At 29.6% G+C, this 230,686-nt stretch carries 211 protein-coding genes, 1 pseudogene, 3 riboswitches and 2 other annotated features (1 of these 217 running past the window's edge); of the genes and pseudogenes, 185 read left to right on the top strand and 27 right to left on the bottom strand.

Annotated features, from left to right (window positions below; genetic code table 11):
* The first annotated feature begins 1 nt into the window (after position 1).
* From ACJDTP_RS01555 to ACJDTP_RS01520, 8 genes are all read left to right on the top strand, one after another.
* Positions 2–1,729, top strand: coding sequence for a phospho-sugar mutase (locus tag ACJDTP_RS01555; protein ID WP_103698173.1), 1,728 nt, complete (start codon positions 2–4; stop codon positions 1,727–1,729).
* Positions 1,730–2,468: 739 nt separating this feature from the next.
* Positions 2,469–3,569, top strand: coding sequence for a tetratricopeptide repeat protein (locus ACJDTP_RS01550; RefSeq protein ID WP_077839589.1), 1,101 nt, complete (start codon positions 2,469–2,471; stop codon positions 3,567–3,569).
* A gap of 125 nt (positions 3,570–3,694) precedes the next feature.
* A complete protein-coding gene (locus tag ACJDTP_RS01545) occupies positions 3,695–4,447 on the top strand; it encodes a WecB/TagA/CpsF family glycosyltransferase (protein WP_077839588.1) in 753 nt (250 codons plus the stop codon).
* Positions 4,447–5,973 carry a murein biosynthesis integral membrane protein MurJ gene (gene murJ, locus ACJDTP_RS01540; protein WP_077843670.1) on the top strand — a complete coding sequence of 509 codons (1,527 nt, stop codon included), beginning with the start codon at positions 4,447–4,449 and terminating at the stop codon, positions 5,971–5,973. Before ACJDTP_RS01545 ends, murJ begins: the two co-directional genes overlap by 1 nt.
* Positions 5,974–5,984: 11 nt before the next feature.
* Positions 5,985–7,274, top strand: a complete 1,290-nt coding sequence (locus ACJDTP_RS01535) for a glycosyltransferase family protein (RefSeq protein ID WP_077843669.1) — start codon at positions 5,985–5,987, stop codon at positions 7,272–7,274.
* Positions 7,275–8,438, top strand: a complete 1,164-nt coding sequence (locus ACJDTP_RS01530; protein WP_077843668.1) for a glycosyltransferase — start codon at positions 7,275–7,277, stop codon at positions 8,436–8,438.
* Entirely contained in the window at positions 8,422–9,645 is a 1,224-nt protein-coding gene (locus ACJDTP_RS01525; protein ID WP_406760279.1) for an O-antigen ligase family protein, read from the top strand. The genes ACJDTP_RS01530 and ACJDTP_RS01525 overlap by 17 nt, the downstream gene beginning before the upstream one ends.
* Before the next feature lie 55 nt (positions 9,646–9,700).
* Complete coding sequence (locus ACJDTP_RS01520) at positions 9,701–10,351, top strand: cyclodeaminase/cyclohydrolase family protein (RefSeq protein WP_077843666.1); 651 nt, start codon at positions 9,701–9,703, stop codon at positions 10,349–10,351.
* Between the two features lie 75 nt (positions 10,352–10,426).
* On the opposite strand, the gene ACJDTP_RS01515 is transcribed toward ACJDTP_RS01520, so the two are convergent.
* Positions 10,427–10,579 (bottom strand): clostri-philic family protein, encoded by a 153-nt coding sequence (locus ACJDTP_RS01515; RefSeq protein ID WP_168980941.1) that lies wholly within the window; start codon positions 10,577–10,579, stop codon positions 10,427–10,429.
* Positions 10,580–10,895: 316 nt separating this feature from the next.
* Between ACJDTP_RS01515 and ACJDTP_RS01510 the strand changes: the two genes are divergently transcribed.
* On the top strand, positions 10,896–11,393 hold the full coding sequence (locus ACJDTP_RS01510) for a hypothetical protein (RefSeq protein ID WP_078116448.1): 498 nt from the start codon (positions 10,896–10,898) through the stop codon (positions 11,391–11,393).
* A 246-nt stretch (positions 11,394–11,639) separates the two neighbouring features.
* Here the strand turns inward: ACJDTP_RS01510 and pdaA are convergent, their stop codons facing one another.
* Positions 11,640–12,527, bottom strand: coding sequence for a delta-lactam-biosynthetic de-N-acetylase (pdaA, locus tag ACJDTP_RS01505; RefSeq protein WP_078116447.1), 888 nt, complete (start codon positions 12,525–12,527; stop codon positions 11,640–11,642).
* 565 nt (positions 12,528–13,092) lie between these two features.
* On the opposite strand from pdaA, the gene ychF reads away from it, so the two are divergent.
* From ychF to surE, 14 genes are all read left to right on the top strand, one after another.
* Positions 13,093–14,190 carry a redox-regulated ATPase YchF gene (gene ychF / locus ACJDTP_RS01500; RefSeq protein WP_406760278.1) on the top strand — a complete coding sequence of 366 codons (1,098 nt, stop codon included), beginning with the start codon at positions 13,093–13,095 and terminating at the stop codon, positions 14,188–14,190.
* 306 nt (positions 14,191–14,496) lie between these two features.
* Complete coding sequence (locus ACJDTP_RS01495) at positions 14,497–16,311, top strand: tetratricopeptide repeat protein (protein WP_406760277.1); 1,815 nt, start codon at positions 14,497–14,499, stop codon at positions 16,309–16,311.
* A gap of 68 nt (positions 16,312–16,379) precedes the next feature.
* Complete coding sequence (locus ACJDTP_RS01490) at positions 16,380–17,357, top strand: type I phosphomannose isomerase catalytic subunit (protein WP_173711178.1); 978 nt, start codon at positions 16,380–16,382, stop codon at positions 17,355–17,357.
* A gap of 333 nt (positions 17,358–17,690) precedes the next feature.
* The gene (locus ACJDTP_RS01485; RefSeq protein WP_406760276.1) at positions 17,691–18,551 is read left to right on the top strand and encodes an undecaprenyl-diphosphate phosphatase; all 861 of its coding nucleotides are present in this window, start codon (positions 17,691–17,693) and stop codon (positions 18,549–18,551) included.
* A gap of 600 nt (positions 18,552–19,151) precedes the next feature.
* On the top strand, positions 19,152–20,249 hold the full coding sequence (locus ACJDTP_RS01480; RefSeq protein ID WP_077839576.1) for a 6-phosphofructokinase: 1,098 nt from the start codon (positions 19,152–19,154) through the stop codon (positions 20,247–20,249).
* A 94-nt stretch (positions 20,250–20,343) separates the two neighbouring features.
* Positions 20,344–21,120: a serine hydrolase gene (locus ACJDTP_RS01475; protein ID WP_077839575.1), complete on the top strand. Its 777-nt coding sequence runs from the start codon at positions 20,344–20,346 to the stop codon at positions 21,118–21,120.
* A 538-nt stretch (positions 21,121–21,658) separates the two neighbouring features.
* On the top strand, positions 21,659–22,585 hold the full coding sequence (gene pyrB, locus ACJDTP_RS01470) for an aspartate carbamoyltransferase (protein WP_078116444.1): 927 nt from the start codon (positions 21,659–21,661) through the stop codon (positions 22,583–22,585).
* A 1-nt stretch (position 22,586) separates the two neighbouring features.
* Positions 22,587–23,018, top strand: coding sequence for an aspartate carbamoyltransferase regulatory subunit (locus ACJDTP_RS01465; RefSeq protein ID WP_078116443.1), 432 nt, complete (start codon positions 22,587–22,589; stop codon positions 23,016–23,018).
* A 19-nt stretch (positions 23,019–23,037) separates the two neighbouring features.
* On the top strand, positions 23,038–24,234 hold the full coding sequence (locus ACJDTP_RS01460; RefSeq protein WP_078116442.1) for a dihydroorotase: 1,197 nt from the start codon (positions 23,038–23,040) through the stop codon (positions 24,232–24,234).
* A 397-nt stretch (positions 24,235–24,631) separates the two neighbouring features.
* On the top strand, positions 24,632–25,504 hold the full coding sequence (gene pyrF, locus ACJDTP_RS01455; RefSeq protein WP_078116441.1) for an orotidine-5'-phosphate decarboxylase: 873 nt from the start codon (positions 24,632–24,634) through the stop codon (positions 25,502–25,504).
* Between the two features lie 35 nt (positions 25,505–25,539).
* Entirely contained in the window at positions 25,540–26,283 is a 744-nt protein-coding gene (locus ACJDTP_RS01450) for a dihydroorotate dehydrogenase electron transfer subunit (protein ID WP_103698176.1), read from the top strand.
* Positions 26,284–26,304: 21 nt separating this feature from the next.
* The gene (locus ACJDTP_RS01445) at positions 26,305–27,201 is read left to right on the top strand and encodes a dihydroorotate dehydrogenase (RefSeq protein ID WP_103698177.1); all 897 of its coding nucleotides are present in this window, start codon (positions 26,305–26,307) and stop codon (positions 27,199–27,201) included.
* Positions 27,202–27,293: 92 nt separating this feature from the next.
* On the top strand, positions 27,294–27,968 hold the full coding sequence (gene pyrE, locus ACJDTP_RS01440; RefSeq protein ID WP_103698178.1) for an orotate phosphoribosyltransferase: 675 nt from the start codon (positions 27,294–27,296) through the stop codon (positions 27,966–27,968).
* Between the two features lie 581 nt (positions 27,969–28,549).
* On the top strand, positions 28,550–29,311 hold the full coding sequence (gene surE / locus ACJDTP_RS01435; protein ID WP_406760275.1) for a 5'/3'-nucleotidase SurE: 762 nt from the start codon (positions 28,550–28,552) through the stop codon (positions 29,309–29,311).
* A gap of 32 nt (positions 29,312–29,343) precedes the next feature.
* On the opposite strand, the gene ACJDTP_RS01430 is transcribed toward surE, so the two are convergent.
* Positions 29,344–30,726, bottom strand: a complete 1,383-nt coding sequence (locus ACJDTP_RS01430; RefSeq protein WP_103698180.1) for a DUF2334 domain-containing protein — start codon at positions 30,724–30,726, stop codon at positions 29,344–29,346.
* Between the two features lie 651 nt (positions 30,727–31,377).
* On the opposite strand from ACJDTP_RS01430, the gene pflB (ACJDTP_RS01425) reads away from it, so the two are divergent.
* From pflB (ACJDTP_RS01425) to pflB (ACJDTP_RS01415), 3 genes are all read left to right on the top strand, one after another.
* The gene (gene pflB / locus ACJDTP_RS01425) at positions 31,378–33,609 is read left to right on the top strand and encodes a formate C-acetyltransferase (RefSeq protein WP_406760274.1); all 2,232 of its coding nucleotides are present in this window, start codon (positions 31,378–31,380) and stop codon (positions 33,607–33,609) included.
* Positions 33,610–33,949: 340 nt separating this feature from the next.
* On the top strand, positions 33,950–34,675 hold the full coding sequence (gene pflA, locus ACJDTP_RS01420) for a pyruvate formate-lyase-activating protein (RefSeq protein ID WP_406760273.1): 726 nt from the start codon (positions 33,950–33,952) through the stop codon (positions 34,673–34,675).
* A 274-nt stretch (positions 34,676–34,949) separates the two neighbouring features.
* A riboswitch (ZMP/ZTP riboswitch) is annotated at positions 34,950–35,048 on the top strand.
* Between the two features lie 69 nt (positions 35,049–35,117).
* On the top strand, positions 35,118–37,349 hold the full coding sequence (gene pflB / locus ACJDTP_RS01415) for a formate C-acetyltransferase (protein ID WP_406760272.1): 2,232 nt from the start codon (positions 35,118–35,120) through the stop codon (positions 37,347–37,349).
* Between the two features lie 239 nt (positions 37,350–37,588).
* Here pflB (ACJDTP_RS01415) and ACJDTP_RS01410 read toward each other — a convergent pair whose 3' ends face one another.
* On the bottom strand, positions 37,589–37,750 hold the full coding sequence (locus ACJDTP_RS01410) for a rubredoxin (RefSeq protein WP_011968355.1): 162 nt from the start codon (positions 37,748–37,750) through the stop codon (positions 37,589–37,591).
* 160 nt (positions 37,751–37,910) lie between these two features.
* A complete protein-coding gene (locus ACJDTP_RS01405; RefSeq protein WP_078116436.1) occupies positions 37,911–38,540 on the bottom strand; it encodes a 3'-5' exonuclease in 630 nt (209 codons plus the stop codon).
* Positions 38,541–38,802: 262 nt separating this feature from the next.
* Between ACJDTP_RS01405 and ACJDTP_RS01400 the strand changes: the two genes are divergently transcribed.
* Positions 38,803–39,753, top strand: a complete 951-nt coding sequence (locus ACJDTP_RS01400; protein ID WP_077840238.1) for an L-lactate dehydrogenase — start codon at positions 38,803–38,805, stop codon at positions 39,751–39,753.
* An 838-nt stretch (positions 39,754–40,591) separates the two neighbouring features.
* On the opposite strand, the gene ACJDTP_RS01395 is transcribed toward ACJDTP_RS01400, so the two are convergent.
* On the bottom strand, positions 40,592–41,563 hold the full coding sequence (locus tag ACJDTP_RS01395; RefSeq protein WP_406760271.1) for a biotin--[acetyl-CoA-carboxylase] ligase: 972 nt from the start codon (positions 41,561–41,563) through the stop codon (positions 40,592–40,594).
* A gap of 185 nt (positions 41,564–41,748) precedes the next feature.
* On the opposite strand from ACJDTP_RS01395, the gene ACJDTP_RS01390 reads away from it, so the two are divergent.
* The 8 genes from ACJDTP_RS01390 to ACJDTP_RS01355 all read left to right on the top strand — a co-directional run bounded on the left by ACJDTP_RS01390 (position 41,749) and on the right by ACJDTP_RS01355 (position 50,806).
* The gene (locus ACJDTP_RS01390) at positions 41,749–42,783 is read left to right on the top strand and encodes a phosphodiester glycosidase family protein (RefSeq protein WP_241394410.1); all 1,035 of its coding nucleotides are present in this window, start codon (positions 41,749–41,751) and stop codon (positions 42,781–42,783) included.
* A 20-nt stretch (positions 42,784–42,803) separates the two neighbouring features.
* The gene (locus tag ACJDTP_RS01385; protein ID WP_078116432.1) at positions 42,804–43,844 is read left to right on the top strand and encodes a dipeptidyl-peptidase IV; all 1,041 of its coding nucleotides are present in this window, start codon (positions 42,804–42,806) and stop codon (positions 43,842–43,844) included.
* A 492-nt stretch (positions 43,845–44,336) separates the two neighbouring features.
* On the top strand, positions 44,337–44,984 hold the full coding sequence (locus ACJDTP_RS01380; protein WP_078116431.1) for a site-2 protease family protein: 648 nt from the start codon (positions 44,337–44,339) through the stop codon (positions 44,982–44,984).
* A 55-nt stretch (positions 44,985–45,039) separates the two neighbouring features.
* Positions 45,040–45,319, top strand: a binding site (T-box leader).
* 181 nt (positions 45,320–45,500) lie between these two features.
* Positions 45,501–47,192, top strand: coding sequence for an arginine--tRNA ligase (gene argS / locus ACJDTP_RS01375; protein WP_406760270.1), 1,692 nt, complete (start codon positions 45,501–45,503; stop codon positions 47,190–47,192).
* A 151-nt stretch (positions 47,193–47,343) separates the two neighbouring features.
* Entirely contained in the window at positions 47,344–48,477 is a 1,134-nt protein-coding gene (locus ACJDTP_RS01370; protein ID WP_406760269.1) for an AI-2E family transporter, read from the top strand.
* Positions 48,478–48,506: 29 nt separating this feature from the next.
* Positions 48,507–49,043: a nitroreductase family protein gene (locus tag ACJDTP_RS01365; RefSeq protein ID WP_406760268.1), complete on the top strand. Its 537-nt coding sequence runs from the start codon at positions 48,507–48,509 to the stop codon at positions 49,041–49,043.
* Positions 49,044–49,304: 261 nt separating this feature from the next.
* A complete protein-coding gene (locus tag ACJDTP_RS01360; protein ID WP_017212749.1) occupies positions 49,305–50,033 on the top strand; it encodes an HAD-IB family hydrolase in 729 nt (242 codons plus the stop codon).
* Between the two features lie 14 nt (positions 50,034–50,047).
* The gene (locus ACJDTP_RS01355; RefSeq protein WP_077840245.1) at positions 50,048–50,806 is read left to right on the top strand and encodes a ribonuclease H-like domain-containing protein; all 759 of its coding nucleotides are present in this window, start codon (positions 50,048–50,050) and stop codon (positions 50,804–50,806) included.
* A gap of 156 nt (positions 50,807–50,962) precedes the next feature.
* Here the strand turns inward: ACJDTP_RS01355 and ACJDTP_RS01350 are convergent, their stop codons facing one another.
* Positions 50,963–51,844: a ComEC/Rec2 family competence protein gene (locus ACJDTP_RS01350; RefSeq protein ID WP_406760267.1), complete on the bottom strand. Its 882-nt coding sequence runs from the start codon at positions 51,842–51,844 to the stop codon at positions 50,963–50,965.
* Between the two features lie 396 nt (positions 51,845–52,240).
* On the opposite strand from ACJDTP_RS01350, the gene ACJDTP_RS01345 reads away from it, so the two are divergent.
* The gene (locus ACJDTP_RS01345) at positions 52,241–53,992 is read left to right on the top strand and encodes a phosphoenolpyruvate carboxykinase (ATP) (RefSeq protein ID WP_406760266.1); all 1,752 of its coding nucleotides are present in this window, start codon (positions 52,241–52,243) and stop codon (positions 53,990–53,992) included.
* Between the two features lie 194 nt (positions 53,993–54,186).
* Here ACJDTP_RS01345 and ACJDTP_RS01340 read toward each other — a convergent pair whose 3' ends face one another.
* The 3 genes from ACJDTP_RS01340 to ACJDTP_RS01330 form a co-directional block, all read right to left on the bottom strand.
* Positions 54,187–54,945, bottom strand: a complete 759-nt coding sequence (locus tag ACJDTP_RS01340) for a putative ABC transporter permease (protein ID WP_077844738.1) — start codon at positions 54,943–54,945, stop codon at positions 54,187–54,189.
* 219 nt (positions 54,946–55,164) lie between these two features.
* Positions 55,165–55,365, bottom strand: coding sequence for a DUF378 domain-containing protein (locus tag ACJDTP_RS01335; RefSeq protein ID WP_011968370.1), 201 nt, complete (start codon positions 55,363–55,365; stop codon positions 55,165–55,167).
* Positions 55,366–55,438: 73 nt separating this feature from the next.
* Entirely contained in the window at positions 55,439–55,909 is a 471-nt protein-coding gene (locus ACJDTP_RS01330) for an Lrp/AsnC ligand binding domain-containing protein (RefSeq protein ID WP_078116425.1), read from the bottom strand.
* Positions 55,910–56,157: 248 nt separating this feature from the next.
* On the opposite strand from ACJDTP_RS01330, the gene ACJDTP_RS01325 reads away from it, so the two are divergent.
* Entirely contained in the window at positions 56,158–56,478 is a 321-nt protein-coding gene (locus ACJDTP_RS01325; RefSeq protein WP_077844736.1) for a hypothetical protein, read from the top strand.
* Positions 56,479–56,694: 216 nt separating this feature from the next.
* On the opposite strand, the gene ACJDTP_RS01320 is transcribed toward ACJDTP_RS01325, so the two are convergent.
* Entirely contained in the window at positions 56,695–57,705 is a 1,011-nt protein-coding gene (locus ACJDTP_RS01320; RefSeq protein WP_078116424.1) for a CehA/McbA family metallohydrolase, read from the bottom strand.
* A gap of 116 nt (positions 57,706–57,821) precedes the next feature.
* On the opposite strand from ACJDTP_RS01320, the gene ACJDTP_RS01315 reads away from it, so the two are divergent.
* Positions 57,822–58,322, top strand: a complete 501-nt coding sequence (locus ACJDTP_RS01315; RefSeq protein ID WP_406760265.1) for a gamma carbonic anhydrase family protein — start codon at positions 57,822–57,824, stop codon at positions 58,320–58,322.
* 208 nt (positions 58,323–58,530) lie between these two features.
* Positions 58,531–59,367 (top strand): CvfB family protein, encoded by an 837-nt coding sequence (locus ACJDTP_RS01310; RefSeq protein ID WP_077844733.1) that lies wholly within the window; start codon positions 58,531–58,533, stop codon positions 59,365–59,367.
* An 83-nt stretch (positions 59,368–59,450) separates the two neighbouring features.
* Here ACJDTP_RS01310 and ACJDTP_RS01305 read toward each other — a convergent pair whose 3' ends face one another.
* The gene (locus tag ACJDTP_RS01305; protein ID WP_406760264.1) at positions 59,451–60,866 is read right to left on the bottom strand and encodes a spore germination protein; all 1,416 of its coding nucleotides are present in this window, start codon (positions 60,864–60,866) and stop codon (positions 59,451–59,453) included.
* Between the two features lie 705 nt (positions 60,867–61,571).
* Between ACJDTP_RS01305 and asnB the strand changes: the two genes are divergently transcribed.
* Positions 61,572–63,416 (top strand): asparagine synthase (glutamine-hydrolyzing), encoded by a 1,845-nt coding sequence (gene asnB / locus ACJDTP_RS01300; RefSeq protein WP_078116422.1) that lies wholly within the window; start codon positions 61,572–61,574, stop codon positions 63,414–63,416.
* 156 nt (positions 63,417–63,572) lie between these two features.
* Here the strand turns inward: asnB and ACJDTP_RS01295 are convergent, their stop codons facing one another.
* The gene (locus ACJDTP_RS01295) at positions 63,573–63,875 is read right to left on the bottom strand and encodes a hypothetical protein (RefSeq protein WP_011968378.1); all 303 of its coding nucleotides are present in this window, start codon (positions 63,873–63,875) and stop codon (positions 63,573–63,575) included.
* A gap of 155 nt (positions 63,876–64,030) precedes the next feature.
* Complete coding sequence (locus ACJDTP_RS01290; protein ID WP_406760263.1) at positions 64,031–66,643, bottom strand: calcium-translocating P-type ATPase, PMCA-type; 2,613 nt, start codon at positions 66,641–66,643, stop codon at positions 64,031–64,033.
* Between the two features lie 319 nt (positions 66,644–66,962).
* On the opposite strand from ACJDTP_RS01290, the gene ACJDTP_RS01285 reads away from it, so the two are divergent.
* From ACJDTP_RS01285 to ACJDTP_RS01270, 4 genes are all read left to right on the top strand, one after another.
* A complete protein-coding gene (locus tag ACJDTP_RS01285) occupies positions 66,963–67,382 on the top strand; it encodes a YaaR family protein (protein ID WP_011968380.1) in 420 nt (139 codons plus the stop codon).
* 609 nt (positions 67,383–67,991) lie between these two features.
* Positions 67,992–68,990 carry an ABC transporter substrate-binding protein gene (locus ACJDTP_RS01280; protein ID WP_406760262.1) on the top strand — a complete coding sequence of 333 codons (999 nt, stop codon included), beginning with the start codon at positions 67,992–67,994 and terminating at the stop codon, positions 68,988–68,990.
* Positions 68,965–69,720 carry an ABC transporter permease gene (locus ACJDTP_RS01275; RefSeq protein WP_023973470.1) on the top strand — a complete coding sequence of 252 codons (756 nt, stop codon included), beginning with the start codon at positions 68,965–68,967 and terminating at the stop codon, positions 69,718–69,720. Before ACJDTP_RS01280 ends, ACJDTP_RS01275 begins: the two co-directional genes overlap by 26 nt.
* On the top strand, positions 69,717–70,385 hold the full coding sequence (locus ACJDTP_RS01270; protein ID WP_406760261.1) for an ATP-binding cassette domain-containing protein: 669 nt from the start codon (positions 69,717–69,719) through the stop codon (positions 70,383–70,385). The genes ACJDTP_RS01275 and ACJDTP_RS01270 overlap by 4 nt, the downstream gene beginning before the upstream one ends.
* A gap of 37 nt (positions 70,386–70,422) precedes the next feature.
* On the opposite strand, the gene ACJDTP_RS01265 is transcribed toward ACJDTP_RS01270, so the two are convergent.
* Complete coding sequence (locus ACJDTP_RS01265; RefSeq protein ID WP_017212760.1) at positions 70,423–70,674, bottom strand: hypothetical protein; 252 nt, start codon at positions 70,672–70,674, stop codon at positions 70,423–70,425.
* A 97-nt stretch (positions 70,675–70,771) separates the two neighbouring features.
* Here ACJDTP_RS01265 and ACJDTP_RS01260 point away from each other — a divergent pair, with 97 nt between their 5' ends.
* Positions 70,772–72,478 (top strand): ABC transporter ATP-binding protein, encoded by a 1,707-nt coding sequence (locus tag ACJDTP_RS01260; RefSeq protein WP_406760260.1) that lies wholly within the window; start codon positions 70,772–70,774, stop codon positions 72,476–72,478.
* A gap of 51 nt (positions 72,479–72,529) precedes the next feature.
* Here the strand turns inward: ACJDTP_RS01260 and ACJDTP_RS01255 are convergent, their stop codons facing one another.
* The 3 genes from ACJDTP_RS01255 to ACJDTP_RS01245 form a co-directional block, all read right to left on the bottom strand.
* Positions 72,530–72,958 (bottom strand): hypothetical protein, encoded by a 429-nt coding sequence (locus ACJDTP_RS01255; RefSeq protein ID WP_103697866.1) that lies wholly within the window; start codon positions 72,956–72,958, stop codon positions 72,530–72,532.
* A gap of 717 nt (positions 72,959–73,675) precedes the next feature.
* On the bottom strand, positions 73,676–74,704 hold the full coding sequence (locus tag ACJDTP_RS01250; RefSeq protein WP_011968386.1) for a branched-chain amino acid aminotransferase: 1,029 nt from the start codon (positions 74,702–74,704) through the stop codon (positions 73,676–73,678).
* 359 nt (positions 74,705–75,063) lie between these two features.
* Positions 75,064–76,962 (bottom strand): NAD(+) synthase, encoded by a 1,899-nt coding sequence (locus tag ACJDTP_RS01245; RefSeq protein ID WP_406760259.1) that lies wholly within the window; start codon positions 76,960–76,962, stop codon positions 75,064–75,066.
* A 317-nt stretch (positions 76,963–77,279) separates the two neighbouring features.
* On the opposite strand from ACJDTP_RS01245, the gene ACJDTP_RS01240 reads away from it, so the two are divergent.
* The 23 genes from ACJDTP_RS01240 (at position 77,280) to ACJDTP_RS01130 (ending at position 105,105) form a co-directional block, all read left to right on the top strand.
* Positions 77,280–77,711, top strand: a complete 432-nt coding sequence (locus tag ACJDTP_RS01240) for an NfeD family protein (protein ID WP_406760258.1) — start codon at positions 77,280–77,282, stop codon at positions 77,709–77,711.
* Between the two features lie 3 nt (positions 77,712–77,714).
* Positions 77,715–78,668, top strand: a complete 954-nt coding sequence (locus ACJDTP_RS01235) for an SPFH domain-containing protein (RefSeq protein WP_078116413.1) — start codon at positions 77,715–77,717, stop codon at positions 78,666–78,668.
* A 241-nt stretch (positions 78,669–78,909) separates the two neighbouring features.
* Positions 78,910–79,728 carry an EcsC family protein gene (locus tag ACJDTP_RS01230; RefSeq protein WP_406760257.1) on the top strand — a complete coding sequence of 273 codons (819 nt, stop codon included), beginning with the start codon at positions 78,910–78,912 and terminating at the stop codon, positions 79,726–79,728.
* Between the two features lie 110 nt (positions 79,729–79,838).
* On the top strand, positions 79,839–80,354 hold the full coding sequence (locus tag ACJDTP_RS01225; protein ID WP_173707179.1) for a methyl-accepting chemotaxis domain-containing protein: 516 nt from the start codon (positions 79,839–79,841) through the stop codon (positions 80,352–80,354).
* 149 nt (positions 80,355–80,503) lie between these two features.
* Positions 80,504–81,337 carry an amino acid ABC transporter substrate-binding protein gene (locus tag ACJDTP_RS01220; protein ID WP_406760256.1) on the top strand — a complete coding sequence of 278 codons (834 nt, stop codon included), beginning with the start codon at positions 80,504–80,506 and terminating at the stop codon, positions 81,335–81,337.
* A 63-nt stretch (positions 81,338–81,400) separates the two neighbouring features.
* Positions 81,401–82,042, top strand: coding sequence for an amino acid ABC transporter permease (locus ACJDTP_RS01215; protein WP_406760255.1), 642 nt, complete (start codon positions 81,401–81,403; stop codon positions 82,040–82,042).
* A 15-nt stretch (positions 82,043–82,057) separates the two neighbouring features.
* Positions 82,058–82,744, top strand: a complete 687-nt coding sequence (locus tag ACJDTP_RS01210; RefSeq protein ID WP_077855715.1) for an amino acid ABC transporter ATP-binding protein — start codon at positions 82,058–82,060, stop codon at positions 82,742–82,744.
* A 266-nt stretch (positions 82,745–83,010) separates the two neighbouring features.
* Positions 83,011–83,178: a zinc-ribbon domain-containing protein gene (locus tag ACJDTP_RS01205; protein ID WP_023973460.1), complete on the top strand. Its 168-nt coding sequence runs from the start codon at positions 83,011–83,013 to the stop codon at positions 83,176–83,178.
* Between the two features lie 707 nt (positions 83,179–83,885).
* Positions 83,886–87,632 (top strand): phosphoribosylformylglycinamidine synthase, encoded by a 3,747-nt coding sequence (locus ACJDTP_RS01200; RefSeq protein ID WP_406760254.1) that lies wholly within the window; start codon positions 83,886–83,888, stop codon positions 87,630–87,632.
* 663 nt (positions 87,633–88,295) lie between these two features.
* Positions 88,296–88,775, top strand: a complete 480-nt coding sequence (purE, locus tag ACJDTP_RS01195; protein ID WP_017210869.1) for a 5-(carboxyamino)imidazole ribonucleotide mutase — start codon at positions 88,296–88,298, stop codon at positions 88,773–88,775.
* Complete coding sequence (gene purC / locus ACJDTP_RS01190) at positions 88,775–89,482, top strand: phosphoribosylaminoimidazolesuccinocarboxamide synthase (protein WP_011968398.1); 708 nt, start codon at positions 88,775–88,777, stop codon at positions 89,480–89,482. The genes purE and purC overlap by 1 nt, the downstream gene beginning before the upstream one ends.
* 256 nt (positions 89,483–89,738) lie before the next feature.
* Positions 89,739–91,154: an amidophosphoribosyltransferase gene (gene purF / locus ACJDTP_RS01185; protein ID WP_406760253.1), complete on the top strand. Its 1,416-nt coding sequence runs from the start codon at positions 89,739–89,741 to the stop codon at positions 91,152–91,154.
* 69 nt (positions 91,155–91,223) lie between these two features.
* The gene (purM, locus tag ACJDTP_RS01180) at positions 91,224–92,225 is read left to right on the top strand and encodes a phosphoribosylformylglycinamidine cyclo-ligase (protein WP_017210866.1); all 1,002 of its coding nucleotides are present in this window, start codon (positions 91,224–91,226) and stop codon (positions 92,223–92,225) included.
* Positions 92,213–92,824, top strand: coding sequence for a phosphoribosylglycinamide formyltransferase (purN, locus tag ACJDTP_RS01175; RefSeq protein ID WP_406760252.1), 612 nt, complete (start codon positions 92,213–92,215; stop codon positions 92,822–92,824). Before purM ends, purN begins: the two co-directional genes overlap by 13 nt.
* Before the next feature lie 13 nt (positions 92,825–92,837).
* Positions 92,838–94,346 (top strand): bifunctional phosphoribosylaminoimidazolecarboxamide formyltransferase/IMP cyclohydrolase, encoded by a 1,509-nt coding sequence (gene purH, locus ACJDTP_RS01170; RefSeq protein ID WP_103697859.1) that lies wholly within the window; start codon positions 92,838–92,840, stop codon positions 94,344–94,346.
* A gap of 416 nt (positions 94,347–94,762) precedes the next feature.
* Positions 94,763–96,013 (top strand): phosphoribosylamine--glycine ligase, encoded by a 1,251-nt coding sequence (gene purD, locus ACJDTP_RS01165; protein WP_077840107.1) that lies wholly within the window; start codon positions 94,763–94,765, stop codon positions 96,011–96,013.
* A 256-nt stretch (positions 96,014–96,269) separates the two neighbouring features.
* Positions 96,270–96,352, top strand: a riboswitch (cyclic di-GMP riboswitch).
* A gap of 360 nt (positions 96,353–96,712) precedes the next feature.
* Positions 96,713–97,015 carry a hypothetical protein gene (locus tag ACJDTP_RS01160; RefSeq protein WP_017210862.1) on the top strand — a complete coding sequence of 101 codons (303 nt, stop codon included), beginning with the start codon at positions 96,713–96,715 and terminating at the stop codon, positions 97,013–97,015.
* Between the two features lie 932 nt (positions 97,016–97,947).
* Positions 97,948–98,316 carry a BlaI/MecI/CopY family transcriptional regulator gene (locus tag ACJDTP_RS01155; protein WP_103697858.1) on the top strand — a complete coding sequence of 123 codons (369 nt, stop codon included), beginning with the start codon at positions 97,948–97,950 and terminating at the stop codon, positions 98,314–98,316.
* Between the two features lie 4 nt (positions 98,317–98,320).
* On the top strand, positions 98,321–100,630 hold the full coding sequence (locus tag ACJDTP_RS01150) for a M56 family metallopeptidase (RefSeq protein WP_406760251.1): 2,310 nt from the start codon (positions 98,321–98,323) through the stop codon (positions 100,628–100,630).
* Positions 100,631–101,022: 392 nt separating this feature from the next.
* Positions 101,023–101,880 carry an Rpn family recombination-promoting nuclease/putative transposase gene (locus tag ACJDTP_RS01145; protein WP_078116400.1) on the top strand — a complete coding sequence of 286 codons (858 nt, stop codon included), beginning with the start codon at positions 101,023–101,025 and terminating at the stop codon, positions 101,878–101,880.
* Positions 101,881–102,087: 207 nt separating this feature from the next.
* Complete coding sequence (locus tag ACJDTP_RS01140) at positions 102,088–102,519, top strand: nucleotidyltransferase domain-containing protein (RefSeq protein ID WP_078116399.1); 432 nt, start codon at positions 102,088–102,090, stop codon at positions 102,517–102,519.
* Positions 102,520–103,010: 491 nt separating this feature from the next.
* Positions 103,011–103,940, top strand: coding sequence for a tetratricopeptide repeat protein (locus ACJDTP_RS01135; RefSeq protein WP_406760250.1), 930 nt, complete (start codon positions 103,011–103,013; stop codon positions 103,938–103,940).
* Positions 103,941–104,760: 820 nt separating this feature from the next.
* A complete protein-coding gene (locus ACJDTP_RS01130) occupies positions 104,761–105,105 on the top strand; it encodes a hypothetical protein (protein WP_406760249.1) in 345 nt (114 codons plus the stop codon).
* A 448-nt stretch (positions 105,106–105,553) separates the two neighbouring features.
* Here ACJDTP_RS01130 and ACJDTP_RS01125 read toward each other — a convergent pair whose 3' ends face one another.
* Positions 105,554–106,165 (bottom strand): hypothetical protein, encoded by a 612-nt coding sequence (locus ACJDTP_RS01125; protein WP_077842832.1) that lies wholly within the window; start codon positions 106,163–106,165, stop codon positions 105,554–105,556.
* 492 nt (positions 106,166–106,657) lie between these two features.
* On the opposite strand from ACJDTP_RS01125, the gene ACJDTP_RS01120 reads away from it, so the two are divergent.
* The 45 genes and pseudogenes from ACJDTP_RS01120 (at position 106,658) to ACJDTP_RS00900 (ending at position 148,890) form a co-directional block, all read left to right on the top strand.
* The gene (locus tag ACJDTP_RS01120) at positions 106,658–107,107 is read left to right on the top strand and encodes a MarR family winged helix-turn-helix transcriptional regulator (protein ID WP_078116394.1); all 450 of its coding nucleotides are present in this window, start codon (positions 106,658–106,660) and stop codon (positions 107,105–107,107) included.
* 14 nt (positions 107,108–107,121) lie between these two features.
* Positions 107,122–108,093 carry a beta-ketoacyl-ACP synthase III gene (locus ACJDTP_RS01115; RefSeq protein WP_011968411.1) on the top strand — a complete coding sequence of 324 codons (972 nt, stop codon included), beginning with the start codon at positions 107,122–107,124 and terminating at the stop codon, positions 108,091–108,093.
* A 353-nt stretch (positions 108,094–108,446) separates the two neighbouring features.
* Complete coding sequence (gene fabK / locus ACJDTP_RS01110; RefSeq protein WP_406760248.1) at positions 108,447–109,388, top strand: enoyl-[acyl-carrier-protein] reductase FabK; 942 nt, start codon at positions 108,447–108,449, stop codon at positions 109,386–109,388.
* Positions 109,381–110,325 carry an ACP S-malonyltransferase gene (gene fabD, locus ACJDTP_RS01105; RefSeq protein ID WP_103697853.1) on the top strand — a complete coding sequence of 315 codons (945 nt, stop codon included), beginning with the start codon at positions 109,381–109,383 and terminating at the stop codon, positions 110,323–110,325. Before fabK ends, fabD begins: the two co-directional genes overlap by 8 nt.
* 199 nt (positions 110,326–110,524) lie before the next feature.
* A complete protein-coding gene (gene fabG / locus ACJDTP_RS01100; RefSeq protein ID WP_017210853.1) occupies positions 110,525–111,265 on the top strand; it encodes a 3-oxoacyl-[acyl-carrier-protein] reductase in 741 nt (246 codons plus the stop codon).
* A gap of 17 nt (positions 111,266–111,282) precedes the next feature.
* The gene (fabF, locus tag ACJDTP_RS01095; RefSeq protein WP_023973445.1) at positions 111,283–112,518 is read left to right on the top strand and encodes a beta-ketoacyl-ACP synthase II; all 1,236 of its coding nucleotides are present in this window, start codon (positions 111,283–111,285) and stop codon (positions 112,516–112,518) included.
* 368 nt (positions 112,519–112,886) lie between these two features.
* Positions 112,887–113,402 carry an acetyl-CoA carboxylase biotin carboxyl carrier protein gene (accB, locus tag ACJDTP_RS01090; protein WP_406760247.1) on the top strand — a complete coding sequence of 172 codons (516 nt, stop codon included), beginning with the start codon at positions 112,887–112,889 and terminating at the stop codon, positions 113,400–113,402.
* 3 nt (positions 113,403–113,405) lie between these two features.
* Entirely contained in the window at positions 113,406–113,834 is a 429-nt protein-coding gene (gene fabZ, locus ACJDTP_RS01085; protein ID WP_017210851.1) for a 3-hydroxyacyl-ACP dehydratase FabZ, read from the top strand.
* Between the two features lie 14 nt (positions 113,835–113,848).
* On the top strand, positions 113,849–115,201 hold the full coding sequence (locus ACJDTP_RS01080) for an acetyl-CoA carboxylase biotin carboxylase subunit (protein ID WP_077842840.1): 1,353 nt from the start codon (positions 113,849–113,851) through the stop codon (positions 115,199–115,201).
* The gene (accD, locus tag ACJDTP_RS01075; RefSeq protein WP_077840611.1) at positions 115,194–116,057 is read left to right on the top strand and encodes an acetyl-CoA carboxylase, carboxyltransferase subunit beta; all 864 of its coding nucleotides are present in this window, start codon (positions 115,194–115,196) and stop codon (positions 116,055–116,057) included. The genes ACJDTP_RS01080 and accD overlap by 8 nt, the downstream gene beginning before the upstream one ends.
* Positions 116,058–116,059: 2 nt before the next feature.
* On the top strand, positions 116,060–116,878 hold the full coding sequence (locus ACJDTP_RS01070) for an acetyl-CoA carboxylase carboxyltransferase subunit alpha (RefSeq protein WP_406760246.1): 819 nt from the start codon (positions 116,060–116,062) through the stop codon (positions 116,876–116,878).
* Positions 116,879–117,352: 474 nt separating this feature from the next.
* Positions 117,353–118,915 (top strand): GxxExxY protein, encoded by a 1,563-nt coding sequence (locus tag ACJDTP_RS01065; protein ID WP_406760245.1) that lies wholly within the window; start codon positions 117,353–117,355, stop codon positions 118,913–118,915.
* Positions 118,916–118,964: 49 nt separating this feature from the next.
* The gene (locus ACJDTP_RS01060; RefSeq protein WP_406760244.1) at positions 118,965–119,378 is read left to right on the top strand and encodes a HutP family protein; all 414 of its coding nucleotides are present in this window, start codon (positions 118,965–118,967) and stop codon (positions 119,376–119,378) included.
* A 51-nt stretch (positions 119,379–119,429) separates the two neighbouring features.
* Positions 119,430–120,521: pseudogene (locus ACJDTP_RS01055) on the top strand (AAA-like domain-containing protein); the annotation flags it as partial.
* Positions 120,522–121,091: 570 nt separating this feature from the next.
* Complete coding sequence (locus ACJDTP_RS01050) at positions 121,092–122,108, top strand: ABC transporter substrate-binding protein (RefSeq protein WP_161223359.1); 1,017 nt, start codon at positions 121,092–121,094, stop codon at positions 122,106–122,108.
* Positions 122,108–123,010 carry an ABC transporter permease gene (locus tag ACJDTP_RS01045; RefSeq protein WP_406760243.1) on the top strand — a complete coding sequence of 301 codons (903 nt, stop codon included), beginning with the start codon at positions 122,108–122,110 and terminating at the stop codon, positions 123,008–123,010. The genes ACJDTP_RS01050 and ACJDTP_RS01045 overlap by 1 nt, the downstream gene beginning before the upstream one ends.
* On the top strand, positions 122,976–123,770 hold the full coding sequence (locus tag ACJDTP_RS01040) for an ABC transporter ATP-binding protein (protein WP_065416663.1): 795 nt from the start codon (positions 122,976–122,978) through the stop codon (positions 123,768–123,770). Before ACJDTP_RS01045 ends, ACJDTP_RS01040 begins: the two co-directional genes overlap by 35 nt.
* Positions 123,771–124,997: 1,227 nt before the next feature.
* Complete coding sequence (locus ACJDTP_RS01035) at positions 124,998–125,696, top strand: YveK family protein (RefSeq protein ID WP_406760242.1); 699 nt, start codon at positions 124,998–125,000, stop codon at positions 125,694–125,696.
* Between the two features lie 11 nt (positions 125,697–125,707).
* A complete protein-coding gene (locus ACJDTP_RS01030; RefSeq protein WP_406760241.1) occupies positions 125,708–126,424 on the top strand; it encodes a CpsD/CapB family tyrosine-protein kinase in 717 nt (238 codons plus the stop codon).
* 697 nt (positions 126,425–127,121) lie between these two features.
* Positions 127,122–127,886, top strand: a complete 765-nt coding sequence (locus tag ACJDTP_RS01025; protein ID WP_406760240.1) for a tyrosine-protein phosphatase — start codon at positions 127,122–127,124, stop codon at positions 127,884–127,886.
* Between the two features lie 89 nt (positions 127,887–127,975).
* Positions 127,976–128,058, top strand: a riboswitch (cyclic di-GMP riboswitch).
* Positions 128,059–128,136: 78 nt separating this feature from the next.
* Positions 128,137–128,808 (top strand): sugar transferase, encoded by a 672-nt coding sequence (locus ACJDTP_RS01020; protein ID WP_406760239.1) that lies wholly within the window; start codon positions 128,137–128,139, stop codon positions 128,806–128,808.
* 10 nt (positions 128,809–128,818) lie between these two features.
* Positions 128,819–130,168: a UDP-glucose dehydrogenase family protein gene (locus tag ACJDTP_RS01015; RefSeq protein WP_406760238.1), complete on the top strand. Its 1,350-nt coding sequence runs from the start codon at positions 128,819–128,821 to the stop codon at positions 130,166–130,168.
* A 19-nt stretch (positions 130,169–130,187) separates the two neighbouring features.
* Positions 130,188–130,649, top strand: coding sequence for a PssD/Cps14F family polysaccharide biosynthesis glycosyltransferase (pssD, locus tag ACJDTP_RS01010; protein ID WP_406760237.1), 462 nt, complete (start codon positions 130,188–130,190; stop codon positions 130,647–130,649).
* A complete protein-coding gene (gene pssE / locus ACJDTP_RS01005) occupies positions 130,646–131,134 on the top strand; it encodes a PssE/Cps14G family polysaccharide biosynthesis glycosyltransferase (RefSeq protein WP_406760236.1) in 489 nt (162 codons plus the stop codon). The genes pssD and pssE overlap by 4 nt, the downstream gene beginning before the upstream one ends.
* 161 nt (positions 131,135–131,295) lie before the next feature.
* Positions 131,296–132,372 carry a glycosyltransferase family 4 protein gene (locus ACJDTP_RS01000; protein ID WP_406760235.1) on the top strand — a complete coding sequence of 359 codons (1,077 nt, stop codon included), beginning with the start codon at positions 131,296–131,298 and terminating at the stop codon, positions 132,370–132,372.
* A gap of 130 nt (positions 132,373–132,502) precedes the next feature.
* Positions 132,503–133,255 carry a winged helix-turn-helix domain-containing protein gene (locus ACJDTP_RS00995; protein ID WP_406760234.1) on the top strand — a complete coding sequence of 251 codons (753 nt, stop codon included), beginning with the start codon at positions 132,503–132,505 and terminating at the stop codon, positions 133,253–133,255.
* Positions 133,171–133,563, top strand: a complete 393-nt coding sequence (locus ACJDTP_RS00990) for an IS630 family transposase (RefSeq protein ID WP_406760233.1) — start codon at positions 133,171–133,173, stop codon at positions 133,561–133,563. Before ACJDTP_RS00995 ends, ACJDTP_RS00990 begins: the two co-directional genes overlap by 85 nt.
* Positions 133,564–133,785: 222 nt before the next feature.
* The gene (locus tag ACJDTP_RS00985) at positions 133,786–134,739 is read left to right on the top strand and encodes a glycosyltransferase family 2 protein (protein WP_406760232.1); all 954 of its coding nucleotides are present in this window, start codon (positions 133,786–133,788) and stop codon (positions 134,737–134,739) included.
* A 148-nt stretch (positions 134,740–134,887) separates the two neighbouring features.
* A complete protein-coding gene (locus ACJDTP_RS00980) occupies positions 134,888–135,991 on the top strand; it encodes a glycosyltransferase (protein ID WP_406760231.1) in 1,104 nt (367 codons plus the stop codon).
* Between the two features lie 66 nt (positions 135,992–136,057).
* Positions 136,058–137,503 (top strand): hypothetical protein, encoded by a 1,446-nt coding sequence (locus tag ACJDTP_RS00975; protein ID WP_406760230.1) that lies wholly within the window; start codon positions 136,058–136,060, stop codon positions 137,501–137,503.
* 285 nt (positions 137,504–137,788) lie between these two features.
* Positions 137,789–138,667 (top strand): glycosyltransferase family 2 protein, encoded by an 879-nt coding sequence (locus tag ACJDTP_RS00970; RefSeq protein ID WP_406760229.1) that lies wholly within the window; start codon positions 137,789–137,791, stop codon positions 138,665–138,667.
* Positions 138,668–138,717: 50 nt separating this feature from the next.
* The gene (glf, locus tag ACJDTP_RS00965; RefSeq protein ID WP_406760228.1) at positions 138,718–139,818 is read left to right on the top strand and encodes a UDP-galactopyranose mutase; all 1,101 of its coding nucleotides are present in this window, start codon (positions 138,718–138,720) and stop codon (positions 139,816–139,818) included.
* A 3-nt stretch (positions 139,819–139,821) separates the two neighbouring features.
* Entirely contained in the window at positions 139,822–141,276 is a 1,455-nt protein-coding gene (locus tag ACJDTP_RS00960) for a flippase (RefSeq protein WP_406760227.1), read from the top strand.
* A gap of 172 nt (positions 141,277–141,448) precedes the next feature.
* Positions 141,449–142,321, top strand: a complete 873-nt coding sequence (gene galU, locus ACJDTP_RS00955) for a UTP--glucose-1-phosphate uridylyltransferase GalU (protein WP_406760226.1) — start codon at positions 141,449–141,451, stop codon at positions 142,319–142,321.
* A 157-nt stretch (positions 142,322–142,478) separates the two neighbouring features.
* On the top strand, positions 142,479–142,886 hold the full coding sequence (locus ACJDTP_RS00950) for a nucleotidyltransferase substrate binding protein (RefSeq protein ID WP_078114790.1): 408 nt from the start codon (positions 142,479–142,481) through the stop codon (positions 142,884–142,886).
* A gap of 1 nt (position 142,887) precedes the next feature.
* Complete coding sequence (locus ACJDTP_RS00945; RefSeq protein WP_078114791.1) at positions 142,888–143,211, top strand: nucleotidyltransferase domain-containing protein; 324 nt, start codon at positions 142,888–142,890, stop codon at positions 143,209–143,211.
* Between the two features lie 227 nt (positions 143,212–143,438).
* Complete coding sequence (locus ACJDTP_RS00940) at positions 143,439–143,600, top strand: hypothetical protein (protein ID WP_406760308.1); 162 nt, start codon at positions 143,439–143,441, stop codon at positions 143,598–143,600.
* A gap of 436 nt (positions 143,601–144,036) precedes the next feature.
* Positions 144,037–144,297: a DUF4160 domain-containing protein gene (locus tag ACJDTP_RS00935; RefSeq protein ID WP_078114792.1), complete on the top strand. Its 261-nt coding sequence runs from the start codon at positions 144,037–144,039 to the stop codon at positions 144,295–144,297.
* 12 nt (positions 144,298–144,309) lie between these two features.
* Positions 144,310–144,585: a DUF2442 domain-containing protein gene (locus tag ACJDTP_RS00930; protein WP_406760225.1), complete on the top strand. Its 276-nt coding sequence runs from the start codon at positions 144,310–144,312 to the stop codon at positions 144,583–144,585.
* Positions 144,586–144,749: 164 nt separating this feature from the next.
* Positions 144,750–145,580: an Rpn family recombination-promoting nuclease/putative transposase gene (locus tag ACJDTP_RS00925; protein WP_420492548.1), complete on the top strand. Its 831-nt coding sequence runs from the start codon at positions 144,750–144,752 to the stop codon at positions 145,578–145,580.
* A gap of 163 nt (positions 145,581–145,743) precedes the next feature.
* Positions 145,744–145,992, top strand: a complete 249-nt coding sequence (locus tag ACJDTP_RS00920; RefSeq protein WP_078114784.1) for a DUF4160 domain-containing protein — start codon at positions 145,744–145,746, stop codon at positions 145,990–145,992.
* Positions 145,993–145,997: 5 nt separating this feature from the next.
* Positions 145,998–146,267, top strand: a complete 270-nt coding sequence (locus ACJDTP_RS00915; protein WP_406760224.1) for a DUF2442 domain-containing protein — start codon at positions 145,998–146,000, stop codon at positions 146,265–146,267.
* 184 nt (positions 146,268–146,451) lie between these two features.
* Positions 146,452–147,147: a Fic family protein gene (locus tag ACJDTP_RS00910; RefSeq protein ID WP_103697825.1), complete on the top strand. Its 696-nt coding sequence runs from the start codon at positions 146,452–146,454 to the stop codon at positions 147,145–147,147.
* A 168-nt stretch (positions 147,148–147,315) separates the two neighbouring features.
* A complete protein-coding gene (locus ACJDTP_RS00905) occupies positions 147,316–147,855 on the top strand; it encodes a Uma2 family endonuclease (protein WP_039771251.1) in 540 nt (179 codons plus the stop codon).
* Between the two features lie 180 nt (positions 147,856–148,035).
* Positions 148,036–148,890, top strand: coding sequence for an Rpn family recombination-promoting nuclease/putative transposase (locus ACJDTP_RS00900; RefSeq protein WP_078114797.1), 855 nt, complete (start codon positions 148,036–148,038; stop codon positions 148,888–148,890).
* A gap of 286 nt (positions 148,891–149,176) precedes the next feature.
* On the opposite strand, the gene ACJDTP_RS00895 is transcribed toward ACJDTP_RS00900, so the two are convergent.
* The 6 genes from ACJDTP_RS00895 to ACJDTP_RS00870 all read right to left on the bottom strand — a co-directional run bounded on the left by ACJDTP_RS00895 (position 149,177) and on the right by ACJDTP_RS00870 (position 152,065).
* Entirely contained in the window at positions 149,177–149,632 is a 456-nt protein-coding gene (locus ACJDTP_RS00895; protein WP_103697824.1) for a hypothetical protein, read from the bottom strand.
* A gap of 106 nt (positions 149,633–149,738) precedes the next feature.
* On the bottom strand, positions 149,739–149,957 hold the full coding sequence (locus tag ACJDTP_RS00890; RefSeq protein WP_078114799.1) for a DUF2922 domain-containing protein: 219 nt from the start codon (positions 149,955–149,957) through the stop codon (positions 149,739–149,741).
* Between the two features lie 158 nt (positions 149,958–150,115).
* Positions 150,116–150,340, bottom strand: a complete 225-nt coding sequence (locus tag ACJDTP_RS00885) for a DUF1659 domain-containing protein (RefSeq protein ID WP_039771247.1) — start codon at positions 150,338–150,340, stop codon at positions 150,116–150,118.
* A 95-nt stretch (positions 150,341–150,435) separates the two neighbouring features.
* Positions 150,436–150,633, bottom strand: a complete 198-nt coding sequence (locus ACJDTP_RS00880) for a YvrJ family protein (RefSeq protein ID WP_103697823.1) — start codon at positions 150,631–150,633, stop codon at positions 150,436–150,438.
* Positions 150,615–151,205 carry a helix-turn-helix domain-containing protein gene (locus tag ACJDTP_RS00875; protein ID WP_039771245.1) on the bottom strand — a complete coding sequence of 197 codons (591 nt, stop codon included), beginning with the start codon at positions 151,203–151,205 and terminating at the stop codon, positions 150,615–150,617. The genes ACJDTP_RS00880 and ACJDTP_RS00875 overlap by 19 nt, the downstream gene beginning before the upstream one ends.
* A gap of 440 nt (positions 151,206–151,645) precedes the next feature.
* Positions 151,646–152,065: a helix-turn-helix domain-containing protein gene (locus tag ACJDTP_RS00870; protein WP_039771244.1), complete on the bottom strand. Its 420-nt coding sequence runs from the start codon at positions 152,063–152,065 to the stop codon at positions 151,646–151,648.
* A gap of 193 nt (positions 152,066–152,258) precedes the next feature.
* Here ACJDTP_RS00870 and ACJDTP_RS00865 point away from each other — a divergent pair, with 193 nt between their 5' ends.
* The 11 genes from ACJDTP_RS00865 to ACJDTP_RS00815 all read left to right on the top strand — a co-directional run bounded on the left by ACJDTP_RS00865 (position 152,259) and on the right by ACJDTP_RS00815 (position 160,759).
* Positions 152,259–152,462, top strand: a complete 204-nt coding sequence (locus ACJDTP_RS00865) for a helix-turn-helix domain-containing protein (RefSeq protein WP_041894834.1) — start codon at positions 152,259–152,261, stop codon at positions 152,460–152,462.
* A 53-nt stretch (positions 152,463–152,515) separates the two neighbouring features.
* A complete protein-coding gene (locus ACJDTP_RS00860) occupies positions 152,516–153,064 on the top strand; it encodes a YqaJ viral recombinase family protein (protein ID WP_406760223.1) in 549 nt (182 codons plus the stop codon).
* A gap of 400 nt (positions 153,065–153,464) precedes the next feature.
* Positions 153,465–154,508: a phage replisome organizer N-terminal domain-containing protein gene (locus tag ACJDTP_RS00855; protein WP_406760222.1), complete on the top strand. Its 1,044-nt coding sequence runs from the start codon at positions 153,465–153,467 to the stop codon at positions 154,506–154,508.
* Positions 154,509–154,712: 204 nt separating this feature from the next.
* Positions 154,713–155,576, top strand: a complete 864-nt coding sequence (locus ACJDTP_RS00850) for a GH25 family lysozyme (RefSeq protein ID WP_406760221.1) — start codon at positions 154,713–154,715, stop codon at positions 155,574–155,576.
* A 328-nt stretch (positions 155,577–155,904) separates the two neighbouring features.
* Entirely contained in the window at positions 155,905–156,894 is a 990-nt protein-coding gene (locus tag ACJDTP_RS00845) for an Rpn family recombination-promoting nuclease/putative transposase (protein WP_406760220.1), read from the top strand.
* A gap of 200 nt (positions 156,895–157,094) precedes the next feature.
* Entirely contained in the window at positions 157,095–157,931 is an 837-nt protein-coding gene (locus ACJDTP_RS00840) for an Ig-like domain-containing protein (protein WP_103697819.1), read from the top strand.
* Positions 157,932–158,214: 283 nt separating this feature from the next.
* Positions 158,215–158,766 carry a Uma2 family endonuclease gene (locus tag ACJDTP_RS00835; RefSeq protein WP_103697818.1) on the top strand — a complete coding sequence of 184 codons (552 nt, stop codon included), beginning with the start codon at positions 158,215–158,217 and terminating at the stop codon, positions 158,764–158,766.
* Positions 158,767–158,778: 12 nt separating this feature from the next.
* Positions 158,779–159,180 carry a type VII toxin-antitoxin system MntA family adenylyltransferase antitoxin gene (gene mntA / locus ACJDTP_RS00830; protein ID WP_078114812.1) on the top strand — a complete coding sequence of 134 codons (402 nt, stop codon included), beginning with the start codon at positions 158,779–158,781 and terminating at the stop codon, positions 159,178–159,180.
* On the top strand, positions 159,170–159,577 hold the full coding sequence (hepT, locus tag ACJDTP_RS00825) for a type VII toxin-antitoxin system HepT family RNase toxin (RefSeq protein WP_103697817.1): 408 nt from the start codon (positions 159,170–159,172) through the stop codon (positions 159,575–159,577). Before mntA ends, hepT begins: the two co-directional genes overlap by 11 nt.
* A gap of 424 nt (positions 159,578–160,001) precedes the next feature.
* A complete protein-coding gene (locus ACJDTP_RS00820) occupies positions 160,002–160,154 on the top strand; it encodes a hypothetical protein (protein WP_406760219.1) in 153 nt (50 codons plus the stop codon).
* A gap of 26 nt (positions 160,155–160,180) precedes the next feature.
* Positions 160,181–160,759: a substrate-binding domain-containing protein gene (locus tag ACJDTP_RS00815; RefSeq protein ID WP_406760218.1), complete on the top strand. Its 579-nt coding sequence runs from the start codon at positions 160,181–160,183 to the stop codon at positions 160,757–160,759.
* Positions 160,760–160,792: 33 nt separating this feature from the next.
* Here the strand turns inward: ACJDTP_RS00815 and ACJDTP_RS00810 are convergent, their stop codons facing one another.
* Positions 160,793–161,371, bottom strand: a complete 579-nt coding sequence (locus ACJDTP_RS00810) for a hypothetical protein (protein ID WP_406760217.1) — start codon at positions 161,369–161,371, stop codon at positions 160,793–160,795.
* Between the two features lie 468 nt (positions 161,372–161,839).
* Between ACJDTP_RS00810 and ACJDTP_RS00805 the strand changes: the two genes are divergently transcribed.
* From ACJDTP_RS00805 to ACJDTP_RS00760, 10 genes are all read left to right on the top strand, one after another.
* Positions 161,840–162,136: a nucleotidyltransferase family protein gene (locus ACJDTP_RS00805; protein WP_242984796.1), complete on the top strand. Its 297-nt coding sequence runs from the start codon at positions 161,840–161,842 to the stop codon at positions 162,134–162,136.
* Complete coding sequence (locus ACJDTP_RS00800; RefSeq protein WP_406760216.1) at positions 162,123–162,518, top strand: HI0074 family nucleotidyltransferase substrate-binding subunit; 396 nt, start codon at positions 162,123–162,125, stop codon at positions 162,516–162,518. Before ACJDTP_RS00805 ends, ACJDTP_RS00800 begins: the two co-directional genes overlap by 14 nt.
* A 42-nt stretch (positions 162,519–162,560) precedes the next feature.
* Positions 162,561–162,698, top strand: coding sequence for a hypothetical protein (locus ACJDTP_RS00795; protein WP_181005980.1), 138 nt, complete (start codon positions 162,561–162,563; stop codon positions 162,696–162,698).
* Positions 162,699–163,840: 1,142 nt separating this feature from the next.
* Positions 163,841–165,439, top strand: coding sequence for an MBOAT family O-acyltransferase (locus ACJDTP_RS00790; protein ID WP_406760215.1), 1,599 nt, complete (start codon positions 163,841–163,843; stop codon positions 165,437–165,439).
* Entirely contained in the window at positions 165,426–166,790 is a 1,365-nt protein-coding gene (locus tag ACJDTP_RS00785; RefSeq protein ID WP_406760214.1) for a lipolytic protein G-D-S-L family, read from the top strand. Before ACJDTP_RS00790 ends, ACJDTP_RS00785 begins: the two co-directional genes overlap by 14 nt.
* A gap of 42 nt (positions 166,791–166,832) precedes the next feature.
* Positions 166,833–168,344: an amino acid adenylation domain-containing protein gene (locus ACJDTP_RS00780; protein ID WP_406760213.1), complete on the top strand. Its 1,512-nt coding sequence runs from the start codon at positions 166,833–166,835 to the stop codon at positions 168,342–168,344.
* Positions 168,345–168,358: 14 nt separating this feature from the next.
* Positions 168,359–168,586, top strand: coding sequence for an acyl carrier protein (locus tag ACJDTP_RS00775; protein ID WP_103697810.1), 228 nt, complete (start codon positions 168,359–168,361; stop codon positions 168,584–168,586).
* A gap of 178 nt (positions 168,587–168,764) precedes the next feature.
* Positions 168,765–169,286: a VanZ family protein gene (locus ACJDTP_RS00770; RefSeq protein WP_406760212.1), complete on the top strand. Its 522-nt coding sequence runs from the start codon at positions 168,765–168,767 to the stop codon at positions 169,284–169,286.
* 311 nt (positions 169,287–169,597) lie between these two features.
* Positions 169,598–170,476 carry a UTP--glucose-1-phosphate uridylyltransferase GalU gene (gene galU / locus ACJDTP_RS00765; protein WP_406760211.1) on the top strand — a complete coding sequence of 293 codons (879 nt, stop codon included), beginning with the start codon at positions 169,598–169,600 and terminating at the stop codon, positions 170,474–170,476.
* Between the two features lie 39 nt (positions 170,477–170,515).
* The gene (locus ACJDTP_RS00760; protein WP_406760210.1) at positions 170,516–172,495 is read left to right on the top strand and encodes an ABC transporter ATP-binding protein/permease; all 1,980 of its coding nucleotides are present in this window, start codon (positions 170,516–170,518) and stop codon (positions 172,493–172,495) included.
* A gap of 186 nt (positions 172,496–172,681) precedes the next feature.
* Here ACJDTP_RS00760 and ACJDTP_RS00755 read toward each other — a convergent pair whose 3' ends face one another.
* Positions 172,682–173,677: a PspC-like choline-binding domain-containing protein gene (locus ACJDTP_RS00755; RefSeq protein ID WP_406760209.1), complete on the bottom strand. Its 996-nt coding sequence runs from the start codon at positions 173,675–173,677 to the stop codon at positions 172,682–172,684.
* A gap of 339 nt (positions 173,678–174,016) precedes the next feature.
* Between ACJDTP_RS00755 and ACJDTP_RS00750 the strand changes: the two genes are divergently transcribed.
* The 51 genes from ACJDTP_RS00750 to priA form a co-directional block, all read left to right on the top strand.
* Positions 174,017–174,691, top strand: a complete 675-nt coding sequence (locus ACJDTP_RS00750; RefSeq protein WP_406760208.1) for a hypothetical protein — start codon at positions 174,017–174,019, stop codon at positions 174,689–174,691.
* A gap of 2 nt (positions 174,692–174,693) precedes the next feature.
* Entirely contained in the window at positions 174,694–175,998 is a 1,305-nt protein-coding gene (locus ACJDTP_RS00745) for a hypothetical protein (protein WP_406760207.1), read from the top strand.
* 98 nt (positions 175,999–176,096) lie between these two features.
* Positions 176,097–177,863: a hypothetical protein gene (locus ACJDTP_RS00740; RefSeq protein WP_406760206.1), complete on the top strand. Its 1,767-nt coding sequence runs from the start codon at positions 176,097–176,099 to the stop codon at positions 177,861–177,863.
* A gap of 973 nt (positions 177,864–178,836) precedes the next feature.
* Positions 178,837–180,081 (top strand): replication-associated recombination protein A, encoded by a 1,245-nt coding sequence (locus ACJDTP_RS00735; protein WP_406760205.1) that lies wholly within the window; start codon positions 178,837–178,839, stop codon positions 180,079–180,081.
* Positions 180,082–180,203: 122 nt separating this feature from the next.
* Entirely contained in the window at positions 180,204–180,656 is a 453-nt protein-coding gene (locus ACJDTP_RS00730; RefSeq protein ID WP_039772335.1) for an RrF2 family transcriptional regulator, read from the top strand.
* A gap of 2 nt (positions 180,657–180,658) precedes the next feature.
* Positions 180,659–181,840, top strand: coding sequence for a cysteine desulfurase NifS (gene nifS / locus ACJDTP_RS00725; protein ID WP_039772333.1), 1,182 nt, complete (start codon positions 180,659–180,661; stop codon positions 181,838–181,840).
* Between the two features lies 1 nt (position 181,841).
* The gene (gene nifU / locus ACJDTP_RS00720; RefSeq protein WP_011968440.1) at positions 181,842–182,279 is read left to right on the top strand and encodes a Fe-S cluster assembly scaffold protein NifU; all 438 of its coding nucleotides are present in this window, start codon (positions 181,842–181,844) and stop codon (positions 182,277–182,279) included.
* A gap of 11 nt (positions 182,280–182,290) precedes the next feature.
* Complete coding sequence (mnmA, locus tag ACJDTP_RS00715; protein WP_406760204.1) at positions 182,291–183,367, top strand: tRNA 2-thiouridine(34) synthase MnmA; 1,077 nt, start codon at positions 182,291–182,293, stop codon at positions 183,365–183,367.
* A 388-nt stretch (positions 183,368–183,755) separates the two neighbouring features.
* A complete protein-coding gene (locus ACJDTP_RS00710; protein ID WP_406760203.1) occupies positions 183,756–184,052 on the top strand; it encodes a hypothetical protein in 297 nt (98 codons plus the stop codon).
* A 433-nt stretch (positions 184,053–184,485) separates the two neighbouring features.
* Positions 184,486–184,986 carry a PRC-barrel domain-containing protein gene (locus ACJDTP_RS00705; RefSeq protein WP_103698091.1) on the top strand — a complete coding sequence of 167 codons (501 nt, stop codon included), beginning with the start codon at positions 184,486–184,488 and terminating at the stop codon, positions 184,984–184,986.
* A complete protein-coding gene (locus tag ACJDTP_RS00700) occupies positions 184,967–185,995 on the top strand; it encodes an AI-2E family transporter (RefSeq protein WP_406760202.1) in 1,029 nt (342 codons plus the stop codon). The genes ACJDTP_RS00705 and ACJDTP_RS00700 overlap by 20 nt, the downstream gene beginning before the upstream one ends.
* A gap of 375 nt (positions 185,996–186,370) precedes the next feature.
* Positions 186,371–186,549 (top strand) — a binding site (T-box leader).
* Positions 186,550–186,841: 292 nt separating this feature from the next.
* Positions 186,842–189,481 (top strand): alanine--tRNA ligase, encoded by a 2,640-nt coding sequence (alaS, locus tag ACJDTP_RS00695; protein WP_406760201.1) that lies wholly within the window; start codon positions 186,842–186,844, stop codon positions 189,479–189,481.
* A gap of 136 nt (positions 189,482–189,617) precedes the next feature.
* Entirely contained in the window at positions 189,618–189,875 is a 258-nt protein-coding gene (locus ACJDTP_RS00690; RefSeq protein ID WP_008424959.1) for an IreB family regulatory phosphoprotein, read from the top strand.
* Positions 189,876–189,983: 108 nt separating this feature from the next.
* Positions 189,984–190,400 carry a Holliday junction resolvase RuvX gene (gene ruvX / locus ACJDTP_RS00685; protein WP_103698094.1) on the top strand — a complete coding sequence of 139 codons (417 nt, stop codon included), beginning with the start codon at positions 189,984–189,986 and terminating at the stop codon, positions 190,398–190,400.
* Positions 190,401–190,602: 202 nt separating this feature from the next.
* Positions 190,603–190,881 carry a DUF1292 domain-containing protein gene (locus ACJDTP_RS00680; protein ID WP_011968447.1) on the top strand — a complete coding sequence of 93 codons (279 nt, stop codon included), beginning with the start codon at positions 190,603–190,605 and terminating at the stop codon, positions 190,879–190,881.
* Between the two features lie 84 nt (positions 190,882–190,965).
* Positions 190,966–191,430, top strand: coding sequence for a Fur family transcriptional regulator (locus tag ACJDTP_RS00675; protein WP_077839699.1), 465 nt, complete (start codon positions 190,966–190,968; stop codon positions 191,428–191,430).
* 361 nt (positions 191,431–191,791) lie between these two features.
* Positions 191,792–193,459, top strand: coding sequence for a ribonuclease J (locus ACJDTP_RS00670; protein ID WP_077839698.1), 1,668 nt, complete (start codon positions 191,792–191,794; stop codon positions 193,457–193,459).
* Between the two features lie 391 nt (positions 193,460–193,850).
* Positions 193,851–195,677 (top strand): translational GTPase TypA, encoded by a 1,827-nt coding sequence (gene typA, locus ACJDTP_RS00665; RefSeq protein ID WP_077839697.1) that lies wholly within the window; start codon positions 193,851–193,853, stop codon positions 195,675–195,677.
* Between the two features lie 108 nt (positions 195,678–195,785).
* A complete protein-coding gene (gene mltG, locus ACJDTP_RS00660; RefSeq protein WP_168981791.1) occupies positions 195,786–196,811 on the top strand; it encodes an endolytic transglycosylase MltG in 1,026 nt (341 codons plus the stop codon).
* Between the two features lie 97 nt (positions 196,812–196,908).
* On the top strand, positions 196,909–197,553 hold the full coding sequence (locus ACJDTP_RS00655; RefSeq protein WP_041894900.1) for an O-methyltransferase: 645 nt from the start codon (positions 196,909–196,911) through the stop codon (positions 197,551–197,553).
* Positions 197,554–197,559: 6 nt separating this feature from the next.
* Complete coding sequence (locus ACJDTP_RS00650; RefSeq protein WP_065415697.1) at positions 197,560–198,780, top strand: peptidase U32 family protein; 1,221 nt, start codon at positions 197,560–197,562, stop codon at positions 198,778–198,780.
* A gap of 267 nt (positions 198,781–199,047) precedes the next feature.
* Entirely contained in the window at positions 199,048–200,664 is a 1,617-nt protein-coding gene (locus ACJDTP_RS00645; RefSeq protein ID WP_406760200.1) for a penicillin-binding transpeptidase domain-containing protein, read from the top strand.
* 309 nt (positions 200,665–200,973) lie between these two features.
* Entirely contained in the window at positions 200,974–201,672 is a 699-nt protein-coding gene (sigK, locus tag ACJDTP_RS00640; RefSeq protein ID WP_011968455.1) for an RNA polymerase sporulation sigma factor SigK, read from the top strand.
* A 245-nt stretch (positions 201,673–201,917) separates the two neighbouring features.
* Complete coding sequence (locus tag ACJDTP_RS00635; RefSeq protein WP_017210787.1) at positions 201,918–202,949, top strand: type IV pilus twitching motility protein PilT; 1,032 nt, start codon at positions 201,918–201,920, stop codon at positions 202,947–202,949.
* 99 nt (positions 202,950–203,048) lie between these two features.
* Complete coding sequence (locus tag ACJDTP_RS00630; protein ID WP_406760199.1) at positions 203,049–204,302, top strand: cell division FtsA domain-containing protein; 1,254 nt, start codon at positions 203,049–203,051, stop codon at positions 204,300–204,302.
* A gap of 14 nt (positions 204,303–204,316) precedes the next feature.
* Positions 204,317–205,456, top strand: coding sequence for a cell division protein FtsZ (ftsZ, locus tag ACJDTP_RS00625; RefSeq protein ID WP_406760198.1), 1,140 nt, complete (start codon positions 204,317–204,319; stop codon positions 205,454–205,456).
* Between the two features lie 1,082 nt (positions 205,457–206,538).
* The gene (locus ACJDTP_RS00620; protein WP_171770802.1) at positions 206,539–207,381 is read left to right on the top strand and encodes a sigma-E processing peptidase SpoIIGA; all 843 of its coding nucleotides are present in this window, start codon (positions 206,539–206,541) and stop codon (positions 207,379–207,381) included.
* On the top strand, positions 207,356–208,063 hold the full coding sequence (sigE, locus tag ACJDTP_RS00615) for an RNA polymerase sporulation sigma factor SigE (RefSeq protein ID WP_011968460.1): 708 nt from the start codon (positions 207,356–207,358) through the stop codon (positions 208,061–208,063). The genes ACJDTP_RS00620 and sigE overlap by 26 nt, the downstream gene beginning before the upstream one ends.
* Before the next feature lie 82 nt (positions 208,064–208,145).
* Positions 208,146–208,919, top strand: coding sequence for an RNA polymerase sporulation sigma factor SigG (gene sigG, locus ACJDTP_RS00610; RefSeq protein WP_103698099.1), 774 nt, complete (start codon positions 208,146–208,148; stop codon positions 208,917–208,919).
* Between the two features lie 40 nt (positions 208,920–208,959).
* On the top strand, positions 208,960–209,229 hold the full coding sequence (locus ACJDTP_RS00605) for a YlmC/YmxH family sporulation protein (protein ID WP_041894905.1): 270 nt from the start codon (positions 208,960–208,962) through the stop codon (positions 209,227–209,229).
* Positions 209,230–209,299: 70 nt separating this feature from the next.
* Positions 209,300–209,749, top strand: coding sequence for a transcriptional regulator NrdR (gene nrdR / locus ACJDTP_RS00600; RefSeq protein ID WP_011968463.1), 450 nt, complete (start codon positions 209,300–209,302; stop codon positions 209,747–209,749).
* A gap of 268 nt (positions 209,750–210,017) precedes the next feature.
* On the top strand, positions 210,018–210,758 hold the full coding sequence (pgeF, locus tag ACJDTP_RS00595) for a peptidoglycan editing factor PgeF (protein WP_406760197.1): 741 nt from the start codon (positions 210,018–210,020) through the stop codon (positions 210,756–210,758).
* A gap of 15 nt (positions 210,759–210,773) precedes the next feature.
* Entirely contained in the window at positions 210,774–211,475 is a 702-nt protein-coding gene (locus ACJDTP_RS00590) for a winged helix-turn-helix domain-containing protein (RefSeq protein ID WP_023973356.1), read from the top strand.
* Between the two features lie 2 nt (positions 211,476–211,477).
* Positions 211,478–213,184, top strand: coding sequence for a sensor histidine kinase (locus ACJDTP_RS00585; RefSeq protein WP_406760196.1), 1,707 nt, complete (start codon positions 211,478–211,480; stop codon positions 213,182–213,184).
* A gap of 202 nt (positions 213,185–213,386) precedes the next feature.
* On the top strand, positions 213,387–214,295 hold the full coding sequence (locus ACJDTP_RS00580) for a phosphate ABC transporter substrate-binding protein (protein ID WP_103698101.1): 909 nt from the start codon (positions 213,387–213,389) through the stop codon (positions 214,293–214,295).
* Positions 214,296–214,318: 23 nt separating this feature from the next.
* On the top strand, positions 214,319–215,212 hold the full coding sequence (gene pstC / locus ACJDTP_RS00575; protein WP_103698102.1) for a phosphate ABC transporter permease subunit PstC: 894 nt from the start codon (positions 214,319–214,321) through the stop codon (positions 215,210–215,212).
* Positions 215,212–216,096: a phosphate ABC transporter permease PstA gene (pstA, locus tag ACJDTP_RS00570; RefSeq protein ID WP_406760195.1), complete on the top strand. Its 885-nt coding sequence runs from the start codon at positions 215,212–215,214 to the stop codon at positions 216,094–216,096. Before pstC ends, pstA begins: the two co-directional genes overlap by 1 nt.
* Before the next feature lie 9 nt (positions 216,097–216,105).
* Positions 216,106–216,855 carry a phosphate ABC transporter ATP-binding protein PstB gene (gene pstB / locus ACJDTP_RS00565; RefSeq protein WP_077844587.1) on the top strand — a complete coding sequence of 250 codons (750 nt, stop codon included), beginning with the start codon at positions 216,106–216,108 and terminating at the stop codon, positions 216,853–216,855.
* A gap of 18 nt (positions 216,856–216,873) precedes the next feature.
* Positions 216,874–217,536: a phosphate signaling complex protein PhoU gene (gene phoU / locus ACJDTP_RS00560; protein ID WP_406760194.1), complete on the top strand. Its 663-nt coding sequence runs from the start codon at positions 216,874–216,876 to the stop codon at positions 217,534–217,536.
* Between the two features lie 262 nt (positions 217,537–217,798).
* Positions 217,799–218,461: a phosphate signaling complex protein PhoU gene (gene phoU / locus ACJDTP_RS00555; protein WP_077844585.1), complete on the top strand. Its 663-nt coding sequence runs from the start codon at positions 217,799–217,801 to the stop codon at positions 218,459–218,461.
* Between the two features lie 379 nt (positions 218,462–218,840).
* The gene (locus ACJDTP_RS00550; RefSeq protein ID WP_078114842.1) at positions 218,841–220,175 is read left to right on the top strand and encodes a DUF512 domain-containing protein; all 1,335 of its coding nucleotides are present in this window, start codon (positions 218,841–218,843) and stop codon (positions 220,173–220,175) included.
* Between the two features lie 58 nt (positions 220,176–220,233).
* Positions 220,234–221,550: a ribosome biogenesis GTPase Der gene (gene der / locus ACJDTP_RS00545; protein ID WP_406760193.1), complete on the top strand. Its 1,317-nt coding sequence runs from the start codon at positions 220,234–220,236 to the stop codon at positions 221,548–221,550.
* Positions 221,551–221,552: 2 nt separating this feature from the next.
* A complete protein-coding gene (locus tag ACJDTP_RS00540; RefSeq protein WP_270563665.1) occupies positions 221,553–222,545 on the top strand; it encodes an NAD(P)H-dependent glycerol-3-phosphate dehydrogenase in 993 nt (330 codons plus the stop codon).
* Positions 222,546–222,902: 357 nt separating this feature from the next.
* Entirely contained in the window at positions 222,903–224,381 is a 1,479-nt protein-coding gene (gene spoIVA / locus ACJDTP_RS00535; RefSeq protein WP_011968476.1) for a stage IV sporulation protein A, read from the top strand.
* 440 nt (positions 224,382–224,821) lie between these two features.
* Positions 224,822–225,247, top strand: coding sequence for a PBECR3 domain-containing polyvalent protein (locus ACJDTP_RS00530; protein ID WP_078114843.1), 426 nt, complete (start codon positions 224,822–224,824; stop codon positions 225,245–225,247).
* 426 nt (positions 225,248–225,673) lie between these two features.
* Positions 225,674–226,555 (top strand): YicC/YloC family endoribonuclease, encoded by an 882-nt coding sequence (locus ACJDTP_RS00525; protein WP_077840591.1) that lies wholly within the window; start codon positions 225,674–225,676, stop codon positions 226,553–226,555.
* A 14-nt stretch (positions 226,556–226,569) separates the two neighbouring features.
* Positions 226,570–226,842 (top strand): extracellular matrix/biofilm regulator RemA, encoded by a 273-nt coding sequence (remA, locus tag ACJDTP_RS00520; RefSeq protein WP_011968480.1) that lies wholly within the window; start codon positions 226,570–226,572, stop codon positions 226,840–226,842.
* A complete protein-coding gene (gmk, locus tag ACJDTP_RS00515) occupies positions 226,842–227,480 on the top strand; it encodes a guanylate kinase (protein ID WP_077840592.1) in 639 nt (212 codons plus the stop codon). Before remA ends, gmk begins: the two co-directional genes overlap by 1 nt.
* The gene (gene rpoZ / locus ACJDTP_RS00510; RefSeq protein ID WP_077840593.1) at positions 227,461–227,679 is read left to right on the top strand and encodes a DNA-directed RNA polymerase subunit omega; all 219 of its coding nucleotides are present in this window, start codon (positions 227,461–227,463) and stop codon (positions 227,677–227,679) included. The genes gmk and rpoZ overlap by 20 nt, the downstream gene beginning before the upstream one ends.
* A gap of 1 nt (position 227,680) precedes the next feature.
* Positions 227,681–228,865 (top strand): bifunctional phosphopantothenoylcysteine decarboxylase/phosphopantothenate--cysteine ligase CoaBC, encoded by a 1,185-nt coding sequence (gene coaBC, locus ACJDTP_RS00505; RefSeq protein WP_077840594.1) that lies wholly within the window; start codon positions 227,681–227,683, stop codon positions 228,863–228,865.
* A gap of 179 nt (positions 228,866–229,044) precedes the next feature.
* On the top strand, positions 229,045–230,686 hold the 5' portion of the coding sequence (gene priA, locus ACJDTP_RS00500) for a primosomal protein N' (protein WP_103698106.1). Its footprint extends 557 nt past the window's final position; only the first 1,642 of its 2,199 coding nucleotides appear in the window; the start codon lies at positions 229,045–229,047; its stop codon lies beyond the right edge, outside the window.

Here is a 230,686-nt window from a genome sequence, read left to right as displayed (position 1 = left end):
AATGAATTATAAGGAAAAGTATAACGTGTGGATTAACTCTGACTTTATTAATGAGGAAACTAAGAATGAATTAAAGAGCATATCTGACGAAAAGGAGATTGAAGATAGATTTTACCAAGATTTGGATTTTGGGACTGGTGGATTAAGAGGGGTAATAGGTGCAGGAAGCAATAGAATGAATATATATACTGTTGCTCAAGCTACTCAAGGATTTGCTAATTACTTAAATGATAATTTTAAAGATCCTTCAGTTGCAATTGCATATGATTCAAGAAATATGTCTAAGGAATTTGCAAAAGCAGCTGCACTTAACTTATGTGCAAATAATATAAAAGTATATTTATATGAAAGTTTAAGACCAACTCCTGTATTGTCTTTTACAGTTAGAGAATTAAAATGTTGTGGTGGTATAGTAATTACTGCATCTCACAATCCAAAGATTTACAATGGGTATAAAGTTTATGATGAATTCGGCGGCCAAGTAACAGACGAAAAAGCAAAAATGATAATTAACTCTGTTAAAGCGGTAGATGATTTCTCAAAAATTAAGAGTATGGATGAAAATGTTGCCTTAGAGAAAGGGCTATTAAAATATATTGGAGAAGATGTAGATAAGGTTTACTATGAAAAAGTTAAAGGCTTGACTATAAGAACAGATTTAGTTAAAGAAAAAGCCAGCAATTTAAATGTAATATATACTCCTATTCATGGTTCTGGTAATGTTCCAGTAAGAACTGTATTAAAAGAATTAGGCTATAGCAATGTTAAAGTTGTTAAGGAACAAGAAGCACCAGATGGAAATTTCCCAACAGCATCATATCCTAATCCAGAAAATCCTGATGTATTTGAATTAGCATTAAAGATGGCTAAAGCAGAAAATCCAGATATAATTTTTGGAACTGATCCTGATTGCGATAGAATAGGTCTTGTAGTTAAAGATAGCACTGGAGAATACAAGGTATTAACTGGTAACCAAACAGGATTACTATTAACTAATTATATATTAAGTTCAATGAAAGAAACTAATAAATTGCCACAGAATGGTGTTGTAATTAAAACAATAGTAACAACAGAAGGTGCTAGAAGTATTGCTGAAGATTTTGATATTGAAATTATGGATGTATTAACAGGATTTAAGTACATTGGAGAAAAAATAAGAGAATTTGAAGATGCAGGAGATAGAGACTATATCTTCGGATTTGAAGAAAGCTATGGATATCTTGCTGGAAACTTTGTACGTGATAAAGATGCTGTTATTGCAGCAATGTTAGTATGTGAAATGTGCCTATATTATAAAGAACAAGGAAAGAGTCTTTACGATGCATTAATAGATTTATATGAAAAGTATGGATATTTTAAAGAAACTCTTGTATCATTAGAATTAAAAGGAAAAGAAGGCCAAGAAAAGATAGCAAACTGCATTGAAGCATTAAGAAATAATCCAGTAAGTGAAGTTAACGGTGTGAAAATCATTACAAGATTAGATTACAAATTAAGTGTTGAGGAAAACACTGTAAATAACACTAAGGCTCCTATTGACTTACCTAAGTCAAATGTATTAAAGTACATCTTAGAAGATGGTTCATATTTTGTAGTAAGACCATCAGGAACAGAGCCAAAGATGAAAGTTTATTTAGCAGTTAAGAGCAGCAGCCTAGACAATGCTGAGAAAGATATTGCTACATTTAAAGAAAAAGTAATGGAAATAATTAATTCACAATTAAGCTAAGTTTCCATAAGTAGAGAGCCAAAATCTATGATTTTGTGTGAATCAGTTAAGCAGACATCCAAATCTGTGATTTGATGATGATCGCTTACTCTGTGAGAACTCAGCGAACGAATGTGAGTCGAGTTTCCTTAAGTAGAGAACCAAAATCTGAGATTTTGTGTGAATCAGTTAAGCAGACATCCAAATCTGTGATTTGATGATGGTCGCTTACTCTGCGAGTACTCAGCGAACGAATGTGAGTCGAGTTTCCTTATAAATTGCTATCATCTTTTGGTGATAGCAATTTCTTTAATTATGAAATCAAAAAGTGAATGTCTCCAAATTATTATTAATGAATACTTAAACAATTGATTAAAATTAGTGTATACTGCACAATTAAGAAATAAATGCCTTTAAGAAATTTATAGAATTGTATTATTACAAATTTCCTGGGAAATCTGCTCAATAATTGCGCATTCTCAATTTTGAAATTATAGATTGATTAAGTATTGATAATGATAATTAAATATTTGACTTATTAGATAAACATATTTACTAGATCTTTAACATATAACTTGACTTATTAGATGAACATACTTACTAAGTTGCTAAAACTTTAAGTTTGTATCTTCACTAGAAATCATAAATATATTTTCATAGCTTTTCGGAATCAAAATATTTATGATTTTGGTAAGTTACCATATAAATTTAGTTCTAGAGTTGGATATCTATAAAGCGAGATTTAAACAAGAGGTGTAAAATGAGTAATTACAAGACAATGTATAAAGATAAATTAAGTAAATTATTATTTTTAGAAATGAATAAAGAAGGGTTCAAAAGAAGCCTTAATATACCAGAAGACGTTAACTTTAAGAATGATGATCTGTATTTGCCTATAAGCTCGGATTATGTTGTATCAAATGTTAATGACGAAATTAAATTAAGTAATCTACCTATATATTATTTTGTAGAGGGTATGTTTATTACTTTTGGAGCAGATGAAAATGTCAAATATAATGATGATTATGGAACAATTCTATCTTATATACCAGATGCAGAAGAATGTGTGAAGAGTCTTATTGCAGATAGAATAAAAAAAGATAGATTAGAAGACGCGTATATTTTGCTAAAGGGACTTTATAGGTATACAAGAGAAGAAGAAATTTTAACTAAGCTTCTAGCGGTAGGAGAAACAATAAGAGAAAAAGATTCTGGATTTTCGGAAATTTTATTAGAAGATATTGAAGAATTTAAGGAAAAGTTTGAAAAATCTCCAGAACCACATCTTTATAATGCGTTAATACTTAAAGATGATGGTGATTATAAAGGTGCAGAAGTGGAAATAAATGAGTATATAAATAAGGGCGGCAAAAAAACAGATGAAATTGATAAGATGATAGGTGATATTACTAATATAAGTCATTTTGAGAAAGCTGTTGAATATTTAAAAGATGAACCTAAGAAGGCAATAGAATTGTTACTACCACTAAGCGAAGAATTCAAAGAAAATCCTTTAGTTTACTATTATCTAGGTGTCGGTTATAGAAGAATTGAAAACTATAATAAAGCTATTCATTACTTGAATAAAAGTCTTACTATAGAATCAGGAAGCCTTGAAACGGTTAATGAGCTTGGAATGAATTATGCTTGCATTGGTGAATATGAGGAAGCAATAAAATATTTTAGAAAAGCATTTGAAGCTTCGAAGGAAGTTGAAATTTGTACTAATATAGTAATGTGTTATATAAACTTAGGAGATAAAGAGCAAGCAAAAATTCATTTAGAACTTGCAAAGAAAATAGCTCCAGAAGATGATATAGTAATAGAGATAGATCAAATGTTAAATAGAACAATAAAATAAAATGTCAATGTACAGTGCACAATGCACAACTAACAGTGCACAATTAAGAATAAAATAAGAGTTTAATTCTGGAATTGAGAATTGTGCATTGAGAATTGTGCATTGCCTAAGTTTTAGGAGAGAATATGTTTACGAAAATACTTGATTTTAATATTTTTAATAGGGATAAAACTGCTTTAATGAACTATATTGAAAATTTTGAAAAGGTAAATATAATATCGGGAAATCCAGAAGTTCTCTTTAATGGATTAAATAATCCTGTACTTAAAAAGAATTTTGAAAGCGGGAGTTCAATTATTATACCTGATGGCGTTGGAACTGTTATTGCTTCAAAGATATTAAGAGAGCCCGTTAAAGAAAAGATAGCAGGAATAGATGTCTTTAGAGAGATATTAATTAAAGCAAATTTAGAAGAAAGATCTATATATTTATTAGGTTCAAAAGAAGAAACTATTAAGAAATGTGTTGAAAATATAAAGAATGAGTTTCCTAAACTAAAGATTTCTGGTTTTCATAATGGTTTTTTTGATTTAAATAATTGTAATGATATAATTGAAGATGTAAAAAGTGGGAATCCATGGGCCGTTTTTGTTGCAATGGGATCACCAAGGCAAGAGATATTTATTGAAAAGATTATTGGCGATTCAAATATTCATATTTTTATGGGTGTAGGTGGTGTTTTTGATATATTTGCAGGTGAACTTAAAAGAGCACCAAAATGGATGATATCTTTGGGATTAGAATGGTTATACAGAGTTATTAAAGAGCCATTTAGAATAAGAAGATTACTTGTTATTCCTAGATTCTTATTGTTAGTTATTTCAGAAAACTTAGCTAAAAGAGTAAGGATGATACTGTTTAAGGAAGAGGAAAAATAATGAAACAAAGAAGTAGCTTAATTAAATCTACATTTATTATAATGATAGTATCATTGATTAGTAGATTTTTAGGTTTTGCCAGAGATATGCTTATTGCTAAAAATTTTGGTGCTGGAATATATACTGATGCTTATAATATTGCAGTATCTATACCAGAGACAATATTCACTTTAGTTGGACTTGCAATTTCAACCGCATTTTTGCCAATGCTTAGCAAGGTTCGAGCTGAAAAGGGACAAAAAGAGATGAATGATTTTGCAAACAACATAATAAATATACTTTTTATTATATCATTATTTCTTTTTGCAATAACAAGTCTTTTTTCAAAGGAAATAGTTCATATATTAGGACCGGCTGAGGAAACAGGACTAATTGCAGTAAAGTTATTGAGAATAACCCTTGTAAATATTTTATTTTTATCTGTTAATGCATGTTTCACAGCATTATTACAAGTAAATGAAGATTTTGTAATTCCGTCCATTTTAGGATTGTTTTTTAATTTGCCTATGATATTATATTTATTGTTGTTTAAGAATTATGATATTTTAGGATTGACTATTTCAAATGTAATAGGTAATTTTTTCAGAGTAGCAGTTCAGGTACCATCGTTAGTTACACACCAATATAAATATAAACTTTTTATAAATCTTAAAGATGAGAGACTGAAAACAATTATGGTATTAATTCTTCCAGTAATTATTGGAGCTGGAGCCAACTCACTAAATATGGCCGTTGATCAGTATATTGCTTTGAAACTTCCAGAAGGTTCGGTTTCAGCTTTAAATTATGCTCAGAAGTTAATTGTTTTTATAAATGCAATTATAACAACATCGGTCACTAGCGTAGCATATCCTCTTATGGCTAATATGAGAAATAGAGGAGATGTACTTGGATTTTTAGAAATTTTAAAGAAATCAATCATATATTTGTCTATATTATTAATTCCAATTACTGTCGGCGTTATGATATTTAGTAGAGACATAATAACAATTGTTTATGCTAGAGGAGCGTTTACTGGTTATGCAATAAATATTACAACACTTGCATTACTAGGATATGGAGCAGGAATATTTTTTACAGGAGTAAGAGATATATTAAATTCAACTTTATTCTCAAGTGGAAAGACAAAAGTAACAGCAATAAATGGTATAATTGGTGTTGTGATTAACATAATATTTAGCATAACTTTATCTAAGTATATAGGTATTATGGGAATAGCATTAGCTTCAGTTATAGCTATGATAGTAACATCGGTACTCTTATTTATAAATATAATTAAATTAGAAAAAAGCTTTAACATAACAGAGATATTAAAAAAAGTAAGTATAATAATAATGAATTCAATAATCATGGGAGCGGTACTTTTAACGTTATTAATTTACTTCAAAAATAAATTTAATTCAATTACAATCCTATTACTTGGAGCGAGTATTGGAGCAGCTATATATCTTAGTTTATGTTATTTATTCAAGGTTGAAGAGCTAATAGAAATAAAAGAATTAATCTTAAAAAAGATAAAGAGATAGGAGGATGGTATATGAAGATATTATTTATTGCCTGCTATTCACCATTGATAAATAATTCAGCAGCTATTGAAACTTTACAATATCTAAATAAGTTAAGTGAGATTAATAATAATGAAGTACATCTTCTGACTGTTAATTTTCCTAAAGATTCAATATATTATGATGAAGTATTACGCTCTATGATGAATGATAAAATCAAAACGCATATTATTGATGGTGGACTTATCTTTAAAAAGTTTATGCCCAAAAATAGTGAAAGCTACAATAATTCGCCTTCAAAAATAGGAAATACCAATAGAAGAAAAGTGTTGCGGAAAATAAAAAATGCATTAGCGATACCAGATATGTATTATTCATGGGCAAGGAAAGCGGGAAGATATGGAATAGAGCTAATGGGGAAAGAAAAATTTGATGTTATATTTTCTATGCATGAGCCGCCATCTTCGCATTTATGTGCTTATTATATAAAAAAACATTATCCAAATGTACCATGGATTACTTATTGGAGTGATCCTTGGCTTAAAGATTCAACAAGAGAAAAATCTTTTATTGTAAAAAAGGTGCTAGAAAAAAATATGGAAAGAGATATTGTTAATCTGGCAGATAAATTTATATTTGTGACTGATGCAAATAGAGATGAATATTTAAAAGATTATAATATTTTAGATAATAGTAAGACATTTATATTAAATAGAGGTTTTGATGCGAAATTATACGATAAATTATTACATGAAGAAAAACCTAAGCTTATAAAGAAAGACAAACTTAATATAATCTATACAGGAGAAATATTTTCTAAACTTAGAGATATAAGACCTTTTGTAAAAGCACTTGAAGAAATAAAAGCAGAGAACTTAGAGATATATAACCAGTTAAATGTATTATTTTTTGGAAATATAGATGATATAGAGGCTAGGAAGAAACTTCAAAATTTAGAAATAGCCAATGTATCGCCTAGGATACCATTTGATGAGGCGCTTAAATATATGTTAAATGGAGAGGTTTTGCTTTTATTTGGTAATAAGAATTCAAAGCAAATACCAGCCAAGATTTATGACTATTTTGGGGCAAAGGGTAGGATATTTGTTATTTATGGGGATAAAGATGATCCGATTAAAAGAGTGGTAGAAAATCATAGAAAATGTGTTGTAACTGAGAATAATAGTAAAGAAATAAAAAATCATATCTATAAATTAATAGAAATTCATAAAAATAATGAGATATATTGTGAACCAGATGTTAATTATGAATGGAATTCAATTGTGGAAAGGCTAAACAATATATTAGAAGGAAGTGAATAAATGCACATAATGGTTATTCCATCTTGGTATTCATCTCCAAGAAACAAAGTTCATGGAAGTTTTTTTAAGGAACAATTTAAAGCTCTTTCAAATAGTGGAGAGAAGATTACTGTTGCATACAATGAAATTTGGCCTATTACTATGTTTGGAAAAATTCATGAAAAGAGAGGCATAAGTTTTAATATAGAAGATAACCTTAGAACTTATAGGTATAAAGATTATAATTATTTACCTAAAAGTCCATTAATGTTTAAGAGTTTCAATAAAAGAATGGATAAGATGTACCAAGAAATTGTTAAAAATGAAGGAAAGGTTGATATTATCCATGCTCATTCAGCCTTTTGGGGGGGAATAGCAGCTTCATATATAAGTAAGAAATATAATGTTCCATTAGTATTAACAGAACATTCATCTCTTAAGTATGCAAAGTATGCTAGAGAAAGTTATAAAAAATATATTTACAATGCTTATGAGAATTCGGATTATTTGATTGCAGTTGGGTCTGGATTAAAAAGAGAAATTCAAGAATATGTAAATAAGCCTGTTGAAGTTATTCACAACATGGTAGATTTGAATCTATTTTCTGTGGATGAAAATATTAAAAAGAGTGCCGATATAGATGAAGATTTTAAATTTTTTTCATGTGCTTTTCTTGAAGAAGGAAAGGGAATTGAATGTTTAATTAAAGCTTTTTCTAGAGCTTTCAAAAATGAAAATGTAAGCTTAAGAATTGGTGGAGACGGGACCATTAAACCATCATTGGAATCACTTATTAAAGAATTGAATATTGAAAAGCAGGTAATACTTCTAGGAGCTTTATCGAGGGAAGAAGTTTCAAAGGAAATGAAGAAATGTGATGCATTTGCATTACCATCTGAACATGAGACATTTGGAGTTGTATACATTGAAGCGCTTGCATGTGGAAAGCCAGTAATTGGAGCTGATAACGGTGGCGCAGAAGATATTATAAAAGAAGATAATGGAATAATAGCTAAAAAGAATGATGTGGAGGATTTAGCCGAAGCATTAAGAAAAATAAAAGAAAATCATAAAATGTATGATAAATATAAAATTAGGGAACAAACAATTTTTAGCTATTCAGAAAAAGTATTAGTTGAAAAGCTAAAAGGAGTGTATAAAAAAGTATATGAGAGAAGCAATTAAAAATATATATGATTTTTTAGATAATAAATTTTATTTTAAGTTATTGTACTTATTTGTAAGCTTAACATTTGTAACTATGCTCAAAGATGTGCCAGGAAGAAAAATTCTAAGTAATATAACACTAGCTTGGGGGATACTTTTAATTCTATTCATGGTTATCGAAGGATATAAAAGAAGAAAAATTTATAAATTTGATATTCCATTGGCATTATTTATGATACTAACTTTAATATTTAACATTTTTATTTATAGAAGTGTTGATAATATTAAAGTTTGGATAGTTAATTTAATTATATTTGTAGTAATATTCACAGTTGATGTATTTAAATCCAAAAAGAAACTTATTAAAGAGATGAACATAATTACTTATTTTTATGTAATATTTATGCTAGTTGCTTCTATTATATCGCTAGCAATGAGATATTCGGGAATAAATATAGAAATCGGACAAGTGGTATTTGGAGGTACAAAGGGAGTCTTTGAGAATGAAAATGCTCTTTCGATAGCATCTTCACTAGCTATAGTTATGTGTGTATACCTTAATTATATATCGAGAGGTCACAAGCTTAAGATGTTGTGGATAGGAAATATAATATTACAAGCGGTAACTATGATTGGTTCACATGGAAGAAGTGCATATTTGGTAATAATAGCTGTAATATATCTATCAATATTTATATACAGTAAAAATAAATATATTAGATCAGCACTTGTTTTAATACCAATACTTTTTTGTGGAGCATTTTTTGAAATGGTTAAAAGTCATTTGGAGGCTTTTACAACAGAGAGGAATATTATTTGGAATTCGGCATCTGTAGTAATAGAAAAAAATCCTTTGACTGGTGTGGGAAATAATAATCTTATAGAAGCGGTGAGAAACGCAAGAATAGGAAGTTATTTACCTGGAATTGAACTTGGAGGGATGCACAATATCTACGTGCAAATAGCCGCAGTAAATGGAATTATTTCATTACTTTTATTTCTTCTGTTCATAGGAATGATTTTGATGTTTATAATACAACATCTAGATAAGTTAATCAGAAGAGAGAAAAACCAGATGACAATAATAACTTCGATTATAGCAGGTATTCTTGCAGTAAACTTATTTGAAAGTGTATTAGTATATACAATAAGTTTTATTTCAATTATATTTTGGATATACTTAGGTTATCTAGTATCGATTCTGGATAATAAAAATATAGATTAGGTATAAGCAATAAGGAATATAAAAAATACGATTATAGATAGGGGAATAGTATTATATGAAATTTTGTGACGAAACTATAAAACAATTTTTAGGTGAATTAGAATCAGATTTGCCAGCTCCAGGTGGTGGAAGTGTAGCGGGTCTTATTGCAGCATTATCTGGTGCATTGAATTCTATGGTTTATTCTCTGACAGTAGACAAAAAGGCATTTATGAGTCTTCAGGATGATGAAAAAGAAAGTATAACAAAATTTCAAAAGGAATCTAAAGAGTTCACTGTAAGAAGCTTAGAACTTATGGAAGAAGATAGAGAAAACTTTTTGAAGTTAATGGATTCTTATAAGTTGCCTAAAGATACTGAAGAAGAAAAAGAAGAGAGAAAATTAGCTATAAAAGAGAATACTATAAAGTCTATGGAAGCACCTTTAATTTTAGCTAGAGAAAGCTTAGAATTTTATAAGAATCTTAACATCATGGCACAGTATGGAAATAAGATGTTATTATCAGATTTGGCAATTTCAGCAATTTTACTACATTGCTCTATAGAAAGTTCCATAATAAATGTTAAAGTAAATTTGAATGGGCTCAGAAATGAAGAATTTTTTGAGAGACTTGATAGTGAATTGGATAGTATTATAGAAAAATCAGCTAAAGAAAAAGAATTGATTACAGAAACAGTAAATAAAATAATTTATCCAAAAATGTAGCAATGCAAAAATCATTAATTATAAAAAGAGATACTTACCAAGGGTTCAATTAAAGTAAGTATCTCTTATGTTCTTTTATTCTATTGGTTCTCCATCAAAATTTTCGTATTCAGGTCTATTTTTTGGATCGCCAACATTATCTTGGTTAGCATGAAGTCTTCTCCTTCTTACACCTTTTTGCATTGGATTGCTTGATCCTGGTTTGTGTGGTCCATCTTTACGTGGCATATAATACACCTCCTTTTTTTATATTTTGTGCTCATATGAGGTTTTGATACGTTTAATTTTTTGGTGATTTAGGGATTAATAAAGGACTAAGGAATAATATTAACAAGTATTGAAAAAGATTGCATATATACTGTATAATATTTATTAACATAAGATATGTACTTTTAACATAAAAAATATGCATAATTTTTAAGTGAGTATATATTGTTATTTATTTTCAAATACAGATACATAAACCAATTATAATCTATATGAATAAGTTCAGATCTCACTTAGTGTGTCTATATATTATAGTAATTTTAAGGAGGAATTAGCATTGGAAAAAGAAAAATTTCCTATTGTTTTAAAGAAAAAAAATGGTGTAATGATAGGGGTTGCAATAATAGAGATAATTATAGGAATAATATTTGGAGCGTTACAAGGAGGATTAAAAAGTGCTCCTATGTGGGTGCTTTTTTTTGCAGGAATAGTTACTGCACTTTCTGTTTTTGTGGAATATAGTCAGGACATATTAATTAAAGAGGATGCAATAGAGTTTTATAGGAATAATGATTTGATAAAATCGATTAAGTATAGTAATGTAAAATCTATTTTTATAGGAAAAGGAAATGAGCCTAAAAATAAAAGGAAAGATTTTTTTATAATTAGCTTTTATAAAAATGATAAGAAGAAGAATAAAAATTCTGCAGAGGACACATACTTAATTAATCCTATGTCGTATAGCGCAGAGGATTTTAGCGTAATAAAGAATATTATTGTATCAAAAAATTCTTCTGTTAAAGTAAGCGAAGATGTAAGTAAATTTATGAAATAATAATTATATAAAATAGCTGGTTAGGAGATTGTTCAGAGAAGTTTCTTGACTTGCAATAACAATGAATAAATGACTATAGATTAAAAAATAAAAGTTAAAACATTTTAGCATGTAACTAAGATTTATTCAAAACATACTAAAATGATATAACTTTTATAGAATATCTATAGTTATTCTTGTTTTAAAAGTGTTTAAGTGAATTCAACCATTGGATGGAATTTTTAATATATTCTATAGCTGAATTTACTATTCTGTAGGTAGATCATTAAGTGATTTAAATTCATAACCTTCCTGCTGAAGTGTTTTAATAACTGATGACAATACTTTTGTATTTGTGTTTGAAACAGCATGTAGAAGCATTATGGAACCTGGATGGGCACCTTTGCATATTTTCTCCACAGCATAACTTTCTGAAGGTTGATTATTTACTAACCAATCTTTATAGGCAAAACTCCAGAATATAGTCTTATAGCCTAAATCCTTTGTCATTGCTAATGATTTTTTTGAATACTTACCCATTGGTGGTCTAAAAAACTTAGGCATATCCTGACCAGTAAGTTCTTTAAAAGCATTTTCTACTCCAGTAAATTCTGCCTCAAATTTTTCTTTATCACGTATTTGAGCCATAGAAGGATGATGAACTGTGTGATTTCCAACTACATGTCCTTCATCAACCATACGTTTAATTAGTTCTGGTTGAGTGTCTATGTATGGTTTGACAACAAAAAAGGCAGCAGGGACTTTGTATTCTTTTAATATATCTAAAATCTTTCCAGTGTTACCATTTTCATATCCTTCATCAAAAGTAAGATATAGAACTTTTTTTGAAGTATCACCTAGGTAATAAGCAGAATTTTCTTTTAAGAAGCTAACGGATTCCTTTGGGCCTTCCGCAATTTGATCTTTTCCTTTACCAACGTAATACCAGTTAAGTTCATCTTCATCACTAAAAGAAGAAAAAATATCTCTTATGTTATCAACATCTAAAATATCTCCAAACACGCCATCTTCTTGAAAACATTCATTTGAATCGATCTCATTATCACTTGCAGCAATTGCAGGCTTTGTAGGAACAAGAGTAATTAAATTCATTGCTAAAGAAAGAGCAATTAAAGATTTTATAGACTTATTCATTTTCTCACCTTCAATCTTAAAAATTTATATATTTAATTCAGATTTATTCAAGAAAAATATAAAGTGAAACTGATTCAGGTGGAGTTTGATCAACAACTGAATCTTAGTTGAATTTATCTAGAATCGTGCCATTGTTATCTCCCACTTAAAGAAGTGTTATATTACAGTAGCTAGACATAAGATAAAATTCAATTGAAGATATTGAATAAATGATTAACCAAGTATAGTATTTGAACATTGGGTAGGAATAACCGTGGTAAATTATATATAATTTTAGTTCAAAAGGAATACTTGCATATATGTCGCTTATCAGGTAAATCATATAATTATTTAAACGTAAGTTTATGGGAAATTAAATATTTATAATATAGATATAATTAGTTTTTTTACATTACTATTAAGTGCAGTATCTTTGCATATAATTTTTCTATGGTAATTGATTATTACAGATGCCTGAATATGCCTTTTGTAATAATATAAAGTTGAAATAAAAAAGGTTCTAGAGTATAATTTTTAAAGGTATATTAAAAGTTAGAAGTTAAAAGTGAGAAAGGAATGTACATAGATGAAATTAGGTATGGTAGGTTTACCAAATGTAGGTAAAAGTACGTTGTTTAATGCAATAACAAAGGCTGGGGCTGAATCAGCTAATTATCCATTCTGTACAATTGAGCCGAATGTTGGTGTAGTAAGTGTTCCAGATAAAAGATTAGACGTTTTAGAAAAAATGTATAATACAAAGAAAAAGGTATATACAGCAATAGAATTTTATGATATAGCAGGATTAGTTAAAGGGGCTTCAAAGGGTGAAGGTTTAGGAAATAAGTTTTTATCTCATATCAGAGAAGTTGCAGCAATTGTTCATGTTGTAAGATGTTTTGATGATGGAAATGTTGTTCATGTTGAAGGTTCTGTTGATCCTATAAGAGATATAGAAACTATAAATTTAGAATTAATTTTTTCAGACTTAGAAGCTTTAGAGAGAAGAATGGAAAAATCTATAAAGCTTGCAAGATCTGGTGATAAGACTGCTAAATTTGAATATGGAGTAATGGAAAGAATTAAAGAACATTTAGAAGCAAACAAACCAGTTAGAACTTTAGAAGTTACTGATGAAGAAGAGGCATTTATAAAGAGTTTATTTTTAATTACTTCAAAGCCAGTTCTATATGCTTGTAACATCTCTGAGGATGATGTTATGGAAGATAATTTTGATAATGATTATGTTAAAAGAGTTAAGGAATATGCAGCTAGTGAAAATTCAGAAGTTATGGTTGTAAGTGCTAAAATTGAAGAAGAATTATCAGGTCTTGATGATGAAGAAAAAGCTGAAATGTTAGGTGAATATGGTTTAGATGAATCAGGATTAGATAAATTAATTGAAGCTAGCTACAAATTACTTGGCCTTATGAGTTTCTTAACAGCCGGAGTACAAGAAGTAAGAGCTTGGACAATCAAAAGAGGAACTAAAGCACCAGCAGCGGCAGGTAAGATTCACTCTGATATCGAAAGAGGATTTATAAGAGCAGAAGTGGTTTCTTATAATGATCTAGTTGAATGTGGTTCAGAAGCTGCAGCTAAGGAAAAAGGTAAGTTTAGACTAGAAGGAAAAGACTATATAATGCAAGACGGAGATGTTGTTAACTTTAGATTTAATGTATAATTATCTAAAAAATAGCATTTAAAGCGTAAAAAAGAGCAGGATTAAAATCTTGCTCTTTTTTAGCAATAAGGAGAGTACAAAATATTAATGATATAGGAATATTTAAAGGCAGAAAATTTAATTCGATATTGTATTAAAAACTTTAATCTAGTAGTTTATTGATTTAAAATGTAAAAGTTTTAATATATTTATGAATATATAGTTACAATTTAATGAATGTTAGTCAAAAAGTAGATTTTTATATCAAAGTTTGTTAAAATAGAGGACAAGTATGAATTGATTATAAAAGTAAGGTGTGATTTATTCGTGAAGAAATCAGTTATAGAGTATATAAACGATTTTAAAAATAGCAAATATTTTACGTACATAAATGATTTGAAAAAAAGTAAGTATTTTAGATACATAAGCGACCTCAAGAAAGACAGATATTTTACTCCACCTGTAATTATAGTAATTTGCCTAAGTGCAGTTATGATAACCAATGTAATCTCTAAATCTAGAATTGAGTCATCAAAAGATAAGCTTACTATTGCAGCTAACAGTGCTGAAGAGAATTTTTATAATGATAAGTATGATGCTGCGATTGAAGAATATAATAAGTATCAAGAAAAAGATGAATGGCCAATATGGAATTTAAAGATTGCAGAAATTTATTCTGTAAAAGGAGATTTTGCAGATTCGAATGAGCTTCTTACAAAAGTTTATTTAGCTAGAAATAAGATAGTTGATGGTAAAAAGCAAAAAAATATAGATAATTTTGAGTCTAAAGATAGAGAACTTACAAATTATATAGTGTTTACGTCTTTTATGAACGGAGATTATGATAAGGCTTTGCAATATGGTGAATTGTTTTTGATGGATTATCCAACAGATAAGAATTTGTTAAAAACAATGTTTACTATTTATATGGCAAATGACAAGAAAGATAAAATGAAAGAAATAATTGATAATTATCCAAAAGATGATGAAAATGCATCTGATTTGGCAGATTTAGCTAGAATGAATATGATGATGAATAATTTAGATCAAGGACTTTTATTATTAAAAGATGCATGGCATAAAGATAAAAATGAAGTGAAGGTTTTTGATGTAATAACACAAATTGCGGAATATAATAAGAATGACATTTTAAATAAGATTTCAGCACTTGAGAAAAAAGATTCAGGTGAACTTGCGTATAAGATGTGGCAAGCAGAGATTTACTCTAAGGATAAGGAATCGGCTGAAAAAGCTAATAATTTAATTAGTGAGTTAGAAGGTAAAGATGTTGGAAGTATAAATTTAGCACTTATTAAATCTAACACATATCAGAATTTAGGTGAATCAGAAAAAGCAAGAGATGTTATAAATGAAATGATAAAGAATGATCCAAACTCATTCATAGGATATCACGCAATGTCATTGGAAGATTATAGTGATGAAAATTATGATAATGCACTTAATAATTGCGAAAAGAGTATATCTCTAAACAAAGACTATGCAGATAACTATGGATTCTTGATGCCAGAGATAATGGAGAAACAAGATAAGAGTGAAAATGCAGAGCCGTATTTTAGAACTGCTTTATATAAGGAACCTTTTAATTATAATATATTAATTAAATTGGCAGAGTATTATGGAAATACAGTTAAGGATAGTTCTAGAGCATTATATTATTATACCTTAGCATCTAAAATGAATCCTAATGATGCAGAAGTATATTATAATATGGCATTAATTAAAGTGGCAAATCAAAGACAAGACGAAGCTATAGATTTATTGAAAAAGAGTATAGCAATAAATTCAAAAGAAATTAAATATCATAGGGCGCTAGGAACTGTGTATTTAAATAAAGAAAAAGGTGAGGATGCTCTTAAGCAAATAAGAGCGGCATATGCTATTGATAAAAATGATATACTAACACTAAATAATGCTGGATGTTATTATGTAGCTATAGAAGGAGATTTAAGCAGAGGGCTAGTTAATTTTAAGGCAGCATATGATGGCATAAATGATAAAACAAGCGAAGAGGATAAAGATACAATAAGCGAAAATTATAATAGAGTAAGGAATTTATCTGATGCATATAATAAAAGAAACGGGGCAACATTAAAAATACCAGATTTAAAATTATTTTATTAAGATAATTATTTATATAATATAAACTTGGAAACAAGTATAAAATAGTCATTTGATAGGGGGAGAGTAGTATGTATCCAATTAAGTTTGAAAACCTATATTACGAGAGAATATGGGGTGGAAAACACCTAGAGAAATTTAGAAATAATGTTCCAGAAGGTGTAATAGGAGAAAGTTGGGATATAGCTTGTCATAAAAATGGGACTGGTAAAGTAGAAAATGGAGAATTAAAAGGTAAAACATTTGATGAAATAATAAATCTATATGGAGAAAAACTTTTAGGTACTGAAATAAGTACTAAAGAATTTCCACTTTTAATTAAACTAATAACAGCAGAAGATAAACTTTCAGTCCAAGTCCATCCTGATGATGAGTATGCAAATAAGGTTGAAAAAGATTCTGGAAAGACAGAAGCTTGGTATGTAGTTGATGCAGAAGAAAATGCTTCATTAATAGTGGGAACAAAAGATTGCGATAAGGAAAAATTTAAAAAAGCAATAGAAGAAGGGGAATTAGATAAGTATTTAAATAAGATTCCGGTTAAAAAAGGCGACTTTTTCTTTGTGCAAAGTGGATTAGTTCATGCTATATGTGAAGGGGTATTAATTGCTGAAATTCAACAAAATAGTGACACCACATATAGAGTTTACGACTATAATAGAGGCCGTGAAATTCATGTAGAAAAGGCATTAGATGTAATAGATTTTTCTCTTAAAGGGGAGAATTCAAAAGGAATTCTAATTGAGAGAGATGGGTATGATAAATCATATCTTTGTTTAGACGAATATTTTACAATACAAAAATATAAAATTACTACATCTGTAAAAGAAAAGAGCGATGAGGAAAGATTTTATTTATTTACATGTGTTGAAGGAAATGGTGTAATTAAATATAGTGGTGGAGAAGAAAAAATACTTATGGGAGATAGTATCTTCATTCCAGCAGCTCTTGGAGATTACGAATTAGTTGGTAATTTTACAGTACTAAAGAGCTACGTACCAAACATAAAAAATGAAGAAAAAAGCATAATGAGTGTAATAGAGAAATAATTATAATAAAGATTAAGGGGGAACTATTAAGTTGCTCCTTAATTGTTTGAGTAACTTGTAAAATAAGAATTTGATTAAAAAATAGTCATTATATTTATATATTGAAATAATAAATTGTGTTTAGGATTTTATAAGCATTAAAATTGGACAAGGCATTATTTATCTTAGAGATAGGGAGCAAAGTAAATTTAGGTGAGAGTGAAGAGAACTATAGTGGATTTATAAAAAAATTAATAAATTTTTAATATGAAATAAAGCCTAATAGGTTTAAAATATATTAATATGGTTAAAAAAGTAAATAACTAAACAAAAAAGAAAGAGAGTGAAAATTAAGTGGGATTGGATATTTTATTTATAATCAAAGCTATAATAATAGCAATAGTTGAAGGATTAACAGAATTTATTCCAGTGTCATCAACTGGACATATGATACTGGCTTCAAGCATCATTAATTTTAAAGGTGACTTTGTTAAAATGTATGAGGTTGTAATTCAGTTAGGGGCAATATTAGCTGTTGTTGTTTTATATTGGAAGAAGATAAAAGACAGCGTAATTGAATTTTTCAGATATATATTTACAAGAGGAAAAGAAGGTAAAACAGGCTTTAACTTTGGTATAAATGTAATAATAGGATGCATACCAATGTTGATAATAGGATTATTATTTTATAAAAAGATAAAAAGTTTATTTAATCCTGAAGCTGTTGTTATAGGATTTATAGTTGGAGGTATTCTATTAATAATAATTGAAAACATGTTTAGAAAAAGTAACAAGCATGCAACAAAGAGTTTAGATAGTATAACTCCAATGCAAGCTCTAAAGGTAGGAGTATTACAAGTACTTTCAGTATGGCCAGGAATGTCAAGGAGTGCATCGACTATTATGGGAGGATGGATTGCAGGCCTTTCAACACCAATAGCTGCTGAATTTTCATTCTTTTTAGCTATTCCAGCTATGATAGGAGCATCTGCAAAAGATCTTATGGAATTTGATTATTCAGGAATGAATATGACTTCATGGATTTCATTAGTAGTAGGTTTTATTGTGGCATTTGTAGTGTCGGTCATTGTTATGGATAAATTTGTTTCTTATTTGAAGAAAAGACCAATGCGTGTATTTGCAGTGTATAGAATAGGTGCAGGTATAGTATTTGGAATACTTATGTTCTTTGGTTTTTTAAATTTCACATTATAAAAAGAAAGAGTTGGATTAGCTGCACGCTAATTCAACTTTTTTTATAAAAAAGAATTAAATTTAACTGATAAAACAAATAAGTGTATTTAAATAGTAAATTTATATTTATCATTTAAATACGTTAAGAGTTTAATTGGGATTAAAATGTAGAAACGCAATTAAGCATATATGCTAGAAAGAAACGTAAATAACGATAACACTTAAGATTAATTATTATAAGAAGTTAATTATAAGCTAATAGTTAATAATCTACGGAATTTATTAATAAAAATAGAAATAACACTTCTAAATATTAATTTATAAAATATAATACTTAATGTAAGTTTGGGTATAGTAATTAATGTAGGTAAAATTCAAAATAGTCTTTCTTTAGAGTAAGCTTGGATCAAAATTCCTAGGAATAATAATGAATATTTAAGAGAAACGACTAAATATTAAAATTAAAAATTTCAATTCTTATTTAAAGAATGAATATATTGTAAATTAATACTTTTCATAAATTAAAGTTTGTGATATTATTAAGTAAATAGTCAGAAAATAATGATAATTTAATCGGAACAATAATTTCCAATGAAGATTATGGTATAGGGGGATTAGAAGATGTCCAAAGATATTAAAAAGATAGCTCTATTAACTGGAGGAGGAGATTGCCCAGGCTTAAATGCAGTAATAAGTGCAGTAACGAAATCAGCAATTTTAAATTATGGATATGAAGTTATTGGATATAAATTCGGTTACAGAGGATTATATAACAATGATTTTATTTCATTAGATTTAGGAGCTGTATCAGGCCTTATATCAAGAGGAGGAACAATTCTTTATAGTTCAAATAAAGATAATTTGTTTGATTACTCAGTAGAAGAAAATGGTCAAATAGTAAAAAAAGATGTATCAGATGTAGCAGTTGAGAATTTGAAAAAAGAGGGTGTAGACGTTTTAGTTGTAATTGGTGGAGATGGAACATTAACATCAGCTAGAGATTTTTCGAGAAAGGGAGTAAATGTTATTGGTGTTCCAAAGACCATAGATAATGATTTAGGGTCAACTGATGTAACGTTTGGCTTTAATACAGCTATAGGTATAGCAACAGAAGCATTAGATAGACTGCATACAACTGCAGAATCTCATCATAGAATTATGATTTTAGAAGTTATGGGAAGGAATGCAGGTTTTATAGCATTGGAATCAGGAATAGCTGGTTCAGCAGATGTTATACTACTACCTGAAATTCCATATGATATAAATAAAGTTGTAGAAAAAATTGAAGATAGAAAAAAACATGGAAAGTTATTCACTATAATTGTTGTAGCAGAGGGTGCAAAACCTAAGAACGGCGATGTTATAGTATCTAAGATAGTTGAAGATAGCCCAGATCCAATTAGACTTGGTGGTATTGGAAATAAGATAGCTGAAGATTTGGAAAAGTTAGTTAAAGATAGAGAAGTTAGATGTACAGTTCTTGGTCATATTCAAAGAGGTGGAACTACATCAACATATGATAGAATATTATCAACAAGATATGGTGTTGAAGCAGTAGAGCTTATTAATAAAGGTAAGTTCGGAAGCATGGTATGCTTAAAAGGTAATGAAATTACTTATGATAGTTTAGAAAATGTCATTGGTAATAACAAAAAAGTAGATCAAGATGGAGAATTAGTAGCTGTGGCTAAGAGAATAGGGATATCATTTGCCGATTAGTTAACTTAATATGAGTACTAAATTATACTAGTAATTTAGTACTCATGAGATACCTAATGACATTTAGTAGTATTTTTAGAAAGCGGTGGGTATTATGAAAGAAATAAAAAGATATTTAGAGTCTAGAATAGGAACATATTCATTTTTCTTTGAGGATTTAGAAAGTGGTTTTAGTTATGGATACAATGAAAATGTTCAAATGACAAGTGCAGGGTGCATGAAATTGCCGATAGCAGTATCTATAATAAAGCATGTTCAGGAAGGAAACAGTACATTTTTAGATAAAATAAAAATTGAAGAAGAAGATAAAGTTTATGGAACAGGAATACTCCATGAATTTGATAATAGAGAATATACTATATTTGAATTGTTAGTTGCAATGCTTATACAAAGTGATAATACTGCAGCAAATAAGCTCATAGATATAGTTGGTATGGATAAGATAAATGACGATATAGAAGCACAAGGATTGAAAAATACTAAATTAAATAGAAAAACTTCAGATGAAAGAGCTGTAAGTAATGGAATTGAAAATATAACAAGTGCTTTAGATTTATCAAAGATATGGAAACACTTGTATAATTCAAGCTTTTTAGATGAGAAAAATAGCAAAATGCTTATGGATATATTACAAAGACAACAAATGAAAAACAAATTAGCACTTTATATACCTGATGATTTAAAATATGAAATATCAAGTAAGACAGGTGATAAGGCTAGCGTTGAAAACGATACAGCTTTGATCCACTCACCAAAAGGATCTTTTACATTTACTGTTCTTTCAATGGGAATTCCTAATAGCGTTTATGGAACAGTTACTCTTGCTAAATGTGGAAAAATGATGTGGGATAACATAATGAACAACTTTTAGAGACATAATTAATAACTCCTAGAAAACTAGGAGTTATTTTTATAACCTAATTAAAATTTAAACTAATTTAGCTGAAATTTATATAAATAATTTTTATTGACACAACCTCAAAGAAATGGTATTCTTACACAAAGAATAACCTTTAATTTGATTCAGAGAAATCAATAAGGAAGTTATATAATACCAATGATCTAGGATTATTATGCCTTCCTTTATATTAAGGAAGCTTTTTTTATTCTCTAGGAATTTATATTTAAGTTAAATCTGTGGATAAGTTATGAAAAAGACAGATTTAGAAAGCTACGGTTTGTAAGAAGAATAAAAAAGAAAATATATTCGCTTGCATAAAATGTTCTTAAATGCAGCATAGCTGCCAATTCTGATGTGCAGATTTTTCTCACATGCGTTCGAAAAGGCAGATGCGTAAAAAAATCTACGGCTCCACAGTCGCCTGCGATTTTTTTGTTATAAAGAATTAGTATTATATAATTTTTCCCTTTAAATTAACACAGAGAGGTTAAGAAGGAGTGATAATAAAATGATAAAAGATATTAAACATCTAATAGAGCCTATGGATTTTACAGTAGAGGAATTAGATGAAATATTCAATTTAGCACATCAAATAATCGCACATCCAAAAGAATTTTCTCATATTTGTGACGGGAAAATTTTAGCTACATTATTTTATGAACCAAGTACGAGAACAAGATTGAGCTTTGAAGCTGCAATGATGAGACTTGGTGGTAAAATTCTCGGATTTTCAGAGCCGAATTCAACATCAATTTCTAAAGGAGAAACTTTAGCTGATACAATTAAAATGGTATCAATATATTCAGATATAATAACAATGAGACATCCAAAAGAAGGTGCAGCAAAAGTTGCAAGTATCTATTCTAATGTTCCAATAATTAATGCCGGAGATGGTGGGCATCAACATCCAACTCAAACTCTAGCAGATTTACTTACCATTACAAGCTTAAAAAATGGTTTAAACAATCATAAAATCGGAATTTGCGGGGATTTAAAATTTGGAAGAACCGTACATTCGTTAATAAAAGCAATGTCTAGATATAAAAATAACAAGTTTGTATTAATATCACCAAAAGAACTTGCTATACCACAATATATAAGAGAAGAAGTTTTAGCGAAAAATCATATTGAATATATAGAGGTAGAAAAATTAGAAGATGTAATTGAAAGTCTTGATATCTTATACATGACAAGAGTTCAAAAGGAAAGATTCTTTAATGAAGAAGAGTATTTAAGACTAAGAGATAGTTATATATTAGACAGAGCGAAGATGGGTTTGGCTAAAGACGATATGATAGTAATGCACCCGCTGCCAAGAGTAAATGAAATTGCTTATGAGGTAGATGAGGATAGAAGAGCTTCATACTTTAAGCAAGCTGAATACGGAATGTATGTGAGAATGGCGTTAATGATTAAGCTTTTGGGGGTGATGTAAGATGCTTGAAATAACAAGTATTAAGAATGGAATAGTAATTGACCATATCCAAGCTGGAGTTGGAGTTAAAATATTTAAGTACTTAAAACTAGACACTAATGATTGTAGTGTTGCTCTGATAATTAATGCAGATAGTAAGAAGCTTGGAAAGAAAGATATAATTAAGATAGAAAATTGCTTTGAACTTGACTATACTGTTTTAGGCCTGCTCTCACCTACAATAACAATTTGTGAAGTAAAAGATGAAATAATAATAAATAAAGTTACGCCAACGCTACCTGATAAAGTTGAGAATATAATTAAGTGTAAAAATCCAAGCTGCATAACTAGTCAGGAAGAATATGTACCTCATTCTTTTATTTTAGTAGATAAAGAGAATGGAAGATATAGATGTGAATATTGCGATGAGATAACAAAGCTTTCAGAAATTTAGAAGAATTAAGAGGTGTTATATGAAACTGTTAATTAAAAACGCGAGGATAGTAGATGTAACCCAAGATTTTATAGGCGACATCTATATTAAGGACGGGATAATTGAAGAAATAGGGCAAAAGATCTTTAAGAAAGATGTAGAAATTATTGAGTGTGAAGGAAAGATCTTAATGCCATCATTTATAGATACACATGCACATTTTAGAGATCCAGGTCTTACATGGAAGGAAGATATTGAAACAGGATCTAGAGCAGCACTAAAAGGTGGTTATACAGGAGTTTGCCTTATGGCAAATACAAATCCTATATGTTCATCAAAAAAGGTTCTAGAGTATGTAAGAAATAAATCTAAAGATATTAATTTAATAGATATTCATCAATGTTTATCAGTAACAAAGGATTTTGATGGAGTGACATTAACTCATTTAGAAGAGCTTTCAGGTGATAAGGAAATTAAAGCAATTTCAGATGATGGAGTTGGCATATCAAACTCCAATACAATGCTTGAAGCGATGGAAATTGCGAAGAAGAATAACTGGGTTATAATGTCTCATGCTGAAAGTCCTGAGTTCTCAAAAGTAGATATGAGGATAGCTGAGAATATGATGACAATAAGAGATGTAGAATTAGCTAAACTGAGTAAAGCTAGATTACACATGTGTCATGTCAGTACAAAGGAAGCCATAAAATGTATAATTGATGGGAAAGTGAGTGGCGCAAATATAACACTTGAGGTTACTCCCCACCATATTGGTCTAACAAGAGATATAAATGATTATAGAGTAAATCCTCCAATTAGAGAAAAAGAGGATGTAGAGGCAATAATAAATGCTATAAAATTAGGTATGGTTGATACAATAGGAACGGACCATGCTCCACATACAGCAGAGGAGAAGATGAAAGGTTCACCTGGAATGGTTGGAATAGAGACTGCATTTTCAATATGTTATACGAAATTAGTGAAAGAGAACAATATTTCACTAAATAAATTAAGTGAGCTTATGTCATATAATCCTGCAAAGCTTCTAGGAATGAATAAAGGAAAAATTAGCATTGGAGTAGAAGGGGATTTAGTTTTAGTTGATATTGATAAATGCCTAAAAGTGAATCCAGAAGAATTTGCATCAAAGGGTCGGAATACGCCATTTACAGGTATGGAATTCTACGGTGAAATTCTTATGACAATAAAGGGTGGAGAAATTAAGTATACACATTAGAAAAAGGCGCGAAGCGCAATAAAGAACAGTCCACATTAGAAAAAGGCGCGAAGCGTAACAGATAACATTTGATATTAAAAAAAGTGCGCAGCACAAAAGAGGACATTTTGTATTAAAAAAGCACACACATATGAAATATGAGAGAATCGCAATAAAGAACTTTTGGGTGAATTAAGAACATTTCATATCAAAAAAAGCGTACAGCTCGATAAAGAACTTTTAAGCGCAACTATGATTATAAATTAGGAAGCGGACATGTGTAAAATAAGAGTGGCTTAAATAATATCATAAGTAAAAAATAGAGAACATAATTAGGAAAATTATAAGATATGAGTCCCTAAAGGAATTAATTGTGAATTCTGACTGCGGACTAAATAGGGTTGGAGGGAGATTTGAAATGACAAATTACATAATTGATAAATTATACAATAGAGTTGAAGAAAGAGGAGTAGTTTGTGTAGGGTTGGATACTGCATTAAGCTATATTCCAGATCATATAAAAGAAGGCAGAACTGACAGTGAAGCTATCTTTGAATTCAATAAACAAATAATAGATGCGACATGTGATGTATCAGCATGCTTTAAGGTGCAGATTGCTTACTATGAAGCATTAGGATTAGAAGGATTAATTGCCTATAAAAAGACTTTAGATTATTTAAGAGAGAAAGATGAAATTATAATAGCTGATATTAAAAGAGGCGATATAGCAGCGACAGCAACTATGTACGCAAAGGCTCATTTTGAAGGGGACTTTGAGGCAGATTTTATAACGCTAAGTCCATATATGGGAATGGATAGTATTGAACCATACTTGCCTTATTTAGAAAAGGGAAGTAAAGGTGTGTTTAGCTTAGTAAGAACTTCAAATCCAGGTGCAGAAGATATTGAGTATCTAGATACTACTGGAGATAAGAAAGTTTACGAAGTTGTAGCAGATAAAATAACTGAAATGGGGAAAAACTATACTGGAAATTGTGGATATACTGCGATAGGAGGAGTTATAGGTTGTACTTATGTTGAAGAAGGAAAGAAAATAAGATCAAATTATAGCAATATGTTTTTCCTAATACCTGGATATGGTGCACAAGGCGGGAAAGCTGAAGATGTTGCACTATATTTAAACAATGGAAATGGTGGGGTTGTAAATTCTTCAAGAGGAATACTCCTTGCTTACAAAAAAGAAAATAGAGAAAAAGAGTTTGCTTTATGCGCTAGAGAAGAAGCAATAAAGATGAGAGATGCAATAAGAGAAGCAGTGAAGAACGTATAAATTTTATATTAAAGATAACTTAAGGAGGCAGGGTTATGGCTATAACTTACAGAAATGCAAAAGTAGTTTCAAATAAGGAAATCTCGAAAGATATATATAAATTAGTAGTAGAAGATGATGCAGAAATAAAGGCAGGTCAATTTTATATGTTAAAACTAAATGGTGCAACATTTCTGCCAAGACCAATAAGTATATGTGAAAAATTTGAGAATAAACTAACATTTTTATATGCTGTTGTAGGAAACGGAACTAAAGAATTTACAAAGCTAAAAGAAGATGATCAAATAAGCTTAACAGGGCCTCTTGGAAATGGGTTTGATTTAGAGAAAGAATATAACAAGGTAGCACTAGTTTCAGGGGGAATTGGAACAGCACCAATGCTTGAACTAGCAAAGAAATTAAGAAAGAAAAATCCAGATCAAAAGATAGATCTTTATGCAGGATTCAGAGATGATGTTTACTTAATAGATGAGTTAAAGGAATACGTAAATGAAGTTTATATATCTACAAACACTGGAAAACATGGTCATAAAGGATTTGTTACTGAAATTCTAAAACCAGAAGATTACGATACAGTTTTATGCTGCGGACCAGAGATTATGATGAAAAAAGTTATAGATATGTGCAAAGAAAAGAATGTGGCGGTTTATGTATCTATGGAAAAGCATATGGCATGTGGAGTGGGTGCATGTTTAGTATGTACTTGTAAAACAAAAGATGGACATAAGAGAACGTGTAAAGATGGTCCAATATTTGATGGATACTATGTTGAACTATAATAACCAAAGGAGAAGAAGAATATGATGAAAGTAACTATTAATAACGTAGAATTTAAAAATCCTGTAATAGCAGCATCGGGAACCTTTGGTTTTGGTGAGGAATTTAATAATTTTTATGATGTTGGAATTCTTGGTGGAATATCTTCAAAAGGGCTTACAATAAACCCCAAGCAAGGAAATGAAGGGATAAGAGTATATGAAACACCATCAGGAATGATGAATTCAGTAGGATTACAAAATCCAGGAATGGATGCATTTATAGAAAATGAGCTTCCGAAAATGAGAAAGTACGGAACTAATGTTATAGCAAATATTGGGGGAGGATGCTTGGAAGACTATGAAGCTGCTGTAAGGAAAATTGATAGCAGTGATGTTGACATGATTGAACTTAATATTTCCTGCCCAAATGTAAAGCATGGTGGTATGGCTTTTGGGATTAAGTCAAAAGTAGCATATGATGTGGTTAGAGAAATTAAAGCCATGACTAAGAAGCCGTTGATGGTTAAATTATCTCCTAATGCAGAAGATATAGTAGATATGGCTGTAAAGTGCCAGGAAGCAGGAGCGGACTCTATATCATTAATAAATACCTTAAAAGGGATGGCTATAGATGTATATAAAAGAAAGCCGGTATTTAATAATATAACTGCAGGTCTTTCAGGGCCAGCTGTAAAACCAATTGCTCTTAGAATGGTTTATGAAGTGGCTAAGGCTATAGATATTCCAGTAATAGGACTTGGAGGAATATCAAGTGGTAAAGATGCCATAGAATTTATGATGGCAGGAGCTAGAGCAGTACAGATAGGAACGATTAATTTTGTAAATCCTATGGCAGGGAAAGAAATAGTTGAGGAAATGGAAAGTTTCTTGAAGGAACAAGGAATTAAGGATATTAACGAGATTATAGGAATAATATAAATAGATTATAGATCCTAATTACTAATAATGAAAAATAAGCAACTGATAAGTGAATATTAATAATTACAAAGTAGATATTGGAGGAATTTTAAATGAAGGCGTACAAGAAAGAATTTATAGATTTTATGATAGAATGTGGAGTACTTACATTTGGAGATTTTGTTACTAAGAGTGGAAGAAGGACTCCGTTCTTTGTTAATACAGGAAATTATCAAACAGGAAGCCAATTAAAAAGACTTGGAGAATTTTATGCAGAGGCAATAAAAGAAAACTTTGGAGATGATTATGATGTATTATTTGGGCCTGCATACAAAGGAATTCCTCTAAGCGTTACAACATCTATTGCTTTGTCTAGCTCATTTGATATTGATGTAAGATATTGCTCAAATAGAAAAGAAGTAAAAGATCATGGAGATACAGGAATTCTTTTGGGAAGTAAATTAAATGATGGAGATAAAGTATTAATAGTTGAAGATGTTACAACAGCAGGAACATCAATTTACGAAACTATGCCTATCTTAAAAAGCCAAGCAGATGTTAATGTTAAAGGTCTTATAATATCAGTAGATAGAATGGAAAGAGGGCAAGGAGAGCAATCAGCTCTAGCAGAAATTAGAGAAAAATTTGGATTTAAAACTTGTGCTATAGTTACAATGGCGGAAGTTATAGAATACTTATACAATAAAGAGATTAACGGAACTATACTTATAACAGACGAAGTTAAAGGTAGAATTGAAGAATATTACGGACAATATGGTGCAAAGTAAAATTATTGCGAAGCACTCGAAATATAAAAATACTTGCAATTTCATGAATTTTTAAGTTTACTGCTAAGCAACTGAAACGGAATATATGCGTTTGCTCCGGTTCCTTGAAGATTTCGCAAAAACATATATTCCATTTCTGATATTTAGCGTAAATTCAAAGTAATGCATATTTAAGCAAGTATTTTTATATTTCTTTGGCTAGCAATACATTTGGTATAACGCATATAAACTTTAGAGTATAAATTAATTGACATTTTTAATTCCTATTTAATATAGGAGGTATTGTAATTTCTTTAAGATACTATTTGTTAAGTATATATTGTAACAGCAGAACAAAGAAATAGAATACATATATGTGGAGCAGGCATTGAAAAATAAGCTGCTGGAATATCTTAATGGTAAGTTGTTCCACTTTCGCTTGTCCTGTGCTTGTCACAGGAGCATGCAGAAGTGGTGCAACTTTCTATTTAGATATTCCCAGAGAAATTTTTCACAGTCCTGAGGAACATATATGTATTCTATTTCGGGTGTTCATTGCTTCACATTAAGTTGTGATCAAATACATTTACAAGGAGGGAAAGATGAATATTTTAATTACTAACGACGATGGAATAAATGCACCAGGAATAATTGCTTTAGCTAAGGAAATTTCTAAGGAGAATAAGGTTATAATTGTTGCACCAAAGGATCAAAAAAGCGCTTCTAGCCATTCAATATCTATTCATAGTCCGATTAAAATCAAAGAAGAATTTATTGAAGGCTTAGATTGCAAGGCTTATAGTGTGGCGGGAACGCCTGCTGATTGTACTCAAGTTGGGTTATCTTTTTTGAAAGAGAATATAGATCTTGTAATATCTGGAATAAATAAGGGACCAAATGTAGGGACTGATATTTTATATTCAGGTACGGTATCGGCAGCAATAGAAGGAACCATATATGGAATTCCATCAATTGCGGTTTCAATGGATGTTGAATATGGGAAAGATGATGAGGATTATTCTAAGGCTGTAAAATGGGCGATAAAAGTTTTAAATATTGCAAAGAAAGAATACTTAAAAAGTGATGTAGTATTAAATCTTAATATTCCAAATTTTAATGAAAGAGATATAAAGGGCATCAAAGTCTGTAAGATTGGAAGGTCCACATATAAAACAGAATATATACTTTTAGAAAGTAATGAAGAAGGTGACTTGTATACAACGAAAGGAACAAGAAATGCTATCAAGGAAGAAGAAAGTGATTTATATTATCTATCTCAAGGATATGTTACATTAACACCGCTTCATTTTGATTTTACTAATTTTGCAATATTAAGTGATGTTACGAAAATATTTGAAAAATAAAGGCTTGTCATATGAATGGCAAGCCTTCTGTATTACTTATTTATAAGTTTATCAATATGAACGGTAGTATAATCATTATCTTTAAGTGCTTTTACTATTTGTTGCAAAGGTGAACGTGCATCATAATTCACGTTAAGTGTGTTTCCATTTAGGTTAAAGTTTATATAATCTATTTCTATAGATGGATGATAATAAAAGCTATTAAGCGTATCAGCATCTCCTTCATTAATAGTATTTACCATACGAGTTGTATCTGTTGATGGATCAGCTATACGACCTAATGGAGTTGGGACAAATAAGTGAGAATCATCTGGCTTATATATGTTCTTTTTTGTATAATCATATGGCTCGTATATGAACTGAAAATATTCACTAATTATTTTCTTTTGTTGCTCAGTATCTCTGTAATGAGGGCTTTCGTAATACGAGATAGGAATGTTTAGAGCACTTGCAGTATCTATACCTTTTTCGATTACTGCTCTAGTCTCAGCCTCTGTACTATTTACGTCTTTAGACATTTCTTCACCAGTTCCACTCGCATCATTGCCAGATTGATGGGTATATCCGTGTAAACCTATTTCTCCGCCTTTATTAAGAGCATAATCTAATACATTTATAAATCCTACATTTACAATGTTATCATTCGTCAACAAATCATTATCAAAATTTGCTGAAGGAACTACAAATCTAGGTATCCATGAAATATGAAATTTTAGTCCTTGGGAAAATAGCAAATTAGCCATTATCTTTATTTTTGTTTGATTCTTATCTACAACATTTGTATAACCGCAACCAAAATCTTCAAAACGTATTAAACCAATTTTATCGCTATATAGTATAGCTGAATCTTCTGGTTCCTTTACATCGTTAGGTATTAAACTTATATTTTTGTTCTGAAAGTCAAATACGGCAAATAAATCAAAAATCTCTTCTATATCTGAAATTGAAATATAATAGCTTCCATTATTGTTAAGTAAGTTACCACGAAGAGTACCCTTTCTAGAATTCTTTTCATAAGTGGTTTCATTTAATAAAATTTTATTACTATCATTGTATATTGATATGGAATTATTAGAAGTATCTAAAGTATAATTAAGTTTACTGCAAATAAAAGTTAGTGGTAAATAATATCTTTGGGCTTTTAGCAGCATTGGAACATTAGTTAGATTTCCTGTATTCAAAATATTTAGGGTTACATCATTTACCTTTGTTACAGGCTTGTCTGAAAATTTAATTTTGGGTGTATATGTACTTTTAAATTTTTCCTCTGGTAACATACTTGAGTATAATGTTTTATTAATAATAGTTAGATTCTTTCTAAAAAAATTAAAATAAGAAAGAACTTGATATAATATAAAGACAGATAGAGCTATTGATAAAAAAGAAAATAAAGATAGTTTAGCATTCCTTTGCATATGTTTTCTCCCCTTTGAATTATGTATAAACAATATTGTAACAAAATTATATCATTATTTTGTGTCAATTATTTTGTACAAATGTTAAATTTATGTTAGAAATTCTAAAAAAAGTTGACAAAGAAAACTTTTTAGTATAGTTTTATAGCCTCATAAGTTTAAACTGTGAAATTCAGAAATGGATTTTAAAAGGTTAAAGAATATTTGAAATTTATAAACGCAAATAATAGCATGTTTAAAACGTTTTCTAATAATACTAATATGTTAATAGAAATTGATTTATACACCTAAAGAAAAAATATAACAGATTTAAGAAATGGTAAAGGTTATGAAATTAACAGTATAGTAATCTAGAGATAAATGAATCAATAACTTGAGTTATTTATCAATAATATTTTTCATAAATTAAAGATACTATCTTAATTAGTGATAAGTGAAAAGTTAAAAGGGAGGATTTTAGAAGTATTATTTTATGAAAAGCCTATGGCTTTTCTTCACTGCCAATAGTTTTATTGACAAAAAGTGAAATTAATTACTAATTGATAAAAGATATCATTGACATGCCTTTGATTAAAGTATACAATAATGGTATGAATTAATTGATTAAAAATTAACAAAGTTTTTAATCAAAAGTATAAAGGAGGAAAACTAATGTTTAAACAATGGGATGGATTTAAAAACGGAACATGGCAAGAGAGTATTGACGTAAGAAACTTTATACAAAAAAATTATAAGTTATATGAAGGAGATTCAACTTTCCTAGAAGATAAAACTGAAAAAACAAGTAAAGTATGGGCGAGAGCTTATGAATTAATAGTAGAAGAAGTTAAAAAAGGAATTATAGATGTAGCAACTGATAGAGTATCAGGAATAGATAACTATGAACCTGGATATATAGATAAAGATAACGAAGTTATAGTTGGGCTTCAAACAGATGCACCACTTAAGAGAATAGTAAATCCATTTGGTGGAATGAGAATGGTTCAAAGCTCTTTAAAAGAATATGGATATGAGTTAGATAAAAATATCGAAGAGTATTTTCCTAAGTATAGAAAGACTCACAACGAAGGTGTATTTGATGCGTATACAAAAGAAATAAGGGCAGCAAGAAGTGCTGGACTATTAACCGGCCTACCAGATGCGTACGGTAGAGGAAGAATAATAGGTGATTATAGAAGAGTAGCTCTTTATGGTATAGATTACTTAATAGAAGAAAAGAAAAAGGATCTTGATAATCTAAATGGTGATATGCTTGATGAATTGGTAAGAAAAAGAGAAGAAGTTTCAATGCAGATCAGAGCTTTAGGCGAAGTAAAATCAATGGCAGCAAAATATGGAATTGATATATCTAAGCCAGCATCAAATGCAAGAGAAGCAGCACAACATTTATACTTTGGTTACTTAGCAGGAATTAAGGAAAACAATGGAGCTGCAACATCATTTGGAAGAACTTCAACTTTCTTAGATATTTATATTGAAAGGGATTTAGAAGCCGGATTAATTACAGAAAAAGAAGCTCAAGAAATAGTTGATCAATTAATCATAAAGTTAAGATTGGTTAGACACTTAAGAACTCCAGAATATAATGAATTATTTGGAGGGGACCCAACTTGGGTAACTGAGTCAATTGGCGGTATAGGTATAAACGGGAAGCCTCTTGTTACTAAGAATTCATTTAGATATCTTCATACATTAATAAATTTAGGAACATCAGCAGAGCCAAACTTAACAGTTTTATGGTCAGATAAACTTCCAGAAAACTTTAAGAAATATTGTGCAGAAATCTCAATAAAGACAGATTCGATTCAATATGAAAATGATGAAGTTATGAGACCAGTTTATGGAGATGATTATGCTATAGCTTGTTGCGTATCAGCTATGAAGGTTGGTAAACAAATGCAGTTCTTTGGAGCTAGAGCAAATATAGCTAAATCACTTTTATATGCTATAAATGGTGGAGTAGATGAATTAAAAGGTATTAAGGTAGTACCAGGAATTGAAAAACTTACAGACGAAGAGATTCTTGATTTTAATAAAGTAAAAGCAAATTACTTTAAAGTATTAGAATATGTAGCAAAAGTTTATGTAGATACAATGAACATAATCCATTTTATGCATGATAAATACGCTTATGAGGCAAGTCAAATGGCTCTTCATGATACAGCAGTAGAAAGATTAATGGCATTTGGTATTGCAGGTCTATCAGTAGCTATAGATTCATTATCAGCTATAAAATATGCAAAAGTTAGACCAATTAGAAATGAAGAAGGGATAACTGTAGATTTTGAAGTTGAAGGAGATTTCCCTAAATACGGAAATGATGATGACAGAGCAGATGATCTAGGCGTAGAATTAGTAACTAAATTCTCAAATGAGCTTAAGAAACATCCACTATACAGAGATGCAAAACATACATTATCAGCGCTAACAATCACATCAAATGTAATGTATGGTAAGAAAACAGGGACAACTCCAGATGGTAGAAAGAAAGGCGAACCACTTGCTCCAGGAGCAAATCCAATGCATGGAAGAGATATTAATGGAGCATTAGCATCACTTAACTCAGTAGCTAAAATACCATATAATGAAATTTGCCAAGACGGTGTATCGAATACATTCTCAATCGTTCCAGATGCACTTGGAAAAAATGAAGATCAAAAGATTAATAACCTAGTTGCAATATTAGATGGATATTTCACTCAAGGAGCTCATCATCTAAATGTTAATGTTCTTAACAGACAAACATTAATAGATGCAATGGAAAATCCAGATAAGTATCCAACACTTACAATAAGAGTATCAGGATATGCTGTTAACTTTAGCAGATTATCAAAAGAACAACAATTAGAAGTTATAAGCAGAACATTCCATGAGAGCATCTAATGAGAAGTACGGTAATGTATATTAGTTAAGGATTACTATAAAATAAGTTTTTGGAAGAAGGGGAAGGTGAACTTTCCCTTCTTTTGCCTTATGATGAATAAACAATACAGTTAGATAGTATTAAGTAATGATATGGTGTACCATATACAATTCTCTTAAATATTAATAAGCTTATTTAAGGGAATAATAAATTAATATATATTCTAAAAGTGTTAATTCAATAAGCATTCTCTTAAAATACTAAATAATATCCCAAAATAATTTTATAGAGGATGAATTATATTATTTAGAACTTATGTATATTAATTTGAAGTATAATAAAGTATAGGGGGTGTAACAAATGGTAAAAGGTAATGTTCATTCAATAGAGAGCATGGGTCTTGTGGACGGACCAGGAATTAGAGTAGTAGTGTTTTTGCAAGGTTGTGCGTTAAGATGTAAGTATTGTCATAATCCTGATACTTGGGCTACTAATGGTGGAGAGGAATATACTCCAGAACAGCTAGTTAATAAGGTTGAAAGATTTAAAACTTATTTTGCAAGTAGTGGAGGAGGAGTCACATTCTCAGGTGGAGAGCCTTTAAGGCAGCCAGAATTTCTACTAGAAACTCTTAAACTATGCAAAAGTAAAGGAATTAATACTTGTATTGATACAGCAGGTTATGGATTTGGTGATTATGATGAAATATTAAAATATACAGATTTAGTTTTATTTGATATAAAACATTTTACACCAGAAGGATACAAAAATATAACTTTAATGAATATAGATGAATCCTTGAAATTCTTAGAAGCGATGAAGAGAAATAATACAAAGATGTGGATAAGGCATGTTGTGGTTCCAGGATTAACAGATGATGTAGAACATTTAAAGGAACTTAAAAAATACATTGACGAGATACCTAATGTTGAGAAAGTAGAATTACTTCCATATCATTTATTAGGTACAAATAAGTATGAAGGACTAGGGATTAAATATCCTCTTGAAAATGTAAAAGCTATGGATAAAGAATTAATTAAAAAATACCAGAAAGAGATATTTGGAGATTATTCTTATGGCAAATAAGATGGGTTCAATGGGGATTTTAAATTTAGTATCAAAATTAACTTAATGCATTATCAAATAAAATAATAGGTCCAAAATTCTATGATTATTTTTCATTAGGTAAAGAAGCAAATTGGGCTTATAGCTAGTCTATTAGTGTAATCTGCTGATAGAAGCATAATGGAAAATAAGTTTTGCAGATGGATGCGTTATTTCTTGATTATACTTAACAATAATAAGTGTAAAATTATTCTTGTTGACAAACCAAATGGTTTAGTATTATTCTTATATTAGATATTAGTCATATGACTGACGGAAGTGGAGTTACCACATGAAGTATGACTAGGCGTATTATCTTATATGCCACAAAAAGCCGACCGTCTGGGCAAAAAAGCCTGGATTGTGTCGGCTTTTTTATATGGAAAAAATTATATAATTGAATTTATTTTAGGGAGGAAAAAATATGTTTAAACAATGGGAAGGATTCAAAAACGGAACATGGCAAGAGGGTATTGATGTAAGAAACTTTATACAGAAAAATTATAAGTTATACGAGGGAGATGGAAGTTTCTTAGAAGAGAAAACAGAAAGGACAAGCAAAGTTTGGGACAAAGCTTATGCCTTAATAGTTGAGGAAGTAAAAAAGGGAATAATTGATGTTGCTACAGATAGAGTATCAGGGATAGATAACTATGAACCTGGGTATATAGATAGAGATAACGAAGTTATAGTTGGGCTTCAAACAGATGCACCACTTAAGAGAATAGTAAATCCATTTGGTGGAATGAGAATGGTTCAAAGTTCATTAAAGGAATATGGATATGAACTTGATCCAGAAATTAATAATCATTTTTCAAAATATAGAAAGACTCACAATGAAGGTGTTTTTGATGCGTATACAAAAGAAATAAGAGCAGCAAGAAGTGCTGGATTATTAACTGGACTGCCAGATGCGTACGGTAGAGGAAGAATAATAGGTGATTATAGAAGAGTAGCTCTTTATGGTATAGATTACTTAATAGAGGAAAAGAAAAAGGATCTTGATAATCTAAACGGTGATATGCTTGATGAATTGGTAAGAAAAAGAGAAGAAGTTTCAATGCAGATCAGAGCTTTAGGCGAAGTAAAATCAATGGCAGGAAAATATGGAATTGATATATCTAAGCCAGCATCAAATGCAAGAGAAGCAGCACAACATTTATACTTTGGTTACTTAGCAGGAATTAAGGAAAACAATGGAGCTGCAACATCATTTGGAAGAACTTCAACTTTCTTAGATATTTATATTGAAAGGGATTTAGAAGCCGGATTAATTACAGAAAAAGAAGCTCAAGAAATAGTTGATCAATTAATCATAAAGTTAAGATTGGTAAGACACTTGAGAACTCCAGAATACAATGAGTTATTTGGAGGGGATCCAACTTGGGTAACTGAATCAATTGGTGGTGTTGGCATTAATGGTAAACCACTTGTAACTAAGAATTCATTTAGATATCTTCATACATTAATAAATCTAGGAACATCAGCAGAACCAAACTTAACAGTTTTATGGTCAGATAAACTTCCAGAAAACTTTAAAAAGTATTGTGCGGAAATCTCAATAAAGACAGATTCGATTCAATATGAAAATGATGAAGTTATGAGGCCAATATATGGAGATGATTATGCTATAGCTTGTTGTGTATCAGCTATGAAGGTTGGTAAACAAATGCAATTCTTTGGAGCTAGAGCCAATATAGCTAAATCACTTTTATATGCTATAAATGGTGGAGTAGATGAATTAAAAGGTATAAAAGTAGTACCAGGAATTGAAAAACTTACAGATGAAGAAATTCTTGATTTTGATAAAGTAAAGGCAAATTACTTCAAAGTATTGGAATATGTAGCAAAAGTTTATGTAGATACAATGAACATAATTCACTTTATGCATGATAAATACGCTTATGAGGCAAGTCAAATGGCTCTTCATGATACAGCAGTAGAAAGATTAATGGCATTTGGTATTGCAGGTCTATCAGTAGCTATAGATTCATTATCAGCTATAAAATATGCAAAAGTTAAGCCTATTAGAAATGAAGAAGGGATAGCTGTAGATTTTGAAGTTGAAGGAGATTTCCCTAAATACGGGAATGATGATGACAGAGCAGATGATCTAGGCGTAGAATTAGTAACTAAATTCTCTGGAGAGCTTAAAAAGCATCCTCTATACAGAAATGCAAAACATACATTATCAGCGCTAACAATCACATCAAATGTAATGTATGGTAAGAAGACTGGAACAACACCAGATGGAAGAAAGAAAGGTGAACCTTTAGCGCCAGGAGCAAATCCAATGCACGGTAGAGATATAAATGGAGCGTTGGCATCACTTAACTCAGTAGCTAAAATACCATACAATGAAATTTGTCAGGATGGTGTATCTAATACATTCTCAATCGTGCCAGATGCACTTGGAAAAAATGAAGATCAAAAGATTAATAATTTAGTTGCAATTTTGGATGGATATTTTACTCAAGGAGCTCATCACTTAAATGTTAATGTTCTTAACAGACAAACATTAATAGATGCGATGGAAAATCCAGATAAGTATCCAACACTTACAATAAGAGTTTCAGGATATGCTGTTAACTTTAGCAGATTATCAAAAGAACAACAATTAGAAGTTATAAGTAGAACATTCCATGAAAGTATTTAGTAAAATAAAATTATTCTGTTTATAGTAAAGTTTTTGATAAATTTGAATGTACTAAAATTTTAAGGAAATATAAATAGCTTGAAGCTAATAAATTAATTACAAATATAAAAAGACTATAGGACATAATAAAATACACCAGTCCATATAGTCTTTTTGATTTCATATGAAAATATTAATTTAAATTATCTTTAAGTATACTAATTTTTACGAGATGAGTTAAATATAATTTTTATAATGTGTTATTCTAGTACAGAAAAATTATCTTTGTTAAAAGCGCAAATGGGACATACCCAATAGTCAGGCAAATCATTAAAATCTACATGTGGAGCAATTCCACCATCAGGATCTCCAAGTTCTGGATCATAAATATATCCGCATACTTCACAAACATATTTTTTCATCTTATCACCTCATTTATAGTTTAAACAAGACAAGAATAAATTTTAAAACTGTTTAAATCTAAAATTTTAGATACCATAAAGAATATATATAGTAAAAACCACGAGTTATAGTATATTATATGATATTTTTATTGAGGTGTTAATTAATAAAAATTATATTTTATTTTAACCCATTAGAGTTCTTAGCTAGAATATTTGAAAAATATCCCTTTGGAAAGTACCCTTTCTTTAATCCTTCAATAACAGTTAAATATGTTGCAGCTGTATCAAATCTAGCATCATGATAATTTCCACTACCTTCAAATAATTTTTCAGATGTCTCAACAATTTGTTCGTTTGATATGTTTAACCAATCTATTACTTCAGATAATTTTGGATTTTTGATTTCTCCATTGGCCTTTGGAATCTTGCATATATCTCTATAGTAAGCCATAGTGCAGAAAACATTTTTTGGGTAAAAATCTTCTCCTAAAGAGAACAATTCATGTTTTAAAAATCTAACATCAAAATTAACATTATGACCGATTAGAAAATCAGCAGTCATAAAATCATCAAGAAATTCAGGTACTAAATCCTCAAAATATTGTCCATCAGATAATTCATAAAGCTTCTCTAAAGAAAAACCATGAATTTCTTGGGCAGAAGGGTCCATCTCATCGACTGTAAAAAAGAAGTTTTTACCAGTAGTTATCTGAGGTTTTGTACTAGCATCAACAGTTATGTAACTTAACTGACATATGCTGCCGGGTTTTATACTAGTGGTTTCTGTATCAAAAAATAATAATTTCATTAAAGTGTACCTCCATCTTCTGCGTAAAACATTTAAAAACAATTACGTCTATATGCTTACTAATAAATTCATTATTAAGTTGCTAAATTTAATTATATAGTATTTACGAAAAAATTCAAATAAGGTATAATCAGATAAGAATGATTATTAATTAATAAAATTGTTAGATAATAATTTAAGATGAAACTTGTTATGAGCAAATAATAAATTTGTTATCTGGAAAGAATAGAATTAATATTGGATTAATTAGGAGGAATATATAATGGTAGAAAGAAAACGTAAAATATCTGTGATTGGTGCAGGTTTTGTAGGTGCAACAACAGCATATGCATTAATGAATAGTGGAGTAGCTACAGAAATATGTTTATTTGATATAAATATGGATAAAGCAATGGGAGAAGTTATGGATTTAGTTCATGGTACTTCTTTTGTAAAGCCTGTTAGTATTTATGCAGGAAGTATTGAAGAAACTAGAGATTCAGATATAGTTATAATTACAGCTGGTGCAGCTCAAAAAGAAGGGGAAACTAGACTAGATCTTATTGAAAAAAATTACAATATATTTAAGAGCTTTGTTCCACAACTAGCAGCAGCAAGCCCAGATGCTATTTTGTTAGTAGTATCAAATCCATGTGATGTGCTTGCATATATAACTTATAAGTTATCTGGATTCCCTAAGGAAAGAGTAATAGCATCAGGAACTGTATTAGATACGTCAAGATTAAAATACGTTATTGGTAAATACTTTAATGTAAATAATAATAATATCCATGCATATGTTTTAGGAGAACATGGTGACAGCGAAGTTGTTAGCTGGAGTACTGCAAGCATAGCTGGAGAAACTTTTGAAGAATATGCTAAAAAGTTCAATTTAGAGTGGGATGATGATGTAAAATCAGTAATAGAAAGCGATGTTAAAAATGCAGCTTATGAAATAATAAGTAGGAAAAATGCGACTTATTTTGCTGTAGCATTAGCAGTAAATACAATAGTAGAAGCTATATTAAGAGACGAAAATACTATTTTAACTGTATCATGTTTGATGCAGGGAGAGTATGGAATAGAAGATGTTTACTTAGCGGTGCCAACAATTTTAAATAGTAAGGGTGTTGTAAGAATTGTAAACCCTGTTCTAAATGATGAAGAATTGAAAAAATTAAAAGAATCAGCAAGTGTTCTAAAAGGACATATCGAAAAAGTTGTGAATAAATAATTAAAATTAACTAAAGTTATTGTGTACTAGGCGAAATATAAAAATACTTGCAGTATGAGTAGGTTCTAAGTTTACTGCTGAACTCTCGAAAGGGAATATATGCGTTTGTTCTGGTTCTCTGAAGATTTTACCGGGTGATTCTAAGAACAGAAGTTGTGCCCAAAATGCTAGCATCAAAAGCAAATTTTGAACTAGCATATTTGGAACAACTTCTAATCTAAGAATCACAGCCAGCAAGATCTTCTAATGAACACTGCACAAAAGCATATATTCTCTTTCTTTATTTTGTAGTAAATCTAAATTAAATTCATATTTATGCAAGTATTTTTATGTTTTAAGTTTAATGCCAATTAACCGAAATGAAAATCATGAATTTGTTCCAGTTGCTGAGAATTCCACAAAAGCATGACTTTCATTTCTTTGTTTAGCGGAAAATTTAAAATAAAGCTATATTCATGCAAGTATTTTTATAATATGTGGCTTAAGAATTTGGGAATACACTATAAGAATATATTAATGAGAGATTTTATTGATACACTTTGGTTATTTCACACTTAGATAACGGCCTAAAATTAAGAGTATATCTTAATTTTAGTATATACCAGAAAAGAAGATCATGCTTTTGTGGAGGCGTTACATAGGGGATTTAGCTGTAGATATTTCTTCAGTAGAAGTTGTTTCATTTTTGCTTGTCCTGCACTTGCTGTAGGAGCATGCAGAAATGGGTACAACTTCTGCTGTTAGAAATTCACAGCAAAATCCTCAGTAACCCGAACAAATGCATGATCTTCTTTTCTATAATATATACACTTAACTTTAAATATTGCAATATCAATCTTTAGTTAATTCCATTAAAACTAATCTCTCCAGTAATTACAGCTTTTTCATTTCCATTGCTATCTATGACCATAAGGTCCCCGTTATCAGAGACAGAAACACAGGTAACAATTTCTTCATTATTATATGTAATTAGTTTTGCCTTTCGCCCTAAAATATTGGAATGATTTCTGCATATTGAGATTGTCTCGGAAAGATCTAATTTATTGATAAAGTTATTATATAATACTTCGAAATTATTTAAGAAAGCTGAAAGTATCTCACTTCTTTTGAAATCTTTATCATATTCAATCTTTAGTGAAGTAGCAACTGGTTTTATACTGTCATCAAAATCACTTTCATCTATATTAATATTCATCCCTACGCCCAAAACTAAATAATGAACACTATCCATGTCACATTTCATTTCAGCTAGGATCCCACAAAACTTTTTGTCATTTAAAAGTATATCATTAGGCCATTTAATAGTTGAATTAATATCTAAATTACTTAGTGTTTTATAGACAGAAGCAGCAGCAATTTGAGTTATTTTAGGAGCTTCCGTTGGAGGAAGGTTAGGCCTTAATATTAATGAAAACCAAAGACCGCCACTTGGGGAAACCCATTTTCTGTTAAATCGACCACTTCCCAAAGTTTGCTTTTCTGCAATTACTATAGTGCCATGCTCGGTTTCTTTCTGTGCAAGCTCTTTTGCTTTAATATTTGTAGAATCTATTTCGTTAAAGTAAACTATGTTTTTTCCAATAGCAGATGTTTTTAATAAAGGTAAAATTTCATTTTTATTTAATAAATCAGGAGAATTAAGTAATTTGTACCCCTTATTAGAAATTCCTTCTATTATATAGCCTTTTAATTTTAAGTTTTTTATATGTTTCCATATAGCAGTTCGTGAAACATTTAAAGTAGAACTTAGGTATTCGCCGGAAACATAATCTTGAGATTTTTTTAATTCATTTAAAATTTTATCTTCCATTCATATATACCTCCTAAGACTCATTATAACATAATGTGAGTATTTAAAAGCAAAATCCAAGTACTAAATAGAATAAAATGCTGGAAAAATGAAATTATTGTAATCTAATTGAAAATATTATATAATTAGATCTGGTGTAATTTTTATAAATGCAACTAAAATGCATTTTTAGAGAGGATAATAAAATGGATATAAATAGAAAAAATAAGAATATAAATAAGAAATCTAAGGTAAAAAAAAGCAAGAAAAAAGTAAATAAGATTTCATTTAAGACACTAGCTATATTTTTTGCATTTGAATTGTTTTTTACTGGATGTACATTCCCATTTTTACTTTTATATGGACCATTTGATAATGCGAAAAGCCAATATGTTGGAGCAGCAATGACTTCAATGAGTCATCAATATCTGGCAACATGGTTTTTATCAGATAAAAAAATAGCAGAAATTATGGGAGAAAACTCAACTGAAGAAACTAGTGAAACTACCAATATATCTGATATTAAAGTTCCAAAGGTTAAAGACGATACTATAGAACTTCATGATATAGAAAATTCTAAGTATAATGGTTATTATTTGGTGGTAAAAGATCCAACAAGAGTTAAAATTGGAGTAAGTTCTAAATTGGGAGTTGAAGGTGAAACTACATCAACAATTGCTGAAAACAATGATGCTATAGCGGCTATTAATGGTGGAGCATTTACAGATCAATCATCTGCTGCTCAGTGGACAGGAAATGGTGGGTTGGCATCAGGAATTGTAATGACTGGTGGGGAAGTGAAAGTTAATGATGTAGGAGATAACCCAACAACAACTTTTGGGATAGATAAAAATGGAGTAATGGTTGTAGGTGACTATACAGTAGCTAAGCTTAAAGAACTTGGAATTCAAGAAGCTTTAAGTTTTGGTCCGGCATTGATAATTAATGGAAATATGGTAAAGATAAACGGTGATGGAGGATTTGGGACAGCCCCTAAAACTGCTATAGGACAAATGAAGGATGGCTCAATAATTCTTCTAGTTATAGATGGTAGAGAAATTGGAAGTATAGGAGCAACATTAAAGGAATTGCAAGAGATTATGCATCAGCTAGGCGCATGGAATGCAATGAACTTAGATGGTGGAAAATCAACAACATTGTATTACTATGGAGAAGTTAGAAATAAACCATCAAATAGTATGGGAGAAAGATCTATTCCAACAGCAGTTATTGTTAAATAAACAGAAGGTGAGGTAGAATTATGAAGATGTTTAAGAAGATAACTGCTTGGGCATTGTTATCTATACTATTACAAATTTCTGGCTTATACATTTTAGAAAATTTTATTTTTAAGCATACGTCAGAATTTAAAAGTAATAAAATAGAAGTTCAAAAAAAAGATATTACAAAAGATATTAAGGCTAGTATTCCAAGTAAAGCTAAGGATGTTAGCATATCATATGATGGTAAGTATTTAACGTATAAGTTAGATGAAGAGTTATATTTGGAGGACACTGCTACAGGTACCAGTAATAAGGTCACAACAGAAAGCAAAGGAACTATTATGTACTGTGATTGGCTTCAAGAAAGAGACATATTAGTAATAGCTGAGAAAGCCAAAAAAGAAGGAGAATCTAAAGTTCAAATTGTAACTTATAATGTAAAAAATTCAACAGAGTCTTTAGTTAAAGAAATATGCTCAGCTGAAGATGACATGGAAGTTAGTAAGATAAGTGCATCTATATTTACGAACGTGTATTATGTAGATATTTATAAAGGTGGATTAAAGAGTATAGTTTATAGAATTGACATAAATAATGATATGAGTAAAGTGTCACTTAAGACTAATGTATTAGGAAATATGCAAGTAGTTCCACATAACGATAGATTAATATATGAGGATAAGTTGAATAGTAAATTTTTTGTTACGAGCCCTAATAAACAATTGGTGTTTAATGGTAATAAGAATCTGACACTTCTTGGAATTGATAGAAATGATGTGATTTATGTTGGTGAGCTTAATGGTGATAAAATTACCAATATCACTTATGGAAAAGTTGATGAGGATACAGCAAATTGGAAAAAGGTAACACTTGATTCGGTTGTAAATGTTAATGACTTGTATTTTAGCAATAAGAGTGAAATACTAGTTAATGATAATCTTAAAGGTAGTGTCAAGAATTTAAGTACAGGAAAAGAAGTTGAATATGAAGGGAAACTTGTTCAAATTAAAGAAGATTTTATAGCTACGGAAGATAATAGTGGAAAATTGGTTTATAAAAGTTTGAATGATAATAAATAAAGTTGGTAAGTAAAGAGTGTTTAATTAAACTTAAATTAAACACTCTTTATTAAATTAGATCTTATAATATATATGCTGCAATTGAGTTTCTACCTTTTGTATTAATTAGGCATTTGGTTTACTAAAATTTAAAATGCAAGTTTATTAGAACGAAGTGCATAGAATAAGGCTGTAATCTAAACGAATAATGGGATTTACATTGTTGAGATTAATCTTTTATGATATAATGTTTGGAATAATATAGTAAGAAGTGATTTTAGCGTTCTATGTAAATACTTACAACAGTTATAATAAAGTTAGTGAAGATAAAAAATATATATGCCTAAAAAGTTTAATTTATAAAAGTTTATCTTAAACTATTAGAGAATAAAAACTGAATAATATTGTAAGAACAGAATTATATTATTTAGTTGCAATATATAAGTTACTTTAATGGAATTTATTCTAAGTATGATATAATATAAGACATACATATCGAAAAAGGAGGAAAACATGAATTCAAATTCAGTACTTAATATGATTTTAATGATTCCAGGGATGCTTATCGCCTTTACATTTCATGAATATGCACATGCATTAATAGCAGATAGAATGGGAGATAAGACGCCAAGGTTTCAAGGAAGATTGACTTTAAATCCAATTGCGCATATTGATCCTATAGGATTTATAGCTGTACTTATTTTTAATTTTGGATGGGCAAAGCCAGTACAGACTAATCCATCAGCTTATAAAAATTATTATAAAGATGACTTGAAAGTAAGTTTAGCTGGACCAATTGCGAATTTTTTAGTGGCCATAGTAACTTCAATAATTTTGGGACTTTATTATAGCTTTGCATATAGATTTTTACCAGATGCATTGGCTGGGGTATTAGAACGAATGATATTTATGACACTTGTTATTAATATAAATATAGGATTGTTTAATTTGATACCAATACCAGGATTAGATGGGTTTAGTCTTTTAAGAGATTTAAATCCAAATACGTTCTATAGATTTGAAGAAAAATTTTATCAATATCAAATGTTCATTATGTTAGCGTTAATCTTTGTTGGGGGAAGAATAATTTCTATACCAGCGGGCGTTATACGTAATATGCTTTTAGGGATTACTAATTTAATAACACGTTTCCTATTTTAAAAATAAAGTTGACAAAATTTAAGATAATTTGTATAATTTATTATCATTAATATTGAAAAATTCTAAGAAGAGGAAAGTAGTTTAATTGATTCCTTTAGCGAATAGGGAGTTGGTGTAAGCCCTATGGATAGATTATAACGAAGAGAGCCTTGGAGAAGCCACCTGAAATAAGTAGTTAAAAAGATAATAATCTAATATAGCTGGTATGATATATTAACTATTATTTTTAAACCTTTAGTAGGGTTGGTCGCAAGTTAAATTGCGTTAAAAGTTGAGAGGTATTTTATTTATATAAAATACAATAAGAGTGGTACCGCGGATAATTCGTCTCTTTTTATTTAAGAGGCGGATTTTTTTTGTTCTTTAGAAATCTATATCGAAGTTAAATTTGTGCAAGTATTATGAGAAATACTAACTAAGAAGATTAAATTTTGAGAAAGAATAAAGAAATACATTCTTACAAATTATAAAGTTATTTAATTTATGAAGAGTTTGTCTAAATATAAGGAGGATATTATGGATTATAAAAGTAAAGTTGCAGAACTAATAAAAAAACATGTAGAACTAGAAATTGAAGCTATTGAAAAATTAATTGAAATACCGCCAAAGCCAGAAATGGGGGATTATGCATTTCCATGTTTCCAATTGTCAAAGGTTATGAGAAAAGCACCTAATATGATAGCAGAAGAATTAAAAAACAATATGTCTACTGAAGGATTTGAAAGAATTGAAAATTTAGGACCATATGTTAACTTCTTCGTTGATAAAGGAGTATTTGCAGAAAATACAATCAAAAAGGTTTTAGAAGATGGAGAAAATTATGGAGCGTCAAATATAGGAGAAGGGAAAACAGTCTGTGTTGAATACTCTTCACCTAATATAGCAAAACCTTTCCATGTTGGTCACTTATTCACTACAGCTATAGGTAATTCTTTATACAAGATGTTTAAAAAGGAAGGGTATAATACTGTAGGATTGAATCACTTAGGAGATTGGGGAACTCAATTTGGTAAGCTTATAAGTGCATATGATAGATGGGTAGATGAAGAAGCATTAGAAAAGGCTCCGATTGATGAATTACTTAGAATATATGTTAAATTCCACGAGGAAGCTGAAAAAGATCCTTCATTAGAAGATGAAGCAAGAGCAAACTTTAAAGCATTAGAAACTGGTGATGAAAAAGCAACAGCTCTTTGGACTAGATTTAGAGAGTTAAGTTTAAAAGAATTTGAAAGAGTTTATAACATTTTAGGAGTTAAATTTGACTCACTAGCTGGAGAAGCATTTTATAATGATAAAATGGATGTTGTTGTTGATGAGTTAAAAGAAAAAGGACTTCTTGTAGAAAGTAATGGAGCTCAAGTTGTAATGCTTGAAGAATATAATATGCCACCTTGTATAGTATTAAAAGGTGATGGTGCATCAATATATGCTACAAGAGATTTAGCAGCTGCTATGTATAGAAAGAAAACTTATGATTTTCATAAATGTGTTTATGTAGTTGGAACTCCTCAAGCACTTCACTTCAAACAAGTATTTAAAGTGTTAGAACTTGCAGGACATGAGTGGGCTAAGGATTGCGTTCATGTAGGTTTTGGATTAGTTAAGTTCGCAGACAGAAAACTTTCAACTAGAAATGGATCGATTGTTTTACTTGATGATTTACTTCGTGAAGCTGTAGAGAAGACAATGGAAGTCATAAATGAAAAAAATCCAGAACTTGAAAACAAAGAGGAAGTTGCAAAGAAGATTGGTGTAGGAGCAGTAATTTTTACTTACCTTAAAAACTCAAGAGAAAAAGATATTGTTTTTGATTGGAAAGAAATATTATCATTTGATGGAGAAACTGGTCCATATGTTCAATATTCATATGCAAGAGGAAATAGTATATTAAACAGAGGTAAAGAATGCACTGGGACTGTTGACTATAGTAAATTATCTTCAAAAGAAGAATTTGAGTTAGTTAAGAGCATAGCTAACTTTAATAGCGTAATAACTTTAGCGTTAGATAAGTTGGAGCCTTCAATATTAACAAGATACGTAATTGAAGTTGCAAAAGGATTTAATAAATTCTATAATGCACATTCAGTATTGAACTTAGAAGATGAGGATTTAAAAGCTACAAGATTAAACTTAGTTAAAGCAAGTTTACAAGTAATAAAAAATGGATTAGAGTTACTTGGAATAGATGTAGTAGAAAAAATGTAGTTAATTAATATTAAATTTATTATAATTTTTTGAAATAGAGGGATGTCTTATGTAGCAACCCTCTATTTTTGACTCGTTAATTTCTTTTATATGCCTTAAAAAAGTGATATATGGTATAATTGAAAAAAGCATGGAAAGGATGTGGGATTAATTGTTTATAAATAGAAATATTAAGTATAGGGATATATTAATATTTGCTTTAATAGGTGTAATTGGATATAAACTTATAGATAATTATAATTTTTTCTTTGATATAGGCAGAAAAGTTTTATCTATTATGTCACCTTTTATATATGCTATTATTTGTGCTTATATATTAAATCCAGTAGTAAGTTTTTTTGAGAATAATTTTAAAACTAAAAGAGCAATATCAATATTGATTACATATTTTATAATTATAGCTTTAATTATTATAATATTATTTTTTACGATACCAAGTATAGTAGACAGTATAGTAAATATAACTAAAGAAATGCCGGCCTATGTGGAAATTATACAAAAGTGGATTAATGCTCTTCTTCAAAATGAAAGAATAAAGACACTAATTGTACAAGCGGGACTTTTAAATAAGCTACAAGAAATGTCAAGCCAGATAGGAAGCGTAACAATAGGACTACTACAAAATTTTATTATGTACCTATTATCATTTACATCAAATTTAGTTAGTGTGATTTTTGGTTTTTTAATTTCAATTTATGTTTTAGTGGATAAGGAAAAGTTACTAAAACGTGCTAGAACCATAACATACATGATTTTTAATGAAGAAAAGGGGAATAAGTTAATTACGTTTATTAGAACCTATAATAAAATGATAGGAGTTTATATAGGGATAAAGGCAATTGATTCCGCAATAATAGGTTTTATATCACTTATAGGCCTACTAATTGTTGGGGAACCCTATGCACCACTAATAGCACTGATAGAAGGGATTACTAATATGATTCCTTATTTTGGACCACTCATTGGTGAAGTAGTCGGTGCCGGAGTTGCAATCTTTGTTTCACCTATGAAGGCTTTTATGGTATTCATACTTTTACTTTGTATTCATCTTTTTGATGCTTGGTACCTTGATCCTAAGCTTATAGGAAAAAAGGTTGGAGTCAGTCCCTTAGGGATAATATTAGGAGTAGCAATAGGCGGCGGTTTTTGGGGACCTTTTGGAATGCTTCTTGGGTCACCTACAATGGCAACCATAAAAATATATTATGAGAAAACAGTTGATGAGTTTAAAAAAAGGAATCCAGGATTAGTTAAGAAAGAAAGTCTTGGAGAAATTGATTTATAAAAGATTATAAAGAATTTAGGAGAAGTTTTATGAAGGAATTTATTGGTTTATTAAATGAACGTCAAAGTTGCAGAAAGTATTTAAATAAACCCGTTGAAAAAGAAAAGTTAGTAAAATGTATTGAGGCTGCAAGATTAGCTCCATCAGCATGTAACAGCCAACCATGGCATTTTGTAGTAGTGAATAATAAAGAGCTAGTGCCTAAGGTTTCAGAATGCTTACAGGATGCAGTTATGAATAAATTTACTACAGAATGTCCAGCTTTTATAATAGTAGTGGAGGAAAGTGGAAATTTAACTTCACGTGCTGGAGCATTAATTAAACAGCAAGATTATAGATCTGTTGATATTGGGATTGCAACTGAGCATATATGTTTAGCAGCAACAGAACAAAACTTAGGTACTTGTATTTTAGGTTGGTTTAATGAAAAAGAACTAAAAAAACTTTTAAATATAAATAAATTAAAGAGAATTAGACTAGTAGTGGCTGTTGGATATCCAGAAAATGATAATATAAGAAAAAAAGTGCGAAAGAATATAGATGAAATTCTAACTTTTATAGAATAGTCATGGATAAATTTTAACGACACTATCAATAATAAATATATTTGGTAGTGTTTTTACTTATACAATTTATAGTATATATTGCAAAAATAATTCTTTATCGTAATTCCAGAAATATTGCAAGAATTTAAGTCGTGATTGTGAATCTTGGAATGTGTATTGTGAATTGCAACATATATATTTAAATTAAGCAGATAGATTTTATAAGCTTTTCTGAAATGAAAAAATAAAGTATAATAAATAAGTATAAAAGGATGTGAGTTAATGGCAAATATAGGTGCGTTTTTTGATTTAGATGGAACTTTATACAGAGAAGGACTAATAACAGAAGTATTTAAAAAGATGGTTAAATATGAAATTATAGGTTCAGAAAGATGGTATAATGATTTAAGGCCTTACTTTATGAAGTGGGATAAGAGGCAAGGCGATTATGATCAATATCTGTTGAAAATGATTGATATATATGTTGAGTCAATTAAAGGATTACAGAAGTATCAAATGGAATATATAGCTAAGAAAGTTGTAGAACAAAAGGGCGATAGAGTATATACTTTTACGAGGGACAGAATAAAGTGGCATCAAGCTAATAATCATACTCTAATTATAATATCCGGATCGCCTTCAGAACTTGTTGGAGAGATGGCCAAGAAATATGGCTTTACAGATTATATAGGTGCAAAATATATTATAGATGATAAAAATGTATATACAGGGCAAGTTACACCAATGTGGGATAGTAAAAGTAAATCGAAGGCGATAAATGAATTTGTTAAAAAGTATGATATAGATTTAAACGATAGTTATGCATATGGAGATACAGCAGGCGATTATACTATGTTTAAAAATGTAAAACATCCTTATTGTATGAATCCAACTAAGGAACTTTTGCAAAAAGTATTGAAAGATCGAGAATTAATAAAAAGAGTGAATGTTGTTGTTGAAAGAAAGGATGTAATATACAATTTGGACATTGAGGATATACAATTCTTATAGAAAAGAGTGATACTGTGATTATTCGTGAAAATAAGGTGAAGGTTGAAGAATATAGTGAAGAATTTATGATGAAGTCTCAAGATAAAGAATATACACCAGAAGAAATTATCTTCTTTGATTTAGAGCATTATGTATATAAGAAGCCTAAGTGTATTGGAGTATTTGGGGCGTGTGAGTATGATAAGAAAAATAATAATATTCTAGTAACCCAATATATGATTGAAGATAGAGATGAGGCGACACATATACTGTATCTCGCTAAAGAATATTTTATAAAGATGAAACAAAAAGGAAAAAAGGCCATTATCACTTTTTCAGGGAATAATGATTTTTCAGTTATTAATTATCTTTTCAAAGAAAATAATATATATTATAATTTTAGTGAAGAATTTGATTCGATTGATATCCAAAAGGAATATGAAAAGAATAAAAAATTGTCTATTGGGCTTAAAAAGTTAGAGAAAGTTTTTGATATTGTAAGAGAGGGAGAGGTAATCAGCGGATCTAATCTAGCTAAAACTTTTCACAAAGTTATGAAAGATAAAAGCTATTTCAAAAGAATGCCAGAAGAGAAAATAGAAAAAATTCTTCTTTACAATGAGCAGGATGTTATAAATTTATATTATATATATGTAAACTGGAAAAAATATATTTATGAAGATATTGAAGATATTATCGAAGAAGCTATCGCTGAAGATGAAGTTGAAGATTTAGAAAATTTAGAAGAAGAATATGATATTCAAGAAAATTCATTGAATAATAATTCTAATTAATGACTGCAAAATAAATAAAATAGAAATAAATAATTTAGAAATAATTAAATTTTATTTCTGATTTTTAAATGACTCCAAGTTTTTGGGGTCTATTTTAATGCGTTGAGAACAGCTAGGATGCTTTTAATATAATGAAGCATCCTTTTTTATGTTGATTTATTTTTTTGATATGTTAGAGCCGTCTGAGCAAATGACGATGGTTCCATCTTTATCTGTTCTATAAGTTTTTATATTGTTTTCACCTAATAATTTTGTAGTAATAGCATCAGGATGATTGTATATATTGTCTTTACCTACAGATATAACTGCTATTGAAGGATTAACTTTTTTTAGAAAGTCTTTACTAGTAGAAGTTGAGGATCCGTGGTGTCCCACTTTAAGCACATCTGCACTGATATCTTCATTATTATTAAGAATTTCTTTTTCTACTTCCTTTTCGGCGTCGCCAGTAAATAAAAAAGAAGTGTTACCATATTGAATTTTTATTACAGGAGAGTAGTTGTTTAAATTATCATAAAAATCCTTATTAGGAGAAAAGACATTTACTTTGGTATTTTCACCTAAGTCAATAGAAGTACTATTGTTTTTCAATACATGTACTTTTAAATTTTTATCTTTTAAAGCATCTACCATGTCCTCAAAGCTTTTGGTAGTAGATTCAACTTTTGGAGCATAGAAAGTTCCTATACTATAAGTTTTTATTATATCATCCATATTACCAATATGATCTTCATGTGGATGAGTTGCAATTACATAATCTAATTTATTTAAGTCTAGCCCTGATAAATAGTTAAAGAGTTTTCTTCTATCAGATTTAGGTCCAGAATCTATTAAAAGATTTTTGTTATTTACTTGAACGAGAATGCAATCACCTTGGCCTACATCTATATAGTGAACAAGCATCTTGTTTGGATCAGCGTTACTGGCTTTATTTGAATTGAATTTTGTAAGGCCGCAACTTACTATGGAAAATGAAAATAATAGAATTGCAAGAAAAGTTAGTAAATATTTTTTTACATTATATTTATTTTTATTCATAAAAAGTTGTCTCCTTGATTACATAGTTTTAATATAATTCTACCATTTAAGGAAATGTAACGGAAATGAAATTGTTCTAAATGTAAGCAAAAGAAAAATAAAAAGTTGGAATAAAACACGAACAAATTTGTGAAAAGGCAATATAATATTCATATAATGAGCTTTCTGAGCTTTTTTATAACATAGTCAGATAGGAGTGGAGGAACTAACTTTATTGAATTTTAATTTAAGGAATTTCTTATGAACTCAATTAATTTTTAGGTGAAAAAATCTTTAAAATGAAAAATGCAAAGGTTGAATATTGCAAAAAGTGTGATATAATTATTTCAATATGTGGAATTTGAAATAAAAAATGCAATATTTAAATATGAAAAAATTCATATGGGGGGCCATGAAATGAAGAAAGAATTTTCTATGAGTAATGACAAAGTGATGATAAACTTTACAGCAAAGTACTGTAATAGCTTTGAGGCTATACTAGAAAGTGATGGATTTAGACGAATTTTAGAAGTTTATCTAAGAAGAGCTAAAAAGAAAAATTCAGTAGCATACAGATATTTAAGTAAGACATTAAATACAGATAGTCTTATAGATATTAGAAGAGATTTAACTGTAGTAATAAAATATTTAACAGTTATGAGTGTTGAGGAAATTGTAGAGATTAGTGACTCATATTCGAAATTATTAGAGGATAGAGACAAGTTTGTAGTATTTATAGAAGATTTCTATTTGTTTTGGAGAAAACTTGAAAGATATACAATAGTTCATAGATATAAGGTTCAACAAGGACTTGCAGCAGTTAGTTTTACAGAAGCAAATGCTAACTTTTCTACATTAATTCTAAGTTTGTACAGAAAAATTGAACAGCATGTTGCAGGATATCAGCCAAAAGTTTATAGACAAATACCAGCTGGTGGAAATGCCTGCATAATGATTCATGAGATGGAATGGGTAAGACCAAATGGATATGAAGCTTTAGAGGAAGTACCATTTATTGATCATATACTTTTAGAAACACCATTTATAACTTATCCTAAAAAGAATACAAGAGATGGAATGTTCACAGAGATAAAATATAATCCATTAAAGTATGCACAAATAAATAAAGAACATTGGTTTTGTTATCCAGCTAAAATAGGCGGATTACTTACTTTCATTTATTTCCATAGAGATTTTATGGAGCATGGAATAACTTTGTGTAATCTGTTCGAGATGGCTAGAAGTGAAGAAACAAGGGGAAGAAAGCCTGATATTATTTATGTATTTGGAGCTAAAGATAACGATGAAGACCTAAAAACTGTGTTCTTTGATGATGTTCAAAATGATATAATGCTTGGATATGTGAATCATTCAGAAAAGATAGATTATTTTGGTTATATAAAGAAGATGACATTAACATTATACAACTTAATAATGATAAAGCGAGGATATTTGCCAATACATGGTTCGATGGTAAATATTATTTTAAAAAGCGGAGATGAAGCTAACGTTGTTATCATGGGAGATAGCGGAGCAGGTAAATCTGAAAGTTTAGAAGCTTTTCGTAGTTTAAGCGAAGATTATATTTCAGATATGACTATTATCTTTGATGATATGGGAACTTTTAAAATAGAGGATGGATTAATTAAGGGATATGGAACTGAGATTGGTGCATTTGTCCGATTAGATGATTTAGATCAAGGATACGCCTTTAAAGAAATGGATAGAAGTATATTTATGAATCCTGATAAGGTCAATGCTAGACTTGTAGTACCAGTAGCATCATATAAGGAAATATCAAAGGGACATCCAATAGACTTTTTCTTCTATGCTAATAACTACGACGGCGTTAATGAAGGAGAAAAATATTTAGATTACTTTAAAACTCCAGAGGAAGCCATTAAAGTATTTAAAGCAGGTGCTAGAATGGCGAAGGGAACAACAACGGAGAAGGGGTTAGTAGAGTCATTTTTTGCAAATCCATTTGGACCAGCGCAAAAGCAGGATGAAACAAATATTTTGATAGAAAAATATTTTAAGACAATGTTTGAAAATGGACAAGTAAAAGTTGGACAAATTAGAACTTGTTTAGGAGTAAAAGGGCAAGAAAAAAATGGACCAAGAAATGCAGCTATAGAATTATTCGATGAAATTAAAAGCATGAAATAAATACTAAGGCACAATCAAATAAATAACAAGTCCATTTGCCAGCCTATTTCCCATTATGCTACGTTGGCAAATTGACCTAATAGATCCGCTATGAGGGCAATTTGCCGCCTTGCCTAATGAAAAATATCCATGGCAACTTTGGACTTATTATTTATTTTCATGTGCCTAAAAGAGATTAAGGTAAAGCATTTACCTTAATCTCTTTTTAATTTATCTCTTAAAGCCTTAAAAATATTTAAAGATCTATAAGAAATGCTTGAAAAGTTTTGTCTTGATTGTTTATTATATAAATTCATTTTTAACTTACTAAAAAATGATTCAAAGTGTCTAATCCTACCAACAGCTTTTTCTTTTGTGAAATTCAATAAAGAACTTGGTTTATCAAATAAAAAATTAGCTGGCACAAATTGAAATGCAAAAGACATTTTTTCAAATTGCATTAAAGAAGCTATAGTTAAACTAAAATCAATAAGATAATAAATAATAATAAAGAAAATAAATACCTCACCAAGTGTTTTGGGAATATTATTGATTATGTTTACCACTATAGGATGTATTATCTTAATTATGCCTACCTCACCAACTCCCCAGAGTAGAGAATAAAGTAAACAAACACGACCATGTATATTAAATGGATCGTCGGTATAATCCCACCACTTTGTCTTAAATGCTTTTTCTAATACAAAACCAGTAATATATTCTAAGACTGTTGTAAAGAAACAGGCTAAGAAGAATAAGGCGAAAATATTATTTTTGTAGTTATCAAGAAAGACTACAAGAAATAAGACGCCGAATCCATATATAGGACAAAAGGGACCATATAAAAATCCTCTATTAACAAACCTACGTTCATTTTTAAAATAATACAAGACTTCGAGGCACCAGCCAGCGAATGAATAGAATACAAAAAAATATATTAAATTATAAAAATTAAAATTTAATACTGTACGCAAATGTATACTAACCTCCTAGTAAAATATAAGTATTAATAATTTATTCCATTATATATCAAAACATAGCTAAAGAAATATTAATTTTACATTAAAAATTTCTTATCACTATGTATAAGGCTTAAGTATAAATAAATATTATATTGAGATTAGCAGCGATAGAATTAGCGTTTAAGTCATTTTTATTTTAACAAATATAATATTAATATTTATTATGCTGCATTATACTCTAGATCTTTCTTGAACGAAAAAAGAGATAGAATATAGACTAGCAATTCCAACTAAACAATAAATTATTGTAGATAACATTGAAAAACTTCCAAAAAGGAAATCTACTAAGTTAAATCTAAAAAAACCTATTAAGCCCCAATTAATGCCGCCTATAATTATAAGGGCAAGTGAAATTGAATTTAAAATTTTCATAAAAAACACACTCCTTATTATAAGATACCTTTAGTATGCATATAAAAATGTGTTTTTATTCTATTTTTTATAATTATTCTAATGATATGTTTCTGTCTATAGGTTGAGATAGAGAAATAAATGTGTCAGTTCTTTGTACTCCATCAATGTTATTTATCTTGTTGAGTAAAACATTCTGTAAATCTAAAATATTAGCACATACAACTTTAGCAAACATGGAATAATCACCAGTAGTTAAGTGCAATTCAACTACTTCCTTTATGTTTGACATTTGGTCGAATACAAAGTTAAAAGAAGATGTTTTATCAACATAGATACCTACAAAACAACATACATCGTATCCTAGTTTAGGTAGATTTAATATTATTCTAGAACCCTTTATTATTCCTAGATCCTCCATTTTTTTCATTCTTACATGGATAGTACCACCACTTACATGGCATATCCTGGCAATCTCTAAGTAAGGAGTTCTACAATCTTTTATTAACAAGTCAAGTATTTGTAAATCTAATTCATCTAAATGATTATTTGAAATTAAATTCATTATATCACCTCATATCTTTTATATCATATACTTTTTTTATTTTATCAAATATGTGCGAATAATTAAAGATAAAACTATAAATTTGTTAAAAAAAAATTATAATATTGATATTTTAATAAAATTTATTACTTTTTGATTATAATGTATACTGATGAAATCAACACCAATTAAAAGGAATGCTTGATAATAGTTTATATATAAATTATCATTAACCATATAGACTTTTTTATAGGAGGATATGTGAGTAGATGAATCTTTTTACATCAATTATTTTATTTGTATTAATGCTTCTTGTTATATTTGTAGCTTATGCACTATGCAAAAAATTTATATTTGGTAAAGTGCGTATAAATAAGTGGATACCTTTAGCGATAGCTGCAGTATTATTTGCAGCCCAAATATTCGTAGGTCAATCAAATACTTATATTTCAAGTGGATTATCTATTTTTGCAGTTCTATTTTTCTTATGGTTCATGGATATTACGCAAAGAGGTGGACTTAAGAAAAAAGAAAAGCAAATAGTGATTAAGCCAAAAGCTAAACCAAATAGAGTTAAAAAAAATAAATAGAAACATAGAAAAGAAATAGAATGTATGATTTATAACAATGTAAATGTTTTGAAATTATATATTCTATTTCCTTTTATATGAATTATTTTTTTAAGAATATATATACGTTGCAAAAAAATCTTCATCATAATTCTAAAAATATTGCAAGAATTTTAGCTGTAATTGTGAATTGTGCACTGTGAATTGCAACATATATATTTAAGTATATAAACAATATTATTCTTGACCTCTAAAAATGGGAGAACTGATAGCGATTTTGTTATTGTCCAGTGTTATCTTTATTACATACCACGACTCAGTTTTTAGGGGCTCGTGAGAATACAAGTATTTTACTTTATTTAAATTCAAGTTAGATACTTTTTTTATTATAGTCCCACCTGTAGATATTATATCAATTTCTAATATTTTGTGATTAGGATCATGAGCAAAAATTGAAAATTGTAAATTATCATCTTCCATAGGTATTATATCGCCCATGAATTCATTATTTATTGTAAAGTACATAGTTAAAGTTCTGGATTCTGTTGAATAAGTGCGTCGTTTTCTAAAAGCATCGACTAGAGACTGAGTTGTAAGTTCTTCTGCAATTATACATGTTAAATTTTCATCGTCACCAAAGTTTAATCTATGATTATCCTGACCATTGATTGCGCCTAGTTTCCAGTTTTTATCGAGTAAATGGTAATAATATTTTTCATATCTTAAATACTTGTTTGGATAAGATCCATTTCCAACTTCTATTGAAGTTATTAGTTTATTTAAAATAGAGTTGTATTCTAAATATGTTATTGTTTTGTGAGGATGGTTAATTGAAATAAATGCATTAGGATTATTAAGCATCCATAAAACTAGTAATTGCATATTATTTACTGTTCCAGTAAAGAACCTATTTGGATTTACTACATTAATATCTCCAAATGGATTTGTTTTACTTTCAAAACCTACCACAGCTAAAAAGTTTTCATGTTTTTTATTATAACGAGCAGTTAAATATTTTAGCGCATCCCATCTACTTAGCTCAGAGCTTTTTACTTTTATTGTTTTTGTTAAATGATTATTATGGTCTGTTAAGATAAGGAAGTTAAGGCCATTATGTCGTGCATAATCAAATGCTTCAATTGGAGTTCCATGTCCAGTGGAAAAATTGCAATGAGCATGAGGAATTCCATAGTAAAAATTCAGATCATCTATATTAAGCTTATTTTTAGGTGATTTTTTTTTGCCCAAAGTTATTACCTCTAAAAATTATTTATAGTATATATTATTAAATAAGTTATTAAAATAATGACAATAACATAAAAGTAATGATAAAATAACTTTAGTATTTGATGAGGTGGTAATTATTGATAAAAAGTTTTAAAGATAAAGAACCAAATTTAGAAGGCGAATTATATATTTCAGAAACAGCAGTGATAATTGGTGATGTAACTATTAAGAAGAATGCAAATATATGGTTTGGTGCTGTTATAAGAGGTGATGAAGCATCAATAACTATAGGAGAAAATACAAACATCCAAGAAAATTGTGTGGTACATGTTGATTATGGATATAATGTAGTTATAGGAGATTGTTGTACTATAGGGCATGGCGCAATAATCCATGGATGCACCATTAAAAATAATGTTTTAGTAGGCATGGGATCAATAATATTAAATGGAGCAAAAATAGGCAATAATACAATTATAGGAGCAGGAAGTTTAATAACTCAAAATAAAGAATTTGAAGATGGCGTTTTGATACTTGGAAATCCAGCAAAAGTGATACGAAAGTTAACACAAGAAGAAATTGAAGGAATTAAGAAATCATATATAAGTTATCTGGAATTGAGTAAAGATTTCAAGTAATTTAGATTTAACATGTTTTGTATAAAGAAAAGATACAAGTTATTATCATATTGTATAGTAATAAATTTAAATTCAAGGTTCTAGTAAGGTGAGTACCCAATTGATGATAGCAATGTATAAAGTTAATTTCAATATATAGAAGACTCAAGAAAAGTAATAAAGAAGGTAACATCGATTAAGGTGTTATGACTAATGGAGGAAATTAAAAATGATATCAGTAGGGCAATATAGTAAATTAAAAGTAAGTAAAAAAGTAGATTTTGGATATTATCTTGAAGATAATTTTGGTGATGAGGTCTTACTTCCAAACAGTGCGGCAAAAGGACATGAAATAAAAGAAGGCGACCAATTAGAAGTATTCATTTATAGAGATTCAAAGGATAGGATGATTTCAACTCTAAAAAAACCATTATTAACAGTTGGAGAGATTGGTTATCTAGAAGTTGTAAGCCAGAATAACATTGGGGCATTCGTAAACTTTGGGCTTGAAAGAGACTTATTCGTCCCATTAAAAGAGCAAAGTTACAAGCTTAAAGAAGGAAAAAAGTATCTATTTTATATGTATGTAGATAAAACTGATAGATTAGCGGCAACTACTAGAATACACTCTTATTTAGATATAGCAGAAGAAGGTAAATATAAAGTTTCTGATGAAGTAAATGCTATAGTTTATGAAATAAATGAGAATGCGACCTTAAATGTTGCAATAGATGGTGAATATAGAGGATTAATATTAGCTAATGAACATTTTGAGTACATATATCCTGGTCAAGAAATAAAGGGAAGAGTTAAGAGAATTTATGAAGATGGAACTATTGGAGTTACAACAAGAAAGAAAAGGTTAGAAGCAAGAAGTGAATTAAGTGAAACAATACTTAACTATTTAAAAGCAAATGGTGGATTTATGCCTTATAATGATAAATCATCGCCTGAAGATATAAAAAGAGAATTTAATACAAGTAAAAATTATTTCAAAATGACTTTAGGCGGATTAATGAGAGAAAAACTAATTACACAGGATAAAGAGGGAACTAGACTTTTATAAGTGACAAATTAAAAGAGACAAGTGAAAATTTATAAATTAAAAGTGATAAGTTTTATGTTAACTTATCACTTTTTTTACATGACTTATTGTACATCGTTTGATATTCTTGTTCTGAATAATAAATTTTTAAGAGCTTTCCAGTTAAATGGTATTAAAGGATAAAAATATTTATCACCAGCTATTGTTTTCGTACTTCCCATAACTACTAGAATGAATATAATACCACCTAAAAATCCCCAGAAACCAAAGAAGCCACAAAGTACAAGTAAAATCATTCTTGCAAATTTTAAAGCAAAAGTCATTTCTATGCTAGGTTGAGTAAAGTCCCCTATGGTAACAATGGACATATATAATATAGACTGAGGAATAAACCAGCCTGTTTTTACAGCATAATCACCAAGGATTAAACCACCAATCAGAGACATTGCACTTCCAAGTGGGCTTGGTGTATTTAAACCGGCCAGTTTTAATATATCAACAGCAAATTCTAAAAGCATAAATTGTCCGAGCAGAGGTAAAGCAAATTCTTCTTGCGGTTTCAAGAAGTCAAAATAACTCGGTATAAAAATATTACCATTTACAATCATCAAATAGACTGGAGTTAATAATATGGTCGCTAACATTACGAAATTCCTAACAAGTCTTAAGTAGTTTCCAGTGAATAGTGGGAAGTAATAATCATTTACATCTTGTAAAAAATCAAGAATTCCAGTTGGAAGAATTATTACGTTTGGAGAATTATCCACAATAATAACTATTTTACCTTCAACTATATGTGCAGCTGCCACATCAGGTCTTTCTGTAAATCTTACCTTTGGAAATGGATTAAGCCAATTTTTTGTACACATTACATCAACTAAGCTTTGGTCAGAAAGCGTTAAGGCTTTTATATTTACTTTTGATATGCTATCAACGATTAAATTAAGAGCTTTTTTATTTGCTACTCCATCTATATATGCAATACATACATCTGTTTTTGAGACATCACCAACTTGGTGTATATCAAAAACTAGTCTTGGATCTCTTATTCTTCTTCTAATGAAACCAGCATTGAATACTAATTTTTCAATGAAGCCGTCTCTTCCGCCTCTTAAAGTTTTTTCCTTTTCAGGTTTTGATGAATCTGAGCCAGGATAAGTACGCAAGTCTAATAGAATAAATGAATCATAACCATCAATATACATTATTGTTTGGCCAGATAATAATGCGATTAAAATTTTGTCTAAATCAGTTTCAGTTTTAACAGATACGTGGGAAACTTTATTATTGATAAAGTCATCAATTGTTTTGTATGAATTCATTGTTTCAGGTGTTATCTTAAAGAAAGATTTTAATATTTCCTCCATGATAGCATCTTTAATAAAACCATTCAAAAAATATAAAACAGAGCTTCTTCCCCCAACAACAAATTTTCGTTCAACGATATCGAAACTTTTATCTACAACTAAATTTGAATGAATTAAGTCAATATTTGCTTGGTAATTGTTTGCAACATTCAATTATTTTACCTTCTCTCTATATTTAAATATACATATCTAGTATGTTACAGATAAGAAATAGTATTCATGTTTATCAAATATATAAGTTTATAATTCTTTATAGCATTTTTAGATGTAGAAGTTTTTGAATGTAATTTCACTTTCATAGGTGATGTACTTTTTATAAATAGGAAAAGCATTTTGGGGGACAGCGCACTTTTTTGTGCGTAAAGTTTTTAACTGTACTTGATAATCTCGTAATTGTGGTTCACGCTTTTTTTAGATATGAAATGATATTGGTTGAACTTTGTGCTTTTTTAGAGGTGAAATGATCATAATTGTGACTCGCACTTTGAGTACTTTTTATAAATGCGTAAAGATTATGATTGTACTTGATAAGTTCCTAATTGTGCTTCGCGCGCTCTTTAATTTTTAAATGGTCTTAATTGCACTTCGTGATTTCTTTAACTGTGCGTACTTTTTTTATGTAAAAAGATCTTAATGTGCTGTCGCACTTTTTTTAAAGTAAAAAAGATCTTAATGTGCTATCGCACTTTTTTCAAATGTGTAAAGATCTTAATTGTGCTATCGCACTTTTTATAAATGTGTAAAGATCTTAATGTGCTGTCGCACTTTTTTTAAATGTGTAAAGATCTTAATGTGCTGTCGCACTTTTTTTAAAGGTGCATATTTTAATAGTATCAATACTATTAGAAGGTGAAATGGATGTGCGGAATTGCTGGATTAGTAAATTTTAAAAAGAATATAGTACAAGATAAAGATATATTAAATAATATGATAAAGACTTTGGAGAAGAGGGGACCTGATGCAAAAGGATATTATATATCTCCAAATGTTTTATTAGGCCATAGAAGGCTTATAGTTGTAGATCCAGAAGGTGGATTGCAACCTATGACTAAAATATTTGAGGGTAAAAAATACACATTAGTTTATAATGGTGAGCTATATAATACTGAGGATTTAAGAAAAGAATTAAAGGCTAAAGGATTTACTTTTGATTCTTATTCAGATACTGAAGTATTGCTTACATCGTATATTTGTTGGGGGAAGGACTGCGTCAATAAGCTTATAGGTATATTTGCATTTGGAGTTTTTGATGAAGATAAAAGAGAAGTTTTTTTAGCTAGAGATCAAATGGGGGTTAAGCCATTATTCTACACTGTTCATGATAATACCCTTGTTTTTGGTTCTGAGATAAAAACTCTTTTAGCAGATCCAAGAGTTAAAAGAGAAATTGATATGGAAGGATTAACTGAAATATTTGGACTTGGACCTGCGACAATACCAGGAAGCGGAGTATTTAAGAATATAAAAGAAATTGCACCAGCCAATTGCTTATTAGTTTCAGGTGATGGAAATATTAAAAAGTGGGAATATTGGACAGTTGAAGCAAAAGAATTTCATGAAACAGCAGAAGAGGCAATAGTTCATGCGAGAGAATTATTAATAGATGCAGTAAAGAGACAATTAGTTGGAGATGTGCCTGTTTGTACATTCCTATCAGGAGGGCTAGACTCTTCAATTATATCAGCAATAGCTGCTGAGGAATTTAGAAAACAGGGAAAGAAGCTTACTACTTACGCTATTAATTATGAAGATAATGAAAAGTATTTTAAAGCATCATTATTTCAACCTACATCAGATGAATACTGGTCAGAAGAAATGGCAAAATTTATAAATAGTGATCATAGAAAAGTAGTTTTGAATCATTCAGATTTAGCAGCTGCATTAAGAGATGCTGTAATATCAAGAGACTTACCAGGTATGGCAGATATCGATTCATCAATGCTTCTATTTTGTAAAGAAATTCGCAAGGACTTTGTAGTTGGACTTACAGGGGAGTGTGCTGATGAAATCTTTGGAGGATATCCTTGGTTTACAAGGGATGAAATGTTCTATTTAGATACATTCCCATGGTCAAGATTTGTTAATGATAGAAAGGCTATAGTTAATAAGAAATTAAAAAATATGCCGTTAGAAGAATTAGTTAGAACACAATATGAAAAATCTCTAAGTAAAGTACCTCATCTTGATGGGGAGAGTAAGAGAGATTATAGGATGAGGGAAGTATCATATTTAAATCTAAAATGGTTCATGGTTCAGCTTCTTACAAGAAAAGATAGGACTAGTATGTATAATGGATTAGAAGCAAGAGTTCCATTTGCCGACATTAGATTGGTTGATTATGCGTTCAACTTACCAGCGGATGTAAAATTATATAAAGGCAGAGAAAAAGGATTGCTAAGAGCAGCCTTTGAAGGAATATTGCCAAATGATATTATATATAGAAAGAAGAGTCCATATCCTAAGACACATAATCCAGTTTATACAGATATTGTATGTAAGATGATAACTGAGATTTTGGATAAAAAATCTTCGCCAATTCATGAGATTATTGATGAAAATGTAGTTAGAGAGATAATATTAACAAAAGGAGAATCATATAAAGCTCCATGGTATGGGCAACTAATGACTGGACCACAATTGCTTGCTTTCTTAATTCAAGTAAATATTTGGCTCGAAGAATATAATGTTAATTTACTAATTTAATTTACAATTCACAGTTCACAATGCACAATCATGGGGAAAACTCCTTTGGAGTTTTAAAAATATATATTTAAAAATTTTGAAAATTTCATCCTTAATTGCGTATTGTACATTGTAAATTATGCATTAAAAAAGTTCTGCCAAATGGCAGAACTTTTTTTATATATATTTAAATTTTACAGATATTTCTTTAATTTCACCTTTTGAATTTTTTCTAATTGAAAATTGTTTTATGTCTTTAAAATCATTTTCTAATTGGTAAGTTAGTTCTGTAATAGTAGCTTTAGCTTTCTTAGTTAACCCACCATCTTCAATAATTTCAAATCTTGATTTTCTGCAAGTTGTTTCATCATTTTTATCATCAATAATTACATAATATTCAGGTGCTTCTTCTATGACCACATATTCTTTATTTAAAGTTAAAGTTGAACAAAGATCATTATCTATACATTTTATTATCATTTTAATACCTCCTAAATCCCTTTTATATGATAGATTGTACTATAGATATTGTCTTGTTTCAACTATAATTAGAAAGATAAAAAAAGTTTGTTAATATTCATAAAAAATGATCATTAAAATATTGTAATAAATGTAATATTTTAATTACCGAATACCTATCTATGATATTTAATTAACTTAAATATTTCATTAAGTAAAAATGGTATTAAAGAGATACATATTACTAGAAGCCAATCTCTGGCACTTAAAATAAATACATTAAATACATCAGCGAAGAATGGAATTATAATTATTAAAAATTGAATGCATATACCAAGTAAAATTGATAATAACAAATACTTGTTTGTGAATACTCCAAGCTTTAAAAGTGATTTTTCTCTGCTTCGCATTGAGAGTGAAAAAAATAATTGGGAGAAACTTAAAACCACAAAAGCTAAAGTTTGAGCATGAACCAGAGAACTCATATATAGATGTTCACCAAGGAGAAAGGCAACTAATGTTACACCGCCAATTAGCACACCATTTAAAGCTAGAAATAAACCCATGTGTTCTGCAAAAAGTGATTCTTTTGGATTTCTAGGAGGATGCTCCATTACGCTTGAATCCTTTGGATCTACACCAAGAGAAAGAGCAGGAAAACTGTCTGTTATTAAATTCACCCATAAAATATGAATTGGTAATAATGGTGGATCAAAATTTAATAGAATAGCTACAAACAAAGAAACTATTTCACCCAAGTTACAGGATAATAAGAATATTATAGCTTTTCTTATATTTGCATAAATATTTCTTCCTTCCTCTACAGCTTTTACTATTGTAGTAAAGTTGTCGTCAGTTAAAATCATATCAGCAGCACCTTTAGCGACATCAGTCCCCGTTATACCCATAGCAACACCTATATCAGCAGCCTTTAAAGAAGGGGCATCGTTAACACCATCGCCTGTCATAGATACAATGTTCCCATGAAACTTAAATGCTTTTACAATCTTAACCTTATTTTCTGGAGAAACTCTAGCAAATACTTTATAATTGTTAACTATTTTATTAAATTCTTCATCGCTATAGCTATCAATTTCGGCACCAGTCATGCACTCATTTATATTATTTGCAATTCCAAGTTCGCTTGCAATCGCAAAAGCAGTGTTTTTATGATCTCCAGTTATCATAATAGGAGTTATTCCAGCTTGCTTGCATAAAGCAATTGATGGCTTAACTTCTTCTCTAGGAGGATCTATCATTCCCATTAATCCTACGAAAGTTAAATCTTTTTCAAGGGAATCTATGCTGATACTTTCATCCTTTATGTCTTTATAGCTTAAACCGAGGACCCGTAAGGCTTCGTCAGACATTAAATTAGATATCTTTAATATTTCATCCTTTTTTTCTTGTGTAAAATCAATTATTTCTCCATTTAATAAGATTTTATTTGAAAGTTTAAGTAAATTATCAATAGCTCCTTTTGTGAAGACTTTAAAATGTGAATCGTATTTATTTACAGTAGTCATGAGTTTTCTATCGGAGTCAAAAGGAATTTCATCAACTCTTGAGTGATCTATGCTTAAATCTTCTTTATATAAGTCATATTTAATTCCCGCATCTAGTAAAGCTATTTCAGTAGGATCCCCTGTTTTACTACCATCTTTTGAAGTAGCATCATTGCATAAAATCATTCCTTCAAACAACAATTTGGTATCATTATCACCCAGATCGCAATTATCAATAGATACAAGTTTATTATTTATACAGCATTTTTTTATTGTCATTACATTTAAAGTTAAGGTTCCGGTTTTGTCAGAGCATATGATATTAACAGATCCTAAAGTTTCAACGGCTGGAAGTTTTTTTACTATAGAATTTTGTTTTATCATTCGCTGTACACCCATTGCTAGTACTATTGCAACAATTGCTGGAAGGCCCTCAGGAATTGCAGCAACAGCTAAGCTTATAGCTGTCAAAAGCATTTCGAACCAATCTCGTCCTTGAAACATCGATATGACAAAGATCAATATACAAATACCTACAGCTCCAAAGCCTAAAGTTTTTCCAAGAGATGCAAGTCTTCGTTGCAAGGGGGTAGTATTATCCTCTTCTTTATTTAGCATATCAGCTATTTTTCCTATTTGTGTATTCATTCCAGTATTTACAACAACACCAGTTCCACGTCCGTAAGTCACTAGAGTGGACATGAATGCCATGTTTATCATATCACCTATAGGAATGTTATTATTTGTAAGTGTGACATTACTATCTTTCTCAGCAGGGACAGATTCACCAGTAAATGCTGATTCATCTATTTTTAAATTGGCACTTTCAATTAATCGTAAATCAGCAGGGAGATACCTTCCAGCATCTAGTATAATAATGTCGCCTACAACAACCTCTTCAGAAGGTATTTCTTTTATAATACCATCTCTCTTAACTATGGCTTTTGGAGTAGATAGTTTTTTTAATGCTTCGAGCGATTTTTCTGCCTTAGATTCTTGAAAAACCCCTATTAAAGCATTTATTAAAATTACAAGCAGTATGACGATTGTATCACTATATTCGTGCATAAATGCAGAAATAATTGCTGCAACTAAAAGTATATAAATCATAACATCGTTTATTTGGGATAAGAATAGCTGACAAAGGCTCTTTTTACTTTGAGAAGCTAATTTGTTTTCTCCATATTTTTCAAGGCGCTCTTTTGCCTCTGATTCGGAAAGGCCAACATCAGGATTAACATTTAATTTTTGCAGAACTTCTTGTGAAGGTGCATCAAACCACATGGATAACATCACTCCATTCATAATTTAGTATATACATATATATATTAGAGGTTTAATGAATTTATATACATGGGAAAAAATGAAATATACATATCAAAATCAAATATTAAGTAGAGAAAATAACTGGATTTTGATATAATTAATTATATATATTGCAAAAATAATTCTTCATAATCATTTTAAAGACATTGCAAGAATTTTATCTGTAATTGTGAAATGTGAATTGCAACATATATACAATAGAGCGTAATTAGCTATTTTTAGAGTTTTAAACTTTTAGATAAACTTTATTTTTGAGTTAGGAAAGGATTGAATATACATGGAGATTGGTAGAGTGCGAAGAGGGACTGTAACTTCCGAGAGAAAAATTATTTCTGAAAAAAAAGATTTTTCTCAAAGTTTTAGTCAGGAAAGGCATAAAAAGTCAGAAGAACAGCTCAAAAAAATGATAGATGATATAAAAAAAAGGGGTAACAGACTAGTAACTACTAAGACTTATGTTGATGTAGTTATGTACAAAAAGATGATAAAAGAATATTTAGAATCGATACTAAAGTTCATGTATGAGACTAAAAAAGATATTAGCTTTTGGCAGACTCAGTATTTCGTAACGGTTGATACTGTTGATGGAAAACTTGAAGAATTAACAAAAGCACTCCTTTCTGATGAAAAAGATAATATAAATATAGCGTCAACAATCGATGAGATTCAAGGGATGATTGTTGATATATATAGATAATAAATGATATACGTATTGCAATAACATATTCACATTTGCAAGGTTATTAAGTTGATTCTTCAATCAAGATGGAAATGTGGAAATCCAATTTCAGTAAGTATATAAATGTATATTTTTTATAAATAGAAATATATTAGAACATGTTTAATAATTATTCTACATGTTCTTTTTTCGTTTTTAATCTTTATTGAAATTATAGATGACATAATCATAAACTATACTTAGACTATGAAATATCTTCTAACAAGAAATGAGTAATATACTTTTGTGGAATGTTTCATTGGTAATTTTGATGGAAGTGATTCTTTGGCTATAAGTTGTTCCAAATGTGCTAGTTCAAAGCTTGTTCTTTGAGGCTAGCACTTTGGTGCAACTTTATAGCCTTAGAATCACCCATCAGAATTACCTAGAAACTGGAACAAAAGTATGTTATTCATTTCGGTGAGATATACGCATAAGTATAGATTATAGTTGGATATCCATGCAGATTTGGTATTTCAATTTTAATATGTTATTATAATTAATAGTGAATATCAATTAATTAATATTACTAATAAGTATTTTGATTAATTCTTAATTTAGATATTAATATTTTTAGGGGGAATTAGAATGAAAAAAAAGGTATCATTATTTTTAATCATGATATTGTGTGTTTTTACATTTGCAGGTTGTGGCAGTAGCTCAAATCAAAGCAAATCTGAAGATAATAAGAAATCAACAAAAGATATTAGCTTTGTAACACCAGATGGGCTTACAGCTATAGCAGTAGCTAAACTTATAAAAGAAAAACCGGAAATTAAATCTGGATACAATGTTAATTATACTATTGAGCAAAACTCTGACAGCTTAGTTACAAGCGTTATGAAGAGTGAGCCAGATATTGCAATTGTACCTTCAAACGTAGCAGCAACTGTGTTTAACAAGAATAAGGAATATAAAATAGCAGGAACAGTTGGATTTGGATCATTTTATATAGGAACAACTAATCAGAATCAAAGTGTTGAAGATTTAAAGGGAAAAGAAGTTTACAATATTGGAAAGGGATTAACACCTGACATAATTACAAGAACAATACTTAAAGAAAAAGGTATTGATGTAGATAAAGAAATTAACTTCAGCTATGTGAATACAGTAAATGAGCTTGCACCAATAATTTTATCTGGAAAATCTGAATATGCAGTAATACCAGAACCAGCTTTATCAACTGTTCAGAGTAAAAATGATAAGTTTGATGTAATGCTAAATTTAAATGAAGAATGGAAAAAATTAAATGATTCTCAATATGGATATCCTCAATCAACAATTATAGTTAAGAAGGAATTGTTAGAAAATGATAAAGAATTTGTTTCAGAACTTTTAAAGCAAGTTAAAGATTCTGAAGAGTGGATATATAATAATAAAGAAACTGCTGGGGAGTATTGCGAAGAAATAGGAGTTTCGGCAAAGAAGCCAATAGTAGTGAAAGCTATTGACAGGTCAAATATAAAATACGTAGGCATAAAGGATTGTTATAAGGAATATGAAACTTATTTCAAAAAATTAAATGAATTTGATCCAAAAACAATAGGAGGAAGTATACCAAATGATGAAATATTCATGGAAAAGTAGATTATATACTTTACTATCATGTATATTTTTCATAGGGATATGGCAGCTAATTGCAGTAATAATAAATAATGACATATATATTCCAAGATTAGAACAAGTATTAGAAGCTATTAAGAATATTTTTGGTGATAAAAATTCGTTAAAGATAATTTTTAGCAGTTTTTACAGGACTACGACTAGTTATGTATTAGCTTTGATTTTTTCAATGATTTTAGGGGTGCTCGCAATAGTGTATCCCTTTTTCAAGTATTTAATGGAGCCTGTAAATTCATTTAGCAAGACAATTCCAACTATGGTGTTAGTAGTTCTTTCATTGGTGTGGTTTGATAAGGATAGTACACCATTTGTTGCAGGATTTGCTATCATTTTTCCAATCCTTTATGAAGGTATACGAAATAACCTTTTGCAAATAGATAAAAAAATAATCGATATGACGAAGATATATGAAGTAAGCCTAAAAAACAAGGTCAAAAAGATCTATATTCCAACTATGAAATTTTATTTTATGAGCATCTTTGTATCGACATTTTCATTGACTTTTAAAGTTGTAATTGCAGGAGAAGTATACGGGCAGCCAAAGTTTGGGATAGGATCACAGATACAAGTAGAAAAAGTTAATTTTAATACTCCAGGGATTTTTGCATGGATTGTAATTATTGTCATTGTATCTCTAGTTTTAGAGTTTTTAAATAAGTTATTAAGGAAAAGAACATATAGGTGGTCCAAATGAATATAAGTATTAAAAATCTAAATAAGTCATATGGAACTGAGAAAATTTTTGAAAATTTCAACATAGATTTTTGTGACGATAAGATAAATTGCATAATAGGAAAATCAGGGTGTGGAAAGAGCACTCTTTTAGATATTATAGCAGGTCTAATAGATTATCAAAGTGGAGATATAAGCGGTGTTTCATTAAATGATATAAGCTATATATTTCAGGAAGATAGGTTAATTGAGTGGCTTACAGTTAAAGAAAACTTAGAAATTGCATTAAAAAGGTATTTCAAGGATTCTGCTTTAGAGAATAGAATTGATGAAGTATTAAATTTAGTTGGAATTTATGATACAAAAAACAAATATCCAAATGCACTTAGCGGAGGAATGAGACAAAGAGTTAATATAGCAAGAGCATTTGGAAAGCCATCAAAGGTCATTTTAATGGATGAGCCTTTTAAATCTTTAGATTATAAGTTGAAATATGCCATAATTGATGAATTTAAAAATTTATTAGACAAAGAAAAAAGAATGGTTATATTGGTTACTCATGATCTAGATGAAGCTATATATTTCCGAGGGAATATAATAGTATTTAACAATAGACCAGTTAAAATAGCAGGAACATTCAGTGATAATTTAGATAAATGTAAGGAAGAAATTTTAAATATAATATAAAAGTTATATAGTAGGGATGCACTACTAGTACACATTTCTAATTATATATACAAATTTTGCTTCCAACTAAAACGAATAAGAAACTTGCTATTACAAAACTGGAAATACCCAAAAATTTTTTATTTGCATTTAATAAATTAATGCCAAGCAATGTATCACAAAGACCCAAGCAAATAAAGATTAATGGAAAAAAATAATCTGGATCAGATTTACTTGCTATGATATTTAATGAGAATAAAGGCAATAGAATTGCTAAGCAGAAGCTTACAAAATAAAATAGCTTTTTCATAAAAGTTATTCACCACCTTACAATTGGGAAATTATGTATTATATTAAAGTATATACAAGCTATATGAATTTTATTCATTAGAGGAAGGAGATTTTAAATGATAAGAAAATTTATTTCATTTTATAAACCATATAAATTACTATTTATTTTAGATTTAGTAGTAGCGCTTATCGCATCTTTATGCGATTTAGTATATCCAGTTATGACAAGGGATCTTGTAAATGAATCGATTCCTAATAAAGATTTAAGGACAATTATTGTATTTGCAATAGCATTACTTATAATTTTTGGAATCAAGGCTGCATGTGGTTACTTCATGCAGTATTGGGGACATGTTGTAGGGGTTAGAATGCAGGGGGATATGAGAAGGCATATATTTAAGCACCTTCAAAAATTACCTAATAGTTTTTTTGATAATAATAAAACAGGGGATATAATGTCTAGAATTATTAATGACTTAATGGATATTTCAGAGCTTGCTCACCATGGACCAGAAGATTTATTTATATCAATAGTTATGCTTATAGGTTCATTTATAATATTGTGTACAATCAATATACCTCTTACAGTTTTAATATTTGCATTCATACCATTTATAGTATGGTTTACCTTGTATGAGAGAAAGAAGATGAATAAAGCTTTTCTTGAAACTAAAGTAGAGACAGGAGCAGTCAATGCAAATCTTGAAAATAGTATTTCAGGAATAAAAATATCAAAAGCATTTGTAAGTCATGAAGCCGAAGAAGAAAAATTTGAAAAAGGAAACAAAAAGTTCATTAATGCTAGAGAAAGAGCATACAAGGTAATGGCAGAATATTCTTCTGGTGCAGGATTTGGAATGGACGTGCTAAGTTACGTAGGTTTAATAGGCGGAGGAATATTTACACTTATTGGACTTATAAACATTGGGGATTTTATGGCATACATGCTGTTTATAAAAATCTTTATGACCCCAATAAAGAAACTTATTGATTTTATGGAGCAATTTCAAAATGGAATTACAGGTTTCCAAAGATATATAGAAATAATGAGTCAAGATAAAGAAAAAGATAAAGCAAATGCAACTGAACTTGAAAATGTTCAAGGTGAAATAGAATTTAAAGATGTTAATTTTAGTTATGAAGGAAAGGAAGTTTTAAAAAATATTTCTATTAAGATAAATAAAGGAAAGATGTTGGCGTTAGTAGGAGCTTCTGGTGGAGGTAAAACAACATTTTGTAATCTTATCCCAAGATTTTATGAAGTTGATAGTGGAGATATTTTAATAGATAATAAGAGCATTTATGATGTTAAATTAGATTCTCTTAGAGAAAATATTGGAATAGTTCAGCAAGAAGTTTTCTTATTTACAGGAACTATAAGAGATAATATAATGTTTGGAAAGACAGATGCAACTGAAGAAGAATTACTAAGAGCTGCTAAGATGGCGAATATTCATGAATTTATAAATACATTACCAGAAGGATATGATACTTACATTGGTGAAAGAGGTGTTAAATTATCTGGTGGGCAAAAGCAGCGTATTTCCATTGCAAGAGTTTTTCTTAAAAATCCTCCAATATTAATTTTGGATGAGGCAACATCAGCATTAGATAATGCAACAGAACGCATAATTCAAGAATCTTTAGAAAAGCTATGTGCTGGAAGGACAACCATAGTGGTTGCACATAGATTGTCTACCATTAAGAACGCAGATGAAATTATTGTACTTGGAAAAACAGGTATAATAGAAGCAGGAACCCATGAAGAATTAATGGAAAAACAAGGAGAGTATAGTAATTTACATAGACTAGCAGCAGTGTAAACTTTAGATAAAAGAAGGTTGCCAAAAACCATATGTTTTGGCAACCTCTTATTAGTTATTAGATTCATTTTTTAATGAATTTAGCAATTGTACTTTTTTATATATAGTAGATACATCCACCTCAACATCCATAGCTTGAGCAAGTTTGTTATGCAATTCAGTTTGAGCGGGATTCTTATCGCTAGTTTCAGAATCTTTTATTTTATTATTGAATTTTGCCTGAACCAACCTAGAATTTTCTTCACTTTTCAATCTTGCCATATTTTCTAATTCATTGGAAAAAGACGCTTGGCTGTCATTTGATGATTGTGAAGCTGATGAATGCAAAGTATTATCAAAAGATTTAGCATTGTTTTGTTTTTTATTGGAAGGATTTCTAGGGTTAGTATAAGGCCTCTTTATTATTTTATTATCAATAGCAGCACCAGATACACTAGCCACAATATATTCACTTCTAGAAATTATTCTGTTATCACTCATATAATATCCCCTCCCTAAAATTATAAATTCAGCTTCAATATTAGTATCAATATATTACTTATATATTCGTATATTTACTAGAAAAGTTTACTAAATATTCTATAATATAATGTATATTTATTTGATTAATATAATATAACGAAAGAGTAAAATATATGCGGGAATAACAAGTTTATGTTCAGTATTATGAACTTAAAGAATAAAAGGTTCAATCTCAATTGACAGATGTGACATATATATGTGAATTATATGATTCATTCTTTATAAAGTTATTTAGTTTAAAATAACTGACAGTTTAAGATAAAGTTTAATCAATTAAACCTTTTAGAAGATTTATAGATAACACAATTATTGCTTACTTATACTTTGAAATATATCTAAACTAGAAAGCAGAAACATTTTTATCTAGCAGGCATTTGAAAATGAGCTGTTAAAAGATCTTAATTGTAGGTTGTTCAACTAATGCTTGTCACAATAAAATTGGGAGCAAGCATTAGTGGTGCAACCTGCAATTTAGAACTTTCAGCGAAATTTTCATAGTCCTGTGAAATAACAATGTTTCTACTTTCGGTGGATTAGTGCATAAGTCTAAGTTATATATTGTTTATCTATAGGGAGTTATTTTAATAAAATGGAACTTAATTAGAGTATAAAAAACTAGTATGAACTTATTTTGGGTTAAGTTCATACTAGTTTTTTAACTTTATTTTATAAATATTATTCTACTTCGTATATCCAGCCTTCTGGAGCTTCAACATCACCAAGTTGAATTCCTAAAAGTAAGTCATATAATTTTTGAGTTATAGGACCAACTTCAGTTTCGCTAAAGAATACATGCAATTTATCGTTATGTTGAATTCCACCAATAGGAGTTATTACTGCAGCAGTACCGCAAGCACCAGCTTCTTTAAATTGATCTATTTCATCAATAAATACTTCTCTTTCATAAACAGGCATCTTTAAATAATGTTCAGCAATGTAAAGAAGAGATCTCTTTGTTATACTAGGTAAAATAGATGGTGATTTAGGAGTAACAAATTCATCATTTTTAGTTATTCCAAAGAAGTTTGCAGCACCTATTTCTTCGATCTTTGTATGAGTAGCTGGATCTAGGTAAATACAATCAGCAAATCCTTTTTTTACAGCTTCAGCATGAGCTTGTAATGAAGCTGCATAGTTACCACCAACTTTATTTCCGCCAGTACCATGAGGAGCGGCTCTATCAAAGTCATCTAAAACTATATAATTGCAAGGAGATACACCATCTTTAAAATAAGGTCCTACTGGTATACAAAATACACCGAAAATATATTCTGGAGCAGGTTTAACACCAATGTTGTTACCAACTCCCATTAAATATGGTCTAATATATAGAGTTGCACCACTTCCATAAGGAGGTACATATTTTTCATTTGCTTTTACAACTTGTTTAACTGCATCGATAAATTTTTCTTTTGGAATATGTGGCATAAGAAGTTTGTCACAGCTTTCATTCATACGATCTGCATTTAAGTCAGGTCTAAATAATTGAATTTTGCCTTCTTTTGTTGTATATGCCTTGAGCCCTTCAAAACAACTTTGGCCATAATGAATAACTGTAGAAGCTTCACTTATACTAAGCATATTGTCTTCAACAAGTTTTCCTTCATCCCATTTTCCATCTTTCCAAACTGAAATATAACGAAGATCTGTTTTTATGTAATCAAATCCTAATTTACCCCAGTCTATATCAGCTTTTTTCCCCATTTTTATATTCCTCCAAATCTATAAGGCTTATTGCCATTGTTTATTATTATTATTTAATAACATCTATTTTAGCACTATCCAAAAAAAAATTCCACACATTTGAAAAAAAGTACGCACCTATAAAAAGAGCACGAAGTGCAATTAAGATCATTTCACCTATAAAAAGAGCACGAAGTGCAATTAAGATCATTTCACAGTTAAAAAGAGCACGAAGTGCAATCAAGAACTTTTCACATTTGAAAAAATGTCCACGTCAAAAAAACCTTAATTAATCTAGTAATAGATTAATTAAGGTTTTTCATGAAATCATATATATTTTCATAGTTTTTCGGAACAAAAATATATATGATTTCAGCTAGCTATTCCCAAGGCTTAGCATCTGATGGCATACGCCAGTCACCTCTAGGGCTTAAAGAAATACTTCCAACTTTAGGTCCATCAGGAAGAGCACTTCTTTTAAATTGTTGAGTAAAGAATCTAAAAATGAATTTATCAAGCCATTTTTGTATTTCTTCATCAGAGTAATCATCCTTAAAAGCAGCCTTAGCTAAAAAGAATATTCTCTCTTTAGTTGAGCCATGTTTAATGAAGTGATATAAGAAGAAATCATGAAGTTCATAAGGACCTACAATATCTTCCGTTTTTTGAGAGATTTCACCGTTAGCATCCTTAGGTAATAATTCAGGGCTGACAGGTGTATCTAGTATATCCATAAGAATATCACGTACAACTTCGGTAGATTCATGTTGTGCTACATATTGAACTAAATATCTTACAAGAGTTTTTGGAATAGATGGATTCACAGAATACATTGACATATGATCTCCATTATATGTACACCAGCCAAGAGCAAGCTCTGATAAATCACCAGTACCTATTAAGAGTCCTCTTTCTTTATTAGCAATATCCATTAAAATTTGAGTTCTTTCTCTTGCTTGAACATTTTCGTAAGTTACATCATGAATGTCTTTATCATGACCAATATCCTCGAAATGTTGAAGAGATGCTTTAACTATATTTATTTCTCTAAGATCTGTACCTAAGTCCTTACACAAGTTAATAGCATTATTGTAAGTTCTATCTGTAGTTCCGAAACCAGGCATAGTAATGGTTACTATATTCTTTTTATCAATACCAAGTAATTCAAAAGTCTTTACTATTACAAGTAAGGCTAATGTAGAATCCAATCCCCCTGAAATTCCAACTACTGCTTTTTTAGAGCCTGTATGTTCTAATCTCTTTGCTAAGCCAGCAGCTTGAATATTAAATATTTCTTTGCAGCGAATTTCTCTTTCTTTCTCGTAAGAAGGCACAAATGGATGTTTATCTACAAATCTATCAAATGTACTTATTGAAACATCGCTGAATTCAAATTTAATTGTGTTAGGATTCTTATTGATAAACTTAGATGAATCTCTAAAACTCAAATTTTTCATTCTTTCAGACTTTAATTTGAATACATCAACTATGGAATAGATTACTTCATTTTCTCTTTGGAATCTGTCATTTTCTTTTAATAATGAACCATTTTCACTTATTAATAAATGTCCGCTAAATAATACATCTGTAGTGGATTCATGAACACCAGCAGAAGAATATATGTAGCTGCAGATTGACCTAGCACTTTGATTTGATATTAGGCTTTTTCTATAATCCATTTTGCTAACAAGCTCATTTGATGCAGAAAGATTTCCAATTATATGAGCGCCCATAAGAGAAAGGTAAGAGCTTGGTGGGATTGTTACCCATAAGTCTTCACAAATTTCAACTCCAAAGTTTGCGATGCTTGATGAAAAAATTAAGTTTACTCCAAAAGGAACATCTTTTTGGAATGGTAAATCCACTCTTTCATCCTCAACTGAAAGACCTTCAGTGAACCATCTTTTTTCATAGAATTCACTGTAATTTGGAAGATATGACTTAGGAACTATTCCTAAAACACTTCCCTTAAATAGTAGAAAAGCACAATTGTATAAAGTACTTCCACAGAGAAGTGGTGCACCTGCAGCAATTAAAATATCATGGTCTTTAGTAGATTCTAATATTTCAAAAATTCCATCTAAAGCTTTGCTTAGTAAGTATTCTTGTAAAAACAAATCTCCGCAAGTATAAGCTGTTAAGCAAAGTTCTGGGAAAACTATGAATTTACTTTCATTTTTTACTGCATCATTTATGCACAGTAAAATATTTTTAACATTATAATCAACATCTGCAACTCTAGTTTTAGGGCAAGCAGCTGCGACTTTTATAAAATCCATTTAATCACTCCTTGCAATTATAAAATTTAAGTTTTTTTATTGGTTTATAAGATATAGTTCTAATATAATTAAATACGTTTTAAGTATATTTTGCTTAGTAAACATAAACATATCCTAATAATTATATACTAACATGTTTGTGAAATCAAAAAAAGATAAAAGGTATAAAATAACTCTTTTTGAGTTAATAAATATCTTGAAATATTCATAAATACACTGTATAATATAAAATAAGATTACAAATTCAAGTATGTATGTAAAAATTGGACAGTAAATCTTAGAACTAATATTATAATGTTTTTAAGGAGGGAATTTGTATGGGGGCGGCAGTTTTTTGGTTAGTTATAGCTATATGCGTATTTGCAATAGATATTTTAACTAGTAATTTTTGTTTTACACTATTTGCAGTAGGTGCTGTCGTAGCTGCAGTGTGTGGAGTAATGGAAGTACCATTTATAATTCAAATAATAGTATTTTCTGTACTAAATATAATATCATTTGCAGTTGGATACCCGTTACTCAAGAAAAAATTTAAAGCAGCAAACGAAAGAATACCACTAATGGAAGAAACATATGTAGGAAAAATTAGGATAAGCGAAAAAGAGATTAGAGATAAAGCCCAAGTTAAAGTTGGTGGAGAATATTGGACTGTAATAAATGAAGGCGATATTATTCACAAAGGGGACAAGTTTACTATCAAAGGAATAGAAGGTATAAAATTAAAAATTGAAAAGGTTCAGGAGGACTAGATTATGAGTGTTATTATAATTTTAGGGGTTATTTTACTATTAATATTAATAGTAGTTATATCATCAATTAAGGTTGTAAATACAGGGTATTTGTATGTTGTAGAAAGATTTGGACAATTTCACAGAGTGTTAGAGCCAGGCCTACATTTTATTGTGCCATTTGTAGATTTTGTTAGAAGAAAGGTTTCCACAAAACAACAAATTTTAGATGTGGAGCCACAATCGGTTATAACTAAAGATAATGTTAAAATATTAGTAGACAATGTTATATTTTATAAGGTATTGAATGCAAGAGATGCGGTTTATAATATTGAAAGTTATCAATCAGGTATTGTATATTCGGCTACAACTAATATGAGAAATATATTAGGTAATATGTCATTAGATGAAATTTTATCAGGAAGAGATTCAATAAATCAAGATCTATTAAGCATTATTGATGAAGTTACTGATGCTTATGGTATAAAAATACTTTCGGTTGAAATTAAAAATATAGTTCCACCAGCTGAAATCCAACAAGCAATGGAAAAACAAATGAAAGCTGAAAGAGATAAGAGAGCTATGATTCTTCAAGCAGAAGGTTTGAGACAATCTCAAATAGAAAAAGCAGAAGGAGAAAAACAAGCTAAAATTTTATCAGCAGAAGCAGAAAAGCAAGCAAATATAAGAAGAGCAGAAGGTTTAAAAGAATCTCAGTTACTAGAGGCAGAAGGTAAAGCAAAGGCTATAGAAGAAATAGCGATTGCAGAATCCCAAGCCATAAGAAAAGTAAATCAAGCTATTATTGAGTCTGGAACAAATGAAACTGTTATAGCATTAAAACAAGTTGAAGCACTTAAAGAAATGGCTAACAGTCCAGCAAACAAGCTTATATTACCAAATGAGACTTTATCATCTCTTGGAAGTATAGCTGCAATTGCAGATATGCTTAAATCATCAGCATCAGCAAAAAAATAAATACAAATTAAGAGAGCAAGGTAATTGCTCTCTTTTAAGTAGTGAACCAAAATCTTCGATTTTGTGTGAATCAGTTAAGCAGACATCTCGAATCTATGATTTGATGATGGTTGCTTACTCTGTGAGTAGAGTTTCCTTTAATTATGTTTGAGATATCGTTTTTGATGGAATTATTATATTATATAAGTAAGAATTAAATACAAAAATTTATCATTATAGAAGGGATTGGATACAACTATACATGGATTATAGGGATAAAAGAAAAGAGAGAATATTAAATAGTCAAATGAAAAAGTTAATAAAGAGAGAAGAAAAGTTTTTTTATAAAAAAGAAAATGAATATATAAAAAATAAGATATTACCTGTAAAAGAGCAATTAGAAGAAAAAATCCCGAAAAATATGATAGAAACTTTTGAGAAAGCATTTGAAAAGGGATTTTATTATGTTTTTGAAAAAGGCACTGCAGTAATAGAGAAAAGTTATAATTCAGAGAAAATTAAGAATGAAGCAGATATAGATGAGTATATTTTATCTAAGCAGATGAATAACAAAAACTTAAGTAGAATAGACAAAAGGGTTAAAAAAGGTGTGCTTATAAATAAAGGAATCACGGCAGCAGAAGGGACATTACTTGGTATATTAGGAATTGGAATACCGGATATACCTGTGTTTATTGGAGTAATATTAAAAACTGTGTATGAGATTTGTGTAAATTATGGATTTGATTATAAGTCCAAAAGTGAAAAGGCATTTATATTAAATATAATTTGTGCAAGTTCTATAAAAACAGATGAAAAAATTCTATACTCAAATGAAGTGGATAGAATTGCATATAGTATTGAAAATAATCATGATCTTAAGGTTGATATAAATGAATTAATTGAGTCAGCTTCAAAATGTTTATCTGAAAATATAGTTGTATCAAAAGTTATTCAAGGGATACCGATAGTAGGAGTATATGGTGGAATATCAAATTATAGATTATTAGCTGATATAAGCGAAGTGGCAAGTATAAAATATAAAAAAAGATTATTATCTAAATTGAAAAATACGCTTTAGCTTATTAGATGGACTTGTTGGTTTGAGTGTGCCTCAATTTCATTATTGAAAGATTAGCAAAAAAATATTAATATAGACTATGTAGTATAAAAACAAATTGAGGTGAAGAAATGAAAAAGAAAAATATAATGAGCTATATACTTTTATTAATACTTTCTTTTTCTTTAATTAGTTGTAATCTTAAAGATGATTATATACTTCAAACAAAAGAAGATACAGATGAAAAGCCATCTGCAGATAAGGTTAATGAAGTTTTTGAATCAGATAAGATGAAGGAATTAATGGATAAATTAAAGTCTAGTCCTAAGGAAATTTCTGATAAAGTTAATGAAGTTGATAGTGATACTACACGTGTAATGAAAGAATTAAATGATAAAGCAGATGAATTGACGGATGAGCTCAATAATGCTGATTTTGAAGGAAAAAGTGAAGATATTAAAAATAAATTTGATGATATATCTAATAAATTAGATGAAGTTAAAGATAATGTTGATGATGCGAAAGATAGAGCAGATACATTTAAGGATCCAATCGATAAAAAGCAAGTGACAGATACAGTAGATGAATTTACATCACATATGAATAATCTTGAAAGAGCAATAGATAGAATAGCAACCACTAGATAAAAAATTATAGCTCTAAGTTTTTGGCAGGTATAATGGGCTAATGCAGCTTTCGTTATACCTGTTATAATTTAGAATATAAAAAACACTTGATTCTTTTGCTTTAGTATGATAAAGTGGTAAATAGAAAGTGATGTAGGGGGTTATTACATATGAAAATAAATAGTTTAATAAAAAAATTAACAGTAGTTGCTATCATAGCTACATTGGGAGTAAGCTTGGTTGCATGTGGCGGGAATGCCAATAAATCATCAGAATCAAAGGCAGCAAAAAGTGCATTAGATAAGGATGAATTAGTAATAGGTTTAGATGATACTTTTGTTCCAATGGGATTTAAAAATGAGAACGGGGAAATAGTTGGATTTGATGTTGATTTAGCAAATGCAGTAGGTAAAAAACTTAATAAAAAGGTGAAATTTCAATCAATTGATTGGAGTATGAAAGAAACTGAACTTAATAACGGTAATATAGATTTAATATGGAATGGATATTCAATTACTGATGAAAGAAAAGAAAAAGTTGAATTTTCAAAGCCATATTTAAGTAATACTCAAGTTATAGTAACATTAGCAGATTCTAATATTAAATCTAAAAATGATTTAGCAGGTAAAAAAGTTGGTGCTCAGAACGGATCAACAGCAGTAGATGCAGTTGAAGCAGCTAATGGAATCGAAAAAACTTTTGATGGTGGAAAACTTGTTACATTTGAAGATAATAACGCTGCATTAATGGATTTAGAAGCAAAGAGATTAGATGCCATTGTTGTAGACGAAATTTTAGCAAGATATTATATGAAAGCAAGAGGACAAGAGAAGTATAAAATCTTAGATGAGAATTTTGGAAGTGAACAATACGGTGTTGGAATTAAAAAAGGTGATACTAAATTTGTAGAAGCTTTTAACAAAGCTTTAGATGAAGTTATTTCTGATGGAACTGCAGCAGACATATCAAAGAAATGGTTCGAACAAGATATAATTCTTAAATAGTGCAAATTAGATAATCACATATATTTATACAAATAGTTTGAAAATAAAGAGGAGGAAATAACTTTGAGTTATATTTTAGAGATAATGCCTCAAGTATTAGAGGGATTACAAGTTACATTAGAAATTTTTGTACTTACTTTAGTATTATCTATTCCACTAGGAGTAATAATCGCTGTAATGAGGACATCTAAATCTCTAATACTTAAACAAATAAGTGGAATATATATTCTTATAATGAGAGGCACTCCTCTGTTATTGCAAATTATTGTAATCTTCTTTGGACTTCCGCTAGTAGGAATCAGCTTTGATAGATTTCCAGCAGCAATTTTAGCGTTTACTTTAAATTATGGAGCTTATTTTGGAGAAATATTTAGAGCAGGTATAGAGTCTATAGACAATGGACAAGTTGAAGGGGCTAAGGTTCTAGGCTTAAGTTCTAAACAAACATTTTTTAGAATAATACTTCCACAAGCATTTAAAACAGTAATACCACCAGTTGCAAATGAAATAACAACTTTAGTGAAGGATACTTCATTAGTTTATGTAGTTGGTATGGACGAGCTATTAAAGATAGGTAAGACTGCTGCTAATAGAGATGTTTCGTTGGTACCGCTTTTAATAGTTGGTGTTGTTTACTTAGCAGTAATAGCAATTTTCAGTCAAGTATTAAAGAAAATTGAAGAGAAGTATGACTATTATAAATAGTGTGGAGGAGATTATATGCTTAAAGTAAGTAATTTGAAAAAAAGATTCGGAAATACAGAAGTTTTAAAAGGTGTTAATCTTCATATAAAAAAAGGTGAAATATTAGTTGTCGTTGGAAATTCAGGTGGTGGAAAGACAACCTTACTTAGATGTGTAAATGAATTGGAACATTGTGATGAAGGCGATATAGAAGTTAACGGAAAAGTTTTATGTAAAAATGGTAAGTATGTAGATAAAAATGCGTTAAAAGAAATAAGAAAAGATATAGGATTAGTATTTCAAAATTTCAACTTATTTCCGCATATGAGCGTTTTAGAAAATCTTATTGAAGCACCACAAAAGGTGTTAGGATGGTCAAAAGAAGAAGCGATAAAGAAAGCAGAAGAAACTTTAGGCTTCTTAGACTTGTTAGGAAAGAAAAATAACTATCCATTTGAATTATCTGGTGGTCAAAAACAAAGAGTTGCTATTGGAAGAGCATTAGTGCTTGAACCTAAAATAATGTGCTTTGATGAGCCAACTTCTGCACTAGATCCAGGACTAACTGGAGAAGTTGCAAATTTAATAAAGCGTTTAAGTGAAAAAGGCATGAGTATGATGATTATAACTCATGATATGGATTTTGCTAAAAAAGTAGCAGACAGAATAGTATCAATGGATGCTGGAAAATTGCAAGAAGGTCTAATGTTTGAAGAAGATTAGCTATATTAGGATTGAGGTTGAATTAAACCTCAATTTTTTTAACAAATTATATATAAGTTAATGAAAGTTTTGATATATTATAAATTGAGAAGGTTTAAATTTAACAATTTAATTGTGAGAATTAGTGTTGAAATATGTGGCAAAGTGTGGTATTATAAGAATGTAAGATAATTCAAGATTTAATCAATACTGTACATTCGCCTCTGTTTCAGAGATTGGGTCTAGGTATCAGGTTATAATCTTTGGAAAAAGGGAGGATTTTTATAATGGAAGATAGAACTTTAGTATGTAAAGATTGTGGAAAGGAATTTGTTTTCACAGTTGGAGAACAAGAATTCTACAAAGAAAAAGGATTTGACAACGATCCAGTTAGATGTCCTGATTGTAGAAGAGCTAGAAAGCAACAAAGAAACAACAGAAACTTCGACAGATAGTAAGTTGTTGAGTCATAAGAGAAATCTTATGGCTCTTTATTTTTTTGTATGGAGAATTATACAATTTAAAATACGCTTGAAGAGACATATGTGTAAAAAATCTGCACATATGAAAAAAGTGCGAAGCACAATGAATAACTTAACTGCATCGACCGAAATTTTATTCTACTCTGGCAAATTATATCATTGGATGATGCATAAAGAATTATTAAAAGCAGAAAAACATATAGATTTTTATTGCTAAGAATAGAAAAATAAATTTTTAGACGTAGATAATTATAGGATGAATAGAAAACACTATAATTATCTGCGTCTTTTTTTGAGCATATATTATGTTGAAATTGATGTTTTACACCATAAAAATGTGCACAATTTAAGAAAAAGAAGAAAAGCCTTATAATACATAAAAACATATATTAAATAAATAAAACACGAATTATGCAAGGATAAAATAAATACATAATTCGTAAAAACATAAATTAAATGAAATTTTAACATAAAATAGGTTGACAACATACGTGTTGAATGATAATCTTATGGTATCGATACGAAAGTTAGTAGAGTGTTATCGGAAAACATTCGCCATTACGAAGGTGTAGTGAGTAGGTAAATGAAAAAAATAACAAGTCCAACATACAAGTATAGTGACATGGTATTTTTTGAATGCACCTAGGCTAAATCTCATAATATTTTTTGGAGGAATTAAAATGTTAAATATTAGAAGCGTATTCGTTGAAAAGAAAAAAGGATTTAATGTAGAAGCTCAAAGTTTACTAAATGACTTTAGAGATAACTTGGGAGTAACTGGATTAGAAGACGTGAGACTTGTTAATAAATATATAATATCAGATATACCTGAAGAATATTATAATAAGGCTTTACATACAATTTTTTCTGAAGCAACAGTAGATGTAGTTTACGAATCAGAATTACCAATGAATGAAGGAGAAATAGCTTTTGGTGTAGAATATTTGCCAGGTCAATACGATCAAAGAGCAGATTCAGCTTCAGAATGTCTAGCTCTATTAACAGCAGAAGACAAGGTAGAAATAAAATCAGCTAAAGTAGTAGTATTAAAAGGAAACCTTTCAAAAGATGATATTGAAAAAATTAAGAAATATTATATAAACCCAGTCGATTCTAGGGAAGTAGATATAAATAGCAAAGATTTATCGTCACTTTCAAACATACCTAAAGATGTACAAATCTTAGATGGATTTACCAGCAAGACATTGGATCAATTAAAAGAGTTTCATAGTGGACAAGGTTTAGCTATGAGCATTGATGATCTTCTTATGATTCAAGATTATTTCAAAGGAGAAAAAAGAGATCCAAGCATAACTGAGATTAAAGTTATAGATACATACTGGTCAGATCACTGTAGACATACAACATTCTCAACTATCTTAGAAGATGTCCAAATTGAAGATAATAAATATACGGCTCCAATAAAAGCAAGTTATGAAGGATATATAAAATCTAGATCATACGTTTATGGCGAGAAAGAAAAAAATAAAACTCTTATGGACATGGCTGTAATTGCTATGAAAGAACTTAGAAAAAGAGGAAAACTTGAAGATTTAGATATTTCCGAAGAAATAAATGCTTGTTCAATTAACGTAAAAATTGAAACTGATAAAGGCATGGAAGATTACTTAGTAATGTTCAAGAATGAAACACATAACCATCCAACAGAAATTGAACCTTTTGGTGGAGCAGCAACATGTCTTGGGGGAGCTATAAGAGATCCACTATCAGGAAGAACTTATGTATATCAAGCAATGAGAGTTACAGGAGCAGCAGATCCAACAGTTCCAGTTGAGGATACATTAGAAGGAAAACTTCCTCAAAGAAAGATAACACTTGGAGCAGCTCATGGGTATAGTTCATATGGAAATCAAATTGGTCTTGCAACAGGTCAAGTTGAAGAAGTATATCATCCAAACTATGCAGCTAAGAGAATGGAAGTTGGAGCAGTTATTGCAGCAGCACCTAAGGAAAATGTGGTAAGAGAAGAACCTGCTTTAGGAGATGTAATTATCTTACTAGGTGGAAGAACTGGAAGAGATGGTGTTGGAGGAGCTACAGGTTCATCTAAGGAACACACAGTAGATTCAATAAATGAATGTGGAGCAGAAGTACAAAAAGGTAATGCACCTACTGAAAGAAAGCTTCAAAGACTATTTAGAAATTCTAAAGTAGCAAAGATGATTAAGAGATGTAATGACTTCGGTGCAGGTGGAGTTTCAGTTGCAATTGGAGAACTTTGCAGAGGATTAGATATAGATTTAGATAAGGTTCCAAAGAAATATGAAGGTTTAGATGGAACAGAACTTGCAGTTTCAGAATCACAAGAAAGAATGGCAGTAGTTGTAACAAAAGAAAATGCAGATGAATTTATAAGACTTTCTAATGAAGAAAATTTAGAGGCTACGTTGGTGGCACATGTTACTGATACAGACAGACTTAGATTATTCTGGAGAGGTAAGAACATAGTTGATTTAAAGAGAACATTCTTAGATACAAATGGTGCTACTCAAAAGACAAATGTTACAGTTAAAGCTCCAGTTGATTATCCATATGTAGTAGCAGATATTGATGTTAAAGAAGAATGGATAAATAATTTAAGAAAATTAAATGTATCATCTCAGCAAGGATTATCAGAAAGATTTGATGCAACAATAGGACATGGAACAGTACTTATGCCATTTGGTGGTAAGTATGCAAAAACTCCAGCAGAAGGAATGGCAGCTAAAATCCCAGTTCTAGATGGAGAAAGTGCAGATGCTACATTGATGACATTTGGGTTTAATCCAGAACTTGGAACATGGAGCCCATACCACATGGCATATTATGCAGTAATTGAAAGTATATCAAAACTTGCAGCTATGGGTGGAGACTACAGAAAAGCTAGACTTACATTCCAAGAGTATTTTGAAAGATTAGGATCAGAAAGCTCTAGATGGGGTAAACCATTTGCAGCATTGCTTGGTGCATATGAAGCTCAAATGGCATTTGAAACAGCAGCAATCGGTGGTAAGGACTCAATGTCAGGAAGCTTTGGAGATTTAGATGTACCTCCAACATTAGTATCATTTGCTGTAGGAGTAGAAAAAGCTAGAAAGATAATATCACCAGAATTTAAAGAAGCAGGATCAAGTTTAGTTTTACTTCAAACTGAAAAATTAGAAGATGGAACTATAAATTTAGATAAGCTTAAGAAGAACTTAGACGTACTATATAAATTAATTCAAGATGAAAAAGTAATTTCAGCATCTGCTGTTAAGTATGGTGGAGTTTCAGAAACAGTTACTAAAATGACACTTGGAAATAGAATTGGTGCAGAAATTGATAACTTAACAAAGGATGAGTTATTTGGATTTAACTATGGAACTATAGTACTAGAAGTTAAGAATGGTGTTAATGTAGAAGAAGGATTCAAAGAGTGTTTATATAAAGAAGTTGGTAAGACAATAAGTTCAGCAGTTATAATTTCCAAGGAATATGATTTGAATTTAGATATAGAAGCTTTAGAAAAAACATACGAAGAAAAATTAAAATCGGTATTTAAGATTAAAACAAAAGATGTAGAAGGAAAAGTAGAAACAGTTTTATATGATAAAAAATCAAAACTTTCGCCTGCTATTAAAGTAGCTAAGCCAAAGGTTGTAATTCCAGTATTCCCAGGAAACAACTGTGAATATGACTGTGCTAGAGCATTTGAAAAAGAAGGAGCAGAAGTTACTCAAGTAGTATTTAGAAATATTACTAAGGAAGCTCTTAATGATTCAATTGAAAGACTTGCAAAAGAAATAAGTACAGCTCAAATTCTTATGATTCCAGGAGGTTTCTCAGCAGGGGATGAACCAGATGGTTCAGGTAAATTCATTGCCAATGCTCTTAGAAATGAAAAGATAAGCAATAGCGTAATGGAATTACTTAAGAATAGAGATGGATTAGCACTTGGTATTTGTAACGGCTTCCAAGCGTTAATTAAATTAGGATTAGTACCATATGGAGAGATAGTAGATATTAAAGAAGATATGGCAACACTAACTTACAATAATATAAATAGACATATGTCTTCAATTATAAGTACAAAGGTTGTATCAAATAAATCACCTTGGTTTAGTGAAGTTAATGTAGGAGATATACATTCAGTTGCAATCTCTCATGGTGAAGGAAGATTTGTTGCACCAGAAAGCTTAATTAAAGAATTAATTGCTAATGGTCAAGTGGCAACTCAATATGTTGATTTTGATGGAAATGTATCATTAAATATGCCGTTCAATCCAAATGGATCAATGTACGGAATAGAAGGTATAACAAGTCCAGATGGAAGAGTCTTAGGTAAGATGGCACATAGTGAACGAATAGGAACAGATTTATATAGAAACATCCCAGGAGACTTTGATCAAAAGATCTTCAAAGCAGGAGTGAATTATTTTAAGTAGAGAACCCAAATCTTTGATTTGGTGTGAATCACTTACTCAGCGAGCATATGCGAGTCGAGTTTCCTTTAAAAAGGATTTGTTCTTTATGAAGGTTGAATAAGTAAGTTTCTGGGCGTCTTATTAGCTAGAATGATAAAGTGCCCAGAATATAAGAATTTAAATATAAAAATAGTTATATATTTAAAAATTTAAAAAGGTATATATGTAAAAAGTTAAATTTTTAAATATGTATAAAGTTAAGTATATAAATATTTAAAAAGATAAATATGAAGATATGTAAATATGTAAATATTTATAGTAATAATGCGGGTTACAGGTATTTATAAGGAAACTCGACTCACTTTCGTTCGCTGAGTAAGTTCGAGGAACCAAATGTAAAATTTGGACTCTCACTTATAGTGATAATGCGGGTTACAGGTACTTATAAGGAAACTCGACTCACATGCGTTCGCTGAGTAAGTTCGAAGAGCGAAATATAAAATTTCGATTCTCACTTATAATGCGGTTTAAGAAAAAATATTTTAAATAATGCACATTGACAATTCACAATGAGGGTACAAATTCAAGTGGGATTTGAAACGAGAATAAAAGAGTATTCCGAAGGAATGGTTACCTAAATTGTGAATTGTGAATTGAGAATTGTGAATTGAAAGGATGTTTAAGATGCAAGTAGCAATATTTTTTGGAAGTAAATCAGACACAGAGGTTATGAGGGGAGCGGCAAATGCTTTAAAGGAATTTGGAGTAGAATATAAAGCATTTATACTTTCAGCTCATAGAGTACCAGAAAAATTAGAAGAAACATTAGAAGAAATTCAAGCTCAAGGATGCCAAGTTATTATAGCTGGAGCAGGGCTTGCAGCACATTTACCAGGAGTAATAGCATCAAAGACAATACTTCCTGTAATAGGAGTTCCAGTTAAGGCAGCTCTTGAAGGTGTTGATGCATTATATTCTATAGTACAAATGCCAAAATCAATTCCAGTTGCTACTGTTGGTATAAATAACAGCTACAATGCAGGAATGTTAGCGGTTCAAATGTTATCAGTTAATAATGATGAATTAAAAAATAAATTAAAAGAATTCAGATTAAATATGAAGAAAAAATTCATTGAGGAAAATGCGGAAGGGGTAGAACTATAATGGAAAAATTAGAAATGTTATATGAAGGAAAAGCAAAGAAAATTTACGCAACAGATAAGGCTGACGAAGTAATTGTATATTACAAAGATGATGCAACAGCATTCAATGGAGAAAAGAAAGGCCAAATCGAAGATAAAGGTATAATGAATAATGCTATAACTTCAGTATTATTTGAAATATTAGAAAAAGCAGGAGTTAAAACTCACTTTATAGAGAAACTAAATGATAGAGAACAATTATGTAAAAAGGTTGAAATAGTTCCACTTGAAGTAATAGTGAGAAATGTTGCAGCTGGAAGCATGGCTAAGAGATTAGGTCTTGAAGAAGGATTTAAACTTAAGACTACTGTATTTGAATTATCATATAAAGATGACTCATTAGGAGATCCATTAATAAATGATTATCATGCAGTTGGAATTGGTGCAACTACTTTTGAAGAATTAAAAGTAATCTATGATATGACAGCAAAAATTAATGACACTCTTAAAGCTGTATTTAAAGAACAAAACATAAACTTAATCGACTTTAAAGTTGAATTTGGTAGATGTGCTGATGGAACAATAGTTTTAGCTGACGAAATCTCACCAGATACTTGCAGATTCTGGGATGCAACAACAGGAGAAAAATTAGATAAAGATAGATTTAGAAGAGACTTAGGTAATGTTAAAGATGCTTATGTTGAAATATTAAAGAGAATTTCTAAGTAGTATATATTTAGAATCAGATTTATTATAAAATTTATATTAGAATGCAATTAGTAATGCACAATGAGGGAACTAAGTTCACAGAGGAAGGTTGAGAATTAATAAATTAAGTCTTGAGTGTTATTTTAAATTCTTATCTATCTGATGAATTTTGATGAATTATGTGATTTAGAAGTCCAAAAAAATTTCATCCTTAATTGTGCATTAGTTCTCATGTATTTTAAGTTTTCAAAAATAGATTAGTGAAAGGATTGTATAGATGAGTAATCCGAATTTTGAATTAATAATGGATCCAAGTAATGATAAATTTAAGGATGAGTGTGGGGTATTTGGAGTATATACTAATAAGCCAATAGATGTAGCATCAATGACTTACTATGGACTTTATGCTCTTCAACATAGAGGGCAGGAAAGTGCTGGAATTGCAGTAGCAGATGGTGAAAAAATTGACATACATAAAGGATTAGGTTTAATAACTGAAGCATTTAAGCAGGAAGATTTACAAAAGCTAAAGGGTCATATAGCTATAGGCCACGTAAGATATTCAACTGCTGGTGGAAAAGGCATTGAAAATGCTCAGCCAATACTAGTTTCATCAAAGATGGGACCAATAGCTATGGCTCATAACGGAACTTTAGTAAATGCAGATGTAATAAAAGAATTACTTGAAGATGGAGGACAAATTTTCCATACTACAACAGATTCTGAAGTAATTGCATGTCTTATAGCAAGAAGTGCAAAAAAAGGTTTTGCAAAGGCAGTAGTTGATGCTATGTCAGCTGTTAGAGGATCATTTGCATTAACTATTATGTCAAAGGATAGATTAATTGGGGCTAGAGATCCACATGGAATTAGACCACTTTCGTTGGGAAAAATTGAAGAAGGTTACATTCTAACTTCAGAAAGCTGCGCTTTAGATGCAATAGGTGCTGAATTTGTAAGGGATATAGAACCAGGAGAAATAGTTATAATAGACAGTGAAGGAATAAGTTCATATAGATATTCTGAAAATACTAAATGTCAGACATGTGCTTTTGAATATATATATTTTGCTAGACCAGACTCTAGAATTGATGGGCTTGAAGTTCATACAACAAGAGTTAAAGCAGGAGAACAGTTATACAAAGAGCATCCATTAGATGCAGATGTTGTTATAGCAGTTCCAGACTCTGGAATACCAGCAGCTATCGGATATGCAAAGGCTTCTGGAATACCTTATGATACTGGATTTATTAAAAATAGATACGTTGGAAGAACTTTTATATCGCCATCTCAAGAAATAAGAGAAAGAGCAGTCGCAGTAAAGTTAAATCCACTAAAATCAAACTTAGAAGGAAAAAGAGTTATACTTATTGATGACTCAGTAGTAAGAGGTACTACATCAAAACATTTAGTTGAATCACTTAGACGTGCAGGTGTAAAAGAAGTTAGTTTCTTACTAGCATCACCAAGTGTTAAGTATCCATGTTATTTTGGAATAGATACACCTTATAGAAGTGAGCTTGTTGCTGCTAATAATACTATAGAAGAGATTAGAGATATGATTGGAGCAGATTATTTAGGATATCTAAGTGAAGAAGGTGTTTATAAGAGCTGTGGTGATAGAGAAGAATTTTGTATGGGATGCTTTAATGGAGTTTACCCAGTTGCAACACCAGTAGAGAAAGAGATATAGACATCTAAGGCACATTCATCTATTGTTTTTTGAATATGTCAATAGCATTTTGAAAGGTGGAGTTAATAAATGATTACTTACAAAGAAGCGGGAGTTAACATAGAAGAAGGATATAAGTCAGTTAAGCTTATAAAAGAATACGCAGCAAGAACTATGAGTCAATATGTTTTAAATGGTCTTGGAAGTTTTGCTGGAATGGTTGAATTACCATCAGGCTATGAAAAACCAGTTTTAGTTTCTGGAACTGATGGAGTAGGAACTAAACTAGAAATCGCATTTAAGAACAAGAAGTACGATACAGTTGGTATTGACTGCGTAGCTATGTGCGTAAATGATATTTTATGTCATGGGGCAAAACCATTATTTTTCTTAGATTACATAGCTTGTGGGAAGCTTGAAGCTGAAGTTGCAGCAGATTTAGTTAAAGGTATATCAGATGGATGTGTTGATTCTGACTGCGCATTAATTGGTGGAGAAACAGCTGAAATGCCTGGATTTTATTCAGATGGAGAATATGATATGGCTGGATTTGCTGTTGGTATAGCTGATAAAGATAAGATTATTAATGGAAGCAATATTAAAGATGGAGATAAATTAATTGGTATAGCTTCTTCTGGAATACATTCTAATGGATATTCATTAATCAGAAAAATATTCCCAGATTTAAATGAAGAATTTAATGGTGAAGAAGTATGGAAGACATTAATTACACCAACTAAGATTTATGTAAAACCAGTACTTAAATTGTTAGAAAGCTATGAAATTAAAGGTATGGCTCATGTTACAGGTGGTGGATTTATAGAAAATGTTCCAAGAATGTTCAATGGTGGAGACTTCACAGCTGTAATTAACAAAGATTCATATCCACTTCCAGCTATATTTGAAAGAATCATTGAAAAAGGTGTAGATAAGGAACATATGTATAATACTTTTAACATGGGAATAGGGTTTGTTCTTGCTGTTAAAGATGAAGATGTGGAACCTATTATAAAGGCTTTAGTAGAAATGGGAGAAAAAGCTTATGAAATAGGATACGTAACATCTGGGGGTGAAGGTATTTGTTTAAAATAGCGGTCTTGGTTTCTGGGGGCGGAACAGACCTACAATCGGTAATAGATGCGGTGGAAAATAACTATATGAATGTTAAGATAGAGATGGTTATAGGAAGCCGTGATAATATTTATGCTTTAGAGAGGGCTAAAAAGCATAATATAGATACTTTTGTTGTTACTAGGCGTGAGTATGGTGAAGAATCATCTAACAAGATCTTAGAATTAACAAAGGGAAAGGTTGATTTAATAGTTCTTGCAGGATTTTTGGCAATTTTAGATGGGGAAATATTAAAGGAATTTGATAATAGAATTATAAACATTCATCCATCTTTAATTCCATCTTTTTGTGGACCTGGAATGTACGGATTAAAGGTTCATGAAGCCGTAATTAAAAGTGGTGTAAGATTTTCAGGATGTACAGTTCATTTTGTAAATTCTGAAGTTGATGGTGGAGCTATACTTCTTCAAGAAGTTGTGCCAGTTTATTTTGAAGATGATACGGAAACTCTTCAAAAGAGGATTTTAGAAAAAGAACACGAAATATTACCTAAGGCAATTAAGTTAATTAGCGAAAATAAAATCAGAGTAATTGATGGTAGAGTCAAGATAGAAGAATAAAGGAGGCCTTTTCGTGAAAAAGAGAGCTTTAATAAGCGTATTTGATAAAGAGGGAGTTTTAGATTTTGCTAAATTTTTAGTATCTAAAGATGTTGAAATTGTATCAACAGGTGGAACTTATAAATATTTAAAGGAAAATGGATTAAATGTAATTGAAATCAATGAAGTTACTGATTTTCCTGAAATGTTAGATGGAAGAGTTAAAACACTTCATCCATTAGTTCATGCTGGAATATTAGCTATAAGAGACAATGAAGAACATATGAATACATTAAAAGGAAGAAATATTCATACTATAGATTATGTAGTTGTAAATCTATATCCATTCTTTGAGAAAGTTAAAGAAGATTTAGAATTTGAAGAAAAGGTTGAATTTATAGATATTGGTGGACCTACAATGCTTAGAGCAGCAGCTAAGAATTTTCAGGATGTTGTAGTAATTTCTGATAAAAATGACTATAAAGTTGTTATGGAAGAGATTGAATCAGATGGAGAAACTTCTTATAAGACTAAGAAGAAATTGGCTGGTAAAGTGTTTAATCTTATGAGTGCTTATGATGGGGCTATTTCAAACTTCTTATTAGCTGATGATGAGGAAGAATATCCAGAATATCTTTCAGTTTCATATAAGAAGATGCAAAGTCTTAGATATGGCGAAAATTCACATCAAACTGCAGCTGTTTACGCATCAACAATGCTTGATGGAGCTATGAACACTTTTGAAACATTAAATGGTAAGGAATTATCTTATAATAACTTCAAAGATGTGGATATAGCTTGGAAATGTGCTAATGAATTTGATGAACCAGCATGTTGTGCATTAAAACATAATACACCTTGTGGTGTTGCAATTGGAAAAGATTCTTATGAAGCTTATATGAAGGCATATGAAGTAGATCCAACTTCAATATTTGGTGGAATCATTGGATTTAATAGAAAAGTAGATAAGAAAACTGCTGAAGAAATGGTTAAAATTTTCTTAGAAGTTATAGCTGCACCAGAATATGATGAAGATGCTTTAGAAGTTTTAAAGACTAAAAAGAACTTAAGAGTTCTTAAATTCCATAATACTCCAAAGGCAGATAAATATATGGTTACAGTTGATGGAGCAATGCTTGTTCAAGAGGAAGACAATAAATTAGTAGAAGAAATTAAAGTTGTAACTGAAAAGAAACCAACTGATGAGGAAATGAAAGATTTATTATTCGGAATGAAAGTAGTTAAATACGTTAAATCTAATGCTATAGTTGTTGCTCATAATGGAATAGCACTTGGAATTGGCGGAGGTCAAGTTAACAGAATCTGGCCAACAGAAGATGCTTTAAAGAGAGGAAAAGGAGCTACAATCCTTGCATCAGATGCTTATTTCCCATTTAGAGATGTAGTTGATGAAGCTGCTAAAAACGGTATTAAAGCTATAATTCAACCAGGTGGTTCAATGAATGATCAAAAATCAATAGATGCTTGTAATGAACATGGGATAGCAATGGTATTTACAGGATATAGACATTTTAAACACTAATATAAATAAGTTATTTTTATTAGGTAATTAAGCAATAAATTCTATATTGAATTGAAAATATATAATAAAAACCCTGTGTTTTTTTAAAGTTAATTGTTATAGATAAACAAGTTATGAATTAGACTTATGCTTTGAAATGATTCCCGCATTAGAAAGAAAGGGTACTCTTTTGTGCAGTGTTGCATTTGAGAATATGGCTGTAGGATTTCTTCATTAGAAGTTGTTCCATTTTTGCTTGTACCAATCTTGTATTGGGAGCATGCAGAAATGGACGCAACTTTTGATGTTAGAAATCCACAGTTATATTCTTTAAGTCAACCGAAACAATGGAGTATCCTTTCTTTCGGTTGGTTGTAACATAAGCTATGGGTGTATACTGTTTATCTATAACGGAATATTATTTTGGAGGTATGTAAATGAAACTTCTTTTAATTGGTTCAGGTGGTAGAGAACATGCTTTGGCTTGGAAACTTGCAAAAAGTGAAAAGGTTGAAAAAATATTTGTTGCTCCAGGTAACGGTGGAACTGCAATTGAAAATAAATGCGAAAATGTAAACATAACTGATATTGATGAATTAATTAAATTTGCTAAGGAAGAAATTATTGATCTTACAATAGTTGGGCCAGAAGATCCTTTAACAAAGGGAATTGTTAATAAGTTTAAAACAGAAGGATTAAAGATATTTGGACCAGCTGAAAATGGAGCAATGCTTGAAGGTAGTAAAAGCTTTTCTAAAGAGTTTATGAAAAAGTATGGCGTTAAGACAGCAGAATACGAAACATTTACAGATGTCAATGAAGCGCTTAAATATTTAGAAGTATGTCCTTATCCAACAGTGGTTAAAGCAGATGGTCTTGCAGCAGGAAAAGGCGTTGCTATATGTGAAACTAAAGAAGAAGCAATAGATGCAGTAAAATCGTATATGGTAGATGATATCTTCAATGGAGCGGGTCAAAAAATAGTAATTGAAGAATTCCTAGAAGGTGTTGAGGCATCAATTCTATCTATAACTGATGGAAAGACAATAATTCCGTTCATATCAGGTAAAGACCATAAGCAGATATTTGATGGAGGTAAAGGACCAAATACAGGTGGAATGGGAGTATTAGCACCAAATCCTTATGTGACAGAAGATGTGATGAAGGATTTCGAAGAAAATATTATGGCTAAGACTTTAATTGGTATTAGAGAAGAAGGCTTTGATTATAAAGGAATAATCTTCTTTGGTATTATGATTACTGCAAAAGGAACTTACCTTTTAGAATACAATGTAAGAATGGGAGATCCTGAAACACAATCAGTTCTTTATCTAATGGAAAGTGACTTAGTAGAAGTCATTGAAGCAGCATTAAGAGAAGAACTAGATAAAACCACAATTAAGTGGAATGATGGTATCTGCATAAATGTCGTTTTAGCATCTAAAGGATATCCAGGAGATTTTGTTAAAGGATATGAGATAACAATTGATGAAAAAGTTAAAGATAAAGTATTCTTAGCAGGGGCTAAGGCAGAGGATGGAGTTTTAAAGACTAACGGTGGAAGAGTACTATCAGTTATTGGTCTTGGAAAAACTCTAGAAGAAGCTAGAAAAGACGCTTACGAAAATATTAAATATGTGACTTTTGAAGGAGCATATTGTAGAAGTGATATAGGAACACATAAATAAATATATATTAAAGAAATGAGCTATTAGGTATTATTATGATTTAATCAATAACACCTGATAGCTTATTTTTTGCTATATATACCGCGGTAAGTTTCTATATCATAGTCTTAATTAAGAGCTGGTTTGCTAGAAATTTAAATATAAATTTTTTATTATAGGACATATGTTAAAGTTTGTATATATTTTCTTTATTAACTATTTGTTCATTGATTTCCAACTGATTACATGTTAAAATAATCATTAAATAGGAATATTATGTATATAAGGAAACTGTGATTCGAATATTTACTTGGGCACTTTATATTCGATGAGTTAATAGTGCAACCGACCTTTTTATTAAGGTCGGTCTTTTTTTGCTGACTCAAATATAGATAAGCCAATTATAAACTATATCTAGACTATGAAATATGTACTAACTAGAAATAAGAATTATGCTTTTGTGAAATGTTTCATTAGGAATTTGATGGTTCTGATTCTTAGATTGGAAGTTGTTCCAAGTATGCTAGTTCAAAGCTTGTCTTTGAAGCTAGCATCTTGGGTGCAACTTGTAATCTTAGAATCATCCATCATAATTCTTTAGAAACTGGAACAACAGCATAATCCTTATTTCGGTGAGCTATATGCATAGGTTTAGATTTCACTTGGCATATCTATAAATTAAGTATATAGATAATAAATTAAAATTGAGGTGCAATCTTTATGTTATTTTTTAATAGGTTAAAGAAATATGATGAACATGGGTTTGATTCAAAAGGAATTCATAAAAACGGTACAAAATTTAATGAAGAGGGTTTTGATAAAAAAGGGGTTCATAAAAATGGCACATATTTTAATACAGAAGGCTACAATATAGACGGGTACGATAAATATGGATATGATAAAGAAGGATATAATAGTGGAGGATATGACAGGCAAGGATATAACAAGATGGGATATAATATAAAAGGATATGATAGGCAAGGGGAATTTTTAGAAACAAGATATAAATGGAAAGTGAAATAGAAAAATAAAAATTGCTATAAATTAATTCAATAATATATGATGCAAAAATAATTCTTCATAAAATTTCTAAAAATATTGCAATAATTCTAGGCATAATTGTGAAATGTGAATTGTGCATTGCAACATATATGTTTATTTCGTGGGGTTACGGAAATTTTGATGGAAATCATTAAATGCAGGGGTGTATCTACTCGCGCATGTTCTAAATTTCGTTAGGACAAGCAAGGGAAGAACAGCTCTGCATTAACTGTTTTTAACAGCTTATTTTTATGTACTCTTAGTTTGAATATAGATAACACAATCATAAACTATACTTAAACCAGGAAATGTTTTCCAAATAGAAACGAGTAATATATTTTTGTGGAATGTTCCATTGGTAATTTTGATGGATGTGATTCTTTGGCTATAAGTTGTTCCAAATGTGCTAGTTCAAAAAGTGAGAATCGAAATTTCATATTTCGTTCTTCGAACTTTCTCTGTGAGCGCCTGTTCTTTGAGGCTAGCACTTTGGGTGCAACTTTATAGCCTTAAAATCACCCATCAGAATTACCTAGAAACTGGAACAAAAATATGTTATTCATTTCGGCGAGTTATATGCATAAGTTCAGTTCTCAGTTGCCTTATCTATATAGATTTCCCGAATAAGAACTTGACATATACAGCAAGCTAAATCAAGTAAATTGAAGAACTAATCAAATGTATATTATTCATTTAGGTGAGCTATACGCATAAGTTCAGGTCTTAGTCTATTTATCTATATTGCAAGAATTTTAGCCGTAATTGTGAATTGTGAAGTGTGAATTGTAACAAACATATGCTAATAAGTTTTTATCAAAAATTTTTAGGAATATATTGACATGTAATTCTACAGGGTGTAGTATAAAAATATAAATACTACACCTTGTAGAATTACATAGAGGAGATGATTAAATATGAAGCTAGGAAAGATATCGGACGCTGAAATGGAGATAATGAAAATAATATGGAAAAAGAATGATCAAATTACTACAGCTGAGATTTTAGACGCGCTTCCAAAAGAAAATTCATGGAAGGTAACAACGATAATGACGTTGATATCAAGATTAACTGAAAAGGGGATTTTGAGTGTAACTAAAGTAGGAAAGTTAAATAATTATTTTCCTAAAATTACAGAAGAAGAATATAGAGCTATTCAAACGGATAATTTCTTAGAAGATATGCATAAGGGATCAGTTAAAAACTTTATGGCAACATTGTTTAATAATAAGAAAATAAGTAATAAGGATATTGCAGAGTTAAAAGAATGGCTCAAAGAGGTATAGACATATGGAGATTCTAAATTATATTATGCAAATGTCACTAGCAGGCAGCGTTATGTTTTTAATACTTTGTTTATTTAGGCCATTTACTAAGAAAACTTTTAGTGCTACTTGGAATTATTATATGCTATTTATAACGCTTTTAATTTTTATTATACCTATTGGGAGCTTTGTTAAATTGCCTCAAATAGTGGAGCATAAGAATTACTTATTGAGGCAGGATGATACGAATGCGGTAGTGCAGCAAAATTATGAAAAGATGCTTAAGAGCAATGATAAAAGTGATGAGATAAGAGTCTTGCAAGGGGATGGCACTCTTAAGTCTGTAAGTCAAAGTAAAGTAGATTTAAAACAGATAAGTATGGTGCAAAAAATAATAAATAGAGATATGTTACTTTATTTATGGATATTTGGAGTACTCATACTAGTAATTAAGGAAACTTACGTATATATTTCTTTTTATAAAAAACTTAAAAGTGTAAGTGATATTATTGATGATGAATTGATAATTAATGTTTTTGAAAACTGTAAGAAAAAATTAAATATATATAGGAAGATAATTTTAAAAGAATGTGGTGGCATTAAAAGTCCAATGATTACAGGAATATTAACACCTACTATCACAATTCCTAAGATGGACCATGGTTTGAACAAGCTTGAAATAATACTGGATCATGAATTGATTCATTTTAAACGTAAAGATTTATGGGTGAAGGTAGTAGCGCTTTTAGCAAATATAATCAATTGGTTTAATCCTATTGTTTATATTATTAGAAATAGGATAAATATAATTTGTGAGCTGTCTTTAGATGAACAACTTATAAAGAATATGGATAAATCAAAAAGAAAATATTATGGAGAAATTATATTAGAGTTAATAGAATATTCTCAGAATAAATCCCTAAGCTTAGGGGCATCAGTTTGTAAAAGTAGAAAGGAGATTGAGACACGATTGAAAAATATAGTGTTTTTTAAAAAGTCAAAAAAAATAATTGTTTGTATTTCACTTATAGTAACTATGATTTTTACATCTACAAGTTTGCTTGCTTCAAAGACTGTATTTGCTAGTAATAGTGATACAGCAAAAAGTGCTAAAGGGGCAGAATTTGCAGTATTTGTAACAGATGATGGGTTATATATGTCTGAATTAAAAGAAAATAACCCAGTTCTTCTTGATAAAAATGAAAAAATTAAATTGCCGAAAATATCTAAAGATGGGTCATATGTTGCTTATACTAAAGAAGATGATTTATATATTTGCAATATAGACACTCGTGAGGTAATTGAAGTAGCTAAAAATGTAGAGTCATATGACTGGAATAATTCTGGAAACCTAATTTGCTCTGTTAAAAATGCAGGTATGTCTATGTATAATACCAATACTAAAAAGTTAGTGGATATTATAAGCAATGAGTATGATTATTTTAATATAAATTGCGATAGTAAAAATAAGGTATATGCTAATAAACAGCTAGAAAGTACTACAGACAAAGGGAAAACTATTAAATCAATAGGTATAATTAGCTATGACTTAGATACTAAAGAAGAGAATGTTATTTTGGAAGGTAAAGAAGGAAATAATAAAGAGATTGGAGAGCAGTATACAGCATCTGAGTTATTTGAATCCATTGGATCAAGACCTAATGTTGAAAGAATATCAAGTGATGATAGATATATGTATATATGGAACAAACCTAATTCAGGCTCAATGTCAGCTGATATGACAGAATTTGCAGTATATGATCTTTTAAACAATAAATTTATAGAAAATAATAATATGATTGCATTAGCATATAAAGATAATATTTCTCAAAATCCAGTGGATAGCAGCATAGTTGCTGTTAATAATGGCGAATATAGAGACATGTATAGTAATAAGGCATTAGGAATTTTCGATATCAAAGCTAACAAATTTACAAGTCTAATTCCAGAAAATCAAGTGTCAATGACACCGGATTATTCCAGTGACGGAAAGAATATAGTATATTCTGGAGCTAATGCCTTAAAAGATGACATATCACAAAGTTCGAAAAACTGGGAAAGTGAACCGCACTATATTTATCAAGTGAACACTGAAACAAAAGAAATAACTCAAATTACAAATAACAAATCATTTGATTTCATGCCAAAATATATATCAGAAAATCAAATATTATTTGTAAGAAAAGATGGCGATTCATTTAGTTTATGGAAGACAAAAGATGGAGTGGAAACTAAGCTTGCTGATTCTTTGAATTTTAGATCAACTTCTTATACAAATACTTGGTACTATGGTCATTATAAAACTGAAAATGTTATAGACGTATATAAAAAGTAAATATTTCATATATATGTTGCAAAAATAATACTTCATCATAATTCTAAAAATATTACAAGAATTTTGGCCGTAATTGTGAATTGTGAAATGTACATTGTGAATTGCAATATATAAGTTCAATATGATAAAATACTCAATTGTACATAAATTGAGTATTTTATTATTTTAGTAGTTACTATTATTTCTATATCTAATTGGAAATGAATTAGTATAAGCCAAGATAGAATATAGTACTTTGAAGACTAACGGTTATAGAGTATTATTACTATTATTGCAGTGTTCATAAATGGAATGGTAATATAATTTGAGTATATTGAAATACAATGTTTAATTAGATATAATATTAATAAGAAACCAATGTAAATGATAGAAGATAAGGTAAGGTTAATAAGATGAACAAAACTTTAAAGGAATTAAATCTTGAAGATGACTTCCTTTTTGCAAAGGTTATGAGTGATAAAGCAATTTGTAAAGAATTATTAGAGAAAATTTTAGAAATTGAAATAGAAAAAGTTGAAATAGTTGAAGAACAGAAAACCATAGATTTATTACTTGAAAGTAAGGGAATCCGTTTAGATGTTTATGTTAAAGACGAAAATAATACAATCTACAATGTTGAAATGCAGAGAGGAAAGCATAAGAATTTGCCTAAAAGGCTAAGATATTATCAAGGAAGCATAGATTTAGACTTAATAAGCAAAGGCGAGGATTACAGAAAACTTACCAAAAGCTATATTATATTTGTCTGTACATTTGATTTATTCAATAAAGGTCGCCATAAATATACTTTTCAAAATTTATGTTTAGAAGACAATAGTATAATGTTAAATGATGAAGCTCAGAAAATAGTATTAAATACAAAGGGAATTATGAATGATTTAAGTGAAGAATTATTAGAATTCCTTGAATATGTAGAAGAATCAACAGATGGAATAGCAAAGAGAGCTAAAGGGAATCTTGTTAAAAGTATACATAAAAGAGTGCTGGAAGTTAAAAATGATATTTCGGTGGAGGTGCACTTCTTGAAAAAGTGCGAAGCGCAATCAAGATCTTATATGACTTTATTGGAAAGAGATAGAGAAAAAATTGAAGAAGGAAGAGAAGAAGGAAGAGAAGAAGCAATTAAACAATTGATATTAAAACAATATAGCAAAGGACTTTCTGTAGAGTATATTGCGGATATAAATGAAATAGATATTGAATATGTAAGAGATATAGTGAAAAATAATACATCTAAAGTTAATAATTAAAAAACTTTATGTAAAATTTGCTGATGGATTAATTTCCATCAGTATTATTTTTACTTATAATAGGTTAAATATAGGGATAAAACTATTTTACATAAAATGTACAAATTAAATTGCAATATATATAAGTTCAATATGATAAAATACTCAATTGTATATAAATTGAGTATTTTATTATTTTAGTGATATAATTCTAAAGAGGTGATAATTTTGGCTGAATCATATTTTTTTAATGAATTAAAGAAAATTGAAAGTATCGTTTGTATTGCTGAATTTGGCAGCTATAGAACAGAGTATTGGAACAAAGATAGAAGTGACATAGACTTAGCTGTTGTAGTAAAACCAAAAGTTTCATTTATGGACACCTTAGACATTGAAGATAAAATCATAGAATTATCAAAGCAATATTATAACTACGATAATATACATTTGACATTTGTTTTATTTAAAGATTTTGGAAGTAAGTATGCAAGATTTGCAGTAGATAGTAATAATAAATATATTATTGATGAAGAATTATGGTATGATTTTCAGCATTATGTCTTAAAATATGCGAGGAACAATGCAAACTTTGAAAAAGTATTAAAAATAGATGAGCAATATAGTTATTTTGGAGGAATTACAGATGAGTCCTTACTTTAGATATAAAAAAGAAAAATTAGCATATTTTGAATTGTTTTTAGAGGAAAGCAAGGACAATGTTATATTAAAATATAGAGATAAAAAATAATATTTTTAGAAATTCACAAAGGAAATTTCACCATAACTTTTTACTAATCAAGATATTATCCTTAATTTATAAAAAAATATTATTTACAAAGTTGGATATTTATATAGATAAACAAACTATGAACTAGATTTATACTTTGAGATATATTCTACACCAGAAAGAACTGGTACTCTTTTGTGTAGTGTTTCATTGAGAATTTGGTTGTAGGTATTTCTTCAGCAGAAGTTGTTCCATTTACTGCTTGTCACACTGAATAGTGGGAACATGAAGTAATGGGTGCAACTTCTGCTGTTAGAAATCCACAACCAAATTCTCTAGAAACCGAAACAATGAGTACCTGCTCTTTCGGTTAGTATCACATAAGTATGCATATAACAAATCAAATGAATGGATGAAGAGCAACATGGAAAACAAGAATTATTTATACAATAATTATATAAATATGGCGAGAAATTTAAGGTCAGAAAATAACTTATTAAAAGCCATTTCATTTTATCAAAAGGCATATGCCTTAAATATAGGAAAAGAAGATATAGAATTGCTGATGGATATGGCCTTAATTTATGATGAAATTGGGTTATCTGGTGATGCAGAGAAAAAGTATCGAGAAGTAATTGAATTAGATGAGGATGATGCTAGAGCATATTATGGCTTGGCAATAATATATGATGAAAATGATGAATTAGAAAAGGCTAAGAAATATTATGAGAAGTCCATAGAAAAAAATCCCAATTATGATAAAGCATATTTCTTTTTAGCTAATATATATGATGAATCAGGTGAAAAGGATAAGGCGATAAGTAACTATAAAAAGGTTATTGAGATAAATCCTAATTATATGTGGGCATATGCAAATGTAGCTTGCATTTTAGAAGAAAACGATGAGAATATTGAGGCGCTAAATTATATAAATAAGGCTTTAGAAATTGAGGATGGGCATTACAAGATATTATTTAATAAAGCAGTAATTTTAAATAAGTTAAGTAAGATAGAAGAGAGTAAAGAATACTATTACAAGTCTATTGAAGCAAATCCAAATTATCCGTATAGTTTTTTAAATTTATCTGTAGCATATAGAGAAGAAGGTAATTTTGAAAAAGCTATTGAAGTAATAAGCGAGGGAATAGAAGAAAATGATGATGAAGGTTTTTTATATTATAATAGAGCTTGTTACTATGTAAATATAAATGAAAATTTAAAAGCATTAAGAGATGTAGAAAAGAGTATAGAATTAAATGAATTCTTTTTGGAGTATATGAAGAAAGACAAAGAATTAGATCCAATAAGAATACTTGAAGAATACAAGAATCTTTGTATAGATATCCAAATTTAAAATTATAGTTATGTGTGGTAAAACCGAAATTAGATACAAATTTGTTCCAGCGGACTAATGAAATTTTCGCTGGATAGTTCTAAGTGGAAGGTTGAACCCATTTCTGCATGCTCCAAAAACAAGTTTAGGACAAGCAGAAAATGGAACAACCTTCAACTAAGAACCATCACGACTCAATTTCAAATGCCGCTTTCACAAACATGTATCTAATTTCTAGTATAATTCACAAAGATTAAAGTATAAGTATATCTTTTGGTTTGGGTATCTATAGATATCACAATCATAAACTATACTTAAACTATGAAATATATTCCAATTAGAAATGAGTAATATACTTTTGTGGAATGTTTCATTGGTAATTTTGATGGATGTGATTCTTTGGCTATAAGTTGTTCCAAATGTGCTAGTTCAAAAAGTGAGAATCGAAAAGTGATGCTCCAAATTTTATATTTGGTTCGCAGAACTTTCCCTGTGGGCATTTCACATTTCGTTATTCGAACTTTCTCTGTGAGCGCTTGTTCTTTGAAGCTAGCACTTTGGGTGCAACTTTATAGCATTAGAATCACCTATCAGAATTACTTAGAAACTGGAACAAAAGTATGTTATTCATTTCGGCGAGTTATATGCATAAGTTCATGTCTTAGTTTGGATACCTATATACAGTACTGGAAACAATAGAACGGCTGTCCTTTGAGTAGCGGCGTGTATCCTCATTAATATAATCTGCTTTTAGGAATAAAATCTTTAAAATAACAAAGGATAAACTTAAAGAATGCTTTTTGCAAATAAAATAGATTTGTTATAATATGGAGGAACAATAATGCGTAAAATAATAATCCGTTTGATAACGTTTGTAGTATTCATAACAGTATTCACAAGTAATTTAGCATATGCACAAATTCCGAGTGTACCTCAGCCTTATGGTCCTAAAATATCTAATTTACAGAATAAGGAAGATATTATTAACAGCTTAAATCAAATTAAAGTTATACGGGCAAATTTAACTGTATATAATATAAAACCAGATACACCAGTTGATGAATTAAAGACGTTAGATACTGATGTGCAGCGTTATATTGATCAACTTAGAATTATTAGGACTAATTTGGTAAATCATGCTGATAAATATTCAAATTCAATTTCTGACGTGTTTTTTGCAGAATAAATTGTAATTATAGCTACTTGCTATATTGTAAGTTTAAATTATCAACAACTCTTAGTAAGAGCAATAGAAAACAATGTGCCAGAAGCTTCAACATTATTTTATTCAACGTATATGATACCAATATATTATTATCTTACATTAGGTGATGAACAAATAGCTTATACTCAAACATATACAGTAATTTCTTAATAAATTGAAATATATATTGCAATTTACAATGCACAGCTCACAATGCATAATTACGGCTAAAATTCTTTCGATATGTTTAGAATTATGATGTAGAATTATTTTATGACATATATATGTTATGATGAGAAAAAATTTAAGAGCTTTGGAATAGATAGCATTATATAAGAAGAGATTTTGTTGAAATAATGGAAAATAAAAAGCAAAAGAAGCCAAGTTTTAAATATTAGAGCTTGGCTTCTTTTTTTATAACTTAATGTAATTAATTTGCATACTTAATAGTAGATAAGTCTGATGCATGTTCATATTCTATTGTTTCATTATTATATAGGAATTTTACACCATCAATCCATTCACCTTTAGATTTGTTATTTGATTGAAGAAAATTTTCAATCAAAGTATTAGCTGTAACTGAACCACCAGTTGATCCTTGGAATTTTGGAACCCATTTTTTATTATTTGAGTCAGTCAAGTTTATAGTGGCAACTTTTTTACCGTTAACAGTATCTATAGATTTAACTTCAATTGGTAAACTATCAAATTTTTTCTCTGATACAGCTTTTGCTAATTCTTTTAGCTTGTCCTGTAGAGTGGAATTTTCATTTACCTCAATAGTACCTGATTCATTTGGTTCTAAAGAGTTATCATCTATACTATATATAGAAAGTTTTACCTTATTTACTTTTTTTGTATCGTTAGTAGTTTCATTAGCTTTTTTACTATCAGCATTAGAAGAGCCATTGTCGTCTTTGTTTTGCTCTACAGTAGTAGTGTTATTATCACTAGGCTTAGGGGAATCACTAGGCTTTGTGCTACAAGAAACCATTACAGTACTTAACATTAAAACTGTAGCTATAATTAACTTTCTAGTCATGATATGTACACCTCCTATGTTTAAAAATTAATATTATAGATAATATTAACTAATTTAATTAATTATATCATATGAAATTGCTAATTAAAAGCATACAAGGGACTGGAAAAAATTGAAAAAAATTTGACAATGTATTTTGAGTATAGTATATTTTGATTATCAAACTATTTGATTTTAAAACTTTTTGATTAAAGGCGAGGCATACTCAGAAAATATAAAGTAAATATGTTTGTTTATATATTTTGTCTAAAGTAATTTGAAACTTTTCATGATTCATTTTGCATTCAATATGGATTTTGCTTAGCCAATCTTAGGACAAAATATCATTATGTCGTTTGCTTGTTATTTTATTTCATATGTCTAATTGGTCAATAGATTGTTTATTTGGTGTGATATTTAAGATTTTCATTACCAAATTTTTCATTTTATAAACACTGAATATAATTTTTGTTAGAAGATATTTTTGGATGCCAAAATGGAGAGTGCAGATAAATGGATAAATCAACAAAACTGATTAACGAGCTTTTGGTGCAGTTATTTAATGATGTCTTACAAATTGAGGAGCAAAGTTTAAAGAATGGTGTACTTTCAGATCTTTCAATAACAGAAATTCATACTATAGAATCCATTGGTATGTACAGTGAAAGAACAATGTCAGAGGTAGCGCAGAAATTAAAAATTACAGTAAGTACTTTAACAACTGCTATCAATAAATTAATTAAAAAAGGATATGTAGAAAGAAACAGGATAGAAACAGACAGAAGAGTTGTCCTTATTAAATTAACTAGAAAAGGAAAGTTAGCATTCAGAATCCATCAGAGATTTCATGGAGAAATGATAAATAATGCAATAGAAGGATTAACGTTAGAAGAAGAAGAAGTTTTAATTTCTTCTTTAAATAAAATAAATAACTTTTTTAAGGAAAAATATGAATTAGTATAATGAAGGAGAAAAATATGAGTAATATTAAAATTGCTGGAATTGGAGCATATCTTCCATCTCTAGTAGTTACTAATGATAGAATAAGTGAATTCGTTGAAACAAGTGATGAATGGATAGTGCAAAGAACAGGTATGAGAGAAAGAAGAATCTCAGAAGGAGAAAATACATCTGATATCTCAACAAAAGCAGCTAAACTTGCGCTTGAAAGAGCTGGTATTGATGCAAAAGATTTAGAACTTATTATTGTTGCTACAATTAGTCCAGATATGTTTATACCATCAGTTGCATGTCTAGTTCAAAGTAATTTAGATGCAAGCAAGGCAGCTTGTTTTGATATAAGTGTTGCATGTTCAGGATTTGTATACGGCTTGGAGACAGCTAAAGCTTTAATGATGTCTATGAACTATAAAAATGCATTAGTAGTTGGAGCTGAAGTTCTTTCAAAAGTAACAGATTGGACAGACAGAAGCACTTGTATTTTATTTGGAGATGGTGCTGGTGCTGCTGTACTTAAGAGGGATGAGGCACCAGGAATAATTAAATCATATTTAAGAGCGGATGGGAAAAAGGGGGAAGCACTTACTATAGGTGCTACTGATTTTGATACTCCTTTTTCAAAAGAAAAAAAATTAGCTAAAAGAACCATCGATATGAATGGTAGAGAAATACTTAGATTTGCAGTATCTGCAATAGATGAAGCCGTTACTGAAGTCATGAAAGATACTAATGTCTCATTTGATGATATTAAATATATAGTACCTCACCAAGCAAATTATAGAATTATAAAATTAGCAGCAGAAAAATTAAAATTAAGCGAAGATAAATTTTATTTAAATCTAGAAAAGGTAGGTAATACATCAGCTGCAACAGTGCCTATAGCTTTAAATGAAATGTATGAAAAAGGCTTACTAAATAAAGGTGATAAAATTATTCTTGTCGCATTTGGTGGTGGGTTAACTTATGCAGCAACATTACTTGAGTGGTAATTAAAAATAATAGTTAAATAAGCTTTTATTATTTAACTTTAAAATATATTTATCTATAAAAATGGAATGGGTATGGAAATAAATATCATGTCATTTGAGATTAGAAATAATACAATATGCAATTTAATACTTATAAAAAACCAATGTATAAACGTTGGAGAATATGAACTTATTTTTAACTTTTTAGTAATCTCATTGATAAAAATATGCTATAATAGTAAAATTACTTATCATAATAGGCAAAATGGCTATTATACATAGATAAGATTAAAATACAGGAAGTTCCATTATTATAGTAAGAGATAGTACATTAAGCGATATTTTGTGATTGGTAATGGTAGGAGGAATATGTTGTGGAAAAAAATAGAGTATGTGACCTGTTAAAAATAGAATATCCTATATTTCAAGGTGCTATGGCAAGAATTGCAGATGCATCTTTAGCTTCAGCGGTAAGTGAGGCTGGTGGACTTGGAATAATAACTGGGGCAGCGCCAACTGAATGGGTAAGGGAACAGATAAAGAAAACAAAGGAATTAACTAATAAGCCATTCGGTGTAAATATAATGTTAATGGCAGAAAATGCTGATGAAATAGCAGAATTAGTATGTGAAGAAGGCGTGTCTGTTGTTACAACTGGTGCAGGAAGCCCAGGAAAGTATATGGAAAAATGGAAGGCTCATGGAATAAAGGTTATACCAGTAGTAGCTTCTGTAGCATTAGCTAAAAGAATGGAAAAGTCAGGAGCTGATGCAATTATTGCAGAAGGTACTGAATCAGGTGGGCATGTAGGTCAGTTGACTACTATGACATTAGTACCACAAGTTGTTGATGCTGTAAGCGTACCAGTTATAGCAGCTGGAGGAATAGGTGATGGTAGAGGAGTAGCTGCATCATTTATGTTAGGCGCTGAAGGAATTCAAGTTGGAACAAGATTCTTAGTGGCAAAAGAATGTACAATACATCAAAATTATAAAGATAAAGTACTAAAAGCCAATGATATAGATACAGAAGTGACAGGAAGACCAACAGGTCACCCAGTTAGAGTTTTAAGAAATAAGCTTGCAAGAACTTATCTTAAGTTAGAAAAAGAAGGAGCATCTGCTGAAGAGCTAGAGAAGCTTGGAATTGGTGCGCTTAAAAAGGCTGTTGTAGACGGTGATGTGGATAATGGATCACTTATGTCAGGTCAAATAGCAGGACTTGTTTGCAAGGAACAATCATGTAAGGAAATGATCGAAGAATTATTTACAGAAGCAAATGAAATATTTAAGCGTTTTGGAGGGAATCATGAATAGTAGTAAAACTGCATTTCTTTTTCCAGGCCAAGGAGTTCAAACTATTGGAATGGCAAAAGAACTTTGCGAGAATATACCAGAATGTAAAGAAATATTAGATCGTAGTGAAGAAATTTTAAATATGCCTATCAAGAAAATGATGTTCGAAGGGCCAGAAGAAATTTTAACAGCAACAGAAAATGCACAACCAACAATCCTTGTTGCATCACTTATAGCGTTAAAAGCATTAGAGATAAATGGCATTGAAGCAGATTATGCAGCAGGCCTTAGCTTAGGAGAATATGCAGCGCTAATATACGGGGGAGCACTTTCTTTAGAAGAGGGATTACTTCTCATAAAAGAAAGAGGAAGAATAATGGGTAGTGCGCTACCAGAAGGTCTTGGAAAAATGGCTGCTGTGTTAAAATTAAATGATGAAAAGATACAAGAGTTATTAACTAGAGCAGGTGAATTTGGAATAGTTGAAGGGGCTAACTTTAACTGCCCAGGTCAAGTAGTTATTTCAGGAGAAAACAAAGCAATAGATGAAGCTGTAAAAATTGCAAAAGAATTAGGAGGCCTTGGAATTCCACTAAAGGTTAGTGGACCATTTCATAGTTCCCTTCTTGAGCCTGCAAGTGAAGAATTCTTTAATACTATAAAAAATGTTGATATTAAAGAACTTAACAAAGTAGTTTATTCAAATGTTAAAGGACTTCCTTATGAAAAAGAAGATGATGTTAAAGAATTATTAAAGAGACATATAAGAACATCAGTCCTTTTTGAAAAGACTATAAATCATATGATAGATAGCGGCGTTGATACATTTATAGAAGTAGGTCCTGGAAAAGCACTTAGAGGATTTGTTAAGAAAATAAATAAGAGTGCAAGTCTTTTGAATGTTGAGGATATGGATTCATTGAAAAATACAATTGATAAGATTAAAAGCAATCTTTAATATATAAATATATATTTATTAAAAGCAAGTCTCTACATTTTTATCTTAACTGACACTTAGTTTACTAAGATTTTTAAATGTAGGCTTGTTATTGTAAAATGTAGGAATAGTTATTTAGAATGAGTAGATAGATTATAAATAATTATTTGCAGCTCAGTTATAGGTTAATTGTTTATAACAATAGGAGGTAATTTAATATATGCTAAAAGGAAAATGTGCGATTGTTACAGGCGCATCAAGAGGAATTGGAAAGGCAATAGCTTTAAAGCTTGCATCTCTTGGAGCTAATATAGTTTTAAATTATAGAAGTAATGAAAAAGAAGCATTAGAAGTTGAAAATGAAATAAAAGGCATGGGTGTAGAAACTTTATGTGTAAAAGGTGATATATCTAAGTCAGAAGAAGTTGATAATCTTATCAATTCTGCCAAAGAAAAATTTGGTACTATAGATATCATGGTAAATAATGCAGGAATCACAAAAGATGCATTAATAATCAGAATGAAAGAAGAAGATTTTGATAATGTTATTGATGTAAATCTAAAAGGTGTGTTTAACTGCTTAAAAGCTATAACTCCAATTATGATGAAACAAAAACATGGAAAGATAATAAATCTTTCATCAGTAGTTGGAATTACTGGAAATGCAGGTCAAGTAAATTATTCTGCGTCTAAAGCAGGAGTAATTGGAATGACAAAATCATTAGCTAGAGAAGTTGGTTCAAGAGGAATCACTGTAAATGCAGTAGCACCAGGATATATCGAAACAGATATGACAGAAGCTCTAGCAGATAAATACAAAGAAGAGATGAAGAAGACTATACCGCTTAAGAGATTAGGAAAAGCAAGTGATGTAGCAAATGTTGTAGCTTTCCTTGCAAGTGAAAGTGCAGATTATGTTACAGGGCAAGTTATCCAGGTTGACGGTGGAATGTTAATGTAATGGAGGAAGTTTGATTTATGGAAAGAAGAGTAGTAATTACGGGGATGGGAGCTCTGACTCCGATAGGAAATGATGTAAGTACGTTTTGGGATAATGCAAAAAGCGGAAAGCTAGGAATAGATTATATAACTTTAGTTGATAAAGATTTAGTAGATGTAAAAATAGCAGCAGAAGTTAAGGGCTTTGATCCAGATACTTTAATAGGAAAGAAAGAAGCAAAGAGATTAGATAGATTCGCACAATTTGCTTTGGTTGCATCTGATGAAGCAATAAAAAATTCAGGAATAGATTTAGAAAAAGAAAATCTAGAAAGATTTGGAGTAATGCTTGGATCTGGTATAGGTGGATTTGAAACTATTGAAACTGAATGTACTAAAATTGCAACTGGAAAATCTAAGAGAGTATCTCCATTTTTCGTTCCTATGACAATAATAAATTTAGGTGCAGGAAATGTAGCTATTAAATATGGATTAAGAGGACCATGTACATCAGCAGTAACTGCTTGTGCAACAGGAACAAATAATATTGGTGATGCATTTAGAACAATAAAACATGGTTATGCAGATGTAATGCTTGCAGGTGGAGCAGAAGCACCTATAACTAGACTTGGAGTTACTGGATTCCATAGTATGAAGGCATTAAATTCAGGTAATAATCCAGAAAGAGCTTCTATTCCTTTTGATAAGGAAAGAGGTGGATTTGTAATGGGAGAAGGTGCAGGAGTTGTAATTCTTGAATCTTTAGAACATGCTGAAGCTAGAGGTGCAAACATCATAGCTGAAGTTGTAGGATATGGATCAACTTGTGATGCATATCATATTACATCTCCAGATCCAGAAGGAGCAGGAGCTTCAAGAGCTATGGCTGATGCGTTGCAAGAGGCAGGAATTAAGCCAGAACAAGTTTCTTATATAAATGCTCATGGAACTTCAACAGAATTAAATGATAAATTTGAAACAGCAGCCATTAAAAAGGCGTTTGGAGAAGATGCATACAAAGTTCCGATATCTTCAACAAAATCTATGACAGGTCATCTTTTAGGAGCAGCAGGAGCAATAGAAGCTATAATATGTGCAAAGGCTCTTGAAGAAGGATTTATCCCGCCAACAATCGGATATAAAACAAAAGATGAAGAATTAGATTTAGATTATGTGCCTAACGTTGGAAGAAAGCAAGATTTAGAATATGCACTTACTAACTCTTTAGGCTTTGGTGGACATAATGCCACTTTACTTTTGAAAAAGTGGAAATAATAAAGATATATTTGGTAAAATAAAAAGTGTTACATATATTTTATGCCAGAAAAGTTAAATGCAGTTAATAAGAAATATTAACTTTTGAATGTGACTTAGTACGGCATAAAATATATAAATAATATTTTTGAATAAGATATATATATACATTGCAAAAAATAATTCCTAAGAATAATTTTAAAAATATTACAAGAATTTCATACGTAAATGTGAATTAAAAATTGAGCAGTGTGAATTGTGCACTGTGAAATGATAATTGTGCATTGATAATTGAGCATTGTGCATTAAGCTGTGAATTGTGAATTGTGCATTGTGAATTAAATTATGAATTGTGAATTGCAACATATATATAAGAGGAGGATATTTTTATGGACTTTGAAAAAATTAAAGAGCTTATTAAATTGGTTGACTCTTCAAGTTTAGCCTTTTTTGAGCTTCAAAGTGGAAATGATCATATAAAAATGGATAAATCATTAACTAGAGGATTAGCTGATAATGGTGCAGGAAATTATACACCAGCTGTAAACAATCAGGTTAACACTGCTGCTAGTTCACTTAGTTCAGTAGAAAGATCAGAAAATCATATAGTGGAGAAAGAAGAAGTAAAGGCTGCTGAAAAAGAAGTAGTTATAGATGATAAGGATGTAAGTATTATAACTTCTCCTATGGTTGGAACATTTTACTCTTCAGCATCACCAGAAAGCTCACCTTTCGTAGAAGTTGGCGGTACAGTTTCTAAGGGAAAGGTTATTTGCATTATAGAAGCTATGAAACTTATGAATGAAATCGAAAGCGAATATAATGGAGTAATAGTAGAACGCTTAGCTAATGACGGAGATATGGTAGAATATGGCCAGCCACTATTTAAGGTTAAGGGGGAATAATTAATGCTTAACATAAATGAAATAAAAAAAATTATACCACATAGATACCCAATGCTTTTAATAGATAGAGTAACTGAAATGGAAATAGAAGAAAAACAATTTGTAAGAGGGTATAAGAATGTTTCTGCAAATGAAGCATTTTTTCAAGGGCATTATCCTGAAGAGCCAATTATGCCAGGAGTACTTCAAATTGAAGCTTTAGCTCAAACAGGGGCAGTAGCTATTCTTTCAATGGAAAAATTTAAAGGAAAAACTCCGTTATTTGCAGGTATTAATAAAGCAAGATTTAAAGGCAAAGTTGTACCTGGCGATAAATTAGATTTATATTGTGAAATAATAAAAATTAAAGGACCTGTAGGTATTGGAAATGGAATAGCATCAGTTGATGGAAAGACGGTTTGTGAAGCGGAAATAATTTTTGCAATACAATAGGATAGGTGATAAAGATGTTAAAGAAAGTGCTAATTGCCAACAGAGGAGAAATTGCAGTTAGAATAATTAGAGCTTGTAGAGAAATGGGAATAAGTACAGTAGCTGTTTATTCAGAAATAGATAAAGAAGCACTTCATACTCAACTTGCAGATGAAGCTGTATGTATTGGTTCTGCAATGCCTAAAGATAGTTATTTAAACATAACAAACATTCTAAGTGCATGTGTTTTAACTGGAGCTGACGCTATACATCCAGGGTTCGGATTTTTATCAGAAAATCCTAAATTCGCAAAGATGTGTAGACAATGCAATATTAAATTTATAGGCCCTGATTATGAGACAATTGAGCTTATGGGAAATAAGGCCAAGGCAAGAGAAATCATGAAAGCTTCTGGTGTTCCTGTGGTACCTGGATATGAAGGCGAAATAAGAGACGAAGCTCATGCTTTAGAAATTGCAAAAGGTATTGGATATCCAATAATGATAAAAGCATCAGCAGGTGGCGGTGGTAAAGGAATAAGAGTTGCACATAATGATGAAGAATTCTTAATGGGCTTTAAAACTGCTAAAACAGAAGCAAAAGCTTGTTTTGGAGATGATTCATTATATATAGAAAAATTTGTTCAAAAACCAAAGCATATTGAGTTTCAAATATTAGCTGATGAACATGGAAATGTAATACATTTATGCGAAAGAGAGTGCTCAATGCAAAGAAAGAACCAAAAGGTTTTAGAAGAAGCACCATCAAATGTATTAACAGAAGAATTAAGAGCTAAAATGGGTGAAATTGCAAAGAAAGCAGCTCTAGCTGTAGATTATAAGAATGCAGGAACTATAGAATTCTTGTTTGATAGAGATAATAATTTCTACTTCATGGAAATGAATACTAGAATACAAGTAGAACATCCAATTACTGAAATGATTACAGGCATAGACTTAGTAAAAGAACAATTGAAGATAGCTTCAGGAGAAAAATTAGCTTATACTCAAGATGATATAAAGATTAAAGGTCATGCAATAGAATGTAGAGTTAATGCAGAAGATCCAGAACATGATTTTAGACCATGTCCAGGAACAATCGAAGAGCTTTGCGTCCCAGGGGGGATGGGAGTAAGAGTAGATTCAGCTATATTCTGTGGGTATAAAATTCCTCATTGCTATGATTCTATGATAGCTAAATTAATTACTTTTGGTAATAATAGAAATGAAGCTATTGTAAAAATGGATAGAGCATTAGCAGAATTTGCAGTAGGTGGGGTAAAGACTAATATTGATTTTGAATTATCAATACTTCATACTAAAGAATTCTTAGAAGGAGATTATGATACTTCATTTTTAGCAGAAAAGATGGTGAAGAAGAATGCTTAAGGATTTATTTGTAAAAAGACAATATGCAACTGTTAAATCCTCAACGTTAAAAAAGAGTGTTTCTGAAGAAAAACCTAATATACCATCAGGTATGTGGGAGAAATGTGATAAGTGTAATTCAATGATATATGCAGAAGACTTAGAAAATTCTAAGTTCGTTTGTGCGACTTGTGGTCATCATTTTAGACTTAACGCAAAAGAAAGAATAAAAGTATTTTTTGATAAAGATACTTTTAAGGAATTCTGGAAAGACTTAAAAACTACTAATCCATTAGATTTTAAAGGCTATGAAGAAAAGTTAAAGAGCGGAAAGACTGATAGTACAGAAGCTGTTGTTACTGGAGTTGGAAAGCTAAATGGTATAGAAGTAGCATGTGCTATTATGGATAGCTTCTTTATGATGGGAAGTATGGGAACTGTAGTAGGGGAAAAGATTACAAGACTTATAGAGCATGCTACAGAAAACAAGCTTCCATTAATGATTTTTACAGCATCTGGCGGTGCTAGAATGCAGGAAGGTATTTTTTCACTTATGCAAATGGCGAAGATAAGTGCAGCTCTAGCAAAGCATAGTGAAGCTGGTCTTTTATATATTTCTATATTAACAGATCCAACAACTGGAGGAGTAACTGCAAGTTTTGCAATGGAAGGTGATATCATTTTAAGTGAACCTGATGCATTAATAGGCTTTGCAGGAAGAAGAGTCATTGAGAACACAATCAAAGAAAGTCTTCCAGATAATTTTCAAAAAGCAGAATTTTTGCTTGAAAAAGGTTTTGTTGATGCCATTGTTGAAAGAAAGAATATGAGAGCATGTATATATAAAATTCTTATTTTGCATGGAGTGAGGAATTAATTATGGATAAAGATTTTATGAAGATTAATGTAACACCATGGGAAAGTGTTGAAATAGCAAGGCACAAAGACAGACCAACAGGAAAATACTATATAGAAAATATATTTAAAGATTTTATAGAATTTCATGGAGATAGAAACTTTGGTGATGATAAATCAGTAATTGGTGGAATCGCATCAATAAATGATATAAGCGTAACTGTTATTGCAATCACAAAAGGATCAAATACAGCTGAGAATATAGAAAGAAATTTTGGAATGCCAAATCCAGAAGGATATAGAAAAGCATTAAGACTTATGAAGCAGGCTGAAAAATTTAAAAGACCTGTAATATGTTTTGTAGACACGCCAGGAGCATTTCCAGGCAGTGGTGCAGAAGAAAGAGGTCAAGGGCAAGCAATTGCAAACAATCTTTTTGAATTAAGCAGATTAAAAACACCAATAATTTCTGTTGTCACAGGTGAAGGTGGAAGCGGAGGAGCTTTAGCATTAACTGTCGCAGATAAAATATTTATGTTAGAACATTCTATATATGCTGTTCTTACACCAGAAGGTTTTGCGTCTATTCTTTGGAAAGATGCAAGTAGAGCTAAAGAAGCAGCAGCAGTTATGAAAATAACTTCTAAGAACCTTAAGGATTTTAATATAATCGATGGTATTATAAAAGAACCTAGAGGTGGCGCACATAAAAACCCTGTTAAAACAGCAGAGGTTCTTAAGAAAACAATTGTAGATAGCTTGTTAGAATTAAAAGAAAAAGATTTAAATGAACTAATAGATAATAGATATAATAAATTCAGAGCTATGGGAAACTTTTATTAATTTTATAGTATAAATCTATAGATATCGAACTTTAAAGCTAGACTTATGTGATAACTTACCGAAATCATAAATATTTTGATTCCGAAAAGCTATGAAAATATCGCTGAAGGTTCTAAGCGGCAGGTTGTATCCACTTTAGCATGCTCCAACTTTTAGTTTGACAGGCTAAAATGGAACAACCTACAGCTAAGAACCTTTAACAGCTCATTTTCAAATGTTTTCTCCACAAATATATTTATGATTTCTAGTGAAGATATTAGCTTAAAGTTTTAGCAACTTTGTAAATATGTTCATCTAATAAGTCTAATTCTTAAATTGTGTTATCTATAGCTTATAATCGATTTATATATGGCAAGATTTAATATAGGGGCTAAAGGGTAGAGAAATACTCTTTAGTCTTATTTTTGTTTTATTAAAATAACTTATAGGATATAATATAATAAATCAGTTAAAGATCGGTGGTGTATGTAGAGTATGAAGAAAAGGTTTAATAGCACAGGGGTCTGTGTTTCGAGAAAATACTATATGGTTGACATAAGTAATAAAATTGAAGAAATAAAAAAACTTATAGATAATGAATTCTATTTTACAATAAATAGACCTAGACAATATGGAAAAACGACGACTTTGAATGAGATAAATAATAAATTAAAGGATGTATATTTAGTTATAAATATAAGCTTTGAAGGAATTGGAGATATTGTATTTGAAGATGAAAAAAGCTTTTGTAATAAATTCTTGAAACTAATAATTAAAGATCTAGCATTTTCAGATAAAGAAGAAAGCAGGAAGCTAGAAAATTTAAGCAGAGAAATTAGGGATATTGAAGAGTTATCAGAAATAATAACACAGTTTGTTGAGAATGCCAAAAAGGATGTTGTTTTGATAATAGATGAAGTAGATAAAAGCTCAAATAACCAGTTGTTTTTAAGCTTTCTTGGAATGCTTAGAAATAAGTATTTGGCTAGAGAAGTTGGAAAGGACTTCACTTTTAAAAGTGTTATTCTAGCTGGAGTATATGATGTCAAAAGCTTAAAACTAAAAATTAGAAACGAGAATGAGGAAAAATACAATTCTCCATGGAATATCGCAGCAGATTTTAATATTGATATGAGTTTTTCGTCCAAAGAAATAGCTACTATGCTAAATGAATATGCAATAGAAAATTCTTTATCTATGGATATAGATAAACTTAGTGAAGATATTCACTTTTTTACAGATGGATACCCGTTTTTAGTTAGCAGGCTATGCCAAATTGTAGATGAAAAAATTTATGAATTGGATAAAGGGCCTTGGGAGAGTGAAGATATACAAAAGGCAGTTAAAATTATTTTAGAAGAAAAAAATACTTTATTTGATAGTTTAATTAAGAACTTAGAAAACAATAAAGAACTTTATGATTACATTGAAGACATAATAGTGAGGGGAAATGATAAGAGCTTTAATAATGATAATCCTCTTGTTGATTTAGGGGTGCTTTATGGATATTTCAAAAATACAGATGGCAAAGTTCAAATATCTAATAAAATATTTAGGGAAAGAATTTATAATTATATGATATCAAAGTTTGAAAATAATTATAGTAATATGGAGAAATATAACTTCAAGGAAGCCTTTGTTAAAGAAAATGGAGAATTGAACATAGAAAAAATTCTAAAAAGGTTTCAGCAGTTTATGAAGGAACAGTATTCTTCTAAGGATAAAGAATTTGCAGAACATCATGGAAGATTATTATTTTTAGCATTCATAAAACCAATAATAAATGGAACAGGATTTGATTTTAAGGAAGTTCAAGTTTCAGAAGAAAAAAGATTAGATGTAGTCATAACATACAATAATTTTAAATATATAATTGAGATGAAAATCTGGAGAGGTTTAAAATACCACGAAAAGGGAATCGAGCAGCTTTGTGATTATTTGAATATACATGATTTAAATGTGGGATATTTATTAGTTTTTGACTTTAATAAAAACAAAGAGTTTAAAGAAGAAAGATCTAATATTAATGGAAAAGATATTTTTCAGGTATATGTTTAAGTTAATCAGATCAATATCATAGGTTTCAATTGATTGGAGAGTGCAAAAAATGGAAAGTAATAGTACGAGAGTTGCAAAGATAGCTGCTAAAATGGCTATATGCGATAGACATGAAGAAGAGCATTTAAAGAAAGTATATGCAGAGAAAGGAATTAAAGTTACGGCAGTAAATGTAGGCGGAAATATAAATTCATCAATAGCTAAAATACTCGAAAGTGCACTAGTTGCTGCAAAAAGAAACGAATTAATAAGGGAAGAGCATTTGCATGAAGGTGCTGTTATAGGAGCAACTAGAGATGCGGTTATTCAAGTTGCAAATAGAGCAAATGGTCAAAATGTAGGTGGAAAAATCGGGATTGCTAGAGGTGGAGAACATATTTCAGTATGCATATTCTTAAGTATTGGGCTTCTGCACTTAGATGAAGTAGTTATAGGAATAGGTCACAGAGCATTACCTTTATAGCAGGCAACAATTAACAGAATTAAATATTATTTATGGGATGGTGATAAAATTATGTTGAAAAAGTTTAATGTCACTGGAACTTGTATTCCTAATAAACATTACATTGTGGATATTTCGAAAAAAATAGATAAAATAATGGAGCTTATTGATGGTGAAGAGTATTTTGTAATAAATAGACCAAGACAATATGGGAAAACTACAACTTTATTTTTACTAGATAATAAGTTAAAGGAATCAGAAGATTATTTTCCTATAAAGATAAGCTTTGAAGGTATAGGCGATTTGATTTTTGATGATGAAAATAGGTTTAGTAAAGGTTTTATGAAAATATTAGAACGTACAATTGAATTTGAAAATGTTGAATTATCAAAATTTATTTCTTCTAATAAAGAAGGCGTAGAAACCTTAGATGATTTATCCTATTTTATAACTAAATTTGTTAGAGAAATAAACAAAAAAGTAGTATTGATGATAGATGAAGTTGATAAAAGCAGTAATAATCAATTGTTTTTGAGTTTTTTAGGAATGCTTAGAAACAAATATCTTCTTAGAAGTGAAGGGAGGGATTATACTTTTCACAGTATAATTTTGGCTGGTGTCTATGATGTTAAAACTCTTAAAGTTAAAATAAGAAGTGATGAAGAACATAAATATAACAGCCCTTGGAATATAGCCTCAGATTTTGAAGTTGATATGAGCTTTTCAAAAGAAGAAATAATGACTATGCTTGAGGATTATGTGGAGGATAAAAAAGTTATATTAGATAAAGAATACTTTTCAGAAAAGCTTTATTTTTATACAGAAGGATATCCATTTTTAGTAAGCAAGTTATGCAAGATAATAGATGAGAAGATAATGAGTGATAATGAATTTGTTTGGGAAAAGGAATATATGGATTTAGCTGTAAAAGAAATATTAAAAGATAGTAATACTAATTTTGAGAGTCTTATTAAAAATATAGAAAACAATGAGGAACTATATGATTTTGTTAAAAGAATAGTATTAGATAATGAAAATATAAATTATATAAAAACAGATAATATAGTAAGTTTAGGAAGTATATATGGTATTTTAAAGGAGAAAGATGGAGTTTGTAAAATAAATAATAAGCTTTATGAGCAATTGATTTATAATCATATGATGATGAAAGTAATAAGGCAGGATAAGAAACAGGAAAGCTAGATGAGGAGCTTGTAAATTTCAGTGAAAAACAAAAAAGAATAATACAAGTATACTGCTGATTTACGTATATGAAAGAAAAGGGGCTGTCATTAACGGATTCTAATCCGTTAATGCGACAGCTCCTTTTTTGATAGTCCTATATATGAAGAAAATAGTAATTCTCAACCTGACAACTTCATCATTCATTAATTGTGAACTGTGAATTGTGCATTGTGAATTGTAAAAGGTGAATTATGCATGCGAATTGTGGATTACGAATTGAGCATTGTGCATTGTGAACTGTGCATTGTGAATTGATATATAATTTTTATACTAAAAAACTAAAAAAGCTTGCAAAGTATAGGTAGCAACTTTACAAGTATTTTAAAATATGATATCATAACTTAAAAGATTTATAAATTATTATCAATTTATTTGAATATTTATCATAAATATAGATATATATTTATGATTGTATTTATTGGGAAGGTAGTTGGCATTTTGGAGTATAGTAGGAAATTGATAATAAGAATATAGTAGGAGGATAGAAATATGGTAGGAAAAAAGAAAGCAGCCATGCTGCTATGTACAGTTTTAGTTGGAGGAATTCTTGCAGGATGCGGAAAAAGTGCAACGGATTCTAATAATGGAGGTACTGCATCATCGGCAGTAAAGAATATTGGAGTAATTCAGTTGGTTCAACATGATGCGTTAGATGCATCTAATAAGGGATTTGTCGATGGATTAAAAGACAAGGGATATGAAGAAGGCAAGAATATTAAAATTGAACAGCAAAATGCTCAAGGTGAACAAGCTAATGCGCAAACAATTGCCAAGCAATTCACAGATGCAAAGAAAGACTTGATTTTTGCGATTGCAACACCAGCAGTTCAAGCAGCCTATAATTCAACTAAAGATATTCCAATAATATTTACAGCAGTAACAGATCCTGTTAAAGCAGAAGTAGCAAAGGATTGGAAGAGTTCAGGTACAAATGTTACAGGTACATCAGATAAAGTCCCTGTGGACAAGCAAATAGAATTATTAAAAAAATTACTTCCAAATGCTAAAACAGTAGGAGTAATTTATAACACTTCAGAAACAAATTCTGTAACTCAAGTTGATGAGCTTAAAGCAGCTGCAGATAAACAAGGCTTAGCAGTAAAAGAAATTGGTGTTACAAATGTTAATGAGATAAATCAAAATTTAGCAAGTGCTTTAGGTCAAATAGATGTATTATATACACCTACAGATAACACAGTTGCTTCAGGATATGCGTTAGTAGGTAAACTTTGTTTAGATAAAAACGTTCCTATAATAGGTGCAGAAGAAGCAGTAGTAACTAAAGGTGGACTTGCTTCTATAGGAATAGATTATTACAAGCTAGGAAAAGAAGCTGGATATAAGGCAGCAGAAGTTCTAGATGGAAAGAAGCCATCAGATGTTGAAATAAGCACATTAAGTGATATGTCATTTACTATAAACACTGATGTAGTTAAGAAATTAAATATAACACTTCCAGCAGATATAGAATCAAATTGTAAAAAGGTAACTGGAGGCGTTGAGTAGTGGGTGTTTTAATAAATATTTTAGAACAAGGGCTGCTATTTTCATTAGTTTCAATCGGAGTATATATAACTTATAAAATTTTAGATTTTCCTGATTTATCAGTGGACTCTACATTCCCACTTGGGGCTGCAATTTCCGCAGCTCTTTTGGTAAATGGGGTTAATCCATGGATTAGTATAATAATAGCAACCTTAGGTGGAGCATTAGCTGGAGGAATAACAGCATTTTTGCATGTTAAGCTTAAAATAACAAATTTAATGGCTGGAATATTAGTAATGATAGGATTATATTCTATTAATTTAAGAATAATGGGAAAAGCAAATGTTCCATTATTTAATACTCCTAATTTATTTAAGTCATCAATTCCGGCTATAGTAGTGATTTTAATAATGGTTATTGTAGTGAAAATACTATTAGATTTATATTTAAAAACTAAATCAGGATTTTTGCTTATAGCTGTTGGTGATAATGAACAAGTAGTTTCATCGCTTGGAGTAAATAAAGATTTAGTTAAGGTGTTAGGTCTTATGATAAGTAATGCATTAGTTGCACTTGCTGGGGCACTAACTGCACAATATCAAGGATTTAGTGATGTTGGAATGGGAACTGGTACTGTTGTAATGGGGCTTGCGGCAGTAATTATCGGAACATCATTATTTGAGAGATTATCTTTTATTAAAGTGACTACCTTATCAATACTTGGGGCAATTATATATAAGGCGGCAATAGCAATAGTATTAAAACTTGGATTAAATGCCAATGACTTAAAATTAATGACAGCTATAATTGTAGTTATAGCATTATGTTCTAATAGCGGTGTCTTGAAATTTAAGAAAAGAAAATCTGTTATAGGAGGTAGTGCTAAAGATGTTAAAAGTGAAACAACTATCCAAAGTGTTTAATCAAAATACAATAAATGAAAATAGGGTTTTTGATAGATTATCATTGGATGTTAAGCAAGGTGACTTCATAAGTATAATAGGTTCAAATGGAGCAGGTAAATCAACATTGTTAAATATGATATCTGGAACTCTTGAAGCAGATTCAGGATCAATATTAATAGATGGTGATGAAGTTATTAATAAACCTGAATACGCAAGATCAAAGTCTATTGGGAGAGTTTTTCAAAATCCATCAATGGGTGTAGCACCTAATATGACAATATTAGAAAATATCGCTCTTGCAGATAATAAAGGGAAATCCTTTGGGCTTAGCTTTGGGATAAATAAAAAGAGGATAGATTATTACAAAGAGATGGTAAAAGAACTTAATTTGGGGCTTGAAGATAAGCTTTATAATAAAGTACAGCTTTTATCAGGAGGACAGAGACAAGCTTTAACTCTACTTATGTCAGTAATGTCTAAACCTAAGTTATTATTACTAGATGAGCATACAGCAGCACTAGATCCTAAAACATCAGAAATAATAATGGATATAACAAGAAATATAGTAAAAGACAGCGGAATAACAACACTTATGGTTACCCATAATCTTAAACATGCTCTTGAAAATGGTAATAGACTTTTCATGATGCATAGAGGCAAGATTTTAGTTGACGTCAAAGGTGAAGAAAAAGAAAAATTAGATAATAATAAACTTCTTGGACTCTTTGAAAAAGCTAATGGAGCAGAAGCTCTAAGTGATAGAACTTTATTTGGATAAACTACCGAAATAAGGGGCATGCATTTACTCCAGTTGCTAAGGATTTAGATGGATGTTTCTAAGAGTATAAGTTGTACCCAAAATTCTAGCCTCAAAAGTAAATTTTGAACTAGCATTTTAGAACAACTTATAATCAAGAAACATAGCCATCAAAATCCTAGATGCAACATTCCGTAAAAGCATGCCCCTTATTTCTAGTGTAGGTATAAAGTAAAGTTATATAGTATTAAAACTCCACTTGTTGCAGCTTATTTTCAAATGCCTGCTGCATAAACATGTATCTCATTTCTGTTTTATGTATGAATAAAGTTTTGTGGGAATAATATTTTTTGAGAATCGGACTATGGATTTCTAAAAGTAAAAGTTGCATCCATTTTTGCATGCTCCTGAGGCAAAGCTCAGGACAAGCAACAATGGAACAATATATAAGGAAACTCGACTCGTATTCACTCGCTGAGTAAGTGATTCACACCAAATCATGGATTTGGGTTCTCTACTTAAGAAATCCTATAGCTCTTTTCTCAATGCAACACTACGCAAAAGAATAACTTTTCTTTCTAGTATAGATAATCACTTGAAATTTTTTCCTTATTTTTTGTATTTAAATAATGTTAATATCCTAGAAGCAACATGACCTAAAAGCATGCCCCTTATTTCTAGTGTAGATATAAAATAAATTAAAATTCCATTAAAAAATAATAACTATAATGAAGTGGTAAGAAACTTATAGATCTTACTGCTTATTTTTGTTATATATATATTGAAACAAATAACTCCTCATGATGATTCAAAAAAATATCCCAAGAATTATGTCCCTAATAGCGAATTGAAGTAAGAATTATGCACTGTGCATTGTGAATTGTGAATTGTGAATTGTGCATTGAAGTAAGTATTGTGCATTGAAGAATGTGAATTTTATAAAAAAACATAACAAGTTTAATTACAAAATATAACTTATAGAAAAATTAGTGTAAAATATTTTGTTTTTTTATGTCTAATTTAAATACTAAGTATAATATAAGAAAAAATTATGATATAATGGTAAATAGTGATGTTATTAAATTTAATTGACTATTTAGGGGGAATATTTTTTTGAGAAGATTAATGAAATTAATGATGTGTGTAATTTTAGACTAAACCTTTACGACTGATTATTTGAAAAAATGATTTAAACAGAAAAAAATTGGTACATGCATTTAAAAATAGAAATTATAGGGAGTTTGACAGATGAACGAAGAAAACATAAGAATTGAAGAGTCCATTAGGATCGAAGAAATAATAAATATATTATTAAAAAGATGGAAGATGATACTTTCGATAACCTTACTTGCAACATTAACGGCCGGAATTGTTAGTTTTTTTGTAATTGCACCAAAGTATGAAGCAAGCACAAAGGTGTTTATAGGTAAAGAAAAGACAGATAGCAAGGATCAAAATTATAATAATAGTGATATTCAGATGTATCAGCAATTATTAAAAACTTATGCAGAAGTTATAAAGACTAATGCCTTAGTTGAAAAAGCTATTAATGCTGAAGGTTTTGATTTAACTTCTAAAGATGTTCTTGCTGGTTTAACTGTTACACCAGCAGCAAATACTCAGATTTTAGAAATAACATACATAAGCAAGGATAGAAATTTAAGTAAAGAAGTATTAGATTCTATAACGAATCAGTTTATAAAGACATCTACAGATCTTATACCAAATGGTAATGTAAAAATAGTAGAGCCAGCAGAATTGCCTGAAAATCCCGCTAGCCCTAATAAGAAATTAAATATTGCTATTGCATTTTTACTTGGACTTATGGTCAGTGTTGGATTATCATTTTTATTAGAATTCTTGGATAGTACTTTTAAAAGCAAAGAACAATTAGAACAAATATTAGGAGTTCCTGTTATTGGTGCAATTCCTGAGGATTTGGAATAGGGGGATAAAAGATGTTTTCAGCAAAAAAATTACATAAAGCAGTAGCTAATCAAGACTATAGAGGCTTTGTAGTTGAAAAAAAGCCAAAGTCAATAGTATCAGAAGCTTATAGAACATTAAGAACAAATATTCAGTATTCATCTTTCGATAAGACAATTAAAAGTATTGTAGTTACTAGTGCGGAAGCAGCAGAAGGGAAATCTACTGTATCAGGTAATCTTGCATTATCTTTTGCTCAAAATGAGAAGAGAGTTATAATAGTTGATTGTGACTTAAGAAAACCTTCAGTTCATAAAAATTTTAAACTATCGAACTTAAGTGGATTATCAGAAGTTCTTATAGGAAAAGAAGATTTAGATAATGTAATACAAAGTCGTAACGAAAATCTTGATATACTAACATCTGGTAAGATTCCACCAAATCCATCGGAAATGTTATCTTCAACTGCCATGACTAATTTAATACAAAAATTAGGGGAGAAATACGATATGGTAATTTTAGATAGTGCTCCACTTCAAGCTGTTACAGATGCTCAAATTCTTTCTACAAAGGTAGATGGAACTATACTTGTTGTAAGAGCACAAAGAACAAACAGAGAATCAGTAATTGATGCAAAGAACTTATTAACTAAAGTTGGAGCTAATATATTAGGAACTGTACTTCATGCAGTAGAAAATACTAGAGGTAAATACTACTACTATTATGGAAGTAGTGAAGAAGGTAAATAAAGTAATATAGATTTACATAATGATCTACCGAAAGTAGAAACATTGTTATTTCGCAGGACTATGAAAATTTCGCTGAAAGTGCTAAATTGCAGGTTGCATCACTACTGCTTGCTCCCAATTTCATTGTGACAAGCAGTAGCTGAACAACCTACAATCAAGCACTTTTAACAGCTTATTTTCAAATGCCTGCTGCATAAAAATGTTTCAACTTTCTAGTGAGAATTCTATATGTAATATAAATTAGTTTTGTGAGTATATTTACCTAAATAAAGGTCATATTATTTGTTCCTGTTACTGAGGATTAAACTGTGAATTTCTAATAGCAGAAGTTGCACCATTTCTGCGTGCTCCTGAAACAAGTTCAGGACAAGCAAAACTGGAACAACTTTTGCTAAAGAAATGTCTACAGTTTAATCCTCTAATGTAACACTTCCACAAAAGCAAGACCTTTCTTTCTGGTATAGAGTATATTCAGGAATAGATATAGTTTGGAATGTGGATATCTACTTTGAGCAGATATAGATAAAAGATTATAATTTCTAGTAAAGATATGAATTTAAAGTTTTAGTAGATTTGTTTATCTAATAAGTTGAAGATTTAAATTGGATATCTATGAAGATTAGTTTTGTGAGTATATTTACCGAAAGAAGAGGGAAACTTTTACTGATTTTTTTATTTTTAGAGGAGAGGGATAGTTATGATAGTTGATATTCATTCGCATATAATACCTGGGATTGATGATGGATCTAGGGATATGGAAATGACTTTGGAGATGCTTAGAAATGCGGAAAAAGATGGTGTTAAAGAAATTGTGGCTACTCCTCATTATTTACTTGAGTATGGAGAAGCTACAATTGATGAAGTTAAGAATTATGTGAAGGAAATTAATAATATTTTAGTGAAAGAGAACATAGATGTAAAGGTATATAGTGGTCAGGAAGTTTATTATACTGAAAAGATAATAGAATACTATATACAAGGGAATATTGGAACTATAAATGATTCTAGATATATGCTTATTGAATTTCCGATGAGAAAGTTTGATGAAAGTATATTTGACACTCTTTATGAGCTTCAAGTGAGAAACATAGTACCAGTAATTGCACATCCAGAAAGATATATTCCTATTATACAAGATCCTAAGAATATTAATAAGTTTATTAATGAAGGTTATTTATTCCAAGTAAATGCTGGAAGTATAGATGGAAGATTTGGAGAAAAAGTTCAAAAGACAGCGAATACGCTTCTAAATAATGGGATATATAACTTTATAGGTTCAGATGCTCATAATATTAATAGAAGAAATACTGGTCTTAGTACGGCTTTGGATTTAATAAATAAAAGCACAATCAAGGATGTATTTAAAGATAGTTCTGAAAAAATGCTAAATAATGGGGAGATAAAGTTTTCAGGAGAGAAAATTAAAGAAAAGAAATCGATATTTGGATTTTTTAAAAGATAAATTTATTGTTAAATGTCTAACAATGGGATAAATTTCATGAGATGGATTGTCGAATCAATATTAACAAATTATTAATTATGTGGTATAATCTGTGATAGAGAGACGTTGATCCATATGTTTATCTGGGCACTTTATATATGGTGAGTTATTAGTGCAACCGGCTTTGATTTATGTTAAGGTTGGTTGCTTTTTGTGAATAATAAGGGGAAAATTTGTTCGTTTGGTGATAATGAGCTTTAGGGGGAGTAGTATGCAGCAGTTAGAATTTAACAGTGAGGAAGTTTTGTTTAAAGAACAACTGGAAACGGAAGACAGCAGAATAGGATATTGTTTTTTAAAGAGAACTATGGATGTAGTTTGTTCATCTATTGGACTTATAATTTTAAGCCCAATATTTTTAGTTGTGGCCATTTTAATAAGATTAGAATCAGAAGGAAATTCTATCTTTTCGCAAGAGAGAGTCGGAAGAAATGGCAAAAAATTCAGGATGTATAAATTTAGATCTATGGTGGCCAATGCAGAAGAATTAAAGGACAAGCTAAGTGCTAAAAATGAAATGGCTGGACCAATGTTTAAAATGAAAGAAGATCCAAGGGTAACTAAAATAGGAAGATTCATAAGAAAAACAAGTATAGATGAATTGCCACAATTAGTTAACGTCTTAAAAGGTGAAATGAGTTTAGTTGGACCGAGGCCATCACTTCCAAAAGAAGTAGTGAAATTTGAAGATTGGATGATGGAAAGATTAACTGTTAAGCCAGGACTTACTTGCTACTGGCAGGTATCTGGAAGAAGCGATATTGGTTTTGAAGACTGGATGAGATTAGACGTTAAGTATGTTAGAGAGAGAAATACTCTAGTTGACATAAAGTTAGTTCTAAAAACATTTGGTGTGTTCTTTGGTGATGAACATGCAAGATAGGGGAAGTAATATGAAGATTGTAGTAGCAGGAACAGGATATGTAGGATTGGTTACAGGAGCATGCCTTTCAGAAGTTGGACATAGTGTAACTTGTGTGGATATTGATGAAAAAAAGGTTCAAAAGATGAAACAAGGAATTTCACCTATATATGAACCAGGATTAGATGAACTTTTAAAAAGAAACCATGATGAAGGAAGATTAGATTTTACAACGGATTACATCAATGCATATAAGGATGCTGATTTAGTATTTATAGGAGTCGGTACTCCAGAAAGAGAAGATGGTTCAGCTAACTTAGATTATGTGTTTAACGTTTGCAAGCAGATAGCAGAGAATGTAGAAAAAGATTGCTTAGTAGTAGTTAAATCAACAGTGCCAATAGGTACTAACGATAAGGTTGAGGAATTTTTAAAAGAAAATGTAAAAAATAATGTTCATATAGAAGTGGCATCAAACCCAGAATTTTTAGCTCAAGGAACAGCAGTTATTGATACATTACATGCCAAAAGAATAGTAATTGGTGTTGAATCAAAAAATGCAGAAAATATTCTAAGAGAAGTTTATGAAAGATATAATCAGCCAATAGTTGTAACAAATAGAAGAAGTGCAGAAATGATAAAATATGCTTCAAATGATTTTTTAGCACTTAAGATTTCTTTTATGAACGAAATTGCTAACTTCTGTGAAATAGTTGGAGCGGATGTAGAAGATGTAGCTAAAGGAATGAGCTTTGATCCAAGAATAGGAGATAAATTCTTAAAAGCAGGAATAGGATATGGTGGCTCATGTTTCCCTAAAGATACAAAAGCACTTCATTGGTTAGCTAATGACAATGGATACGAATTGAAAACAATAAAAGCAACAATTGAAGTAAACCAGAATCAAAAATATAAATTATTTAGGGCAGCAAAACAAAGATTTGGTTCTCTAAAAGGATTAAAAGTAGCAGTCTTAGGCTTGACATTTAAACCGGGAACTGATGATTTAAGAGAAGCTCCATCAATACCTAATGTAAGAAGATTATTAGATGAAGGAGCAGAAATCGTAGCTTACGATCCAGTAGGAATTGATAATTTTAAAAAAGTTTATCCAAATGAAATAAAATACACAAATACACCGGAAGAAACATTAAAAGATGCAGATGTTGCATTTATATTTACAGAATGGGATGAAATAAAAGAAGTAGATTTAAATGTATATGTAGAGTTAATGAAGACTCCTGTTGTGTTTGATGGGAGAAATTGTTATGCAATAAATGAAGTTGAAAAGTTTGGAGTAGAATATCATTCGGTTGGAAGAGAAGCTATTTTAAATTTAGAAAATGATATTAATGTAGAAGTTGCAGCGACAGTTAAATAAATAAAGTGTGTGGTGAGAAATGATGAAAAAAATTTGTTTTATAGCATCTACCGGAGGGCATTTTGAACAGTTAATGATGCTAAAGCCACTTATGAATAAGTGTGATAGCTTTATAGTAACCGAAAAAACAAAGTATTCTGTAATCAAAGATCATAAAAAAGTATATTATTTAAGACAAGTAAATAGAAGCGAAAAAACATTTATTCCTAAAATGATATTTAATAGTATAAAAACTATAGAGATATTTTTTAAGGAAAAACCAGATGTAATAATATCGACAGGTGCTTTGTCAACTATACCGATGTGTATATTTGCTAAGTTGCTCAGGAAAAAGCTTATTTTCATTGAATCTTTTGCAAAAGTCAATACTCCAACTTTGACAGGAAAGCTTTTGTATAAATTTGCAGATCAATTCTATGTTCAATGGGAAGATATGCTTAAGATTTATCCGAAAGCTATATATAAGGGGGGGATATATTGATATTTGTAACAGTTGGCTCACAAAAATTTCAATTTAATAGATTACTAAAAGAAATAGACAAACTTGTAGAAGAAAAAAGGATTACAGAAGAGGTATTTGCTCAAACTGGATATAGTGACTATGAACCTGAAAATTATAAATATAAAAATTTCCTAGATAGGGATGAGTTTTCAGATGTCATGAGCAGATGTGATAAAGTAATAACCCATGGAGGAACTGGTGCTATTATAGGAGCTGTAAAACAAGGGAAAAAAGTAATTGCTGTTCCTAGGTTGAAAGATTTTGGGGAGCATGTTGATGATCATCAATTGCAGATAATAGGTGAATTTGAAAAGATGAATTTTATAAAATCGGTTAATGAAATTGAACAATTAGATAGTGTGATAAGTAATATTATAAATTGTGAATTTAATCAATATGAATCTAATACACAATTTATAATTGAATCAATTGAAAACTTTGTAAATATTCAAAATTTTAATTAGTAAAGATAGGTTGTGAAATGCATAAGATGTTTTAGAAATAATAGTCTAATTAAATTTTTAAAGATTAAGTGCTTTTTAATAGAGTGTTTTTGAGTACATGTTGATTATATAGGAATAATATATAAGAATTTTATATTTAAAGTGTTTAAGGAGAATTTACATTGAATATACTTTATTTAAATAATGAAATGACCATAGGTGGAGTTGCTAAATGTATTTTAAAACTTTCTAAAGAATTCATTAGAAGTAATACAATTTTTATAGCGAGTAAAGATGGTGGCGCTTTATTACCTGAATTTGAAAAGATAGGCATTAGAAATATTTCATTGAATGATATTGAAAATAAAACCCCATATAATATTATAAGTAATATTATAAAAATTATATATATAGTAAAAAAGAACAATATTGATATAATTCATAGTCATCATAGAATGACAACGCTATTAGCTAAAATAGTATCAAAGTTTATCGGAGTTAGAGTAATACATACTCAACACTTATGCATTGAAGATAAGTTTAAGTTGACTAATGTATCATTAAAAAATGTAAATACTATAACAGTAAGTGAAGCAGCTAAAAGAATTTTGATTAGAAAATCTAAGTTAGATGAAAAGAATATTATAACTGTATATAATACTATAGAAACTGAGTGTAAAAATAAAGTGGTAGATAGTGAACTTTTAGAATTAAAAAAGTGTGGATATTTTATAGTTGCTCAAGTTAGTAGAATGATAGATTATAAAGGAGTTTATGATTTTATAGAAGTAGCGAAGAGAACTTCATTGGAAAATGAAAAAATAAAGTTTGTATTATTAGGTGATGGACCTGAATTAGATAATTTAAAAAAACTAGTTAAAAAAGAAGGGTTAAAAGAAATAGTTTATTTATTAGGATCTAAGGATAATGTTATAGAACATCTAAAATATATAGATGTATTATTATTATGTTCTTATATAGAGGGATTACCATTAGCACCATTAGAAGCATTTTCTCAAGGTGTTCCAGTTATAGCAACCAATATTGATGGAACAAATGAAGAAATTATAGATGGTATAAATGGATATTTAGTAAATGTTAAAGATATTGAGATGTTTAAAAAATTTATCTTAGAACTATATGGTAATAAAGCTAAATATATAGATATGTCAGAAAAATGCAAAAAAGTATTTAAAGACAAATTTAATAATAATTTATATTTTGATTTACATTTAAAAATTTATAAAAATAACATGTGATAAGATGATATTTAAAATATATATGTTGCAAAATGAAAATTTTCAAAATAGCTTTCAGGGATAATTATCCATAAGTATAAATTAGCTAAAATATCCAAACTAAAAATAAAATTATCAAGAGATGTTAAATATGGATGTTTTAGTACTTAACAAGATTAGTGGATATGAAGATGAAGTCAAAGAAATAAAAAATGATTTAAAACATATTAAAAATTTAAAATTATATAAAAGATATTCTATATCAATTAAACATTTTGATGAATTTAGTAATAGAAAAATAGCTGAAATGGAAAATATAGATGAACATACTGTTTCAATTTATATACAAAACTATAAATTGAAAGGATTAGACGGATTAAATATTGCCCACGGCGGAGGAGCTAGTAAAAAACTCAATAAAGGACAAGAAAAAATAATAGTAGAAACTATTACTACAAAAACTCTAGAAGATTTTGGTTTTGAATCTAAAAAGAATTCGAATATAGAATTGGTAAGACAATCGGTTATTAAAGAATTTAATGTAACAATATCGCATAGGGGAATAGCTTATGTATCGTATAGAGTAAATTTAAGTTATACAAGACCAACTTACATTCTAGTAAAAGCTAATAAAGAAAAACAAGAAAAATTTAAAGATGATTTTAAAGTTGTAAAAAAATGCCTTAATGGATTAGTTGATACTATTTTATTTGAAGAGGAATCAATGATTAGAGATTATCAAGCAATAAAAAAGAACTGGCTTATAAAAGGCCATCAAAGAAAAATACCTACTTACGAAAAAATGATTGAGCTAAGCTTATGGGAGTATTGGATTATGAAACTGGTAAAGTATATTGTGAAGAACATGAGAAATATGATGCACAGGTATTCAATAACTTTGTAGAAAATGTACTTAAGCAATATCCGAATGGGAAAATTGTTATGATATTAGACAATGCTAAAATTCATCATCCAAAATTGATACAACCGTTTTTAAATAAAGTTAAAGATAGACTTGAACTGATGTTTTTATCGTCATATAGCCCAGAAATGAATTTAATAGAGGGGTTATGGGTATGGTTGAAAGCATCTATTATTAATAATGTGTTTTATCATTCTTTACCACAAGTTAGAAACGCAGTTGAAAAGTTTATAGGAAATATAAATATAGTTTCTACTCAGATAATAGACGGGCTGTGCGTCCGAATGTAGAAAACAATTTGCAACATATATAATTAAATATTTTAAATTTTATATAAAAATATTAACTTTAAAATAAGGTTTAGAAAAATAATAAAATGTATAATTAAATATTTAAAATCTTTATATAGTAGTTAAATAATATTATGTGAAGAATTATTGCAAAACAATTAATTGTTAAAATTTAATGGGAGTATAATTATACTAAATTTATAATTAGGGTGAGTAAGATATATGTGTAATAAATTAGTTTCAGTAGTGATGTGTTGTTATAATGAAGAGATTCAATGGGTTAAAAAAAGCATAGAATCACTAATAAATCAAGAATATAAAAATTTGGAAATAATTATAGTTAATGATAATCCGGATAATTTGGATATTATTTCCTTACTAACAAGATATTTAAAAATTGATAGAAGAATTAAAGTATTATTTAATAATAAAAATATAGGGTTAGTTAAATCATTAAATAAGGCTTTATTAGAATGTAATGGGGAATATATAGCAAGAATGGATGCTGATGATGTAAGCAAATTGAATAGAATAAAAAAACAAGTTGAGTTTATGGAAAAAAACAATGAAGTTGGATTAGTAATGTCCTATGCAAATTTTATTGATGAATTTGATAATAAGATTGGTGAACAAAGAAATACACCAATTAAATTTGAACAAATAAAAAAAATATTAATGTATAAGAATGTTGCAGTACATCCCACATGGCTTTTTAGAAAGAGTATTTTAAGTAAATTAAAACGATATAACGAATGTATGTATGTTGAAGATTATGAATTTTTATGTAGAGCAATAATTAATGGTATTATTTTAGAAACTTTACCAGAATTTTTGTTAGATTACAGAGTAAGAAAAACTAGTATATGTAATTCAAATAGATTATTTCAACAAATTAATTTTCAAACTATAAATAAATCTTATATAGCAGCATTAAAGGGAAAACCGTATTGTATACTTGAAAACTTTGATAGTAACAATTTGAAAAATTTAAAATATTTAAAATTTACTCAAGATAATATTTATAGAGGGAAAGTTTTAATAAATGAAAAAAAATACATAAAAGGATCAATTCTAATATTTTTTAATGTGATAGGTAACAGGTATAAAATTAACCAATTAATTAACGAGATAAAGTATAGAATGAATTTAAAATTTTTAAATAATAATTTTACTTGATATAAAATATGTTCCTAACATAAAATGCAGTATATTGTGATAAGTATTAAAAGAAATTAATAAAAATTAAGTGAGGATTTTAAATTAAAATAAAAAACGTGAAATATAAATGGTTATTCATATAATAACTGTTTTAGAAAGGAAAAATATGAAAAGAAAGATAGCTTTTTTTATTACAAATTTAGAAGGAGGAGGAGCAGAAAAAGTATTGGTGGATATTGTTAACAGTATAAATGCAGATAAGTTTGACATAACATTGGTACTTTTAAAAAAGAAAGGTGTACATCTAAATAAGGTTAGAAAAGATATAACAATAAAGAATATATTTTCAAGTAATAGGATTTTAGGTGCAATGAGTTACAGATTTTTAAGGTATTTGCCTAAAATATATTATAAGTTAAAAATAAAAGAAAAATATGATGTTGAAGTGGCTTTTCTAGAAGGGTTACCAACAAAATTGATATCTGCTTCCAACAATATACATAGTAAAAAAATTGCATGGGTTCATATTGATTTAATAAAAGAGCATTGGACTAAAAAATATTATGACAGTATAAATGATGAAAAAGAAAGCTATAAAAAGTTTAATGAAATTATATTTGTTTCAGAAGATAGTAAGCAAGCATTTAATAAGTTATTTAGTAATCTTAATATTAAAGAAAGAGTAATATATAATCCTATATTAATTGATGATGTAATAGAAAAGTCTAAAGAAAGAAACGTAAAGTTCGAGGAATTTACAATTATTTCGGTTGGTAGATTGCATAAACAAAAGGGGTTCTATAGATTGATTAAAGTACATTCAGAGTTATGTAAAAAATATCCTCATAAATTAATAATATTAGGAGAAGGACCTGAAAGAAATAAATTAGAAAATGAAATTAAGGAATTAGGTGTAAAAAATAGTGTGGAATTGAAAGGATTTGTATCTAATCCATATCCTTATATTAAAGCGGCAGATTTGTATATATCATCTTCAATTTCTGAGGGACATCCTTTAGTCATTTTAGAAGCTGTAGCATTGGAAAAAGCTATAATTGGTACAAGAATAAGTGGAACCAGAGAAATATTAAAAGATGGTGAGTGCGGTATACTTTGTGAAAGTACAGAAGATGGAATAAAGCAAGCATTGGAATATGTGCTAAGTAATGATAATGTTATTAAAAAATTAGAAAATAAGAGTAAAAAAAGAAAAAAAGATTTTAATTATAGAGAGAATATAAGAGAAATAGAAAGGTTATTAGAAGAATAATTAAGATTGTTTTTAGTTTTATTAATTAGCAGTGTTAAAATTATGCAGTTAAAAATGAGGTTGAATATGATTATAAATAATAAAATTGTAAAATTCTTAATATGTAATTTGATAAATTTGATATTAATTTCATGTTTATTTTTAAGCAGTTACTTTGGAGAAGCTAAATATATATTATATGCAATTTTTGGATTAATTTACATATTATATCTACTAAAGAAAGATGAAATAGATATTATAAAAAACCAGATAAGTTATACTTTGATTAGTTATGTAGTCTTAGATTCTATATTAGCTCATACTAAAATAGATGTTCCTTTTGAACTTAAATATTTATCGGAGATTATTTCAATTATTTTAATTTTTAAAATACTAATTAACTTTAATGAATATAAGAATTCTATAAAAGATAGCATAGCAATAATTATAATAATGTGTATTATAATCAATTTTATATATGTTTGTATTACCACAAGAAATTTAAGTGATTTTTTTAATGGATTAAGAATTTATTTTAGGTTTTTACCAACTTATATAATTTTAAGTAATAGAAAAATAAATATAAAATACTATTATTATATGTATTATTTTATTAATTTAATTATATTTATAATACAAATTATTTTAAAAAGTGACCCAGATATTATAAATGGAATCTTTGGATTAACAGGTCCATCGACTTTTGCCATATTTATAATGATTATGTCAATTATTCTTTATTTAAAATTTTTAAAAAAGCAATGTAGCATATTTGTAATATTATTAAATATAGCACTAACATTTACTTGCTTTGTATTACAAGAAAATAAAGCTTTTATTTTTATTTTTATAATAGTAACAATAATTACTCTTTTTGTTGGTAAAGGAATTATAGTGAAAAAAGCTTTAGTAGTCAGTATATCGATAATTTTTATGATTATTGGAATAAATATGGTCATGGTTTTATTTCCGAAATTTAGCAGTATGTTTTCCGGAAATACTATGATTATAACGATAGAAGATTATATTTTACATAATAATAACTCTAAGTTCATAATGGGAAGATTAGAAGCAATACCATATTTGAGTTCTGTAGAATTTGATAAACCATATGAAAATTTTATTGGTAAAGGATTGGGAAGTGCGTTACCAAATGAAAATTGGTATTATATAGATTCAGGTGTAAGTAGAAATAGACAGATATTTGATATCCAAGCATCTAAAATTTATGAAAAGTATGGTAGTAATTTTGGCTATCATTTATCGAGTACCACTGTACTTAATTTAGAAATAGGAAGTATTGGACTAATTTTAATCATAGTAATGTGTTTAATATTTACAATAAGAGCTTGTGTTTTAATAAGACAGGGAAATTTATATAATCAAATTTATGGGATGATTGGTATAATGCTTATAATTAGTTTTTTATTTGCTACTATTTATGGCAGTGACTTAATTAGTAGACAATTTACTCTTATGATTTATGTATTAATTGGGATTGTTACTGAAAAGTATAAAAACATATATACTTAGAAATTGATAAAATTATAAGAAGTTTTCGACTTTTAGAATTCTACATCTACATTAGTAGAACATTAATAATATATGCTTAAATAAATTAATAGAAATAATTATATCTAATTTGATAAACAAAATATTTTAATTACCTTCTTATATTTTATATTGTGGACTGGTCTATTAAACATAAATATATTTAAGTGAAATATACAATTTATGTGGTAAATTAGTGAATAAAATTTTACTTGTTGCAATATTTTATGATGCAATAAATCTTAATAATAAGAGGAGTGAAGAATTTTGAAAATATGTGCTGTAGTAGTAACGTATAATAGGCTAGATTTGCTAAAACTAACGATAGAAAAATTATTAAATCAAACAGTAAATTTAGACTCAATAATAATTATTAATAATGCAAGTAATGATGGGACAGAAGAATATTTGAAAAAATTAAGTAAGCTGATTATTTGCGTAAATCTGAAAGAAAATATAGGTGGTGCAGGTGGATTTAATAAAGGATTAAGATATGCTTATGATAATAGATATGATTATATTTGGATAATGGATGATGATACAATTGCAACTGAAAATGCATTGGAAATGATGCTTAAAGGATTGAAGTTATTAAAAAATGAGAATATTGGATTTGTATGCAGCAATGTTTTGTATAAAGATAATAACCCTTGTTTAATGAATATACCTAAAGCAGATTATATTTGGAATAAATTTTCTGAGTTTAGTTTAGTAAAGGTTAGAAATGCCTCCTTTGTTTCATTATTAATTAATAGACAAGTAATTGAAAAGGTTGGATTACCTATAACTGAATTTTTTATTTGGGGGGATGATTTAGAATATACAAGTAGAATAAATGAACAATTTAATGGATATATGATAGGTAATAGTATAGTACACCATTATATGAAAGAAAATTTAGGAGTTTCTATTGTTGAAACGGAAAATAGAATTGATAGATACTTCTATGAATTTAGAAATAAACTTTATATAGCTAAAAATAGTGGTTTTGGAGGAATAATTAACTATATTTTTTATGTAGTTAAGATATTAATTAAAATATTCATAAAATCAAATAATTTTAAATGGAGAAAAATTAGAATTGTAATAAAAGGTGTCTTTAGTGGATTATTTTTTAATCCAAAAGTAGAATATATAAAAAAATAGTATGGTTTTATTCTTTAAATAAAACCATATAAAAATATGAGGAGAGAGAAATGAAGGAATATGATTATTTAATAGTTGGATCAGGATTATTCGGAGCAATATTTGCATATGAAGCAAATAAAAGAGGAAAAAAGTGTTTGGTTATAGATAAGAGAAATCACATAGCTGGAAATATCTATTGCAAAGAGGTTGAGGGAATTAATGTTCATGAATATGGTGCACATATATTTCATACTAGTAATAAAGAAGTTTGGGATTACATAAATAGTTTTACAGAGTTTAATAGATATACAAATTCACCAGTTGCTATTTATAAGGACGAACTTTATAATATGCCATTTAACATGAATACATTTAATAAATTATGGGGAGTTAAGACACCAGCTGAAGCTAAAGGTAAAATTGCAGAACAGTTAGCAGAAAGCAATATAGCTGAACCTAAAAATTTAGAAGAACAAGCAATAAAGCTTGTTGGAAGAGATATTTATGAAAAGTTGGTTAAGGGATATACAGAAAAGCAATGGGGCACTAGAGCTACAGAACTTCCAGCTTTTATTATAAAAAGACTTCCTGTTAGATTTACTTATGATAATAATTATTTTAATGATAAATATCAAGGTATTCCGTTAGGGGGATATACTAAGATTATTGAAAAAATGCTTGAAGGAATTGAAGTAAGGCTTAATACTGATTTCTTTAAAAATAGAGAGGAATTAGAAGGTTTAGCAGATAAAATAGTTTTTACTGGAATGATAGATGAATTTTATGATTATAAATTTGGAACTTTAGAATATAGAAGTTTAAAATTTGAACATGAAATTTTAAATGAAGAAAATTATCAAGGAAATGCAGTTGTTAACTATACTGAGTATGAAGTACCATATACAAGAATAATAGAGCATAAACATTTTGAATATGGTACGCAGCCTAAAACTGTAATAACTAGAGAATATCCTGCTAAGTGGAATAAAGGCGATGAACCATATTATCCTATAAATAATGAAAAGAATAATGAAATTTATAATAAATATAAAGAATTAGCAGATAAAGAGAGCAATATAATTTTTGGAGGAAGATTAGCTGAATATAAATATTATGATATGCATAATGTTATTGAGCAAGCTTTAAGATGTGTTGAAAAGGAACTTTAGAAGATGAGTAAAAGTATAGCAAAGAATTTTATGTATAATTTGTTACTTCAAATAGTAACTTTATTCATGCCGTTAATAACAGTTCCATATGTATCAAGAATATTAGGTAAAGAAGGTATAGGGGTATATAGTTATACCCTTTCTATCGTTCAATACTTTGTGATTTTCGGTAGCCTTGGAGTTTCTATGTATGGAAATAGACAAATTGCTTATGTAAGAGATGATAAAGAGAAGATGTCTAAGACATTTTGGTCAATAACATTTTTAAAAGCCATAACAACCGTTATCTCCTTATTAGTTTATATATTGATTTTTGGATTTAATAAGGAGTATGGGAATATTTATTTAATTCAAGCAATTAATATTTTAGCTGCTACCATTGATATATCATGGTTGTATATGGGGCTGGAAGATTTTAAGAAAACAGTTACGAGAAATCTTATTGTCAAGATATTAGGAGTAATCTGTATTTTTATATTTGTAAAAAGTTACAATGATTTATATAAATATATAAGTATAAATGCTTTGATGATTATGCTTGGAAATTTAGTTATGTGGATGTATTTGCCTAGAACAGTTTTAAAAGTTAAAGTGAAATTTTCTGATATTGTAAGTCATGTTATTCCAACAATGCAATTATTTATACCACAGATTGCAACTCAAATCTATTTGGTATTAGATAAGACGATGCTTGGAACTTTAGCTAATACTGGGGAAGTAGGACTCTATGAACAATCCGAAAAAATAGTTAAGCTAGTATTAGGTTTTGTAACAGCACTTGGAGTTGTTATGTTACCTAGAATGAGTAATACTTTTGCGAGTGGTGATAAAGAAAAAATGAATGGATATTTAAATAAGAGTCTTCAAGGAGTATCTTATGTATCGATTCCTATGTCTGTGGGATTAGCAGCGGTATCCAATGAATTTGTTCCATGGTTTTTTGGAAAAGATTTTAGTGCAGTTTCATACTTAATGATTATTTTAACTCCAATTTTGTTTTTTATAGCAATTAGTAATGTATTAGGTGTTCAATATTTATTACCAACAAATAGAACAAAGGAGTTCACAGTTTCTGTAACTATGGGGGCAGTAATAAATGTAATATTAAATTTCATATTTATACCCTATTATAAAGCCATTGGAACATGTATAGCAACTGTAATTGCAGAATTTGTAGTTACTTTAGTTCAATATATATCTTTAAGAGAAAATATCCAAGAAAAAAATTTGATTAAAAGCATTGTTAAATATGTAATTGCTGCAACAGTTATGTTTATTGTAGTTAGACTTATAGGAAACTATATGGGGGCTAAAATTATAACAACAATAGTTCAAGGGGCAGTGGGGATAATCATATATATAGTAATTTTAGTATTATTAAAGGAAAAGATTAATTTATTCGCTATTAAAACTATATCGTTAAAATTAAGATTAACCAATATAATAAAAGAAAAATAGATTTGCGTTTAATCTATAAATAAAAAAATATCTAGATAGATAGATAGATAGATAGATAGAACTAACAAATAAAGATATTATCTGTTTTTAATATTAACAGAATTACTTACACTTAATATGTTACTGACAAATATAAAAGATTTACATTGTAGAATATAATGGGAGAGAGAAAATGAATAAGAAAATAAGAAAAGCAATAATTCCAGCAGCAGGTCTTGGAACTAGATTTTTACCTGCAACTAAGGCTCAGCCAAAGGAGATGCTTCCTATAGTGGATAAGCCAACAATTCAATATATTATAGAGGAAGCAGTTGACTCGGGTATTGATGAAATTCTCATTGTTACTGGTAGAAATAAAAAATGTATTGAGGATCATTTTGATAAATCTGTTGAGCTTGAAATGGAGCTTGCAAAAAACCACAAGGATGAATTATTAGAATTGGTTAAAGATATTTCAGATATGGTTGATATTCATTATATAAGACAGAAAGAACCTAGAGGATTAGGACATGCTATTCATTGTGCTAAGAGTTTTGTAGGGAATGAACCTTTTGCAATTCTTCTTGGTGATGATATAGTATACAATGAAGGGAAACCTTGCTTAAAGCAGCTTATTGATTGTTATGATGAGTACAAAACAAGCATTTTAGGTGTTCAAAGTGTTGAACCAGAAGATGTATGTAAGTATGGTATAGTTGATGGAATAGTAATAGAAGATAGAGTTTGCAAAGTCAAGGGATTAGTAGAAAAGCCAAGTATAGAAGATGCACCATCTAATACTGCAATACTTGGTAGATATGTAGTTACTCCTGCAATATTTGAAATTTTAGAAAATACAAAACCGGGCAAAGGAAATGAGATTCAACTTACAGATGCATTGCTAGAACTTGCTAAAAGTGAAGCTATGTATGCTTATAACTTTGAAGGAAGAAGATACGATGTTGGAGATAAGCTTGGATTTTTAGAAGCAACAGTGGAATATGCCTTAAGGAAGCCTGAAATTAAGGATGAATTTATAGATTATTTAAAAAATATAGTAAAATAGCAAGTGAGTCACAAGTTCCTCACTAGCACCTCTGAGGTCCAAAATTTTACAGAAATACGTATTGCACTAAGTTGAAAGTTTAGTGCAATTTTTGTTTTAAGGAAAAATATTATAGGATATAATAGTAGTAGATAATACTTGTAGTGGAGGATTAATAATGGATAAAAGATTGAATGAAAAATTAAGTGACTTTGGCAAGGCTTTATTAAGATTAAGTGAAGCTATAGATGAAAGTAAAAGTAATTCTAAATCATCAACACTAAAAGATGGAGTAATACAAAGATTTGAATTTTGCTATGAAATATGTTGGAAATTAATAAAATATTATTTGGAAAGTGAAGGAATACAAGAAGCTAAAAGTCCTAAAAGTACATTTAGAGAAGGTTTTAAAATCGGAATTATTGAAGATGGTGAAGTTTGGATTGATATGTTAAATGACAGAAATTTAACTTCTCATGTATATGATGAAGAGGTAGCCTTTGACATATATGAAAAAATAATTTCAAAATATTTTAAACAAATGAATGATATTTATGTATTGCTTAAATCAAAGGTAGTTGATTAGTATGTTTGGATTAAAAGAAATTATTATAGTTAATATAAATACGGTTTTATCTAAGTACGATGAAATTGAAAAAGCTTTGATTTTCGGATCAAGATCTAGAGGTAATTATAAAAAAACGTCAGATATAGATATAGCTGTTTTTTCACATAATATGACTAGCAGTAGATTAAATTTATTAAGAAATGACTTAGAAGAGCTTGACATTATATATACTGTTGATGTAGTTGATTTTTATAAAATATCTAAAGAAGAATTAAAAAATAATATAATAAATGATGGAATAGTTATTTTTGATAGAAACAGTATTCAGCAGCAAGTTCAGTAATGCTGTCCTCACAAAGGGGTCAGACAATTGTAGAAGACTTGTATTAAATAAATGTTTAGTGCAGTGTTTTTTGTTGAAGAAATTTGTTCCACTAACTAATAAAATGTGTTAAACTATGATGGTATTTAAGAATTAACCATAGAGATGGGCTATGGTGGTTGTACGTTTTCCCACCTTGGGCTATTGGTAAAGATTTTACTATATAGTCTAAGGGGGTGGTATTGGATATGCTAGAACTTATCATAGAAGGTATATTTATTGTATATATTATTAAATTGATATTAAAAAATAACCTTTTCACTTCAAATATAAAAATTAAGAGTAAGTTTCTTGGTTTAGATATAGAGGTTAAGAGCAAAGAGAAAAAGCACCCATCCAGCGAAGATTAGTGCTTTAAACTCTTATTTAACAATTAATTTAAGTTAAAAATCTAATAGCCCTAAAACATAAAAACGTTCTAGGAGTAGCTTAGTGTTACCAGCACTAAGCTTTTCTTATTTATATTATATCAAATTTTAAATAAAAATAAACATTTATTTTTAAGAAAGTGAGTCACAAGTTCCTCACTAGCACCCCGAGATCCAAAAATTTAGCAAGTCGCTCACAAGTTCCCGACTAGCACCCCTGGGGGAAACAGGATTTTCCAAGTACAAGTATTGCACTAGCAAGTTCAGTCATGCTTCCCTCACAAAGGGGTCAGGCTCTTGTGAAAGATTACCAAATCAAAGAGTTGCACTAAAGGATTATTTAGTGCATTTTTTGTTTTAAGCGAATAGTTTTTAGGATATAATATACCTAATAAATAGAAATAAAGAGGTGAGTGGATTGCCAGAAATAAGCCTATTTTTTGGAATAAGAATTACTATAAATTATAATGATTATGTACCACCACATTTTTATGCTGAATATAATGGTGAAAAGGCATTGGTAGATATTATTAATGGTAGAGTTATGAAAGGATATTTGCCTAAGAGACAATTGAAATTGGTTTTAGCTTGGGCTGAAATTCACAAGGATGAATTGATGCAAAACTGGGAATTGGCTAGAAGTCACCAAGCATTATATAGAATAGCACCATTGAGTTAGGAGGATGTTTAAATGGAATATATGCCAGAAGTTATTCAAGTAAGACCAACAAATGATTTCAAAGTTTATGTTTATTTTGATGATGGTTCAATTAAGCTATATGATGCTAAGGAGTTAATAAATAAAGGTATATTTACTAAAGTTAAGGATATAAATGTTTTTAAGCAAACTTGTACTGTTTTAAATGGAACACTGGCTTGGGATTTGGATGGTAATTATAATGAAAATACATGTTTAGATATTGATCCGTTTGAGATATATGAAAATTCTCCAGATGTAGATGAGTAGCAAGTTTAGTCATTCTGTCCTCACAAAGGGGTCAGACCCTTGTGGAAATTTAACAGGTACAAGCATTGCACTAAGTTAAAGTTTAGTGCAATTTTTTTTGTTTTAAGGTTATTATGTATGGTGTATAATTAAGATAATAGATATTTAGAAGAGGTGGAATAATTATGAGCAAAGGTTTGTTAGATCCTAAAGTAGATTTTGTATTTAAAAATATATTTGGCTCTGAGAAAAATCCTGAAATATTAATATCGTTTCTAAATGCTACTTTAAAGCCTAAGAATATAATAACAAGTGTTAAGATAAAAGGTAATGACATTGCAAAGCAATTTATAGAAGATAAATATTCTAGATTAGATGTAAAAGCAACCACAAGTAATAATGAAATAATTAATATAGAAATACAACTAAAAAATGAACATAGTATGATAAAAAGAAGTATGTATTATTTAAGTAAAATGTATGAAGAGCAGTTAGGAGAAGGTGAAGACTACTCAAAGCTTGGACGAACGGTTTGTATAAACATTTTAAATTTTAAGTATTTAAAAACTGAACGTTTTCATACAGCATATAGACTTAAGGAGATAGAAACTAATGAAGAATTGACAGACATAATAGAAATGCATTTTATTGAAATTCCTAAATTAGAAGAAAATAGTGATGAAAAAGATTTATTAGTTGCATGGACTGAATTTTTAAAAGATCCAGAAAGTGAAAAGGTAAGAAGTCTTGAAATGACAGTAGAAGAAATAAGACGTGCAAAAGATCAACTAGTAAGAATGAGTAATGATGCTGAGCAGAGAGAGATTTACGAGATGAGAGCTAAAATATTAAAGGATAAGGTAAGTGCACTTAATAAGGCAAAAGAAGAAGGTAGGGAAGAAGGAAAAATAGAAATGGCGATAGAGATGCTAAAGGATGGAGAGCCAATAGAAAAAATAATTAAGTACTCAAAGCTTGATGAAAGTGAAATTTTGGAACTTAAAAAGAAGATATAGCAAGTGAGTCACAAGTTCCTCACTAGCACCCCTGAGGTCCAAAATTTTACAAGTACAAGCATTGCACTAAGTGATTATTTAGTGCAATTTTTATTGTTTAAGAAAAATAGTTTATGGGATATAATATAAATAAATGAATGAATGAATGAATGAGGTGAACAACATGCCAGTTATTACAAGATTTTATGGGATAGTAGTAAAGATGTATCCAAATGATCATACACCACCATATTTTCATGCAATATATGGAGAATATGTTGGTGTTATAGATATAAATACATTAGAAATGATAGAAGGTGATTTATCAAATAGAGCTTTAAAATTAGTAAAAGAATGGGCTGAGAAATATCAAAAAGATTTGATAGATATGTGGAATACTAAATTATTTAGGAAGTTAGAGGGCTTAGAATAATAATTATGAATGATCCTAAAATAAAGAAAATAAAGATAGATTCTCAGCAATATATTTTAATAGTTTTATTTGATAATGGAATACTTAAAGAGATTGATTTTAAAGAAAAACTGCAAGATGATTTCTACAGTGATTTAAAAAATAAGATGTTATTTGAACAAGCACAAGTTGATATTGGTGGTTATGGTGTAAGCTGGAATGAGGATATTGATATTAGTGAATATGAACTTTGGAATATTGGGAAAGTTATTAGTAATGAGTCCATTTTATTCTAGTTAGCAACCTCAGCCCTTCGGACAAGTCGCTCTTAAACTTCCTACTAGCAACCCTGGGGGAAACAGGATTTTCCAGGTACAAGTAGTTGCACTAAATGAATTATTTGGTGCAATTTTTTGTTTTAAGGAAATTGGTTATAGGGTATAATTACACTATAGACAAATTGAAAGGATGTTAAAGATAATGTTATTTGAGCGAAATATTACATTTTCCGATGTTGTACCTCAATTAGAAATAAATAAATTAATTATATTGATAAAAAGATTATTGCCAGATGTTGTATTTAATATGGCGAGCTTAGAAGGAAATCCATTTACATATCCAGAAGTACAAACACTTTTAGATGGAATAACAATTGGCGGTCATAGATTAAGTGATGAGCAACAAGTTCATCGTATAAAAGAAGGTTGGAATTTATTATTTGAAATGGTGAGGAAAGATAATATAACAATAGGGAAAGAACTTTTTAATGATTTCAATAAAATAATCGCAAAAGATGAAGCATTAATATGTGGGCAATTTAGAACAGGACAGGTTAGGATTGGTGGAACAGATTTTATGCCACCCAAATATGATGAATTAGAAGTTATATTTGCTACTGAATTGCCACAAATTATAGATAGATGTAAGACAAAGACGGATTTAGCATTTGAAATGTTCCTATGGGGGGCTTTAAATAAATTTTATTATGATGGAAATAAGAGAACATCAAGATTAGTATGTAACTATATATTGATTTCTAATGGCCAAGGAGTATTAAATGTTAAAGCTAAAGATAGATTAGAATTTAATACTTTGATGTTAGAATTTTATAATACTAGAAAAGCAGATAATATTGTGGAGTTTTTCTATAAAAAATGTTTGGAAAGATATATATAGCAACTTCACTCTCAAGCTACCTATTAGTACTTTTAAATCACATGTATTTAATGTATATCATGTATGGTTAATAAAAAATCATGTCTGCTTTTTGTTTCATTACAATGTGATTTAGGCTATAATAAAAATATATTAGTATATAATTTATTAAATAAGGGGCTGATATAAATGCATATAGAAGAAAATAGAATGTTTACTTTAGAAGAATATGAGAAGTTACAACATAAATATAAATATAATATAGAGTTCATAAATGGAGATGTTGTTCTTCATTCTAAAACCTCTGTTAAACATAATGAGATAGTAAATAATATTCAATTTAAGCTTATGAGCTACTTAACTAATAGTAAATGTAAAGTATATACTGAGCAAATAGAATTAAAATTTCATAATGATAAGGATATAATAAATATATTTCCAGATGTATTTGTAATGTGTGAAGATGGAAAAAAAGTTGGAGAAAGCTTCGTATCTCCACCAAAGATAATATTCGAAGTGGTTTCTCCTAATTATTCAGGACATGATTATATAACCAAACTTCAAATATATCAAAGGTATGGAGTTTTAGAATATGTAATAGTTGAGCAGACAGGTGAGATGATTCAGTATAATCTGGTAGATGGGGTATTTAAGCCTTCTATAAATGAGTATTACTCCAGTAATATTTTTGAAGGATTATTTATTAAAGCAGAAGAAATATTAAAATAGTTAGTTGAGTCATGTTTCACTCAAAAAAGAGTCAGAACCTTATGAAAAATTATCAATTACAAGTATTGCACTAAATGAAAGTTTAGTGCAATTTTTTATTTTAAGGAAATTGGTTATAGGGTATAATAGGAATAAAGTTAATGTTAGATGTGAATATGTATTAGATAGGAAGTGAAGCTCATGTGTAAATTAAATCCAAAAGTAGATTTTGCATTTAAAAAGCTCTTTGGAAGTGAGGAAAATAAATGCATATTAATTTCATTTATAAATTCCATAATATCAGAAGAAAATCAAATAAAAAATATAGAGCTAAAAAACCCATATAATATTTCAAATTATAGAAAAGGTAAAATGACAATCCTTGATATAAAAGCAGTAGATGAAAAAGGCATATGGTATGATATAGAAATGCAAATAGCAGAACAAGGATATTATGATAAAAGAGCACTTTATTATTGGTCAAAGGTGTATTCTGATCAAATTGAAAGTGGAGATGATTTTGAACTTTTAAGAAAGACAATAGGAATAAATATATTAGATTTTAATTATCTAAAAGAAGAAGATTTTCATAATATTTATAGAATGTATAATGAAAAAACAAAAGAAGAATTTTCAGATTTATTTGAGATGCACTTTATAGAATTAAATAAATTTAAGAAGGATTATAAAGATATAAAAACAGCATTAGATAGATGGGTTAGCTTTTTAAATAGAGCTTATGAAATAGATAAAGATGAAATACCCAAAGAATTAGGAGAAGATGAGAATATAAAAATAGCTATAGAAAAATTAGACATAATGTATTTAGATAAAGAAGAAAGAGAAATATATGAAAATGATTTAAAGGCTTTACGTATACATAAGGCAGAAATTAAGACAGCGGAAGAAAATGGTATTAAAAAAGGAAGAGAAGAAGGAGAAAAGAAAAAAGCTTTTGAGATAGCTAAAAATTTATTAGATGTTTTGGATAATGAAACTATAGCAATTAAAACCGGATTGACTATAGATGAAATAGAAAAGTTAAGATACAACTAGTAGCAAGTGAGTAACAAGTTCCTCACTAGCACCCCAGAGATCCAAAATTTTAATTGATGGTACGCCAAGCAAGGGGGGAATAGCCGAAGCAAGTCGCTCGCAAACTCTCGACTAGCAACCCTGGCGGAAACAGGATTTTCCAGGTACAAGTAGTTGCACTAAATGAATTATTTGGTGCAATTTTTTGTTTTAAGGAAATTGGTTATAGGGTATAATTACACTATAGACAGATTGAAAGGATGTTAAAGATAATGTTATTCTCAAGCTACCTATTAGTACTTTTAAATCACATGTATTTTAAGTGAATAACTTTTTCGAATCCCTTTCCATATAAATAAACAAAAGTTTTAGGAACAAAAATAAAGACCAGCTTTTCATTTGAATTAGTTATGTTAGTTTCTTCTACTGACCACTTTTCTATAGGTCCATGAAAAGAAACATCTGTTATCACTCCAGTATCAGCATAAGGAATAAATTTTGTAACCTCTTTTGGAACCCAAAAAAGTACTCTGTAATGATACAATCCATCTCTTCCTATTATTTTATCATATGATAGAGTTGCTCTTTTTTCAGTATAATTACTTTTACTTGAGTTATTATTATTTAAACTTGAGTCTGAAATTGAGAAAATACTAGCATATCTTAGCAATGGAGGGCAGAGATTTATAGGGAGGAAGATGAATACTAGTATACATAAGAATAGTGATATTAGTATAAAGTTATTTTTATGTTTTTTAATCATTCAAAAAACCCCTTATTATTCCTTAATATCTAGTATTTTAAACCAATTTATATTTTTTATACTATTGAAAAAGACCCGTTACAACAAAGTAACGAGCCTTTTAATTTTATGCTACATCAATTTTAGTAACAGTTTTCTCTGTCAATTTAGCTTCTGATTTTTTTACTAAAGCTCCAGAAGAACTGAAGAAGACGTTCTTTTGAATAATTATGTCCATTAGAGAATTTACCTCAGCAGGAGTAACATCAGGTTTAACTCCGCTGATGCTGAAGTTGCTTTTTAATCCATTTTCAGTTATAAAAGTCATTGCTAAAACATATTCCATAATTTAAATCCCCCTAAAATTTTATTTATAGTAGTTAAAGATTGATTATAAGATGAAGGATAAGAGAAAGTACCTTTTTAAATATTAAGTAAACTAAGAATTACTTAAAGTTTAATATATATTTTGAAAGGAAAGCTTAATGTTTAAATGTGCTGTTTTTATTCTTGAGTAAGACTTGAAGATTCATTTAATAAAGTAGATCTTGTACCAGTGGACATGACACTCTTAATTGCTTCTCCTACTGCATATGCATTTTCTGGAGCTACGTCAGTCCTCACATTTGCGAAACTTTTCTTGCTATAGATTGGGTCGCCGGCTTTATCCAATCCACTTTGAACCTCGATACTTAAAGATGTAGTTTTAATTTGTTTTGCTACTGCCATATTTTCTTACCTCCTAAATTTTGTTCTCATATTGTATATACACAAAAATTGATTTTTATAAAGGGTAATTTGAAAATTTTTTTAAAATTTATTTTTTATTTCAGATTTTGAACTTCGTTATCACATGAAGTATCAATGACAACACCTAGTTTAGTAGAAATTATAGTATTTAATTTGTTTATTGAAGATGAAAGAGTGGAGAGTTGTTTTTCAAGGCGAAATAGTAAATAAGCGCACACTGCTATAGGAAATCCAGCATTAGTAATAAGGCTCATCATATCGTTAATTCCCATAATTCATTACCTCCAACAATACAACTTTTTAATTTTTTTAAAGCTTTTTTCTTTCTTTTTAAAGCTGTCATATATGATACATTCTCATGATAAGCATAATTTGTAAGGGTATTTTTCATAAAAAAGACAAAGTTTATTAAATACCTCTCTGAATCGCTTAAATTATTTTTTATTGCAGATAATAGTTTAATGTTCTCATATTCAAGATTCATACTTTCATCTTCCATATCATTACTTAGAGAAGTATTACACTCAATATCATCACTTAAAGAGAAATATCCATCAATATCTTTTCGATTATCGTATCTTTTTAGTAGAACAAGTAGATTATTTTTTATGGAATTTGTGGCATAGGCAACAAAACGATGAGTATTTAAATCGTACTTAGCTATGCAGTAAAAAAGCATTAAGAAGCACTCATTTTTGATATCGCATTTTTCATAACCATGGATAAATGTTCTCATAGATAAGGAATTTATAAGTGGAGTAAATTCCTTAATTAAATTTTCTTTAGCTTTAAGGTCACCACCCTTAGCCTTTGAGGCTAAGTGTTCAATATAATCATAATTCACATATAATCCCTCCTAAAAATTACTTTTCATAAGAGATATACAGAAAAAAAGATTTTTATAAACACTTTGGGAACAAATTTTAAGAAAAAATTTAAAAAAATATATATTGCAAAAATAATTCTTCATGATAATTCTAAAAATATTACAAGAATTTTAACCGTAATTGTGAATTGCAACATATATAGGATATTAGGTATGTACAATATGGATATCAAATTTGAAAATTGGATATTCATATTTATAATTTCGATAAGTTATAACATAAATCTAGGTTATATTCTGTTTATCTATAATGTATGTTAAGTTGTGTATTTAAAATATATATTGCAAAAATAATTCTAATTATAAAAATATTTAAAGAATTTTAACTGCAATTGTGAATTGTGAATTGAGTAAAGAAGAAAGATGAGAAAATAGAAGCTAGAAATTTATCTAGTCTTCTACCTATATAAATTTTTTGATTTTTTTGATATATAAATACGAATAAAATCCTCAAAGATTAAAAGATCTTTAAGAGTAATCTTATCGTTTTCCAATAATTTTGCTAGTGTTTTTACTTTATTGGCCTTTTTAGAATAACGTATTTTAGGTTTTGTCTTATTTAAATTAGCAGAAGAATCAACGCTAATTAAGTTTTCATATTGATCAAAACCAAGAAGAAAGTCTGTAGTGACATTATAGTATGAGGCTAAGCGTTTCAAGTGATCATATATTGGTGCTGCTTTACCAGTTTCCCATTTAGAAAGCATGCTTCCAGTAATATTAATATCAAATGTTTTATTTATCTCAGAAGCTAGCTGATCTAGAGTAATATTCTTTTTTAATCGCAAGTTCTTAAGGATTATACCTGTTATATTCATATTTCTCCTCCATAATGTAAAAGATTACTTTGGAGATAAGTATACAACTATAAGTGACAAAAAGCAAGAAAATAATTTGAAAAAAATTCCAAAATAATCATTGACACGTATAGCTGCAGGCGTATAATTAAATTAACGGTGGCAACTTAAACAAAATGTTGTTACGACAAAATTATATAAGGGGGAATATAGTATGTCAAAGTCACAAGCTCAATATAATAAATTTAAGGAATTCTTATTGGTGAATAACATCAAACAAAGTGAGTTAGCAGAACACATTGGCAGATCAAGTTCTTTTGTTAACAATGCGTTAAATGGAAGAGGCGCAAGATTTACTTCAGAAGATTTAAACGCAATAAGATGCTTATTTAATATTAAAATAGGTGAATATTTTTAATATACGCGTTTTGTAAACGATGACATAAAGGTATTTACGTTTAGGGGGGAAGTATGGAAGAAAGAGATTTAAAATTCATTTATGGGAATGAGATAGGGATAATATTAGGTATAAATGCAAAGAAAACAATAAAAGAATTATATGAAGAGAAGTTAAAAAAAGGTCAGAGTAGACATATAAATCTTAAGGAAGAATATGAAGAAATTTATTGGTTTAATACTTTAAAGGAGATTTTATGTAAAGAATTCACCATAAGAAGTGGTAAGAAGGTAAGAAAAGAATTAAAAACAATTATTGATGAAGAATATGAATTTATGTGTTGTAAAGTAGATAGAAGAATAGTTGGTGAAAACTCTATTTTACTTTGTAGCATATATAATGGAATTAACTTTGATGAAGAAATAAATAAAAATGTTTTTCTTGAATGTCAACATAATATGAGAGTTACAAAAGCTGATAAATGCTATTTTGCATGTTTAATAAACAGCAGAAAATTTGTATTTAAAGAGATACATAGAGATGAAAAGGTGATTTCAAAAATAGTTAATGAAGAAAAAGCATTTTTTTATGATCATATCTTAAAGGAAATTTCACCTAGGTAACTAAAAATATAGATAAATAGCCCATATACCGGAGTTAAGTTATGGCTGTTTATCTATATTTATATAGTTTCAGGGATTACTTTATTTTTTTGAGAATTATAGAACTATTAAATCTGCGTATATTTACCAATTATGAGTACTGCTTATAATATATATTGCAAAAATAATTCTTCATGATAATTATAAAAACTGGAAGAATTTTGGCTGAAATTGTGAATTGTGAAATGTGCATTGTAAATTGTGAATTGCAAAATGTGAATTGTGCATCGTGAATTACAGAAATGTATATTGCAGCATATGTATTATTTAAGTTAGGTTGAAGAGGATAAAATGAGCGAAAAATAAATCTAAAAGGGAGTACTGAATACTTTAAGTAAAAATTAGGTAGGGGACGATATTTATGAAGGGGATAGAGTGGATTAAGCTAAATACAAATATGTGTGAAGATGAAACAATGAGATTAATTGACTCACTGCCATTAAGAGATTCTGCAAATTATGTATGGATAAGACTGCTTTTACAGGCGGGAAAGGTTAATGATGGTGGACTAATATATTTAAAAAAAGACGTGCCTTATACCAAAGAAATGCTGGCTATATTATTTAACAGGCCACTAGATATCATAGAAAAGGTTCTAGAGATATTAGAATCTTTTAAGCTTATTAAAATATATGAAAATAACATAATAAAAATATGTAACTGGGAAAAACATCAAAATATTGAAGGAATGAAAAGAGTAAAAGAGGGTACTCGTGAAAGAGTTAAAAACTTTAGAGAAAGAAAGAAAAAAGAAAAGGAACTTGTAGAGAAGAAATTAAATACTGATGAAGCTTGTAATAGTGCCATAGATGAAGGAAGTGACACTAATAAAATTGGCAAAAATAAAAACTGTAACGCAAATGTAACGCTACAGAAAGGGAAGAGAGAAGAAGATAAAGAACACAAGAAAAAGAATATAGATAAAAAAGAGAATAAAGAAAAAGATAAGGTAAATAATGTTGCTTTAACAAAGGAAGATGATGAAACTTGTGATAAAGCTCATAAACAGACTAAAATTGTCTCTTCGTCTCATGATGAAATAAAATCACAGGCTCTTAGAATTATAAAAACTTTAGAAGAAGATAATAAAATCATAAGAGGGATTACTTTAAGCTGGGTAATAAAAGCGTTAACGATTCATAAAGAAAAGTATATAGAAATGGCTGTTAGAGAGGCTATAGAAAGGAATAAGCTTGATATAAATTATATTAATGGTATCCTTAAGAACTGGCTTAAGGAAGGATATCCCAAAGACTATGAAGATATGGAGTTTAATAATTGTAATGCAGGCAATTCATCAGCTGTTAAAGAAAAACCAAAACTTAGATTTATCAACTTTGAGCCTAGGCAGTATGATTATGATGACTTAGAGAAGAAACTTCTAGGGTGGAATGAAGATAGTTAATCATATGAATTAGTTATTTTATGGGGCATGTCTTAATATAAATTGCAAAAATAATTCCTCATGATAATTATAAAAACTGGAAGAATTTTAACCCTAATTGCGAATTGAACATTGTTCATTGTAAATTGAGCATTGTAAATTGCAAAATGTGCATTGTGAATTGTGCATTGTGAATTAGAAAATGTATATAAGGGGGAATGGGTAATGAGGTATATTAAAGGAATTGATATATCAAATAATAATTCAAGTATTGATTTTGATAAAGTTGCAGAAGATAACATAGAATACGTCTATATGAAAGCTACTGAGGGGAAGACTTTTAAAGACAGCAGACTAGAGGAATTTTATAATTCATGTAAAAGAAGTGGACTAAAGGTTGGAGCTTATCATTTTCTAGTTAGTACAAGCTCTCCAGAGGCTCAAGCAGAAAACTTTTATAGAAAGGTTAAAGGCTATGAATGGGACATGATTCCTATGCTTGATATTGAATCTGAATTTGATGAATTGTGTGATTATATAATAAGATTTATAAATGCATTTAAGGAATTAAGTCCTCTTCAATTAGGAATCTACTCTTATACAGGATTTTTATCAAATATAGAGGAGATAAAAAGTACAATAAAAGATTATCCTTTCTGGGAAGCAAATTATAATAATGATCCCTGGAACCTTCCTTCAAATTTCTTTACAAATAGAATAGGGCATCAATATACTGAAAATGGAGATATATCAGGGGTAAGCGGCAAATGTGATGTGAATTTATTTACAGAAGGTGTTTTACTTAAAAATAACATGTATTCAGGAACTTGGATAAATGAAAATGATAAATGGTGGTATAAACATAAGGATGGAACCTTCACTAAAGATGATTGGGAATTTATAAATGGAAAGTGGTATTTTTTTGATACACAAGGCTGGATGATTCATGATTGGAAAAAGTATGGAGATAGTTGGTACTACTTTGGAGATTACAATGATGGAGCTATGAAAATAGGCTGGTATTATGATGAAAAATCCTCTAAATGGTACTACTTTAATGAGGAAGGTATAATGCAGACAGACGTATAAAGAAGAACATTAAGACATAATTCAAAAGATTGTGAATTTAATCTTGAAATTAATATAGGATTAGCCTAGTGTTACCAGCACTAAGCTTTTCTTATTTGTATTGTATAAAATTTTTTATAAAAATAAACATTTAGTTTAAATTATTTAAATGAGGTTATGAAATAATAAGTATCACAAAGGAGGCAGGCCTTGTGAGAAATTTCCTATTAAAAGGAGCTGCACTAAAAGATTACTTAGTGCAATTTTTTGTTTGAGAAAAGTAGTTTATTGGATATAATATAAGTAAACAAGAGAAAGAAATTAAATTTAATGAGACGATAGGTGAAAAATGAAAATAAAAAAGGAAATGCATCATATACACGATAAAAGCTATAAAGATTTGTTTTCTAATAAGAAACTGCTAGTTACTATGATTCAAAGTTTTGTTGAAAGTCCATGGGGAAAAGACATTACAGAGGATAATATGGAATTAGTAAATAAGTCATATATTCTTTCAGATTATGAGGAATTAGAATCAGATATAGTATATAAAGCAAATATAGAAGATAAAGAAGTAATATTTTATATATTACTAGAATTTCAGTCATATGTCGATTATAGTATGCCTATAAGACTATTTATGTATATGTCAGAAATATGGAGAGAAGTATTAAAGAATGCTAAAAAGATTGATGTTAAGAGTAAAGAATTTAAGCTTCCAGCAATAGTACCAATTGTATTATATAATGGAGAGTATAAATGGACTGTAGAGAGAAAATTTAAAAATGTTATAAATAAAAACGAATTATTTGGAAATAACATAATTGATTTTGAATATATACTTATAGACATAAATAAGTATGAAAAAGATGAATTGATGAAATTAAAAAATATAGCATCAGCAGTATTTTTGTTAGATCAAAAAGTAGATGTTGAAGAATTTATAAGCAGGATAAAAGAGATTGCAATAAATTTTAATAACTTGACAGAAGAACAAAAAATGATGATAAGGCATTGGTTAAGAACGACTTTGAATGACGATATAAAGAATAAATTAGGAGAAAGAATAGAGGATATTTTAATAGCAAAAAAAGAGGAGGTTGAAATAATGACTTCTAATATTTCAAGAACAATAAAGGAAACTTTTGAACAAACTAGAGAAGAAGCGAGATTAGAAGGAAGAGAAGAAGGAAGAGAAGAAGGAAGAGAAGAAGGAAGAGAGGAAGGAAAAATAGAAGTGGCAATAGAGATGTTAAAGGATGGAGAGCCAATAGAAAAAATAATTAAGTATTCAAAGCTTAGTGAAAATGAGGTATTAGAGCTAAAGAAAAGTTTATAGAAATCTCACTTCTTCGGTATTTCATAAAGGGGTGAGACCTTTGTGAAAAAATAGAAAAAGGCTCGTTACCATGGTAACGAGCCTTTTAGTTTTTATGCTATATCAATTTTAGTAACAGTTTTCTCTGTTAATTTAGCTTCGGATTTTTTAAAAAAGAAAAATATGGTATAATTAAATAAAAATGGGCAGGGGGATTAGGCATGGAAAAGCTTAAATTAATAAAAGTAATATCTGGTTTACTGGTATTAGCATCAGTATCAGTATTAAATCCTATAGAAATATATGCTGCAGAAACAGAAGGAAACTCAGTTCAATCAACGGACACCATAGTAAACAATGTTGGATCAGAGTTAAAGGTTAACTCCGAAAAAGAATCAGAGGCAAGTCTTAATAATAAAAACACAGTAAGCGTAACAGGAATAATGTTGAATGAATCAAGCGCAATTATTAATCAAGGAGATACTTTAAAATTAAAGGAAACAGTATTGCCAAGCAATGCGGACAATAAAAAAGTAACATGGAAATCTAGTAATACAGATGTAGCAAGGGTAAGTTCAAGTGGAGAGGTAAAAGGAATATCACAAGGAACTACAACAATCACATGTACAACAAATGATGGAAGTGGAAGATCAGATACATGTAAAGTAACAGTCTATTATTCTTATTACAACAAAATAGGATTGTTAAATAAAGATGGCAGTGCAATAGAACTTTATAGTGATGAAAATTATAACAATAATAGTATAGTTAGTGAAGCAAAAAATAAGAGAACTTATTATGCAAAAGCGTCATCAGATAATATAAGTGTTAATATAAAAAGATTAGATGAAAAGTATATTAAAGTATTTAGAGTGACTTCATATTCAGATATTGGTGAAGTGAGAAAAGCAAAGCTTGTTGATAATGATAATATTGTTTTAGATCCAGGAACAACAACTCTTATTATAAGAGTATATAATAACAAACCAGATTCAAGCATAAAATATGAAGATGACAGCAATATTTTAAATGAATATGAAGTGAAATTAAATAAGTGAATTTAATCTTGAAATTAATATAGGATTAGCTTAGTGTTACCAGCACTAAGCTTTTCTTATTTGTATTGTATAAAATGCTTCCTAAAAATAAATATTTATTTTTAGGAAGCAGGTTAGTTGAAAGTTTGAAATTAGAATATCTGAGGTTTATAAATTTACAAGTACAAGTATTATACTAAATGAAAGTTTAGTTCAATTTTTATTTTAAGTGAGTAGTTTTTAGGATATAATAATATTTATAAGAGGATAATTTGGAAATTTTTTTGAGCAGGAGGTGATTTCGATGCAAGTGCAAAATAATATATTTATATCTTTAGATGAATTTGATAAAATACAAGCTAATTATGATGGTAAAGCTGAATACTATAACGGTCAAATATTATTTAGCTCAAGAACATCAATGGCTCATAATAGAATTGTTATGGGAATATCATCAGCACTATATAACTTTTTTAAAGGAAGTAAATGTACACCATATTCTGAGCAAATAGAAGTTATATTTAAAAATGAAAGTGAAGTATATAAATTTTTACCAGACATATTTGTAATGTGTGAGGATGCTGATAAAAAAGGCGAGAGTTTTATATCATCACCCCAAATAATATTTGAAGTTGTATCACCAGAATACTCAGAACATGATTACTTTATAAAAGCCAATATATATCAAAGGTTTGGAGTGCTTGAATATAATATAGTTGAACAAAACGGAATGATTACACAATATTCATTAGTAGATAGAGCATACAGGACACCTAAAGTTTTAAACCATAAAGATCTTTATGTCAGCTCAGTATTTCCAGAATTAAAATTTGAATTAAAGGATATATTTGAATAGGAGGGATTAATTTTGCAAATTCAATTAGATAAAGCTATTGAAATATTAAAGAAAGAATTTAATCCTGTAGTAATATATTTATTTGGTTCAGCTGCCAAGGATAGGCTCAGAGATGATAGTGATATTGATATTGCTTTTTTAACTGATAATGATGTAGAATCTTATGAATGCTTTATGAAAGCACAGGAATTAGCAGACATTTTTAATAGAGAAGTTGATTTAATAAATTTAAATACATCGTCTACTGTATTTAAGGCTCAAGTGGTAGGTACAGGGAAAAGAATATATTGCAAGGATGAGACTAAGCGTATGTATTTCGAAATGAGAGTTTTTAAAGCTTATGCAATGTTAAATGAAGAGCGGGAAGTTATTTTAAATAAGATTAAAGAAAGGGGAACTGTATATGGGAAATGATGTTATCTTCAATAAAATTGAAACTATTGAAAGATGTATAAATAGAATTAAAGAAGTATACAATGATGACCCAGATAATTTAAACGATTATACAAAGCAAGATTCTATAATTTTAAATATACAAAGAGCATGTGAAGCAGCTATAGATTTAGCCATGCATATTGTATCAGAGAAGAGTTTAGGAATTCCACAGAATAGTAGAGATTCTTTTGAAGTGCTCAATTCCAATAATATGATAGATGACAAACTAAATGGAAGAATGAAGTCAATGGTTGGATTTAGAAATATAGCAGTTCATGATTATAAAACATTAAATATAAAAGTGGTGCAAGCCATTATTGAGAATCATTTAAAAGATTTTAGTGATTACATTTATGCTATAAATAAGCTGTTATAATAACAAGTATTGAAATATTAATGATAGCAATAGCATTAAAAGAACGCCCCATCATCACAAGAGTAAGCGTTCATTTTCTAACCATTAATTAAAATCTAATAGCCCTAAAATATAAAAATGTTCTAGGATTAGCTTAGTGTTATCAGCATTAAGCTTTTCTTATTTGTATTGTATAAAATTTTTTATAAAAATAAACATTTATTTTCTCACAAAGGTTACTGAAAAAGAAAAGAGCAGCGCGATATTTTCATAGCTTTTCGGAATCAAAATATTTATGATTTCGGTAAGTTATCACATAAATCTAATTATAAATTTGGATATATATACCTAATAATTGTAAATTACGCATAATAGCTTAGCATAAATATTTTCGCGATATGCATAATAACATTATGGAAATTTTCTATTGTTGGAGGAATTAAAGATGTTTAAGAAAATGTTATCTATTATAATGTTTCTAACAATAATGTCGTATATATTATTGAGCTTTAATGAAAAAGCCACATTTGCGAATATTAATGCTGCTGAAAAAAGACCTATTAGAGTAGCTGTATTTTTAATAAATCTCTATATATAGGGTTAGATGCAAAAAGCGATGGAACTATGGAGGGCGAGATTCTTGCTAATGAATGGAATACGAATAGAGATTCTATTGATAAGAACCATGATGGGATAATGCAATATGTTCTTTTGGAAGGTGAACGAAATAATTTAGTAGCAGCTGATAGAACAAAATATTCTCTTCTAGCACTTAGTGAAGCAGGAGTAAAAACACAGGAACTTGAAAGAGTATTTGCTTATTGGAGTAAAGAATTAGCAAAAGAGGCTATAGAGTCAATATTTTTAAAAACTGGACCTAAGATTGAAGCTATAATTGCAAATGACGACTCTATGGCATTAGGTGCAATTGAAGCTTTACAATCATATGGATATAATTTGGGAGATAAAGAAAAAAATATTGCAGTAGTTGGTGTTGAAGGATTACCAGAATCTCAGAAGTTAATTAGCGAGAGATTAATGCTAGGAACTATTTTTCAAGACCCAAAAGCAATGGCAGAAGCACTTTATACTATAGGGATGAATATGGTTCAAGGTAGAGATGCTATTGAAGGTACAAATTATCAATTTGATCAAACAGGAGTTGCAATTCGAATACCTAATCAAATTATATATAAGAAATAATTTGATTAGGTATTAAAATAGAAAAAGATTAAGTTAATTGTTTTGAGTTTTAAGATATTCATAATAGTAACGAATAGCTTCATCAACAATGGTATTTAAATAAACATTATCATCAATATGAATGGCTTTAATTTTACTTAAGATTCTTACAGTAGAGCGTCTTAAAGTATAACTTCTTACCATATCAAAAGCTTCTCCGTCAACAGATGGGGTTCTTCCATTTGGATTAACTTTTAAAGTTCTGTGGTCTAAAATTTCATTTTTGTCATTAGGATTACATGGAATATCATGAGAATTTAAATTAGGTGCAGCATTAGCACTATAATGGTTACTGTAATTATTATTATTATTATTATTATTATTATTATTATTGTTGTTGTTGTTGTTGTTGTTGTTGTTGTTGTTGTTGGCGGTGTTATCGTGAATTGTGGGTGGTGCAGGATATTCAATAAGTTCTTCATCAGAATCAAAAGAAAATGATTTTAAAAGAGTCCCATCTAACTTAAGTTCTCCCTCTGAGAAGGTAAATATATCACCAGATTCATTTTCTTCAATGGAAAAATCATCCTTGATTTCGCCCTTTAACTTAGATTTTTTTACAGACATGTTCATTTATAATTCCTCCCTATGTATTAAAATGCGAAGAAATAATAGCTTATATAAGCCTTATCATATTCAGAATTATTTACCCCTTCATATAAGATATATTCAAATATTAAAATATATAAATACTTTAATATGAAAAAATTTAAATTTTTTCATATATTCATAGGTTTCTAGGTTCATATTTTAGAATAAAAATAGGTTTAAATGTTTCTAGGAAAATAGATTCATAGGAATGTGTTTTTCTAGGTAAGTATGTTTATAGAAAAATATTTACCTAGGAAAATATTTAAATATGTAAATATTTATAGGAAACATGCGGATTTGAGATAGATGAATGAAAATTTATATAGAATATACTATGGTAGAATTTAATATTGATAGGCATAAAAGATTGCTTAGTACATTTATTGTTTTAAGTAAATAATTAATAGGGTATAATATTATGTATGTTAGGTGTGACAAGCCAAAGGAGCGATGAGTTTGAATTTAGAACAGCAAATTATTGATGAGATATTAGAAATATGCCATAAGCATAAAAGTATTAATAAAGTTATTCTCTTTGGATCTAGAGCACGAGGAGATAATTTGCCGAAAAGTGATATTGATCTGGCTTTGTATTGTGAAAATTCAATATCTGAATTTATTGAAGACATAGAAATGAATACAAGTACTTTATTAGAATTTGATTTTTCAGATATGAAAGATATTAATGATGAATTTTTCATTGAACAAGTTGAAAAAGAGGGGATAATTATTTATGAGAAGCATTGATTTTAAATATATGAATCTAAAGAAAGCTTATGATAGACTTGTTGAAGTAAGCAGATTATATGATGGAAAGAACGACATAATAAGGGATAGCTTGATTCAAAGATTTGAATTTACATATGAACTTACTCATAAGACACTTAGAGAATTTATGAAATATTTGGGGGTAACTCTTGAAAATTCATTTCCACGTACAATTTATAAAAAAGCATATGTAAATAATCTAATATCAGATGATAAAGTTTGGATTAGTTTATTAGAAGATAGAAATTCTACATCACATATATATAATGAAAGTTTGGCAAATGAAATTGCTAGTAGAATAGTAAAGGAATATGTTAATGCAATAGGAGAATTAATTGGAAATTTAGAAAAGCTTTTATAAAGAATTTATGGAGTTGTGGATGTGTATACTTAGCTAAGGTTTATGAAGGATGCAATCAGAAACAGCTATAAAGTAAAAGATAAAAATTTGATTAATAATGCAGATAAAGCATCATTAAAATCAAAACGAAGTGGAAAGAATCAAGTAACCATATGGAAGCCAGAATTAAATATGGATTAAAAATAATGCAAAATTAATATATAGTTTCATACTGAAATTTAGATCAGGATATTACATAAATAAAAATATTTTCAATATACATATGAAATATAAATGCGTTGTACTGACGGGTATACCACTTACCGTCGATACAACGTATTTTTTGTGGAATAATATGTGGACTATAGATACCCCAACTTATGCATATAACTCGCCGAAATCATAAATATTTTGATTCCGAAAAGCTATGAAAATATCGCTGAAGGTTCTAAGCAGCAGGTTGTAGCCACTTTAGCATGCTCCAACTTTCCGAGGGAAGCTCGACTCATTACATTCGCTGAGGAAGTTCGAGAACCCAAAATAAAATTTTGGACTCTCACTTCACAAGCTAAAATGGAACAACCTACAGCTAAGAACCTTTAAAAGCTCATTTTCAAATGTTTTCTTCACAAATATATTTATGATTTCTAGTGAAGATATGAACTTAAAGTTTTAGTAAATTTGTAAATACATTTATCTAATAAGTTGAATTCTTAAATTGTTTATCTATATCCACAACTTGAAATTTACTTATACCTTGAAATATATGCCATACTAGAAAGTAGAAACATTTTTGCGCAGCAGGCATTTAAAAATGAGCTGTTAAAAGTGCCTTATTGTAGTTTGTCCTACTTATGCTTGTCACACTGAAGGTGGGAGCAAGCATAAGTTGCGATAACCTGCAATTTAGCACTTTCAGCGAAATTTTTATAGTCCTGCGAAGCAACAATGTTTCTTCTTTCGGTGTACTATATGCATAAGTCTATGTCTCAAGTTGGATATCTATAGTACAAAAGTATTAAAAAATTCTTATATTTGTTAGTTTACATATGGAACAAATGTTATAAAGTGCTATAATAAAAAATGTTTGGATATTAAATATTTTTTGCCATATATAAGTTTAAATAGTATAATTCATTCTTTATAAAACTATATATTGAAAAAATGATTCTTCATCATAATTCTAAAAATATTGCAAGAATTATAGCTATGATTGTGCATTGTGAATTGTAAATTGTGCATTATGAACTGAATTGTGCATTGCAGTATATATTTTAAGATAAATTTTTATGAATTAAACTTTTGAAACATGTATATTAATCTCTTTATAAGGATGTGGAACAATGTCGTTTTTGCAGTTTAATTTTTGTATTTTTTTATTTATATTGATTTTGGCATATTATTTTTTGCCTAAGAAGTTTCAATGGATATGTTTACTTATTGGAAGTTATATTTTTTATGTATCTGCTGGTATAAAGACTGTTGGATATATAATTTTTACGACTCTTGCCGTTTGGGGAGGGGCCGCGATAATAAGTAAAGTTAGTGAAAATATGAAAATTGAATTAACTGAAAAGAAAGAAACACTGACACCTGAAAGTAAAAAAGAAATAAAGGCTATTGCAAAGAGGAAGCAGAGAATAATTTTCTGGTGTGTTTTATTAAGTAATTTTGGAATTCTAGCGTTTTTAAAATACTTTGATTTTTTATCAAAAAACATTACAGGATTATTTAACATAGTAACTCATCATGGAGCAGTTACAATGAAGTTGAATTTGTTACTACCATTAGGAATATCTTTCTATACTTTTCAGTCTATGGGATACCTAATTGATGTATATAATGGAAAATATAAAGCAGAAAAGAACTTATTTAAATTTGCACTGTTTATTTCATTTTTTCCTCAAATTGTACAAGGCCCTATTAATAGATTTGATAAATTATCAGAACAGCTATACAAGACTCGAAGATTTGATTGGCAGAAATTTAAATATGGGCTGCAATTGATCTTATGGGGACTTTTTAAGAAGATGGTAATTGCAGATAGAGCAATTACATTAGTTAATGAAACATTTAAGAACTATGATAATTATGGTGGTGCAATTACAGTAGTAGGAATTTTATTCTATTCGCTGCAGCAATATGCAGATTTTTCAGGTGGAATTGATGTGGCTATGGGAATCTCTGAATTGCTCGGAATAAATATGGCTGTGAATTTCAGAAGACCTTATTTTTCAACTTCGCTATCAGAATTTTGGCGTAGGTGGCATATTACCTTAGGTGCTTGGATGCGCGATTATATATTTTATCCTCTAGCTCTTTCAAAGAAAATGTCTAAGGTATCAAAACTAGCAAATAAACATCTTGGAAGGAAAGCAGGAAGAATCATTCCAGTTGCATTTTCTAACTTAGTTGTATTTTTAGTTGTTGGCATTTGGCATGGAGCTTATTGGCATTATATAGCGTGGGGATTATATAACGGTATTGTGATTGCCTTTAGCACGATTGCAGAACCGTTTTATGAATGGTTAAAAAGGGTAACTAAAGTAAATACTGAATGCTTCTCATATCACTTGTTTAGGATATTAAGAACGTTTTTTATTGTAAATTTAGGATGGTATTTTGATAGGGCAAGTAATCTGAATTCTTCACTTTACATGTTACATAATACCGTAGCAAATTTTAAAGTTACTCAATTACTTGATGGTACAATTTATAAACTTGGACTTAAAGAGCAGGATTTTAGAATTTTATTTTGGGCAACTATTATTTTATTTGCAGTAAGTGTATTACAAGAAAGAGGAGTAAAGATACGTGAATTTTTATCTAAGCAAAATTTGGTTTTTAGGTGGGCAGTATTTTATGCATTAATTTTTGCTGTCATAAGCTTTGATGCTAGTTCTGGAAATTTGCTAGGAGGATTTATGTATGCGCAATTTTAAATATAAATGGTTTAGTGGAATAATATTTATAATGGTTTTCATTATTTTAAGTTATGGTTTAGCATTTGCCCTAGTACCAAAAGGTAATTATTCACGAATGACTATGCGTGAAATGTATTCTGAGAAAAAAGACTTTGATGTGGTATTTGCAGGCGCTTCGCTGTCTAATAGGGATATCAACCCATATATTATGGATAAGGAATTAGGAGTAAATACTTTTAATTATGCATTTTCTCAGCAGATGTTTGTAGGGACTTACTATTCACTGAAAGAAATGTTTAATTATCATAAGCCTAAACTAATTGTTTTAACTGTTGATCCAGATAATTTTACCAGCAAGGAAGAAAAGCCAATAGTATTTCTTGCAGTTTCCTTATATATGAAATCATTTTTTAATAAGCTTGAATATTATTTTGCATCGTCTCAAGATGGTTCTTATTTAGACAGGCTATTTCCGTGGCGTGGATATGATGTAAAATCACCTCTTGATGTTGTAAACAATATTTATGGAAAGTTTGATTCTTTTTATACAGATTATCCAAAGCCAGGACAAGTAGAAGCTATGGAAAACAATAAAAATGGTTATGTAGGAAAAGGATTTGTAAAGGTTGATCCTAGTGATGAAAAGGGAACTCTAAATTACGATAATTTAAAACTGCCTCCGGCTAATAAAAATATAAGCGATATAAATACAAAAGATACGGAATATTTAAAAAAGATATCACAATTATGTAAGGAGAACAATTGTGAGCTAATCCTTCTAAGTACACCATTTCCTACATTTCAAATTCTCAGAGTGAAAAATTACTTTGAATTTGATAAGAAGGTGGCAGATATAGCAAAGGATTTAAATATTGAATATTACAACTATAACTTAATTAAACCAGAAGTGTTTAAGTTAAAAAATAATTATTTTTCTGATACTGAACACTTGAATACTAATGGCGCAGAGGCTTTCTCTAAATCACTGGCATCTTTCCTAAAAATGCGCGAAAATGGTGACGATATGAGCAAATATTTTTACAAACAAGATGAGTATTATGCATCAATAGATTATGTTTCATCTGCGTGGTTTAATTGGAAAAAGAATGGTAGTATTATAACACTATCAGGGGATTCTCTTCATGGATCTAAAGTTACACCAGAATACCAATTTGTATTACTAGATTCAGAAACTGGACAGGAGCATATCATACGAGATTATGATAAAAATCCAGATTTTGTTTTTGATTCCGAGTCTTATAAGAAGTTTAAAATACGAGTAAATGCTAGGGCAAAAGGATCTAATAATAATGAAGTTATTCGTCATTATGATGAAGATGTCTCCAAAGAAGAGTTATATAAAAGATAATGTAAAGTAAGCTATGAAAAAATAGATTATGGAGGAAATATTATGGAAAAAAGTATTTTATCTTATCTTGAAAGCTCAGAAAGGAACTTTCCTAATAAAGTTGCTTTTTCTGATGGCAAATATGAATTAACTTATCATGAATTGGTTGAAGCAGCTAAAAGTATTGGGAGCTTTTTGATAGAAAATATAGGTATGCGTAAAGCTGTTGTTGTTTATATGGAAAAAGGCTCAAGAAATATTTCAGCATTTATGGGTGCAGCGTATGCAGGTTGTTTTTATGTTCCACTGGATGCTCAAATGCCTGTGGAGCGTATTAATATAATATTAGATACATTGAAGCCAGCAGCTATAATTTATGATGACAAAACAGAAAAATATCTTTCGCTTATAGAAACGGATTGCATAAAGGTATTGTATGATGAAATTCATATGTTACCACAAAATGAAGAAAAATTAGAGACTGCAAGAAGACAAATGATCGATACTGATCCTTTGTACATCCTCTTTACAAGCGGATCAACAGGGATTCCAAAAGGTGTTATTGTATGTCATAGATCTGTAATTGATTATGCAGACTGGGTAGTTAAAACTTTTGAGTTGAATGAAAATACTACTTTTGGAAATCAGACACCATTTTATTTTAGTATGTCTGTACTAGATATATTTTCAACTATTCGAAGTGGAGCAACATTATATATTATTCCTAAAATGTTATTTTCATTTCCAGTAAAATTACTTGAATTCTTAAAAGAAAAAGAAATTAACACAATTTATTGGGTTCCATCTGCATTAAGCATAGTGGCTAATTTAGGAGCCTTAGATGTCATTAAGCTGCCTCATTTAAAGAACGTTTTATTTGCAGGAGAGACAATGCCTACTAAACAGCTTAATATATGGCGTAGACATGTTCCGGATGCGGTATATGCAAATTTGTTTGGACCAACTGAAATTACAGATATAGGGATATATTATATAGTTGATAGAGAGTTTAATGATGATGAACCTATCCCAATAGGGGTGCCATGTGATAATGTAGATGCTTTGGTTGTGGATGAAGATAGACAACTTGTTGAGGAATGTGGAAAAGTTGGAGAATTGTTAATTCGTGGATCGTTCTTGGCTTGTGGATATTATAATAATCCAGAAAAAACAAGGGAAGCATTTATTCAAAACCCATTAAATAAGAGCTATCCTGAAACTGTTTATTGTACAGGAGATTTAGTTTACTGGAATGAAAATAGAGAATTAGTATATGTTTCACGTAAAGATTTTCAAATTAAACATATGGGAAATAGAATAGAATTAGGCGAAATAGAAAATGCAATGAGTGCATTAGAAGACGTGGACATGTGTTGCTGTCTATATAATAAGGAAAGTGATCAAATTGTTGCTGTATATTCAGGGAACTTGGAGACTAAAAAACTATCTCAGAATTTAAAGAAAAAGCTGCCACGCTATATGCTGCCTAATGTCTGCTATAACAGAAGCACTATGCCACTCAATATGAATGGAAAAATTGATCGTAAAAAGCTAATAGAAGAATATATAAAATAAAGGAGAGAGCTATTATGGAAAAGTTAATTGAATTATTACAAGGTGTTAGAGATGATGTTGATTTTAGTACATGCACAACTTTAGTTGATGAAGGGATTTTGGATTCATTTGATATTGTTGAAATTGTTAATGTAATTGATGAAGAATATGATATTGAAGTTCCTGCAATTGAAATAGTTCCTGAAAATTTTAATAGCGCAGAAGCAATTTTTAACTTGATACAGCGTCTTTTAGAGGAATAAATTTTATTATAAGTTAGATGGCGAGATTGAAAATTATAATTATATAAAAGTACTGCACTAAATTATGTTTGGTGCAAATTTTGTTTTAAGCAAGTGATATATGGGGTATAATATAAGATAATTATCAACACTATTGAAATGAAATTTACAAACGGTCTAATTAAAAAGAGGTGGTCACTTGAAAAAAATTGTTATACTTTTATGTTTGTTCTGGATGGGATTTATATTTTATATGTCAGGAAATAACGGAACAATTTCTCATGAACAAAGCACTAAGGTGGTTAATATAATTGAAAATGCTCAAAGAAATCAAGAAAAATCACAAGCTGAAAATAAAGATAAGGCAGTAAGCAGTAGTGATAGTTCCCAAGTAAATAAGAATAGCATTAATGTTCAGCAGGAAGAAGCAAGTAATTTAGATCATATAGTAAGGAAAAATGCTCATGCATTTATGTATATGGTACTAGCAATTCTAGTTTGCGGTGCACTTTTCTCTTATAATAAAAATGGAAAAGGTATGATAATTTACATATTGTTTATTTGTTTATTTTATGCTGTAACTGATGAGTTTCATCAATCTTTTATACCAGGAAGGACTTCATTAGTTAGTGATATTTTAGTTGATTTTGTGGGAGCAATGATTGGATTAGGATTATTTTATCTTTCCTATTATAAAATTTATAAAAGAAAAAGGTCTTAAAGAAAAAAGTGCGTAGTTAAAAAATTACGTACTTTTTTCTTTAATATATATGTTGCAAAAATAATTCTTCATTATAATTCTAAAAATATTGCAAGAATTTTAGCTGTAATTGTGAATTGCGAAATGTGTATTTGAATTGCAATATATATATTTCTTATTTTTATAACTTATTGGCTTAAGGATGATCTTGATTTCTCTTTACTTCAGCAGCTGTTAAAATAATTTCACAATAGAATAAAATTTCATGTTATACTATAAAAAGGATATAATTGACAAAAAAAGATAAGATGACTAATATGGGGGACATAATCATGAGTAAAAAAATAAAAAAAGCAATAATTCCTGCAGCAGGATTGGGTACAAGGTTTCTTCCAGCAACTAAAGCAAAATCTAAGGAAATGCTTCCTATAGTAGATAAACCTGCAATTCAGTATATTGTGGAAGAGGCAATAGCTTCTGGAATTGAAGAGATTCTTATTATAACTGGAAGGCATAAAACATGTATTGAAAATCATTTTGATAAGTCAGTGGAACTCGAAGTAGAACTAGCTAAAAATAATAAGGATGAGTTACTAAAGATAGTCAGGGATATATCAGGTATGGCAAACATTCATTACATAAGACAGAAAGAACCAAGAGGATTAGGACATGCTATTTATTGTGCCAGGGCGTTTGTAGGAAATGAGCCTTTTGCAGTATTGCTTGGAGATGATATTGTTTATACAAATGAATACCAAAAGCCTTGTTTGAAACAGCTTATAGATTGTTATGGTGAATATAAAACAAGTATATTGGGAGTGCAAGCAGTAGAACCAGAGCATGTATCAAGGTATGGAATAGTTAATGGAATAAAAATTGAGGATAGAGTTTCTAAGGTTAAGGGATTAGTGGAAAAACCAAATATTAAAGATGCTTTATCTAATACTGCAATTCTTGGAAGATACATAATAACACCACAGATATTTGAGATACTAAGCAGAATTAAGCCTGGAAAAGGTAATGAAATACAGCTTACAGATGCATTATTAGAATTGCTTAAAGAAGAAGCAATTTATTCATATAACTTTGAAGGCATAAGATATGACGTGGGAGATAAACTTGGATACCTAAAAGCTACAGTAGAGTACGCATTAAGAAATTCAGAACTTAGAGATGGATTTACTGATTACTTAAAGAGTATAGTTATTTAAGTTTTGAAATTTAAGTTGAACTAATTAAAGAGGAAAATAATGAGTATATTAAGTTTAAAAAATCTTAGCAAATATTATAAAGTAAAAAGTAGTGAAAAAGTTTATGTGTTAAAAGATATTAATTTATCTTTTGACAAAAACGAATTAGTGGCGATTATAGGAGAATCAGGTAGTGGTAAGTCTACATTAATGAATTTAATAGGTGGATTGGATTCTAAATATAATGGTGAATTATTTGTAGATGGAGAGAACATTAAAAAGTTTAAGAAAAGAGAGCTTGATGAGTATAGAAAAAATAAGATTGGGTTTGTCTTTCAAAGTTTTAATTTAATATCGCATTTATCTGTTTTAAATAATGTAGCAATAGCTATGACACTATCTAATGTAAAGAAAAAAGAGAGAGTTAAGCGTGCAAAAGAATTGTTAATAGAACTTGGCTTAAAAGAGCATATAAATAAGAAGCCAAATCAGTTATCAGGCGGTCAGAAACAAAGGGTAGCTATTGCAAGAGCATTAGTGAATGATCCTGAAATAATTATTGCAGACGAACCAACAGGAAGCTTAGATTCAAAAACATCAATGCAAGTTCTAGAAATAATGAAGAGTATAGCTAAAGCTGGTAAACTTGTGATTATGGTTACTCATTCTGAAAGAGTGGCATCTTGCTGCAGCAGAGTAATTAAAATAGCTGATGGAAATATAACTGATGATAATAAATTTTTTGAATTTGAAGATGCTTCTGACAATGAAAAGAGCTATGAAGGAAGTAGATCTTTTAGAAAGAAAGGAAAAAGTTTAAATTCTTTTAATGCAATAAAGCTGGCACTTACTAATATGAAGGAAAAGGCAATAAGAAATATAGCTATTTCTATAGGTTCAAGCATAGGAATAATGAGTCTTATCTTGATGCTGGCTTTTGGAAATGGAATTAAGGCTTATTTTAATAGAACTATGAATAGTTATGTTAATCCTCTAGTAATAGAGGTAAATATGCCTAGTGATGATTCAGAAACAGTTAACTTAGATATTGCGACTATACAGAAGCCTAACATTAATAAACAAACTCCATTTAAAGAAGATGATATAAAAAAGCTATCGGAAATAGAAAATGTATCTTCTATAGAAAAGGGATTTAATGAAATATCTCTAGGTGCAGATTCTTTAAATTATAATGGAAAAGGAAGTAATGTTATGAGACTTTCAACTATATCCTCAAATATAACAGAATCAAATCTTAGAGAAGGATCATTACCTAAGGACGGAGAGATACTGATAAACAAAACTATAAGTGATAAAGTTGGAGAAGATGTCATTGGTAAAAAGGTGTCTTTGAGCATTTTAGTAAATCAAAAGGTATTAAAAAGAGAATTTGTTGTAAGCGGAATTTATACTACAGCCGGTGGAGATTTAACTTCAATTATGAAGTCTGTCTTTTTAAACTATTCAGATTTAGAAAACTGGTATTCAGAGAATAAATATGAATTAAAGCCTAATGTAATGTATTTAAATACACCTAGTGAAAAATATACTGATGGAATAAAAGAAAAGGTTAAGGAACTTGGATATTCAGGATCCTCACAAGAGCAAATGTTAAATTTATTTAATTCTATGATAAATATTTTAACTTATGTACTATCAGGAATTTCAGCAGTGTCTTTGGTTGTATCCGCAATTATGATTGTAGTAATTATGTATATTAGTGTTGTAGAACGAACTAAGGAAATAGGAATAATTAAAGCCATAGGGGGACGCGGAAAGGATATAAGAAAAATTTTTGTTTTAGAAGCGTTCTTAATTGGATGCTTTAGCGGGATTATTGGACTTGCTTTTGCATATGCATTAATGAAAGGAATAAATATCAAGTCAATTAAATTATTTGGCATCAATTTAGTTCTGATAAAGAAGTCCTATGCTGCTTTTGGATTAACATTAAGTATTGTTATAAGCGTTCTGGCTGGATTATTGCCAGCTAATAAAGCCGCTAGATTAGATCCGGTAGAATCTTTGAGAAGAGAATAATTAATAGCTAATATATGGTCCAAATAGTTCTTCATGATAATTCTAAAAATATTGGGAAAATTTTAGCCGTAATTGTGAAATGTGCATTGTGATTGTGAATTGTGAAATGTGAACTGAGCATTGTGAATTGAAACATGTATATAAAATAAACCTTTGGATGTTACGTTATCCAAAGGTTTATTTCTTTTAATTTAATTCAAAAAGAGCCCCGCCCAATAGAGCATATGCTTGTCCGTCGGCAATATAGACAGTTACAGATGCACTTCTTTTTAATAATTCAACTTTTATAGTGGCAGAATAGGATGTTACTTTATCTCCAGAGACTTTTATCTTATATTTTTTGTAGAAATCAGAAGAAGTCATAGGTTCTTTTTTTATTGATGGAACGGGAACAGTTGTATTATAGTCATTGAAAGTTATTGAATTACTGTCAATAGTTATACTTTTTCCTTCACATAAAGCTATTGTTTCATCATCTAATTTAGTCCCTTTATATACAACGTCCCCAACAGTCCAAGTTCTATATAAATCTTCATATGACGAATCGGTATCATCCTTTGATCCAGAATTACCAGATGAACTACCACCTGATCCACCAGAACCTCCTGATGAAGTAGATGTTGCTGTATTAGTAGTACCCGTAGTAGTATTTTGATTTGCTGTAGATGCAGTTACTTTTTCGCCATTTTGACCAAAAGTATAACTTACGCCGTTAATAGTTATAGTTCCAGTTTTCATTGCTCCAGAGTCACTTAAATAATAAGTTTTACCGTTTAACTCAAGTAAGCCAGTTTTCATATCGCCAGATTGGTTTAAATAGTACCAAGTTCCATTGTTTAAAAGCCATCCAGTCTGCATATCTCCAGAAGGGGTAGTATAATACCATTTACCGCCATCGCTGATCCAACCAGTTTTCATTTCACCAGATGAGGCTAAGTAATACCATTTACCACCATCATTAACCCAACCTGTTTTCATTACAGAACTTGAATCGAAAAAATACCATTTCCCATCTATTGATTTCCAACCAGATACCGTAGCATCTCCATCACTGTAGCTCCAGCTACCATTATCGGCTTGTCTCCAAGCAGCTGATGCTTTTGTTGGCATTATAATAGTAGCAGTAGCTATAAGGGCTATTGCAGCCGCAAAAACTAAGTTTTTTAATTTAAGATTTTTCATTTTAACACTCCTCAAAATACTTAATTAGTTATGCTCAAAATTCACAATAGCGTATTCGATTCTATTACATATGTATAACTATGTGAAGTTTGAAATATACATATATATAATTTACCATTTAAACATGTAAATTTCAAATTATTATAAATGATGGAAGGGTAATTAATATATAAAATAAGAAAATTGAAATAAATAGTAATTTTTAAATGAAAAACTATTCATATAAGTGGATATCATGGAAAAAATATTGTGATTAGCCCATAAATGATATATTATAGAATATGTATACTGTTATATGGAAGAGAATATAGTTAAAATATTGAAAGGGGAAAAATAAGAATGAAAATGAAAAAATTATTATCAATGGGAGCACTTGGATTAGTAGTAGCTACATCCACTTCAATAGGGGCATTCGCGGCTGAGAGACCTAGTAAGGAAAAAGTTGAAAATGATATGATCGGTATGTTTATATCAAATAAAAGTCCATTAGCTTACGATGTTAATGGAAACACAAAGGTTGAGGATATTATTAATATCGAAAATCTTAAAACAATAATCAGCAAATATGAAGGGGATGAAGTAAATTATCCTAAGTTAAATAAAGCATTAGACTTGATTTTTGAGAATAAATCTAAATCTCTTATAGAGAATGCAGGAGTTATTGTTGATAATTTCAGCAAAGACGATATTAATAAATTAGTAGAAGAAGTTAGAAGTGTAGCAGATAGATTTAGAGATATAGAAAATGGACAAACAGTAACTGATAAAGATGGTAAGCATGGTAAATATGAACTTGAAGGTGATATCAAGGATTTAGTAAATGAAAAGAATCCTGATTTAGATGTATTATTTGGAAAAAATATTAATGGAAATATATCTATGTCAATTATGAAAGATAGTAAAGTAATTCTTCAACTTGATTCAGGGGATGCATATAAAATTAGTGACTTTCTTTATAACAATGCCTCTGAGTTGACTGGGTATGCAAAGCTTTTTAAATCAGTAGTTAAATAATAATGAAAACTAATTTGCTAAAAACTGTTGAAGTATTATTAGTATTTAGCATAGTATTTGCTATTGTGTCTATATTTCTAAAGTATGTAATTTTAAATGAATCTACTTATTTAAGCATATTTGATAAAAGTGGCGTTTATGCAGAAGTTAAAGACTCCATTTATAAAAAAATAGATAATCTTTTAAGTTCTAAAAATATCAATTTTGACATAAAAAAATCAATAATAACAGATGAGGATATAAAAAGAGAAACGAATAATGCGGTTTATGGAGTTTTAGAATATTTAAAAACAGGTGAAAATAATATTACTCCCCCAGATACATCTATTTATAAGCAAAGAGTGTCTGATATGTTAGATACTGTTATAAATGGAATGTTAAAGCCGTCTAATGGCGATTTGTCTTTTAATAGTAATTTTTATGTTAAAAATATGGCATATACTAAAAGTAGCTTAAAAGGTAATGAAATGAATTATCTTAAGAAAACAACAAGAGATGGACAAGATACTTTAGAAGTAGAGAAGCTAATGAGCAAAAGCGAAGCAGAAGCTAAGGTAAGAGAAATATTAAAAGAAAAAGGATTAACTGAAGAAGAAGCGATAGAGAAGGCAACAAAAAAAGGCATAACGGAAGAGCAAGCTTTAAAGATATTAGCTGGTTATGGAATAACAATTGATGATTATGGCTCGGGTGAAAATAACTCTGAGGCAACAACAAATGCGGATAGTAATGGTAATAGTAAAGTGAATGCACAAGATAGTAATGGTGGAAGTTCTAAAGATGCAACGTCATCAAAGAATGAAAATCAGGATTCTATAAGTGCTAAACAAGATAATAAAGGTGTTAAAACTCAACTAGACAACATAAAGAATAAATTGTTGGATGAAGCAAGCAAAAGTATCGATCAAGAAGTTGAAAAAATGAACTTCAATAAAGTTTTAGAATCAAGTAAGTTTCAAAAACTGGCTAAAGTAACATCAATAATTTATAGATTATTTTGGTTATTTATTATGATACCTATATTCATTATGGCTATATTAATAAAGATAAATGCTAAGGGGTTAAACTCTAGTTTAAAATACATAGGGATGGCATTTTTGTTTGCTGGGTTAATATTGGTTGCTGTAGCATCTAGTGTTTACTTCCTAAAAATTTATGAAAATATTAATATTAGTCCAGTTTATATCAAAGACACTGTTTATACTATAGTTAGACATAGTTTAATGGTACTAGCTGAATATGGGGCTGTGGCACTTGTTATGGGTTTGCTTATGCTTATTCCAACAAAGAAGTATTTGATTAAGTAAAATGTTTACTATTTATTTAAGTAAAGATAATTTTTGAATAATAAATTTTATAAGTTGATAACTAAAAAAGGAAGAGTATTAAGGAGGATAATATAGTAATGAAGAGTTCAAGATTAAAAAAATTAATTGCAGTTACAGTGGCAACACTAACGTTAACAGCTTTATCTCCAATAGGAGCATCAGCAGCATGGAAACAAGATTCTAATGGTTGGTGGAATACTGAAGGGGATTCATATTCTACAGGCTGGAGATCTATAAATGGAAGCTGGTATTATTTTGATTCGACAGGATATATGAAATCAGGTTGGGTAAATGATGGAGGTACATGGTACTATATGCAACCATCAGGAGAAATGAAGACAGGTTGGATAAATAACGGAGGCACTTGGTATTATTTACAATCATCAGGAGCAATGAAGACAGGCTGGGTAAATGATGGAGGTACTTGGTATTACTTGCAATCATCAGGAGCAATGAAAACAGGTTGGATAAATGATGGAGGCGCATGGTATTTTGCATCATCATCAGGGGCAATGCAAACAGGTGTAGTTAAGGTTGATGGAAAAGTTTATTATTTTGCAGCAAATGGTGCGATGGCAACAGGAAGTGTTACTATCAATGGAACAACATATACTTTTGATAGCACTGGAGCAGCTACAGGAGAGAAAATACCAACTACAGATAAAATATTTAATGGTAATGGAAGTGCTGTAACACAAGGCTCGCAAAATCCAACTGATGTGGTAGACACAGATTCAGGGCATCACCATGGTGGCGGTGGTGGATCATCATCATCATATCTATCAGATTTAAATGATGGAGGTACTCATACTGGAAGTTATACAATATCTACTACTACCGGAACATTTGGTGGAAGTAGTGCATCTAATACTACTACAATAAATGGAAATATATCAATTAATGCATCTGCACAAGCGGATGGGGTAATAACTTTACAAAATTTAAAAATTAATGGAGATCTAGCTATTGATTTTGGTGATGGTACTGTAAATTTAGATAATGTGTCAGTAAATGGCGTTGATGTATCTAATGTAGGTAATAATTCATTGCATGTTAAAGGAAGTTCTTCTATTAAAGATCTTAATGTTCTTGATAAAACTAATGGTGCTCATATTGTTGTAGAAGGAAATAGTGCAAGCATAAAAAATGCTTCAATAAAAACATCATCGCCTGTAGTTATAGCTGGAGCAATTAGCAACATAATAGTTGAAAATGCAGGAGCATCTATAGACTTACAAAGTGGATCAGTAGGAACTGTTTTAATTAAGGGAACAGCTGTAGGAGCCAAATTCAATGTTGGATCTGGAGCGGCAGTAGCTAATTTAAATGTTAATGCACCTACAACTGTTACAGGAACAGGAAAAATTATAACTGCCAATTTAGGTGCTGATACTGAAATGAGTATAGAACCATTAACAGTAGGAGCTATTGCAGGAGTAAAAGTAACTGTTGAAGGAGTGGCTATGTCTCCTGATAAAATAAAAACAATAACAAAAGTTCCAACAGATTTAACTGAAATCGAGGATGATAGTGCATTCCAAGAGGATATTAACAGCAAGTATGCAGCTTATGCAAAGGTTACTATAAATAAAGCTAATGAAGAATCTACAGATGGAAAAATTAGTTTTAAAGTTAAATTTAATGAGAAAGTTGACAACAGCAAAACAGGAAACGATTATGTTACACAAGATATATTAGTTACTAATGCAGATGGAACAGATAAAGATATAGAGTATAACAATGGCGAGTATACTGTTCCGGTAAATTCAATAGTATATTCTACTGCTCGTGTATATAGAAATGGACAAGTTGGATATGTAACTTCAGTAAATACAATAAAATAACAAATAGATAAAAATATTATCCCTTGCTAAATTAATAGTTTAGCGGGGGATATTTTTTATAATTATAATAAAGATAAGGGAAAAAATTTTACATTCTATAATTTATTATGTTTGCTTTCTTATTTTTTTATATCTGCTATAATATTACTTGTCGCTATTTTTATTTCTAGCGAAGAGAAATATTGGGGAAAGTGTTAGGCACAATCCAATAAATAACAAGTCGATTTGCCAGGATATTTTCCATTATACTACGTCGGCAAATTGACCTAATAGGCCCGCTATGAGGGCGATTTGTCTCCTTGCTTGATGAAAAATATCCATGGCAACTTTAGACTTGTTACTTATTTTCATGTGCCTTATTCTATATAAAATAAAGTTTGTTATATATATTGTAAAAATAAATCTTCATCATAATTCTAAAAATATTATAAGAATTTTAGACGTAATTGTGCATTGAGAATTGTGAATTGAGAATTGAGAATTGTGAATTGTGAATTGTAAAACATATATAAGTTAAGACGCATTAAAGAAAAAGATAAGTCCAAAATTACAAAGAAGATTTTGGGTTAGGCATAAGTAATGTAGTAATGTGAGTGGGCTTGCTAAGATATGTATGTTGCCAAATAGAAAATTAGAAATCTTAAGCTTTTAGTGAATCAATAACCTGGCGCATATGCTGAGAGTTTTTTATTCTTGAGAAATTTATATTAAAGTCAAATTTGTGACGTTGTACTCCTTGATAGTGTAAATTATGAAAGATACTGATTATGAGTGTTGAATTCTTAGAGAGAATAAAAAAGAAATATATTAGTCTTTCAGATTTTTATTGCAGGGATTAAAAAGTCAGATCTATAAAAAGTATCCTACTCAGTAATCGCCTGGGATTTTACTCTGAGAGCAAATGATTAAAGTGAGAGTTATTATTATTTTTGATTACGTCTTAAAACGATAATTGCAGAAAGGAGTGGAAAAGGTGAGACCATTAGCAGATTTAATGAGACCTAATAAAATAGAAGATTTTGTAGGACAGCAGCATATATTAGGGCAAGGAAAGCCATTATATAACTTGATATCTGGAAAAAACATATGTAATTGCATATTTTACGGACCACCAGGAACGGGAAAAACAACTTTAGCGAATATAATGGCTAATTATGTAGATAAGAAATTTTATAAATTAAATGCAACGGTTGCATCGGTTAAGGATATTCAGGACATAACAAATAATATAGATAGCTTATTAAATTATAATGGAGTTGTTTTATATATAGATGAGCTTCAACATTTTAACAAAAAGCAGCAGCAGGCATTGTTAGAATTTATAGAAGATGGAAGAATAACTTTGATTGCAAGTACAACTGAAAATCCATATTTTGTTATACACAAAGCAATAATAAGCAGATGTAATATATTCTCTTTTAAACCTTTAAATACAGGTGACATAATAGTTGGTCTTAAGAGGTCTATACAAAAGCTTATAGATGAAGGGATAGAAATAGAATATTCAGATGAGGCGCTGGAGTATATAGGGGAAATCTCTCAAGGTGATTATAGAAAAGCTTATAATATATTAGAGCTGGCTGTAAACTCTCAGGTTAAGCAGGTTAGAGTTATTTCGAGCGAATATATTGAAAGTCTAGGCCAATCAAGTATGCGGGCTGATTCTAGTGGAGATGAATTTTACAATTTATTAAGTGCTCTTCAAAAAAGTATAAGGGGCAGTGATCCTAATGCAGCAGTGCACTATCTAGCTAGATTGATTAAAGGAGGAAATTTAACTGCTATAATTAGAAGAATATCTGTTATTGCAGCAGAAGACATTGGTCTTGCATTTCCAAATGCATTATCTGTTGTTAATTCAGGAATAGAACTTTCGTTAAAGGTTGGACTTCCAGAGGCAAGAATAATTCTTTCAGAAATAGTTGTATATTTAGCAACGCTTCCTAAATCTAATAGTGCATACTTAGCTATAGATTCTGCTATGAGTGATCTAGAAAACATGAATTTTGGAGATGTTCCAATGCATTTAAAGGATGCTCATTACTCTGGAGCAGCAAACCTTGGTGTTGGTGGCTATAAATATCCTCATGATTATCCTAATCATTATGTAAAACAGAGTTATTTACCGCAAGAACTGCTTGGAAAGATTTATTATAATGAACAAAATAATAAATATGAAGAGAGTTTGAGGAAATACTGGGCAGAAATAAAAAAATAATAGCAATTATCGTTTGACAAAAGCCGAGTATTTTGGTAAGATATAAGCGAATTTAATATATCTTTTATAATACTAGAAAAACAAAGAAATATCAACAAAAAACGAAAAGGGGTGAAGAAATAATGAAACTTTCAACTAAAGGAAGATATGGAGTTAGAGCTATGGTTGACTTAGCATCTAATTATGGTGGTGCCCCAGTTTCAATAAAAACTATATCAAAGAGAGAAAATCTTTCGGAATACTATTTAGAACAGTTATTTAGCCCGCTTAGACGTGCTAATATGATTAGAAGTATAAGAGGTGCTCAAGGTGGATATGTTCTATGTAAACCGCCAAAAGACATAACGGTTGGCGATATTATGACTATTCTTGAAGGGCCGGTTGAGATAGCAGATTGTATTGATGGTGTTGAGTGCGATAGCTCGGATTGCTGTGCAACCAAAGCAGTTTGGGAGAAGATCAAAAGAAGCATAGACGATGTTATGAACTCAATTACATTACAAGATATACTTGATGATTATGAGACAATTAAAAATAATAAGAATAATATTAAGATAGTGGATAGGAGTGAATGATTATGAAGAACGTATATATGGATTATTCAGCTACAACTTATGTAAAGCCAGAAGTATTAGAAGAAATGCTTCCTTATTTTACTGAAAAGTTTGGTAACCCATCTTCATTTTATGGAATATCAAGAGAAACAAAAAGAGCTATAGATAAGGCAAGAGAACAGATAGCAGAGGCGTTAAACTGTTTACCTGATGAAGTGTATTTTACAGGTGGCGGATCAGAGGCTGATAACTGGGCTATAAAAGGTATTGCATCAGCTCATAAGAATAAAGGAAATCATATAATAACAACTAAGATTGAGCATCATGCAGTTCTTCATACTTGTGAATACTTAGAGAAGAATGGCTTTGATGTTACATATTTAGATGTTGATGAAGAAGGTTTCATAAATTTAGATGACTTAAGAAATGCTATAACTGATAAGACAATTTTAGTAAGTATTATGTTTGCTAATAATGAAATAGGAACAATTCAACCTATAAAAGAAATTGGAGAAATCTGTAGAGAAAAGAAAGTTTTCTTCCATACAGATGCAGTTCAGGCTGTTGGAAATGTTCCTGTTGATGTTAAAGAAATGAATATAGATATGTTATCACTTGCAGGTCATAAGATTTATGGACCAAAAGGTATTGGAGTTCTTTATATAAAGAAGGGAATTAAAATTGATAATTTAATTCACGGTGGAGCTCAAGAAAAGAATAGAAGAGCAGGTACAGAAAATATTGCTTCTATTGTTGGACTTGGTAAAGCTCTTGAACTTGCTACTAATAATTTAGAAGAGCATATGAAAAGATTAACTGCGTTAAGAGAAAAATTAATAGCTGGTTTACTTGAAGTTCCATACACCAAATTAAATGGACCAAGAGGAGATAAGAGACTTCCTGGAAATGTTAATGTATGTTTTAGATTTATTGAAGGTGAATCGATTTTATTATCATTAGATTTTAAAGGGGTTTGTGCATCAAGCGGTAGTGCTTGTACTTCAGGTTCTTTAGATCCATCACATGTGTTACTTGCAATTGGGCTTCCTCATGAAATTGCTCACGGATCATTAAGACTTAGTATGGGTGAAGGTTCAACAGAAGAAGATGTAGATTATGTTCTTGAAGTTGTACCACCAATTATTGAAAGATTAAGAAATATGTCACCATTATGGGATGACTTTTTAAAGAAAGGGGAAAATTAATATGATATACAGTGAAAAAGTAATGGAACATTTCCAAAATCCAAGAAACGTTGGAGAAATAGTAGATGCAAATGGTGTAGGTGAAGTTGGAAACGCTAAATGTGGAGACATAATGAAAATCTATTTAAAGGTTGAAGATAATATCATTAAAGATGTTAAGTTTAAGACTTTTGGATGTGGATCAGCTATTGCATCATCATCAATGGCTACAGAATTAATTAAAGGGAAAACATTAGATGAAGCTTGGGAATTAACAAATAAAGCAGTTGCAGAAGCTTTAGATGGTCTTCCACCAGTGAAAATGCACTGTTCAGTTCTTGCAGAAGAAGCAATTCATAAAGCTATAAATGATTACAGAGCAAAAAATGGATTAGAAGTAATACCTATGGAAGAACATAGTGACGAAGATCTACATGCTGCTGTACATGGAGAAGAGTAATAGGTGAATTTATGAAGAAAAAAGTTTTAGTAGGTATGAGTGGTGGTGTAGATAGTTCTGTTGCTGCATATTTATTAAAACAGCAGGGATATGACGTCATTGGTGCTACAATGCAAATTTGGCAGCACGATGAGGAATTTGAAGAAAGGGAAGGGGGCTGCTGCTCCCTTTCTGCTGTTGATGATGCAAGAAGAGTATGCGACAAACTTGATATACCATTTTATGTTTTAAATTTTAGAGATTATTTTAAGGAAAAAGTTATTGATAAATTTGTTCAAGAATACATAGACGGAAAAACTCCAAACCCTTGTATTGAATGTAATAAACATTTAAAGTTCGATGAACTTTTAAGAAGAGCAAGAGGTATAGGGGCAGATTATGTTGCTACTGGTCATTATGCTAAAATTGAAAAGCGAGATGATAGATATCTTTTAATCAGATCTGATGATGATAGAAAAGATCAAACGTATGCTTTATATAATTTTACTCAAGATCAGTTAGAACATACATTAATGCCTTGCGGAGATTATGAAAAGACAAAAATAAGAGAAATAGCGAAAGAAATTGGTCTTGCTGTTCATAATAAAAAGGATAGTGAAGAAATATGTTTCATTTCTGATAATAATCATGGGAAATATATTTCAGAAGCAGAACCAGATAGGGTTAAACCAGGTAACTTTGTCGATAAGAGTGGTAATATACTAGGTAAGCATAAAGGAATTGTATATTACACTATTGGACAAAGAAAAGGACTTGGACTTTCACTTGGAAGGCCAGTATTTGTAACAAATATAAATGCTAAAACCAATGAAGTTGTACTGGGGTCTGAAGATGATATCTTCAAAACAGAATTAATTGCAACTGATGTGAATTTTATTCCTTTTGATAAACTAGAAAAAGAAATAGAAGTTACAGCGAAAATCAGATATTCTGCAAAACCAGCAGAAGCGACGCTGATACCACTTCCAAATGGTAGAGTGAAAGTTATCTTTAAGGAAAAACAAAGAGCGATAACTAAAGGTCAGTCAGTTGTATTTTACGATGATGAAATAGTAGTTGGCGGCGGAATAATAGAAAGTATAATCTAAAGAGTTATTGTAATTTAAATATATTTTAGGCTGAGAGTGCGTAAGTGCTCTCAGTTTTTTTGTTTTGAGGTTGCAGAACATTTCAATGCGCGAGAAGCATACGAGCATTACAGCCAGTAAAAAGATTTATAGATGCAGCGTAAGTCTCGCGTTTTACGAGAGGGGGACTATGCGATTTAGAATCAAAAAAGAACTTTCTAAGCAATTATTCTGATTTGATAATTGATAGAAATAATACTTAAAAATCAGTATAAATAGACAATGCAAGTGAATATGAATTAACAGCTAGAAGAAATAAAATATTTGCCTATATTTTACATAATAGTATTAACTTATGAAGAAATAATTGGTATAATGTTCTCGAAGTAAAAAATTGGAAGGTGATTTTTTGGATATCTTCAAGGCATTAAAGAGATATAATGAACATGGCTTCAATTCTAAAGGGTTTCATAAAAATGGCACAAAGCATGATGAGTATGGATTTGATAAAAGAGGAATGCATAGAAATGGGACATATTATAATGAGGAAGGGTATGATAGAGAAGGATACGACAAAAAAGGCTATGATAGAAAAGGATTTAATAGTGCTGGTTTTGACAAAGAAGGATATAACAAAAATGGATATAACATATTAGGCTACGACAGAGGTGGTGAATACTTAGAAGTAAGATATAAGTGGAAGTGATTGGAGTAAATATAAACTCGAATAGATTCAGTCAAATTTAGAGGATATTAAAATTTTATCTCAAAAATTTTGATTAATGGAATTAAGTACTTGCTAAATATAGTAGGTACTATTTTTTTGTTCTCTAGCACTGCTCATGAAGACAAAGTATGATGAAAATATTGTTATTTTCGTAGGAACCCGCCCCATAGAGGCAAAGTCTTCACAAAGTATAATGGAAATTGTAATTTAGTACAAAATTATTGTATGGTAAATTATACATCTGAGCATATTAATATGAATAATTTTCCTCTTATTGGAGACCATATCAAATGAACTAGATTTAGTTTGTTAACTATATTACTTATTTTAGAGAATATAGGGGGATACTACAGTGTATAGATATAAGACAGACATAAGGACTTTCTATTAAAAATTATTTTGGAGGTGCACAATGTTTAAAACTAGAGACTTCTATTTCAAGAAGGTTTATAACATTAAAGGCAAAAAGATTGGTATTGTAGAAGACTTATACATAGATTTCTTTTGGGGAAAGGTTGTGGGATTTAAAGTATCCAATAGCCATCTGTTCTCTAAAAATAACTATATAGACATGGAAGATGTTATAGATGTAGGTGAAGATTTAATAATAGAAAATATAAAAAAAGGTGAGGGACTTACATTTAAAGAGATTAAGTATATGGAAGTTATTGATACATTGGGGAATGTTAAAGGAGTTCTAGAGGATATTATAATAGATATACAAGATTATTCAATTAAAGCAATAGTTATAAGCTCAGGGTTAGTAGATAAAATGATAAAGGGTAAGCAAATTATTCTCTTAAATAGATGCATTCTCGGAGAAGAATATATATTATATACAGGAAATGAGGGAGTTATGTTTAAAACTTTACCTCATAATATGGATAGGCACAATGCAATTAAGAAAGCATAAAAAAGCAATTCTTCTAGGTATAACCCTATTATGCTTTATTAGCTTAATATTAGCTTACATTTTTAACAAATCAATAAATTCAATAATAAATATTATTGTAGCATCTTTTATTTTAGCTTATACTTTGACTCCTATTAGGGATGGATTTGAGGCAAAATTTAGAATAAGTAAGAAAATATCTTCAATAGTAGTTATATTAATAATTATAGGTATTATAACTGCATGCATAATTGTTATAGTTCCTACGCTATTTAATGAGATATCCAATATAAGTAATATATTTGATAACGTAAGCAGCTTGCTAGAAGGGATGTTAAAAAAAAATAACTTGGATGACTTTTCTACCACCAATGTAATTTATAATGAAATTTTAGAAAAAGGAAATGCTTTTTGGACAAATTTTTCAGAAAATGCAGTGGAAAATTTAATGAGCATTGGAGATAACGCAATGTCACTTGCAATTATACCTATTATGGTTTATTACTTTCTTTGCGATGGTAATAAAATATATAGTAAAATGCTGCTGTTATTACCAACTTCTAAAAGAGGGCTTACTAAAAAAATATTAAGCGATATTGATAGAGTGTTAACAAGATATATAGCAAGTCAGTTGATGCTTTCGGGATTGATAGGCGGATTAACTTTAATATTATTATTAATATTGAAAGTAAAATTCCCTTTATGGATTTCAATACTAAATGCAATCTTAAACATAATACCTTACTTTGGACCTATTTTTGGTGCAGTTCCAGCGATAATAGTTGCACTTTTAGATTCTCCAATAAAGGCATTTTGGGTAATTGTAGGTATGTTCATAATTCAACAGCTTGAGGGTGATATTTTATCTCCGAAAATAACAGGGGATAGCACAGAGATGCACCCATTTGTTATAATAATTTTATTACTTATAGGAGATAAATTTGGCGGATTTATTGGGATGGTTTTAGTAGTACCAATAGCTGTCATTATAAAAGTTTTATATGATGATATAAATTATTATCTGTTTTAGATTGTATAGATAAACAACTTAAGAAGTTGATTTATACTTTGCAATAAATACCATATTAGAAAGTAGAAACATTTTTATGCAGCAGGCATTGAAAATGAGCTGTTAAAAGCTCTTAATTGTAGGTTGTTCAACTAATGCTTGTCACAATGAAATTGGGAGCAAGCATTAGTGGTGCAACCTGCAATTTAGTACTTTCAGCGAAATTTTCATAGTCCTGTGAAATAACAATGTTTTTACTTTCGGCAGGTTATTGCATAAGTCTAAGTTATATATTGTTTATCTATATAAAAAAGCTTATGTATTAGGGTTGTACAAATAAAGTTGAATATTGACATAATTATCTATATGAAATATAATTTTGATGAAATAATTAAATATTAAGCGATGAATAGGATAAGTAAATTTATCATAGTCATTTCAGAGAAAAAGTGGTTGGTGAAAACTTTTGGCTATATATTTTGAAGCTACCTAGGAGCTATAAATTACTAAGTGATGTATAAGTATATTATACATAATTAGGGTGGTACCGCGGAATTCTAGCTTTCGTCCCTATATCTATTTGGGGAGAGAGCTTTTTTTATTTGGTAAATTATACACCTATAAAAAGAGCAGCTAAGCTGCAAATAAGAACTTTTCACCTATAAAAAGAGCAGCTATGCTGCAATACGGAACTTTTCTGCAATAAGGATATTTTCACATTTGAAAAGAGCAGTGGTTCTACAATTAAAATCTTATGACTAATAATTATGAAATCTTAAATCTTCATAAGAAGAGTATAAACAATAAAAAGATATTCTCAATGGATATCGGCGCCAACTGTTAACTAAAAAAATGGAGGAATAGTTTATGAAATTTATGAAAACCAATGACTTAAGAGAAGCATACTTGAAATTTTTTGAAAGTAAAGATCATTTAAGAATGAATAGTTTTTCTTTGGTTCCAAAGAATGATAAAAGTTTATTATTAATAAATGCAGGAATGGCTCCATTGAAGCCTTATTTTACTGGATTACAAGAGCCACCAAAGAGAAGAATTACAACTTGTCAAAAATGTATTAGAACAGGGGATATCGAAAATGTAGGTATTACAAGTAGACATGGTACTTTCTTTGAGATGCTTGGAAACTTTTCTTTTGCAGATTATTTCAAGAAAGAAATAATTCCTTGGGCTTGGGAGTTTATCACAGAAGTGTTGGAACTTCCTAAAAATAGATTATATGTAACTATATATTTAGATGATGATGAAGCATATGAATACTGGACTACACTTACAGATGTAGATAAAACTCATATATTTAGATTAGGCAAGGAAGATAATTTCTGGGAACATGGTGCAGGTCCATGCGGTCCTTGTACAGAAATTCATTTTAATAGATCAGAAGAAATACCAACTGACGCTGATGAGTTCGTTAAATTAGCAGATGAAGATAAAATAATAGAATTCTGGAACCTTGTTTTCACTCAATTTGATGGTGATGGAAAAGGAAATTATGAAAAACTTGCTAACACTAACATTGATACAGGTATGGGACTTGAAAGACTTGCAACTATAATGCAAGAAAAAAATAGCATTTTTGAAATTGATACGTTAGAAAATATTTTAAATGAAGTTGCAAAATTAGCTAATGTTAAATATGGAGAAAATCAAAAAACAGATATATCTTTAAGATTAATAACTGACCATATTAGATCAATAACGTTCATGATTTCAGATGATGTTATGCCATCTAATGAGGGTAGAGGATACGTTTTAAGAAGACTTCTTAGAAGAGCAGCAAGACATGGAAAAACTTTAGGAATTAAAGAAGCATTCCTTTGCAATTTATGTGACACTGTTATAAGAGATTCAAGTGAGGCTTATCCAGAATTAAATAGTAAGAAAGAATATATTAAAAAAGTAATTAAAATAGAAGAAGATAAATTCAGAGAAACTTTAGATTCAGGAATGGAAATATTGAATGGATTTATAAGTGAATTAAAAGCAAAGAATGAAAAAGTTCTTAGCGGTGTAGATGGATTCAAATTATATGATACATTTGGTTTTCCAATGGAACTTACAAAAGAAATATTAGAAGATGAAGGTTTATCATTGGATGAAGAGGCTTTCCATGAAGAAATGAAAGTTCAAAGAGAAAGAGCTAGAAGTGCAAGAAAAGTTTCTAATTACATGGGAACTGATGTTAAGACATTAGATATTATACCAGCAGAAGTTGAAACTGTTTTTGATGGGTATGAAAATGATACTTTAAATGCAGAAGTTAAAGTGTTAATTGAAGGGGAAGACTTTACAGATACTATAACAGAAGGCAACAAAGCTATTATAGTTACAAATGTTACTCCTTTATACGCTGAAATGGGTGGTCAAATAGGAGACACAGGTGTAATATTTAATGATAGTTTTAAGGCTAATGTACTTGATACTAAAAAGAACATAGGTGGAAAAATAGTTCATTTTGTTGAAGTTGTATCAGGAGAACTTAAAGTGGGAGATACAGTTACTATTGAGGTGGATAAAGTTAGACGTGAAAACATCAAGAAAAATCATACTGCAACTCACCTTTTAGATAAAGCTTTAACTGAGGTTCTTGGATCACATGTTCATCAAGCTGGATCATATGTAAGTTATGATAGACTTAGATTTGACTTTTCTCACTTTGAAGCTATGACAGAGGAAGAAATAAGTAGGGTTGAAGATTTAGTAAATGAAGCAATTACAAGCGTTACACCGGTTGTTACAGAAGTTATGGATCTTCAAGAAGCAAAAAATAGTGGAGCTATAGGTATATTTGATGACAAATATGCTGATAAAGTTAGAGTTGTAAGTGCAGGGGAATATTCTAAGGAATTGTGTGGTGGAACACATATAGATAACACAGGAAAGATTGGTTTATTTAAAATTATATCTGAAAGTGGTATTGCGGCAGGAACAAGAAGAATTGAGGCTGTAATAGGAAAAGAAGCTTATAAGATAGTAAATGAAAAGAAAGATTTGTTAAAAGAAATTTCAACTAAGCTTAAATGCTCAGAAAAAGAATTATTAGCTAAACTTGATCAACAAGTTAAGGAGCTTAAGGAAAAAGATAAAGAAATAACAGTTTTAAAATCTAAATTCGCATCAATGGGAATAGATGATATAGTATCTTCTTCAAGAAACGTCAAGGATATAAATGTAATTTCTTATGAATTAAAAGACGTTGATAGTGATACTTTAAGAGATGTTTGTGAAAAAGTGAGAGATAAAGCTCCAAATAGCATAGTTTTACTTATGAGTGCAAATGCTGGAAAAGTTATTATTTGTGCTATGGCAACTAAAGATGCAGTAGCTAAAGGTGCTCATTGTGGAAAATTAATAAAAGAAATATCTTCTATGCTTGGCGGTGGAGGCGGCGGAAGACCAGACATGGCTCAAGCCGGTGGAAAAATGCCAGAAAAGATACAAGAAGCAATTGAAGAATCATATAAAATAGTGGAAACTTTAGCAAAGTAGTATACTTTTTATAAAAAATAGGTTATAATCTAATTATAGTTAGTGAATAAATTTAAAAAATAAAGTTAATAATAAATATGGATATCGTTTCCTTATAAAATGATTAAGGGGGTGAGTTGCTTTAAGTAGCAATTTTATGAGTAATAATATTGAACATACAATGCAATTTGATTTAAGTAAGAATAAAGAAGCTCTTACAAAAACAATATTAACAGAGGTTTATAATTCATTACAGGAAAAAGGATATAATCCTATAAATCAATTAGTTGGATATTTGATTTCAGGAGACCCTACTTACATCACTAATTACAACGGAGCAAGAGCTTTAGTAAGAAAACTCGAAAGAGATGACATACTAGAAGAAGTTATAAAATCTTATTTAGAGATAAAGTAGAGAGTGCCCGTTTATAACGGGCACTTTTAATTTTAGTATATGAAAGAAAGTGCAATATCACGGTTTGGTTGATACTTGCTGCTTATATGTTGTGAGAGGTGCTGTAATTTGAGGATACTTGGATTAGATTTGGGTTCAAAGACTATAGGAGTGGCAGTAAGTGATCCATTAGGATTCACTGCTCAAGGACTGACTACAGTTAGAAGAACTAATAAAGAAAAAGATATAGCGGAAATAAAAAAGTTTTGTGATGAATATGATGCAAAGGTTATTGTAATTGGATTACCTAAGAATATGAACGGAACAATAGGACCATCTGGAGAGATTGCGATGGCTTTTGGAAAGATTATAGAAGAAGAACTTAATGTAGAAGTGAAATTCTGGGATGAACGTTTAACTACTGTTGCAGCACATAAAGCAATGCTTGAAGCTGATTTGTCAAGGAATAAGAGAAAGAAGATAGTAGATAAAGTTGCATCAACTTACATACTTCAAGGATACTTAGATATGATTTCAAGAAAATAAATATCTGATATAATAGGAAATTTTGAGAAGTATATGTATAAGATTAATTTCTTATACAATATGCTTTTATTAATAAATATATATTGCAAAAATAATCATTATCATAATTCTAAAAATATTGCAGGAATTTTAACCGCGATTGTGAATTGTGAAATGTGCATTGTGAATTGCAACATAAATAAAATACAGAAGGGATACATTTATGGATAAAGAAGCAAAATATGTATATATACCTGATCAAGAAGGAAATGATGTTAAGTTTGAGGTTATTATATACTTTGAAATAGAAAAATTAAAAGGCCAATATATTATTGCAACTCCTGCATTTGAAGAAACTGATGAAGCTTATGCTTTTAAGATATTCAAAGATGAGGATGGAAGCGATATATTTATAGCTTTAGAAGATGACGATGAAGAATTCGAAATGGTATTAGAAACTTATGAAACTCTTATGAATGAAGATGGTTTAATTGAGGAATAGTATACAATCTAGTAATATGATATTTTCTTTAATGTTATTTAGAGAAAAATTAATTCATTTAATATGAAAAGTGAGGTGTCATGTATGGATGCATCAAATTTAATTGATATGAATGCCTTGAAGGAAGACTTGAAAAAAAAGGGTTATAAATTAACACCACAAAGAAGATCAATTGTTGATACTATTATTGAAAATGAAGGTCAACATTTAACAGCGGAAGAAATATATGATAGTGTAAAAAAGAGTTGTCCGGAAATTGGATTAGCAACAGTATATAGAACTATTCTTTTACTAGAAGAATTAGGAGTAATATCTAGATTAGATCTAAATGATGGATGTAGTAGATATGAAATAGTGCATTCAAATGAAACGCACAGACATCATCATCTTATTTGTAATATCTGTCATAAGGTTTTAGAAGTTCAGGATGATTTGTTAGAGGATTTAGAATCTGGAATCGAAAAGCAATATAAGTTTAAGATTTTAGACCATAGTGTAAAGTTTTTTGGCGTATGTGATGAATGCCAAAAGAAACTAAGTGATGAATAAAAGGACTTTTAATAGAAAATTAGAAATAAAATAAAGTCAAAAATGTTTCAGATATTTTGCCGTGAATAAAGTAAGGATATATATTTTACGGTTTATATATTTACTAAGAAAATGCATTTGATGCCATGCTTAAAAAGGTGTGGTATCAAATGGTAATTGTTATTGAGGTATATATATTTAAAGTGAATTAATATGGCTAAACCTTATATGCTAAATAAAGCAATATAGGCTTATAGATTGGAATGTGGATTAAGGTCGCCTATATTAATGTAAAATATATTGTCACATAGGACTTGTTATTTTTTAATACTAAAGAAAGAACCTTTGTTTATAAATAATATTAGGAAAAAGGAGGGGAAGTATGAAAAATGAAAGAGCGAAGATAAAAATAATTCCTCTTGGTGGTATAAACGAAATCGGAAAAAATATAACAGCTATAGAATATAAAGAAGATATTATTATTATAGACTGTGGACTAAAATTTCCGGATGATGATATGTTTGGAATAGATATTGTAATACCAGATGTTTCATATCTAATCAAAAATTCAGAGAAAATCAAGGGGATATTTTTAACTCACGGACATGAAGACCATATAGGAGCGTTGCCGTATGTGCTTAGACAACTAAATGTTCCTGTTTATGGCACTAAGCTTACTCTTGGAATAGTTGAAACAAAACTAAAAGAACATGGTTTGTTATCTTCAACAGAGCTAGTAAGAGTAAAGCCAAAGGATATAATTAAACTTGATAGCGTCTCAGTTGAATTTATAAAGACTAATCACTCAATTGCAGATTCAGTTGCAATTGCGGTTCATACACCACTTGGGGTAGTACTTCATACAGGAGATTTTAAGATTGATTACACACCAATTGATGGAGAAATGATGGATTTTGGAAGATTAGCTGAACTTGGAAGAAAGGGAGTTTTAGTATTAATGGCGGATTCAACAAATGTTGAAAGACCGGGATATACTATGACAGAAAAGGTTGTTGGAGAAACTTTCTTAAGGCTTTTTGCTAAGGCTAAGGGCAGGTTGATAGTTGCAACATTTGCATCTAATGTTCACAGAATTCAGCAAATAATTACGGCTGCTGAAGCTTATGAAAAGAAGGTAGCAGTTTCAGGAAGAAGTATGGAAAATATCGTTCAAGTTGCAATAGAACTTGGATATCTTACAGTTGGAAAAGATGTACTTGTTCCAGTGGATCAAATTTCAAAATATCCAAATGAAAAAATTGTTGTAATAACAACTGGAAGTCAGGGGGAACCAATGTCTGCTCTTGCAAGAATGGCAGCATCGGAACATAGAAAAATTAATGTGATTCCAGGCGATACAGTAATTATTTCAGCAACACCTATACCAGGTAATGAAAAATTTGTTTCAAAAGTTATAAATCAACTATTTAAAAAGGGTGCTCAAGTTATATATGATTCTCAAGAAAAGATTCATGTTTCAGGTCATGCCTGTCAAGAAGAACTTAAATTAATGCAGGCTTTAGTTAAACCAAAATTCTTTGTGCCAGTTCATGGTGAATATAGACATTTGAAGAAGCATGGTGAATTAGCTATGGAAGTTGGACTTTCAGAAAAGAATTTATTAATACCTGAAAATGGAGATGTAATTGAAGTAGCGAGAAATTATATTAAAAAGAATGGAACTGTTGTATCAGGTCAAGTATTTGTTGATGGTCTCGGTGTTGGAGATGTCGGAAATATTGTCTTGAGAGATAGAAAACATCTTTCACAAGATGGTATCTTAACAATAGTAGTAACAATAGAAAAACAAACTGGAAGAGTTGTATCCGGTCCAGATATAATTTCAAGGGGATTCGTCTATGTCAGAGAATCTGAAGGTCTTATGGATGAAGCAAGAGAAATTGTTAAATCTGTATTAAAGACTTGTGAAGAAAAACAGATTACTGACTGGGCTACATTAAAATCTAAGATGAGAGATCAGCTTAGAGAGTATCTTTACGAAAAGACTAAGAGAAAACCTATGATATTACCAATAATTATGGAGTTTTAGAAACATGAAAGAAAATAACAATTCTAAAACTGCAGAGAATATATTTTATTATTAATAATTAAATTATGAATTAATGAAATATTAAATTGTTAAATATATATTCTTTGGAATAGGGTTGACTTTTTTTGATGAAAAGAGTAGAATTTATAATAGTTGTGTAGGAATTGGATACTTTAAGTATCCAATTTTCTTTTGGAAAAAAACAGTTATAGGTTTACATTAATGTGTGAATAAATTTTATCGTAATTTATTTATAATATATAGGAATAATATATTAATAGTTATGAAGTTATTTACAATGTATACTTAAATTTTAACTAATTTATATACAAACTAAAGATAAACTATAAAAGAAAAATTCGCAGCTTGCTTGCTGTTTGGAGGAATAATAATGGAATTAATTAAAAGAGAAGATATAAGAAATATTGCTATAATTGCCCACGTTGACCACGGTAAGACAACTTTAGTAGATGCTTTATTAAAACAAAGCCATACATTTAGAGCTAATGAAAAAGTAGAAGAAAGAGTTATGGATTCTAATGACTTAGAAAAAGAAAGAGGAATTACAATTCTTTCAAAGAATACTGCAGTAATTTATAATGATATAAAAATAAATATAGTAGATACACCAGGGCATGCTGATTTCGGTGGAGAAGTTGAACGTGTACTTAAGATGGTTGATTCAGTTTTGCTTGTTGTTGACTCTTATGAAGGACCAATGCCACAAACTAAATTCGTTTTAAAGAAATCATTAGAATTAGGTTTAAAGCCAATAGTTATAATTAACAAAATAGATAAACCAAATGCTAGACCAACAGACGTTATTGACGAAGTATTTGATCTATTCGTAGAACTTGGAGCTAATGATGAACAATTAGATTTCCAAATTATTTATGCGTCAGCTAGAGAAGGCTTTGCAAGATATAATGTAGATGATCAAAATAACGATATGACTCCTATATTTGATACAATATTAAAATATGTTGCACCACCAGAAGGATATATGGATGAACCACTTCAAATGCTTGTTAGTACACTAGATACAAATGCATTTGTTGGGAAAATTGCAATTGGTAAGATACATCGAGGTACAGTAAAGAGAAATCAAACAGTTGCTTTATTAAAGAATGATGGATCAAGCGCTAATTACAAAATAACTAGTATATTTACGTACAAAGGGTTAAAGAGAGAAGAAGCAGAAGAAGCTTCAATGGGAGATATAGTTGCAGTAAGTGGTGTTATTGATGCTAATATAGGTGATACTATAGCAGATTCATCATCGCCAGAAGCATTACCATTCCTTGAAATAGATGAACCAACATTAAATATGAACTTCATGGTTAATGATTCACCATTTGCAGGTCAAGAAGGTGAGTTCGTAACATCAAGACATTTAAGAGATAGATTAATGAAAGAACTTGAAACAAATGTAAGTTTAAGAGTAAAAGAACTTACTCCAGATTGTTTTGAAGTTTCAGGAAGAGGAGAACTTCACCTTTCAGTTCTTATTGAAACAATGAGAAGAGAAGGATATGAATTCCAAGTTTCAAAGGCAAATGTTATATTTAGAGAAGTAGATGGCCATAAGGAAGAGCCAATTGAGTACTTAACAATTGATGTTCCAGAAGAATTTATGGGACCTGTTATGGAAAAGTTAGGACCAAGAAAAGCAGAAATGGTTAATATGACATCTGCAGTAAATGGATATACAAGGTTAGAATTCACAGTTCCAGCTAGAGGTCTTATTGGATTTAGAAGTGAATTAATGACTGATACAAAAGGTAATGGAATTATGAATCACGTATTCCATTCTTATGAAAAATACAAAGGTGATATTCCAGGAAGAAGCAGAGGATCAATAATTTCATTCGAAGCAGGAGATTCAATAGCATATGGATTATATAGTGCTCAAGAAAGAGGTCAATTATTCATAGGTGCTGGTGTTCCTGTATATGGTGGTATGATTGTTGGGGTTTCTGCAAGAGCAGAAGATCTTGAAATTAATGTATGTAAAATGAAGAAACTTACTAATACAAGATCATCAGGTGCTGATGATGCATTAAAATTAACTCCACCAGTTGAAATGTCTCTTGAACAATGTTTAGAATTTATAAATGCTGATGAATTGGTAGAAGTTACACCAAAGAATATAAGAATGAGAAAAAGAGTATTGGATAGTGCTGAAAGAAGAAGAATGATTAGCAGAAATAAAAAATAATTTGCTGAAAATACTTTAACTATTAAATAAAATAAATATAATTAAAGTAAATGGTCTTTATTTGGCTATTTACTTTTAATTATATCTAGGAGAAAGTAGAAAAAGTTTATGAATAAATATAAATCTTTTAGAAAGCTAATACTGTTAATCATATTATTTTTATTTGTAATAACTCTGACGTTTGTAATATCTTATAGTAGTACCATAAGAAAACCATTAAAGTCAGCTGAAGACTCAATTATAATTGAAGTCAAACAAGGCGAAGGTTTTTATGATGTATTGGATAGGTTGGACAAAGAAAATAAATTGACCAATAAACTTCTTATTAAAGTAAATCTGGCTATAGATAAAAGAAAAGTAAACTTAACAGAAGGTATATATGAAATCAATACAAATTCATCCTTAGAAGAGCTGATAAAATCTTTAGAAAATAAGGATGGAGATAAGGATTTAGTTAAATTAACTATACCAGAAGGTTATTCTATAGAAGATATTGCTAAAAGCGTAGAAGATAAAGGTATTTGTTCTAAAGACGAATTTATTAAAGATGTTAAAGATTACAAATTACCTAGTTTTGTGAAAAATAATAACAAGAAGAGATATAATTTGGAAGGGTATTTATATCCTGATACATATTTAATAGAAAAAGGGTCAAATGCAAATGAAGTAATTAAATCTATGCTAGATAGATTTGAAGATGTGCTTAAGCAGGCTGAAGATGAAACTAAAGTTGAAATAAATGATGAAGATGTAGAAAAAATAGTTACTATAGCGTCTATGATAGAAAGAGAAGCAAGAGTGCCTGGTGACAGACCATTAATATCATCGGTTATTTACAACAGGTTAGAAAAAGATATGAAACTTCAAATAGATGCAGCAGTAATTTATGCATTAGGATATCATGTTGATGTAGTATTAAACAAGCATCTAGAAGTGGATTCGCCATATAATGTATACAAGTATAAAGGCCTTCCAGTCGGTCCTATAGCAAATCCAGGTTTAGACTGCATTAAGGCAGCATTGCTTCCTGAAAAGACAGATTATTTATATTATATTATGAAAGATGATGGAGCACATTATTTTACTAATAACTATGAAGATTTTTTAAATAAGAAAAAAGAATTGGGATACTAACTGTAATGCACAATTCACAATGCACAATCGATAGTTGTGAATTGATAATTTAAGTTGTTTTTTGTTTATCTATAATACAGATTTATGGAGGAAATTCATGAGCGAAATCACATATGACTATATGGAAGAATATATTAGAAGTTTAATTCCCGAGAGAGAAGGGACATTAAAGGAAATAGAAGCTTTTGCAAGAGAAAATGGGGTACCTATTGTTCAAAAAGAAACAGGTGTATTTCTAGAATTCATGACTAGTATGAAGAAACCAAAAAGAATATTAGAACTTGGAACAGCAATAGGGTTTTCATCAATACTAATGTATCAAGCTGCGGGAACAGAACCGGAAATTGTTACAATAGAACGTGATGAAAGAATGATTGAACTTGCAAATATTAATTTAAAGAAATTTAATTTAGACCATAAGATCAAGATTGAAGAAGGCGATTGCTTAGAGATTTTAGAAAAATTAAATGAACCTTTTGATTTGATTTTTATGGATGCAGGCAAAGGACATTACAACCACTTTTTGCCACACTGTTTAAGATTACTTAATCCAGATGGAGTAATAGTTGCTGATAATGTTTTATTTAGAGGTATGGTAGCATCACAAGAATTAGTTAAAAGAAGAAAAATTACAATAGTAAAGAGAATGAGGACTTATTTGGAATTAGTTACTCAAGATGAAAACTTAATTACATCTGTCATACCAATGGGAGATGGGATTGCAGTTACAAAGAGGAGGTAAATTAAAATGATAAGACCAGAAATTTTAGCACCAGCAGGAAATTTAGATAAACTTAAAATAGCAATAGATTTTGGAGCAGACGCTGTATATCTTGGTGGAAGTAAATTAAATTTAAGAGCATTTGCAGATAATTTTACTAATGAACAATTAAAAGAAGGCGTGAAATATGCTCATGATAGAAATAGAAAAGTTTATGTAACTATGAATGTTTTCCCTCATAATGCAGATTTAGGTGGAGTAGAAGATTATATAAAGGAATTATATGAAACAGGTGTTGATGCAATAATAGCATCAGATCCAGCAATAATTTCAGCAGCTAGAGAAGTTGCACCAAATTTAGAAATTCACTTGAGCACTCAAGCTAATAATGTTAACTGGAGAGCAGCTAAGTTTTGGTATGAACAAGGTGTTAAGAGAATAGTAATGGCTAGAGAGCTTAGCTTAACTGAGATAAAAGAAATGAGAGATAACTTACCAGAGGAATGTGAGATAGAAGCATTTGTGCATGGTTCAATGTGTATAAGTTACTCAGGAAGATGTTTAATTTCTAATTATATGGTTGGAAGAGATGCTAATAGAGGAGCTTGTGCGCAAGCATGTAGATTTAAATATCATTTGGTAGAAGAAAAGAGACCAAATGAATTTTATCCAGTAGTTGAAGATGAAAATGGAACATACATAATGAATTCAAAAGACTTATGTATGATTGAACATATAGATGATGTTATAAAGGCTGGAGTATACTCTCTAAAAATAGAAGGACGAATGAAGAGTTTATATTATGTTGCAGCAGTAGTTAAATCATATAGGCAGGCAGTGGATGCATATATGAAAGATCCAGATAATTATAAATTCGATCCAAAGTGGATGGAAAACTTAAATAAAGTAAGTCATAGAGTTTATCATACAGGTTTTTACTATGGCCAAAGTGGAGAGCAAGTATACGAAGATTCAGCGTATATAAGGCATGCAGATATAATAGGAATAGTAAGAGCATACGATGAAGAAACAAAAATAGCAACCATTGAACAAAAAAACAAAGTATTAAATGGTGATACAGTAGAAGTTTTAAGACCAGAAGGAGATAATTTCGAAGTTGTTCTTCATGATATGACAGAAGAAAACGGAACTCCAATAGAGTCAGCAAATAGAGCAAAAATGATATACAAAGTTAGAGTAGATATTCCTCTAAAAGAAAAAGATTTAATTGTTAAAGACAAAGAATAGTTTATTTAATGGGAGGTTGTTCCTCTTTTGCTACTCCAAATCTCACATTTGGAGTAGGCTAAAGGGGTGCAATCTCCCGTTTTGTGCTTTAAGCAAAATTTTTATGGTACTAATTAATTATAAAGCTCAAATGTATTTGATTTTGGTATATATAATAGCTATAAGCGTAAGTTTAGGTCTCACTTGGTCTATCTATAGAGATATATAAGTCTAGATATTTTGAATAAAATATCTCCTTTAAGGCTAGAATCTAAGCTAGAGAGGGAGGTGTTTTTCATTTTTACTGAAAAATTTGATAGAAATAAGAGATTAATTCAGATTCTAGCTATGCTTATGACTGTAATTGTTATGTTAACAGCGCGTTTAACAATATTGCAAATATATCCATCTGAAAGAGTTGTGAGTTCTTATCAAAATCACCAAGAAGAAAATATTAGCAATATGAATTATATGATTTTAGACACTAATGGGAAAGATTTAATGAAGTATAACAAAAAATACGTACTTGTCATTGATACCAGACCATTCAGTTTAAATAATTATGAAGAAACACTTGAGGATTTAATGGCGTTTAATTTCATAATGAAATCTGAAAATCCTGATTTTAGTTATTCAGATATAATGAAACAAAGTGGAAAATTATATTTTAACATATCAGAGGATACATATAACAAAATTAATAATCTAAAAAATATAAAAGGAATATATACTTATATTTCTGATGAAGTAGATACTAAAAAAGCGTGGAGTGTCAGCAGTATGTTATCCAAAATATTAGATGAGGAGCATGAAGCAGGAACTCTTGAAGGTGATATGTACGATTATCTAAAAGATAATGAAAAACCCAAAAGCGAATTTTATTTAGATAATAAAGCCGTTTACGCGAAACAATCAGTAAGCATAAGCGATGATAATAAAAATTTAAAATTAACTATTGATAGTGAGATTGAAAATAAAATAAGAGATATTTTGGATAAAGAGGAATATTCATATTTAAGCAATGTAGGGGTCACTATAATGGAAAGTGATACAGGTAAAATTAGGGCAATGGTTCAAAAGGATGAAAGTGCTGCGAATGTGAATTTAGGTATACAGCAAATTGGATATGAACCCGGATCTATTTATAAAGTGATAACACTCGGTGCAGCTTTAGACATGGGGCTTATAAATATAAATGATACATTTGTTGGAGCAGGTAAGATAGATAGAAAAGTATATGGTAAATTATCAGTTGAGCAGGCTTTTGAAAAGTCTTCTAATGATGTATTTGCCGATATAGGAGCAAAAGTTGGCTATGATAAATTAATGGATTACTCACAGAAATTAGGATTATATGATAGAGTACTGAATTTAAATAGTGGAATTGTAAAAGAGGCACAAGGTGTTAAACCAGAAGAGGAATCTGGAATAAACAATATATCTATAGGACAATGCATGAATGTAACTCCAATTCAGATGCTGGGAGCTATAAATTCTATAACTAATAATGGGGTTTATGAAAAGCCATATTTAGTCGAAGGTATTTTAGATAAAGATGATAATTTAATAAAAGAGTTTAAAACTGATAAAAAGAGAGTATTTAGTGAAACAACAGCAAAAATAGTTAAGAATGAAATGAGGCAGGTTGTTTTGAAAGGAACAGGAATAAAGGCCTATGAGTCAGATCTTGATATAGGCGGTAAAACTGGTTCGGCAACAGGTAGTGAAGGTAAAACCCATGGATGGTTTGCTGGATATTTTAGTGCAGGAGGAAAAAACTATACTATGGTAGTATTTACTCCAGGTATACAGATGGATAAGGATGCTAATAATGAAGATCTTGGTGGTGGTGATACTGCAGCACCAATATTTAAAGATATAGTTAAAACTTTAAATGCAAAGTAATAGAATTTAAGCATTACTATATTATATATGGTGCAATAATAAATTTTAAGCTGAACCTCTAGTAATCTAAGGAATTAATTAAAATTATAATCTGAAAACTTTATTGTAATATATATGTTCTAAAAAATTTAATTCATAAGAACGTATATTATAATATCAGATACTGTAAACCAAATAATTTTATGAAGAATAAATCATACTATTTAGAACCTATATGTTAAAATATAAATATAAAAAATAAAAATGTATAAGCAACTTTTTTGGTACTCCAACATATTATAATATCAAGCACTGCTATGGAGGAAAAAGGTGTTTATATTAAATAGCTTTATAGACCTAATATTAAATTCACTATTCTTAACTGGATATGTAACAAACAATAATACATTTCCATTACCTTTAGATGAAACAGAAGAACAAATGTATTTGAAAAAATTTAAAGAAGGAGATAAAAATGCCAAAAGTATTTTAATTGAAAGAAACTTAAGATTAGTAGCTCATATAGTAAAAAAATATTCTTTTCCTAATAAGGATGTAGATGAATTAATTTCAATTGGTACTGTTGGATTAATAAAAGCTATCGATTCTTTCGATGCAGGGAAGGGTACTAGACTTGCAACTTATGCTTCTAGATGTATAGAAAATGAGATCCTAATGCTGTTTAGAAATAGTAAAAAGCAAAAAAGTGAAGTTTATCTTCAAGATCCAATCGGAGTCGATAAAGAAGGAAATGAATTTTGTCTTATGGATATACTAAGCAGTGAAAAAGATAGTGTCTTAGAAAAAGTTGAAAGCAATTTACAAGTTAGAGCTCTGTATAAAAAGTTGATTGAGTCATTAACCAAAAGAGAAAGTGCTATTATAATAATGAGATATGGATTAATTGATGGAAAATGCAAAACACAAAGAGAAATAGCAGTAAATTTAGGAATTTCACGATCATATGTATCGAGAATAGAAAAAAAAGCTTTAAAAAAATTAAAAAAAGAGTTATTTACTAAAAATTAATTTAGTGCATAGAGAATTATAAATCTTTATCACTATAAAGCGATGCGCTGCTATTTAGTATATATGTACTTAATAATATCCATTTTCATTCATATTAGTGTAATGTTAAAAGAAGTTGGAAGGATAAATATTCTATATTTATATAAAGAATATTGACATACTTTAAACAAGGGTGCTATTTTTAATATAGCACCTTATTTTTTATAAGATATACTTTCTTAAATTACGGATAGAGGAGAAAACTTATGGCTAAAATAGACAACTTATTAGATAGAATTGATCTAACTAGCGCATCAGATATTCATTTAACTTCAGAATTGCCACCAATGGTAAGAGTAGATGGTGATTTGGTTATTGCAGATGAAAATGCAGTACCTCACGAAGTTGTTGGAGAATATATTAGAGATCTAATGCCAAGTAAATATGAAGAGTTTTTAGAAAATGGAGAAATAGATTTTAAATATAATAAGCCTGGTTTAGGTAACTTCAGAGTTAATGCATTTAAATGCAAAGGTAATTATGCTATATGTATGAGAGTTATAAAGGAAGCTATACCAAAGCTTAGGGATATATCAGATGCACCAGCTTTAAAGGATTTCACTGAATTACAAGATGGATTGGTTCTTGTTACTGGGCCAACGGGATCAGGAAAAAGTACAACACTTGCCGCTATGGTAAATGAAATAAATATGACTAAAGAAAAGCATATAATTACATTAGAAGAACCAATAGAATATATCTATGAAACGAAGAAATCAATGGTAAATCAAAGGGAAGTTGGACAAGATACAAAAAGTTATGCAATGGGGCTTAGAGCGGCATTAAGACAAGATCCAGATGTTATACTGCTTGGAGAGATGAGAGATCCTGAGACAATTGAAATAGCTTTAAGAGCTGCGCAAACAGGGCATTTGGTTTTTTCTACTTTGCATAATATGGGAGCAGCAAATAGTATATATAGAATTATAAATTCTTTTGAATCAGGCCACCAAAATGAAGTGAAAATTCAACTATCATCATTGCTTAGGGGAGTTGTTTCTCAGGTATTATTGCCAAATGCTTCAGGAAAGGGTAGAACTGCTGCAATGGAAATTATGGTATGTACCTCTAGTATAAAAAATCTTATAAGAGAAGGAAATTTTGAGCAGATTAACAGTTTTATTCAAATGGGGTCTAAATTTGGAATGCAGACTATTGAGATGGATCTAAAAAGATTAGTAAGTAATAATACTATATCGAGAGAAGAATATGAAAAATGGATACGAAATAATAAATAAAAAATAATAACTGCATAAATAAAAAAGGAATTTTAATAAATATGTTGAATATATTGCAATTAGTAGATTTTTTTCTGCGGAGAAGGGAAAGATTTAATCATGCAACAAGAGATAATTACGTCCTTAGATTTTGGTACTCAAAAATTATCTGCTACTGTAGCGATTAGGGAAAAAGATGAACTGAAAATTTTGGGAGTTCAATCATGCAAATCAGCAGGTATAGAGAAAGGTTTGTTAGTAGATATTGATAAATGCAGAGATGTTGCAGTAAATTTATTAAAGGATTTAGAAAAAAAGACAAGAGTAAAAAGTGAAAGAATAGCCATTGGAATTTCTTCTAATAAAGTAAGAATTACTGAAGCGTCAACTGTAGTTAATATTCAAGAAAAAGTTACAAGTGCGGATATAAGAAAAGCGCTGAAAAATGCACAAAGAGATTTTATTTTAAGTAATGATGAATGTATAGTAGATGTGCTTATCAATTTTTATATATTAGATAACAAAGTTATAAGAAAAGATATATTAAATTGGAAAGGAAGTAAACTTGAAATAAATCTCACCTTAGTAATAGCAGCTAAAAGTGAAATAGAAAAATATTATGAACTTTTTAGAAAAACGGAGTATGATATTGCATCTATAAAATTGAATATATTAGTAGGGAAGCAAGTGTTCTTAAATGAAAAAAACTCTATGGAGAATATAGTGATTGCAGACATTGGAGCTGGGACTACTGATATAGTATTATTTACAGATGGAATTCCTAAAAGCATAAATGCTATTCCAATAGGTGGAAGAAATATAACTAGAGATTTGGCAATTTGCGGGAAGTTTTCGTTTCTAAAAGCAGATAATATGAAAAAGATTTACTCTAGCAATTATAAGGCTTTATATATGGATAATTCGCTTGAAGAAGAAATTGATGTAGGAACTACTAAAGTATCCAGGAAATTATTCTATGAAGTGGTAAATGCTAGAATTGAAGAAATATTAAGCCATATCAATATAAAATTAAAAAATACTGGTCATTATGATAGAATTTGTAGTATAATTCTATATGGGGATGGAGTTAATTATTTTGAGGATATAGATGAAATCGTTCGTAAAATTTTCGAAATAAAAACTAAAGTTATAAGAAAAAATGATTTGGGAATAAAAAATTCAGAAAATATAACTTCTATGGCTATTGCTAAAGAAGTATATGATAGATTAAATTTATTAGAGAATGATAATATAATTCTAACTAATAAACATAATGATAATAAAGTAATTAATGAAAAAGAACATTTACACAATAATGAAGGTGAAAATCATATTCTAAAAAAAGTTAAAGTTTTTTTTGATAAGATTTTTTAAGGGGAGGAATTGTTTTGTTAGATTTTGAGACAGATATGCAAGAGTTAACCAATATAAAAGTTATTGGTTGCGGCGGCGGCGGAAGTAATGCCGTAAATAGAATGATAGTTGAAGGACTAAAAAATGTTGAATTTATTGCAATAAATACAGATAAGCAAGCACTTATGCTTTCTAATGCAGATCAAAAAATTCAAATAGGTGAGAAGCTAACTAAAGGACTAGGAGCTGGAGCTAATCCGGAAATAGGAAAGAAAGCAGCAGAAGAAAGCAGAGAAGAAATAACAGCTTCTATAAAGGGAGCAAATATGGTATTTATTACTGCTGGTATGGGCGGCGGAACAGGAACAGGTGCTGCACCAATAGTAGCGGAAATTGCTAAATCTATGGAGATTTTAACTGTAGGAGTAGTAACTAAACCTTTCCCTTTTGAAGGTAAAAGAAGAATGAGACATGCTGAAATGGGTATAGCAACATTAAAAGAAAAAGTTGACACATTAGTTATAATTCCTAATGAAAGATTACTTAATATGGCTGATAAGAAAACAACATTGTTGGATTCATTTAAGTTAGCTGATGAAGTTTTAAGACAAGGTGTTCAAGCTATTTCAGACTTAATTACAATAACAGGTGTAATTAATGCTGACTTTGCAGATATAAAAGCAGTAATGCTTAATAAAGGACTAGCTCATATGGGAGTTGGTTTCGGTAAAGGTGATACTAGAACACAAGATGCTGTTAAACAAGCAATTTCATCTCCACTTTTAGAAACATCAATAGATGGAGCTACAGATGTTATTATAAACTTTACTGGAGGAGCAGACCTTGGAGCATTAGAAGTGTATGATGCTGCGGATGTTGTTCGTGAGGCTGTAAATCCAGATGCTAATATAATCGTGGGAGCTGTTATAGATGAAACTCTTAAGGAAGAAATAAAAATTACTGTTATAGCAACTGGATTTGAAAGTGAAAACATCAGATTATCATTAGGAGCTACAGCAGAAGAGTCTAAAAAAGTTCAACCTCAAGTTAAAGAAGTTGCAAAAGAACAACAAGAAGTTGCAGTAGATGCAAAAGAGCCAGAAATGAATTCTAACAATTATGAGCCAGATGATTTAGACATACCTGTTTTCTTAAGAAGACAAAAGAGACATTAATAACGGAATTTATAATATTAAGAAATAAAGTTAAATAGAATGAAAATTTGTTTTAGAAACTAAAAATCTATTAAATAGTTTTTTAGTCTTTGATATACAAGTTTTCATTCTATTTTTTGTTTTTTAGTATGTTATATTTTTCTCAGAAACTTGTCACCAATGAAGATATTATCTTCAATTTATGAATAACATAATTTATAAATTATGTTATTCATTTCGGCGAGTTATATGCATAAGTTCGCGTCTTAGTTGGATTATCTATAGGGTTCCACAATGATATTCAAACTTATAAAATTTCAATATCGCTGGTATTCAGGAAATTTGAACAGTAGATATGTATTGGTATCAATAAACCCTATTAGATAGACAATTTAAGAATTAGGCTTATTAGATGAACATATCTACAAAGTTGCTAAAACTTTGAGTTCATATCTTCACTAGAAATCATAAATATATTTGTAACCACAAGGGTCATAATATGAAGAAAACATTTGAAAATGAGCTGTTAAAGGTTCTTAAGCAGAGAACCCAAATCTTTGATTTGGTGAGAATCGCTTACTCAGTGAACGAACGTGAGTCATGTTTCTGCTAACGGTTGTTCCAATTTAGCTTGTGAAGTGAGAGTCAAAAATTTTATTTTGGGTTCTCGAACTTCCTCAGCGAATGTAATGAGTCGAGCTTCCCTAGGAAAGTTGGAGCATGCTAAATTGGATACAACCTGCGGCTTAGAACCTTCAGCGATATTTTCATAGCTTTTCGGAATCAAAATATTTATGATTTCGGTAAGTTATCATATAAATTTAGTTTTAAAGTTGGGTATTTCTAAATTTAAATTACATAATTAAATTTAGAATAGAATGACTTAAAATTTATTCCACTTATTTTTAGCAAATTTATATAAGATAAAAGAATTTATTTTTACATATTAAGTTAGTTTTAAATATAAAAAAGAGTACAAAAAAATATAGTGTAAATAAATGTAAAAAGTTTAATTAAAAAAACAAAAAGATTTAATGTGATTGTGACAAATTTTTATGAGAAAGAAGTATATAATAAAATCCAGACAGACTGGAGGCGTTGAGATGGAAATTTATGTTGATACCTTAGTTTTGGAAAACTGCATAGTAAATTTCTTTTTGTTAACAGTAACTATGAAATGCATAAAGCATAAATGTAAGGTGATTGCGCTCTTAAGCTCCAGTTTATTGGGTGGAATTTATACATTGGTTTTAGTTATTCCACAGTTAAACATATTCTCTTGTTTACCTATTGAATTAATTGTTGCTTTCATAATGCTCAGAATAGTGTATGGAAAAACAAACATTCTTAATATGATCAAGATTCTTATTATATTTCTAATGATGACATTTACTTTAAGTGGAGTATGTTTTCTATTTTCGTTAAAGCAAAATTTATATTTATTAGGAACTACATTCAAAATAGAGAAGTATTCAATTAAGTATATTATGCTAGGAGTAATGATTATGTATATAATTTTTAGCAGACTTGTGGAATATATTAAAGACAAGCTGTTCGTAAGGAATTTTGTTTTTGAGATTGAATTCAATATAGAAGGTAAGCAATATAGTATTAAAAGCTTTTTGGATACTGGAAATGAGCTTAGAGAGCCAATTACAAATCTTCCATGCATTTTAATTGAAGAAAACCTAATAAGTGATGTGGATTTTAATAGTATTAATACATATCATGTGCTTTACAGTTCAATAGGATATGGAGGAAGTCTTAAAGGTATAAAAGTTAACAACATAAAAATAAGCAATAATTATCATCTATATGAAGAAGTCGATGCAATAATATGTCCATGTAAAGAAAAATTAAGTAAAGAATGCGAATTTAATGCCTTATTATCAAGGGGAATAGTCTATAAGGGGGATATTTATGGAAAAGTTAGTTCTGTTTTTTAATAAATTATTATGTAAGTTCAAGTTGTTTAGAAAAAAGTTATATTATGTAGGAGGAAATGATGCTCTACCACCACCATTATCAAAAGATGAAGAAGAAGATTTGGTAAATAAATTAAATGGTGGAGATGAAAATATAAGAAGTACTTTAATTGAAAGAAATTTAAGATTGGTTGTTTATATAGCAAGAAAATTTGAAAACACAGGTGTATATGTAGAAGATTTAATATCAGTTGGTACCATTGGATTAATAAAAGCAGTAAATACTTTTAATCCAGAGAAAAAGATAAAGCTTGCAACTTATGCTTCTAGATGTATAGAAAATGAAATACTTATGTATTTAAGGAGAAATAGCAAGATAAAAGCTGAAATATCATTTTATGAACCTCTTAATATTGACTGGGATGGAAATGAACTTCTGTTATCAGATATATTAGGAACTGAAAACGATACTGTTTATAATTTGATAGAAGATGAAGTAGATAAGCAGTTATTAGTCATGGCATTAAAGAGCTTAAATGATAGAGAAAAAGAAATAGTAAGACTTAGATTTGGTTTAAATGGAACAAGAGAAAAGACGCAAAAAGAGGTCGCGGATATGCTTGGAATCTCACAATCTTACATTTCTAGATTAGAGAAAAAGATAATTAAAAGATTGAAAAAAGAAATAAGTAGAATGATTTAGCTTGTCTTCAAGTATAAAAGTATTGCCTATCGGAGATAATGTTTAATGCAATGGATTATTACTTTCGAAGGGGTGAATACTTGTGATAATTAACAAAGTAGAAATATGTGGCGTTAATACTTCAAAACTCCCTATACTTAAAGAAAAAGAAAAAAAGCAACTTTTTTTACAAATGAAAGCTGGAGATAAGAACGCAAGAGAAACATTTATAAAGGGAAATTTGAGATTAGTACTTAGTGTTATTCAACGGTTTAATAATAGAGGAGAAAATATCGATGACTTATTCCAAGTGGGCTGCATAGGCTTAATGAAATCAATAGATAATTTTGATTTGTCTCAAAATGTTAAATTTTCAACTTATGCAGTTCCTATGATAATTGGGGAAATTAGAAGATACCTAAGAGATAATAATTCTATTAGGGTAAGTAGATCTTTAAGAGATATAGCTTATAAAGCTCTTATTATGAGAGAAAAATTTATAAAAGACAATAATAAAGAGCCTACTATATCTCAAATTGCAAAAGAACTTGAATTGCCAAGAGAAGAAGTTGTATTTGCGTTAGATGCAATACAAGATCCAGTATCATTATATGAGCCAATTTATCATGATGGAGGAGATGCCATATATGTAATGGATCAAATAAGTGACGCTAAAGATACAGATGAGCATTGGCTTGAAAACATCTCTATAAAAGAAGCAATGAAGAAACTAACTGATAGAGAGAAACTTATATTAAATTTAAGATTTTTCAATGGAAGAACTCAAATGGAAGTTGCAGATGAAATTGGAATTTCCCAAGCACAAGTTTCAAGATTAGAAAAAACAGCACTAAAGCATATGAGAAAACACGTATAAGAATGAGAGTTTAATAATATTATAATGGTGGGGGATAATTATGGAACTTGAATTACATTCACTCAATGCTATGAGAAGTATGGAAGTTATAGATATATTAACAGGAACTAAAATCGGGTTTATAAAAGATTTTAAAATAGACTGCGATGAAAATAAAATAGTTGCGTTAATATTACCAGGAGAAATAAAATCATGGTTTGCAAAAGAAGATGAAAAAGAGATTTTGTGGAGCGATATAGTAAAAATAGGAACAGATGTTATATTGGTGAAGGCAAAAGATAAAGATAAAGTAAATGCAAACAATGTATAGCCATATTTCAAAAATATAGTTATAATAAGTATAGGTTTTGATATACGAAAGCAAAGAGGTGAATGAAAGTATGAAATGTCCATTTTGCGGATTTGAAGAAAGTAAGGTTGTTGATTCAAGGTCAACAGATGACAATACAACAATTAGAAGAAGACGAGAATGTTTAAAATGTAATAAGCGTTATACTACATATGAAAAAATAGAGGATTTTCCAATCCTAGTAATTAAAAAAGATTTAACTAGAGAAAATTTCAACAAAGAAAAAATAATTAATGGATTAATTATTGCATGTCAAAAAAGACCCATATCTAGAAAGCAAATCGAAGAAATAGCATATGATATAGAAAAAACAATATCTAATAGTATGCTCACTGAAATCCCATCAAATGAAATAGGGGAAATGGTTATGGCTAGATTGAAAGAGTTAGATGAAATATCATATGTAAGATTCGCGTCAGTTTATAGACAATTTAAGGATATAGATACTTTCCTAGAAGAAATAAAAAATCTTAGAACATAATCACATAATTAAGGATGTTGAAAAGTTTTCAATGTCCTTTTTATAATTAAAAATGTTAGATATAAGTTAAACTTCAGTTAATAAAGATGTCAAGCAGCTAATAAAATGTTAATATTAAGTAAAGAATTTAAATGAATTAAAGAGTACAATCATTTTATTCTTATAAAAAGTAGCTATGCTATATATAAGAATATTTTATGGTGGTTTTGCGACTTTTATTTATTTTCATATGCCTTATTAAAAAGTATTAATTTATTGGAGGATTAGAGTGAATACATTAGAGTTGAAAGACTTAGAAATTAAAGATGATTTTACAATAATAGAGGATAAAAATTTTGAAATTGTCTTCACAAATGCAGAAAAAGGAAGAAGTTTCAATAGAAATACAGAAGAGGGAGTTAGAGAATTAAATTCATTAAAAAAAGAATTTAATGCAGATGATATAATATATATAAAGCAAATTCATAGTGATAGAATATTAAAATATCAAGGTAATGGGAAAAATATTATTGATGAAGAGGGCGATGCAATAATAACAAACGAAAAAAATGTTATTATTGGGGTTTTTACTGCTGATTGTGTACCAATTATATTGGTAGATGAAGAAAAAGAGGTTACAGCTGCTATACACAGTGGATGGAGAGGTACTTTTGAGTCTATTACATTAAGAACAATCAATAAAATGAGAAATGAATTTGGGTCTGATGAAAGAAATATTAAGGCTTATATAGGACCACATATTAGAAAATGTTGTTATGAAGTTTCAGAAGATTTAAAGCAGAAGTTTATTGAAAAGAAAGATACAATAAATGAAAAAGAGCTATTTAATGGAAATAATCTTAATCTTGAAGCGTGCATAATAGACGATTTAAGGAAAGCTGGAATAAATGAGAGTAATATAAATAGTTTAGATTTATGTACTTATTGTAGTAGTGATATTAAATTGCATTCATATAGGAAATCTCAGGGTTCCTATGGTAGAATGTTTTCTTTTATTATTTCACGTTAAGGGGGAAGATGGAATATGGCTAATGAAAAAATTTTAATTGTAGATGATGAAGAACATATAGTTGAATTGCTACATTTCAATTTAGTTAATGCTGGGTATGAGGTTTTAAGTGCTAATAATGGTATTGATGCAGTAAAAATAGCTAAAGCTGAAAAGCCGAGCTTGTTATTGCTTGATTTAATGCTGCCAGGTATGGATGGATTTGATGTTTGTAAGGAAATAAAGAGAGATGCTGAAATGAAAAAAACATCAATAATAATGTTAACAGCTAAAGGCGAAGAGCTTGATAAGATACTTGGGCTAGAGCTTGGAGCTGACGATTATATAACAAAACCATTTTCGGTCAGGGAGTTGCTTGCAAGAGTAAAGGCAGTTTTAAGAAGAACAAGCTCATTTAATGAGGCAGAAGATGATGTTTATAATTCAGAAAATCTTAAAGTAGACTTTGAACGTCATGAGGTATATGTGAATGACAGAAAGGTTGATTTAACTTTAAAAGAATTTGAACTTTTACAGATACTAATAAAAAATAAAGGAAGAATACTCAAAAGGGAAACTCTATTAGATAAGATTTGGGGTTATGAGTATATAGGAGAAACAAGAACTGTAGATGTTCATATAAGATATCTTAGAAAGAAGATAGAAGAAGATGATAAAAATCCAAGATTTATTGAAACTATAAGAGGAGTAGGTTATAGATTTAACCCAGCTGAGTAAAAATGAAAAACAAAATATTAACTTCAGTTATTATAACAGTGTTATTTGCATTATTAATTGTAGCATCTTCTTTTATTACAATAATAAATTTAGAACAAATTAAAAATACAAAGGAACAACTTAGAAACATAAATTTGCTAGTTTCTGAACTTAATGATGTTACTGATATTAGCAGAAATGATTATGAAGAGTTAAAAGCATTAAATAATACGAAAATAAATGGTATAGACGTAAGATTTACTCTTATAGATGATGATGGAGTTGTCTTATATGATAATGAGCAGAAGAGTAATGAAAATCATAAGGACAGAGAAGAAGTTAAGAAAGCAATGGAAACTGGTGAAGGCTATTCAAAGAGATATAGCGAGACAATTAAGTCAGACTTAATATATTATGCGACTAGGCTTAACAATAATTTTGTGATTAGAAGCTCTGTAAGCATAAATTCTGTTACTATAATACTTAAAGAAAATATTAAATATTGTTTTGGAATATTGCTTGTGGTTATGCCGTTTTCTTTATTTTTATCATTAAGACTAGTTAAAAAAATTGTTGATCCAGTTAAAGAGTTAGAAAGTGTAACTTTGAAAATGACTCATGGGGACTATAAAATAAGAGCCAATATTAGTACAAATGACGAGCTCGGAACTTTAGGAAATAGCTTCAATAATATGGCGGAACAGTTACAAATAAAGATTCGTGAAGTTATAGACAATCAAAATAAAATAGAATCAATATTAAAAAGTATGGAAAGCGGTGTTATAGCCGTGGATAATTGCAATATGGTAATTTCAATTAATCCATGTGCAGAATCATTGCTTGGCATTAAAAGAAATATTGTAGGCGAATATTTATTAGACCATATAAAGGATTATGATATAATAAAATTCTTAGAACAAGATGATGTAAGTGATAAAGAAATAAAAATACGTCATCCAATAGAAAGGGATTTCAAAATCAAGAAATCAGCTATGGTAGATGGAATGGAAGGCGTAGGAAAGGTTATAACTTTTCAAGATATAACTGATATAAATAGAGTAGAACTTATGAGAAGTCAGTTTGTTGCTAATGTATCTCATGAATTGAAGACTCCACTAACATCTATTAAAGGATTTGCTGAAACTTTAAAATTCGTTAAGGATGACGAAACAAGAGAGAAATTTTTAGATATTATAGATAAAGAAGCTGAACGGTTATCAAGACTTATAAATGATATATTGGTGTTATCTAATATTGAAAGCAATTTAGCAGTTGATATGCATGAGTTTGAACCGGGATCAGTGATTGAAGAAGTAATTAATATAATGAGAAAAACTGCTATTAATAAAAATATTAAATTAGAATTTAAAGATAACAATAATGAGAAGATCTTTGGAGATAGAGATAAATTCCATCAACTAGCTTTGAATTTAATAGAAAATGCAATAAAATACTCTAAGGATATTTCTGGGAAAGTAGAAGTGTTAAGTTATAATGAAAATAAATATTATTGCTTAAGAGTAAAGGATAATGGAATAGGAATACCTAAGGAAGATATATCAAGAATCTTCGAACGATTTTATAGAGTTGATAAATCAAGAAAAAAAGGTGGAACAGGTCTTGGCTTAGCAATTGTAAAACATATTGTTAAAATTTTTAACGGAGAGATTTATGTTAAAAGTGAGCTTGGAGTAGGAACATGTTTTGAAGTAAAAATTCCATATTTATAACAGATAATGCGTAAAGTAGCAAAAACTTTACGCATTTTTTTATTATTATCAAAGGTATGTTAAATTTTCTTAACATCTCTCTAATATAACTTAACAATTCTCTAATAATAGATTAACTAAGAGGGTATATTATAGGATATGTAATAAGAAACAATTTAACCAACATAATTTATGTCGAATTTATTGATGGAGGGAATGTATAATGAAAAAAAGAACGTTAAAGTTAGTCGTAGGGGCTTTGTTAGTGACAGTTATAGGAAGTGCAATGGTTGGGTGTGGAAGCTCATCAAATAAATCAGAAACAGGTACAAAGACTGAATCAAGCGATAAAGTAAGTGGATCTATAACTCTAAGTGGTTCATCAGCCTTACTTCCATTAATGGAACAAGCGATTGAAACATATAATAAGGAAAATCCAGATGCAGAAATTAGTGCTCAAGCAGGTGGATCAGGTACAGGTCTTACTCAAGTGCTAGATGGATCAGTAGATGTAGGAAATTCAGATATTTTCGCGGAAGAAAAATTAGATAAGGATAAAGCAAGTCAGTTAGTTGATCATAAAGTTGTAGCAGAAGGTTTTGGTGTTGCGGTAAGCAAATCACTTGGAATAGATAATTTAACATCAGCTCAAGTCAAAGATATATTCTCTGGTAAAGTAACTAACTGGAAAGAAGTTGGAGGACCTGATAAGCCAATATTATTAGTTCATAGAACAGCAGGTTCTGGTACAAGAGCAACTTTTGAAAAGGTAATTCTTGGTGGAGATAAGTCAGCAGAAAACGAATCATTAGGAGTAACTCAAGATTCAAATGGAGCAGTTTTAAGTGCAATGAAACAAAATGATGGTGCAATTAGTTATTTAGGTCTTGCATATATGAACACACAAGAAGCTAAGGATGCTATAAAAATAGTAAAACTTGACGGAGTTGCAGCTGAAAAAGCAAATATAGCTGATGGATCATATAAGTTCTGGTCATGGGGACACATGTATACTAAAGGTGAAGCAACAGGAGTGGCTAAGAGTTTTATAGATTATGTTACAAACAAAGTTGATAAGTCAGTTCTAGATAATTTAGGATTTGTTTCAGGAAGTGAAATGAAAGTAAAATAATTTCAATTAAGGGATGAGTAAAGATGGAAAAAAGAAGTTTTAAAGAAAGGCTTAAAAATGAGTATTTGGGCCAAGGCTTTGCAGGGCTATGTGGAATATTAATAATAGTGATAACAATATCAATCATAGTATTTATAGCTTCAAAAGGGATAAGAATATTCACAAAAGATGGATATAGTGTCACAGAATTTTTATTCACAAATAATTGGAAGCCAAACAAAGGTGGAGAGCCTTCCTTTGGAGCTCTCGCTTTCATCTTAGGGTCAACCTTAGTGTCAGTAGGTGCAGTAATTATAAGTGCACCTATTGCTATTGCTTTGGCGATATTTGTGAATGTTATATCAAGTAAATTTGGAAAAAAGATAATTAAACCTTCATTAGAAGTATTAGTTGGAATACCTTCTGTTGTTTATGGTTGGGTTGGTATTTCTGTGTTAGTACCATTTATAAAAGGAAACTTTGGAGGAATGGGATTTTCTTTAATCGCAGGGATTTTAGTTTTATCATTAATGATTCTACCAACTATAGCGACGTTATCTATAGATGCTATAAGAACAATACCTCAAGATCACATTGAGGCATCATATGGCCTTGGAGCTACAAGATGGCAGACGATTTATAGAATAATAGTTCCAGGTGCCAAATCAGGGATATTAACAGGTGTAGTGCTTGGTATTGCAAGGGCTTTTGGAGAAGCGTTAGCAGTTCAAATGGTAATTGGTAACACTGTAAAGATACCTGATAGCATTACTTCCTCAATGGCAACATTAACAAGTATAATAACAATGGATATGGCTAATACTGTAGGTGGAACGCCATGGAATGATGCATTATGGACATTAGCATTAATTTTACTTGTGATTTCTTTTATATTTATAGTTATAGTAAGAGTAATTGAGAAAAGGAGTGCGGTATAATGAATGCAAAAAAAGTAGATAAAATTGCGACAGTTATATTTTATATAATAAGTATGCTCATAGTGGTTTTACTTGGTGCATTTATTTTATATATTTTATATAAAGGTGGAAGTATGTTAAAACCGTCATTCCTTTTTGGTAATCCAAAGCTTACAGGAGCAGGAGGAGGAATAGCACCGCAGTTATTTAATTCGTTTTATATGCTTGTTATTTCTTTGATTATAACAATTCCTATTGGTGTGGGAGCTGGAATTTATTTGGCAGAGTATGCTAAAGAAGGACCTATTCTTAAATTTATAAGAATGTCTCTTGAAACAATGTCTTCACTTCCATCTATTGTTATTGGTATGTTTGGATTACTGGTTTTTGTCAATATGGCGGGGTGGGGATATTCTATACTTGCAGGTGCTTTATCTGTAAGTATATTAAATATACCTTCAATGACTAGAATTTCAGAAAATGCAATAAATACAGCGAGCAAAAGGGTTAAGGAAGCATCTTTGGGGCTTGGAGCGACTAGATGGCAAACATTAGCGAAGCTTACAGTTCCGACAGCTATGGGAGAGATATTAACGGGTATAATACTAGCGGCAGGAAGAATTTTTGGTGAGGCAGCAGCATTTTTATATACTGCGGGATTAAGTTCTAAAAATTTAAATTTCAATACTATAAGTATGACTGGGAATAGTTCAGCATTTTCACTTTTTAGACCAGCAGAAACTTTAGCTGTCCATATATGGAAGCTAAATTCAGAAGGTGCGGTGGTTGATGCAGCTCAAATAGCTAATGGAACAGCGGCTGTGCTTATAATAGCAGTTCTCTTATTCAATGTTTGTGCAAGGTTAATTGGAAATAGATTGATGAAAGCTTATAGTGGGAAGTAGGAGATAGTTATGAATATTATAGAAACAAAAGATTTATGCTTATATTATGGTGATAATCAGGCTCTTAAAGATATAAATATGTCCATAAATAAAAATGAAGTTACAGCACTAATTGGACCTTCAGGTTGCGGAAAATCAACTTTCCTAAGAACTTTAAATAGAATGAATGATTTGATTGAGATTGTAAAAATAACTGGGGAAGTTTTTTTTGAAGGTAAGGATATATATAAGGACTATGATGATATATATTTAAGAGAAAGAATCGGAATGGTATTCCAAAGACCAAATCCATTTCCAATGTCAATTTATGATAACATTGCGTATGGACCTAGAATACACGGCACAAAAAATAAGAAGATCTTAGATGAAATAGTGGAAAAAAGCTTAAGAGGAGCAGCGCTTTGGGACGAGACTAAAGATAGGCTAAAATCAAGTGCGCTTGGAATGTCAGGTGGACAACAACAAAGATTATGTATTGCTAGAACATTGGCGGTTTCTCCAGAAGTAATTCTGATGGATGAGCCAACATCTGCATTAGATCCAATATCAACTGGAAAAATGGAAGAACTTATGGATGAATTAAAGAAAAAATATACAGTTATCATTGTAACTCATAATATGCAGCAAGCAGGAAGAATAGCTGATAAAACTGCATTCTTTTTAAATGGAGAAGTTATAGAGTACGGAAAAACAGAAGACATATTTTATAATCCAAGAGATAAGAGAACAGAAGATTATATTACAGGTAGATTTGGCTAAAAGGGGGCAATGATAATTATGACAAGGGGATCGCAGGATACAAGAGTAAAAAATATAAATAGAGAGCTGCTAAAAATGTCTAGTCTAGTTGAAAAGCAAATATATGATAGTTTGCTAAGTTTAAAAAAATATGATCTAGAAAAGGCTGAGCAAGTTATTAAGAATGATGATATTGTTGATGATATGCAAAAGATGATAGAAGAGGAATGTATCAAATTTATAGCAACTGAACAACCGCTCGCAACAGATTTAAGGAGAGTATTTACAGCATCTAAAATAGTGACGGATTTAGAGAGAATGGCAGACTATGCAGTAGATATATGCAAGATAACAAAGAGGATTGGGAAAAAGATAAGCTCATTTGAAAAAGGTTCAGAAGAATTATGGGAGATGGATGATAAAGTAAGAGCCATGATAAGAGCGTCTGTAGACTCATATATTAATGAAGATGAGGAAATGGCATATAAGGTTTGTGAAAAGGATGATGAAATAGATGCATTCTATAAATCTTTATTCTCTACTTTGATTAATTCAATAAAAGTAGATGAAAATCTGCTTCAAGAAGGAACTCAATTACTATTTGCAATAAAATACCTAGAGAGAATAGGAGATCATGTAACTAATATATGTGAATGGACTATTTTTTCAAAAACAGGTTCCTATGTTGATTTAAATGAATAAGATGTATGAGTATTATAAAGTGTCCTTAATTTATTGAGGACATTTTTATCATTTGATCATGAATTTCTTGACTTAGGTATTATATTAATGTAATATGAAAAAAATAAATTGAAAGCATAAAGTAAATATATCATATAATAAAATCATTCATAGCAGTTAATCGGAAATTTAATAAGAATCTAGTTAAGGATTATTTTTTATATGTAACTAAGGTGTAATTAGGTGTAAACGATAAATTTAAGTATGAAGGGGCAATGGAAGAATGACAAGAGGATCACAAGATGCTAAAGTAAAAAATATAAATAGGCAACTAGTAATTATGGCAGACTTGGTAGAGAAGCAAATATATGAAAGTATGCTGTGCTTAAAGAATTGTGACGTAGAAGTAGCAGATAAAATTATTAAGGCTGATGATAAAGTTGATGAATTACAAAAAATAATTGAAGAACAGTGTATTAAATTTATTGCATCAGAGCAGCCTTTGGCAACAGATTTGAGAAGGGTATTCACTGTTTCGAAAATAGTGACAGATTTAGAAAGAATAGCAGATTATGCAGTGGATATTTGTAAAATAACAAAAAGAATTGGTAAAAATGTTAATTCTCTTAAAAAGGTCTCAGAGGATTTATGGGATATGGAAAGAAAAGCAAGATATATGATAAAGGCATCTATAGATTCTCACGTTAATGATGATGATGAAATGGCATATAGAATTTGCAAAAAAGATGATGAGATAGATACTATATATAGATCGCTGTTTGCTTCTTTTATTAAAGCAATAAAAAAAGATGAAAGCTTACTTCAAGAAGGAACTCAATTGTTATTTGTAATAAAGTATTTGGAAAGAATAGGAGATCACGTAACTAATATATGTGAATGGACGATTTTTTCAAAAACGGGAGCTTATGTTGATTTAAATGAATAGAGATATATAAATGTAGGAAAATGTTCTTTTTATTAAGAACATTTTTTATTCTCTAGGAAATTATATTGTTGGATAATCTGTGGATAACTTATAAGAAAGGCTGATTTAGAAGGTTGGCTTTTAAAAGAGAATAAAAAAGAAAATATATTCGCCTGCATAAAATGTTCTTATATGCAGCATAGCTGCCATTTCTGATGTGCAGATTTTTCTCACATGCGTTCGAAAAGGCAGATGCGTAAAAAAATCTCCGGCTCCACAGTCACCTGCGATTTTGTTCTTTCAATTGTTTAAATATGTTTTAACAATATGAATTGTTGACTTAACTAAGGGTTTAATGTAATATAACAAAGATAAGAATGTTATAATAAGGGGTGAAAAAATGAAAAATATTATAACAAAAGTAACCTCTAATGGAATTGCAGAGGAAGTCGGGATAGAAGAAAATGATATATTATTATCTATTAATGATAAGAAAATAAATGATATTATAGATTATAAGTTTTTGTCTGCGGATGAAGAAATTGTGTTAGAGATAGAAAAACCTAGTGGTGAGATATGGGAAATTGAAATTGAAAAAGAGTATGGTGAAGACATAGGAATAGAATTTGGTGGAGGCATCATGGATAAGGCAAAATCATGCAGTAATAAATGTATATTTTGTTTTATTGATCAGCTGCCTAAGGGAATGAGAGAAACATTATACTTTAAAGATGATGATTCAAGATTGTCATTTTTACAAGGAAATTTCGTGACATTAACAAATATGAAAGATGAGGACATTGATAGGATAATAAAATATCATATAAGTCCAATTAATATTTCTGTACATACAACTAATCCAGATCTAAGGGTTGAAATGCTAAATAACAGATTTGCAGGCAATGTTCTTGAAAGAATGCAAAGACTGGCTGATGCTGGTATTACAATGAATGCACAAATAGTTTGTGTTCCAGGAATAAATAATGGAAATGAACTTAAACGAACAATTGAAGATTTATATAAACTTTATCCAGAAGTTTCAGATGTAGCAGTAGTTCCTATAGGTATTACTAAGTTTAGGCAAGGACTTAAGCATGTTAATACGTATACAAAAGAACAATCTATTGAAGAAATCAATAATATTAAGGAATTACAAGATATATATATTAAAGAAACTAGCAAGCCATTTGTAAGATTATCTGATGAATTTTATTTAGTAGCAGGTAAAGAGATTCCGAATGAGGAATTTTATGATGATTATCATCAAATAGAAGATGGTATAGGAATGGTTAGATGCTTTAGGGATGCAATAGATAGCACTTTAGATGATTTAAGTTCAAATATGAAAGGAAGCTTTTCGATTGTTACAGGAGCGTTGGCTTATAATGAGTTGTTAGAAGCTAGCAATAAAATAAAGGAAAGAAATCCTAATATACAGCTTGATGTTTATAAGATAATAAATAATTATTTTGGAGAAACAATTACTGTAGCAGGACTTTTAACTGGAACTGATATAATAAATCAGATGAAGGGAATAATAAATACTAAGTATTTAATAATGTCTAATAACATGTTTAGAAAAGGCTATGAATTATCTGATTCTAATGAGCAGATAATGCTGGATGATATTAAAATTAAAGATATTGAATCAGCTTTAGATGTTAAGGTAATAGTAGTCGACTATACAGGTGAAGATTTAATAGAAAAACTTAATGAGGCATGTGAAGAAAAATAAAATAGCGTGATAGCTTGTTATTTTTGAGTATGTCTAGATATAAAGAGGAGGAATTTTAATGGGTAAACCGATAGTTGCCATAGTTGGAAGACCAAATGTTGGAAAATCAACTTTGTTTAATAGATTGGCAGGAAAAAGAATTTCAATAGTACAGGATACACCAGGAGTTACAAGAGACAGAGTGTATGCAGAAGCAGAGTGGTTAAATTATAATTTTACCATGATAGATACAGGTGGTATTGAACCAGAGAATAATGATATTATTATAAAACAAATGAGAAGACAAGCGAATATTGCAATTGAGACAGCTGATGTAATAGTATTTATAGTTGACGGTAAAGAAGGATTAACAGCTGCAGATAATGAAGTGGCTACTATGCTTAGAAAGAGCAAAAAACCAGTAGTTTTAGTTGTTAATAAAGTTGACAATTTAAAAGATGAAAATAATGCTTATGAATTCTATAATTTAGGAATAGGTGATCCTATAACAATATCAGCAGGTCAAGGATTAGGTCTTGGTGATATGCTTGATGAAGTAGTTAAGCATTTTGACAAATCTATTTATGATGAAGAAGAGGATGAATATATTAGAATAGCAATGATTGGTAAGCCTAATGTAGGGAAATCTTCTTTAATTAATAAGTTATTAGGTGAAGAAAGAGTAATAGTCTCTGATGTACCTGGTACTACAAGAGATGCAATAGATAGTTACTTAGAAATAGAAGAAGGTAAGTTCATATTAATAGATACAGCTGGTCTTAGAAGAAAGAGCAAGGTAAAAGAAGAAATTGAAAGATATAGTGTTGTAAGAACTTATGCAGCAATTGAAAGAGCAGATGTGTGTATACTTATGATTGATGCAACAGAAGGAATTACAGAACAAGATGAAAAAATAATAGGTTATGCTCATGAATTGAGAAAAGCTATTATGGTTATTGTTAATAAATGGGATTTGGTTGAGAAGGATGATAAAACTTTAGATAATTTTAAAAAGGATCTACAATCAAATTTAAAGTTCTTAAGTTATGCTGAATACCTATTTATATCTGCACTAACAGGTCAAAGAACTAATAAAGTGCTTAAGTTAGCAAGATATTGCTATGATAACTACAATAAGAGAATTTCAACAGGTATATTAAATGAGGTCATAAGCAAAGCTGTACTTATGAAGGAACCGCCTATTGTTGGAATTAAGAGAATGAAAATTTACTACGCGACTCAAGTTGCAACTAAACCACCTAAATTTGTGTTCTTTATAAATGATGAAAGTGCAAGACACTTCTCATATGAAAGATATTTAGAAAATCAATTGAGAGATAGTTTTGATTTCAAAGGAACTGGAATACAAATTGAATACAGACAAAGAAAGGAATAGTTATGAGTAAAATTACTTTTTTAGGAGGAGGAAGCTTTGGTAGTGCCTTAGCTGTTTTACTTGCAGAAAAAGATAATGTTGTTAATATATACGATAGAGATAAGAATGTTGTTAATGAAATAAACATTAAGAGAACAAACGAAAAGTATATGAAAGATTTTGCAATTCCTAAAGGAGTAACTGCATTTAATAGTATTGAAGAAGCAATAGATGGTGCTGATTATATAGTTTTATCAGTACCTTCCCATGTAATTAGAAGTATGTGTATAGCTATTAAAGGAAAAATCTCTAGAGATATTCCTATAATATCTATTGCAAAAGGTATTGAGGAAGATACAGATAAAAGATTATCAGTTGTAATTGAGGAAGAATTAGATAATCCAGTTGTAGTTTTATCAGGACCAAGCCATGCTGAAGAAGTTGTAATGAAGATACCAACTACAATAGTTAGTACATCTAAAGAAATGAAATTTGCAACTGATATTCAAGATTTATTTATGACACCATATTTTAGAGTCTATACTAATGACGATATAATAGGAGTAGAAGTTGGTGGCGCTGTGAAGAATGTAATTGCGTTAGCTGCAGGAGTTATAGATGGTCTTGGGTATGGAGACAATACAAAAGCGGCACTTTTAACTAGGGGGATGAAGGAAATCTCTAGAGTTGGGATAGCACTTGGTGGAAGAGCGGAAACTTTTTACGGATTAACCGGTATGGGAGATTTAATAGTTACTTGTACATCTATGCATTCTAGAAATAGAAGAGCTGGTTTACTGATAGGTAAAGGTATGTCTCTTGAAGATGCTTTAAAAGAAGTAGGAATGGTTGTTGAAGGAGTAAAAGCTTGTAGAGCCTTTTATCAACTGAAGGAAAGAATAGGTATATCAATGCCTATAACAGATGGGCTCTATAAAGGATTATTTGAAGGAAAGAATGCTAAGTCTATTATTGATGAACTCATGAATAGAGACAAAAAGAGTGAATTATTTTAATATTTATAGCATTGAAATTATAAGTATACTTTGGAAATTTATATTGAAGTTATTTGTACCAGCTATACAAAAAAAGATTAATTTTTTGTATAGCTGGTTTTGTATTTTCAAATGTTAGTAAATTATAGTTTGATTAAATCCATCCGTAGGTTTGAACATGTTGGCTACTATTTTTTTATTCTTTTTTGATTATGCCTAATTCTGATATATAGTTTTAAAGATAGGAATTTTAATATGATTTTAATCATATATTTAGTGATTAGAATTGTGTTAAAATTTTTTATTTATTATATTTGTATATTTTAAATAAAGGATGAATATATATATATTGGAAAAAAGAATATGGGAGGGAAAAATGTGGACAATTTTAACATATACAAAGATATAGCCGATAGAACCCAAGGGGACATATATGTAGGAGTCGTAGGACCAGTTAGGACAGGGAAATCTACATTTATCAAAAAGTTCATGGATCTTATGGTAATACCTAAAATTGATAATACTTATAAAAAGGAAAGAGCAAAAGATGAGTTACCACAGAGTGGCTCAGGAAAAAATATTCACACAACAGAACCTAAATTTGTACCTAATGAAGCAGTAGAAATAAATTTAGGGGATGAAATAAAATTTAAAGTAAGGATGGTTGACTGCGTAGGATATATTGTAAAAGGAGCATTAGGATATCTAGATGGTGAGGAAACTAAAATGGTTCATACACCATGGTATGATTACGAAATACCTTTTGAGGATGCAGCAGAAATTGGGACAAGAAAAGTTATAAAAGACCATTCAACAATAGGATTAGTAATTACAACTGATGGAAGTATAACTGGAATAGATAGAAATGACTATGTAGAACCAGAAGAAAGAGTAATATATGAATTACAGTCACTAAATAAACCATTTATTGTAGTTCTTAATACTAATAAGCCTAATTCTCAAGAAACTAAGGCATTGAAAAAAGAATTAGAAGATAAATATAATGTAACTGTTCAAGTTATGGATGTTTATAATATGGAAGAACAAGATATTGAGGATTTATTTAAACACGTACTTAAGGAATTCCCTGTAAAAGAAATAAATATTGATATGCCTGAATGGTTAGAGAAATTAGAATGTAACCATTGGCTAAAAAAAGATTTTTTCAACATAATTATGAACATGAGTCAAGATGTCTCTAAGGTAAGAGACATAAAATACTGCTTAAATGATTTTGAAAATGAAGACTTTATGGGAAAAGCAACTATAAATGAAGTTGATTTAGGCAGTGGAACAGCAAAAATATCTATGAAACCTAAAGATGGAATTTTCTATAAGGTTCTTAGTGAGATATGTAATTTAGAAGTTGGTTCAGAAAGTGACTTACTCAGCATAATAAATGACCTAAGTCATGCAAAATGTGAATATGATAAGGTTAAAGACGCATTAGAGGATGTAAGAGAGAGTGGCTATGGATTGGTTGCACCACAACTTTCAGAAATGAAGTTTGAGGAACCTGAAATAGTTAAACAAGGTAATAAATATGGAGTTAAATTAAAGGCAAGTGCTCCAAGCTTACATCTTATAAAGTGTGATATTAAAACTGAGATAAGCCCTATAATGGGATCAGAAAAGGAATCCGAAGAACTAGTAAAAGGCCTTCTAGAACAATTTGAAACAGATCCAGCTCTTCTTTGGCAAAGTAATATGTTTGGAAAATCTTTAGAAGTGTTAGTAAAAGAAGGATTACAAAACAAGCTATATAAAATGCCGGAAGATGTTCAAGTTAAGATTCAAAAAACTTTGCAGAAAATTATTAATGAAGGTAATGGTGGATTAATCTGTATAATACTTTAAAAAATCTGATATAAAGATTTTTATAATTTAATCCTAACAAAGTGTTGATTTTATATTGTAGTTAAGTAAATTAGTTATATTAGTGATACTACATATTAGGCATAATCAAGAGAATAACGAGTGCATATGCCAAGCCTATTTTCAAGTACATGGGGAGGCTCGACTCGCTGCAATCCATGAGCAAGTGATTCGCACTTAATTATAGGTTTTTGTTCTCAGCTCACGGGGGCAGAGAGCCAAAATAGGCTAGATATAAGAGAAATATGTTTCCGTGCCTAATGAAAATAATCGTGGTATTTTGGACTCGTTTTTCTCGTATATGCCTTATGTATTGTGAAGTAATAAAATCAACACTTTTTTACCATGATTTTTTATTTAAGTGGTGGAAAAATACATACTACTGGGATATAATAAAAGAAAGGATATAAATGAGGGGTATTATGAAAAGAGAGTATAAAGCTTATAAGAAAGTTGGTAAAATTAAAATCTCTATAAGTGAGCTCTTAGAGCTTGATTTACCTAGAATAGTTTATGCCTCTCCAGGTGTTGTAAACCATATAAAAAAAAGACATGGTAGGCAATTCACAAAAAAAATCAAGGATAATATAATAGATACTATAGAAAAAGTGATTAAAGATCCACAATATGTTGGTGTAAATTATAAGAGATCAGTTGGTGACTCTCTTGAATTAGTTAAGAAGATTGATAATATTATCTTACTTTTAGGATTGGAAGTTGATTTAGAAGATCAATATATATATGTCGCAACTATGTATCCAATAACATTGTCAAAAATGAATGCTAGAATATATAGGGGAAGATTAATAAAAGTTGAAGATAGTGAATTAAAAGAAAATATATTATAATTAATTTTGAAATAAATTTTGTTTTTTGAGGTGAGAAAAGGCTCCTCACGCGCTAGTCTTAGTAATCAGAGATGCAGGATACGCCGACCTGCCAAAAAATAAATTATATTAGAGAGATTACTTAACAATGGTTTAATAAATAGTTGTTAAGTAATCTTTTGCTATTTAAATAGATAAAACAACTATAATCTATACTTATGCGTATAGCTCACCGAAATGAATAATATACTTTTGTTCCAATTTCTAAGAAAATTCCACCTTTAACTTGTCACTAATTTTTAGTAAGTATATGAATTTAAAGATTTATCAAACTTGCAAATATAAATGTTAACAATTTGTGAACAGAATGTTGACATAGAAATTTATTATGATTATACTTAGTTAAGCAAACTCCAAATTGTTTAAAAGTTAAAAGGAGGTGTACAGTTGATAAGAAGTATGACTAGCTTTGGAAGAGCTCAAAGCGAAGATGGAAGAAAGTCAAGTTTCTCTATAGAGATGAAGAGCGTAAATCATAGATATTTAGATATAAATATAAGAATGCCTAGAACGATGTTGGCTTTAGAAGAGAAGATAAGGAAGATAATTAGTAAAAGATTAAATAGAGGTAAGGTTGATGTTTTTATTAATTATAAAGCCTATGGAAATAGCGTTGGGAAAGCAAATCTAAATATGAAGTTAGCTGAAGAGTATTATAAATGTTTAAAACAAATCCAAAGTGAATTGAATGTTATTGATGATATATCTACAACTAAAATAGCTAAATTTCCTGATGTTATTACATTGGAAGAGTTGGATGATGATTTAGATGATATTTTTAGTGAGATATCGCCTCTGATTGAATCGGCTCTAGATTTAATGAATGATATGAGATGCAAAGAGGGCGAAAAATTAAAAGTTGATATTTTATCAAAAATTGAAATTATAGAGAATTACGTTGAAGAAATAGAAAAGGTAGCTGACAGTATCCCTAAGAATTACAAGAAGAAACTTGAAGAAAGATTGGAAGAATTATTATCTGGTGTTGATATAGATGAAAGCAGGATAGCATTAGAAGTGGCTATTCTTTCAGATAAGGCAGCAGTAGATGAAGAAATAACAAGACTCAGAAGTCATTTAGACCAAATGAAAAGTACCTTAGATTTAGATGAACCTATTGGAAGAAAATTAGATTTCATAATTCAAGAAATGAATAGAGAAGCTAATACTATAGCATCTAAATCAACAGAAATAAATATGACTAACAAAGTAATAGAGATAAAAAATACCATTGAAAAAATAAGAGAACAAGTTCAAAACATTGAATAATTAGGAGGTAAAAAATGGGAATAAAGTTAATAAACATAGGCTTTGGGAATATAGTCTCTGCTAATAGATTAGTTGCAATTGTGAGTCCTGAATCAGCACCTATTAAAAGAATTATTCAAGAAGCAAGAGATAGAGGTATGCTAATAGATGCTACTTACGGAAGAAGAACTAGAGCTGTAATAATAACAGATAGCGATCATGTCATCTTATCAGCAGTTCAACCTGAAACAGTAGCTCATAGATTATCTACAAAAGATGATATGGCAGTTGATGAGGATGATGAATAATGATTACTAAAGGGAGAGGTCTATTAATAGTTATATCAGGACCGTCTGGTGCTGGAAAAGGTACTATATGTAAAAGATTTATGGAGAAAAATAAGGATGTAATGTTGTCTGTATCGGCTACTACAAGATCTCCAAGAGCTGGAGAAGTAGAAGGTATTAATTACTTTTTTATGTCCAAAGAGCAGTTTGTAGAAAAGATAGAAAGTAATGATTTCTTAGAATATGCAGAAGTGTATGATAATTACTATGGTACACCTAAATCTAACGTTGAAGAAATGTTACAAAATGGGAAAGATGTTATTCTAGAAATAGATATACAAGGTGCATTAAAAGTTAAAGAAAACACAAGAGAAGGAGTTTTTGTATTTATTCTTCCACCATCTATGGAAGAGTTAAAACAAAGAATCATTAACAGGGGCAGTGAAACTCAAGAATCTCTAATGAAGAGATTTAAATCAGCGTATAAGGAAATTAATTTTATTTCTAAATATAATTATGCTGTAGTAAATGATAAAGTAGAGATAGCTGTAGAAAAATTAGAAGCTATAATATCTGCTGAAAAATGCAGAGTAGATAGAATAAAAGATAGTATATTAGATTCAAAGGAGGGAATTATTCATGAACAACTCTATGATTAGTCCATCAGTAGTAGACTTATTAGAAAAGGTACATGACAGATATTCTTTAGTAATTTTAACATCAAAAAGAGCTAGACAAATAATAGAAGGTGCAGAACCTCAGATTTCAATAAAATCAAATAAACCTTTAACAATTGCAATAAATGAAGTAGATCAAGATGCAGTTGAATTTGAAATTTTAGAAGAAGGTCTTAAATAAAATGAAAAAGAATTTAGTGTTGGGTGTAAGTGGTGGAATTGCAGTATATAAGGCATTAGAAATAGTAAGTTTACTTGTTAAAAAAGATATTAATGTTAATGTAATTATGACAGAATCAGCTACTAAATTTGTGACCCCATTATCATTTCAATCTTTAAGTCAGAATATGGTTACATGCGATATGTTTGCAGAACCGAAAGCTTGGGAGATTCAACATATAAGCTTAGCAGAAAAAGCAGATGTATTCTTAGTAGCACCTGCTACAGCTAATATAATAGGTAAAGTTGCAAATGGAATAGCAGATGATATGCTTTCGACTACAATAATGGCAACTAAGGCAAAAGTGATTTTTGCACCTGCAATGAATACCAATATGTATGAGAATCCTATAGTCCAAGAAAACATTAAGAAATTAAAGTCACTTGGATATGAATTTATAGACCCAGCTGAAGGAAGACTTGCTTGTGGAACAAGCGGTAAAGGTAAACTTGAAAGTCCTGAAATTATTGTTGACAAAGTTTTAATGGAATTAAATGAAAATAAAGATTTGCTAAATAAAAATGTTGTAGTAACAGCAGGTCCAACTATAGCACCTGTAGATCCTGTGAGGTTTATTACAAATAGATCAACTGGAAAAATGGGTTATGCTATAGCAAAGGAAGCACGAAATAGAGGAGCCAATGTAACATTAATATCTGGACCAACATCAATAATAGCTCCAAAAGATATTAATGTTGTAGAGGTTTCTACCAATGAAGAAATGAAAAATGAAGTTATGAACATATTTGATGAAGCAGATATAGTAATAAAGTCAGCTGCAGTTGCAGATTATAAGCCTAAAAATTATAGCACACAGAAAATAAAAAAAGGTGACGGAGAGCTTTGCATAGAATTTATTAGAGATAATGATATTCTAATGGAGCTTGGAAGCAAAAAGAAAAATCAAATTCTAGTAGGATTTGCGGCTGAAAGCCAAGAGTTAAAAGACAATGCTATGTCAAAACTACAAAGAAAAAATTTAGATTATATTGTAGCAAACGATATAACAGCAAGTGATACTGGGTTTGCCTCAGAAGATAATAAAGTAATAATCTTGTCTAAAGAAGGTAAGGAAATTTACTTGGATAAGATGAGCAAAGAAAAAATTGCAACTAACTTATTTGATATTATACTTGAGAAGCGCTAGAATTTGCGCTTCTTTTATTAATATTGGAAATACTTATACATATAATACACAAATGAGGGTAGATGTATAGGAATGAAATAGTTTTGATTATTAGCTTTTACGTAATAATCAGAAGGTAATTATCTAATATTGAATATTGTTAATATAAGATTAGATGTGAGGTGATAGGTATAAATATCATGTATGCTGAAATAATTATAAATAGTGATGCTTTGGAAATTGATAAGCCATTTACATACAAAGTACCTAGCGAACTTCAGGATAAAATAGGAATAGGATTTAGAGTAAAAGTGCCTTTTGGGCCTAAAAGCAGACCAATAGAAGGCTTTGTATTTTCAATATTACAGGAAGATGATTTAATTAATTTCAATTATAGAGTGAAAGAGATTTTAAATATATGTGATGATTATGCTATATTAACAAACTATGATATGGAAGTAATTAAATTTTTAAGAAGAAAGTATTTATGTAAATTTATTGATGCAATTCGCCTTATGATTCCTGTTGGAATTATGAAGGGGCTAAGGGAAAAAAAGAAAAAAGTAGTTTTAGTAAATGAAGAAATACAAGCGGATCAGCTGGATAAAGAAAATTACAAAAAATTATATGATTTCATAGCCAGCAACAATGGGATTTATACAAAAACAGAAATTGTTAGTAATGGATGCTTCTCTTTATACTTATTAAATAAGTTAATAGAAAAAGGTATACTAAGGACAGAAGAACAAACAGTATTTAGATACAACACTCGAATATATGATACTGATAGTAATAAGAAACTTACAGTAGAGCAGGAAAACTGTCTTAATACGATTTTAAACAGTCCTGATCAAAAATATCTAATAAAAGGTGTTACGGGATCGGGGAAGACAGAAGTATATATAAGACTAGTTGAAGAGATGTTAAGTCAAAATAAAAGTACAATTGTTTTAGTTCCGGAAATTTCATTAACCCCTCAGATGATTGAACGATTTAAAGGCCGATTTGGAGAGAATGTTGCACTTTTTCATAGCAGGTTAAGTGATGGTGAAAGATTTGATGAGTGGTATAGAGTAAAAGAAGGGAAAGCTAAATTAGTTATAGGAGCACGAAGTGCCTTGTTTTTACCGCTTCAGGATCTTGGACTTATTATAATTGATGAAGAACATGAAAATACATATAAATCAGAACATAATCCTAAATATCATACTAGAGAAGTAAGTGAGTTCATATGTGAAATTAAGGGCTGTAAATTAGTTATGGGGTCAGCAACTCCTAGCGTTGAAAGCTATTACAAAGCTATCAGAGGTGAATATAAGTTAATAGAAATGCATAAAAGGACTAATGGAAAAGAAATGCCGCATATGGAAATAATGGATATGAGGGAAGAGCTGAAAAGTAAGAATTTATCATTGTTCAGTAGAAAACTTTTAGCTGAAATAGAGGCAACTTTAAAAAATAAGAAGCAGGTAATTTTATTTTTAAACAGAAGAGGGTATTCAACATTTATTTCGTGTAGAAGTTGTGGATATGTATTTAAATGTCCAGAATGCGATGTTTCTATGACATACCATAAAAATGGATATTTGATATGCCATTACTGCGGAAGGGCAGAGAAATCAAAAACTGTATGTCCAAAATGTAATAGTAAATATGTGAAATTTTTTGGAGCAGGAACAGAACGTGTTGAACTAGAAGTGAAAAAATATTTTCCGAAATCAAGAGTATTGAGAATGGATGTTGACACTACACGGCATAAAAATTCTCATGAATCCATTTATAATTGTTTTAAAAATGGAGAAGCAGACATATTAATTGGAACACAAATGGTGTCAAAAGGAT

The organism is Candidatus Clostridium helianthi (assembly GCF_045310795.1).
Taxonomy (GTDB): domain Bacteria; phylum Bacillota; class Clostridia; order Clostridiales; family Clostridiaceae; genus Clostridium; species Clostridium helianthi.
Note: the sequence above shows the minus strand (reverse complement) of the source record. Positions and strands in the feature narration are given on the sequence as shown.

What these genes read in the sequence shown, in the direction of transcription:
- ACJDTP_RS01555 (WP_103698173.1), top strand. Translation starts at nt 2, where the DNA reads ATGAATTATAAGGAAAAGTATAACGTGTGGATTAACTCTGACTTTATT.
- ACJDTP_RS01550 (WP_077839589.1), top strand. Translation starts at nt 2,469, where the DNA reads ATGAGTAATTACAAGACAATGTATAAAGATAAATTAAGTAAATTATTA.
- ACJDTP_RS01545 (WP_077839588.1), top strand. Translation starts at nt 3,695, where the DNA reads ATGTTTACGAAAATACTTGATTTTAATATTTTTAATAGGGATAAAACT.
- murJ (WP_077843670.1), top strand. Translation starts at nt 4,447, where the DNA reads ATGAAACAAAGAAGTAGCTTAATTAAATCTACATTTATTATAATGATA.
- ACJDTP_RS01535 (WP_077843669.1), top strand. Translation starts at nt 5,985, where the DNA reads ATGAAGATATTATTTATTGCCTGCTATTCACCATTGATAAATAATTCA.
- ACJDTP_RS01530 (WP_077843668.1), top strand. Translation starts at nt 7,275, where the DNA reads ATGCACATAATGGTTATTCCATCTTGGTATTCATCTCCAAGAAACAAA.
- ACJDTP_RS01525 (WP_406760279.1), top strand. Translation starts at nt 8,422, where the DNA reads ATGAGAGAAGCAATTAAAAATATATATGATTTTTTAGATAATAAATTT.
- ACJDTP_RS01520 (WP_077843666.1), top strand. Translation starts at nt 9,701, where the DNA reads ATGAAATTTTGTGACGAAACTATAAAACAATTTTTAGGTGAATTAGAA.
- ACJDTP_RS01515 (WP_168980941.1), bottom strand. Translation starts at nt 10,579, where the DNA reads ATGCCACGTAAAGATGGACCACACAAACCAGGATCAAGCAATCCAATG.
- pdaA (WP_078116447.1), bottom strand. Translation starts at nt 12,527, where the DNA reads ATGAATAAGTCTATAAAATCTTTAATTGCTCTTTCTTTAGCAATGAAT.
- ychF (WP_406760278.1), top strand. Translation starts at nt 13,093, where the DNA reads ATGAAATTAGGTATGGTAGGTTTACCAAATGTAGGTAAAAGTACGTTG.
- ACJDTP_RS01490 (WP_173711178.1), top strand. Translation starts at nt 16,380, where the DNA reads ATGTATCCAATTAAGTTTGAAAACCTATATTACGAGAGAATATGGGGT.
- ACJDTP_RS01480 (WP_077839576.1), top strand. Translation starts at nt 19,152, where the DNA reads ATGTCCAAAGATATTAAAAAGATAGCTCTATTAACTGGAGGAGGAGAT.
- ACJDTP_RS01475 (WP_077839575.1), top strand. Translation starts at nt 20,344, where the DNA reads ATGAAAGAAATAAAAAGATATTTAGAGTCTAGAATAGGAACATATTCA.
- pyrB (WP_078116444.1), top strand. Translation starts at nt 21,659, where the DNA reads ATGATAAAAGATATTAAACATCTAATAGAGCCTATGGATTTTACAGTA.
- ACJDTP_RS01465 (WP_078116443.1), top strand. Translation starts at nt 22,587, where the DNA reads ATGCTTGAAATAACAAGTATTAAGAATGGAATAGTAATTGACCATATC.
- ACJDTP_RS01460 (WP_078116442.1), top strand. Translation starts at nt 23,038, where the DNA reads ATGAAACTGTTAATTAAAAACGCGAGGATAGTAGATGTAACCCAAGAT.
- pyrF (WP_078116441.1), top strand. Translation starts at nt 24,632, where the DNA reads ATGACAAATTACATAATTGATAAATTATACAATAGAGTTGAAGAAAGA.
- ACJDTP_RS01450 (WP_103698176.1), top strand. Translation starts at nt 25,540, where the DNA reads ATGGCTATAACTTACAGAAATGCAAAAGTAGTTTCAAATAAGGAAATC.
- ACJDTP_RS01445 (WP_103698177.1), top strand. Translation starts at nt 26,305, where the DNA reads ATGATGAAAGTAACTATTAATAACGTAGAATTTAAAAATCCTGTAATA.
- pyrE (WP_103698178.1), top strand. Translation starts at nt 27,294, where the DNA reads ATGAAGGCGTACAAGAAAGAATTTATAGATTTTATGATAGAATGTGGA.
- surE (WP_406760275.1), top strand. Translation starts at nt 28,550, where the DNA reads ATGAATATTTTAATTACTAACGACGATGGAATAAATGCACCAGGAATA.
- ACJDTP_RS01430 (WP_103698180.1), bottom strand. Translation starts at nt 30,726, where the DNA reads ATGCAAAGGAATGCTAAACTATCTTTATTTTCTTTTTTATCAATAGCT.
- pflB (WP_406760274.1), top strand. Translation starts at nt 31,378, where the DNA reads ATGTTTAAACAATGGGATGGATTTAAAAACGGAACATGGCAAGAGAGT.
- pflA (WP_406760273.1), top strand. Translation starts at nt 33,950, where the DNA reads ATGGTAAAAGGTAATGTTCATTCAATAGAGAGCATGGGTCTTGTGGAC.
- pflB (WP_406760272.1), top strand. Translation starts at nt 35,118, where the DNA reads ATGTTTAAACAATGGGAAGGATTCAAAAACGGAACATGGCAAGAGGGT.
- ACJDTP_RS01410 (WP_011968355.1), bottom strand. Translation starts at nt 37,750, where the DNA reads ATGAAAAAATATGTTTGTGAAGTATGCGGATATATTTATGATCCAGAA.
- ACJDTP_RS01405 (WP_078116436.1), bottom strand. Translation starts at nt 38,540, where the DNA reads ATGAAATTATTATTTTTTGATACAGAAACCACTAGTATAAAACCCGGC.
- ACJDTP_RS01400 (WP_077840238.1), top strand. Translation starts at nt 38,803, where the DNA reads ATGGTAGAAAGAAAACGTAAAATATCTGTGATTGGTGCAGGTTTTGTA.
- ACJDTP_RS01395 (WP_406760271.1), bottom strand. Translation starts at nt 41,563, where the DNA reads ATGGAAGATAAAATTTTAAATGAATTAAAAAAATCTCAAGATTATGTT.
- ACJDTP_RS01390 (WP_241394410.1), top strand. Translation starts at nt 41,749, where the DNA reads ATGGATATAAATAGAAAAAATAAGAATATAAATAAGAAATCTAAGGTA.
- ACJDTP_RS01385 (WP_078116432.1), top strand. Translation starts at nt 42,804, where the DNA reads ATGAAGATGTTTAAGAAGATAACTGCTTGGGCATTGTTATCTATACTA.
- ACJDTP_RS01380 (WP_078116431.1), top strand. Translation starts at nt 44,337, where the DNA reads ATGAATTCAAATTCAGTACTTAATATGATTTTAATGATTCCAGGGATG.
- argS (WP_406760270.1), top strand. Translation starts at nt 45,501, where the DNA reads ATGGATTATAAAAGTAAAGTTGCAGAACTAATAAAAAAACATGTAGAA.
- ACJDTP_RS01365 (WP_406760268.1), top strand. Translation starts at nt 48,507, where the DNA reads ATGAAGGAATTTATTGGTTTATTAAATGAACGTCAAAGTTGCAGAAAG.
- ACJDTP_RS01360 (WP_017212749.1), top strand. Translation starts at nt 49,305, where the DNA reads ATGGCAAATATAGGTGCGTTTTTTGATTTAGATGGAACTTTATACAGA.
- ACJDTP_RS01350 (WP_406760267.1), bottom strand. Translation starts at nt 51,844, where the DNA reads ATGAATAAAAATAAATATAATGTAAAAAAATATTTACTAACTTTTCTT.
- ACJDTP_RS01345 (WP_406760266.1), top strand. Translation starts at nt 52,241, where the DNA reads ATGAAGAAAGAATTTTCTATGAGTAATGACAAAGTGATGATAAACTTT.
- ACJDTP_RS01335 (WP_011968370.1), bottom strand. Translation starts at nt 55,365, where the DNA reads ATGAAAATTTTAAATTCAATTTCACTTGCCCTTATAATTATAGGCGGC.
- ACJDTP_RS01330 (WP_078116425.1), bottom strand. Translation starts at nt 55,909, where the DNA reads ATGAATTTAATTTCAAATAATCATTTAGATGAATTAGATTTACAAATA.
- ACJDTP_RS01325 (WP_077844736.1), top strand. Translation starts at nt 56,158, where the DNA reads ATGAATCTTTTTACATCAATTATTTTATTTGTATTAATGCTTCTTGTT.
- ACJDTP_RS01310 (WP_077844733.1), top strand. Translation starts at nt 58,531, where the DNA reads ATGATATCAGTAGGGCAATATAGTAAATTAAAAGTAAGTAAAAAAGTA.
- asnB (WP_078116422.1), top strand. Translation starts at nt 61,572, where the DNA reads ATGTGCGGAATTGCTGGATTAGTAAATTTTAAAAAGAATATAGTACAA.
- ACJDTP_RS01295 (WP_011968378.1), bottom strand. Translation starts at nt 63,875, where the DNA reads ATGATAATAAAATGTATAGATAATGATCTTTGTTCAACTTTAACTTTA.
- ACJDTP_RS01290 (WP_406760263.1), bottom strand. Translation starts at nt 66,643, where the DNA reads ATGTGGTTTGATGCACCTTCACAAGAAGTTCTGCAAAAATTAAATGTT.
- ACJDTP_RS01285 (WP_011968380.1), top strand. Translation starts at nt 66,963, where the DNA reads ATGGAGATTGGTAGAGTGCGAAGAGGGACTGTAACTTCCGAGAGAAAA.
- ACJDTP_RS01280 (WP_406760262.1), top strand. Translation starts at nt 67,992, where the DNA reads ATGAAAAAAAAGGTATCATTATTTTTAATCATGATATTGTGTGTTTTT.
- ACJDTP_RS01275 (WP_023973470.1), top strand. Translation starts at nt 68,965, where the DNA reads ATGATGAAATATTCATGGAAAAGTAGATTATATACTTTACTATCATGT.
- ACJDTP_RS01270 (WP_406760261.1), top strand. Translation starts at nt 69,717, where the DNA reads ATGAATATAAGTATTAAAAATCTAAATAAGTCATATGGAACTGAGAAA.
- ACJDTP_RS01265 (WP_017212760.1), bottom strand. Translation starts at nt 70,674, where the DNA reads ATGAAAAAGCTATTTTATTTTGTAAGCTTCTGCTTAGCAATTCTATTG.
- ACJDTP_RS01260 (WP_406760260.1), top strand. Translation starts at nt 70,772, where the DNA reads ATGATAAGAAAATTTATTTCATTTTATAAACCATATAAATTACTATTT.
- ACJDTP_RS01255 (WP_103697866.1), bottom strand. Translation starts at nt 72,958, where the DNA reads ATGAGTGATAACAGAATAATTTCTAGAAGTGAATATATTGTGGCTAGT.
- ACJDTP_RS01250 (WP_011968386.1), bottom strand. Translation starts at nt 74,704, where the DNA reads ATGGGGAAAAAAGCTGATATAGACTGGGGTAAATTAGGATTTGATTAC.
- ACJDTP_RS01245 (WP_406760259.1), bottom strand. Translation starts at nt 76,962, where the DNA reads ATGGATTTTATAAAAGTCGCAGCTGCTTGCCCTAAAACTAGAGTTGCA.
- ACJDTP_RS01240 (WP_406760258.1), top strand. Translation starts at nt 77,280, where the DNA reads ATGGGGGCGGCAGTTTTTTGGTTAGTTATAGCTATATGCGTATTTGCA.
- ACJDTP_RS01235 (WP_078116413.1), top strand. Translation starts at nt 77,715, where the DNA reads ATGAGTGTTATTATAATTTTAGGGGTTATTTTACTATTAATATTAATA.
- ACJDTP_RS01230 (WP_406760257.1), top strand. Translation starts at nt 78,910, where the DNA reads ATGGATTATAGGGATAAAAGAAAAGAGAGAATATTAAATAGTCAAATG.
- ACJDTP_RS01225 (WP_173707179.1), top strand. Translation starts at nt 79,839, where the DNA reads ATGAAAAAGAAAAATATAATGAGCTATATACTTTTATTAATACTTTCT.
- ACJDTP_RS01220 (WP_406760256.1), top strand. Translation starts at nt 80,504, where the DNA reads ATGAAAATAAATAGTTTAATAAAAAAATTAACAGTAGTTGCTATCATA.
- ACJDTP_RS01210 (WP_077855715.1), top strand. Translation starts at nt 82,058, where the DNA reads ATGCTTAAAGTAAGTAATTTGAAAAAAAGATTCGGAAATACAGAAGTT.
- ACJDTP_RS01205 (WP_023973460.1), top strand. Translation starts at nt 83,011, where the DNA reads ATGGAAGATAGAACTTTAGTATGTAAAGATTGTGGAAAGGAATTTGTT.
- ACJDTP_RS01200 (WP_406760254.1), top strand. Translation starts at nt 83,886, where the DNA reads ATGTTAAATATTAGAAGCGTATTCGTTGAAAAGAAAAAAGGATTTAAT.
- purE (WP_017210869.1), top strand. Translation starts at nt 88,296, where the DNA reads ATGCAAGTAGCAATATTTTTTGGAAGTAAATCAGACACAGAGGTTATG.
- purC (WP_011968398.1), top strand. Translation starts at nt 88,775, where the DNA reads ATGGAAAAATTAGAAATGTTATATGAAGGAAAAGCAAAGAAAATTTAC.
- purF (WP_406760253.1), top strand. Translation starts at nt 89,739, where the DNA reads ATGAGTAATCCGAATTTTGAATTAATAATGGATCCAAGTAATGATAAA.
- purM (WP_017210866.1), top strand. Translation starts at nt 91,224, where the DNA reads ATGATTACTTACAAAGAAGCGGGAGTTAACATAGAAGAAGGATATAAG.
- purD (WP_077840107.1), top strand. Translation starts at nt 94,763, where the DNA reads ATGAAACTTCTTTTAATTGGTTCAGGTGGTAGAGAACATGCTTTGGCT.
- ACJDTP_RS01160 (WP_017210862.1), top strand. Translation starts at nt 96,713, where the DNA reads ATGTTATTTTTTAATAGGTTAAAGAAATATGATGAACATGGGTTTGAT.
- ACJDTP_RS01155 (WP_103697858.1), top strand. Translation starts at nt 97,948, where the DNA reads ATGAAGCTAGGAAAGATATCGGACGCTGAAATGGAGATAATGAAAATA.
- ACJDTP_RS01150 (WP_406760251.1), top strand. Translation starts at nt 98,321, where the DNA reads ATGGAGATTCTAAATTATATTATGCAAATGTCACTAGCAGGCAGCGTT.
- ACJDTP_RS01145 (WP_078116400.1), top strand. Translation starts at nt 101,023, where the DNA reads ATGAACAAAACTTTAAAGGAATTAAATCTTGAAGATGACTTCCTTTTT.
- ACJDTP_RS01135 (WP_406760250.1), top strand. Translation starts at nt 103,011, where the DNA reads ATGGAAAACAAGAATTATTTATACAATAATTATATAAATATGGCGAGA.
- ACJDTP_RS01130 (WP_406760249.1), top strand. Translation starts at nt 104,761, where the DNA reads ATGCGTAAAATAATAATCCGTTTGATAACGTTTGTAGTATTCATAACA.
- ACJDTP_RS01125 (WP_077842832.1), bottom strand. Translation starts at nt 106,165, where the DNA reads ATGACTAGAAAGTTAATTATAGCTACAGTTTTAATGTTAAGTACTGTA.
- ACJDTP_RS01120 (WP_078116394.1), top strand. Translation starts at nt 106,658, where the DNA reads ATGGATAAATCAACAAAACTGATTAACGAGCTTTTGGTGCAGTTATTT.
- ACJDTP_RS01115 (WP_011968411.1), top strand. Translation starts at nt 107,122, where the DNA reads ATGAGTAATATTAAAATTGCTGGAATTGGAGCATATCTTCCATCTCTA.
- fabD (WP_103697853.1), top strand. Translation starts at nt 109,381, where the DNA reads ATGAATAGTAGTAAAACTGCATTTCTTTTTCCAGGCCAAGGAGTTCAA.
- fabG (WP_017210853.1), top strand. Translation starts at nt 110,525, where the DNA reads ATGCTAAAAGGAAAATGTGCGATTGTTACAGGCGCATCAAGAGGAATT.
- fabF (WP_023973445.1), top strand. Translation starts at nt 111,283, where the DNA reads ATGGAAAGAAGAGTAGTAATTACGGGGATGGGAGCTCTGACTCCGATA.
- accB (WP_406760247.1), top strand. Translation starts at nt 112,887, where the DNA reads ATGGACTTTGAAAAAATTAAAGAGCTTATTAAATTGGTTGACTCTTCA.
- fabZ (WP_017210851.1), top strand. Translation starts at nt 113,406, where the DNA reads ATGCTTAACATAAATGAAATAAAAAAAATTATACCACATAGATACCCA.
- ACJDTP_RS01080 (WP_077842840.1), top strand. Translation starts at nt 113,849, where the DNA reads ATGTTAAAGAAAGTGCTAATTGCCAACAGAGGAGAAATTGCAGTTAGA.
- accD (WP_077840611.1), top strand. Translation starts at nt 115,194, where the DNA reads ATGCTTAAGGATTTATTTGTAAAAAGACAATATGCAACTGTTAAATCC.
- ACJDTP_RS01070 (WP_406760246.1), top strand. Translation starts at nt 116,060, where the DNA reads ATGGATAAAGATTTTATGAAGATTAATGTAACACCATGGGAAAGTGTT.
- ACJDTP_RS01065 (WP_406760245.1), top strand. Translation starts at nt 117,353, where the DNA reads ATGAAGAAAAGGTTTAATAGCACAGGGGTCTGTGTTTCGAGAAAATAC.
- ACJDTP_RS01060 (WP_406760244.1), top strand. Translation starts at nt 118,965, where the DNA reads ATGGAAAGTAATAGTACGAGAGTTGCAAAGATAGCTGCTAAAATGGCT.
- ACJDTP_RS01050 (WP_161223359.1), top strand. Translation starts at nt 121,092, where the DNA reads ATGGTAGGAAAAAAGAAAGCAGCCATGCTGCTATGTACAGTTTTAGTT.
- ACJDTP_RS01040 (WP_065416663.1), top strand. Translation starts at nt 122,976, where the DNA reads ATGTTAAAAGTGAAACAACTATCCAAAGTGTTTAATCAAAATACAATA.
- ACJDTP_RS01035 (WP_406760242.1), top strand. Translation starts at nt 124,998, where the DNA reads ATGAACGAAGAAAACATAAGAATTGAAGAGTCCATTAGGATCGAAGAA.
- ACJDTP_RS01030 (WP_406760241.1), top strand. Translation starts at nt 125,708, where the DNA reads ATGTTTTCAGCAAAAAAATTACATAAAGCAGTAGCTAATCAAGACTAT.
- ACJDTP_RS01025 (WP_406760240.1), top strand. Translation starts at nt 127,122, where the DNA reads ATGATAGTTGATATTCATTCGCATATAATACCTGGGATTGATGATGGA.
- ACJDTP_RS01020 (WP_406760239.1), top strand. Translation starts at nt 128,137, where the DNA reads ATGCAGCAGTTAGAATTTAACAGTGAGGAAGTTTTGTTTAAAGAACAA.
- ACJDTP_RS01015 (WP_406760238.1), top strand. Translation starts at nt 128,819, where the DNA reads ATGAAGATTGTAGTAGCAGGAACAGGATATGTAGGATTGGTTACAGGA.
- pssD (WP_406760237.1), top strand. Translation starts at nt 130,188, where the DNA reads ATGATGAAAAAAATTTGTTTTATAGCATCTACCGGAGGGCATTTTGAA.
- ACJDTP_RS00995 (WP_406760234.1), top strand. Translation starts at nt 132,503, where the DNA reads ATGGATGTTTTAGTACTTAACAAGATTAGTGGATATGAAGATGAAGTC.
- ACJDTP_RS00990 (WP_406760233.1), top strand. Translation starts at nt 133,171, where the DNA reads ATGGGAGTATTGGATTATGAAACTGGTAAAGTATATTGTGAAGAACAT.
- ACJDTP_RS00985 (WP_406760232.1), top strand. Translation starts at nt 133,786, where the DNA reads ATGTGTAATAAATTAGTTTCAGTAGTGATGTGTTGTTATAATGAAGAG.
- ACJDTP_RS00980 (WP_406760231.1), top strand. Translation starts at nt 134,888, where the DNA reads ATGAAAAGAAAGATAGCTTTTTTTATTACAAATTTAGAAGGAGGAGGA.
- ACJDTP_RS00975 (WP_406760230.1), top strand. Translation starts at nt 136,058, where the DNA reads ATGATTATAAATAATAAAATTGTAAAATTCTTAATATGTAATTTGATA.
- glf (WP_406760228.1), top strand. Translation starts at nt 138,718, where the DNA reads ATGAAGGAATATGATTATTTAATAGTTGGATCAGGATTATTCGGAGCA.
- ACJDTP_RS00960 (WP_406760227.1), top strand. Translation starts at nt 139,822, where the DNA reads ATGAGTAAAAGTATAGCAAAGAATTTTATGTATAATTTGTTACTTCAA.
- galU (WP_406760226.1), top strand. Translation starts at nt 141,449, where the DNA reads ATGAATAAGAAAATAAGAAAAGCAATAATTCCAGCAGCAGGTCTTGGA.
- ACJDTP_RS00950 (WP_078114790.1), top strand. Translation starts at nt 142,479, where the DNA reads ATGGATAAAAGATTGAATGAAAAATTAAGTGACTTTGGCAAGGCTTTA.
- ACJDTP_RS00945 (WP_078114791.1), top strand. Translation starts at nt 142,888, where the DNA reads ATGTTTGGATTAAAAGAAATTATTATAGTTAATATAAATACGGTTTTA.
- ACJDTP_RS00940 (WP_406760308.1), top strand. Translation starts at nt 143,439, where the DNA reads ATGCTAGAACTTATCATAGAAGGTATATTTATTGTATATATTATTAAA.
- ACJDTP_RS00930 (WP_406760225.1), top strand. Translation starts at nt 144,310, where the DNA reads ATGGAATATATGCCAGAAGTTATTCAAGTAAGACCAACAAATGATTTC.
- ACJDTP_RS00925 (WP_420492548.1), top strand. Translation starts at nt 144,750, where the DNA reads ATGAGCAAAGGTTTGTTAGATCCTAAAGTAGATTTTGTATTTAAAAAT.
- ACJDTP_RS00920 (WP_078114784.1), top strand. Translation starts at nt 145,744, where the DNA reads ATGCCAGTTATTACAAGATTTTATGGGATAGTAGTAAAGATGTATCCA.
- ACJDTP_RS00915 (WP_406760224.1), top strand. Translation starts at nt 145,998, where the DNA reads ATGAATGATCCTAAAATAAAGAAAATAAAGATAGATTCTCAGCAATAT.
- ACJDTP_RS00910 (WP_103697825.1), top strand. Translation starts at nt 146,452, where the DNA reads ATGTTATTTGAGCGAAATATTACATTTTCCGATGTTGTACCTCAATTA.
- ACJDTP_RS00905 (WP_039771251.1), top strand. Translation starts at nt 147,316, where the DNA reads ATGCATATAGAAGAAAATAGAATGTTTACTTTAGAAGAATATGAGAAG.
- ACJDTP_RS00900 (WP_078114797.1), top strand. Translation starts at nt 148,036, where the DNA reads ATGTGTAAATTAAATCCAAAAGTAGATTTTGCATTTAAAAAGCTCTTT.
- ACJDTP_RS00895 (WP_103697824.1), bottom strand. Translation starts at nt 149,632, where the DNA reads ATGATTAAAAAACATAAAAATAACTTTATACTAATATCACTATTCTTA.
- ACJDTP_RS00890 (WP_078114799.1), bottom strand. Translation starts at nt 149,957, where the DNA reads ATGGAATATGTTTTAGCAATGACTTTTATAACTGAAAATGGATTAAAA.
- ACJDTP_RS00885 (WP_039771247.1), bottom strand. Translation starts at nt 150,340, where the DNA reads ATGGCAGTAGCAAAACAAATTAAAACTACATCTTTAAGTATCGAGGTT.
- ACJDTP_RS00880 (WP_103697823.1), bottom strand. Translation starts at nt 150,633, where the DNA reads ATGGGAATTAACGATATGATGAGCCTTATTACTAATGCTGGATTTCCT.
- ACJDTP_RS00870 (WP_039771244.1), bottom strand. Translation starts at nt 152,065, where the DNA reads ATGAATATAACAGGTATAATCCTTAAGAACTTGCGATTAAAAAAGAAT.
- ACJDTP_RS00865 (WP_041894834.1), top strand. Translation starts at nt 152,259, where the DNA reads ATGTCAAAGTCACAAGCTCAATATAATAAATTTAAGGAATTCTTATTG.
- ACJDTP_RS00860 (WP_406760223.1), top strand. Translation starts at nt 152,516, where the DNA reads ATGGAAGAAAGAGATTTAAAATTCATTTATGGGAATGAGATAGGGATA.
- ACJDTP_RS00855 (WP_406760222.1), top strand. Translation starts at nt 153,465, where the DNA reads ATGAAGGGGATAGAGTGGATTAAGCTAAATACAAATATGTGTGAAGAT.
- ACJDTP_RS00850 (WP_406760221.1), top strand. Translation starts at nt 154,713, where the DNA reads ATGAGGTATATTAAAGGAATTGATATATCAAATAATAATTCAAGTATT.
- ACJDTP_RS00845 (WP_406760220.1), top strand. Translation starts at nt 155,905, where the DNA reads ATGAAAATAAAAAAGGAAATGCATCATATACACGATAAAAGCTATAAA.
- ACJDTP_RS00840 (WP_103697819.1), top strand. Translation starts at nt 157,095, where the DNA reads ATGGAAAAGCTTAAATTAATAAAAGTAATATCTGGTTTACTGGTATTA.
- ACJDTP_RS00835 (WP_103697818.1), top strand. Translation starts at nt 158,215, where the DNA reads ATGCAAGTGCAAAATAATATATTTATATCTTTAGATGAATTTGATAAA.
- hepT (WP_103697817.1), top strand. Translation starts at nt 159,170, where the DNA reads ATGGGAAATGATGTTATCTTCAATAAAATTGAAACTATTGAAAGATGT.
- ACJDTP_RS00820 (WP_406760219.1), top strand. Translation starts at nt 160,002, where the DNA reads ATGTTTAAGAAAATGTTATCTATTATAATGTTTCTAACAATAATGTCG.
- ACJDTP_RS00815 (WP_406760218.1), top strand. Translation starts at nt 160,181, where the DNA reads ATGGAGGGCGAGATTCTTGCTAATGAATGGAATACGAATAGAGATTCT.
- ACJDTP_RS00810 (WP_406760217.1), bottom strand. Translation starts at nt 161,371, where the DNA reads ATGAACATGTCTGTAAAAAAATCTAAGTTAAAGGGCGAAATCAAGGAT.
- ACJDTP_RS00805 (WP_242984796.1), top strand. Translation starts at nt 161,840, where the DNA reads ATGAGTTTGAATTTAGAACAGCAAATTATTGATGAGATATTAGAAATA.
- ACJDTP_RS00800 (WP_406760216.1), top strand. Translation starts at nt 162,123, where the DNA reads ATGAGAAGCATTGATTTTAAATATATGAATCTAAAGAAAGCTTATGAT.
- ACJDTP_RS00795 (WP_181005980.1), top strand. Translation starts at nt 162,561, where the DNA reads ATGAAGGATGCAATCAGAAACAGCTATAAAGTAAAAGATAAAAATTTG.
- ACJDTP_RS00790 (WP_406760215.1), top strand. Translation starts at nt 163,841, where the DNA reads ATGTCGTTTTTGCAGTTTAATTTTTGTATTTTTTTATTTATATTGATT.
- ACJDTP_RS00785 (WP_406760214.1), top strand. Translation starts at nt 165,426, where the DNA reads ATGCGCAATTTTAAATATAAATGGTTTAGTGGAATAATATTTATAATG.
- ACJDTP_RS00780 (WP_406760213.1), top strand. Translation starts at nt 166,833, where the DNA reads ATGGAAAAAAGTATTTTATCTTATCTTGAAAGCTCAGAAAGGAACTTT.
- ACJDTP_RS00775 (WP_103697810.1), top strand. Translation starts at nt 168,359, where the DNA reads ATGGAAAAGTTAATTGAATTATTACAAGGTGTTAGAGATGATGTTGAT.
- galU (WP_406760211.1), top strand. Translation starts at nt 169,598, where the DNA reads ATGAGTAAAAAAATAAAAAAAGCAATAATTCCTGCAGCAGGATTGGGT.
- ACJDTP_RS00760 (WP_406760210.1), top strand. Translation starts at nt 170,516, where the DNA reads ATGAGTATATTAAGTTTAAAAAATCTTAGCAAATATTATAAAGTAAAA.
- ACJDTP_RS00755 (WP_406760209.1), bottom strand. Translation starts at nt 173,677, where the DNA reads ATGAAAAATCTTAAATTAAAAAACTTAGTTTTTGCGGCTGCAATAGCC.
- ACJDTP_RS00750 (WP_406760208.1), top strand. Translation starts at nt 174,017, where the DNA reads ATGAAAATGAAAAAATTATTATCAATGGGAGCACTTGGATTAGTAGTA.
- ACJDTP_RS00745 (WP_406760207.1), top strand. Translation starts at nt 174,694, where the DNA reads ATGAAAACTAATTTGCTAAAAACTGTTGAAGTATTATTAGTATTTAGC.
- ACJDTP_RS00740 (WP_406760206.1), top strand. Translation starts at nt 176,097, where the DNA reads ATGAAGAGTTCAAGATTAAAAAAATTAATTGCAGTTACAGTGGCAACA.
- ACJDTP_RS00730 (WP_039772335.1), top strand. Translation starts at nt 180,204, where the DNA reads ATGAAACTTTCAACTAAAGGAAGATATGGAGTTAGAGCTATGGTTGAC.
- nifS (WP_039772333.1), top strand. Translation starts at nt 180,659, where the DNA reads ATGAAGAACGTATATATGGATTATTCAGCTACAACTTATGTAAAGCCA.
- nifU (WP_011968440.1), top strand. Translation starts at nt 181,842, where the DNA reads ATGATATACAGTGAAAAAGTAATGGAACATTTCCAAAATCCAAGAAAC.
- mnmA (WP_406760204.1), top strand. Translation starts at nt 182,291, where the DNA reads ATGAAGAAAAAAGTTTTAGTAGGTATGAGTGGTGGTGTAGATAGTTCT.
- ACJDTP_RS00705 (WP_103698091.1), top strand. Translation starts at nt 184,486, where the DNA reads ATGTTTAAAACTAGAGACTTCTATTTCAAGAAGGTTTATAACATTAAA.
- ACJDTP_RS00700 (WP_406760202.1), top strand. Translation starts at nt 184,967, where the DNA reads ATGCAATTAAGAAAGCATAAAAAAGCAATTCTTCTAGGTATAACCCTA.
- alaS (WP_406760201.1), top strand. Translation starts at nt 186,842, where the DNA reads ATGAAATTTATGAAAACCAATGACTTAAGAGAAGCATACTTGAAATTT.
- ACJDTP_RS00690 (WP_008424959.1), top strand. Translation starts at nt 189,618, where the DNA reads ATGAGTAATAATATTGAACATACAATGCAATTTGATTTAAGTAAGAAT.
- ACJDTP_RS00680 (WP_011968447.1), top strand. Translation starts at nt 190,603, where the DNA reads ATGGATAAAGAAGCAAAATATGTATATATACCTGATCAAGAAGGAAAT.
- ACJDTP_RS00675 (WP_077839699.1), top strand. Translation starts at nt 190,966, where the DNA reads ATGGATGCATCAAATTTAATTGATATGAATGCCTTGAAGGAAGACTTG.
- ACJDTP_RS00670 (WP_077839698.1), top strand. Translation starts at nt 191,792, where the DNA reads ATGAAAAATGAAAGAGCGAAGATAAAAATAATTCCTCTTGGTGGTATA.
- typA (WP_077839697.1), top strand. Translation starts at nt 193,851, where the DNA reads ATGGAATTAATTAAAAGAGAAGATATAAGAAATATTGCTATAATTGCC.
- mltG (WP_168981791.1), top strand. Translation starts at nt 195,786, where the DNA reads ATGAATAAATATAAATCTTTTAGAAAGCTAATACTGTTAATCATATTA.
- ACJDTP_RS00655 (WP_041894900.1), top strand. Translation starts at nt 196,909, where the DNA reads ATGAGCGAAATCACATATGACTATATGGAAGAATATATTAGAAGTTTA.
- ACJDTP_RS00650 (WP_065415697.1), top strand. Translation starts at nt 197,560, where the DNA reads ATGATAAGACCAGAAATTTTAGCACCAGCAGGAAATTTAGATAAACTT.
- ACJDTP_RS00635 (WP_017210787.1), top strand. Translation starts at nt 201,918, where the DNA reads ATGGCTAAAATAGACAACTTATTAGATAGAATTGATCTAACTAGCGCA.
- ACJDTP_RS00630 (WP_406760199.1), top strand. Translation starts at nt 203,049, where the DNA reads ATGCAACAAGAGATAATTACGTCCTTAGATTTTGGTACTCAAAAATTA.
- ACJDTP_RS00620 (WP_171770802.1), top strand. Translation starts at nt 206,539, where the DNA reads ATGGAAATTTATGTTGATACCTTAGTTTTGGAAAACTGCATAGTAAAT.
- sigE (WP_011968460.1), top strand. Translation starts at nt 207,356, where the DNA reads ATGGAAAAGTTAGTTCTGTTTTTTAATAAATTATTATGTAAGTTCAAG.
- ACJDTP_RS00605 (WP_041894905.1), top strand. Translation starts at nt 208,960, where the DNA reads ATGGAACTTGAATTACATTCACTCAATGCTATGAGAAGTATGGAAGTT.
- nrdR (WP_011968463.1), top strand. Translation starts at nt 209,300, where the DNA reads ATGAAATGTCCATTTTGCGGATTTGAAGAAAGTAAGGTTGTTGATTCA.
- ACJDTP_RS00590 (WP_023973356.1), top strand. Translation starts at nt 210,774, where the DNA reads ATGGCTAATGAAAAAATTTTAATTGTAGATGATGAAGAACATATAGTT.
- ACJDTP_RS00585 (WP_406760196.1), top strand. Translation starts at nt 211,478, where the DNA reads ATGAAAAACAAAATATTAACTTCAGTTATTATAACAGTGTTATTTGCA.
- ACJDTP_RS00580 (WP_103698101.1), top strand. Translation starts at nt 213,387, where the DNA reads ATGAAAAAAAGAACGTTAAAGTTAGTCGTAGGGGCTTTGTTAGTGACA.
- pstC (WP_103698102.1), top strand. Translation starts at nt 214,319, where the DNA reads ATGGAAAAAAGAAGTTTTAAAGAAAGGCTTAAAAATGAGTATTTGGGC.
- pstA (WP_406760195.1), top strand. Translation starts at nt 215,212, where the DNA reads ATGAATGCAAAAAAAGTAGATAAAATTGCGACAGTTATATTTTATATA.
- pstB (WP_077844587.1), top strand. Translation starts at nt 216,106, where the DNA reads ATGAATATTATAGAAACAAAAGATTTATGCTTATATTATGGTGATAAT.
- phoU (WP_406760194.1), top strand. Translation starts at nt 216,874, where the DNA reads ATGACAAGGGGATCGCAGGATACAAGAGTAAAAAATATAAATAGAGAG.
- phoU (WP_077844585.1), top strand. Translation starts at nt 217,799, where the DNA reads ATGACAAGAGGATCACAAGATGCTAAAGTAAAAAATATAAATAGGCAA.
- ACJDTP_RS00550 (WP_078114842.1), top strand. Translation starts at nt 218,841, where the DNA reads ATGAAAAATATTATAACAAAAGTAACCTCTAATGGAATTGCAGAGGAA.
- der (WP_406760193.1), top strand. Translation starts at nt 220,234, where the DNA reads ATGGGTAAACCGATAGTTGCCATAGTTGGAAGACCAAATGTTGGAAAA.
- ACJDTP_RS00540 (WP_270563665.1), top strand. Translation starts at nt 221,553, where the DNA reads ATGAGTAAAATTACTTTTTTAGGAGGAGGAAGCTTTGGTAGTGCCTTA.
- ACJDTP_RS00530 (WP_078114843.1), top strand. Translation starts at nt 224,822, where the DNA reads ATGAAAAGAGAGTATAAAGCTTATAAGAAAGTTGGTAAAATTAAAATC.
- remA (WP_011968480.1), top strand. Translation starts at nt 226,570, where the DNA reads ATGGGAATAAAGTTAATAAACATAGGCTTTGGGAATATAGTCTCTGCT.
- gmk (WP_077840592.1), top strand. Translation starts at nt 226,842, where the DNA reads ATGATTACTAAAGGGAGAGGTCTATTAATAGTTATATCAGGACCGTCT.
- rpoZ (WP_077840593.1), top strand. Translation starts at nt 227,461, where the DNA reads ATGAACAACTCTATGATTAGTCCATCAGTAGTAGACTTATTAGAAAAG.
- coaBC (WP_077840594.1), top strand. Translation starts at nt 227,681, where the DNA reads ATGAAAAAGAATTTAGTGTTGGGTGTAAGTGGTGGAATTGCAGTATAT.